At 71.1% G+C, this 212,274-nt stretch carries 198 protein-coding genes, 5 tRNA genes, 4 pseudogenes and 2 riboswitches (1 of these 209 cut by a window edge); of the genes and pseudogenes, 111 read left to right on the top strand and 96 right to left on the bottom strand.

What is annotated here, in order from left to right:
• Positions 1 to 260 (top strand): annotated as a pseudogene (locus V6U90_RS05370) (hypothetical protein); the annotation flags it as partial.
• A gap of 42 nt (positions 261 to 302) precedes the next feature.
• Here the strand turns inward: V6U90_RS05370 and V6U90_RS05365 are convergent.
• The 6 genes from V6U90_RS05365 to V6U90_RS05340 are packed head-to-tail and all read right to left on the bottom strand — an operon-like array spanning position 303 to position 4,292.
• On the bottom strand, positions 303 to 650 hold the full coding sequence (locus V6U90_RS05365) for a type II toxin-antitoxin system PemK/MazF family toxin (RefSeq protein WP_334431518.1): 348 nt from the start codon (positions 648 to 650) through the stop codon (positions 303 to 305).
• Positions 647 to 901, bottom strand: coding sequence for a hypothetical protein (locus V6U90_RS05360; protein WP_334431516.1), 255 nt, complete (start codon positions 899 to 901; stop codon positions 647 to 649). The genes V6U90_RS05365 and V6U90_RS05360 overlap by 4 nt, the downstream gene beginning before the upstream one ends.
• A 49-nt stretch (positions 902 to 950) precedes the next feature.
• Complete coding sequence (locus V6U90_RS05355; RefSeq protein ID WP_334431514.1) at positions 951 to 2,105, bottom strand: cytochrome P450 family protein; 1,155 nt, start codon at positions 2,103 to 2,105, stop codon at positions 951 to 953.
• The gene (locus V6U90_RS05350) at positions 2,095 to 3,282 is read right to left on the bottom strand and encodes an MAB_1171c family putative transporter (RefSeq protein WP_334431512.1); all 1,188 of its coding nucleotides are present in this window, start codon (positions 3,280 to 3,282) and stop codon (positions 2,095 to 2,097) included. Before V6U90_RS05350 ends, V6U90_RS05355 begins: the two co-directional genes overlap by 11 nt.
• A gap of 3 nt (positions 3,283 to 3,285) precedes the next feature.
• On the bottom strand, positions 3,286 to 3,828 hold the full coding sequence (locus V6U90_RS05345) for an ImmA/IrrE family metallo-endopeptidase (RefSeq protein ID WP_334431510.1): 543 nt from the start codon (positions 3,826 to 3,828) through the stop codon (positions 3,286 to 3,288).
• The gene (locus tag V6U90_RS05340) at positions 3,825 to 4,292 is read right to left on the bottom strand and encodes a helix-turn-helix domain-containing protein (protein ID WP_334431508.1); all 468 of its coding nucleotides are present in this window, start codon (positions 4,290 to 4,292) and stop codon (positions 3,825 to 3,827) included. The genes V6U90_RS05345 and V6U90_RS05340 overlap by 4 nt, the downstream gene beginning before the upstream one ends.
• A gap of 757 nt (positions 4,293 to 5,049) precedes the next feature.
• Here V6U90_RS05340 and purB point away from each other — a divergent pair.
• Complete coding sequence (gene purB, locus V6U90_RS05335) at positions 5,050 to 6,474, top strand: adenylosuccinate lyase (protein WP_334431506.1); 1,425 nt, start codon at positions 5,050 to 5,052, stop codon at positions 6,472 to 6,474.
• Between the two features lie 337 nt (positions 6,475 to 6,811).
• Here the strand turns inward: purB and V6U90_RS05330 are convergent, their stop codons facing one another.
• Entirely contained in the window at positions 6,812 to 7,276 is a 465-nt protein-coding gene (locus V6U90_RS05330; RefSeq protein ID WP_334431504.1) for a YbjQ family protein, read from the bottom strand.
• Between the two features lie 345 nt (positions 7,277 to 7,621).
• Positions 7,622 to 8,308 carry a S1 family peptidase gene (locus V6U90_RS05325; RefSeq protein ID WP_334431502.1) on the bottom strand — a complete coding sequence of 229 codons (687 nt, stop codon included), beginning with the start codon at positions 8,306 to 8,308 and terminating at the stop codon, positions 7,622 to 7,624.
• A gap of 246 nt (positions 8,309 to 8,554) precedes the next feature.
• On the opposite strand from V6U90_RS05325, the gene purS reads away from it, so the two are divergent.
• Genes purS through V6U90_RS05305 form a run of 4 tightly spaced genes read left to right on the top strand, consistent with a single transcriptional unit; the run spans position 8,555 to position 12,995 of the window.
• Positions 8,555 to 8,818: a phosphoribosylformylglycinamidine synthase subunit PurS gene (gene purS, locus V6U90_RS05320; RefSeq protein WP_334431500.1), complete on the top strand. Its 264-nt coding sequence runs from the start codon at positions 8,555 to 8,557 to the stop codon at positions 8,816 to 8,818.
• Positions 8,815 to 9,498 (top strand): phosphoribosylformylglycinamidine synthase subunit PurQ, encoded by a 684-nt coding sequence (purQ, locus tag V6U90_RS05315; protein ID WP_334431498.1) that lies wholly within the window; start codon positions 8,815 to 8,817, stop codon positions 9,496 to 9,498. The genes purS and purQ overlap by 4 nt, the downstream gene beginning before the upstream one ends.
• Before the next feature lie 23 nt (positions 9,499 to 9,521).
• Entirely contained in the window at positions 9,522 to 12,233 is a 2,712-nt protein-coding gene (purL, locus tag V6U90_RS05310) for a phosphoribosylformylglycinamidine synthase subunit PurL (RefSeq protein ID WP_334431496.1), read from the top strand.
• 6 nt (positions 12,234 to 12,239) lie between these two features.
• Positions 12,240 to 12,995, top strand: coding sequence for a 2-phosphosulfolactate phosphatase (locus V6U90_RS05305; protein ID WP_334431494.1), 756 nt, complete (start codon positions 12,240 to 12,242; stop codon positions 12,993 to 12,995).
• Between the two features lie 166 nt (positions 12,996 to 13,161).
• Here V6U90_RS05305 and V6U90_RS05300 read toward each other — a convergent pair whose 3' ends face one another.
• On the bottom strand, positions 13,162 to 15,168 hold the full coding sequence (locus V6U90_RS05300) for a carboxypeptidase regulatory-like domain-containing protein (RefSeq protein ID WP_334431492.1): 2,007 nt from the start codon (positions 15,166 to 15,168) through the stop codon (positions 13,162 to 13,164).
• A 227-nt stretch (positions 15,169 to 15,395) separates the two neighbouring features.
• Here V6U90_RS05300 and V6U90_RS05295 point away from each other — a divergent pair, with 227 nt between their 5' ends.
• The 5 genes from V6U90_RS05295 to amcA all read left to right on the top strand — a co-directional run bounded on the left by V6U90_RS05295 (position 15,396) and on the right by amcA (position 20,229).
• Complete coding sequence (locus tag V6U90_RS05295; protein ID WP_334431490.1) at positions 15,396 to 15,719, top strand: sterol carrier family protein; 324 nt, start codon at positions 15,396 to 15,398, stop codon at positions 15,717 to 15,719.
• Positions 15,720 to 15,919: 200 nt separating this feature from the next.
• On the top strand, positions 15,920 to 17,479 hold the full coding sequence (purF, locus tag V6U90_RS05290; protein ID WP_334431488.1) for an amidophosphoribosyltransferase: 1,560 nt from the start codon (positions 15,920 to 15,922) through the stop codon (positions 17,477 to 17,479).
• Between the two features lie 101 nt (positions 17,480 to 17,580).
• Positions 17,581 to 18,738 carry a phosphoribosylformylglycinamidine cyclo-ligase gene (gene purM / locus V6U90_RS05285; RefSeq protein WP_334431486.1) on the top strand — a complete coding sequence of 386 codons (1,158 nt, stop codon included), beginning with the start codon at positions 17,581 to 17,583 and terminating at the stop codon, positions 18,736 to 18,738.
• A gap of 158 nt (positions 18,739 to 18,896) precedes the next feature.
• Positions 18,897 to 20,003, top strand: coding sequence for a cyclophane-forming radical SAM peptide maturase AmcB (gene amcB, locus V6U90_RS05280; protein ID WP_334431546.1), 1,107 nt, complete (start codon positions 18,897 to 18,899; stop codon positions 20,001 to 20,003).
• Positions 19,969 to 20,229, top strand: coding sequence for a multiple cyclophane-containing RiPP AmcA (gene amcA, locus V6U90_RS05275; RefSeq protein ID WP_334431484.1), 261 nt, complete (start codon positions 19,969 to 19,971; stop codon positions 20,227 to 20,229). The genes amcB and amcA overlap by 35 nt, the downstream gene beginning before the upstream one ends.
• A 239-nt stretch (positions 20,230 to 20,468) precedes the next feature.
• On the opposite strand, the gene V6U90_RS05270 is transcribed toward amcA, so the two are convergent.
• Together V6U90_RS05270 and V6U90_RS05265 are read right to left on the bottom strand one after the other, a co-directional pair.
• The gene (locus tag V6U90_RS05270) at positions 20,469 to 20,687 is read right to left on the bottom strand and encodes a DUF3073 domain-containing protein (protein ID WP_208811540.1); all 219 of its coding nucleotides are present in this window, start codon (positions 20,685 to 20,687) and stop codon (positions 20,469 to 20,471) included.
• 390 nt (positions 20,688 to 21,077) lie between these two features.
• Complete coding sequence (locus V6U90_RS05265) at positions 21,078 to 22,160, bottom strand: Glu/Leu/Phe/Val family dehydrogenase (RefSeq protein ID WP_334431481.1); 1,083 nt, start codon at positions 22,158 to 22,160, stop codon at positions 21,078 to 21,080.
• A 181-nt stretch (positions 22,161 to 22,341) separates the two neighbouring features.
• Between V6U90_RS05265 and V6U90_RS05260 the strand changes: the two genes are divergently transcribed.
• Together V6U90_RS05260 and V6U90_RS05255 are read left to right on the top strand one after the other, a co-directional pair.
• On the top strand, positions 22,342 to 23,181 hold the full coding sequence (locus tag V6U90_RS05260) for a hypothetical protein (RefSeq protein WP_334431479.1): 840 nt from the start codon (positions 22,342 to 22,344) through the stop codon (positions 23,179 to 23,181).
• A 256-nt stretch (positions 23,182 to 23,437) separates the two neighbouring features.
• Positions 23,438 to 23,647, top strand: a complete 210-nt coding sequence (locus tag V6U90_RS05255; RefSeq protein ID WP_007073996.1) for a BldC family transcriptional regulator — start codon at positions 23,438 to 23,440, stop codon at positions 23,645 to 23,647.
• 101 nt (positions 23,648 to 23,748) lie between these two features.
• On the opposite strand, the gene V6U90_RS05250 is transcribed toward V6U90_RS05255, so the two are convergent.
• Positions 23,749 to 24,129 carry a PPOX class F420-dependent oxidoreductase gene (locus V6U90_RS05250; RefSeq protein WP_334431402.1) on the bottom strand — a complete coding sequence of 127 codons (381 nt, stop codon included), beginning with the start codon at positions 24,127 to 24,129 and terminating at the stop codon, positions 23,749 to 23,751.
• A gap of 80 nt (positions 24,130 to 24,209) precedes the next feature.
• Between V6U90_RS05250 and V6U90_RS05245 the strand changes: the two genes are divergently transcribed.
• Both V6U90_RS05245 and V6U90_RS05240 read left to right on the top strand, forming a co-directional pair.
• The gene (locus V6U90_RS05245) at positions 24,210 to 24,989 is read left to right on the top strand and encodes a class I SAM-dependent methyltransferase (protein WP_334431401.1); all 780 of its coding nucleotides are present in this window, start codon (positions 24,210 to 24,212) and stop codon (positions 24,987 to 24,989) included.
• The gene (locus V6U90_RS05240; protein WP_334431400.1) at positions 24,989 to 25,546 is read left to right on the top strand and encodes an RNA 2'-phosphotransferase; all 558 of its coding nucleotides are present in this window, start codon (positions 24,989 to 24,991) and stop codon (positions 25,544 to 25,546) included. Before V6U90_RS05245 ends, V6U90_RS05240 begins: the two co-directional genes overlap by 1 nt.
• Positions 25,547 to 25,623: 77 nt before the next feature.
• Here V6U90_RS05240 and V6U90_RS05235 read toward each other — a convergent pair whose 3' ends face one another.
• On the bottom strand, positions 25,624 to 25,908 hold the full coding sequence (locus V6U90_RS05235) for a hypothetical protein (RefSeq protein WP_334431399.1): 285 nt from the start codon (positions 25,906 to 25,908) through the stop codon (positions 25,624 to 25,626).
• A 122-nt stretch (positions 25,909 to 26,030) separates the two neighbouring features.
• Between V6U90_RS05235 and V6U90_RS05230 the strand changes: the two genes are divergently transcribed.
• Both V6U90_RS05230 and V6U90_RS05225 read left to right on the top strand, forming a co-directional pair.
• The gene (locus V6U90_RS05230) at positions 26,031 to 26,888 is read left to right on the top strand and encodes a 3-hydroxyacyl-CoA dehydrogenase family protein (protein WP_334431398.1); all 858 of its coding nucleotides are present in this window, start codon (positions 26,031 to 26,033) and stop codon (positions 26,886 to 26,888) included.
• Positions 26,885 to 27,628: an enoyl-CoA hydratase/isomerase family protein gene (locus V6U90_RS05225; protein ID WP_334431397.1), complete on the top strand. Its 744-nt coding sequence runs from the start codon at positions 26,885 to 26,887 to the stop codon at positions 27,626 to 27,628. The genes V6U90_RS05230 and V6U90_RS05225 overlap by 4 nt, the downstream gene beginning before the upstream one ends.
• Positions 27,629 to 27,670: 42 nt before the next feature.
• Here the strand turns inward: V6U90_RS05225 and V6U90_RS05220 are convergent, their stop codons facing one another.
• Positions 27,671 to 28,174: a hypothetical protein gene (locus V6U90_RS05220; protein ID WP_334431396.1), complete on the bottom strand. Its 504-nt coding sequence runs from the start codon at positions 28,172 to 28,174 to the stop codon at positions 27,671 to 27,673.
• Between the two features lie 91 nt (positions 28,175 to 28,265).
• Positions 28,266 to 29,618: an ABC transporter substrate-binding protein gene (locus V6U90_RS05215; RefSeq protein ID WP_334431395.1), complete on the bottom strand. Its 1,353-nt coding sequence runs from the start codon at positions 29,616 to 29,618 to the stop codon at positions 28,266 to 28,268.
• 165 nt (positions 29,619 to 29,783) lie between these two features.
• Between V6U90_RS05215 and V6U90_RS05210 the strand changes: the two genes are divergently transcribed.
• Positions 29,784 to 30,173 (top strand): hypothetical protein, encoded by a 390-nt coding sequence (locus V6U90_RS05210; RefSeq protein ID WP_208811529.1) that lies wholly within the window; start codon positions 29,784 to 29,786, stop codon positions 30,171 to 30,173.
• Between the two features lie 45 nt (positions 30,174 to 30,218).
• On the opposite strand, the gene V6U90_RS05205 is transcribed toward V6U90_RS05210, so the two are convergent.
• Positions 30,219 to 30,701, bottom strand: a complete 483-nt coding sequence (locus V6U90_RS05205) for a hypothetical protein (protein ID WP_334431394.1) — start codon at positions 30,699 to 30,701, stop codon at positions 30,219 to 30,221.
• Between the two features lie 127 nt (positions 30,702 to 30,828).
• Here V6U90_RS05205 and V6U90_RS05200 point away from each other — a divergent pair, with 127 nt between their 5' ends.
• Complete coding sequence (locus V6U90_RS05200; protein ID WP_334431393.1) at positions 30,829 to 31,536, top strand: DUF2786 domain-containing protein; 708 nt, start codon at positions 30,829 to 30,831, stop codon at positions 31,534 to 31,536.
• 7 nt (positions 31,537 to 31,543) lie between these two features.
• Here the strand turns inward: V6U90_RS05200 and V6U90_RS05195 are convergent, their stop codons facing one another.
• From V6U90_RS05195 to V6U90_RS05185, 3 genes are all read right to left on the bottom strand, one after another.
• Positions 31,544 to 32,071, bottom strand: a complete 528-nt coding sequence (locus tag V6U90_RS05195) for an SRPBCC family protein (RefSeq protein ID WP_334431392.1) — start codon at positions 32,069 to 32,071, stop codon at positions 31,544 to 31,546.
• 302 nt (positions 32,072 to 32,373) lie between these two features.
• Positions 32,374 to 33,249 (bottom strand): alpha/beta hydrolase, encoded by an 876-nt coding sequence (locus V6U90_RS05190; protein WP_334431544.1) that lies wholly within the window; start codon positions 33,247 to 33,249, stop codon positions 32,374 to 32,376.
• Between the two features lie 131 nt (positions 33,250 to 33,380).
• Positions 33,381 to 34,193 carry an alpha/beta hydrolase family protein gene (locus tag V6U90_RS05185; protein ID WP_334431391.1) on the bottom strand — a complete coding sequence of 271 codons (813 nt, stop codon included), beginning with the start codon at positions 34,191 to 34,193 and terminating at the stop codon, positions 33,381 to 33,383.
• Positions 34,194 to 34,362: 169 nt separating this feature from the next.
• Here V6U90_RS05185 and V6U90_RS05180 point away from each other — a divergent pair, with 169 nt between their 5' ends.
• Positions 34,363 to 35,475, top strand: coding sequence for a PucR family transcriptional regulator (locus tag V6U90_RS05180; RefSeq protein WP_334431390.1), 1,113 nt, complete (start codon positions 34,363 to 34,365; stop codon positions 35,473 to 35,475).
• 322 nt (positions 35,476 to 35,797) lie between these two features.
• On the opposite strand, the gene V6U90_RS05175 is transcribed toward V6U90_RS05180, so the two are convergent.
• The 8 genes from V6U90_RS05175 to V6U90_RS05140 all read right to left on the bottom strand — a co-directional run bounded on the left by V6U90_RS05175 (position 35,798) and on the right by V6U90_RS05140 (position 41,462).
• Positions 35,798 to 35,871, bottom strand: a tRNA-Phe gene (locus V6U90_RS05175).
• Between the two features lie 103 nt (positions 35,872 to 35,974).
• A tRNA-Asp gene (locus V6U90_RS05170) sits at positions 35,975 to 36,048 on the bottom strand.
• A gap of 49 nt (positions 36,049 to 36,097) precedes the next feature.
• A tRNA-Glu gene (locus V6U90_RS05165) sits at positions 36,098 to 36,170 on the bottom strand.
• Positions 36,171 to 36,317: 147 nt separating this feature from the next.
• Complete coding sequence (locus tag V6U90_RS05160; RefSeq protein WP_334431389.1) at positions 36,318 to 37,127, bottom strand: polysaccharide deacetylase family protein; 810 nt, start codon at positions 37,125 to 37,127, stop codon at positions 36,318 to 36,320.
• Positions 37,128 to 37,231: 104 nt separating this feature from the next.
• A complete protein-coding gene (locus V6U90_RS05155) occupies positions 37,232 to 38,185 on the bottom strand; it encodes a MerR family transcriptional regulator (protein ID WP_334431388.1) in 954 nt (317 codons plus the stop codon).
• Entirely contained in the window at positions 38,175 to 38,798 is a 624-nt protein-coding gene (idi, locus tag V6U90_RS05150; RefSeq protein ID WP_334431387.1) for an isopentenyl-diphosphate Delta-isomerase, read from the bottom strand. The genes V6U90_RS05155 and idi overlap by 11 nt, the downstream gene beginning before the upstream one ends.
• Positions 38,795 to 40,276, bottom strand: a complete 1,482-nt coding sequence (gene crtI, locus V6U90_RS05145; protein ID WP_334431386.1) for a phytoene desaturase family protein — start codon at positions 40,274 to 40,276, stop codon at positions 38,795 to 38,797. The genes idi and crtI overlap by 4 nt, the downstream gene beginning before the upstream one ends.
• Positions 40,277 to 40,304: 28 nt before the next feature.
• Entirely contained in the window at positions 40,305 to 41,462 is a 1,158-nt protein-coding gene (locus tag V6U90_RS05140; RefSeq protein WP_334431385.1) for a polyprenyl synthetase family protein, read from the bottom strand.
• A gap of 62 nt (positions 41,463 to 41,524) precedes the next feature.
• Here V6U90_RS05140 and V6U90_RS05135 point away from each other — a divergent pair, with 62 nt between their 5' ends.
• Positions 41,525 to 42,430: a phytoene/squalene synthase family protein gene (locus tag V6U90_RS05135; protein ID WP_334431384.1), complete on the top strand. Its 906-nt coding sequence runs from the start codon at positions 41,525 to 41,527 to the stop codon at positions 42,428 to 42,430.
• A 64-nt stretch (positions 42,431 to 42,494) separates the two neighbouring features.
• Here V6U90_RS05135 and V6U90_RS05130 read toward each other — a convergent pair whose 3' ends face one another.
• A complete protein-coding gene (locus V6U90_RS05130) occupies positions 42,495 to 43,550 on the bottom strand; it encodes a serine hydrolase domain-containing protein (RefSeq protein WP_334431383.1) in 1,056 nt (351 codons plus the stop codon).
• Positions 43,551 to 43,711: 161 nt separating this feature from the next.
• Between V6U90_RS05130 and V6U90_RS05125 the strand changes: the two genes are divergently transcribed.
• Positions 43,712 to 45,265, top strand: a complete 1,554-nt coding sequence (locus tag V6U90_RS05125) for a dihydrolipoyl dehydrogenase family protein (protein ID WP_334431382.1) — start codon at positions 43,712 to 43,714, stop codon at positions 45,263 to 45,265.
• Between the two features lie 96 nt (positions 45,266 to 45,361).
• On the top strand, positions 45,362 to 45,805 hold the full coding sequence (locus tag V6U90_RS05120; protein WP_334431381.1) for a DUF5753 domain-containing protein: 444 nt from the start codon (positions 45,362 to 45,364) through the stop codon (positions 45,803 to 45,805).
• Positions 45,806 to 45,847: 42 nt separating this feature from the next.
• Here the strand turns inward: V6U90_RS05120 and V6U90_RS05115 are convergent, their stop codons facing one another.
• From V6U90_RS05115 to V6U90_RS05100, 4 genes are read right to left on the bottom strand one after another with little or no spacing between them, the layout of a single operon-like run.
• Positions 45,848 to 46,618 carry a crotonase/enoyl-CoA hydratase family protein gene (locus V6U90_RS05115; RefSeq protein WP_334431380.1) on the bottom strand — a complete coding sequence of 257 codons (771 nt, stop codon included), beginning with the start codon at positions 46,616 to 46,618 and terminating at the stop codon, positions 45,848 to 45,850.
• A 46-nt stretch (positions 46,619 to 46,664) separates the two neighbouring features.
• Positions 46,665 to 47,570 (bottom strand): EamA family transporter, encoded by a 906-nt coding sequence (locus tag V6U90_RS05110; protein ID WP_334431379.1) that lies wholly within the window; start codon positions 47,568 to 47,570, stop codon positions 46,665 to 46,667.
• A 51-nt stretch (positions 47,571 to 47,621) separates the two neighbouring features.
• Positions 47,622 to 48,617, bottom strand: coding sequence for a ribonucleotide-diphosphate reductase subunit beta (locus tag V6U90_RS05105; RefSeq protein WP_334431542.1), 996 nt, complete (start codon positions 48,615 to 48,617; stop codon positions 47,622 to 47,624).
• Positions 48,618 to 48,619: 2 nt separating this feature from the next.
• Positions 48,620 to 50,998 (bottom strand): ribonucleoside-diphosphate reductase subunit alpha, encoded by a 2,379-nt coding sequence (locus V6U90_RS05100; RefSeq protein WP_334431378.1) that lies wholly within the window; start codon positions 50,996 to 50,998, stop codon positions 48,620 to 48,622.
• A gap of 172 nt (positions 50,999 to 51,170) precedes the next feature.
• A riboswitch (cobalamin riboswitch) is annotated at positions 51,171 to 51,350 on the bottom strand.
• A 340-nt stretch (positions 51,351 to 51,690) separates the two neighbouring features.
• Here V6U90_RS05100 and V6U90_RS05095 point away from each other — a divergent pair.
• Positions 51,691 to 52,542 carry a Rieske (2Fe-2S) protein gene (locus V6U90_RS05095; protein ID WP_334431377.1) on the top strand — a complete coding sequence of 284 codons (852 nt, stop codon included), beginning with the start codon at positions 51,691 to 51,693 and terminating at the stop codon, positions 52,540 to 52,542.
• A 131-nt stretch (positions 52,543 to 52,673) separates the two neighbouring features.
• Here V6U90_RS05095 and V6U90_RS05090 read toward each other — a convergent pair whose 3' ends face one another.
• The 12 genes from V6U90_RS05090 to V6U90_RS05035 are packed head-to-tail and all read right to left on the bottom strand — an operon-like array spanning position 52,674 to position 61,909.
• Entirely contained in the window at positions 52,674 to 53,726 is a 1,053-nt protein-coding gene (locus V6U90_RS05090; protein ID WP_334431376.1) for a LysM peptidoglycan-binding domain-containing protein, read from the bottom strand.
• Positions 53,727 to 53,736: 10 nt separating this feature from the next.
• Complete coding sequence (locus tag V6U90_RS05085) at positions 53,737 to 54,237, bottom strand: hypothetical protein (protein ID WP_334431375.1); 501 nt, start codon at positions 54,235 to 54,237, stop codon at positions 53,737 to 53,739.
• Positions 54,234 to 54,767: a TadE family protein gene (locus tag V6U90_RS05080; RefSeq protein ID WP_442933524.1), complete on the bottom strand. Its 534-nt coding sequence runs from the start codon at positions 54,765 to 54,767 to the stop codon at positions 54,234 to 54,236. The genes V6U90_RS05085 and V6U90_RS05080 overlap by 4 nt, the downstream gene beginning before the upstream one ends.
• Positions 54,764 to 55,225, bottom strand: a complete 462-nt coding sequence (locus V6U90_RS05075) for a TadE/TadG family type IV pilus assembly protein (RefSeq protein ID WP_334431374.1) — start codon at positions 55,223 to 55,225, stop codon at positions 54,764 to 54,766. Before V6U90_RS05075 ends, V6U90_RS05080 begins: the two co-directional genes overlap by 4 nt.
• 3 nt (positions 55,226 to 55,228) lie before the next feature.
• Positions 55,229 to 55,453, bottom strand: coding sequence for a hypothetical protein (locus tag V6U90_RS05070; protein ID WP_334431373.1), 225 nt, complete (start codon positions 55,451 to 55,453; stop codon positions 55,229 to 55,231).
• 35 nt (positions 55,454 to 55,488) lie between these two features.
• Positions 55,489 to 56,358: a type II secretion system F family protein gene (locus V6U90_RS05065; protein ID WP_334431372.1), complete on the bottom strand. Its 870-nt coding sequence runs from the start codon at positions 56,356 to 56,358 to the stop codon at positions 55,489 to 55,491.
• Entirely contained in the window at positions 56,358 to 57,263 is a 906-nt protein-coding gene (locus tag V6U90_RS05060) for a type II secretion system F family protein (protein ID WP_334431371.1), read from the bottom strand. Before V6U90_RS05060 ends, V6U90_RS05065 begins: the two co-directional genes overlap by 1 nt.
• Before the next feature lie 43 nt (positions 57,264 to 57,306).
• Positions 57,307 to 58,935, bottom strand: a complete 1,629-nt coding sequence (locus V6U90_RS05055; RefSeq protein WP_334431370.1) for a CpaF family protein — start codon at positions 58,933 to 58,935, stop codon at positions 57,307 to 57,309.
• Entirely contained in the window at positions 58,925 to 59,728 is an 804-nt protein-coding gene (locus V6U90_RS05050; RefSeq protein WP_334431369.1) for a ParA family protein, read from the bottom strand. Before V6U90_RS05050 ends, V6U90_RS05055 begins: the two co-directional genes overlap by 11 nt.
• Positions 59,729 to 59,730: 2 nt before the next feature.
• Complete coding sequence (locus V6U90_RS05045; RefSeq protein ID WP_334431368.1) at positions 59,731 to 60,393, bottom strand: SAF domain-containing protein; 663 nt, start codon at positions 60,391 to 60,393, stop codon at positions 59,731 to 59,733.
• Positions 60,390 to 61,337: a hypothetical protein gene (locus V6U90_RS05040; protein WP_334431367.1), complete on the bottom strand. Its 948-nt coding sequence runs from the start codon at positions 61,335 to 61,337 to the stop codon at positions 60,390 to 60,392. Before V6U90_RS05040 ends, V6U90_RS05045 begins: the two co-directional genes overlap by 4 nt.
• The gene (locus V6U90_RS05035; protein ID WP_334431366.1) at positions 61,331 to 61,909 is read right to left on the bottom strand and encodes a hypothetical protein; all 579 of its coding nucleotides are present in this window, start codon (positions 61,907 to 61,909) and stop codon (positions 61,331 to 61,333) included. The genes V6U90_RS05040 and V6U90_RS05035 overlap by 7 nt, the downstream gene beginning before the upstream one ends.
• A 507-nt stretch (positions 61,910 to 62,416) precedes the next feature.
• On the opposite strand from V6U90_RS05035, the gene V6U90_RS05030 reads away from it, so the two are divergent.
• The gene (locus tag V6U90_RS05030; RefSeq protein WP_334431365.1) at positions 62,417 to 63,196 is read left to right on the top strand and encodes a prepilin peptidase; all 780 of its coding nucleotides are present in this window, start codon (positions 62,417 to 62,419) and stop codon (positions 63,194 to 63,196) included.
• Positions 63,197 to 63,301: 105 nt separating this feature from the next.
• Here V6U90_RS05030 and V6U90_RS05025 read toward each other — a convergent pair whose 3' ends face one another.
• Complete coding sequence (locus V6U90_RS05025; protein ID WP_334431364.1) at positions 63,302 to 63,937, bottom strand: phosphatase PAP2 family protein; 636 nt, start codon at positions 63,935 to 63,937, stop codon at positions 63,302 to 63,304.
• A 366-nt stretch (positions 63,938 to 64,303) separates the two neighbouring features.
• Here V6U90_RS05025 and V6U90_RS05020 point away from each other — a divergent pair, with 366 nt between their 5' ends.
• Positions 64,304 to 65,119 (top strand): SAM-dependent methyltransferase, encoded by an 816-nt coding sequence (locus V6U90_RS05020; protein ID WP_334431363.1) that lies wholly within the window; start codon positions 64,304 to 64,306, stop codon positions 65,117 to 65,119.
• 140 nt (positions 65,120 to 65,259) lie between these two features.
• On the opposite strand, the gene V6U90_RS05015 is transcribed toward V6U90_RS05020, so the two are convergent.
• A complete protein-coding gene (locus V6U90_RS05015) occupies positions 65,260 to 66,714 on the bottom strand; it encodes an MFS transporter (RefSeq protein WP_334431362.1) in 1,455 nt (484 codons plus the stop codon).
• A 195-nt stretch (positions 66,715 to 66,909) separates the two neighbouring features.
• Between V6U90_RS05015 and V6U90_RS05010 the strand changes: the two genes are divergently transcribed.
• Both V6U90_RS05010 and V6U90_RS05005 read left to right on the top strand, forming a co-directional pair.
• Positions 66,910 to 67,512: a TetR/AcrR family transcriptional regulator gene (locus tag V6U90_RS05010; protein ID WP_334431361.1), complete on the top strand. Its 603-nt coding sequence runs from the start codon at positions 66,910 to 66,912 to the stop codon at positions 67,510 to 67,512.
• 139 nt (positions 67,513 to 67,651) lie between these two features.
• A tRNA-Lys gene (locus V6U90_RS05005) sits at positions 67,652 to 67,724 on the top strand.
• Between the two features lie 65 nt (positions 67,725 to 67,789).
• Here the strand turns inward: V6U90_RS05005 and V6U90_RS05000 are convergent.
• The 10 genes from V6U90_RS05000 to V6U90_RS04955 all read right to left on the bottom strand — a co-directional run bounded on the left by V6U90_RS05000 (position 67,790) and on the right by V6U90_RS04955 (position 74,637).
• Positions 67,790 to 69,028, bottom strand: coding sequence for a tyrosine-type recombinase/integrase (locus V6U90_RS05000; RefSeq protein ID WP_334431360.1), 1,239 nt, complete (start codon positions 69,026 to 69,028; stop codon positions 67,790 to 67,792).
• 1 nt (position 69,029) lies between these two features.
• Positions 69,030 to 69,218, bottom strand: coding sequence for a helix-turn-helix transcriptional regulator (locus V6U90_RS04995; protein ID WP_334431359.1), 189 nt, complete (start codon positions 69,216 to 69,218; stop codon positions 69,030 to 69,032).
• Positions 69,215 to 70,513 (bottom strand): replication initiator, encoded by a 1,299-nt coding sequence (locus V6U90_RS04990; RefSeq protein ID WP_334431538.1) that lies wholly within the window; start codon positions 70,511 to 70,513, stop codon positions 69,215 to 69,217. Before V6U90_RS04990 ends, V6U90_RS04995 begins: the two co-directional genes overlap by 4 nt.
• A gap of 144 nt (positions 70,514 to 70,657) precedes the next feature.
• The gene (locus V6U90_RS04985; protein WP_334431358.1) at positions 70,658 to 70,837 is read right to left on the bottom strand and encodes a hypothetical protein; all 180 of its coding nucleotides are present in this window, start codon (positions 70,835 to 70,837) and stop codon (positions 70,658 to 70,660) included.
• 94 nt (positions 70,838 to 70,931) lie between these two features.
• Positions 70,932 to 71,903: a hypothetical protein gene (locus tag V6U90_RS04980; protein WP_334431357.1), complete on the bottom strand. Its 972-nt coding sequence runs from the start codon at positions 71,901 to 71,903 to the stop codon at positions 70,932 to 70,934.
• Positions 71,904 to 71,911: 8 nt separating this feature from the next.
• The gene (locus V6U90_RS04975; RefSeq protein WP_442933527.1) at positions 71,912 to 72,997 is read right to left on the bottom strand and encodes an FtsK/SpoIIIE domain-containing protein; all 1,086 of its coding nucleotides are present in this window, start codon (positions 72,995 to 72,997) and stop codon (positions 71,912 to 71,914) included.
• Between the two features lie 388 nt (positions 72,998 to 73,385).
• Positions 73,386 to 73,622: a hypothetical protein gene (locus V6U90_RS04970; protein ID WP_334431355.1), complete on the bottom strand. Its 237-nt coding sequence runs from the start codon at positions 73,620 to 73,622 to the stop codon at positions 73,386 to 73,388.
• A gap of 4 nt (positions 73,623 to 73,626) precedes the next feature.
• Positions 73,627 to 73,899, bottom strand: coding sequence for a hypothetical protein (locus V6U90_RS04965; protein ID WP_334431354.1), 273 nt, complete (start codon positions 73,897 to 73,899; stop codon positions 73,627 to 73,629).
• 86 nt (positions 73,900 to 73,985) lie between these two features.
• Complete coding sequence (locus V6U90_RS04960; RefSeq protein WP_334431353.1) at positions 73,986 to 74,108, bottom strand: hypothetical protein; 123 nt, start codon at positions 74,106 to 74,108, stop codon at positions 73,986 to 73,988.
• Positions 74,109 to 74,307: 199 nt separating this feature from the next.
• On the bottom strand, positions 74,308 to 74,637 hold the full coding sequence (locus tag V6U90_RS04955; protein ID WP_334431352.1) for a hypothetical protein: 330 nt from the start codon (positions 74,635 to 74,637) through the stop codon (positions 74,308 to 74,310).
• A gap of 177 nt (positions 74,638 to 74,814) precedes the next feature.
• On the opposite strand from V6U90_RS04955, the gene V6U90_RS04950 reads away from it, so the two are divergent.
• From V6U90_RS04950 to V6U90_RS04940, 3 genes are all read left to right on the top strand, one after another.
• The gene (locus tag V6U90_RS04950) at positions 74,815 to 75,612 is read left to right on the top strand and encodes a GntR family transcriptional regulator (RefSeq protein ID WP_334431351.1); all 798 of its coding nucleotides are present in this window, start codon (positions 74,815 to 74,817) and stop codon (positions 75,610 to 75,612) included.
• Positions 75,609 to 76,364 carry a glycosyltransferase family 2 protein gene (locus V6U90_RS04945; RefSeq protein WP_334431350.1) on the top strand — a complete coding sequence of 252 codons (756 nt, stop codon included), beginning with the start codon at positions 75,609 to 75,611 and terminating at the stop codon, positions 76,362 to 76,364. Before V6U90_RS04950 ends, V6U90_RS04945 begins: the two co-directional genes overlap by 4 nt.
• A 297-nt stretch (positions 76,365 to 76,661) precedes the next feature.
• Positions 76,662 to 76,856, top strand: coding sequence for a hypothetical protein (locus tag V6U90_RS04940; RefSeq protein WP_334431349.1), 195 nt, complete (start codon positions 76,662 to 76,664; stop codon positions 76,854 to 76,856).
• Positions 76,857 to 77,424: 568 nt separating this feature from the next.
• On the opposite strand, the gene V6U90_RS04935 is transcribed toward V6U90_RS04940, so the two are convergent.
• The gene (locus V6U90_RS04935) at positions 77,425 to 77,667 is read right to left on the bottom strand and encodes a hypothetical protein (protein WP_334431348.1); all 243 of its coding nucleotides are present in this window, start codon (positions 77,665 to 77,667) and stop codon (positions 77,425 to 77,427) included.
• A gap of 208 nt (positions 77,668 to 77,875) precedes the next feature.
• Here V6U90_RS04935 and V6U90_RS04930 point away from each other — a divergent pair, with 208 nt between their 5' ends.
• Positions 77,876 to 78,106, top strand: a complete 231-nt coding sequence (locus tag V6U90_RS04930) for a GntR family transcriptional regulator (RefSeq protein WP_334431347.1) — start codon at positions 77,876 to 77,878, stop codon at positions 78,104 to 78,106.
• Positions 78,107 to 78,138: 32 nt separating this feature from the next.
• On the opposite strand, the gene V6U90_RS04925 is transcribed toward V6U90_RS04930, so the two are convergent.
• Positions 78,139 to 78,648, bottom strand: a complete 510-nt coding sequence (locus V6U90_RS04925; RefSeq protein ID WP_334431346.1) for a hypothetical protein — start codon at positions 78,646 to 78,648, stop codon at positions 78,139 to 78,141.
• Between the two features lie 309 nt (positions 78,649 to 78,957).
• Positions 78,958 to 79,122: transfer RNA gene (locus tag V6U90_RS04920), tRNA-Glu, on the bottom strand.
• A 302-nt stretch (positions 79,123 to 79,424) separates the two neighbouring features.
• Between V6U90_RS04920 and V6U90_RS04915 the strand changes: the two genes are divergently transcribed.
• The 4 genes from V6U90_RS04915 to V6U90_RS04900 all read left to right on the top strand — a co-directional run bounded on the left by V6U90_RS04915 (position 79,425) and on the right by V6U90_RS04900 (position 84,486).
• On the top strand, positions 79,425 to 80,882 hold the full coding sequence (locus V6U90_RS04915; protein WP_334431345.1) for a multicopper oxidase family protein: 1,458 nt from the start codon (positions 79,425 to 79,427) through the stop codon (positions 80,880 to 80,882).
• 485 nt (positions 80,883 to 81,367) lie between these two features.
• Positions 81,368 to 83,191 (top strand): S1 family peptidase, encoded by a 1,824-nt coding sequence (locus V6U90_RS04910; RefSeq protein ID WP_334431344.1) that lies wholly within the window; start codon positions 81,368 to 81,370, stop codon positions 83,189 to 83,191.
• Between the two features lie 213 nt (positions 83,192 to 83,404).
• On the top strand, positions 83,405 to 84,142 hold the full coding sequence (locus V6U90_RS04905; protein ID WP_334431343.1) for an NAD-dependent epimerase/dehydratase family protein: 738 nt from the start codon (positions 83,405 to 83,407) through the stop codon (positions 84,140 to 84,142).
• Entirely contained in the window at positions 84,136 to 84,486 is a 351-nt protein-coding gene (locus V6U90_RS04900) for a hypothetical protein (RefSeq protein ID WP_334431342.1), read from the top strand. Before V6U90_RS04905 ends, V6U90_RS04900 begins: the two co-directional genes overlap by 7 nt.
• 146 nt (positions 84,487 to 84,632) lie before the next feature.
• On the opposite strand, the gene V6U90_RS04895 is transcribed toward V6U90_RS04900, so the two are convergent.
• The 6 genes from V6U90_RS04895 to V6U90_RS04870 all read right to left on the bottom strand — a co-directional run bounded on the left by V6U90_RS04895 (position 84,633) and on the right by V6U90_RS04870 (position 89,467).
• Entirely contained in the window at positions 84,633 to 85,388 is a 756-nt protein-coding gene (locus V6U90_RS04895) for a ZIP family metal transporter (protein ID WP_334431341.1), read from the bottom strand.
• Positions 85,389 to 85,475: 87 nt separating this feature from the next.
• Entirely contained in the window at positions 85,476 to 86,663 is a 1,188-nt protein-coding gene (locus tag V6U90_RS04890) for a GNAT family N-acetyltransferase (protein ID WP_334431340.1), read from the bottom strand.
• Positions 86,664 to 86,825: 162 nt separating this feature from the next.
• On the bottom strand, positions 86,826 to 87,521 hold the full coding sequence (locus tag V6U90_RS04885) for a hypothetical protein (protein ID WP_334431339.1): 696 nt from the start codon (positions 87,519 to 87,521) through the stop codon (positions 86,826 to 86,828).
• A complete protein-coding gene (locus tag V6U90_RS04880) occupies positions 87,521 to 88,360 on the bottom strand; it encodes an ATP-binding cassette domain-containing protein (RefSeq protein ID WP_334431338.1) in 840 nt (279 codons plus the stop codon). The genes V6U90_RS04885 and V6U90_RS04880 overlap by 1 nt, the downstream gene beginning before the upstream one ends.
• Positions 88,357 to 88,695, bottom strand: coding sequence for a PadR family transcriptional regulator (locus tag V6U90_RS04875; RefSeq protein WP_334431337.1), 339 nt, complete (start codon positions 88,693 to 88,695; stop codon positions 88,357 to 88,359). Before V6U90_RS04875 ends, V6U90_RS04880 begins: the two co-directional genes overlap by 4 nt.
• A 40-nt stretch (positions 88,696 to 88,735) precedes the next feature.
• Entirely contained in the window at positions 88,736 to 89,467 is a 732-nt protein-coding gene (locus V6U90_RS04870; protein WP_334431336.1) for a PP2C family protein-serine/threonine phosphatase, read from the bottom strand.
• Positions 89,468 to 89,530: 63 nt separating this feature from the next.
• Here V6U90_RS04870 and V6U90_RS04865 point away from each other — a divergent pair, with 63 nt between their 5' ends.
• From V6U90_RS04865 to V6U90_RS04850, 4 genes are all read left to right on the top strand, one after another.
• Positions 89,531 to 90,619: a response regulator transcription factor gene (locus V6U90_RS04865; RefSeq protein ID WP_334431335.1), complete on the top strand. Its 1,089-nt coding sequence runs from the start codon at positions 89,531 to 89,533 to the stop codon at positions 90,617 to 90,619.
• Positions 90,620 to 90,890: 271 nt separating this feature from the next.
• The gene (locus V6U90_RS04860; RefSeq protein WP_334431334.1) at positions 90,891 to 92,732 is read left to right on the top strand and encodes an SCO2524 family protein; all 1,842 of its coding nucleotides are present in this window, start codon (positions 90,891 to 90,893) and stop codon (positions 92,730 to 92,732) included.
• 1 nt (position 92,733) lies between these two features.
• Positions 92,734 to 93,651 (top strand): SCO2523 family variant P-loop protein, encoded by a 918-nt coding sequence (locus V6U90_RS04855; RefSeq protein ID WP_334431333.1) that lies wholly within the window; start codon positions 92,734 to 92,736, stop codon positions 93,649 to 93,651.
• Positions 93,648 to 94,607, top strand: a complete 960-nt coding sequence (locus tag V6U90_RS04850) for an SCO2522 family protein (protein WP_334431332.1) — start codon at positions 93,648 to 93,650, stop codon at positions 94,605 to 94,607. The genes V6U90_RS04855 and V6U90_RS04850 overlap by 4 nt, the downstream gene beginning before the upstream one ends.
• A gap of 98 nt (positions 94,608 to 94,705) precedes the next feature.
• Here the strand turns inward: V6U90_RS04850 and V6U90_RS04845 are convergent, their stop codons facing one another.
• The gene (locus V6U90_RS04845) at positions 94,706 to 99,052 is read right to left on the bottom strand and encodes a HEAT repeat domain-containing protein (RefSeq protein WP_334431331.1); all 4,347 of its coding nucleotides are present in this window, start codon (positions 99,050 to 99,052) and stop codon (positions 94,706 to 94,708) included.
• Positions 99,053 to 99,339: 287 nt separating this feature from the next.
• Here V6U90_RS04845 and V6U90_RS04840 point away from each other — a divergent pair, with 287 nt between their 5' ends.
• Positions 99,340 to 100,272, top strand: a complete 933-nt coding sequence (locus tag V6U90_RS04840; protein ID WP_334431330.1) for an SCO2521 family protein — start codon at positions 99,340 to 99,342, stop codon at positions 100,270 to 100,272.
• A 13-nt stretch (positions 100,273 to 100,285) separates the two neighbouring features.
• Here the strand turns inward: V6U90_RS04840 and V6U90_RS04835 are convergent, their stop codons facing one another.
• Positions 100,286 to 100,843, bottom strand: coding sequence for a helix-turn-helix domain-containing protein (locus V6U90_RS04835; RefSeq protein WP_334431329.1), 558 nt, complete (start codon positions 100,841 to 100,843; stop codon positions 100,286 to 100,288).
• Positions 100,844 to 100,902: 59 nt separating this feature from the next.
• Here V6U90_RS04835 and V6U90_RS04830 point away from each other — a divergent pair, with 59 nt between their 5' ends.
• Positions 100,903 to 102,186 (top strand): benzoate/H(+) symporter BenE family transporter, encoded by a 1,284-nt coding sequence (locus tag V6U90_RS04830; RefSeq protein WP_334431328.1) that lies wholly within the window; start codon positions 100,903 to 100,905, stop codon positions 102,184 to 102,186.
• Positions 102,187 to 102,206: 20 nt separating this feature from the next.
• Here the strand turns inward: V6U90_RS04830 and V6U90_RS04825 are convergent, their stop codons facing one another.
• From V6U90_RS04825 to V6U90_RS04810, 4 genes are all read right to left on the bottom strand, one after another.
• Positions 102,207 to 102,581 (bottom strand): hypothetical protein, encoded by a 375-nt coding sequence (locus V6U90_RS04825; RefSeq protein WP_334431327.1) that lies wholly within the window; start codon positions 102,579 to 102,581, stop codon positions 102,207 to 102,209.
• Between the two features lie 29 nt (positions 102,582 to 102,610).
• Positions 102,611 to 102,844, bottom strand: a complete 234-nt coding sequence (locus V6U90_RS04820; RefSeq protein ID WP_334431326.1) for a hypothetical protein — start codon at positions 102,842 to 102,844, stop codon at positions 102,611 to 102,613.
• Between the two features lie 76 nt (positions 102,845 to 102,920).
• Positions 102,921 to 103,388: a large conductance mechanosensitive channel protein MscL gene (mscL, locus tag V6U90_RS04815; RefSeq protein WP_334431325.1), complete on the bottom strand. Its 468-nt coding sequence runs from the start codon at positions 103,386 to 103,388 to the stop codon at positions 102,921 to 102,923.
• Between the two features lie 39 nt (positions 103,389 to 103,427).
• Entirely contained in the window at positions 103,428 to 104,111 is a 684-nt protein-coding gene (locus tag V6U90_RS04810; RefSeq protein ID WP_334431324.1) for a FadR/GntR family transcriptional regulator, read from the bottom strand.
• A 50-nt stretch (positions 104,112 to 104,161) separates the two neighbouring features.
• Here V6U90_RS04810 and V6U90_RS04805 point away from each other — a divergent pair, with 50 nt between their 5' ends.
• Complete coding sequence (locus V6U90_RS04805) at positions 104,162 to 105,544, top strand: MFS transporter (protein ID WP_334431323.1); 1,383 nt, start codon at positions 104,162 to 104,164, stop codon at positions 105,542 to 105,544.
• Positions 105,545 to 105,609: 65 nt separating this feature from the next.
• Here the strand turns inward: V6U90_RS04805 and V6U90_RS04800 are convergent, their stop codons facing one another.
• Entirely contained in the window at positions 105,610 to 105,966 is a 357-nt protein-coding gene (locus V6U90_RS04800) for an STAS domain-containing protein (RefSeq protein WP_334431322.1), read from the bottom strand.
• 156 nt (positions 105,967 to 106,122) lie between these two features.
• On the opposite strand from V6U90_RS04800, the gene V6U90_RS04795 reads away from it, so the two are divergent.
• The 4 genes and pseudogenes from V6U90_RS04795 to V6U90_RS04780 all read left to right on the top strand — a co-directional run bounded on the left by V6U90_RS04795 (position 106,123) and on the right by V6U90_RS04780 (position 110,180).
• On the top strand, positions 106,123 to 106,986 hold the full coding sequence (locus tag V6U90_RS04795; RefSeq protein ID WP_334431321.1) for an STAS domain-containing protein: 864 nt from the start codon (positions 106,123 to 106,125) through the stop codon (positions 106,984 to 106,986).
• A pseudogene (locus V6U90_RS04790) lies at positions 106,986 to 107,189 on the top strand (STAS domain-containing protein); the annotation flags it as partial. The gene V6U90_RS04795 and the pseudogene V6U90_RS04790, both read left to right, overlap by 1 nt.
• A gap of 124 nt (positions 107,190 to 107,313) precedes the next feature.
• Positions 107,314 to 108,639 (top strand): sensor histidine kinase, encoded by a 1,326-nt coding sequence (locus V6U90_RS04785; RefSeq protein WP_334431536.1) that lies wholly within the window; start codon positions 107,314 to 107,316, stop codon positions 108,637 to 108,639.
• A 2-nt stretch (positions 108,640 to 108,641) separates the two neighbouring features.
• Positions 108,642 to 110,180 (top strand): SpoIIE family protein phosphatase, encoded by a 1,539-nt coding sequence (locus V6U90_RS04780; RefSeq protein ID WP_334431320.1) that lies wholly within the window; start codon positions 108,642 to 108,644, stop codon positions 110,178 to 110,180.
• A 78-nt stretch (positions 110,181 to 110,258) separates the two neighbouring features.
• Here the strand turns inward: V6U90_RS04780 and V6U90_RS04775 are convergent, their stop codons facing one another.
• Positions 110,259 to 111,137 (bottom strand): hypothetical protein, encoded by an 879-nt coding sequence (locus V6U90_RS04775; protein ID WP_334431319.1) that lies wholly within the window; start codon positions 111,135 to 111,137, stop codon positions 110,259 to 110,261.
• A 360-nt stretch (positions 111,138 to 111,497) separates the two neighbouring features.
• On the opposite strand from V6U90_RS04775, the gene V6U90_RS04770 reads away from it, so the two are divergent.
• Positions 111,498 to 112,079 carry a TIGR03086 family metal-binding protein gene (locus tag V6U90_RS04770; protein ID WP_334431318.1) on the top strand — a complete coding sequence of 194 codons (582 nt, stop codon included), beginning with the start codon at positions 111,498 to 111,500 and terminating at the stop codon, positions 112,077 to 112,079.
• Positions 112,080 to 112,129: 50 nt separating this feature from the next.
• Here the strand turns inward: V6U90_RS04770 and V6U90_RS04765 are convergent, their stop codons facing one another.
• On the bottom strand, positions 112,130 to 112,405 hold the full coding sequence (locus V6U90_RS04765; RefSeq protein WP_334431317.1) for a hypothetical protein: 276 nt from the start codon (positions 112,403 to 112,405) through the stop codon (positions 112,130 to 112,132).
• A 441-nt stretch (positions 112,406 to 112,846) separates the two neighbouring features.
• Between V6U90_RS04765 and V6U90_RS04760 the strand changes: the two genes are divergently transcribed.
• From V6U90_RS04760 to V6U90_RS04725, 8 genes are all read left to right on the top strand, one after another.
• Positions 112,847 to 113,614, top strand: coding sequence for a Scr1 family TA system antitoxin-like transcriptional regulator (locus V6U90_RS04760; protein ID WP_334431534.1), 768 nt, complete (start codon positions 112,847 to 112,849; stop codon positions 113,612 to 113,614).
• Positions 113,605 to 113,796, top strand: coding sequence for a DUF397 domain-containing protein (locus V6U90_RS04755; protein WP_334431316.1), 192 nt, complete (start codon positions 113,605 to 113,607; stop codon positions 113,794 to 113,796). The genes V6U90_RS04760 and V6U90_RS04755 overlap by 10 nt, the downstream gene beginning before the upstream one ends.
• A gap of 418 nt (positions 113,797 to 114,214) precedes the next feature.
• Positions 114,215 to 114,751, top strand: coding sequence for a PadR family transcriptional regulator (locus V6U90_RS04750; protein ID WP_334431315.1), 537 nt, complete (start codon positions 114,215 to 114,217; stop codon positions 114,749 to 114,751).
• Entirely contained in the window at positions 114,748 to 115,437 is a 690-nt protein-coding gene (locus V6U90_RS04745; RefSeq protein WP_334431314.1) for an ABC transporter ATP-binding protein, read from the top strand. The genes V6U90_RS04750 and V6U90_RS04745 overlap by 4 nt, the downstream gene beginning before the upstream one ends.
• Positions 115,434 to 116,987: an FtsX-like permease family protein gene (locus V6U90_RS04740; protein WP_334431313.1), complete on the top strand. Its 1,554-nt coding sequence runs from the start codon at positions 115,434 to 115,436 to the stop codon at positions 116,985 to 116,987. Before V6U90_RS04745 ends, V6U90_RS04740 begins: the two co-directional genes overlap by 4 nt.
• 133 nt (positions 116,988 to 117,120) lie before the next feature.
• On the top strand, positions 117,121 to 117,540 hold the full coding sequence (locus V6U90_RS04735) for a hypothetical protein (protein WP_334431312.1): 420 nt from the start codon (positions 117,121 to 117,123) through the stop codon (positions 117,538 to 117,540).
• 2 nt (positions 117,541 to 117,542) lie between these two features.
• Complete coding sequence (locus tag V6U90_RS04730; protein ID WP_334431311.1) at positions 117,543 to 119,648, top strand: bifunctional polysaccharide deacetylase/glycosyltransferase family 2 protein; 2,106 nt, start codon at positions 117,543 to 117,545, stop codon at positions 119,646 to 119,648.
• 350 nt (positions 119,649 to 119,998) lie between these two features.
• A complete protein-coding gene (locus tag V6U90_RS04725) occupies positions 119,999 to 120,940 on the top strand; it encodes a threonine ammonia-lyase (RefSeq protein ID WP_334431310.1) in 942 nt (313 codons plus the stop codon).
• Between the two features lie 52 nt (positions 120,941 to 120,992).
• Here the strand turns inward: V6U90_RS04725 and V6U90_RS04720 are convergent, their stop codons facing one another.
• Entirely contained in the window at positions 120,993 to 123,089 is a 2,097-nt protein-coding gene (locus tag V6U90_RS04720; protein WP_334431309.1) for a S9 family peptidase, read from the bottom strand.
• 102 nt (positions 123,090 to 123,191) lie between these two features.
• On the opposite strand from V6U90_RS04720, the gene V6U90_RS04715 reads away from it, so the two are divergent.
• A complete protein-coding gene (locus V6U90_RS04715) occupies positions 123,192 to 124,502 on the top strand; it encodes an FAD-binding oxidoreductase (protein ID WP_334431308.1) in 1,311 nt (436 codons plus the stop codon).
• A gap of 879 nt (positions 124,503 to 125,381) precedes the next feature.
• Here V6U90_RS04715 and V6U90_RS04705 read toward each other — a convergent pair.
• Positions 125,382 to 127,445 carry a SpoIIE family protein phosphatase gene (locus tag V6U90_RS04705; RefSeq protein WP_334431307.1) on the bottom strand — a complete coding sequence of 688 codons (2,064 nt, stop codon included), beginning with the start codon at positions 127,443 to 127,445 and terminating at the stop codon, positions 125,382 to 125,384.
• Positions 127,446 to 127,664: 219 nt separating this feature from the next.
• On the opposite strand from V6U90_RS04705, the gene V6U90_RS04700 reads away from it, so the two are divergent.
• A complete protein-coding gene (locus V6U90_RS04700) occupies positions 127,665 to 132,032 on the top strand; it encodes a HAMP domain-containing protein (RefSeq protein WP_334431306.1) in 4,368 nt (1,455 codons plus the stop codon).
• Positions 132,029 to 132,583 (top strand): response regulator, encoded by a 555-nt coding sequence (locus V6U90_RS04695; protein WP_334431305.1) that lies wholly within the window; start codon positions 132,029 to 132,031, stop codon positions 132,581 to 132,583. The genes V6U90_RS04700 and V6U90_RS04695 overlap by 4 nt, the downstream gene beginning before the upstream one ends.
• 255 nt (positions 132,584 to 132,838) lie before the next feature.
• Here the strand turns inward: V6U90_RS04695 and V6U90_RS04690 are convergent, their stop codons facing one another.
• Entirely contained in the window at positions 132,839 to 133,726 is an 888-nt protein-coding gene (locus tag V6U90_RS04690) for a GH25 family lysozyme (protein WP_334431304.1), read from the bottom strand.
• Between the two features lie 167 nt (positions 133,727 to 133,893).
• On the opposite strand from V6U90_RS04690, the gene V6U90_RS04685 reads away from it, so the two are divergent.
• Complete coding sequence (locus tag V6U90_RS04685) at positions 133,894 to 134,550, top strand: DUF4232 domain-containing protein (RefSeq protein ID WP_334431303.1); 657 nt, start codon at positions 133,894 to 133,896, stop codon at positions 134,548 to 134,550.
• Positions 134,551 to 134,623: 73 nt separating this feature from the next.
• On the opposite strand, the gene V6U90_RS04680 is transcribed toward V6U90_RS04685, so the two are convergent.
• A complete protein-coding gene (locus V6U90_RS04680) occupies positions 134,624 to 135,133 on the bottom strand; it encodes a GbsR/MarR family transcriptional regulator (protein WP_334431302.1) in 510 nt (169 codons plus the stop codon).
• A 260-nt stretch (positions 135,134 to 135,393) separates the two neighbouring features.
• Here V6U90_RS04680 and V6U90_RS04675 point away from each other — a divergent pair, with 260 nt between their 5' ends.
• Together V6U90_RS04675 and V6U90_RS04670 are read left to right on the top strand one after the other, a co-directional pair.
• A complete protein-coding gene (locus V6U90_RS04675) occupies positions 135,394 to 136,284 on the top strand; it encodes an ABC transporter ATP-binding protein (RefSeq protein WP_334431301.1) in 891 nt (296 codons plus the stop codon).
• The gene (locus V6U90_RS04670; protein WP_334431300.1) at positions 136,281 to 137,888 is read left to right on the top strand and encodes an ABC transporter permease; all 1,608 of its coding nucleotides are present in this window, start codon (positions 136,281 to 136,283) and stop codon (positions 137,886 to 137,888) included. The genes V6U90_RS04675 and V6U90_RS04670 overlap by 4 nt, the downstream gene beginning before the upstream one ends.
• A gap of 132 nt (positions 137,889 to 138,020) precedes the next feature.
• Here V6U90_RS04670 and V6U90_RS04665 read toward each other — a convergent pair whose 3' ends face one another.
• Positions 138,021 to 138,365, bottom strand: a complete 345-nt coding sequence (locus tag V6U90_RS04665) for an STAS domain-containing protein (protein ID WP_334431299.1) — start codon at positions 138,363 to 138,365, stop codon at positions 138,021 to 138,023.
• 251 nt (positions 138,366 to 138,616) lie between these two features.
• Here V6U90_RS04665 and hemL point away from each other — a divergent pair, with 251 nt between their 5' ends.
• From hemL to mqnP, 8 genes are all read left to right on the top strand, one after another.
• Positions 138,617 to 139,948, top strand: a complete 1,332-nt coding sequence (hemL, locus tag V6U90_RS04660; RefSeq protein ID WP_334431298.1) for a glutamate-1-semialdehyde 2,1-aminomutase — start codon at positions 138,617 to 138,619, stop codon at positions 139,946 to 139,948.
• Positions 139,945 to 140,595: a histidine phosphatase family protein gene (locus V6U90_RS04655; protein WP_334431297.1), complete on the top strand. Its 651-nt coding sequence runs from the start codon at positions 139,945 to 139,947 to the stop codon at positions 140,593 to 140,595. Before hemL ends, V6U90_RS04655 begins: the two co-directional genes overlap by 4 nt.
• Positions 140,595 to 141,167 carry a TlpA family protein disulfide reductase gene (locus tag V6U90_RS04650; RefSeq protein ID WP_334431296.1) on the top strand — a complete coding sequence of 191 codons (573 nt, stop codon included), beginning with the start codon at positions 140,595 to 140,597 and terminating at the stop codon, positions 141,165 to 141,167. Before V6U90_RS04655 ends, V6U90_RS04650 begins: the two co-directional genes overlap by 1 nt.
• Positions 141,167 to 142,012, top strand: a complete 846-nt coding sequence (locus tag V6U90_RS04645; protein ID WP_334431295.1) for a cytochrome c biogenesis CcdA family protein — start codon at positions 141,167 to 141,169, stop codon at positions 142,010 to 142,012. Before V6U90_RS04650 ends, V6U90_RS04645 begins: the two co-directional genes overlap by 1 nt.
• Positions 142,012 to 143,688, top strand: a complete 1,677-nt coding sequence (gene resB / locus V6U90_RS04640; protein ID WP_334431294.1) for a cytochrome c biogenesis protein ResB — start codon at positions 142,012 to 142,014, stop codon at positions 143,686 to 143,688. Before V6U90_RS04645 ends, resB begins: the two co-directional genes overlap by 1 nt.
• Positions 143,688 to 144,689 (top strand): c-type cytochrome biogenesis protein CcsB, encoded by a 1,002-nt coding sequence (ccsB, locus tag V6U90_RS04635; protein ID WP_334431293.1) that lies wholly within the window; start codon positions 143,688 to 143,690, stop codon positions 144,687 to 144,689. The genes resB and ccsB overlap by 1 nt, the downstream gene beginning before the upstream one ends.
• Before the next feature lie 378 nt (positions 144,690 to 145,067).
• Positions 145,068 to 146,531, top strand: coding sequence for a menaquinone biosynthesis decarboxylase (locus V6U90_RS04630; RefSeq protein ID WP_334431292.1), 1,464 nt, complete (start codon positions 145,068 to 145,070; stop codon positions 146,529 to 146,531).
• 112 nt (positions 146,532 to 146,643) lie between these two features.
• Positions 146,644 to 147,552 carry a menaquinone biosynthesis prenyltransferase MqnP gene (gene mqnP, locus V6U90_RS04625; protein WP_334431291.1) on the top strand — a complete coding sequence of 303 codons (909 nt, stop codon included), beginning with the start codon at positions 146,644 to 146,646 and terminating at the stop codon, positions 147,550 to 147,552.
• A gap of 228 nt (positions 147,553 to 147,780) precedes the next feature.
• Here the strand turns inward: mqnP and V6U90_RS04620 are convergent.
• Positions 147,781 to 148,293 (bottom strand): annotated as a pseudogene (locus V6U90_RS04620) (terpene synthase family protein); the annotation flags it as partial.
• Positions 148,294 to 148,711: 418 nt separating this feature from the next.
• Between V6U90_RS04620 and V6U90_RS04615 the strand changes: the two are divergent.
• Complete coding sequence (locus V6U90_RS04615) at positions 148,712 to 149,341, top strand: UbiX family flavin prenyltransferase (protein WP_334431290.1); 630 nt, start codon at positions 148,712 to 148,714, stop codon at positions 149,339 to 149,341.
• Between the two features lie 73 nt (positions 149,342 to 149,414).
• On the opposite strand, the gene V6U90_RS04610 is transcribed toward V6U90_RS04615, so the two are convergent.
• The gene (locus tag V6U90_RS04610) at positions 149,415 to 149,684 is read right to left on the bottom strand and encodes a BldC family transcriptional regulator (protein ID WP_334431289.1); all 270 of its coding nucleotides are present in this window, start codon (positions 149,682 to 149,684) and stop codon (positions 149,415 to 149,417) included.
• A gap of 260 nt (positions 149,685 to 149,944) precedes the next feature.
• Between V6U90_RS04610 and V6U90_RS04605 the strand changes: the two genes are divergently transcribed.
• The 3 genes from V6U90_RS04605 (at position 149,945) to V6U90_RS04595 (ending at position 152,498) form a co-directional block, all read left to right on the top strand.
• Entirely contained in the window at positions 149,945 to 150,403 is a 459-nt protein-coding gene (locus tag V6U90_RS04605; RefSeq protein WP_334431288.1) for an Lrp/AsnC family transcriptional regulator, read from the top strand.
• The gene (locus V6U90_RS04600) at positions 150,361 to 151,317 is read left to right on the top strand and encodes an SDR family oxidoreductase (RefSeq protein ID WP_334431287.1); all 957 of its coding nucleotides are present in this window, start codon (positions 150,361 to 150,363) and stop codon (positions 151,315 to 151,317) included. Before V6U90_RS04605 ends, V6U90_RS04600 begins: the two co-directional genes overlap by 43 nt.
• An 89-nt stretch (positions 151,318 to 151,406) precedes the next feature.
• Positions 151,407 to 152,498: a PLP-dependent cysteine synthase family protein gene (locus V6U90_RS04595; protein ID WP_334431286.1), complete on the top strand. Its 1,092-nt coding sequence runs from the start codon at positions 151,407 to 151,409 to the stop codon at positions 152,496 to 152,498.
• Positions 152,499 to 152,578: 80 nt separating this feature from the next.
• Here the strand turns inward: V6U90_RS04595 and V6U90_RS04590 are convergent, their stop codons facing one another.
• From V6U90_RS04590 to V6U90_RS04575, 4 genes are all read right to left on the bottom strand, one after another.
• Complete coding sequence (locus tag V6U90_RS04590) at positions 152,579 to 153,229, bottom strand: putative glycolipid-binding domain-containing protein (RefSeq protein ID WP_334431285.1); 651 nt, start codon at positions 153,227 to 153,229, stop codon at positions 152,579 to 152,581.
• A gap of 99 nt (positions 153,230 to 153,328) precedes the next feature.
• Positions 153,329 to 155,083 carry a DEAD/DEAH box helicase gene (locus tag V6U90_RS04585; protein WP_334431284.1) on the bottom strand — a complete coding sequence of 585 codons (1,755 nt, stop codon included), beginning with the start codon at positions 155,081 to 155,083 and terminating at the stop codon, positions 153,329 to 153,331.
• 268 nt (positions 155,084 to 155,351) lie between these two features.
• Complete coding sequence (locus tag V6U90_RS04580) at positions 155,352 to 156,794, bottom strand: hypothetical protein (protein ID WP_334431283.1); 1,443 nt, start codon at positions 156,792 to 156,794, stop codon at positions 155,352 to 155,354.
• A 120-nt stretch (positions 156,795 to 156,914) separates the two neighbouring features.
• Positions 156,915 to 158,438: a C40 family peptidase gene (locus tag V6U90_RS04575; protein ID WP_334431282.1), complete on the bottom strand. Its 1,524-nt coding sequence runs from the start codon at positions 158,436 to 158,438 to the stop codon at positions 156,915 to 156,917.
• Between the two features lie 300 nt (positions 158,439 to 158,738).
• Here V6U90_RS04575 and mqnE point away from each other — a divergent pair, with 300 nt between their 5' ends.
• The 3 genes from mqnE (at position 158,739) to V6U90_RS04560 (ending at position 160,730) form a co-directional block, all read left to right on the top strand.
• Complete coding sequence (gene mqnE, locus V6U90_RS04570; protein WP_334431281.1) at positions 158,739 to 159,908, top strand: aminofutalosine synthase MqnE; 1,170 nt, start codon at positions 158,739 to 158,741, stop codon at positions 159,906 to 159,908.
• A 57-nt stretch (positions 159,909 to 159,965) separates the two neighbouring features.
• Positions 159,966 to 160,388, top strand: a complete 423-nt coding sequence (locus V6U90_RS04565; protein WP_334431280.1) for a hypothetical protein — start codon at positions 159,966 to 159,968, stop codon at positions 160,386 to 160,388.
• A gap of 63 nt (positions 160,389 to 160,451) precedes the next feature.
• The gene (locus V6U90_RS04560; protein WP_334431279.1) at positions 160,452 to 160,730 is read left to right on the top strand and encodes a DUF4229 domain-containing protein; all 279 of its coding nucleotides are present in this window, start codon (positions 160,452 to 160,454) and stop codon (positions 160,728 to 160,730) included.
• Between the two features lie 141 nt (positions 160,731 to 160,871).
• Here the strand turns inward: V6U90_RS04560 and V6U90_RS04555 are convergent, their stop codons facing one another.
• Positions 160,872 to 162,221 carry a C39 family peptidase gene (locus V6U90_RS04555; protein ID WP_334431278.1) on the bottom strand — a complete coding sequence of 450 codons (1,350 nt, stop codon included), beginning with the start codon at positions 162,219 to 162,221 and terminating at the stop codon, positions 160,872 to 160,874.
• A 209-nt stretch (positions 162,222 to 162,430) separates the two neighbouring features.
• On the opposite strand from V6U90_RS04555, the pseudogene V6U90_RS04550 reads away from it, so the two are divergent.
• The 4 genes and pseudogenes from V6U90_RS04550 to V6U90_RS04535 form a co-directional block, all read left to right on the top strand.
• Positions 162,431 to 163,747, top strand: a pseudogene (locus tag V6U90_RS04550) (M14 family metallopeptidase); the annotation flags it as partial.
• A 118-nt stretch (positions 163,748 to 163,865) separates the two neighbouring features.
• Positions 163,866 to 163,946: riboswitch (cobalamin riboswitch) on the top strand.
• Between the two features lie 117 nt (positions 163,947 to 164,063).
• Positions 164,064 to 164,999 (top strand): ABC transporter substrate-binding protein, encoded by a 936-nt coding sequence (locus V6U90_RS04545; RefSeq protein ID WP_334431277.1) that lies wholly within the window; start codon positions 164,064 to 164,066, stop codon positions 164,997 to 164,999.
• A gap of 59 nt (positions 165,000 to 165,058) precedes the next feature.
• Complete coding sequence (locus tag V6U90_RS04540) at positions 165,059 to 166,147, top strand: FecCD family ABC transporter permease (RefSeq protein WP_334431276.1); 1,089 nt, start codon at positions 165,059 to 165,061, stop codon at positions 166,145 to 166,147.
• Positions 166,144 to 166,935, top strand: a complete 792-nt coding sequence (locus V6U90_RS04535) for an ABC transporter ATP-binding protein (protein ID WP_334431275.1) — start codon at positions 166,144 to 166,146, stop codon at positions 166,933 to 166,935. The genes V6U90_RS04540 and V6U90_RS04535 overlap by 4 nt, the downstream gene beginning before the upstream one ends.
• Before the next feature lie 36 nt (positions 166,936 to 166,971).
• On the opposite strand, the gene V6U90_RS04530 is transcribed toward V6U90_RS04535, so the two are convergent.
• Positions 166,972 to 167,742, bottom strand: coding sequence for a VOC family protein (locus V6U90_RS04530; protein WP_334431274.1), 771 nt, complete (start codon positions 167,740 to 167,742; stop codon positions 166,972 to 166,974).
• A 222-nt stretch (positions 167,743 to 167,964) separates the two neighbouring features.
• Between V6U90_RS04530 and V6U90_RS04525 the strand changes: the two genes are divergently transcribed.
• On the top strand, positions 167,965 to 169,776 hold the full coding sequence (locus tag V6U90_RS04525; protein ID WP_334431273.1) for an FG-GAP-like repeat-containing protein: 1,812 nt from the start codon (positions 167,965 to 167,967) through the stop codon (positions 169,774 to 169,776).
• 112 nt (positions 169,777 to 169,888) lie between these two features.
• On the opposite strand, the gene V6U90_RS04520 is transcribed toward V6U90_RS04525, so the two are convergent.
• Positions 169,889 to 172,018 carry a HelD family protein gene (locus V6U90_RS04520; protein WP_334431272.1) on the bottom strand — a complete coding sequence of 710 codons (2,130 nt, stop codon included), beginning with the start codon at positions 172,016 to 172,018 and terminating at the stop codon, positions 169,889 to 169,891.
• A 189-nt stretch (positions 172,019 to 172,207) separates the two neighbouring features.
• Between V6U90_RS04520 and V6U90_RS04515 the strand changes: the two genes are divergently transcribed.
• Genes V6U90_RS04515 through V6U90_RS04505 form a run of 3 tightly spaced genes read left to right on the top strand, consistent with a single transcriptional unit; the run spans position 172,208 to position 175,057 of the window.
• Complete coding sequence (locus tag V6U90_RS04515) at positions 172,208 to 172,795, top strand: ArsR/SmtB family transcription factor (RefSeq protein ID WP_334431271.1); 588 nt, start codon at positions 172,208 to 172,210, stop codon at positions 172,793 to 172,795.
• Between the two features lie 48 nt (positions 172,796 to 172,843).
• Positions 172,844 to 174,172 carry an MFS transporter gene (locus V6U90_RS04510; protein ID WP_334431270.1) on the top strand — a complete coding sequence of 443 codons (1,329 nt, stop codon included), beginning with the start codon at positions 172,844 to 172,846 and terminating at the stop codon, positions 174,170 to 174,172.
• Between the two features lie 33 nt (positions 174,173 to 174,205).
• Complete coding sequence (locus V6U90_RS04505; protein ID WP_334431269.1) at positions 174,206 to 175,057, top strand: menaquinone biosynthetic enzyme MqnA/MqnD family protein; 852 nt, start codon at positions 174,206 to 174,208, stop codon at positions 175,055 to 175,057.
• Positions 175,058 to 175,182: 125 nt separating this feature from the next.
• On the opposite strand, the gene V6U90_RS04500 is transcribed toward V6U90_RS04505, so the two are convergent.
• The gene (locus V6U90_RS04500; RefSeq protein WP_334431268.1) at positions 175,183 to 176,142 is read right to left on the bottom strand and encodes a serine hydrolase; all 960 of its coding nucleotides are present in this window, start codon (positions 176,140 to 176,142) and stop codon (positions 175,183 to 175,185) included.
• On the bottom strand, positions 176,142 to 177,098 hold the full coding sequence (locus V6U90_RS04495; protein ID WP_334431267.1) for a hypothetical protein: 957 nt from the start codon (positions 177,096 to 177,098) through the stop codon (positions 176,142 to 176,144). The genes V6U90_RS04500 and V6U90_RS04495 overlap by 1 nt, the downstream gene beginning before the upstream one ends.
• Positions 177,099 to 177,456: 358 nt before the next feature.
• Here V6U90_RS04495 and paaA point away from each other — a divergent pair, with 358 nt between their 5' ends.
• From paaA to V6U90_RS04370, 25 genes are all read left to right on the top strand, one after another.
• Positions 177,457 to 178,524 (top strand): 1,2-phenylacetyl-CoA epoxidase subunit PaaA, encoded by a 1,068-nt coding sequence (gene paaA, locus V6U90_RS04490; RefSeq protein WP_334431266.1) that lies wholly within the window; start codon positions 177,457 to 177,459, stop codon positions 178,522 to 178,524.
• A complete protein-coding gene (gene paaB, locus V6U90_RS04485) occupies positions 178,521 to 178,808 on the top strand; it encodes a 1,2-phenylacetyl-CoA epoxidase subunit PaaB (RefSeq protein ID WP_334431265.1) in 288 nt (95 codons plus the stop codon). Before paaA ends, paaB begins: the two co-directional genes overlap by 4 nt.
• Positions 178,805 to 179,530 carry a 1,2-phenylacetyl-CoA epoxidase subunit PaaC gene (paaC, locus tag V6U90_RS04480; protein ID WP_334431264.1) on the top strand — a complete coding sequence of 242 codons (726 nt, stop codon included), beginning with the start codon at positions 178,805 to 178,807 and terminating at the stop codon, positions 179,528 to 179,530. Before paaB ends, paaC begins: the two co-directional genes overlap by 4 nt.
• Before the next feature lie 24 nt (positions 179,531 to 179,554).
• The gene (paaD, locus tag V6U90_RS04475) at positions 179,555 to 180,031 is read left to right on the top strand and encodes a 1,2-phenylacetyl-CoA epoxidase subunit PaaD (protein ID WP_334431263.1); all 477 of its coding nucleotides are present in this window, start codon (positions 179,555 to 179,557) and stop codon (positions 180,029 to 180,031) included.
• Positions 180,028 to 181,137, top strand: coding sequence for a 1,2-phenylacetyl-CoA epoxidase subunit PaaE (paaE, locus tag V6U90_RS04470; protein WP_334431262.1), 1,110 nt, complete (start codon positions 180,028 to 180,030; stop codon positions 181,135 to 181,137). Before paaD ends, paaE begins: the two co-directional genes overlap by 4 nt.
• A 175-nt stretch (positions 181,138 to 181,312) precedes the next feature.
• Positions 181,313 to 182,503 carry a cyclic dehypoxanthinyl futalosine synthase gene (gene mqnC / locus V6U90_RS04465; RefSeq protein ID WP_334431261.1) on the top strand — a complete coding sequence of 397 codons (1,191 nt, stop codon included), beginning with the start codon at positions 181,313 to 181,315 and terminating at the stop codon, positions 182,501 to 182,503.
• 406 nt (positions 182,504 to 182,909) lie between these two features.
• Positions 182,910 to 184,124 carry an LPXTG cell wall anchor domain-containing protein gene (locus V6U90_RS04460; protein WP_334431260.1) on the top strand — a complete coding sequence of 405 codons (1,215 nt, stop codon included), beginning with the start codon at positions 182,910 to 182,912 and terminating at the stop codon, positions 184,122 to 184,124.
• Positions 184,125 to 184,248: 124 nt separating this feature from the next.
• Positions 184,249 to 184,959: a demethylmenaquinone methyltransferase gene (locus V6U90_RS04455; protein WP_334431259.1), complete on the top strand. Its 711-nt coding sequence runs from the start codon at positions 184,249 to 184,251 to the stop codon at positions 184,957 to 184,959.
• 86 nt (positions 184,960 to 185,045) lie between these two features.
• Positions 185,046 to 185,345 (top strand): hypothetical protein, encoded by a 300-nt coding sequence (locus V6U90_RS04450; protein ID WP_334431258.1) that lies wholly within the window; start codon positions 185,046 to 185,048, stop codon positions 185,343 to 185,345.
• Positions 185,346 to 185,613: 268 nt separating this feature from the next.
• Complete coding sequence (locus V6U90_RS04445; protein ID WP_334431257.1) at positions 185,614 to 186,891, top strand: geranylgeranyl reductase family protein; 1,278 nt, start codon at positions 185,614 to 185,616, stop codon at positions 186,889 to 186,891.
• A 100-nt stretch (positions 186,892 to 186,991) separates the two neighbouring features.
• Complete coding sequence (locus V6U90_RS04440) at positions 186,992 to 187,357, top strand: NADH-quinone oxidoreductase subunit A (protein ID WP_334431256.1); 366 nt, start codon at positions 186,992 to 186,994, stop codon at positions 187,355 to 187,357.
• A 14-nt stretch (positions 187,358 to 187,371) separates the two neighbouring features.
• Positions 187,372 to 188,046: a NuoB/complex I 20 kDa subunit family protein gene (locus V6U90_RS04435; protein WP_334431255.1), complete on the top strand. Its 675-nt coding sequence runs from the start codon at positions 187,372 to 187,374 to the stop codon at positions 188,044 to 188,046.
• Entirely contained in the window at positions 188,043 to 188,783 is a 741-nt protein-coding gene (locus V6U90_RS04430) for an NADH-quinone oxidoreductase subunit C (RefSeq protein ID WP_334431254.1), read from the top strand. The genes V6U90_RS04435 and V6U90_RS04430 overlap by 4 nt, the downstream gene beginning before the upstream one ends.
• Entirely contained in the window at positions 188,780 to 190,105 is a 1,326-nt protein-coding gene (locus V6U90_RS04425) for an NADH-quinone oxidoreductase subunit D (RefSeq protein WP_334431253.1), read from the top strand. The genes V6U90_RS04430 and V6U90_RS04425 overlap by 4 nt, the downstream gene beginning before the upstream one ends.
• Positions 190,102 to 191,145, top strand: coding sequence for an NADH-quinone oxidoreductase subunit NuoE (nuoE, locus tag V6U90_RS04420; protein ID WP_334431532.1), 1,044 nt, complete (start codon positions 190,102 to 190,104; stop codon positions 191,143 to 191,145). Before V6U90_RS04425 ends, nuoE begins: the two co-directional genes overlap by 4 nt.
• Positions 191,142 to 192,458, top strand: a complete 1,317-nt coding sequence (gene nuoF / locus V6U90_RS04415) for an NADH-quinone oxidoreductase subunit NuoF (protein ID WP_334431252.1) — start codon at positions 191,142 to 191,144, stop codon at positions 192,456 to 192,458. The genes nuoE and nuoF overlap by 4 nt, the downstream gene beginning before the upstream one ends.
• The gene (locus tag V6U90_RS04410; protein WP_334431251.1) at positions 192,458 to 194,953 is read left to right on the top strand and encodes an NADH-quinone oxidoreductase subunit G; all 2,496 of its coding nucleotides are present in this window, start codon (positions 192,458 to 192,460) and stop codon (positions 194,951 to 194,953) included. The genes nuoF and V6U90_RS04410 overlap by 1 nt, the downstream gene beginning before the upstream one ends.
• Positions 194,950 to 196,308 carry an NADH-quinone oxidoreductase subunit NuoH gene (nuoH, locus tag V6U90_RS04405; RefSeq protein WP_334431250.1) on the top strand — a complete coding sequence of 453 codons (1,359 nt, stop codon included), beginning with the start codon at positions 194,950 to 194,952 and terminating at the stop codon, positions 196,306 to 196,308. The genes V6U90_RS04410 and nuoH overlap by 4 nt, the downstream gene beginning before the upstream one ends.
• 1 nt (position 196,309) lies before the next feature.
• A complete protein-coding gene (nuoI, locus tag V6U90_RS04400; RefSeq protein WP_334431249.1) occupies positions 196,310 to 196,945 on the top strand; it encodes an NADH-quinone oxidoreductase subunit NuoI in 636 nt (211 codons plus the stop codon).
• Complete coding sequence (locus V6U90_RS04395; RefSeq protein WP_334431248.1) at positions 196,942 to 197,715, top strand: NADH-quinone oxidoreductase subunit J; 774 nt, start codon at positions 196,942 to 196,944, stop codon at positions 197,713 to 197,715. The genes nuoI and V6U90_RS04395 overlap by 4 nt, the downstream gene beginning before the upstream one ends.
• A complete protein-coding gene (gene nuoK, locus V6U90_RS04390; RefSeq protein WP_334431247.1) occupies positions 197,715 to 198,032 on the top strand; it encodes an NADH-quinone oxidoreductase subunit NuoK in 318 nt (105 codons plus the stop codon). Before V6U90_RS04395 ends, nuoK begins: the two co-directional genes overlap by 1 nt.
• Before the next feature lie 12 nt (positions 198,033 to 198,044).
• Positions 198,045 to 199,973, top strand: a complete 1,929-nt coding sequence (gene nuoL / locus V6U90_RS04385) for an NADH-quinone oxidoreductase subunit L (RefSeq protein ID WP_334431246.1) — start codon at positions 198,045 to 198,047, stop codon at positions 199,971 to 199,973.
• Between the two features lie 64 nt (positions 199,974 to 200,037).
• Complete coding sequence (locus tag V6U90_RS04380) at positions 200,038 to 201,570, top strand: NADH-quinone oxidoreductase subunit M (RefSeq protein WP_334431245.1); 1,533 nt, start codon at positions 200,038 to 200,040, stop codon at positions 201,568 to 201,570.
• Between the two features lie 34 nt (positions 201,571 to 201,604).
• Positions 201,605 to 203,158, top strand: a complete 1,554-nt coding sequence (gene nuoN, locus V6U90_RS04375; RefSeq protein WP_334431244.1) for an NADH-quinone oxidoreductase subunit NuoN — start codon at positions 201,605 to 201,607, stop codon at positions 203,156 to 203,158.
• 71 nt (positions 203,159 to 203,229) lie between these two features.
• Complete coding sequence (locus V6U90_RS04370; protein WP_334431243.1) at positions 203,230 to 204,321, top strand: polyprenyl synthetase family protein; 1,092 nt, start codon at positions 203,230 to 203,232, stop codon at positions 204,319 to 204,321.
• 117 nt (positions 204,322 to 204,438) lie between these two features.
• On the opposite strand, the gene V6U90_RS04365 is transcribed toward V6U90_RS04370, so the two are convergent.
• A complete protein-coding gene (locus tag V6U90_RS04365) occupies positions 204,439 to 205,620 on the bottom strand; it encodes an MFS transporter (protein WP_334431242.1) in 1,182 nt (393 codons plus the stop codon).
• Between the two features lie 153 nt (positions 205,621 to 205,773).
• On the opposite strand from V6U90_RS04365, the gene V6U90_RS04360 reads away from it, so the two are divergent.
• The gene (locus V6U90_RS04360) at positions 205,774 to 206,556 is read left to right on the top strand and encodes an IclR family transcriptional regulator (protein ID WP_334431241.1); all 783 of its coding nucleotides are present in this window, start codon (positions 205,774 to 205,776) and stop codon (positions 206,554 to 206,556) included.
• 59 nt (positions 206,557 to 206,615) lie between these two features.
• On the opposite strand, the gene V6U90_RS04355 is transcribed toward V6U90_RS04360, so the two are convergent.
• From V6U90_RS04355 to eccE, 5 genes are all read right to left on the bottom strand, one after another.
• A complete protein-coding gene (locus V6U90_RS04355; protein ID WP_334431240.1) occupies positions 206,616 to 208,760 on the bottom strand; it encodes a PhoX family protein in 2,145 nt (714 codons plus the stop codon).
• 197 nt (positions 208,761 to 208,957) lie between these two features.
• Positions 208,958 to 209,899: an EamA family transporter RarD gene (gene rarD, locus V6U90_RS04350; RefSeq protein ID WP_334431239.1), complete on the bottom strand. Its 942-nt coding sequence runs from the start codon at positions 209,897 to 209,899 to the stop codon at positions 208,958 to 208,960.
• Positions 209,896 to 210,339: a GNAT family N-acetyltransferase gene (locus V6U90_RS04345; protein WP_334431238.1), complete on the bottom strand. Its 444-nt coding sequence runs from the start codon at positions 210,337 to 210,339 to the stop codon at positions 209,896 to 209,898. The genes rarD and V6U90_RS04345 overlap by 4 nt, the downstream gene beginning before the upstream one ends.
• A 110-nt stretch (positions 210,340 to 210,449) precedes the next feature.
• Positions 210,450 to 210,836, bottom strand: a complete 387-nt coding sequence (locus V6U90_RS04340; protein WP_334431237.1) for a phage holin family protein — start codon at positions 210,834 to 210,836, stop codon at positions 210,450 to 210,452.
• On the bottom strand, positions 210,824 to 212,274 hold the 3' portion of the coding sequence (eccE, locus tag V6U90_RS04335) for a type VII secretion protein EccE (protein WP_334431236.1). 493 nt of this gene lie beyond the right edge of the window; only the last 1,451 of its 1,944 coding nucleotides appear in the window; its start codon lies off the right edge, out of view; it ends in the stop codon at positions 210,824 to 210,826. Before eccE ends, V6U90_RS04340 begins: the two co-directional genes overlap by 13 nt.

The following is a 212,274-nucleotide window of genomic DNA, read 5'->3' as shown; positions in this document are numbered from 1 at the left end:
TGCTCAACTGGGACACCGTGCGGAAGGCGGTCGATCGCACGAATCGGGGTGCGAGCACGATGGGAGAAGGGCGGGGGCGATGCGGGTACGAGTTGGCTGAGCCGACGCTGCGCAGCCTCGACGCCATCCACCTCGCCGCCGCCCAGGTTCTGACCAACGAGTCCGGAACGGCACTCATCGCCTTCGTCACCTATGACCGGCGACTGATTGAACGCGCCAAGGCCGCAGGGTTACCCGTAGCAAGTCCCGGCCAGAACTGACCGGCAAGTCCCGAAGACGGGGACCGGAAGGGGATCTTCCACTCAGAGGTCGAGCATCTGACGCAGCACGGATTTGACCTCTGTCACCTGTTCCGGACGCAACCGGTGGATCGGGCCGCGCCCGGTCAGTCGGGTGGCCGAGACGGTACGGACCTGTTCGGTGATGGCCCAGCCGGTGCGCCTACCGGGGACCTCGATGTGTACCCGGTGCAGCCAGCCGGGTCGTTCCCGGGTGGTCAGTGGCAGGACGCTGACCAGGGCGCCACCGGTGAGTGCCAGATGGAAACGGGATGACACCACGAGGGCGGGGCGCTGACCGGCCTGCTCCCGGCCCTCGGTCGGATCGAAGTCGAGCCACCAGATCTCCCAGGGATTGATCCCGAGACTCACGCGGCTTCATCCCACGGGTCGGTGGCCGGTGCTTCGCTGGTTTGCCAATCGTCAGCTTCGGCAAGGTACTCGGCCCAGCCGTTTGGATCTTCCGCCCGGAAGTGGTCCATGGCCGCGACGGCTTTCGCCTGCCAGTGCTCGTCGAGCAGCCGGCGGACGGTCTCGTCCGCACTGGCGCCGCCGAAATCCTCCTGCGCCACCTGGAGTACCCGTTCCCGGGTCTCCGGGCTCACCCGCATCATCGTGGTCATACAGCAAAGTATACGGCGACGTAAACCGCGACTGGCCGGGTAAACGGGGCTACCAGGTCACCGGCAGGGTGGCCGGTCCGTGGGTACGGAACGACGGACGCCAGGCCACCTCGGCCGCCGGCTCGGCGAGGGCGAGTCGGGGCAGGCGGCTGGCCAGGGCGTCCAGCGCCTCCAGGGCCTCGACCCGGGCCAGCGCCGCCCCGATGCAGTGGTGCACGCCGCGCCCGAAGGCCAGGTGCCCGCCGCCGTCCGTGCCGACCCGGAGGTCGCGGTTGGCGGCGGCGATGGCGAGCAGCACGGTGTCCCCGGCCGGGATGGTGGTGCCGTCCACGACGATGTCGTGCACCGGGAAGCGGCGGATGGCCACCGGGGCCGGCGGATCCAGCCGCAGGGTCTCCTCGACCGCCTCGGCCAACTGGTCCCGGTCCAGCCGGCCAAGCGGCTCGGGTTGCCGGAGCAGCGCCAGCGTGGTGCTGGCGATCAGGTTCGCCGAGTTCTCGTAGCCGGCGAAGAGGATCAGGAAGGCCAGCGAGGTCAGCTCGTTCGCCGACAACCGGTCGTTGTCGTTCTCCGCGCTCACCAGGGCACTGAGCAGGTCGGCGCCGGGCTGCTCCCGCTTCCCGGCCAGCAGGTCGACCACGAAGCCGTGCATCTCGACGATCGCCTGCCGGGCGGCCTGGCGGTCCGGCGGGTGGGTGGCGAGCAGGGTGTCCGTCCAGGCCCGGAAGTCCCGCCGGGCGCCGGTCGGGATGCCGAGCAGATCGGCGATGACGTGTACCGACAGCGGAGCGCAGTAGGCCGTGACCAGGTCGGCGGTACCCGAGAAGGGCAACTCGTCGAGCAGGCCGTCGGCGGTTTGCCGGATCGCCGGCCGCATCGCGCGGACCCGCTGCGGGCTGAACGCCGAGGCCACCAGCCGGCGGATCCGGGTGTGGTCCGGTGGGTCCATGTTGAGCAGGTTCGCGTCCAGCGCCGGGGGCAGGGCGAATCCGGACCAGCCACCCCGGGAGTGCCGGCGGTCCAGGGAGAGCGCGGGGTCGGCGAGGCCGTTGGCGACGTCCGGGTGACCGGTCACCAACCAGGCGTGCGAGCCGTCCGGCAGCACCGCCCGGTGCACCCCGGCGAGTGTCCGCAACCGGTCGTACTCCTCCCCCAGCCGGTCGGCGGAACAGGGGATCGGCACCAGGCCGGCATTAATGATCATTGACAGTCTCCAGGGCTGCGTCGGCGACCAGCGGGGAGTGCGCGAAGGCACGGGCAACCCGGGCCAACTGTCGCATCTCCCGTACCTCGTCGAGGGCCGGATCGGGGGTCGCGGGCTGCTCGGGGCGACGGGGCCGCAGCTCGGCGGAGACCGCCGCCAGCGCCGCCCGGAGTTTCGCCGCCTCCACCAGGGCGGCCAGCTCATCGTCCCGCAGGCCGGATGCCTCGCCCCGGCGCCGGGCCCGCTCGCCGACCGCCTCACTGAGGTACGGCCGCAGCGCCAGTCGGGCGTCGTAGATCTCGACGACCCGCCGGTGCAGCCGTTCGGCGGGCCGCCACTGGCCGGCTCGGTCGGGGGTGAGGCGGACCGCCGGCACGGCGGTGCTGAGCGCGTGCCACAGCGGGTGGAGTTGGTGGAGCAGGCGTACCCGATCGGCGGTGTCCGCTGCCACGGTGAGCCGGGGCCCCCAGGCCGGCATGGTCAATCCGAGGATGACCAGAAGAGCCCCGATGCTCGACGAGAGGGGTACCAGGGCCTCCCCACGGTGGACGTTCCAGCCGGCGGCAGCCTCGACGATGTCGAGCGCGCGGACCGTGCAGTAGACCAGACCGACCGCCGCACCGGCGGTCGTGGTCCGCAGCCCGGTTCGCAGCCAGCCGGCACCGACCAGCCGGGCGTACGGCCAGCAGATGCGGATGATGTCCATCAGGCCGGCGGCGAAGGCGGTCAGGTAGGCCAGCAGATAGACCGCGAAGTGCGGGCGGTCGGCGTAGGTGGCGACGAAGTCGGTGTTGCGCGATTCGGTCGGGCCGGCGGTGACGAAGAGCCCGAGCAGCACCAGCGCGACCGTACCGAGGACGAGTTGCCGGTGCCGGGCCCGGCGGCGGGCGGTGGTCGGCTCGGCCCACCAGAGCAGCAGCACCTGGATGGTGGTGGAGAAGGCCACCACGCAGAGGTGCGCGACCAGGGCGGCGACGTTGTTGACCCCGGTCAGCCGGTCGGCGAACGTCCAGACGGCCGGGGTGGAGACGGTGAAGGTGATCGCGAGCAGGGCGAGGGCGTTGGTGACCGCGCGCCGTGCCGGGGCGGCCGGGCCACGTCGGTGCGTGGAGAGCAGCCGGTAACCGGTGGCCGCCCAGGCGAGGGCGGCCAGCACCGGATAGAGCGTGCCGTGCACGCCTCAGCCGCCGTCGAGCGAGCGCCGGATGCGGTCCACCACGGCGGCCGTGGCCGGGTCGGCGGCGGGTCCACCGCCGGGTCCGCGGCCGGGGCCGGGCCGGGTGGTGTGCCGGGTGGTGTGCCGCCAGAGCAGGTCGGCGATGATCTCCGCTTCGGTTTCGGCCCGCTCGTCGTACCCGGGGACCCGGCCGAGTACGGAGGTCACCATGGCCGGGTCGAGGGTGGGCATCAGCAGCCGGGCGAGATCGGTCCCGCCGACCTGCTGCCCGGTGTGCCCGGCCAGCAGGTGACCCAGTTCATGGGCGACGATGTGCCGCTGGTGCAGCGGGCTGGTCCGGTTGTCGTACGCCACGTGGTGGGCGTTGGGTGTGGTGATGACGAGGCCGCAGGGGGCGTCCGGGGGCAGCGGCAGCGGCAGGAGGTGGACCGGCCGGTCGAGGCGCTCGGCCACGGCCTGGCAGAGTGCGTCGCAGTCCGGCGCCGTTGGCGTCGGGATGTCGGCGACCAGGCGCGCGAACCGTCGTCGCGCACGCCATCCGGTCATTCGTCCGCAGCCTTTCCGGCCCGGTCCTTCCCGGTGAGTCCCTCCAGTTCCAGGCACCGGTCGACCATCTGCTGGATGACCTCCTGGCTGGCCGGGGAGAGGCCCTTGTGTTGGAGCACGGTACGTAACGAGACGTGTTGCACCTGGAGTCGGCGCAGGGCGTCCAGGGTCCGCAGGTCGGCGATGGTGTGCCGGGCGAGCTCGTCGTCGAAGAAATATGCCGGGCTGACCCCGAAGAAGGCGGCGAGCGCCTCGATGTGGTCCTTTGTAGGATTTTTTCGCCGGCCGCTGCGCAGTTGCCAAATATAGACATCGGAAATGGCGCCACCGGCTGCCCGGATCGCCGCCGCCACCTCCTTGTTGCTGTGCGGCGTACGGCGACCGGCCGGCCGGATGGTCTCGAAGAGCAGGTTGAGTCGGTCGGCGAACGACGAGCCTCCGTCAACGGTGCCGCTGACGCCCATTCCTACCTCCGCGGTTCACCATTGCTAGCTCTCATTAATCAGGCTGTGGCTACTGTTAACTTTAGTTGGCGATGGAGCGTATCCATCGTTTGGCCTTCGACGGCTGTGCCTGGTCTGTCCCTGGTAGCCGCCCGCGTCGAGGGGAACGGGCGGATTCCCGGCGGCCCTCAGGGGGCACCTTTCCCGGTCCGCTCGTGGGTCCCATTGTGTGGCGGCTCGACAGGGCCATTGCGCTCGACCCTGGTAATGCAGAGGCCGGCATCCACGGGGGGAGATGCCGGCCTCTGTCTCGCACCTTACCTATGACAACCGAGTGGTGCAATGGCTCAGCGGCGGGTTTTCGGGGTACGTCCCTTCCGGAACTCCGCCGGTCCGGGTATTCCTCTTGCCGGCACCTGCCAGAGCGCCGGCGTCCCCGTGGCACCCTTCCGGCGATGCCGCACCATGGCGGCCACCTCCGGTGCGTCCGATGTGTACGGTCGACGGTCGAGTGAGCGGGAGAGCGGACATAAGTACTGGTTCCGGCTGGAAGAACGATCTTTCTACCGAAACGACCACCCTGGCCGCCATGGTCGGCCCTGTCGCCGGCTCCCGTGCCGCCGTGGCGCGGTCGACGACCTCGCCGAGGTGCGAGGCGGCGGTGGCCCGGCCTGCCCGGCTACGGACGGTGATCCGGCCCGGTCGTCGGCCGCGTCCCAGGTGACCGCCGGGGCGGCCAGCTCGGAGCGACGGAAGCCGGTACGGGAGAATCGGGTGCGTGACGCGCATTCCGAACGTTCTCGCCAACCGGTACGCCTCGCCCGAGTTGGTCGCCCTCTGGTCCCCGGAGGAGAAGATCCGCATGGAGCGGCGGCTCTGGCTGGCCGTGCTCCGGGCCCAGCAGGATCTTGGTGTCCCGGTGCCGGACGGGGTGGTCGAGGCGTACGAGCGGGTACTCGACTCGGTCGACCTCGCCTCGATCGCGGCCCGGGAGCGGATCACCCGGCACGACGTGAAGGCCCGGATCGAGGAGTTCAGTGCGCTCGCCGGGCACGAGCACGTGCACAAGGGCATGACCTCCCGGGATCTCACCGAGAACGTCGAGCAGTTGCAGGTGCGCGCCTCGCTGGAGCTGGTCCGGGACCGGGTGGTCGCTGCGCTGGCCCGGCTGGCCAGGCTCGCCGTCGAGCACTCCGACCTGGTCATGACCGGCCGGTCGCACAACGTCGCCGCGCAGGCCACCACGCTGGGCAAGCGCTTCGCGTCGGCGGCCGAGGAACTGCTGATCGCGTACGAACGGCTGGACGACCTGATCGGGTGGTACCCACTGCGCGGGATCAAGGGGCCGGTCGGCACCGCCGCGGACCAACTCGACCTCTTCGACGGGGACGCCGACAAGGTCGCCGAGCTGGAGCGGCGGGTAGCTGAGCACCTCGGCTTCACCCGGGTGCTGGACAGCGTCGGCCAGGTCTACCCGCGCTCGATCGACTTCGCCGTGCTCGCCGCGCTGGCCCAGACCGCCGCCGCGCCGTCCTCGCTGGCCACCACGATCCGGCTGATGGTCGGCCAGGAGTTGGCCACCGAGGGCTTCAAGCCCGGTCAGGTCGGGTCCTCCGCGATGCCGCACAAGATGAACACCCGGTCCAGCGAGCGGGTGAACGGCTTCGCGGTGATCATCCGGGGCTACCTGTCGATGGTCGGCGAGTTGGCCGGTGACCAGTGGAACGAGGGGGACGTCTCCTGCTCGGTGGTCCGCCGGGTGGCGCTGCCGGACGCGTTCTTCGCCGCCGACGGCCTGTTCCAGACGTTCCTCACGGTGCTCGACGAGTTCGGCGCGTACCCGGCGGTGATCAACCGGGAACTGGAGCGGTTCCTGCCGTTCCTCGCCACCACGAAGATCCTGGTCGCGGCGGTCCGCCGGGGTGTCGGGCGGGAGGTCGCGCACGAGGTGATCAAGGAGCACGCGGTCGCCGTGGCGCTCGCCATGCGCGAGAAGGGCGCCCCGGAGAACGACCTCTTCGACCGGCTCGCCGCCGACGGCCGGCTGGGCCTCACCCGCGCGGAGATCGACGAACTGGTCGCCGACCAGAGCGGGTTCGTCGGTGCCGCGCCGGCCCAGGTGCGCGCGGTCGCCGACCGGGTCGCCGCCGTTGTGGCCGCCCACCCCGAGGCGGCCGCCTACCACCCCGCCCCCATCCTCTGACCTGTCCCGCCCTCGCATTACCCCCGGGCCGCGTTGCCCCCGTCCCCCGGGCCGCGTTGCCCCCGTCCCCCGGGCCGCGTTGCCCCCGTCCCCCGGGCCGCGTTGCCCCCGTCCCCCGGGCCGCGTTGCCCCCGTCCCCCGGGCCGCGTTGCCCCCGTCCCCCGGGCCGCGTTGCCCCCGCCCCGGGCCGCGTTGCCCCCGTCCCCCGGGCCGCGTTGCCCCCGTCCCCCGGGCCGCGTTGATCATGAAGTTGTTGTCGCTCTGATCGGCGTGTCGCGACAACAACTTCATGATCAACGCTGCGGGGTGGGTGTCGACCGTGGCGGCGAGGGCGGGGTCAGTTCGTGCGCGGGGTGGGGGTCTCGGCGGCGCTGCTGAGGTTCGGGGCACTCGCCGGCTCGGCGACGCCGGACGGATCGGTCGCGAACTCGCCCACGTGCGCGGACTCGGCGGCCACCACCGGCTGGTCCGGTGGCATGGTGTCCGGCATCTTGGCTACCACGATCACCGCCGTGCCGTAGGCGCAGAGCTCCATCCACATCTCGCCGCAGTCGCGGCTGTCGAAGCGCATCCCGATCACCGCGTTCGCGCCCAGCCGGCGAGCCTCCTCGCCCAGCCGGCTCACCGAATCCGTCCGCCACCGGGTCAGGTTGTCCGGTGCGGTGGGGTCGTACGCGCCACCGCGCAGGCTCTTGACGCCCTCCCGGTACGGGTTGCGCGTCCTGGCCATCGATGACACCACTTCGCCGAGAACCTGGCGGATCTCGTACCCGGGCAGGTGATCCGTCGTCACGACCAGCACGTCTCCGATGCTGTCAGCCCGACACCGGGCGGATCGTGAGGGTTGTTCACCTGGCCGCATGCTGCAAAACGGCGCGCCGGGGAGGAACGGTGTCCAGGGGCGGGAGAGGTGGCGGGCCGGGAGGAACGGTGTGGGTGACGGGAGAACGTGCGCGGGGGAGGGCAAGGGTGCGCCTGGTGGATCAACGACGCGCCGGGGAGGGAACCGTGCGACACGGTGGGAACGGGTACGGCATGGAACAACGACGCGGCGCGGACGCCGGGGGTCGTCCCGGTCGTCCGCGCCGTCGGCGGATCGTCGCCCCGTACGGGGCAGGTCGGGCCCGAGGGGGCCGGACCGGACAGGTCAGACCCCGGCCACCGAGGTGATCCAGGAACGGCTGGCCGCGATGCTGCTGTAGTTCTGGATGCTGAAGCCGTCGGCGGTGGAGGCGACACCGACCTGGCGGCCGTTGTAGAACTGCGGGCCACCCGAGTCGCCCCGCCAGGCGTTGCCGCTGATCTCGGTGCTGCGGATCGCCGGGCCGCCGTACGCGTCGGTGGCGCCGTTCGTGGTCACCTGGACGGTGGCGGTCTTGAGCTGGCTGGAGGCGCCGCAGCCGCTGTAGCAGGTCATGCCCCAGCCGTAGATCGAGTTGGTCGAGCCGACCGGCGGGTTGCTGGTGCCGCCCAGGGTCACGTAGCTGGTGCTGACCGCGCTGGAGAGGCGGAGCAGGGCGAGGTCGTAGCGGGTGTACGAGGCGCTGACCGTGCGGGTGGTGCCGCCGGACGCGTAGTAGACGCTCCCGACCCGGACCGACATCGAGCCGCTGACGCAGTGCCGGGCGGTGAGCACCCACTGCGAGGCGATGACCGTGCCGGAGCAGGTGAACGAGCCGTTGCTGAACACCGCCGCTGCCCAGGGGGCGGACGAGACGTAGCTGCCACCGATGATGGGCTGCGGTCCGGCCGGGGCGGCCACCGCACCCGAGGAGGTGGCGAGTACGCCGGCGAGTGCGGTGGCGGCCAGCGCGAGCAGGGAACGGATGCGCATGAGGGCTCCTTCCTGAGGGCTGCATCACACGCTAGGAAAACCCCACTCCATCCACAAGCCTCGAATCGAAAATAGTCAATTAAGCGCTCGATGGGGTCGGCCGGGCGGGTGACCGGGGCGGTACCCGGGATCAACCTGTGGGCCGGCGCGCCGGCCGGTGCGTCGAGGGCCGTATCTGCCAGGTAGGCTGGCTGCGCTCACCCGCTGTGGGTCGGCACCCACTGCGTACACAGTCAGGAGTGCCCCGTGCCTCGCGTCGTCGTCGACGTCATGCTCAAGCCCGAAATTCTTGATCCTCAGGGCCAGGCTGTCGCAAACGCGCTGCCCCGGCTCGGCGTCAGCGACGTCTCCTCCGTCCGGATCGGCCGGCGGATCGAGATCGACTTCACCGGCGAACCCGACCTCGAGCGGGCCCGGGAGATCGCCGACAAGCTGCTGGCCAACCCGGTCATCGAGGACTTCACGGTCCGGTTGGTGGAGGCCGACGACGTCGTGGACGCGCACCCGTGACCGCCCGCGTCGGAGTGGTGACCTTCCCCGGGTCACTCGACGACGGCGACGCGGCCCGCGCGGTCCGCATCGCCGGTGCCGAGTCGGTCCGGCTGTGGCACGGCGACGCCGACCTGCGCGGCGTCGACGCCGTCGTCCTGCCGGGTGGCTTCTCGTACGGCGACTACCTGCGCTGCGGCGCGATCGCCCGGTTCGCCCCGGTGATGGAGACGATCTTCGCCGCGGCCCGGGGCGGCCTGCCGGTACTCGGCATCTGCAACGGCTTCCAGATCCTCTGCGAGGCGCACCTGCTGCCCGGAGCGCTCACCCGTAACCAGCACCTGCACTTCCGTAACCGGGACCAGGTGCTCCGGGTGGAGTCGGTCGGTACCGCCTGGACGAACGTCTTCCAGCCGGGCCAGGAGATCCTCATTCCGGTCAAGAACGGCGAGGGCTGCTACGTCGCGGACCCACGCACCCTCGACGAGTTGGAGGCCGAGGGGCGGGTGGTCGCCCGGTACGTCGGCGGCAACCCGAACGGCTCCCAGCGGGACATCGCGGCCATCACCAACGCCGCCGGCAACGTGGTGGGCATCATGCCCCACCCGGAGCACGCCGTGGAGGCACTGACCGGCCCGTCCCTGGACGGCCTCGGCTTCTTCACCTCGGTTCTCAAGCACCTCACAGGAGTACCGGCGTGACCGTTCACGGCGAGGGAGACCTCATGACCACCCCACCCGCGCCGGAGGCGGCGGCGGGCAGCACCCCGGTTCGGGTCGGTGGCTACGGCCCGGACACCGTCGACGGTGCCGCTGCCACTCCCGACGAGCTCCAGCCCTACGTCGAGCTCGGCCTGCGCGACGACGAGTACGACCGGATCCGGCAGATCCTCGGCCGTCGGCCGACCCATTCCGAGCTGGCCATGTACTCGATCATGTGGAGCGAGCACTGCTCCTACAAGTCGAGCAAGGTGCACCTGCGCCAGTTCGGCGAGAAGGCCCCGCCGAGCGACCGGCTGCTGGCCGGCATCGGGGAGAACGCCGGCGTGGTCCGGGTCTCCGACGAACTGGCAGTCACCTTCAAGGTCGAGTCGCACAACCACCCCAGCTTCGTCGAGCCGTACCAGGGTGCGGCCACCGGCGTGGGCGGCATCGTCCGGGACATCCTGGCCATGGGCGCCCGCCCGGTCGCGGTGATGGATCCGCTGCGGTTCGGCGCCGCCGACCACCCGGACACCGCCCGGGTGCTGCCCGGCGTGGTCGCCGGGGTCGGCGGGTACGGCAACTGTCTCGGCCTGCCGAACATCGGCGGCGAGGTGGTCTTCGACCCCTGCTACCAGGGCAACCCGCTGGTCAACGCGCTCTGTGTCGGCGTGCTGCCGGTCGACCGGCTGCAGAACAAGGCCGCCGCCGGGGCCGGCAACATCGTGGTGCTGATGGGCGCCAAGACCGGCCGGGACGGCATCGGCGGCGTGTCGGTGCTGGCCAGCGCCACCTTCGACGAGGGCAGCGAGCAGCGCCGCCCGTCGGTGCAGGTCGGCGACCCGTTCATGGAGAAGCTTCTGATCGAGGCATGCCTGGAGCTGTACGACGCCCAGCTGGTCGTCGGCATCCAGGACCTCGGCGGGGCCGGGCTGACCTGCGCGCTCACCGAGACCGCCGCGGCGGCCGGTACCGGCATGCGGGTCTGGCTGGAGCGGGTGCCGCTGCGCGAGCCGTCCATGGAGCCGCACGAGATCCTGGCCAGCGAGTCCCAGGAGCGGATGCTGCTGGTGGTCGAGCCGGAGAAGCTCGAAGCGGTGCTGAAGACCGCCGAGAAGTGGGGCGTGTGGGCCACCGCGATCGGTGAGGTCACCCCGGCCCAGCCGGACGGGCGGCCCGGCCGACTCGTGATCACCTGGCGGGACCACCTGGTGGTGGACGTGCCCCCGGGCTCACTGGTCGACGACGGGCCGGTCTACGCCCGTCCGATGCGGGAGCCGGCCGACCTGATCCTGCTCCAGGCGGACCGGGCCGAGACGCTGCCCCGCCCGGCCACCCCGGAGGCGCTCCGGGAGACCGTGCTGCGCATGATCGCCTCGCCGAACCTCTGCGACAAGACCTGGGTCACCGAGCAGTACGACCGGTACGTCCTGGGCAACACCGTGCTGGCCCAGCCGGAGGACTCCGGTGTGATCCGGATCGACGAGCGGACCGGCCTCGGTGTCGCCCTCTCCGTCGACGGCAACGGCCGGTACGCCCGCCTCGACCCGTACCAGGGCACCAAGCTGGCGCTCGCCGAGGCGTACCGGAACGTCGCGGTGACGGGTGCGAAGCCGATCGCGGTCACCAACTGCCTCAACTTCGGCTCTCCGGAGGACCCGGGCGTGATGTGGCAGTTCGCCGAGGCCGTTCGCGGTCTCGCCGACGGCTGCCTCGAACTGGGCATCCCGGTGACCGGTGGCAACGTCAGCTTCTACAACCAGACCGGCGCGGCGGCGATCCACCCCACCCCGGTGGTCGGCGTGCTCGGTGTGCTGGACGACGTGGCCGAGCGGGTGCCGATGGGCTTCGCGCCCCGGGCCGGTACGGACCACGACCTGATCTTCCTGCTCGGTGAGACCCGGTTGGAGCTTTCCGGCTCCGAGTGGGCCTGGGTGACGCACGGGCACCTGGGCGGCGTACCGCCGCGGGTCGACCTGGCCAAGGAACGGCTTTTGGCCGAGTTGCTGGCCGAGGCCGCCCGGGTCGGTCACCTCAGCTCGGCGCACGATCTCTCCGACGGCGGGTTGGCGCAGGGCTTGGTCGAGTCGTGCCTGCGGCGCGGCGTCGGTGCCCGGGTCGCGCTGCCGGAGGCGTTCACCGGCGGTTCGATGCCGTTCGTCTACCTCTTCAGCGAGTCGTCCGGCCGGGCGCTGGTCTCCGTGCCGCGCGGGCACGAGAAGGCGTTCACCGCGCTCTGTGCGGAGCGGGGCGTGCCGTGGGCGGCGATCGGGGTCACCGATCCGGCCGGCGGGGCGCTGGAGGTGCAGGGTCAGTTCCGGATCGGTCTGGACGAGCTGCTCGCCGCCTTCACCGCGACCCTGCCCCAGCTCTTCGGTGGTGCCGCCGACGCCACGGTGCCCGGTGCGCCGGTCCCGACGCCGGTGGCGCCGGCCACCGATGTGCCGGCCCAGTCTGAGCCGCCCGCCGCTGCCGGAGCGGCCGGTGTCGCTGGACAGACCGGGGCCGTGGAACCGGCTGCGGTCGTGGAGCCGGCGGAGGTCGCTCAGCCGGGGCCGCAGGCTCCCGGGGCGGAGGTGACCCCGCAGGTCGAGTTCGGACCCGAGGTGGGTTCGCCGGTGGTGCAGGCCGAGGTGTCCGACGCCGGCCAGCCCGACGCCGGCCAGCCCGATGCCGGCCAGCCCGATGCCGGCAGCCCGGAGGACGGTACGTCCGCCCCGCCCGCCCAGCGCTGACCCCTTGTGAACGCGACGGTCCACGCTCAGCCCGGCTCCGGCGCCCGCTTCGACTGGGGGCTCGCCGGAGCCGCTGAGCTGGGCCGGGTCTGTGCCGCGCTGGTGGTGGTCGACGTCCTGTCGTTCACCACGGCGGTGGAGGTGTCGGTCGCCCGGGGGATGCGGGTGCACCCCTTCCCCTGGGGCGAGCAGGCCGCCGAGTACGCCCGCCGGGTCGGCGCGGTCGCGGCGGTCGGCCGCCGGCAGATGACCGGGGACCGACCGTGGTCGCTCTCGCCGGCCGCACTGCGTACCGCGCCGGTCGTGCCGGATCTGGTCCTCCCCAGCCCCAACGGGTCCGCGATCTGCGCGGCGGCCAGCGCGACCGGACTGCCGGTGGTGGCGGCCTCACTGCGTAACGCCCGCGCCGTCGGGGCCTGGCTCATCAGCCAGGGGTACGGGTCGACGCGCGCCCCGATCGGGGTGGTGGCCTCCGGGGAACGCTGGCCGGACGGGACCCTGCGGCCCGCGGTCGAGGACCAACTGGGGGCGGCGGCCGTACTCGATGCACTGTCCACGGTGCCGGGTGGGCTCTCCGTCGAGGCGGCGATGGCGCTTGCCGCCCTAGCCAGCGTGCCGGACCTGCCGGCAGCGGTGCGGGGCTGTGTGTCGGGCCGGGAGTTGGCGGAGATGGGCTTCGCCGAGGACGTGGAGATCGCGGTGCAGGTCGACGTCTCCGAGGTGGTGCCGTTGCTGCGCAACGGGATCTTCGCCGCCGCCTGACCCGCCGCCTGACCCGCCGCCTGACCCGCCGTGCCGCAGGTTGTCGGCGCGCGGCGGATTGGTGTTCACGCGTGGAACGGATCAGGTCGGGTGTGATCTGGTTACCACAGAAAAGATGCGGGCCCGACCGGTTGTACACCGGTCGGGCCCGTTCACGTCCGTCGGATCAGTCGTCCAGCCAGTCCAGGGAGCGCCGGCCGGACCGGTCCTGCTGCTGCGGCGGCTGCTGCTGGTCCGGGTCACCCTGGGGCGGGGCGCCGTAGTAGCCGCCCTGCTCGTACCGGTTGTCGTACCCGCCGCGCTGCTCCGGCGCCCGGTCGTAGCCGCCCCGCTGGTCGTAACCACCGCTCCCCGGCTGCTCGTAGCCGCCGGTGCGGTCGTACCCGCCGCTGGGGGCACCGTAGTCGCGCTGGCCGTAGCCGCCGCTGCCGTAACCCTGTCCGCTGTCGTACCCGCCGGACGACGTACCGGAGCCGCCGTACCCGCCACCCTGGCCGTACCCGCCGGTCGGCTCCTGGCCACGGCCGTACGACTGGTCCTGGCTGTAGCCCCGGCCGGTTTCGCCGGCCGAGTAGGCGCCGGTGGTGTAGGGGTCGGCGGGGGGAACGTACTGCTCGGTCGCGCCGGTGTACCGGCCGGTCGGCTCGTCGTATCGCTCGCCGTAGCCGCCGGACTGCGTGCCCTGGTAGCCGCCACCGGCGGGTGCGCCGTAGTCCCGGTTGCCGTAGCCGCCGCCGGAGGCCGGGGCGGGCGCGTTGCCGTATCCGCCGTCCCCGGACGCCGGCGTGTTGCCGTATCCACCGCTACCGGAGGCCGGCGTGTTGCCGTATCCACCGCCACCTGAGGCGGGCGTGTTGCCGTATCCACCGCCACCTGAGGCGGGCGCGGTGCCGTATCCACCGCCACCAGAGGCGGGCGCGGCGCCGTAGCCGTAGCCGGCCTGGGTGGGGGCCGCGTCGTCATACCTGCCACCGGAGGCGGAGGAGCCGCCGTAGCCACTGCCGCCCCAGTTGTCGGCCGCAGCGCTGTAGTCCGGGCCGGTCGGCTGCTGGCTGGGCAGCGGGGCGCCGTACGGGTCGGGGAACTCGTCGTCGACCAGTGGGCGGTTGTGCATCATCGTGGGCGCGTCGGCCAACGAATGCCCGCCGACCATCGTCGGGTCCGCCCCGGCAGCCGGCTGGTTGACGATCCGGGTCTGGTCGTCCATGCCCCGGTAGCCACCGCCGCCACGGGTCGGCGGCACCGCACCGGCCGCACCGGCCGGGTCCCCACCGTCGCCCTGCTCCTTGCGGCGCATCCAGAGCAGCACGATGGTGCCGACCCCGACCGCCACGAAGAGTCCACCGACGATGATGAGGAGCCAGGAACCGAAGCCGCCCGAGTCCTCGTTGGAGGTGTTCTGCGGGGCCGCCTGGGCGCCCTCCTCGGTCGACTCGGGGGTGGGCTCCGCCTCCGGGGTCGCCTCCGGGGTCGCCTCCGGGGTGGGCGACGCGGTCGGCTCGGCCTTGAGGTCCAGGGTGAGCTTCTGGTTGGTGATGCTCTGGCCGGCGCTCGCGTTGATCGTCTTGACCGCGCGTTCGCCGTCCTTGCTCGCCCCGATCTCGATCGCGCCCGGCGCGATGGGGCCGTTGGAACTGGTGAACCGGAAGTTACCGGTGTTGTTCGTGGTGGTGGAGTACGGCCGCTGCTGCGAGTCGAGCAGCCCGACGATCGCGCCGCCGACCGGATCGCCCTTGGCGTCGACGACCTTGCCGCTGATCTCCTTGACCGTCTGCACCGCCGGCTGCGTCGGCGAGGGCGCCAACGCGGCCTTGACGGTGAGCCGGAAGTCCTCGTTGTCCGAGCCGGTCGGGCCCTCTGCGCTGACGGTGACTCGGACGTTGTTCGCGGCCGGCGCGTCCTTTGCCGCCTTGAGGGTCACCGAGTGGCTGTTCGGACCCGGATCAAGATCGACCTCACCGCACCCGCTGGCGCAGGCGACGCCATTGGGCAGACCAACGAGGCTGATGGTGACCTTGTCGTCGGTTGGCATCGCGGTGATGGTCACCGAGATGGCGGTGTCACCGTCGGCCTGTACGGTGGCCGACTTAGGGGAGACAGCCAGCGCGGGGGCGGCCTGCGCCGGCACAGCGGGGAGCGCGAGCAGGGCGCTGGCCACCAGCGCCGCGATCACACCGGCCCGATGCTTCCAGGCATGTCGGTGTGCTGACACGTCCACCGCCTTCCGGTCTGACTTCCCCGGCCCGACGAGCACCGGCCGGAGACCATCACGGTACGAATACACCGTCGGCAACTATGCCTTGTCCCGCCGGATCGGCGCGACCCAGGGCCAGCGGGAATCGCGCCATCAGGTAGTCGTATCGTCCCGTCGTGTCCTCTCCGCACAGTAAATCCTCGGTGGTGGCCGCTGCGCTGGCGGTCCTCGACGAGGGGCGTACCCCGGATCGGGCCCTGCTCCGGGACGCGGTTCGGGCTTCGTTGGCGGACCTGGCCCGCCGTGCCCCCGGCCGATCGGTGGAGGTGCGGGTTCCACCTTTCGGTGCAGTTCAGTGTGTTTCCGGGCCGCGACACACCCGGGGCACCCCGCCGAACGTCGTCGAGACCGACCCGGCCACCTGGCTCCGGTTGGCGGGTGGCCGCCTCCGGTGGGTCGATGCGGTTACCGAGGGTCGCGTCCAGGTGAGTGGCACTCGAGCGGACCTCTCGGGGCACCTCCCCCTCTAGCAGGCACGGAGCGGAACGATCCGGTAACCCAAAGCAGCCAAATCGTGACTATCTGTATCCTTCGCTGTTCGCGTACACTGTCAGTCGAGCATGGGTCCCGGATCACCGTGCGTATCCGAAGCGGTCGCGCGACGCGGACCTGAATCCTGATCAGTTCTCATCCCGCCCGAGCAGTCCAGACCAGTAAGAGGGAGCGGCAGGTGCCCCGAGGCGACGGCCGGCTGAACCACGACCTGGACCCGGAGCGACCCGGCCCACAGGACGCCTGCGGCGTCTTCGGGGTCTGGGCGCCGGGTGAAGAGGTGGCCAACCTCACCTACTTCGGCCTCTACGCGTTGCAGCACCGGGGCCAGGAGGCCGCCGGCATCGCGGTCAGCGATGGCTCGGGCGTGGTGGTCTACAAGGATCTCGGGCTGGTCGCCCAGGTCTTCGACGAGCCCACCCTGGCCAGCCTGCGCGGCCACGTCGCGATCGGGCACACCCGGTACTCGACCACCGGTGGCTCGACCTGGGAGAACGCCCAGCCCACCATCCGGGCGACGGACGCCGGCACCACCATCGCGCTCGCCCACAACGGCAACCTGGTCAACACCGCCGAGCTGGAACGGGACGTGGCCGAGCGGGGGATCGACTCGGACGGTTCGACCTCCGACACTGCCCTGGTGACGATGCTGCTGGCCAGCATGCCGGACCTCTCGGTCGAGGCGGCGGCGATGGAGGTGCTGCCCCGGCTGCGGGGCGCGTTCAGCTTCGTCTTCATGGACGAGTCGACCCTCTACGCCGCCCGTGACCCGCACGGCGTCCGGCCGTTGGTGCTGGGCCGGCTGGAGCGGGGCTGGGTGGTCGCCAGCGAGACCGCCGCACTGGACATCGTCGGTGCGTCCGTGGTGCGCGAGGTCGAGCCCGGCGAGCTGATCGCGATCGACGCCGAAGGGCTGCGCTCCGCACGGTTCGCCGCGCCCGAGCCCAAGGGCTGCCTCTTCGAGTACGTCTACATCGCCCGCCCGGACGCCACCATCGCCGGCCGGAACGTGTACGCCGCCCGGGTGCAGATCGGCCGCCAGCTCGCCAAGGAGCACCCGGTCGAGGCCGACTTGGTCATCCCGGTCCCGGAGTCCGGTACGCCGGCCGCGATCGGGTACGCCGAGGCCTCCGGCATCACCTACGGCGCCGGCCTGATGAAGAACCCCTACGTCGGCCGGACCTTCATCCAGCCCTCCCAGACGCTGCGGCAGCTCGGCATCCGGCTCAAGCTGAACCCGCTCCGGCAGAACGTCCGGGGCAAGCGCCTGGTGGTGGTCGACGACTCGATCGTGCGCGGCAACACGCAGCGGGCGATCGTACGTATGCTGCGCGAGGCGGGCGCGCTGGAGGTCCACGTCCGGATCTCCTCGCCACCGGTCAACTGGCCCTGTTTCTACGGCATCGACTTCGCCACCCGGGCGGAGCTGCTGGCCAACGGTCTGGACACTGACGGCATCCGCCGGTCCATCGGGGCCGACACGCTGGGATACGTATCGCTGCCCGGTCTCATCGGCGCGACCGAGCAGCCCAAGACGCGGCTCTGCCGGGCCTGTTTCGACGGGGAGTACCCGATCGAACTGCCGGCGGGGGACCTGATCGGCAAGCACGTACTCGAAGGGGTGGGTCGACGGGTGTCCGGCCGGACGCCGGACAGCACGGACCACCCGGTCGAGCGGCCTGCCGCCGACCCGCTCGTCGCCACCTCGGGCGGCGCCAACCCATCGCACCGCCCATAGCTAGGACCCACTGCGGCCCGTACCGGGGCCGGTGGGTCAACCGGTCGAGAGTCTCGACAGCCACCATCCCGGGCACCGCGAGAACCACAAAGGGGAGAACCGTGACGCACGTGACCGAGCGCAGCGGCGCAACAGGCGGCCCGACCGGCGGCTCGGGTGCCAGCCACCAGCCCTGGACGGGTGGCCTGGGCCGCCCGGTACGCAAGCGGACCGTGTCGTACGCGGACGCGGGTGTGTCGATCGAGGCCGGTGACCGGGCCGTCGAGCTGCTGAAGTCGAAGGTGCGCGAGACCCGCCGGCCGGAGGTGCTGGGTGACCTCGGTGGGTTCGCCGGCCTGTTCCGGTTGGACACCAAGAAGTACAAGAGCCCGATCCTGGCCTCCTCCACCGACGGGGTGGGCACCAAGCTGGTGATCGCCCAGCAGCTCGACATCCACGACACGGTCGGCATCGACCTGGTGGCGATGGTCGTCGACGACCTGGTGGCGTGCGGCGCGGAGCCGCTGTTCCTGCTCGACTACATCGCCACCGGCGAGGTCGTACCGGACAAGGTCGCCGAGATCGGCGCGGGTATCGCCGACGGCTGCCGGTACGCCGGCTGTGCGCTGCTCGGTGGCGAGACGGCCGAGCACCCCGGTGTGCTGCGCCCGGACGAGTACGACATCTCGGCGACCGGTGTCGGCGTGGTGGAGGAGAGCGAGATCCTCAGCCCGGAGCGGGTCGAGGTGGGCGACGTGGTGATCGCCATGAAGTCCTCCGGCCTGCACTCCAACGGCTACTCCCTGGTCCGGCACGTGCTGCTCGGTGCGGCCCGGATGCGGCTGGACACGGTGATCGAGGAGTTCGGCCGGCAGCGCACCCTCGGTGAGGAACTGCTGACCCCGACCAAGATCTACGCCAAGGACTGCCTCAAGCTGATCGCCGAGGCCGAGGTGCGGGCCCTGGCCCACGTCACGGGTGGCGGCATCCCGGGCAACCTGGTGCGGATCCTGCCGGAGCACGTGGACGCGGTGGTCAACCGGGCCACCTGGCGGCCGCAGCCGATCTTCGACCTGATCCAGACCAAGGGGCGGATCGACGACCCGGATATGGAGTCGACCTTCAACATGGGGGTCGGCATGTTCGCCATCGTCTCGGCGGAGGACGCCGACCGGGCGCTGGCCTGCCTGACCGGGCGGGGCGTCGAGGCGTGGCAGGCCGGCGAGATCATCGAGGGCTCCGGCAACGTGCAGATGGTCGGCCAGCACACCCGCGGCTGACCCGGCACCGCCAGCCCGGGCAGACCGCCCGGGCCGGCGGTGATCATCCGAGTACCCGAGTGGGGCTTCACCCGAGTGGCCATCGCCGCCTAGCCTGAAGGGCACCTCAGGCACGGGGGAGGAGGGCGATGGTCGTCGCTGGGCAGCCGTACTCCGGCATGCGTGGAGTCGCCGCCGTGCCGTCGTACGTGGTCATGCAGCCCACCACCCTCTGCAACCTGGACTGCGTCTACTGCTACCTGCCCCACCGGGCCGTGGACCGGCGGATGCCCGTGCCGGTCGCGGCGGCGGTGGCCGCTGCGGTACGGCCCTGGGCGGCGACCGGGCGCTTCTCCGTGGTCTGGCACGGTGGCGAGCCGCTGGCGGCCGGGCGGGAGCACCTGGCGGCGCTGCTGGCCACGTTCGAGGGGACGGTCGAGCACCATGTGCAGACCAACGCGACGCTGATCGACGACGCCTGGTGCGAGTTCTTCGCCGCGCACCGGATGCGGGTGAGCGTGAGCGTGGACGGCCCCCGCAGGCGCAACTCCGACCGGGTCACCCGGGCCGGGCAGCCGGCGTACGACCGGATTCTCCGGGGGGTGACGGCGCTTCGCCGGCACGGTCTGCCGTTCTCCGCCCTGGCGGTGGTCTCCCGGCCGGAGCCGGGTCTGGCCACCGAGTTGTACGACTACTTCCTCGACCTCGGTTGCGACGTCCTCGGTATCAACATCGAGGAGGCCGAGGGGGTCAACACCCGCAGCAACGCCCATCCGCCCGGGGCGGTGACCGGGTTCTGGGCCGAGCTGGTGGCGGCCTGGCGGCGGGCACCCCGGATCCACCTGCGGGAGATCGAGTGGTCGTTGCGGTACGCCGCCGCCGTGCTGGACGGCAGCTCGGACGAGGTGCTGCCGAGACAGTTGGATCCGATCCCGACGATCGGCCACGACGGCTCGGTGACCCTGCTCTCACCGGAACTGGCCGGTTTCAGCCACCCCCGGTACGGCGACTTCAGCAGCGGCAACGTCCTGGCGAGGCCACTGGCCGAGATCCTCGCCGACGCGGCGGCCACGCCCTGGGTGCAGGAGTTCCTGACCGGGGTCGAGGCGTGCCGGTCGGAGTGTCCCTATTTCGGGTTCTGCGGGGGTGGCCACGCCGCCAACCGGTACTTCGAGCACGGGCGGTTCGACGGTACGGAGACCGAGCACTGTCGCAACAGCAAGATCCGTCTACTGGAGGGAGTGTTGGAGCATGCCCGAGAACACGAGCCGGGAGCCGCACGGTGAGACCGGCCACCGGGCGGCGCCCCGCGTGGGCGGGGAGCAGCCGGGTGGCATCGCCGACCGGGTACACCGCGCCGCGTCGGGACTGACCGCCCTGCTCTACGAGGCTGAGCAGGCACGACGGCTCCGGTCGGAGACGGCGGGAGGCGATGGCGCCAGCGCGGTCTGCGCATGGAACCACTTCGAGAACATCCCGACGTTCTACAACTGGAACAACCGACCACGGTAAGTACCGCAGACAGTCAAATCGGACAACACGCCGAGCCGGACCAGGTTGCCCGGCAGGCCGGGATCGGCAGCGTCGCGCGGACGGCGAAGGGTCGCGCGGGCAGCAAACGTCCGACCAGGGTCCCGCCAGCCGGTCATGTCACTGACCGTGGGCAGGTCCCTGGCCGTCAACTGTCACGCCGACGCCCGGTACTACACCTGAGCACGCGGGCATTGCCGCGTGCTCAGGTGACCGGATGGTCAGCGGGTCGGACGTCCCCAGGAATCCAGGTCGTCGTCGGCGTCATGATCCTCGTCATCGTCGTCGACATACTCTTTGTAGTCGTCGTCGAAGTCTCGGTCCGACTTGCCGCTGCCGCCGAGTTCTCGCTGCAAGGCGGCGAGGTCGGTGTTCGGGGAGTGGTACTTCAGCTCCCGGGCCACCTTTGTCTGCTTGGCCTTAGCACGGCCGCGCCCCATGGCTCGACCCCCTCGCACAGAATTCGGGGCAGCCCGAAGGCGGGCCCCGATGACGTCAGGCATCTCTCGTGGCTCTTACGGTACATGGGGATGCCCAGGTTCGGCACCTCGGGTTACCGTCGGCCGCTGCTGCGCGTCGTGCTCATTGCGCAGTGAGCGGGCCGCCACGAAGTGTACCGGGTAAGGGGCGTACGCCGGGACTGGCCGTGACGGCCCGGGCCGTGTGCCCGGTCACCCCCCGGCGGCGCCCCCGACGCCCGGCGGAGGCCCGCGTCCCGGTGGGATGCGGGGGCCGACGACGACCACATCCCACCGGTCCGTACGCGGTACGGCACCCGGGCTGCCACGCCCGCTCGGAGCCTCCGCCCGGGGCGCCTCAGGGGGGCGGGTTCAGCGCAGGTGGATCGTGCGCAACCGGCCGACCTCAGCCATCCGCCGCTCGGCGAGCCGGTCGGCGGCAACCGCCGGGGGTACCCCCTCGGCGTCGGCCAGCCGGAGGATCTCCCGGGTGGTGTCGAAGATCCGGGTGGCCCGGAGCTTGGCCCGTTCGAAGTTGAAGCCCTCGATCTCGTCGGCCACCTGGATCACCCCACCGGCGTTGACCACGTAGTCGGGCGCGTAGAGGACGCCCCGGTCGGCGAGCAGCTTCTCGATCCCCGGGTGGGCCAGCTGGTTGTTCGCCGCACCCGCCACGATCCTCGCCCGCAGGGCCGGCACCGTGTCGTCGCTCAGCGCGCCGCCGAGCGCGCACGGGGCGTACACGTCGAGGTCCGCGCCGACCAGGGCGTCCGCGTCTGCCACCAGGTCCACCTGGGGGTACGTCCGCCGGGCCCAGTCCAGCGCCCGCTCGTTGACGTCGGTGGCCACCACCGACGCGCCGTCGTCGATCAGGTGCCCGGTGAGGTACTTGCCGACCTTGCCCAGCCCGGCGACGCCGACCCGGCGTCCGGCCAGCGTCGGCGAGCCCCAGACGTGCTCGGCGGCGGCGCGCATGCCCTGGAAGACACCCCAGGCGGTGAGGATCGAGGAGTCCCCCGCCCCGCCGTGCTCGACACTGCGGCCGGTGACGTAACGGGTCTCCCGGGCGATCACGTCCATGTCCGCCACGTAGGTGCCGACGTCGCAGGCGGTGTAGTAACACCCGGCGAGCGATTCCACGAACCGGCCGTACGCACGCAGCAGCGGCTCGGTCTTGATCTGCTCCGGGTCACCCCAGATGACCGCCTTGCCGCCACCGAGGTCCAGCCCGGCGAGGGCGTTCTTGTACGCCATACCCCGGGACAGGTCGAGTACGTCGGCGAGTGCCTCGTCCTCGGTGGCGTACGGGTAGAAGCGGGTACCACCGAGCGCCGGGCCGAGCGCGGTGGAGTAGATCCCGATGATGGCCCGCAGTCCGCTCTGCTTGTCCTGGCAGAAGACGACCTGCTCGTGCCCGGTGTCGGATGAGTCTGCGGAGGTGGCGAAGACGCCCATGGCTGCTCCTGGGTGGGGGTGCGTCCTTGTGGGACGCGAACCTGACGGATCGCCGGCTGGGTGTTGCCGGTGCTGCCGAGCCTAATATCGACCCCGTTGTCCCGGCGTCTGTGGCCCGCTGGCGCAGGTCCGATCGGGCCGCTGAGAGCGACCGGGTCATCTTTCATGGGAGGATCGCGCCGTGCCGTCGCTCTTCGCTTCATACCTGCGCGTGTACGAGCCGTTGACCGCTTTCGACCGGGAACGCCAACTCTTCTGGCGCCGGTACGTCAGTGAGGGGCGGGCGGTCGCGCCGCTCGACGGGCCGGGGCGGCAGCGCACCGCGATCATCGAGGCGCTGGGTGCCGGCTGGACCCGGCTGCCCGACCTGCCGGACGAGGCGTACGTCCTGGAGACCGACGACACCCTGCTGGTCTGCCCGTGGAACCTGCGGATCCGGGTGGCCGAGGCGGCGTTGAGCGCGCGCGACGGCGTACCACCGGTGCTCGCCGACGCGTTCGTGCCACCGACCCTGGCCGGGCAGGCCAAGGAGGCGGTCGAGGACTGGCGCAGCGGGGCCCGGGTGCTGGAGCACGGGGTGCCCCGGCTGCACGAGCAGATCGCCACCTGGGGGGTACCGCTGCGCTGGTTCGTCTTCGTGGATCCGAAGGAGCGGGAGCTGGTGACCGCGCCGGGGCGGCGGGTGCTGCGCTACCGGACGGAGATCTCCAAGGCCCGGCGGCGGGCTTCCCGGGGGCTGTCGGTACTGCGCAAGTCCGTCGGGGACGCGCCGATCACCGAGGCGGTCGAGGAGGGGGCGCGGTGGCTGGAGGAGTTCCACCCCCGCTCCATGGTCGAACTGGACTACGGCGGCCTGGTCGACCTGCTGTCGGACGAGACGTTGGCGGCCGACGACTCCCCGGAGTTGGTCGCGGCCGGATTGGCCGGGCTCGCCGATGGTGACGCTGACGTGGCGTCACGCGCGTATGAGCAGCTCGTCGCGCGGTGGCGGGCGATCCAGCTACTGGAGCGGTGCAACTAAGGACAAATCTGGCGTTATGCCCCCGCCAAGGTGAAGATGGTTCGTAGCTATTGCGTCACGAACCGTGATCATGAGTCCGAATAAGGTGGAATCTGGCATAGAAAAGTCGTATAAATCGGTCATGGTTCATCCGTCCATCCAGGGACGTTCGGCCGTTCGGCCCATGTCGGACATCGGGGACTAGCCGGACCATGGGAGACGCGTCGGCCGGCGGGACCCCGGCCGATGTCTATAGGTACCTTTGGAGGAGTGACCGATGGCATCGCGTACGCATGAACCAGAGCCGCTACTGACACCGGCCGAGGTGGCGTCGATGTTCCGTGTCGACCCGAAGACCGTGACCCGGTGGGCCAAGGCCGGCAAGCTCAGCGCGATCCGTACGCTGGGTGGCCACCGCCGGTACCGCGAGTCTGAGGTTCGCGCCCTGCTGCAGGGTCAGATTCCCCAGCAGCGCCAAGGGGACTGAGGACCGCTCCAGTCGAACGAGCCTCGAACAGGGGCGGAGGAACTGCTCAGGCAGCCTCCGCCCCTGATTCGTTCCCGGGTCCGGACGCCGGCAGGTCGTCCTCACCCGGGCAGCGTGATCCGGATGCCCACCGTGCCTCCGGTGCCCCGGCGCAGCCGGCTACCGAGCAGGCTCAGCCGGCCCATCAGGCGGTACTTCTGTTTCAGCAACTGGCGTACCCGGTCCGAGCCGGCCCGGTCCAGGACCGTGGCGTGCCCGGGTACCGCGTCACCGTGCGGCCGTCCCCGCACGTCACAGGGAGCGACGGTGACCTCGCCGCTCCGCCGGATCCGCTTCACCTTCCCCGCGTCCGCAGCCGACCACGCGGCCAGCGCACCCCCGTCCGCGACCACCCAGACCGGGGTCGGCACCGCCCGCCCGTCCCGGCGGAACGTGGTCAGCAGGATGTACTTCTCGGCAGCGAGCCGGTCGACGTCGGTCATCTGGCAAGAATATGGCCGTGCCGAGGCGCCGGAGGTACGGATAGCGTCACCGGCATGAACGGCGAAACAGCGTCACCGGTATGAACGGTGAACCACGGATCGGCGACGTCTTCGGCGAGCTGCTGCGGGACGCGTGGGCGGTGGAGACCGGGATCGGCCCCCGGCCACTGGTCGGCGGGCGGCTGCCTCGGCCCGTCATCGAGATCATCGAACGGGACGACGGGCTGATCAACGGCGCCCCGGCCGCGCACTACCTGGCCGGTCCGGAGCACTGGCAGCCGTACGACCACCGGGCCGTGGACCGGGTCCGGGGCGCGGCCCTGGACATCGGCGTGGGCGGCGGGCGGATCGCGCTACGGCTCCAGGAGCTGGGGGCACCCGTCACCGGGCTGGACGTCTCGGCGGGTGCGCTGGCGGTGTGCCGGCGCCGGGGCGTACGGGACCTGGTGCACGCCACCGTCGACGCGCACGCCGGCGACGGCCGGCGCTACGACACGTTCCTGCTGCTCGGCAACAACCTCGGGTTGATCGAGGGGCAGGACCGGGCGCCGGTCTTCCTCGCCGCACTGGCCGCGATGGCCCGGCCGGGAGCGCAGATCATCGCGCACGGCACCGACCCGTACGGCACCACGGATCCGGTGCACACCGGCTACCACGAGCGCAACCGGAGGTCGGGTCGGCTCGGCGGCCAGTTGCGGCTGCGGCTGCGTTACCGGGAGCTGGGTACCGACTGGTTCGACTACCTGGTCTGCACGCCGGACGAACTGGCCGGACTGGTCCAGGGCGCCGGCTGGCGACTGACCGACGTGGACGACGCCGACGCACCGTACTACCTGGCGACGTTACGGCTGGAGGGTTGATGGAGGCGACACTGGTCCGGGTCAGCAAACGGCTCTCCCGGGTGCTGCGGCACGCGCCGGAGAGCGTCGGGATCAGCCTCGACCCGCACGGTTGGGTACCCGTCGACGACCTGCTCACCGCGCTGGCCCGGCACGGTGCGACGGTCAGCGTCGAGCAGTTGCACGAGGTGGTGGCGGGCAACGACAAACAGCGGTTCGCGCTGCGTACCGGGGCGGACGGAGTGACCTGGATCCGGGCCAGTCAGGGGCACTCGGCCCGGGTCGGGGTGGATCTCGGGCTGGCGCCGGTCGCTCCACCGGAGGTGCTCTACCACGGCACCCCGACGGTGAACGTGACGTCGATCATGGCCACCGGCCTGCACCCGGGAAGACGGCAGCACGTACACCTCTCGGTCGACGTGCCCACGGCACTGGCGGTGGGGCGGCGGCGCAGCGGGACGGTGGCGGTGCTGACCGTACGCGCCGGTCTGATGGCCGCCGCCGGTCACGTCTTCCATCGCAGCGCCAACGGCGTGTGGCTGACCACGACGGTGCCGGCGCAGTTCATCCGGCACTGAGCGGTCGGCTGGTCCCCGAGTGTTAACAAGGGCCCCTTCCTCTACCGAAAACGTTAAGAAGGGGCCCTTCCTTACGGTCAGACCTCGACGGTGGGGGTGGTGGAGGTGGGCGGCAGGCCGCCGTCACCGTCGACCACCTCGTCGGGGGTGCCGTCCTCGTCCAGGTCGGACATGGTGATGTCCACCGTGCCGTCACCGTCGATGTCGAACTGGAACAGGTCGGCCTTGCCGTCGCCGTCGGTGTCCGACACCCAGACATCGGTACGGCCGTCGTTGTTGGTGTCCGCACGCAGCAGGTCGACCCGGTCGTCACCGCGGGTCTCCACGGTCTCACCGGTGTTGTTGCCCGGTACCTCGCTCATATCCAGTGGCCCTTTCCTCGGCTTCGAAGCGGCTCGACGCAAAGCGGTCAACCCCCGCAGTACCCGCATACGCTAGGGCCCCATGCGTGCCATCGCGAACGTTCCTGCATAGGGTCGCCACCATGAACGATCGTTTTGTCGTCGTCGGCGCCGGCACAATGGGCCTCGGCATTGCGTACGTGGCGGCGGGGGCCGGTTTCGCCGTCGACCTGGTGGAGGTCGACCCCGGTCGGGCGGAGGCCGCCACCGACCGGCTCAACGGGCTCTGGGACCGGGCGGTCGAGCGGGGCAGGACCACCGCCGACCAGACGGCGGCGGCCCGGGACCGGCTGACCCTGCGGGCCGGGCTGGACGAGGTCGGCACCGGTCCGCAGGTGATCGTCGAGGCGGTGCCGGAGCGGCCCGACCTCAAGCGGACCGTACTGCGCGCCGCCGAGGAACTGGCGCCGGCGCTGCTCGGCACGAACACCTCCAGCATCCCCATCGGCGAGCTGGCCGGTGGACTGGAGCGGCCGGACCGCTTCCTCGGGCTGCACTTCTTCAACCCGGTCTGGACCATGGCCCTGCTGGAGATCGTGGTCGGGCCGGCCACCGCGCCGGGTACCACCGACGCGGCCGTCGCGCTCGCCGGCCGGCTGGGCAAGGACCCCGTCGTGGTACGCGACCTGCCCGGCTTCGCCACCTCCCGGCTCGGCGTGACGCTCGGCCTGGAGGCGATCCGGATGGTCGCTGACGGGGTGGCCAGCCCGGCGGACATCGACAAGGCGATGGTGCTCGGCTACCGCCACCCGGTCGGCCCGTTGGAGTTGACCGACCTGGTCGGGCTGGACGTGCGGCTCGACATCGCCCGGACCCTCCAGGCCGCGTACGGCGACCGGTTCGCGCCGCCGCCGCTGCTGGAGGAGATGGTGGCGCAGGGCCGGCTCGGCAAGAAGTCCGGGCAGGGCTTCTACCGCTGGGAAGGCGGGGCCAGGCGGTGACCGGGCTGCGGATCGAGGAACACCCGGACCGGCTGGTGGTGACCCTGGACCGGCCGGAGAAGCGCAACGCGATCGACGCCGACCTGGTGGCCGAGCTGCACGGGGTCTGCGCCGAGCTGGAGGCCCGGCCCCGGCTGCTCCTGCTGACCGGCGGGACGGCGGGGATCTTCGCCGGCGGGGCGGACATCGGCCAACTCCGGGACCGGGGCCGGCTGGACGCCCTCGCCGCCATCAACGCCGGGGTCTTCGCCCGGATCAAGGCCCTGCCGCTGCCGACCGTGGCCGCCGTGGACGGCCCCGCGCTCGGTGGCGGCGCCGAACTGGCGTACTCGTGCGACCTGCGGGTCTGCACCGCCCGGGCGTTCTTCGGCCAACCCGAGGTCCGGTTGGGCATCATCGCCGGTGCCGGGGCCACCCACCGGCTGCCCGCCCTGGTCGGTGAGGCACGGGCCAAGGAACTGCTCTTCACCGGCCGGCGGGTGGACGCCGCCGAGGCGCTGCGGATCGGCCTGGTCAACCGGGTGGTCGAGGAACCGGACGGGCTGCTGCCGACCGCCCACGAACTGCTCGACGAGATGGCGAAGGGGTCCACGCTGGCCCTACGGCTGACCAAGCTGGCCGTGGACGCACCCGCCGCCGCCCACCCCCACCTCGACCTGGTCAGCCAGGCGGTGCTCTTCGAGGACGAGGAGAAACGGCGGCGGATGACCGAGTTCCTGGAACGTCGCAGGTCACGTTGAGTGCCAGGTGGCGGGCCGGACTCCGGCCCGCCACCTGGGAATTCACCGCCCGGCGTACGGGTCGACCTGGCCGGAGGCGGTCCGCACCTGGTCGGCCACCCCGTCGGCGTCGGTGTCCCGCAGCCACAGGTCGGGGCGCCCGTCGAAGTTCTGGTCGAACGTGCTGCTGTCCGCCCGACCGTCGTGGTCGAGGTCCAGCCGGACCGCGTCGACCCGACCGTCACCGTTGCGGTCGTCGAGGACCGCGTCGACCGAACCGTTGTCGTCGTAGTCCCGCAGCATCGCGTCCAGCCGGTGGTCGCCGTCGGTGTCGACGTACGTGGCGTCGGCGAAACCGTCGCCGTCCGCGTCATGTTGCAGCAGGTCGACGTGCCCGTCCCCGTCCAGGTCGGTGCTCACGTCGACCGAGCCGTCCATCCGGTAGGTGACCACGGAGTGCGGATCGGCCAGGAACGGATCCGGTTCCGGACCGGCAACCGGGCCGGGCCCGGACTCTCCGGGGCCGCTGCCGTCGCCGACCAGCATGAGATCGCTGAAGTCGCTCATTGGGGGTGTCCTTCCGGTTGCTGGCCGTTCGCCAGGACGGTACGACCGGACCGGACGGCCCCGGATCCCGGAAACGTGCCAGTCCACCGGGTCAGTGCCGGATCTGCACTCCCGCGTCGGCGAGTGCCGTGATGACCTGCACCGACTCGCCGAAGCCGATGATGAGGACGGCATCCGCGCCGTACGCCTTGATCTCCTGGGCGCCTGTGCTGAAGTCGACCTTGGGGGCCGTGGCGTCGGCCGGCGGCTCGTAGGTCAGCAACTTGACCCGGTCCGCCCCGATGCCGGCCCGTTCCAGTTCGCCCCGCACGTTGGCCTGGAGACCCTCACCGTACGAGTCCTTGCGGGCCACCAGCACGATCTTGTGTGGGCCGTCGCGGAGGATGACGTCGGCGAGTGCCCGGCCCTGGAGGTTGTCCGGCGGGGCGGTACGGAAGAACATCCCCTTGTCCTCCACGGTGCTCAACCCGCCGTCGGTGCTGGAGGGGGAGAAGAGGACCAGACCGGCGTTGACCACGTCGGGCAGCACGGCACGGGAGACGCCGGAGGCGGCGGCACCGATAATCACGGGCACCCCGCCGGCCACGTGCCGGGCCACGGTGGCCTTGGCGACCTGCGGGCTGGTGCCGTCGTCGCCGTCGATCCAGACCACCGGCTCGCCGAGCACACCGCCGGCCCCGTTGATCTCCCGCAGCGCCAGGGCGACACCGGCCGCCAGCGGCGGGTAGGCCAGGGCGAGGTCACCGGTCTTCGGCAGCAGCCCGCCCAGCTTCAGCGGGGAGCCGTCGCTGCGGTCGCTCTTGCCGGGACGGGCCTTCTTGCCCTTGGGCGGGGTCTTGGTGCTGGCCGCCGACTCGTCGCCGGCGCCGACGAACTCGGTCTTGGCGTCGTTGAGCTTGCCGTTGTCGAAGTGCAGGGTGGCGTAACTGGCGGTGGCCGGCTCCCCGACGTCGGTGAAACCGGCCCGGGTCAACGTCACACCGCGGTACTCGATGTCCATGCCACTGCGGGCGAGCTGGAGACAGGTCGCCACCCGGTCGCAGCGCCGGCCCTGGTTGGACACGCCGTTGATCTGCGCGGCGATGTCGGCGGGGCGGGTGGACCCGGCGAGCTGTGCGGCCAGGGCGCTGATCACCACCGCGTCGTACGTCTCTCCGGCGTAGAGGTAGTCGTTGATCTTCGGGTCGACCGACCGGATGCGGTTCTTGAAGTCCTCGGAGAGCGGGGTGAGCGGGGTGGTGCCCTTCATCCCGTCGATCAGGTCGACCCGGTCCTTGATTTCGGCGGCGAACGAGTTCTGCATGTTGCCGTCGGTACCGTAGAGCCGGACCTGTGGAGCCTGGGCCGGTTCGGCCCCCTTCTCCGTCCCACACCCGGTGATGCCGAGCATGAGGGCCGCGCAGGCGGCCAGGGCAGCGCCGCGTGAGCCGCGTGATCCGAGCATGGTCGTCCTTCCTCCCCGAAGGTCCGCTGCGCACATTAGCGTGATCCCGCCCGTTACTTCGACCGTGTCGGCGGTTGAATCCGCTATCAGCCAGCGACGGTTACTCACCGTTGCCCGAGTGTCGGTGCCGGTGGTTGCTTGACGTGACGGCATACCCTTCGCCACGTGACGGACGTACCCCAGGAGACGCTGGACGACGCGACCGCAGTGCTTCACTCGGCGCTCTCCGGTGACAGTGAGGCCGTGGTCGGCACGTTCGACGCGGTGGTGGACCGGTCCGGCGTGGTCGGGGCGTACGACGTGGCCTGGTGCCTGGCCGCGACGATGGTCCCGGACGATGTGCCCCGGGGCGCGTGGACCCTGGACTTCCCCGGCATCGACCAGGCGGCTTACGACACCCGTTGGGTGGCCCGGTTCGTCAGCGCGTACGCCAACCGGGACGCCGACACCGGCGAGGCGCTCTTCGGCGCGGCCATCGCCGACGGTCGGCTGCCGGACTGTCTGCTCACCCTGGCCGGTTCGGTGGTGGCCACGCTGCGCAGCCGGACGGACTGACCCCCGTGGCCGGACCGGTCGGTCGGCCCGGCCACCCGGTGCGGGTCAGAAGGCGTGGTACGAGACCAGCGACCCGTACTGGTAGCTGCTGTTCGAGAAGCGGACCACGAAGTTGACGCCGTCCCGCACGTTGGTCGCCGCGACCCGCCAGCCCGAGTTCGCCGGCAGGTAGGTCCAGTAGTTGCAGTTGTTGGTCTTGTCGATGAACACCACGCACGCGTACGTGCCGTAGGTGCTGGCGTTGCGGACGTTGATGTCCCCACAGCGGGTCGTCGTCCGGTACGGGCCGGACTGCCCACCCCAACCGCCCACCTGGAAGTAGTCCCGGACCGCGCCGCCGTAGCAGGTGGTCAGGGTGCCGACCTGGTTGTCCGCCGAACCGGCGGGTGCAGCCACCGCCGGCAGGGTGGCCACCGGGGCGGTCGGTAGCGTCGGTGCGGTGGGGGCCGCCACCGCAGGGGCGGCCAGGGCGGTTGCGAACAGCGCCACGCTGGTGGTGACCACCAGGCGGCCCATGGGCAGTGACATTCCAGCCTCCGAGCGAGTTGACCAGCCCCCGTGACGGATCTCTGACGCAGAGTGGCGAGCATACTGATCAATATGTCCCGGCGCTGCCCCGAACCAGGTCGGGAGCGGGTGTGATAGCTCTTGGAGCATGTCGGACGCGATGCTCGCCAGGGTGCGCAAGCTGCTGGCCAAGGCGGAGGATCCGGCGTGCAGCCCGGCCGAGGCAGCCCTCTTCACCGCAAAGGCCACCGAACTCATCGCCCGGTACGGCGTGGACCGGGCACTGCTCGCCGCGCGGGACCCGGCCACCGACCCGGTCGGCGACCGCACGGTCGGCATCATCGCGCCGTATGCCCTGGACAAGGCAGGACTGCTCGCCGCCGTCGCGGATCCGCTGCGCTGCCGCTGCGTACGGCGCCGGGACCGGACCGGGTACACCATGCACCTGTTCGGCTTCGCCAGCGACCTTGAGCGGGTGGAGCTGCTCTTCACCTCGCTGCTGGTCCAGGCGGCCCACGGCATCGCCGGTGCGGAGGTACCCCGGGGCGAGCACCCGGCCGCGTTCCGGCGGTCCTGGCTGGCCGGGTTCGCCCGGGAGGTCGGTGCTCGGCTACGGACGGCCGAGGAGTGCGCCGCCGCCCGCCCGGCCGGTATCTCCGTGGCGCTGGTCCTGGCGGACCGGTCGACCCGGGTCGACCGACGGCTCGCCGAGGTCTACCCCCGGCTGCGTCCCGCCGCCGCCCGACGGCTGGTCGGCGGTGGACTGGCGCAGGGCGCCGCAGCCGGCCGACGAGCCGATCTCGGCGGCACCGGTCTGCGCGCCGGTTCCCCGGGGAAGCTGGGTCCGTCCCGCTGACGGCCCGTCAGGAGATCGGGGGGTGTTGCGCGGCGGCGACCGAGGCGGAGTACCGGGACAGCAGTTCGTGCCAGCCGGCGGTGAGCGCCTGCCGGTACCCCTCGGCAGCCTCGCCGTGTCGTTCGAAGTGCCGGTGTTCGACCCGTACGCTGGTCAGCTCGGGGCCCTCCTCGACGAAGGTCACCTCCACCTCGCTGGCACGTGCGGGATTCGGGACGGGTACCCGGTCCGGGCCGATCTGCCACGTGAAGACGAGCAGTTCCGGCGGTTCCCAGGTGAGCACCCGCCCCCAGTCTGTTCGGAAGCCGTACGGGCCTATCTCGTAGAGCATGCCACCGGCGTGCGGTTCCATGCCGAGATCCGCCAGCGCGTCCGGTCCGGACCAGGTGTACTCCCGCACCCACCACTCGGCGAGCGCGCCGGAGAACACGGCGAACGCCTGGTCGGCGGTCGCCGGGACCAGGAGGGTGCTGCGCAGCGAGTACTGGTCGGCCTCCTGATGGATGTCGGCCGGATCGACGATCTCCTGTCCCATAGGCCCGGACCATACCGCCCGCTGCCAAGCTGTGCAGCTTCCAGGACGGCCACGGGACAAGTTGTCCGATTGAGAGCGCTGCCGGCCCGGGTTGTTCACCGGTATCCGGTGGTCAGGCGGCGGAATGTGCGCTTGCGGCGTCCCCATGGCCGGAGGTGCGTCGGTGGGGCCTCCTGGGTCGCCCGGTTGGGGGAGAGAGATGCTGATGTCGGGGGAAGTGGCGCTGTCGCTACTGCGGCCATCGGATGCGGCCGCTCCGGGCTGAACTCGGCTCGTCGAGCAGCAGCAGCGGCCGGGCGCAATCAGGACCCGGTCAGCTCCTGCGCGACCTGCGCGGCCGGCGCGGGATCGGTCAAGATCGTGTAGTGGTTGCAGTCCGGGATCAGGCAGGCTGTGATGGCGCTCTGCTGCGTCCACTGGTCAACCAAGGACTGCGACACCATCCCCGGTTCCTGGCCGAGCATCCCGCGCGGTGCGTACAGCAGACGGGCGGGCAGCCGCAGTGACCGCAGATCGGCGCCGAACGAAGCGGCGTTGACCAGCAGGTCGCGGCCGTCGGCTGCCACGGCCTGCGGGTTGACCCGGGAGCGGATGGACCCCGGCTCGCCAGCGATGTCGTAGCGGACGTACGCCGCCAGATCGTCGTTCCAAGCCGCCGCCAGGGCCGGATGGTTCTGGAAGAACTCGAGGTAGGCGTGTTCGGAGGGAAAGGTCGTTTTCAGCCGGGCGATAGCCGGGCCCACAGTTGCTTCCAGCAGCGCGGCCGGGTCGGCGCCGGCGGGAACCGGCAGCGGTAGGCCACCGTCGATCAGGACCAGGCGGGAGAACATCCCGGGAAACCGTGCGGCGGCCCGCAGTGCCGCATACGCGCCCATGGACTGCCCGGTCAACACCAACGGCGTACCTATCTGTTTGGCGACGGCTGCGAGATCCTCGGCGTGCTGGTCCATGCCGAACGGGCCGGGCAGATCGGCACTTCCGCCCCGGCCGCGCAGGTCCACGGCGATCAATGTCCAGTCGGCCGGCATCGCGCGGGCCACCGCCACGAAGGACATCGCGGACGCCGTGATGCCGTGGGCCGCCAGCACGACCTTGCCGTCGTGGGATTCCGCCGGCCCGAACCGCAGCGCGTGCAGCCGGCCAGAGCCATCCGAAGTGGCGATCTCGGTAGAGCGCATGTTCAACCTATCTCTCCTGGCGAGCTGGCCCGGGAATCCGGTCCATGTTCGGCTGGGCGGGAGCCGGGTGACGTCGGCGAGCGGTCGACGTCACCCGGCGGAGTACGGAACGGAGGTGGGGCACCGGCGTGTTACGGCACCAGCGTGTTACGGCGCACGTCGGACCAGGTCCGAGTGTCGGTGCAGATGCCGCAGGAGGGGCCATAGAACTGCGTGCGGGCTTCGGCGTCGTCCATCAGGTGGAAGCGGAACCAGGCGGTGGTGGGCGCGGCGAACGGTCCAGGGTCGCCCACGATGGTGAAGTGGTCGGCGCCCCTGACCTCGCCGTAGATCGCCGGAATGTGGTCGGCGTCGTCGTAGAAGGCCTGCACGAGGACGGGGAAGACGATGCTGTCGTACTGCCCGGCCATCAGGAACGCCGGGACGTGGACGTCGTCGATGTCGGCCAGTGGGCCGGGCTGGATCGGAATGATGGTGTCGATCCGTGGGTCGGCACCGACCACGATGGCCGCGGCGCCACCCTGGGAGTGGCCGGCGGCGCCGATGCGCCCCAGGTCCACCTGGCGGTAGAAGATGCTGGCCGGGTTGTTGTCGGCCTGGGTCAGGGCGTCGATGCCGGCGCGCATGGAGATACCGAGGTTGGATGTGGGGGTGTTGGCGGCCGAAACGATGAAGCCGTGGCTGGCCCAGTGCAGCAGCAGGTCGCGGTAGACCAACGGCAAGGCGCCCGTGCCGTTGCCCCAGACGATCACAGGATGGCGTCGGGAACTAGCTGCGATGTCGCGGGGGTAGTAGAGGGTGTTGACCACACCCACCTGCACAGCGGTTGCGTAGGGCCCGGGCGTGCCCCAGTCGCCGTTGACCGAGGGAAAGGCCAACCCTTCGGCTGAGGCCTGAGCTGAGACCGGAGGCCCGGCCGACAGCAGGGCGACAGCGGCAAGCACGGCCGCGGAGAGAACGGACCTGAGCCGGAGGGCCGGCCGCAAAGTGCGAGACATGTTTCCTCCTCGCTACGGGGGGATGAACGAATCGTGAAGGTTCACCCCGCCCGCTGTCAGTCCGCACTTGCGGCAACGATTGACCGACCGGTTTGGGCAATGTAACGATCCCGGGATGCCGGACCTGCATGATCAGATGGCCCGCCGGCTTGCCGACCTCACCCGCGACATCGTCGACCGATGCGCTGCCGAGGTGCCCTTCTACCGAAGGCTTTCAGCGGAGACGCTCGATGGCCAGGTCAGCCAGTCAGTGACGGCGGTCTTGGGTCTTTTCCTGAAACTGCTGAGGAACCCTGGTGCACTGCGCCCAGCCGACGCGACCTGGGTGGTGGAGTTGTCGGCCCGCCGGGCCCGGGACCATCTGCCGCTGGAGGCGGCGCTCACGGCCTACCTGATCGGTGCCGAGGTCTGGTGGCAGGCGGTGACCGAGCTGGCTGCCCCGGATGACCTCGCCGAAGCGGGCACGCGCCTGCTGGACGGCCTGTCTACCGCGATGCCCGCCGTGGTGCTGGCTCACCTTCAGGCCCGGGAGGACCTTCGCAGCGAGGCCAAGAGAGTCCGGCGCGAACTGCTGGCCGCGTTGCTGAACGGCCAACGTCACCAGGGTCCGGCGCAGGCGGCGGGCATCGAGATAGGACAGCGGCACACGGTGCTCATGGTGAGGTTCTCACCCCGCCAGCCAGATTCACTGGTACAGGCGGCGCTGGACGCCCACACCGGCACGCCGGTCCTCATGGACCCTACCGACGGCATCGTCCTTCTGCCTGCCGGAACCGTTCCGGAATCCCTGGTCGCCGACCTGCGGGAGGCACTCGATACCACCGTGCTGGCCGCTGCCGCTGACGCCGGCACTCCCGCCATGATCCCGGAGGCTGCCGCGGAGGCACGAGAGGTGATCGAGCTTCTCGGCAGGCTGGGCCGCCCATCGGGCCTCTACCGGTTCGACGACGTGCTCGTGGAATACCAGCTCGCTCGTCCCGGAGCCGGGCTGAGACGGCTGGCAGCCAAACTCGACCCGCTCACCGACCACCCCTACCTGCTGCAAACACTGCAAAGCTTCGTCCACCATGGCCACAATCGCCGCCAGACCGCCCTTGCCCTGCACATCCACCGCAACACGCTGGACTACCGGCTGCAACGCATCACGGCTCTGACCGGGCTCGACGTGGCCGTTCCTGCCCAGGCCCGCATGCTGGAGGCCGCGATCACAGCCAGGGACCTCCTGTGACGCAGGAGCACCACCCGGCAATCCCCGATCAACATTCGTTCCAGCCCGCGACAGGCTGGCCGCCGCCATCCCCTCCCGTGGCGCCAGAGGGAACATCATTCGCCTGGGTGAGCACAGAAGTCCGAAGAAGCACCATACGATCAGTGGTCCAGGCGTCATCGGTGCAGGACCGGCTCAGGCCCTCGTCGCTGGGCGCCCGGGGGCGCTGTGCCCCCAACACGCTCAGTAGCGTTGGAGAACCGTCGATATCCATCCCGGGTAAAAAAGGGCGGTGACCGCATATACGCAGGTCACCGCCCTTGTAGCCCGGCGAAAGGCTATGTGGCCAGGGGCGGGGTCGAACCGCCGACCTTCCGATTTTCAGTCGGACGCTCGTACCAACTGAGCTACCTGGCCGGGTGTTGCTCGGATCATGTTACCTGCCCGCCGGGCTCGCCGCCGGGAAGCCACCTGCTCCGAAACGCACAACGCCGCGCGATTACGCGCGGCGGTAGCGCTGCGGTCCTGACGGGACTTGAACCCGCGACCTCCGCCTTGACAGGGCGGCGAGCACTCCAACTGCTCCACAGGACCTTGCTCGTGCTCCGACTTGCGCCGGTCGTGCTCCGACTTGCGCCGGTCGTGCCCCCAACGGGATTCGAACCCGTGCTACCGCCTTGAAAGGGCGGCGTCCTGGGCCGCTAGACGATGAGGGCGGCCCCGCAATCATTGCACACCTGCTGGTGACAACTTCGTGCGGACTTGCTCCCATCCGGCCCCGCCGGAGGCTTCGAAAGCATACGTGATTGCAGGCCCCACGACAAAACCGGTATGGCCCACGGCGCGAAACGCCCGGTTTCCGGCTATTTGAGGCGGGTGACGCCGTACCGCTGCTTGATTGCAGCGATCATGCCCGGGCAGGCCCGCAGGGTGGCGCTCCGATCGCCCCCACCGTCGTGCAGCAGCACGATCGAACCGGGTCGGACCCGGTCGGTCACCCGCTTACTGATCACCGACGCGGTCGGCTTCGCCCAGTCCTGCGGGTCGACCGTCCAGTGCAGCGACTGCATGCCGAGTGCCTTGGCCACAGCGACCACCTCGGGGGTCCACCGGCCACCGGGCTGCCGGTAGTACGGGATCTCCACGCCGGGTACCGCCGTCCGGATCGCCTGGTTGGTGCGGGCCAGATCCGCCCGGATCTGTGCCTCCGGGCGGGTACCCAGGTCGACGTCGTGCTGCCAGCTGTGGTTGCAGAGCTGGTGACCCTCGCGGACGATCCGGACCACCAGCGCCGGATGCTGCCGCACCTTCGAGCCCACCATGCAGAAGGTCGCCTTGACCCGGGCCGCCCGGAGCTGGTCGAGCACCTTCGGAGTCCACTGGGGGTGCGGGCCATCGTCGAAGGTGAGCGCGACCCCGCGTACCCCGGTGGTGCGACGCAAACCTGGTGGAAGGGCCGTCGGAGCCGGCCGGCGCGACGTCGTCGGCCGGACCGTCGGGGCCGCAGCCGCGCTGCGGGTCGGTGTCACCGGTGGAGCTGCGGTCGCCGGAGCGGTCGCCGTGGGGCTGGCGCCGCCGGCCGCCGGCCGGGCGGACCGGTCCTGGTTGGCGCAGCCGGTCGTGGCGAGCATGAGCAGGGCCGCACCGGCCGCGATTGCGGCACGTAAGGTCATCGTCGACTCTTCCGAGAGGGGTTCGGGAAAGTGAACCCACACGCTAGTCGACCGACCCCACGGCATAGAAGCGGACAGTCAGCCCCAAATTCCCCCAGGGTCGCTCAGTCCGCCGTCGACTGCTCCAGCGAGTCGCGTACCGCCAGGGCCAACGAGACCGCCTCGGTGAGGTCCGTCGGGCGGACCACACCGGCCGGCAGGGCGTCCGCCCGCCAGCCGGGCCCGGCCGCGAGTACCAGCAACGGCCGGCGGGGCACCGTCAGCAATGTGACGAGCTGCACCGGATCGGCGGTGGCCCGGGAGTGCGACCAGATCACCACGGCCGCCGGTCCGGTCCGGCTGATCGCCTCGGTCAGCGCCTCGACCGGCACCCGGGCACCGAGCATGCGGTAGGTCACCCCGGCCTCGGCCAGCGCCGCACCCAGCGCCTCCAGCGGCAGCGAGTGCTGCTCCTCGTCGGCGCAGGAGAGCAGGATCCGGGGCGGGCCGGCAGCCTGGTTGCGCCGGGCTGCCCTGGCGAACGCCTCCGAGACGCACCGGGAGACCAGGTGTTCGACCTCGATCAGGCCGGCCGTCGCCGCGTGCCGCTCGCCGATCGCGGCGAGCACCGGACGCAGCATCCCGTCCCAGGTGGCGATCACCCCGTCGGTGGCGATCGCCGCCTCGATCGACTCGCACATCGCGGCCGAGTCGAGCCGCATGGCGGCCCGGGCCAGTCCACGGGCCGCCGGCCCGGCCCTGCCGACCGGCAGGGTGAAGCCCCCGCCGTCCCGGCTGGTGGAGACGCGGGGACGCTCCGGGACCGCCAACGGCTCGGTGGTCGACACCTCGGGGGCCCGGCGGGCCCAGCGGGCCGCCTCGGCAGGGGGCACCCCCTGTGCGGTCAGCCGGCGCATGATCTCCAGCCGGGCCAGGTCGGAGGGGGCGTACCGGCGGTGGTGGCCGGGAACGTGTTCACTCGGCCCCAGCCCGTACCGCTGGTGCCAGGTGCGCAGCGTGGTGACGGCGACGCCCAACCGGCGTGCGACCGCCCCCGCGCTCAGCGCCTCATTGCCCACCCGACCGCTCCGAAGCCTCGTCCGCCCCGGCGGGGTCGGTCGTGACGGCACCAGCGACCTCCGTCGTCGTACCGTCGTGGTGCAGCAACCGGCCCACCACCCCGACCAGCCACGGTGCGTACCGGTCGGGGCGCCGGTCCAGGTCGGCGGCCAGCTCGACCGGGTCGACCCAGCACAGGTCCGCCACCTCGGCCGGATCCGGGTGCAGCTCCTCCGGGCGGGTGAACTCACCGCGCAGGACGTGGTCGTACTCGACCTCGACCCGACCGGTGGCCGGGTCCTCGGCGCGGTAGACGTGCACCCCCACCTCGGTGAGGGGGACCGGGCCGACACCCAGCTCCTCGCGCAGCCGACGGTTGGCCGCGTCGGTCAGCGACTGGCCGGGTGCCGGGTGCCCGCAGCAGGAGTTGGCCCAGCGCAGCGGGAAGCGGGTCTTCACGGCCGCCCGCTGCTGGAGCAGCACCCGGCCGTCCGGGGCGACGAGCAGCACCGAGAAGGCCCGGTGCAACTGCCCCGGCGGCTGGTGGGCGTCGGCCACGCTGCTCGCACCGAGCGCCCGGCCGCCGTCGTCGACGAGTTCGACCAGGTGCTCCTCCCGGGAGGTGACGGTCACCGGGCACCGCCGGTGATCCGGCTGGCCGCCAGCTTGCCGGAGATCAGCACCATCGGTACGCCCACACCCGGCTGCGTGCCGGAACCCACGAAAACCACGTTGGACAGTGTGCGGTGCAGGTTGGAAGGCCGGAAAGGGCCGGTCTGGAACAGGCTGTGCGCAGCGGCGAACGGGGTGCCGGCAGCCATCCCCTGGTCGGCCCAGTCGGCCGGGGTGATGATCCGGGAGACCTCCACGCCGTCGGCGAACCCGATGTAGCCGCGCTGCTCCAGGGTGCGCATCAGGTCGTCGGCGTACCGGCGGGCCAGGTCGCCGCGCCAGTCGAACGGTGCCGCCGCCAGGTTGGGTACCGGGGCGAGTACGTAGTAGGTGTGCCGGCCGGCCGGGGCGACGGCCGGATCGGTCCGGCTCGGGTTGGTCACCAGCAGCGACGGATCGCTCATCAGCTCGCCGCGCCGGATCACCTCGTCGAAGGTGCCCTTCCAGGCCCGGCCGAAGTGGATGTTGTGGTGGGCGATCTGCGAGTACCCCTGCTTCGAGCCGACGTGCAGCACGACGCAGGACGGCGAGTAGGTCAGCCGGCGCTGGCGGGTCGGCGGCAGCAGGTCCCGGTAGGCGACCGGCAGGTCCGGGTTGAGCACCACCACGTCGGCGGGGATCCGCTCCCCGTCGACGGTCAGCACCCCGGTGGCCCGGCCGTTGGCGGTCTCCACCTGGGTCACCGTGGTGCCGTAGCGGAACTGCACGCCGTGCTTCTCCGCCGCACCGGCCATCCCCCGGGAGACCGCGTGGATGCCGCCGCGCGAAAAGTAGACCCCGGCCACCGAGTCCAGGTACGCGATGACCGCGTAGATGGCGAGCGCGTCGTGCGGCGCCAGCCCGGCGTACATGGCCTGGAAGGAGAAGATCCGCCGGGTACGCGGATCGCGGAAGAACTGGTCGATCTTGGTTTGCAACCGGCGGAACGCCCCGGTGGCCAGCAGCTTGAGCAGGTTGCCGGTGAGTAGGTCGGTCGGCGCGTCCAGGTTGCGGTCGATGAAGTCGGTCCGTTCCAGGCGCCACAGGTTGCGTGCGTAGTCGACGAAACGCAGGTAGCCGTCGGCCTCCCGGGGACCGCAGACCCGGGAGATCTCCGCCGCCATCCGGGCGGTGTCGGTGATGACGTCCAGCGTCGAGCCGTCGGGGTAGTACGCCCGGTACGCCGGGTCGAGCGGGGTCAGGTCGAACCAGTCGGTCAGCTCCTCACCGACCGCGTCGAGCGCCTCGGCGATCAGTTCCGGCATGGTCAGCACGGTGGGGCCGGTGTCGAACTCGTAGCCGTCCAGGCTCAGCCGGCCGGCCCGGCCGCCCGGCACGGGCTCGCGTTCCACCACCGTGACCTGGCGGCCACTACCGGCGAGGTGCAGCGCAGCCGCGAGGCCACCCAGCCCGGCGCCGACCACCACAACCCGATCTGTCCGTCCGGTCACGGTCCGCACGTGATCATCTCCTTCTTGCGAATGCTCATCATGACCGGCGGTGGGTGGCAGCGACAGCCAGGCCGGTCAGGGCCGACCGGGCTGTCTCGTCCATGCTGGCGGCGTCCAGAGCGGCCACCGCCTCGGCCACCCGGTCGGAGATCATCTTTTCCACCCGGTCGACCGCGCCGGTCGCGGCGACCAGCTCGGCGTACCGGTCGACCTCGTCGACGGGTACGCCCCCGTCGAGGCGCCGCAGCTCGGTGGCCTGGGCCGGGGTGGCGAGCTGGCGGGCGAGCATCAGCAGTGCGGTCGGCTTGCCGGTCCGCAGGTCGTCGCCGGCCGGCTTGCCAGTGGTGGCCGGGTCGCCGTACACCCCGAGCAGGTCGTCGCAGAGCTGGAACGCCTCGCCCACGGCCAGGCCGTACCGTGTGTAGGCGGCCACCAGCGGGGCGTCGGGCGCAGTGGCCCCGGCCAGTGCCGAGCCGAACAGCAGCGGGCGCTGGACGGTGTAGCTCGCCGTCTTGTAGCGGGCCACCCGCAGCGCCCGGTCCACCGACCAGTTCCCCGCGTCGTGCTCGCCGAGCACGTCGAGGTACTCCCCGGCGATGGCCTCGATGCGCATCTGGTCGTAGCAGCGGCGGGCGTCGAGCAGGGTGGCCGGCGGCACGGCCGTCTGGCCGAGCAGCCGGTCGGCCCAGACCAGGCAGAGGTCGCCGACCAGGATGGCGGCGGCCTCACCGAACCGGTCCGGGTCGCCGGCCCAGCGGGCGGTCAGGTGCGCGGCGGCCATCGAGCGGTGCACGGTCGGCCGGCCCCGTCGGGTGGCGGACGCGTCCAGCACGTCGTCATGCACCAGCGCGAAGGCGTGCAGGAGTTCGAGGGCGGCGAGTGCGGGTAGCACCGGTGGTAGCGGCACCTCCCCGCCGACGACCCCGCGCCACCCCCAGTAGGCGAAGGTCGGCCGGAGCCGTTTGCCGCCGGCCAGCACGCAGTCGTGGGCGGTCCGGGCGAAATCGTGCAGCGCCGGGTCGACCTCGGCGAGCGACGCCACCTCGGTGGTCAGGAAGTCTCCCAGTGTCTCGTCTACTGCCCGGACCAGATCCCGGGTAAAGGCGGCGAGAACTTCGCGGACCGGGTCGTCGGCGTCCACCGGCCGAACCGGCGCCACGCGGGGCGCGTTACCCGCAACTGCGTCGTTGGCCATGTGGCCGAGCGTACCCTAGGGTTACGAGTTGCGTCGATTGGTGCGTCGATTGAGGAGGGTCGGTGGACACGGATCTCGCCGCTGCCTATGACCGTTGCCGTGACCTGCACAAACGTCACGGTCGCACCTACTATCTCGCGACCAGGCTGCTCCCCGCCTGGAAACGACGGCACGTACATGCGCTCTACGGCTTCACCCGCCACGCCGACGAGATCGTCGACCGCACCGAGGACCTCCCCCCGGCTGAGCGGGCCGAACGGCTCAACGACTGGGCCGGCCGGTTCCTGGCCGGGCTCGACGGTGCGTCGGTTGACGACCCGCTGCTTCCCGCGGTGCTGCACACCATCGCCATCTTCGACCTCGACCGGGCCGACTTCGCGTTGTTTCTGCGGAGCATGGCGATGGACCTGACGGTGACGTCGTACCCGACCTACGACGACCTGCTCGACTACATGGAGGGGTCGGCGGCGGTCATCGGCACGATGATGCTGCCCATCCTGGGCAGCTCCGACCCGGCCGCCGCCCGGGAACCGGCCCGCCAACTCGGCTTCGCCTTCCAGCTCACCAACTTCATCCGGGACGTCGCCGAGGACCTCGACCGGGGCCGCACCTATCTGCCCGACGAGGACCTAGACAAGTTCGACCTCACCCGGGACGACCTGCTCGCGGCCCGGGTCCGGGGCGCGGCCACCGACCGCATCCGGGGGTTGATCGAGTACGAGGTGACCCGCGCCCAGGCGCACTACCTTGCCGCCGCCCCCGGGGTGACCCTGCTCGCCCCCGCCTCCCAGGGCTGCATCCGCACCGCGTACGCCCTCTACGGCAGGATCCTCGACGAGGTGGCCGCCCAGGGCTACGACGTCTTCGCCCGACGGGCGGTCGTACCCCGTCGCCGCCGGATGGCCGTGGCTGGGCGGGCGCTGCTCACCCCGACCGGCGCCCCGGTGGTGGTACCCGGACCGTCGTAAGGAAGGGCCCCTTCTTATCGCTTTCGGTATAGGAAGGGCCCCTTCTTAACACGGCTGCGCCCGCTCAGCCTGCCTCGGCCAGATCGGCGTGCAGAGCCTCCACCAGCGCCTCCACCCGGTCGAACCCGGCCAGCCGGCTCGTGGCGTACCCGAAGCTGTAACCGCGGACCGGGTCGGCCCACGCGCAGCTCCCCCCGATGCCACCCATGCCCCAGCTCCCGTCCTCCTCCCACTGCATGCCCAGCGTCCAGTGCACGTCGCGGCCCAGCAGCAGGTCCGGTCCGGCGTACTGCACCCGGGTGAACTCGTCGACCAGTTCGGCGCTGAGCAGGCGTACGCCGTCGAGGACACCGCCGGCCAGCAGGCCCGCGTAGAACCGGGCCAGCCCGCTCCCCGTGGCGTGCAGGTTCACCGCCGGGACCTCGGCCGCCCGCCACGCCGTACCGTTCACCACCGCCAGATCCAGCGCGCCGGGCGGGTTGCCCAGGGCCCGCGCCCAGAGCGACCCCGGCTCACCCCGCACCGTGACCGGCCAGTCCGGATCGCCGTACGTCAGGTCCGCGCACCGCTGCTGCTCCGCCGTACCCAGTCCGAAGTGCAGGTCGAGCCGCCACGGCCCGGCGATCTCCTCGGCCAGGAACCGGCCGATGCTCCGGCCGTCCACCCGACGGACCAGTTCGCCGACCAGGTGGCCGTACGTCATTGCGTGCTCGCCCGCCACCGAGCCCGGCTCCCACTCCGGCTCGGCCGCCGCCAGGTCGTCGGCGAGCAGCGCCCAGTCGGCGAATGCACCCGCCGGCCGGGGTACCGGGAAGGTGGGCAGCCCGGCGGTGTGGCTGAGTACCTGCCGGACGGTCGCCGGGGTACGGAATCCGGGCCAGTGCCGCCCGACCGGGTCGTCCAGGTCGAGCCGCCCCCGGTCGACCAGGAGCAGGAGGCAGAGCGCGGCGACCGGCTTACCGACCGAGTAGACGTTGGCCAGGGTGTCCGGCCGGGTGTGGTCGGTCAGGTCGACGACCGGCCGGCCGTCGTACCAGACCGTGAGCGACGCCCCGGTCTCCCGGCCGCTGCGGTGCAGGTCCTGGAAGCACTCCCGGACGGCTTCGAATCGGGTACGCATCGGGCCACGGTAGGCCGTCGACCGGCTGCCGGCGCGTCGTTTTCGACGGGCCGGAGGTGTCAGGCAGGGTGTTATGCGGGGTGTTAAGCGGGGGCCCTTCCTCTACCGAAAACGATAAGAAGGGGCCCTTCCTTCCACCGAAGGTGGGTCATGCTGGCGGGGTGACGGAGCCGAAGTTTGTGGACGTGGTCGTTGTCGGGCTCGGTGTGGGCGGCGAGGAGGTGGCCGGTCGGCTCGCCGAGGCGGGCCTGGACGTCGTCGGCATCGACGGTGAACTGGTCGGTGGGGAGTGCCCGTACTGGGGGTGCATCCCCAGCAAAATGATGATCCGGGCGGCCAACGCGCTCGCCGAGGCCCGTCGGGTGGACGGACTGGCCGGCACGGTGCAGGTCCAGCCGGACTGGGCGCCGGTGGCCCGGCGGATCCGCGAGGAGGCCACGGCCAACTGGGACGACACGGCGGCGGTGCGGCGGTTCACCGGGAAGGGCGGGCACTTTGTCCGGGGCTACGGCCGGCTGGTCGGCCCCGGCCGGGTACAGGTCGGTGACCAGGTGTTCCAGGCCCGGCACGGGGTTGTGATCGGCACCGGGAGCACGCCGGTGGTCCCGCCGATCGCCGGGCTCGCCGACACGCCGTACTGGACGAACCGGCAGATCATCGAGGTCGAGGAACTGCCGGAGTCGCTGCTGATCCTCGGTGGCGGGGCGATCGGGTTGGAGCTGGCTCAGGTCTTCGCCCGGTTCGGGGTACGGGTCACCGTGGTCGAGGCGATGGACCGGGTCCTCGCCGTCGAGGAGCCGGAGGCATCCGAGGTCGCCGCCGCCGCGTTGCGCGCCGACGGCGTCGGGATCCACACCGGGGTACGCGCCGAGCGGGTCGACCACGACGGCAGCCGGTTCACCGTGCACACCGCAGACGGTGGCAGCTTCACTGGCGAGCGTTTGCTGGTGAGCACCGGTCGCCGGGCCCGGCTCGGTGATCTGGGGTTGGAGACTGCCGGCATCGACCCCGGGCAGCGGTTCCTCGCGGTCGACGACCGGATGCGAGTGCGGGTCGGTGGGAACGGCGCAACGGCCGGCGGACCCGCAGCAACGGTCGGTGGGAACGGCGCAACGGTCGACGGGGTCTGGGGGGTCGGTGACGTCACGGGTGAGGGTGCGTTCACGCACATCGCCATGTACCAGGCGTCGATCGTCGTCTGCGACCTGCTGGACCAGCTCCGGCAGGCCGCCGGTGGGGTGGACGCCAGTGGCGCCGCCCGGGCCGGGGGTGGGGCGATGGGTGCGGCGGGTACGGGCGACGGCCCGGTGGGTGCTACCACCGTCGGCACCGGCGCCAGGGGCGTGCTCCGGGCCGACTACCGGGCCCTGCCCCGGGTCACCTTCACCGATCCGGAGGTCGGTGCGGTCGGCCTGACCGAGCGGCAGGCCCGGGACCGGGGGGTCAACGTGCAGGTGGGGACGGCCCAGCTCGCCGGCTCGACCCGGGGCTGGATCCACAAGTTCGGTAACGAGGGGTTCATCAAGCTGGTCGCGGACGCGGACCGGGGCGTACTGGCCGGTGCCACCTCGGTCGGTCCGATGGGTGGGGAGGTGCTCTCCGCGCTGGCGGTCGCGGTGCACGCGGCGGTACCGGTGAGCCAGCTCCGGCACATGATCTACGCGTACCCGACCTTCCACCGGGCGATCGAAACCGCCCTACGCGAACTGAAGTAGAAACCGCCCTGCGCGGTTGGAAGTAGCGGCCTCCGCAGGTGACGTAACGGGTTGACCATGATCGTCTGTGGTTCAGCGGTGCGACACGCCGACAGGATGGCCGCTGAGCTGCAGACGATCATGAACGCGGACCACCCGCCGCTGTTCACCGCCGTCATCGACGAGGCGGTGCTGCGCCGGCCGGTTGGCGGGCCGGCGGTGATGCGGGAACAGTTGGATCATCTGGTCACGCTGGTCGGCGCCCGGCCCCGGGTGCGGATCCACGTCGTGCCGTACGCGGCCGGCGCCTACGCCGGGCTGGACGGGCCGTTCGTGATGGCCACCCTGCCGTCCGGGGACGACCTGCTCTTCGTCGAGGGACCGTTCCACGGGCGCACCTACGACGGAGCGGAGGACGTGCAGGCAGCCATCCAGGTGTGGGAATCCGTGGGTGGCACTGCCCCAGCTCTGCGACAGCGCAAGGACCGGGCCGGCGCTGTCCTGGCCTTCGACCCGCCCGCCTGGCGCAGCTCCGTCGCCGCCCCGCCCGCGCAGGGGTGACCGGGGAGCAGCGCAACATCGAGGTGGTCCGGCGGTACCTAATCACGTTCGGCTGACCGGAGCGCCGTGGCGGCCGGCACCGGCGGCGAACCGGGCCGCCCCGGCCGCTGCGTCCGCCGCCAGTGAGTGCAACCCGTAGGCCAACTCGGTGGCCATCGCCTCGGCCTCCGTCCGGCCGGCACCGGCCAGCAGCGCGGCGCGGTCGTTGCGCAGGCAGGTCTGCGGCACGGCGGCGATCTCCGCCGCCAGCGCCTCGGCCGCCGTCCGGGCCTCACCCGGCGGCACCACCCGGTTCACCAGACCCATGGCGTACGCCTCGTCTGCGCCCACCGCCCGACCGGTGAGGATCAGGTCCATCGCCCGGCTCTGACCGATCAACCGGGGCAGCCGGACCGTCCCGCCGTCGATCAGCGGTACGCCCCACCGCCGGCAGAAGACGCCGAGCGTGGCGTCCGACTCGGCGATTCGCAGGTCGCACCAGAGCGCCAGCTCCAGCCCGCCAGCCACGGCGTACCCGCTGATCGCGGCGATCACCGGCTTGCCCAGCGTCATCCGGCTGGGGCCCATCGGGCCGTCCCCCTCCGGTTCGACCCGGTTGCCGGACGGCGTACCGATGGCCTTCAGGTCGGCGCCGGAGCAGAACGTGCCGCCCGCGCCCCAGAGCACGGCGACCGACGCGGCCGGGTCGGCGTCGAAGGCCCGGAACGCGTCGGCGAGCTTCCGGGCGGTCGGGCCGTCCACCGCGTTACGGGTCTCCGGCCGGTCCAGGATCACCGTGGTGACCGGCCCGGACCGTTCGATGCGTACGCCCATCCGGACAGCATGCCGGCCGGTGCCCGGTTCAGATAGCCCCGTGATGTCAGGTGTCCTCCCGGCGGACCAGGGTCGCGCCGAGGGCGGCACCCATCACGCAGCCGATGCCGGCGACCTGTGACCAGGCCAGCAGTTCGTGCAGCAGCACCACCCCGATCAGTGCGGCGACCGCCGGTTCCAGGCTGAGCAGGATCGCGAAGACCCGGGCCGGCATCCGGCGCAGTGCGGCCAGTTCCGCCGAGTACGGCAGCACCGAGGAGAGCAGGGCGACCCCGAGGCCCAGCAGCAGGATCCGGGGATCGAGCAGCCCGGCGCCGTCGGTGACCACCCCGAAGGGGAGAACGCAGAGCGCACCCACCGCCATCCCGAGCGCGAGCCCACGGCCGCCGTCGACGTGTCCGCTCATCGCCTTGCCGAGCAGGACGTACCCGGCCCAGCCGACCGCGGTCAGCCCGCAGAGCAGCAACCCGAGGGCGTCCATCCGGGTACCGCCGAGCCCGGCGAGTAGCAGCACCCCGGTGCCGGCCAGTACCGCCCAGACCACATCGGACCACCGGCGGCTGCCCAGCAGGGAGACCACCAGCGGGCCGGCGAACCCGACCGTCACCGCCACGCCGAGCGGTACCCGGGACAGCGCCGCGTAGAAGGTCAGGTTCATCACTGCCATGGCGACCCCGAAGGCGACCACCAGACCCAGGGCCCGCCAGGTCAGCCGCAGTGCGGGGCGGGCCGTCACCAGCAGGACCAGCGCACCGAGACCGAGCCGGAGGGTGGTCGTACCGCCCGGGCTGGTCGCGCTGAACAACTGCTTCGCGACTGCGGCGCCGACCTGGGTGGAGACCATGCCGAGCAGCATCAGCAGCGGTGGCGGTACGGCGTCCGGGCGGCTGACCGCGGTCAGGAGCCGGGTGCCGGGCGGGGCCGGCCGGACGCGGGAGGCGTACGCGTACATGCCGCCACCCTGACGCCTGGCCGGCCCGGTGCGCGAGCCGAATATTCCGGGTCAGAACGCCTCGTCGAGCGCCACCGACCCCTCGACCGCCACCTGGTACGCCGACACCCGCCGTTCGAAGAAGTTGGTCAGCTCCTGGACGTCCTGCAGCTCCATGAACGGGAATGGGTTGCTCGACCCGTACACCGGTGGGAGATCGAGCCGGGCGAGCCGGGCGTCCGCGACGTACTCCAGGTAGCGGCGCATGTCGGCGGTGTTCATGCCCGGCAGCCCGTCCCCGCAGAGGTCCCGGGCGAAGGCCAGCTCGGCGCGGACCGCCTCGTCGATCATGGCCCGGACCTGGTCGGCCAGTTCGTCGTCGAAGAGGTCCGGCTCCTCGGCGCGGACCGTGTCGACCACGCTGAAGGCGAACTCCATGTGCATCGACTCGTCGCGGAACACCCAGTTGGTGCCGGTGGCCAGGCCGCTGAGCAGGCCACGCGAGCGCAACCAGTAGACGTACGCGAAGGCGCCGTAGAAGAACAACCCCTCCACGCAGGCCGCGAAGCAGATCAGGTTGAGCAGGAAGGCCCGGCGGTCGTCCCGGGTCTCCAGCCGGTGCAGCTCGTTGATCGAGCCGATCCAGCGGAAGCAGAACTCCGCCTTGTCCCGGATCGACGGGATGTGCTCGATCGCGGCGAACGCCTTGACCCGCTCGTCGTGGTCCGGGAGGTAGGTGTCGAGCAGGGTCAGGTAGAACTGCACGTGCACCGCCTCCTCGAAGAGCTGGCGGGACAGGTACAGCCGGGCCTCCGGCGCGTTGACGTGCTGGTACAGGTTGAGCACCAGGTTGTTGGCGACGATCGAGTCGCCGGTGGCGAAGAACGCCACCAGCCGGTGCACCAGGTGCCGCTCACCGTCGCTGAGCTTCGCCAGGTCGGGTACGTCGGAGGTCAGGTCGACCTCCTCCACCGTCCAGGTGTTGCGGATCGCGGCCCGGAACCGTTCGTAGAAGTCCGGGTAACGCATCGGCCGCAGGGTCAGATCCATTCCGGGATCGAGCAGCATCGTCACTGGCACGCCTCGCAGATCTCCGGGTTCTCCAACGAGCAGGCGACCGCGTCGGCGCCGTCCGCCACGACAACCGCTGAGGTGCTTGGAAGGGCCCCTTGTACAACCGAATCCGATAACCCGGGGCCCTTCCTAACATCTGTGCCGACAGTGGTCTGGGCGATCCGGGTGGCCGGCCGGGACCGCAGGTAGTACGTCGTCTTCAGACCGGCCCGCCACGCGTAGGCGTACATCGAGGAGAGCTTGCCGATGGTCGGGGCGGCCTGGAACAGGTTCAGCGACTGGGACTGGTCGATGTACGGCGCCCGCGCGGCCGCTAGGTCGATCAGCGCCTTCTGCGGCAGCTCCCAGGCGGTACGGTAACGCGACTTCAACTCCTCCGGCAGGTCGAGCGCCTGCACCGACCCGTCGGCCCGCTTCAGCGCGTCCCGGGTCGCCGGGGTCCACCGGCCCAGCCGCTTCAGGTCGGCCACCAGGTGCCGGTTGACCTGGAGGAACTCCCCGGACAGCGTCTCCCGCTTGAACACGTTGGAGACCAGCGGCTCGACGCACTCCGAGCAGCCGGCGATGGCCGCGATGGTCGCGGTCGGGGCGATCGCCACCAGCAGCGAGTTACGCAGCCCGTGCCGGGCGATCTTGGCCCGTACCCCGGCCCAGGCGTCGGGACGGGTCGGCGCGGCGGTCGGCCAGTGGTCCACGTGCAGCACCCCGGCAGCGGCCCGGGTCAACGGGTACGCCGGGTGCGCGCCGCGTTCCGCAGCCAGGTCGGCCGAGGTGTCGTACGCGGCGAGCGCGATCTCCTCGGCGATCCGGGTGGACAGGGCCAGGGCCTCCGCCGAGTCGAACGGCAGCCGGAGCGCGGCGAACACGTCGGCCAGGCCCATCACGCCCAACCCGAGCGGTCGCCAGCGGCGGTGCGCGGCGGCGGCCTGTCCGGTCGGGAAGTAGTTCCGGTCGATGGCCCGGTCCAGCGCGGCCACCGCCACCCGGACCGTCTCCGCCAGCGCGGCGAAGTCGATCGCCCCGTCCACCAGGTGTGCGGCCAGGTTGACCGAGCCCAGGGTGCAGACCGCCGTCTCGCCGTCGCTGGTCACCTCCAGGATCTCGGTGCACAGGTTGGACAGGTGTACCGTGCCACCCCCGTTGCCGACCTGGTTGCAGGTGCGGTTCGCGGCGTCCCGGAAGGTCATCCAGCCGTTGCCGGTCTGCGCGAGGGTACGCATCATCCGGGCGTACAGGGTCCGGGCCGGCAGTACTCTCACGGCCCGGCCGGCCGCCTCGGCGGCCCGGTACGCGGCGTCGAACTCGTCACCCCAGAGGTCCACCAGTTCCGGTACGTCCTTCGGGTCGAACAGCGACCAGTCGGCGTCCGCCTCGACCCGGCGCATGAACTCGTCCGGTACCCAGTTGGCCAGGTTCAGGTTGTGGGTACGCCGGGCCTCGTCCCCGGTGTTGTCCTTGAGTTCCAGGAACTCCTCGACGTCCGCGTGCCAGGTGTCCAGGTAGACACAGGCCGCGCCCTTGCGCCGGCCGCCCTGGTTGACCGCCGCCACGCTCGCGTCCAGGGTGCGCAGCCAGGGCACGATGCCGTGCGAGTAGCCGTTGGTGCCCCGGATCAGCGAGCCCCGGGAGCGGACCCGGGACCAGGAGATGCCGATCCCACCGGCGTACTTGGAGAGCTTCGCGACCTGGGTGTAGCGCTCGTAGATGGACTCCAGTTCGTCCTGTGGCGAGTCGACCAGGAAGCAGGAGGAGAGCTGCTGGTGCCGGGTACCCGCGTTGAACAGGGTCGGTGAGCTGGGCAGGTAGGCCAGCCGGGACATCAGCCGGTAGAGCGCGGCGGCGTCGTCGACCGTGTCGGCGAGCCCGGTGGCCACCCGCAGCCAGAAGTGCTGCGGGGTCTCCAGGACTGCCCGGGTTTCCGGGTGGCGCAGCAGGTAGCGGTCGTACACGGTACGCAGGCCGAAGTACTCGAAACTGTCGTCGGCCGACGGGTCGATCAGGGCGTCGAGGGCGGTGGCGTGGGTGGCCACGAAGTCCGCGAAATCGGCGTCCAGCAGCCCGGCCCGGTGCGCCGCCACCACCGATCCGCTGAACGAGCCGATGCCCTGGCCGGTCACCTCGGTGCTGATCCGGTCGGCGAGCAGCCGGGCGGCGAGCCGGCTGTACTGCGGCTCCTCGCCGATCAGCCCGGCGGCGGCGGCGATGGCGAGCTGGAGCAACTCGTCCGCGTCGGCGGCCGTGGTCCGCCCACTGCGGACCAGGTCGAGCAGCCGTTCCGGGTCGGTGTCCGGCAGGTTCCGCCGGTGCCGGTCCAACAGGTCGGGCAGTTCCCCGGTGTCGGATGGGGTCGAGGCGATGATGGCTGGTGCCGTCACGGGCGCTCCTGGTTCGTCGGGCCTGTTCGTCGGGTCGGACCGGAGGGACTCGCGAGGGCACGACGGCACGCCGGAGGGCCACCGGTCGGTGTGCCGGTGGTCTCCGTACGGCTCGACGGCCCTCCCACGAGGCCCCGAGGTGGTACGCGTGCCGGGTCGACACGCCCTACTGGTAGGTCTTCGGACTCGCGGGCAGGCGTACGGACGTACGCTCGCCTACTGGCCGTCGCTTCCCAGGCCCGGCCGGACCCAGTGCTCATGACGGCGGTCGTTCCCGCTCACCGCTGCGGGGCAGTCCCGGATTCGCACCGGGTTCCCTTACCTCGTCGACATCTGGCCGATGTCGACGCACGGCTACCGCCACCCGTGCCCGGGAGACGGTGAACCAGCAGTGCACCGATCCTAGATCTAGTGGCCCCATTTTGGTCAACACACCAGATGCTGTGCGGCGTGTCGTGCCTCGTGTGTCGATCATGGAGTTGTGGTGCCCGGGAAGGCCGCTATAAGGGGCGAAATCCCCACCACAAGTCCATGATCGGCGGGCGGGTGGTGACCGTCCGGTGGCCCGGCGGAACGGCTCCGTGCTGTGGATGAGCCGCATCTGTGTTCCGGGTCACCGGTGCCGCCGAACCGGCCGGCCACCATGCTCGCCGACACCGGTTTGCCGAAGCCGCCAGTGGGAAGTGGGAGGCATGCGTGCGCTGATGATGAGGCTTGAGCGGGCGGCCGGGCTGGACCGGTTCGGCGACCGGCTGCAGAATGCGGTCCAGTCGGTACTGCGCCCGCAGAAGGTGCGGGACACCCTGCACGGTGTCTGGCTCGGTCACCCCCTGCACCCGGCGCTGGTGCAGCTACCGATCGGTGCCTGGCTGAGCACCGCCGTACTCGACCTGATGCCCGGCCAGCGCCGGGCCGCGACGGTACTGGTCACGGTCGGTACCGCCAGCGCCCTGCCGGCGGCGGTCGCCGGTCTCAACGACTGGGCGGCACTCTCGCGGGAACAGCGGCGGGTCGGACTGGTGCACGCCATGTCCAACACCGTCGGACTGGCCTGCTACGCCGGATCGATCGCCGCCCGGCTGACCGGCCGGCACCGGCTCGGCCGGACCCTCGGCTGGTTCGGGCTGACCGCGGCGAGCACCGGCGCCTACATCGGTGGCCACCTGGCGTACAAGCAGGGTGCCCAGGTCAACCAGAGCGTCTCCGAACTGCACCGGATGGCCGACGGCTGGCATTCGGTGGCCGACCTGTCGACGGTACCCGAGCGGACCCTGCTCACTCGGGAGGTCCGAGACGTCTCGGTGATCCTCTACCGGCATGGCGACGAGGTCACCGTGATGCTGGAACGCTGCCCGCACCAGAGCGGACCGCTCGGCGAGGGAAAGGTCACCGAGGTCGACGGGCACGCCTGCGTGGTCTGCCCGTGGCATGGCAGCACCTTCCAGCTCAACGGCGGTGAGGTCGTACACGGCCCGGCCGCCACCGACCAGCAGGTGCTGCCCACCCGGGTGGTGGACGGGGTGTTGCAGACCCGGCTGCCCTGACCGGCGGACCCGATGCCGCCCGACCCGTCGGCCTCCTGCTCACCCCCCCCAGAACTCATTAGGGCCCAACCAGACGGTGTGCCGCTGGTCGGTCGGGCGGTGCGCCATGGTCCGCTGGTCGGTCCCGTCGGTCAGTCCCGACGGTGCCGCCCGCTCGGCAGCGGCTGCCCCCCACCCGTGCCGAGGGACCCCGGGATCCGGCCGGAAGCCGGGGCCGCCGGGCGGCGGCGCAACCCGAGGACGGCCCCGATCTGCGCGCCGACGATGCTCGCCACCGCCAGCACGGCGGAGACCGCCAGCGGCCGGTTGACCCGGTCCACCTCGGTGGCCCGGGACGCTCCGATGGTCAGGGTCGGCGGCGGGCCGTCCGGCGCCTCCGGAATGGGTACGGCCGGCGTGACCGGTGCCGGTGCCGGGGCGGTCCAGGCGGCACCACCGGGTGCCGGCGGTACGGCGACCACACCGGTGGCGTGCGGGCGTCCCCCCCGGTCCTCGGCGTCGACCGGCAACCGGAGCAGTTGTCCGGGGCGGATCCGGTCCGGCTGCTTGATCTTGTTGAGCTTCGCCAGGTCCCGGTACCGGTCGAAGTCGTCCAGGTAGCGTTCCGCGACCTCGCCGAGGTAGTCGCCCTGCTCCACCCGGTAGACCGGTACCGGTTCAACCTCCGGCTGGATCGTGGTCGGAGCCGACACTGTGACGACCATCGGTCCGGTGCCCTGCGCCGGCAGCGTCGCCGGGGCCGGCCGGGCCGGAGCGGCGGTGGTCACCGCCGGGGCGGTGAGGGTGGCGGCGGTGGCCGCAGCCGGGCTGGCCGCCATGATCAGCGCGATCGAGCCGAGCAGGGCCGCTGCCGCCTTCTGCTGGCGGCGCATGCCGGGCAGTCGCCAGGCCGGACGGCGCAGGATCCGGGCCGGGATCTCGACCAGGACGGAGAGCGCGAAGGTGGCCCAGCCGGCCCAGCCCAGCAGGGCGAGCGCCCGCAGGAAGAGCTGACCGTCGTCCCTGCTGGTCAGCGCGGTGCCGACCTCGGCCAGGGTCGGTACGTGGTCGGGCAGGGGATTGCCGGCGAACTCGATCAGCGCCAGCGGCGCGCCGAAGAGCAGCCCGAACAGGACGACCAGCGCCCCCAGTCCGGTGCCGAGCCGGCCCAACCGCCGGGCCGTGGAGACTGTCCGGGTCGTCATGGCGGACTCCTTACGTCTCGGGGTTCTCGGTGAGCAGACCGGCTGTCGCCTCGCCGGTGGCGGTCATCGCGCCGGACCGGAACAGGCTGAGCATCACCGGTTGGTAGGTGAGCGTGACGGTGACCTTCAGCCGGGTGCCGTCATAGCCGCCGTCCGGGTCCGGCACCCGTTCGGCCCGCCGTGTCACGGTGACGTTGTCGGGCAGCGGAACACTGTCTATGTACGCCTCGGCCGCGTCGATCGCGGCCTCGACGTCGATCACCTTCGCCTCGCCGTTGACCGCCCGGGCGCGGTCGATCTGCTGGCCACCGGTCCGGGCCGCCTCGGCGGCCATGTTCTCCGCGCGCTGCATCATCCGGAAGTGGGCGGAGCCGTCGAGGGTCAGCCCGATGACAGCCAGGATCCCGGTCAGGGTGATGGCCAGCAGCACGCTGACCCGCCCGGAGTCCCGACCCGCCGCCGGACCGACGTCGTACCCCGGCGCGCGGCGGATTCTCCCGGCCCGGTTCACGTCGCGCTCCTCGGGCGGTACCGGTCCATCGGTGAGACGAACCACGCCTCGACCCGGCGGGTGGGCGACGGTGCGCCGAACAGGTCCCGCAGGGAGACCTCGCAGACGACGTGCGAGGTGATGGAGACCGGCTGGCCGACCGGGGTGTCGAACGCCTCGGCCAGGCCGATCTGGCGGTTCGCCCCGTCGATGCCGCCCAGGGTGACGTTCAGGTACTCACAGCGCAGGCCCTGTCGGCGTACCTGGGTCAGGGCCTGGGTCTGGCCCTCGGTGCGGGCCGTGGTCATGGTGCGCGAGATCGACGCGGCCCGGGCCGCGTCGTGTGCGGCCAGGTCGACGGCGTTCTGCGCGATGGCCGTCCGCCCGACCACCGCGGCGAGCACGATCAGCATGAGGAAGGCCGGGACCAGGATCGCCACCTCCACGGCGACCGAACCCCGGTCGGACCGGGGTGCGACGGTCCGGGACTCGTGCACCCGGAAGGCGCTGACCCGGAAGGCGGTGGCTCCGGACGCTGCGGCCGGGCTCATCCGGCGTCCTCGGTGAAGCGTTCGCGTGGGCCCCTGGCGGTCTGGGTGACCGTGATGGTGAGGCCCGGGATCAGCGACAGGGCCCGCCCGCTGACCGTCGCGTTCACCTCGACGTCCCCCTTCTCCACGTTCACCGTGGTGGGGACCAGCCAGTCACCGGCCCGGTCGACGAACTGCCGGGCCTGCGCCTCGCCCTCCTCCTCGCTCACCCCGCCGAGCACCCGGGTGGAGTTCACCCCGATCTGGGCGGCGTTCAACGCGACCGACCGGGCCAGGAAGACCGAGGCCATCTGGATCGAGCTGAACAGCAGGATCATGATCGTGGGAAACATGATGGCCAGTTCGACCGGGCTGGCCCCCCGCTCCCGGTCGTCCCCGGCCGGGGGCGCGGGCAGGACGGGGCGCCGGGTCACCCGCAGGGTGACCCGGCGCCACCGGTCGGCAAGCCGGTCCCGCATCGATCAGCGGCCCGGGACCGTCGGCACGGTCGGCGTGTCGATGTCGGTGTCCATGAAGTCGTTGACCAGGCCGAGCGCCCAGGTGATCACACCGACCGCCAGCACCGCCAGACCGGCGATGATGATCGCGGTGGGCACCGGTCCGTCACCACGCTCGGGGTCGTCGTCGCGGCGTAGTTCGGCGAGTCGGTTGACCAGCATGATGTGCAGGTACGAGACCACTGGCATGGCGGGTTCCTCTCAGCGGATGGGGGGTGGGCGGGTCAGATGCGGGTGACGAAGGGGTAGAGGACGAAGCCGACCAGGATGAAGACCAGCAGCGCGCCCGGGATGTCCAGGCGGCCGGTCACCGCCTCGGCCCGGGCCAGGTTGTCGGTACGGATCTGGTCGCGCAGCGAATCGGCACGTTGCCGCAGCGTCTCGTGCACCTGGGCGCCCTCGGTGCCGGAGGACTGCATGATCGCGCCCACGTCACCCAGCTCCGGTACACCGATCTCCTCCGACAGGTCACGCAGCTCGTCCCACGGGGAGTGCATCTGGAGTTGGGCGATCCGCAGCGCCTCCCGGATCCGCTCGAAGACCCAGCCGTCGCAAACCGCCGCGGCCTGCTCCAGTGCCTGCACCGGGCCGTGCGCGGCGGAGAGTTGCAACGCCACCAGGTCCAGATAGGTGCAGACCGCCCGACTGAACTCGCGGCGGGCCTTCTCCGCCTTGGCCAGTACGTCCCGGTGCGCGATCAGCGCGGCGAGGAAGGCCAGCCCGAGCCCGGCGGCGACCGGAACGACCACCGGCAGCCGCCAGCCACCGGCCGCGACCAGCGCCGAGCCGACCGCCGGGGTGGCCAGGCCGATGACCGCCGAGAGCAGGATGGAGAGGGTGTACTGCTCCGGGGTCCGGCCCAGCAGGGCCAGGTCCCGGGTGGGCGGGCGTAGCCAGCGGGTGACCCCGGAGAGCCACTCCAGGTCGCGGCGGGCGCCGGTGGCCCGACCGGCGCTGGGCGGGGCGTGCAGCCGGCGCAGCGCCGGGGCTAGCGCCGGGGTGCTCGGCAGGGCCTCCCGGACCAGCAGGAAGAGACCGAGGCCGACCGAGGCGCCGCCGAGGACGGCGACCGTCAGATGGATGTTGAGGGTCATCAGGCCAGCTCCTCCAGTTTTGGCGAACTGAGGAACCGGGCCGGCCTCGGCGGCAGGCTCATCCCGCGTACCCAGGCGAGCAGGGAGATGAAGGCGGCACCGAGTACCACCATCACCAGTTGCCCGACCGGGGTGCCGTACGGGCGCATGTAGTCCGGGTTGACCAGCCCGTACGCCAGGATCAGCAGGGTCATCCCGGTCAGGAAGCGCACCGCGAACCGGGGCTGGGTACGCTTCGCCTCCACCTCGCGTCGCGTCGCCACCTCGGCTGCCGCTGCGGTCGCGATCGAGGCGAGCACGTCGCCGAGCCGTTCACCCCGGTCGCTCAGGTGCAGGATCAGCGCGGCGACCACCTGGTCGCAGACCGGGTCACCGATCTCGTCGGCGAACGCCAGCAGCGCACTCCGGGCCGACCAGCCGGCCTGCAACCGGGCGGCGAGGGTGCGTACCTCCTCGTCGATCTGCTCCGGGGCGGTCAGGACCGTACCGATGATCGCCTGCTGGAGCCCCTGGCCGGTGCTGGAGACGTCCTTGAGCCGGCGGGTCCACTCACCGACCGCCTCGATCCGGGCGATCGCCCGCTGCTCGGCCTTGCCGACGGTGAACAGCCAGGGCGCGCCGGGCACCGCGATCGCCACCAGCAGCCCCACCACCGGCAGGCCGGTGAGCAGGAAGGCGAGTGCGCCGGCCGCGACGGCGGCGAGTAGCAGCATCTGGTGCGCCTGCTGCTCCCGCCGGCTCGCCCCGGAACCGTGCAGCAGCCGGTGCAGCCACTGCCCGGAACCGCCGGACGGGCCGGGCGGCCGGCGGGTACCGACCAGCGCGACCACGGCCAGGACCAGCCCGGCGACGCAGGCCGCCCCGGAGAGTACGGCGATCAGCTCGATGTTGGCCGGCAGTCTCATCCGGTCACCCCGTCCGCTGCCGGCGCGCCGGCGGACATCCCGCTCACCGGGCCCGTCGCAGCATCGGCTGGGCCGCTGCCGGCGGCTGGTTCTGGCGCAGCCGGCTGCTCCGGGGTCGGCGCCAGGCGCCGATCCCCGCCTCGATGTACCGGGTCAGCAGCCGGGCGTCGTACCCGACCCGCAGCAGGTGCTCGCGGATCCGCTCGGGCAGGTGCTTCGGTACCGCGCGGCCGTCGGCCCCCGGACCGAAGACGGTGGTCGTGGTGATCCGGCTGCCCTCGCCGACCCCGATGACCTCCTCGATGTGCGAGACGAACCGGTGCTTGCGGCCACCGATCGCGGTCTCGTCCTCGACGGTCACGTAGACGATCAGGTCCAGCGCGTTGCCGGCCATCCGGCGGGCCTGGTCGACGGTCATCTCCCGGCCGTGCGCCAAGGCCAGCTCGATGATCCGCTCACCGACGCCACCCGGGGTCCGGGCGTGGATCGTGCACATCGATCCCCGGCTGGTGGTCATCGCCTGGAGCATCGGGACGATCTCCCGGGACCGGACCTCGCCGACGATGATCCGCAGCACGCCCATCCGCAGCGCCACCGGGATCAGGTCGGCGATGGTGACCTCCCCGGCGGGTCGGCCGTCCAGACCGCGTTCGCCGTGCCCCTCCCGGGACTCGAAGCTCATCACCGCCCGGTGCTTGGCCCCGCGCCGGGCCGGGAGCAGCTCCCGGCTCTCCTCCAGCAGCACGTACGGCTCGTCCGGCGGGATCTCGTCCATCAGCGCCCGGATCACCGTGGTCTTACCCGCCCCGGCCAGTCCGGCGACCATGATGTTCAGCCCGGCGGCCATCGCCGCGCGGAGGAAGTCCCGGATCAGGACGTCGATCATCTCGTCCAGGTCGGCCCGGCCACCGCAGATGTCGTCGAGCGAGACGTCCAGCGTGTTGTGCTTCCGGATCACCGCGTACGGCCGCTGGCTGACCAGGTAGACGGCGGCCAGCCGGCTGCCGTCGGGCAGTTGCAGGTCGAGGGTGGGCTTCACGGTGGACAGCGACCGCTCGGTCGAACCGGCCCGGCGGGCGGCGGCCTGGAGGATCTCCACCAGCTCCTCGTCGCTGTCCGCGATCGGGTCGGCCCAGTCGACCCCGCCACCGTGCCGGGTGATCCGGACCTGGTCGCAACCGAGGATGTGTACCTCCTCGATGGTCTGGTCGACCAGCAGAGTTTGCAGCCGACCCAGTCCGGCCAGCTCGGCGGTCACCTGGTCGAGCAGGGCACGCTCCTCGACGGCGGCCATCGGGGTGCCGGCCCGCCGTACCGCGTCGGCGTACTCCGCGACGACCGCGACCGCCAGCCGGGACCGCTCGACGTCCTCCTCGGCGGCGGTGAAGTCCCGCCCCCGCTGCCAGAGCGTGATCCGCTCACTCAGCTCCCGGCGCAACTCGCGGACCACGGCGAAGTCGACCCGTGGACGGGCCGGTGCCGGTCCGGCCGCGCCGTTGCCCGGGCGCTGGTGCCGGCCGGTGGAGTCGGCGGTCGGCACCGGCGGCACGATCGAGGTCACCGGATGCTCGTGCCGCTGGGGACCGGGCGGAGGGACCCGGGGGTCGTGCCCGGGTACCCGGGGTTCAGTCGGGGTCATCCGGGGGTCGTGGGAGACCGCCTCAAAGCGCATTGCGGATCACTCCCTGCCCGGCCGGCCAGGTCAGTCGGGCCCGCCGCCGGTCCAGCACCGACCGGACCGGGACCTCCAGGGCGCCGGCCGCGCGCATCAGCGGCCGTCCGGCCCGGATGGTCCCGCCGTGGCTGAGCACCTCGGCGGTACGCGGGTCGTGCGGCAACTGGGCGATCACCGGCAGCCGCAGCGCCCGGCTCACCTCGCTGCGGCTGTGCCCGTCGCCGACCAGGAGCAGCCGGAGGGTGCCGCTGGGTACCCGGTGCTCGGCGAAGTCCCGCTCGATGGCGCGTACCGTGGCCTGGGCGCTGGACAGGTCGGGCAGGTGGGCGGCGGTCACCACCAGCACCAGGGCCGCCGCGCGCAGGATCGGCCAGGGCGGGCCGACCACCTGGAGCCGGCCACAGTCGACGAGTACGTCGTACGCCGGCTGCCCCCGGTCGAGGTCGGTGAAGAAGTCGGCGAACCGCTGCCACAGCGGCACCACGCTGCCGGCCTGTACCGGGTCGACCACCCCGGGCAGCAGCAGCCGCTCCCGTTTCGGTGCGTCCAGGTCGACCAGTTGCGACCAGAACGCCGACTCCAGGTTGCCGTCGCGCAGCTCACCGACGGCCAGCTCACCGATGCCCCGTGGCCCGTCCAGCGCGCCGCCCAGGTAGCCGGCGAGTACCGACCCGCCGGCCGGGTCGCATTCGGCGAGGATCATCCGGTGGTGCCAGGAGAGGGTGCAGGCCAGAGCCGTGGTGGTGACACCGGGGGAACCCTTCGCCGCGACGAGGGCGATGATCGCCATGCTCAGGCCGCCGAGACGAGTACGACCGCGATGCGGTCCTCTGCGGCCAGCACCACCACCGGCTGCACGTCGCGGGTGGCCAGGGCCAGGTAGAGCACCACGTCGCCCCGGTCCGGGACGTTCGTGTCGATCACGGTGGCCTCGAACCGGGTGCTCGGGGCCTTGCTGTCGTCGCCCCGCTCCGGGGTGCTGACCAGCAGCAACCGGTCACCGGGGTACAGCTTGCGGGCCGGGACCTGGCTGGCCTTCAACCCGAGGGCGACCTGCTGCTGCCCGGGGCCGAGCAGCGGGGCGTCGGTGAGCTGGCCCATGGTGAGCAGGGTGCCGGGGGTGAGCGCCACCGCGGCGCGCAGGCCGACCACCTCCTTGAGCCGGTCGGCGCGGACCGGCTTGAGGCCCTGGCCGCCGGCCACCTGCACGCTGACCAGGTCGTCGGCGGTGAGCGCGGTGCCCACCGGCACCGACCGGGCCACCGCCAGGTAGCTCCCGGTGGCCCGGACCGAGGTGACCGCGAACGCCGCGCCGAGCCCACCGAGGGCGATCAGCAGCACCGCGAGGCCGAGCAGGCCGGGGCGGGTACGGCGCTGCCGGACCACCTTCGGGGGCGCGACCGGGGCGTCCACCGGCCCCGGACCCGTGCCGTTGTGCGTGGTCGCCAGCGTCACTCCGTCACCACCTGAAGTTCGTCGATCTCGATCGTTACCGGGCCGCTGGTCCGGGTGGTGGTGATCTCGCCGCTCTCGCCGCTGCTGGACTCCCACCTGGCGGTCCAGTGCGTGGTGGCGGTGATCGTGTACCGCCCGGGTTCTGGGTAGCCCTCGTCATAGCCACAGTCCGGTGACCGTTCCCCGGCCCGGTCCCCCGTTGACGAGTACGGCGTGCCCGCCCCAGGGCAGGTCTCCTTCTCGCCGTTGCCCAGGTCCCAGACGGTCTTGGTCGCCTTCGCCGTGATGGTCACGGTCAGCCCCCGGTCGCTGGCGCTGGCCGGATCCGGGGTCCGGTCCTCGCCGATGGTCCACATCCAGACCGGCAGTCCGACCAACCCGGGACCGTTGCGGCGGCGGGGCGCGATGCCGATGTGTGGCGGCTCCAGAGTCAGCTCGGCGAACGCGATGCGGGCCAGTTCGTACGGGTCCGCCGGGTCACCGAAGCCGGGTGGCGGGCAGACCAGCACGACCGGTTCCTGCTCTCCGCCACAGCTTCGCAGGTAGGCCTGCATCGGCTCCACCAGGCCTTCGGGCTGCGGTTCCTGGAGCTTGTAGTAGCAGCCGTCCGTGCTGTTGAACCAGCCCAGCAGTTTGTCGTAGCAGGGCACCTTGACGCCGTCCCGCTGGCACTTCGCCGGGTCACCGTCACCGTCACCGCCCCCGCCACCGGGACCACCACCGCCCGGACCGCCGCCCCCGCCGGGCTGGCCGGGTTCGTCGTCCCAGACGTTGCAGTCGTTCGAACCCGGTGGGCACTCCCCACCGGCCGGCGCGGCGGTCACCGGTACGGCTGGCGAGGCGAGCAGCAGCACCATGGCGACGGCACCGAGGCCCAGCATCCAGCGGCTCACCCCGGCCCGGTCCCGTTGGGCCGGGATGACCGCTCCTCCCCAGGTCAGCATGGCTGGTCCTCGTGGGCCGCCCCGGCGCTGATCAACCAGCGCCCGGCGTACCGGGTGGCGGTGGCGGTGGCCAGGTAGCGGCGACCGTTGGTCCCCGGCACCACCTTCTTGGTCTTGATGTCGACGAGTCGGTAGCCGGTCGCGTCCAGGCAGTCCTGGATTTCTACGGTCGCCGGGACGGTGTCCAGGTTGACCGAGGTGACGACGGGGTCCGACTTGAGGGTGCCGGTACGCATCGCGCCGTGCTCCTTGGCGGTCCGAATGGTGAGCCGTACCCGGGTGAGCAGCGGGTCGGCCAGGTATTTGGGTAGGGCCGGATGGAGGGGGTCACCGACCCGGCTGGCTTCCCGGGACGCGTCGAGATATCCGGCGTAGGCGGCCAGTGCGGCCTGGCTGGCGGTCGCGTTTTCCGCGCTGCTGGCCGGGGCCGGGTCGGCTTGCCGGCCGGCCGGACGCCCGTCCCCGGCATCGAGGCCCGCACCCGTGTCGGAGCCGCAGGCCGCTGCACCGGACATGATCACCAGCAGTGCGAGCGCGGCGCCGGAGAAGCGGCCTGCGCGTTGTGCCCGCATCGCTCGCCCTCCTTGCTTCCCCCGGTCAGCCACCGGATGGGGGGCGTTTCAGGGTGTGCCGGATAGCGCCAGGATGTCCTCATCCGGATCTGGAACATTAGCCGAAGTTGATGGTCGTGGGTGTGGTACGGACGGACAGTTTCTGTCGTCATTCGCCGGGGTCGGCCGGCGGCTTGCGCGGTACCTAAGGGGCGAGCATAGGCTGACGTCCGACGATGCAACAGAGGTAATTCAAAGGAACACGAAGAGTTAACATGGCTCGCGTTGATCATGTGCGTCTACTGTGGCATCCGGGTATCCCCTGGTTGATCGCCCGATGTCGGCCAGGCGACGATCTGCGGCACCGGCGGCCACGATGACGGTGAGCGCACGGAGAGGATTGTCAGAAATGGCGCTAGTCTGGGCCATTGTGTACCGTGGTTGTCCGGCCACCCGGAGGTCATCGCATGAGCTTCGGCTCTCCCGGGTCGGTCAGTTGCCCGCTCTACCCGGCCACCGCTCATGGTCATGATGAAGTCACTCAGGGTTACCGCGCCGGACCGGGCGCTCCGGCCCGCCCGCAGCGCACCGCTGCGGTTCCTGGCCGGACTCACCCTCGCCCCGCTGCTCCGGTCCGCCATCACCAGACACTCGGTACCGGCCGGACAGCCGCCCCGGGTGGCCTGCGACCGCTGCGCTGCACCGATCGGGCCCGGTCAGCCCCTGCGCCCCAGGTCACCGGTCGCCCGGTGTGCCGCCTGCGGCGCCCGGGTCGGCGCTCCGCCGTACACCGTCGAGATCGCGCTCATCGCCGCGGTGGTCGCGCTGCTCGTGCCCGATCGGCCGGCGATCGAACTGCTCGCCGTCGCCGGCTGGCTCGCGCTGGCCGTGCCGCTGGCCTTCATCGACGCTGCGGTGCACCGGCTGCCCGACCGGTTCACCCTCCCCGCCGCCCTCGGCACCTGGGGGCTGCTCGGTCTGGCCGCCGTCCTGCACGGGGATGCGGCCTCCTGGCTGCGGGCGTTCGCGGCCGGGACCGGTCTCGCACTTTTCTTCGCCGCCTCGACCCTCCTGCTCGGTCGACGGGGTTTCGGCCTGGGGGACGCCAAGCTGGCGCTCAGCGCCGGGGCGTTGCTCGGCTGGTACGGCTGGGGTGCCCTGATCGCCGGGGTGTTCCTCACCTTCGTCTGCGCCGCACTGGTCAGTCTTGTTCTGCTGGTCACCGGACGGGTGCGTTGGCGGGGGCAGGTGCCGTTCGGACCGTTCCTGATCGTCGGCACGGTCGCGGCGCTGGTGCTCACCCCCTGAGTCGTCGGGCCGCGCACCGGTGTCCTGCCGCTTCGAGCGTCCGGCAACAGGACTGGCGGGGCTGCGGCCTCCACCGCCCTATTGCCGGTCGCTCTTGGCCGGCGGTCACGGCACCAGGTCACGGGTACGGGAACCGAGCCGGCCGGGCAGCGGCCCGATCCGGCGGGAGACCGGCCCGGTGACCCACCGGGCCAGCAGTGGAACGGTCAGCGCCGTGACCGTCGCCCCGAGCAGCAGACCGGCGAGCACGTCGTGCGGATAGTGCACGCCGACGAACGTCCGGGAGAACGCGGCCAGCGCGGCGACCACCGTCGCGATCAGCCCTAGTTGCCGGGAGAGCAGCAGGATCGCCGCCGCCGTGGCGCCGGCGATGGTCGAGTGGTTGCTCGGGAAGGACCAGTCGCCGGTCGGTGGGCACTGGGCGGCGATGATCTCCAGTTGGCCGAAAGCACGGCAGGGACGCTCCTGGTCCAGTAACGGCTTCGTCCCCTCGCTGAGGCCGTACGCGAGGAGCACGCCGACCGGGGCGGCCAGGGCCAACGCCCGTCCCCGGGTCGGGGCGGCCAGGTGGCGTACCGCCGCCACGGCCAGCAGCAGCCCGAGCAGGACGATCGACGCCTCGGTGAAGTGGGCCGCGAACCACTGGACAGCCGGCGGGCTGCCCTCCGCGAACTCGACAATCTCGCGGTACCAGTCGGCGCTGACATCGGGGATGGCGTCGGGTTTTATGGTCAACTGCACCCACCCCAGCATAGGTCCATAAACCTCCTATCGCCGGAAGGGGTGGAAACGGTACGGGTGATCCGGGGATCGCGACGGGGTACTGGGTAGCTGGTGCCGAGACGGAGGAGGGCACACATGACCCGTACCCCCGACGACTGGCGGATCCGGCGGTCCGGGATGGACCTGCACCGGCTGGCCGAGACCGAGTCGGTCTTCGCGTAAGGAAGGGCCCCCGCTTAACGCTTTCGGTATAGGAAGGGCCCCCTATTAACAGCAGGACAACCGGAGTCGGGCCAGCGCGGCAGTCCGCCGGCTGCTAGAACTCAACGGCGGCGCCGCAGTGCGACGGGTCAGTGTCTCCGGGCAGGGAAAGGACGATCCACGATGGTCAGTGCGGCTACGCCGATCGGGACCGACATCGATCAGAGTCGGCCGAACGTCGCCCGGATGTACGACTACTACCTCGGCGGTTGCCACAACTTCGCCCCGGACCGCGCCGCCGCCGAGCAGGTCCTGTCGATCTTCCCGGACACGCCGGTGGCGGCCCAGACCAACCGGCACTTCCTCCGCCGGGCGGTACGGCACCTTGCCACCGAACGGGGCGTCCGGCAGTTCCTCGACATCGGCGCCGGACTACCGACCCAGGGCAACGTGCACGAGATCGTGCGGGAGTGCGTACCCGGCTCCCGGGTCGTCTACGTGGACGTCGACCCCGTCGCGGTGGCGTACGCCCGCCAACTGCTGGCTGGCGCCCCGGACACCACGGTGCTCCGGGCGGACGTACGCCGACCGGACGAACTGCTCGCCGATTCCGAGGTCAACCGGCTGATCGACTTCTCCGAACCGGTGGCGGTGCTGCTGGTGGCCGTACTGCACTTCGTGCGGGACGCCGAGGACCCATGGGCGTCGGTCGCCCGGCTACGGGACGCCACCGTACCGGGTAGTCCGCTGGTGCTCTCGCACCTGACCCTGGACGGTGCGCCACCGGTGCCCGCCCAGGCGGGCAAGGCGGTCTACCAGCAGAGCAGCGCCCCGCTGGTACCCCGTACCCACGCCGACATCAGCCGCTTCTTCGACGGGTACGACCAAATTGAACCGGGCCTGGTCTGGTGGGGCGACTGGCGGCCGGAGCGGTCGCCCGACGGCGGCCGGCAGAGCGGTGTCTCCCACGGCTACGGCGGGGTCGGTCTCCGGCGCTGACCGTGGGCATCCGTCCGATCGGTACGGGGATTCGCGTCTTGGCGGCGGCGTAGTCGTCGATGTCGGCGAACGAGTCGCGGGAGACCAGCGCGGCGGCGTGGCCGACCCGCCCGACCGGATCGGTTCGCGCGGCATGCTGTTCAGGCGTGGGCGGCGGTGCGCCGGGTGCCGAGGAAGACGGCGGCGATGAGGACGCCGAGCAGGACGAGGGCGGTGTTGGCGGCGATGGCGACGGTAACGCCGTGCAGGATCGCCCCGGCGGAGACGGCTCCGGCGGTGGTCGCGGTGACGATCGCGGACATGATCGGGGTGCCCATGGTGATGCCGACCTGCTGGGACATCGAGGCCAGTCCGGTGGCCAGACCCTGCTCGTGGTCGGGCAGTCCGCCGGTGGCGGTGACCATGAAGCCGACGATGACCAGCATGTTGCCGATGCCGCCGAGGAAGGTGGCGGGCAGCAGCAGCCCCATCGAGGCGGACGTGCCGCCGAGGAGGAGCAGGACGGCGGTGAAGACGGCCTGCAACAGCCCGCCCCCGACCAGGACGGTCAGGGTGGAGGTACGGGCGATCACCTTCGGGGCGAGCACGCCGCCCACCACGGTGCCCAGGCCCAGGACGCCGAAGGAGATTCCGGCGGCCAGCGCGGAGAAGCCGAGGGTCTTCTGCATGTAGACGGTGAGCAGGTAGACCAGGGAGGTCTCGGTGACGAAGGCGAGCATGCCGAGCACGTTGCCCCAGGCCACGGTGGGCTTCTTCAGCACGTGCACGGGAACGAGGGGCTGGGCGGCACCACGCTCGATGACGTAGAAGACGACCAGCAGAGCCGCGCCGACGAGCAGGCCGGTGAGAGCGGCGGGGTGGGTCCAGCCGTGCTCGCCGGCCTGGGTGAGGCCGTACACGATGCCGAGCAGGCCGAGGGTGACCGACAGGGCGCCGGGCAGGTCGACCTTCGGACGCTCGGTGGGGCGCGACTCAGTGATGACGGTGGGGGCGACCAGCAGGACGGCGAGAGCGACGGGCACGTTGATGAAGAACGCCCAGCGCCAGGAGAGCAGGTCCGTCAGGACGCCACCGAGGACGGCGCCTGCGGTGAACCCGGCCGACATCAGCGCCCCGTTGAGGCCGAGCGCCTTCTGGCGCAGCGGGCCTTCGGGGAAGGAGGTGGTGAGCAGGGCAAGGCCCGCGGGTGTCGCGGCGGCGGTGGCCAGGCCCTGAACGACGCGGGCGATGATGAGGATCTCGGGGTTGGGGGCGAGGCCGCCGACGAGGGACGCCAGGCCCAGCAGGCCGAGGCTGCCGAGGAAGATGCGCTTGCGGCCGACGAGGTCGCCGATTCGGCCGAGGAAGAGGGTGAACCCGGCGGCGCACAGGGCGAAGGTGGTGGCGATCCACTGCAGGTTCGCCAGGGAGAAACCAAGGCCGTCGCCGATCTTCGGCAGGGCGACGTTCAGGATCGAGAAGTCGACGGCGAGCATGAACTGGGCGACCAGCAGTACCGCGAGGACCACCTTGAGGCGGCCGGTCAGCCGCTGCGGGAAAACATCGACGGCGGCAGCCGCGACAGTGCCCCCGGGCGCGGGCCTGGTTGTGGACATGACAGGAGCTTCCTTCCGGGTCTGCCGACCTGAGCCGACAGCAGTGGGTGCGCGGGGTGTCATCGGTGACGTGGGTACAACCCAGCCGAACTAAACGGTTCCCACGTTCCGTTACGATGGGAACCGTAGCACCGTGTGACGCGCTAAGGGAACCCGAGTCCCGATACGGGCTCTTGTGAGTAAGGAGTCAACCCAATGGCCACCGCACCGCAGCCCGGCAGCATCCGCCCCGGCGGACGTACCGCCCGCGTCCGCGAAGCCGTCCTGCAAGCCGCCGGTGACACCCTCGCCGAGAAAGGGTTCGACGCCCTGGACCTGGCCGAGATCGCCCGGACCGCAGGCGTGGGGAAGACCACCGTCTACCGCCGCTGGGGCACCCCGGGCGCACTCGCCGCCGACCTTCTCGACCACATGGCCGAACAGTCCCTGCCCCGTGCCCGAACCGGCAGTGTGGACAAGGATCTTCAGGAGAACGCCCGCCTGGTCGTCAAAACCCTGACCGACCCCCGCCAAGGGCATCTCTTCAAGGCCCTGATCGCCGCCTCGCTCTGCAACGAACAGGCGGCCCAGGCACTGCACCGCTTCTACGCGGTACGCATCGACGAATGGGCCGGCTGCGTCACCGACGCCGTGGAACGCGGTGAGCTGCCCCACGGAACCGACCCTCGGCGCGTCATCGTCAACGTCTCCGCGCCCCTGTACTACGCCCTGCTCAACACCGGGGAAGCGTTGACCGACGAGGCGGCGGACCGCGCTGCGGCCACGGCTCTGGCCGCCGCGCGCGCCGGGGTGGGGTGATCAACGACTGACCGCTCAGAAGCGACCGCCACCGTTTCTGCGCCAGGGCCGAACCTTGTACAGGCCGGCCCAGGCGGTCGGGGTCAACCCTGGAGCCGTGCGCTGAGCTGTTGGGGTTCGGGTACCCTGTTGGCTCAGCGGGCCGTTAGCTCAATTGGCAGAGCTGAGGACTTTTAATCCTTAGGTTCTGGGTTCGAGTCCCAGGCGGCCCACTACAAACCACTTCTGAGCTGCTAAAACGTCGGACGAAGATCATCGGGCACAGCCAGGGCACAACTCAGCTCCGATCTTGGTCTGCGCGAGGTTCCCGCCGTGCGCTGTCTGCGTTCCGCAGGAGGCCACCGACCAGGCCGCGTGGCCGGTCCTTCTTCGGCATCCAGTGGACGTAGGTCTCCAGCGTGATTCGCAGGTTGGCGTGCCGCAGTGCCTTCTGTACCTCCTGGGGCTCTACGCCGTTGCTCATCAGCGTGGTGGCGAAGAAGTGCCGCAGGGAGTGAAAGGTGCCTTCCTTCGGCCATCCGGCCGCCTTACGCCACTCGGCCCACAACTCCGACCAGTAGGTGTCGTTCAGCAGCTTTCCTCGCGACGACGTGAACAGGACCGCCACTGGACGAGTCAGCCGCTCCCCCGTGGTGATGTCGGGAAGCTCGAACTCGACGGGACCGACATCGCTGACGTGAGCGGCCAGTTCCTCGGCAACCACCGCGTCCAGGTCCAGGGTGCCGGTGGAACCGCTCTTGGGCGTCGAGAGGTAGAAGCCACCGTAGTACTGGGGCGAGTGCCGCAGTTGCTGGATGACGTGCAGCTCGCCTCGGTGGTAGTCCGCGCAGCGGGAACCGTCTTCCATGCCCAGGACCTCACCGAGGCGAAGTCCTTGCCCGGCTCCCAGCCAGATAGCCGCTCGGAAGCGGCGCGGCACCACCTCAACGAGCTTGAGTACCTGGTCGCTGGTAGGAACCCATTTGGGTGCGCGCGAGAGACCGCGCAGGATCTGCGCGAGCTTCACGCCGTTGCAGGGGTTGTCGGGGATCACCTTGTCGATGACAGCGGCGTTCATGATGGTCTTGAGCAGACCGAAGTACAGGCTCACCGATGATTTCGGTACGCCGTTGTCGAGCAGCCGGCCGAGCCAGGCCAACACGTCGGTCAGGTTGATCGACGGCATGGCCTTTTCACCGAAGGCCGGCAGGAGGTGCTTCCGAAGGTTCTGCGGGATACGCTGTCGCGTTTCCGTGGCCCATCCCGACTCGCGCGACTCCCTCCACCGCTGCGCGTACTCAGCGAAGGTGAGCCGGTCCGCCTCACGCTTGACCTTCACCTCCGGTGCCACGCCCGAACGGCATTCGAGGTCGTAGGCTTCCGCGTCGACCTTGCGTTCGAACAGCTTCTCTCGGGACTCTCCGGCGGCGTCGGTGTAGCGGACCCGCCAGCGTTTGCCCCGGCCGTGTCGTTTGGAGGGGAGCCGTTTCTTGTCTGGCCCGCGTTTGGTCAGGTACCACAGGTCATCGATGGGCATGTCAGGCCGCCTTCCGGTCGAACCAGGCCCGCACGTCTGCGGGGTCGTAGCGCAGGTGACGGCCGACGCGGCAGGCGCGGGGGCCGGTCCGGCGGTGCCGCCACTGGTAGAGGGTGCCGACCGGGATGCCGAGGAACGCGGACACGTCGGTGATGCTCCACAGGCGTTCGGTGGGGTGGGTGGCGCTCATCGGGGCTCCTTCCGGTTCTGGCGGGCGGATCGGATGCGGTCACCGATCGCGGTGGCGAGTTCAAGCTGTTCCGGCGAGTCGTAACCGATGCCGAGGATCTGCCAGTCATTGACCACGATCACGTCGGCGTCCTCGGGAAGGCCCGCTTCGGTCAGCGCCGTGGCGAGCTGGTGTTCACGGCGTTCCGCGCGAAGGTTCTTGAAGGTGGTGCTGTAAATGCGTGACTTGGTGAGGAAGTGGCCCCGGAAGCCGAGCATGTGCGCCCAGTGCCGGAGTTTCAGGTCGGCGTACTGGTCCAGGCCGCCGAGGTCCCACGCGGTCTGAATCATGGCCCGGTGATGGGCGGACACCCGCAACCGGTCGATGTGTGCCTGTGAGCGGATACGCCGGTCCCCGGTCTCGGTGGCCCCGGTGCCCTTGGTGGCGTACTTGGCGATGTAGCCGGCAAGCCGGGTGTCACTGACCACCTGGTCCCCGTCGTCCCCGTCGCCGTTGTCGGAGATGTCGATGTCAGTAGCGGTGATGTCCTTGACGTCCACCTGAGCGCCCCACCCGAGAGGAAGCGATGTTCCGTCCGGCCGTTCGGTGTCGACCCGCACCGACGAGGCCGCGGAACGCACCGCGTCGCCCAGGACGTCAGGGGTCAGCCACACCGGAGGCGGTGAGTCGGGGCCGGTGGGTCCGTCGACGCGGATGACCGCGTGGAAGTGGACCAGGCCCCGGCGTTGGTATTCGGCGACCTTGGCGTAGGAGATGCGCAGGTGCGCGCCGGATTCGCGGACGGTGAGGCCACCAGCGGCGGCGACGGCCCGGCGTAGCGCGATGGTGAACCGGTGCCACAGTTTCCCGCTGTGCGCCTGCCACAGCACGGCGCCGGCGTAGTCGTAGGTGTCGGGGTCGAGCGGGCTACCCAGCAGCGGATGCCCTTCCGGGTGCCAGCGTTTGCAGGCGCAGGGCCGCCGGCCGGGCCGGTTGTGCACCGGGCCGAAGGACGGAGCGGTGAGGGTGACGAACAGCCGGGTAGAGCGGGCCACGGTGTCCGGGACGCCTTTGCCGCCGGACATGCCCGCGTGGATCAGGTGCCAGGCGTCAGCGGCGTACCGGTCCGCGCAGGTCGGGCAGACAGCGGCGCGGCGGGTACCGCAGGCAGCCCACACCCGACCCTGCCGAGACGCGACGAGTTGACCGGTCGTGGCGTGGCGAGCTTCAAACTTGCCGATCAGGCGGACCGGTTGAAGGCAGCCCTTGACGCTCTCGACACCGGCCCGCCATTCCCGGTAGGCCGGGGAGCGCATCCACCGGGTCAGCGCCGCTTCACCGTCGAACACCGGACGAGGGGGTGATGACATGGCGTTTCCTCCGAAGACGGGCCTGCCGTGCCCCGACGAGTTGGAGCACGGCAGGCCAGAACGAGAACGGGAAGGAAGAAGGAATGAAGGTCAGTGGGTGTGCCTGTTGACCGGGCGCCGGGCCGGGAACTCGTCGAGGACCTGGGCGACCTCTTCGGCGGTCATGTCGTGCCGGCCGGCGTACATGCCGAGAAGCCGGCGGGCGTCGTGGTTGTCGGCGCCGAGGTGCCGCAGGGCGTCGATGGTCTTGGTCACGAGGTCAGTGGGCATGGTCAGTCCGCCTTGTCGGTGAGAGGGAGCAGAGACCTGCCGCGCCCGCAGGATGAAGCGCGGCAGGCCAGAGATGCTGGACGGGCAGGCAGGGTCAGTTCGCGTAGCCGTTGACCGCTACCGGGGTGAGCCGGTCGACCACCCGTGACGCGATGGGCATGGGTAGCCGGGTGGCCTGTTGGATGTCGACGGCGGTGACGGGCCGGTCCAGGTCGGCGACGAGCCGCCGGATCTGGGCTTGCATCCCCGGTGGGATACCCAACCCATCCAGCGGCAGGGCCGGGGGCTCTACCGCAGCCGGATCGCTCTCCGGCGCCTCTTCCACCCGACGGACCGGAACCGAAGGGGGAACCTCGACCGGGACCGAAGCAGGGACCTCGACCGGGGTCGGAGCAGGAACCGGGGTGGACGGTTCCGCAAAGCCGGTCGACTTCTGCGGTACGGCCACCACCATCGGCGCGGCGTACGGTACCGGGGCAGGTTTCGGGGCCGGGGTCGACGCGGGCAGGGTGACGGCCCGCCGCGCCTGGGTGCAGCGTGCCTGCACGATCGGCATGACCTCAGCCAGGAAGAACACCAGGACCGGCACCATGATGTGAGCGGCCAGCATTCCCGCGCTGATGCCGCCTTCCCGGGGGAACAGCGCCGGCACCACGTTCATGACGAGGGTCGAGCCGAGCAGGAACCGCTTCAACCAGTCGACCGCCCGGGAGTCGATGTCGATCTCACGGGCGATCATCGCGGCTTCCCAGCGCAGGACGGTGATGAGGATTCCGACAAGGCACGGTTCGACTCCCCAGCAGCCCCACCACACCGGATCGGCCGGGGTGAGATGCCCGGCAAGGAAGTCTTGGACACCGGTGGTGGTGAACACCGACCCGATGGCGAGGAACAGCCACAGGGACCGGGTCACGCTCACCCGAAGCCGCTCGATATCCACGATGTCCAGCGCGGCATCCTGCTCCAGGTCGTGAAGCTGCCGCGCCACGTCGAGACGTTTGGCCAGCTTGCGTACTGGTCTGGGCTGCTTGACCGGTCGAGGCTTATCGCTGTCGTGTCTCGTCATGGCCCCGGTCACCCCGCCACCGTGGTCAGTTCGCTGTGCGGCCAACCGGCCACGCGCACCAGGTCGGCGATGTCGGTGTCGTCGCAGTACGCCGCCCGCACCCGCACCGGCGTACGCGAGCGCTGCCGGACCACGAACCCGATCCCCGCCGACTCCGGCACGTTCGGGATCTCATCGGCCAGGGCACCCCGGCGGCGCATGTCGTCCCCAAGGACCATGTCGACGTGACCGGCCGACGTGGCCCGCAGGCACACCCGCAGACTGAACAGGTCCCGTTGCGGGATCACGTCCTTGGTGGGTTCCTGGAGCGCGCCGATCACGCTGCCACCCAACGCCCGCGACTGGGACAGGATCAGCGGCAACACCGCCTGAACGCCCTTGGTCAGGGACCGGTCCCCGTACCCGGTCACCGCGCCCAGCTCGTCGACGACCAGGACGTCAAGCGGAGTTTCCCGCGACATGGCGAACGTCCGCCGACCCTGCTCCGCCAACACCTGCTTGCGGGCCTGCATGGTGGACCAGAAGCCCTGAACGACGTCCACGATGTCGCCGTCACTCTCGGCGTACCGGTGCGCCACCGGCCGCAGCGCGTTGAGTTCGGTGCCCTTGGGGTTGACCACGTGCAGGCGGACCAGGCCGTCACGGATCAGCGGCGCGCATGCCCGCAGCGCCATCCAGGTGATGGAGTTCTTACCCGATCCGGTGGCCCCGGTGATCAGCCAGTGCTGCCCGATCAGCGGCGCATGCCAGTCGGTGCCGTGCTCGGTCTCACCCAGGAACACGCGAGACAGGTCCACGGCCTCGGCATCGGTGGGCAGGTCCGGCGGGACGACCACCTGAGTGAACGGCTCGGACCGCTGGACGATCAACGCGATCACCTGCGGCCGGATCCGCTCGATACCGATCCGTTCCGCGCCCAGCGCCACGGCGAGAGCTTCGGCGGCTTCCTCCCACAGCTTCGGGGTCTGGCCGAGAAGAAGCCGGACGTACACCGTCTCCGTCGATGGGGAGTGCGACCGGACGCGGATGATCCGGGGAACGTTGATCACGCCGGTCGTGCGGTGGACCGTGACCAGGTTGCACGCCTCCATCACCCGGCCCCACCACGGCCCCAGGTAGGTCCGCGACAGCCACCGCCGACGCACCGCCCGCAACCGGGGAGCCGCCACCGTCGACCACGAATCGGGGTGACCCCGGTACCAGCCCACACCCGCCGCCACCGCACCGGCCATCACACCGCCGGTGGTCACCGGCCCGAACTCGACCACGCTCGCGGCCACAGCCGTCGGCGCCGCCACGAACCCCGGATGCCGGGCCGCCCAACCCGCGACCTTCCACTCCCACCCCTGAGCACGCTTACCCATCTCCCGCACCTTCTCTCACCATGTCGTCTGCAATTCCGTCGTATCTACTTGACTTGCGGCATAGGAAAGGCCCGGATCGGATCACCAACCCGGGCCCTTTCCTACCGAGCAGTTATGGTCAGCGGACCGCGTCGAGCATCCTCTTGGCGACCGTCGTTGCCCGTTTCGCCTTAGCCGTTTCCTCCATCCACGGCGTCGCCTCTTCCAGCAGGATCAGCAGCACCGCCACCGACCGACGTAGTTCGTCGTAGTGCCGCATGTACCGCTGCCTTTCCGGCATTCCCTTCATGGACCGCCGCAGCAGCCGCATTGCCTGATCGATGCCGTCATAGGTGTCGTTGATCTGGTACGACATCAGCTCACACCTTCCACGGTTTAGCGATCAGATCCGCTTCGTACGTCTTCACCCTCCGGTGAAACGCCCGCAGCGTTTCCACGGTCTGCCTGTGCGCGTCCTCCAGGTCCTCAATCCGGGCCGCGAATTGATACAGCGTCCCCGGCGGCGGCTCACACGCCTTGATCAGGCTGCTCACCCCGTCCAGCAGCATCGCTAGGCCCTGCACGTTGCCGACCAGCGCCTCATACCGGGAACGCCCGGTTAACGACTTCACGACCTCCGGTACCAAATCCATCCGCCGTTCCTTCCCTAGACGATCGGTGGACACCACCCACCCCCGGAACGTGCCCCGAGGGGCGGATAGAACCCACCGGCCTTAGGTCACTCCCGGCCGGACAGACGCCACACCCGACGCCACCGCCGCGTTTCACGACGAATCAACCCAACGTTGATCGACACCGACAGCAACAACAACCCGACAAGAACCAGTTCGAAATCAGACATGACAACCTCCCTTCAATTTCACAAAGAATCGAATTCGGCCTGTTTTAGGCAAGGATGTATCCACTGTGGAATTCTCAACGAACAATCTGCCCAGGGCACAACCGGCGCACCAGCCGCACTACCAAGACATAAGCGCCCCGACCCGACTCGAACGGGTCACCCACCAGACAGGGGCGGGGCCGAAGACTCCTACCGAGCCTCAGCGCGCAGCCGACTTGAGGCCCTGCGCCTTCCACGTCAGACCCGACCGGCCATCCCGCTCCCAGTGCGACACCGTGGCGCCGATCAGCTCCACCAGGTCGCCTTCCTCGATCCCCTCCGGACTGACCGACAGCGTGATCTTCAGTTCCTCACCCTTGGCCCGGTAGCCGTCCTCGGTCGCCAAGGGCTTGGCGAACACCGCCACCGTGTACAGCGGGTCATCCGACCCGTAAGCCGTGAGCACCTTCCCGTCCTGATCCACCTTGATCGACGGCTCCTCCACCACGCGCAGCTTGAAGCCCGCCAGGTTCACCGGAATGTTCCGCATCTCGCCGCTCTCCTTCGATCGATCTTCTTCGCACGCTGAGTCGTTTGGCCCCAATCAAGGACCTTCGCCCCTAGGCCCCTTTAAAGGAGCATGGGAGGACTCTAGCGTCTCCCGCATCACAGCGGCAACCCCTTCAAAGGGGTAAAGTAGAGAAGTTCTGAGTGAGGAGGCTGGAGCATGGCAGCGAAGTACGACCACATCGCAGATGACCTGCGGAAACGCATCAGAGAGGGAGATCTAGCGCCGGGAGAACGCCTGCCGGCAGAGACTGACCTAATGGGTCAGTACCGCGTGGCGCTGAACACCCTGCGCCGGGCGGTGGACACGTTGGCCGCCGAAGGTCTCCTGGAGAAGCGGCAAGGAGTCGGTACCTGGGTCCGACAGCGCCGCCAGGCGACGCGACGCCACAACGAGCGCTATCACTGGGAGAAGCGCAGGGTTCACCTGCCGGAGGAAGAGCGGCTAGGAGACGGGGCGAGCGAGAAGGACACGGGCCTGACCTTCGACGACCTCGAATTTCGTGCTACCTACTCGACAGTTGAAGCCAATGAAGACCTGGCGAGGGTGTTCCGCGTACCAGTCGGAACAAGCATGTTGCGCCGGGACTATCACACGAAGCCCAGGGGGCACGGTGCGCCGCTGGCGATCAGCAAGGGTTCGTTCCTGGTCTACGACTTGGTAGCAGCTAACCCGGACTTGCTGGACGAGGCCAGGGAGCCATGGCCCGGCGGTACGCAGCACCAGCTCTCCACCATCGGCATCGAGCTAGCGCGGATCATTGACGAGGTCTCATGCCGGCCCCCCACCCCCGAGGAGGCACGCATCTTCGACTTTGGCACCGGAACATCTGTGTTCGTGCTCCGGAAAATCTCCATCGACACCACGGGCCGAGTCGTTGAGGTGTCAGATGCGGTCTGGCCGGGAGACCGCGTCGACTTGGTCTACACGACCGAGCTTGCGCGGTGGTCCGAGTGAACACCGTCAGCCTGATTACCGCCGTGCACCCACCGAGCGTGCCCTACTTGCTCGATGCGTACGAATCGCTGGATGCCCAGGAGCTACCCGAGGGGTGGAACTGGCAGTGGGTAGTACAAGAGGATGGAACCGCCGAAGCTGCGCGATCTGCACTACCTGACGACCCGAGAATCAGTTACGGCTGTAATCGTGCCGGAGGTCCGGCAGTTGTCCGGACAACCGCGCTGATGAGAGCGACGGGAGGGCTCATCCGCAACTTTGACGCCGACGACAAGCTGCTTCCCGGTGCCCTGGCTCGGGACATTAGTCATCTTGTCAGTGACCCATCTATCGGATTCACGGTGTCGAGGTGTCTCGATCTCTTGCCGGATGGCGGCATCAAGAGTTGGGCGCACCTAGATCCCGCCGAAGGCCGGCTAGCCCAAGGGGCGATCATGGCGCAGTGGCAGAACAACGACTGGCAACTGTCGGTTCACCCCACAACAACCTGCATCCGGCGGGAGCTGCTACTAGCCGTTGGCGGATGGATGGCGATGACCACCGCCGAAGACACCGGAATGCTTCTTGCTGCCAACGCCCTAGCCGATGGCTGGTTTATCTGGGAACCGAGCATCCTCTACCGAAAGCACGAAGCCCAGGTGACGGCTCAGCGGTACCACACTGAACCGATTGAGCGACAGGCCCGACGTGATCTTATCGTTGCAAGGGTCAACGCGCTTGCCTCGTTTCTCACGCCGACCTCAGCGGCATAGCTGGCTGCTTGCAGGCGCCCGCCGGACGGCTTGAAACCGGCGGGCGCCTTGCTGTTGATCGTAACCAGCACGACGGCCCATAGTCACGTACAGCTAAGTCGTCACGGATTGGAGCGCCCGGAGTGACCAACCCGAGAGAGCGGGACGAGTTCGAGCGGATGAGGCTTGTTGCTCAGATTGAGCGCGCCCGTGCCTTCATCCAGCAATACGAGGAGCACCAGGAGTTCTACCGGCGCCAAGTCGAGGACAGTCGGTACGAGCTTGGTAGGCTCGATGAGCGGCTAGGAGGTTCGGACCATGAGCATTGATCGGCAAATCCAGGCGCTTCGCGACCTGCTGCGCGCTGACCATGAGGCATGGATTGCCGAGGTTCAGAGCTGGGCCGACGAAGCGGAAGCCGCTGGCGACGTGACGCGGCATCGACGCCATGCTGAGCACGTAGCGAGGCTGAAGGCGATGCCCTACCCGTGGGAGCAGTCGCACGCTGCGTAGCCAGGTCGGCATGGCTGAAGCGTAGCGTGTGTTCAAACTTTCTTTACTTGGTCAAGGGCGGGCCGCAAGCGGCCCGCCGCCGTGCCTGCGCCGGGGCGCGCATGCGGCCTGGCGGCCGGTCACGTCCCGGCGCGCACGGCGTGGCTGTGAGGGAGCCATAGACGCAGCCGCAGCACGGCGCCGGCCGGACCCTCAGACGGACATGCGGCCCGCCACCGCCAGGCCCGACGAGGCCACCGCGGATTGCCGCAGGCGTACCGGTACGCCAGGTCGAAGCCGGTCGCCGTCGAGGATCAGCGCCGAGAGTGCCCACCAGGTACGCCCCGCACGTTCCAAGCATGGGGGCGGTGTCCGCCGAGCGCGTGCTGACGACCCCCTGTGCACCTGACGACGGTGTCCAGGTCAGGTCAAAATCTGGCACCGGCGGAAGGGGTGGGGTCCGCCGTGGGCGAGGCCGGAAACCCAGGAGCCGACACGCGCTGTGGCTGAGGTCGGGTCAAAGGCGAAGGCACAGCAACGGCCGCCGTCGTGCTCCGGGCCGTACTGCGGTAACAGTGCCCGCCGCTGGTCACCGTCCAGGCCGGCGAACGGGACGCAGACCGGCGAGGCGTACGTAGATCTCCCGCTTGGCTACGGCCTTGCCTAGGTCATCGAGCTGATACCCCGTCAGCCACACCCAGCCGTGGTAGGTGGGGTACGTGCTCACCGAGATGACCCGGAACGTGAAGGGCGGCTGTCCGGCGAACTGGACCGACGAGTCCCGGTTGATCAATAGTTCTTCACCAGGTCGTGGCCGCCGGAGTTCGGTCATGGCCGTACGCGCCTTCCTTCGCGGGCGGTGCTCTGCCCGGCCGGGTACGGGGAGGCCCGGCCGGGCAGAGGGTTCCGCCGCACCGGGGCGAGTTCGGGTTCTCTACGTCCGGCACAGCGGGTAGCCGCACCCTACCCGAACTGGTACATGGTGGTCCATGGTCTGCCATGCCTGACCAGCGTCGTCCGTGCCGGCATAGCGTCGAGATGTGATCGACCCCGAAGGGCCGGTGCCCGTCTATCAGCAGTTGGCGGCGATCCTGCGCGAGCAGATCGAGCGTGGAGACCTGCTGCCCAACCGGCCGATCCCGAGCGTGGCCCGGCTCCAGCAGGAATACGGCCTGGCGCGCGGCACCATCCTGCACACGGTTCGGGTGCTGGTAAGTGAGGGCCTGGTCTACGTGGTGCCCGGCAAGGGCACGTTTGTCAAGGCACCCTGAGCACGCGGCAGGCAGTCGGGGCGAGCATCCGTTCAGCATCGATCCGTGCGGACATAGGTGTCGCACCAGGCCGGCGCTTCCACCTTCCAGACCCGCCAGCCGCCCTGGTCCTTCCGAACCTCAAAGCGCCAGTGGTGCCGGCTTCCCGACATGGACAGTCGATCCTGCCACCAAACCGCGTACACGTCGGTGACGACCAGGGCGACGCCCTCCCGAAGGTGGGTCACCTGCAACGGGCCTGATTCCAGCTTGCTCGGCGGGGTGGCTCTCCTCATGTCTGCCCGGTACCCGCGCCACTGGTCGACCAGGCTGTCACGGCGATCGGCAGCAAGTACCCGGTACAGGCCGCCGTCATCCCCACTGCTGAGCCGCAGCAGGTAGACGAGCGCCGCAGCACTGGGCGCCGGCTCTCCCCGCTCCGCTTCCACTTGAAGGCTGACCGCCCACCCCGCAGGCACCGACAGCGCACCGGTACACACGAAGACCACCAGCGCCAGGAGAGTCCACGGCCAGTGTCCGACCGGCAGGGCACCACGCTTCACACCGAACACACTAGTGATCTTGACCAAGTTCGCCCAAGGCCGCCAGGATCGCCATGATCATCGGGCACAGATCCGGCACAACTGAGGCCGAAAACCCGTGTAAAACGTCGAGAGACGTTGAGGGTTGCGGCCCTGGTCAGAGGCCGGATCTGCCCGGTTCAGGATGATCTATCGTCGGCGTTCGACATTCTGGGTTCGAGTCCCAGGCGGCCCACAGAAATCGGCCATGACCAGCGCATATAGGCAAATGTCGCTGCGGCGCGGATCCGTTCACCGCCCAGGACGCGTTCGAGGTCATCATCGCGCCACTGGTGGCCGGGCTGTCGGTACCCGTCCGAGCGGACCGGAAGATGCGACGCGCCTTGTCGACCGAATCCTGCGGATCGCGCCCGCCTGAACGACTGCGGCCCGACACTCCAGGACGCCGAACCTGTGGATTGAAAGTCCACAGCTCTGCCAATTGAGCTAGCGGCCCTGTCCGCCAAGGCTATCGCGGCGTGCCGGTGGGCTAGCGGCTTCCGCGGTGGGGCACGCCAGGGCACCGCGTGGGCCAGGCTGCTGCTGCCGCTGTGGGAGCGCCCGCCGGGGCGGCAGCCGTCGGTCGACAGATATTGCCGCAGCCCGCCAGCTCTACAGGCAGCCAACCAGCCACGACGGTATCGAGCAAGGTGGAAGAAACGACCCCGGTGGCCCGGTGCCACGATCTGCGCTGCGTGTCCCGCCGGACACGTACCGGCCGATCCGGGCCGGTCGGCCAGCCGGAGGGGGGACCAAACGTGAATCGACGACAGTTGCTGGCGCTCGGTGGCGTGGCGGGGGGCGCGGTCCTGCTGCCGACCGCCGAGACCAGCGTGGCGCAGGCCCGGATCCACGCGCCGCAGCCGGTGGGGCACGATCACGGCCGCGCGGCACCGGCGGTCGCGGTACGCCCCGACGTCTCCGAGTTCTCCGTTCCGATGCCGCTGCCACCGGTCCTCGCCCCGGTGGTGTCCCGGCACGACGTGCAGATATTCCGGTTGGCCATCAAGCCGGCCGATGTGTCGATCCTGCCCGGTGTGCTGACCCCGGCCTACACCTACGGCGGCAGCTTCATCGGACCGACGATCCGGGCGAAGGCCGGCCGCCGGGTGATCGTCAGCTACCAGAACCAGCTCAGCGTGCCGACGAACGTGCACCTGCACGGCGCCCACGTCGCGGCGAGCAGCGACGGGTACCCGATGGACCTGATCGAGCCGGGCGGCACCCGGATCTACGACTACCCGAACCGGCAGCAGGGCGCGACGCTGTGGTACCACGACCACAGCCACCACACCGAGGCCGAGCACGTCTTCCGGGGCCTGCACGGGTTCTACCTGATCGAGGATGAGGAGGAGGCCGATCTACGCCTCCCCAGTGGCGCGTACGACGTGCCGATCATGATCCGGGACGCTGCCTTCGACGCCGAGGGGAAGCTGGCCTTCTCCTTCGACCCGAGCACCCGTACCACTCTGCTGGTGAACGGCAAACCGCAGCCGTACTTCCGGGTCGCCGCCCGCAAGTACCGGTTCCGGCTGCTCAACAGCGCGAGTGAGCGGGTTCTCCAGCTCAACCTGGGCGGCGCGGAGATGGTGCAGATCGCCTCCGACGGTGGCCTGCTGCCCGCGCCGGTACCCCGTACCGAATTGGTGCTGGCCTCCGCCGAGCGGGTGGAGCTGGTGGTCGACTTCTCCCGCTACCCGGTCGGCAGCCAGCTCGTCCTCTCCGACGGCAGCACCCCACTGCTCCGGTTCGACGTGGTCCGCAGCGCGCCGGACAACAGCCGGGTACCCGACCGGCTGCGTCCGCTACCGGCCCTGCCCAAGGCGACGGTCTACCGGGAGGTGTCGCTCGGCTTCGACTTCACCTCGGGTGACCTGCCGATCGGCGTGATGAACGGCCGCCCGTTCGATCACAACCGGGTGGACTTCCAGATCAAGCGGGGTACCACCGAGATCTGGAACATCACCAACGCCGACCCCGAGTTCGTCACGCACACCTTCCACATGCACCTGGAGCAGTTCCGGGTGCTGGAGCGCAACGGGGGCGCCCCGTCGCCGGACGACGCGGGGCGCAAGGACACCGTCTTCATCCCGGTGGGTGGCTCGGTGAAGATCCAGACTACCTTCACCGACTATCTCGGTCGGTACGTCTACCACTGCCACTTCCTCGACCATTCGAGCCTCGGGATGATGGCCCAGATGGAGATCGTCGGATAGTTCGACCGTCCGGCCCGACCGACAATCCGTCGGTCGGGCCGTTCCGTGTCCGAGTGGTTGATGTGATCCTGTCCGGACGGCGGCGACTACTCGTTCATGCCGGTCGTCTGCGCAGCGTGACGCCTGGATGGCCGGCCGGGAGGGTAGGGCGGGAACGCGCTGCGGTGGCAATTTCCGTCATTGCGCCGTCGCTAGGTGTCGAACTGTCAGCGTGTCGGCAAACAAACATCGAACAGGGCTTTCGGTCCGGTATCGGATCCTGTTAACGTGACGCGCTCGGGAAACACGGCCGGCTCACCTGCCGGTCGTGTGTACGCAAGAGACACCCAGCCCTTGCGGCTGGACACGGGGATTCGTCGGTCGCCTAGGCGTCGCGTCACGCGCGCTGGAAGGCGTAGTTCGATTCATGTACCTGTTCGACCGCCCCGAGCCCACGCGGCTCGACCGAGCTGCGTGTATGTACATGGGACGACGGGAGTAACTGCTTGTCCGCAAAGTCCAAGTCTCGCCGGTCCGGGCGCCGCGTTGTCGGCGTCGTCGCTGGCCTGACGATCGGAGCCACCGCCGTTCTGTCGCCCGTTGGTGCGGCGCAGGCGGCCTCCACCGACCTGCCGCCGCTGCCGGACAACGCCAAGCTGGTCGGCGTACCACACAAGAAGCTGCCGGCGGGCGCGGTGCGCGCCACCGAGGGCGCGCCGCGGGCGGGCTCCTACGGGTCGGTGTTCACCAACAGGCCCACGCTGGATGGCAAGACCCGGGTGGTCAACGGGACGCCAGCCAACGCTTCGGAGTTCCCCAGCGTGGTCGGCATCCGCAACCTCTTCATCGGCTGGGATGAGAACGGTCAGGCGGGCTGGTACGAATCCACCTGCACCGGCACCGTGCTCAGCCCGACCAAGGTGCTGACCGCGGCGCACTGCACCGTGGACTACCCCTTCGGGACCAGTTGGGTCATCGCCGGCCGGACCAACCTCGACGACGAGACCGCTGGTTTCGTCGCCCGGGTCGCCACCACCTGGACCCACCAGGGCTACAACCTCGCCGCGCAGTACGCCGGCACTGCCCTGGCGCCGGTCGACGACGTCTCGGTGCTCACCCTCAAGGACGCGCTGCCGGCGACCTACACCCCGGTCAGCCTGTCCGGCCAGGGCGACCAGGCGCCGTACACGGCGGGCACCTCGGCGGAGATCGTCGGGTACGGCATGAGCGACCCGAACGACGGCGGTTCGGCGGGCATCCTGCACAAGGGCACCGTGGAGATGAAGAGCAACACCGACTGCTCCAGCTCCTACGGCGCGGCGTACGACGCCAACCGGATGATCTGTGCTGCCGGTAGCACGACGCCCACCACGGACACCTGTCACGGTGACTCGGGTGGCCCGATCTTCGTTGCCGGCAAGCAGGTCGGCATCACCAGCTGGGGCAAGGACCCGTGCGGCACCACCCCTGGTGTGTACGAGCGGCTGAGCTACTACAACAGCTCGATCTCCTCGGACCTCAACAAGCACGGCCTGGTCAACCTGGACTGGACCGGCGACGGGCACAGCGACCTGTTCACCCGGGGCCCGGACGGCATCCTGCACTTCTTCACCGGTAGTGGGCTGAGTTCGGACGGCTACGGTGGCATCAACGGCTACTCGAAGCTCAACTCTTGGGGGAGCTTCGCCGGCTACAACAAGCTGTTCCGCACCTACAACTGGAACGACGACAAGACCCCGTCGATGATGGCGCGGGACGGTGCCGGCAACCTGTACCAGTGGAAGACCGACGGCGAGGGCACCATCATCGGTGGTCGTACCCAGATCGGTTCGGGCTGGGGCAGCTTCACCGACATCATGGTCACCAACAACTGGACCGGTGACGGGCGTCCGAACCTGATGGGCCGCAAGGCCGACGGGACGCTGGTGCTCTACACCAGCAACGGTGCCGGTGGCTGGCTCAACCCCAAGGGCACCGTGATCGGTACCGGCTGGAACTCGTTCAACGTAGTGCTCACCCCGGGCTCCTGGCTGGGCGACGGCAAGCAGTCGCTGATCGGCCGTCGGCCGACCGGTGAGCTGATCCTGTTCAACAGCGACGGCGTGGGCGGCTGGAGCAACCCGAAGGGTACCCAGATCGGTTCGGGCTGGGGCGGCTTCCCGGTCTTCCTGTCGCCGGGTGACTGGAGCGGCGACAACCTGATCGACCTGGTCGGGGTCAACGAGAGCGGTGCGCTGCGGCTCTACACCACCAACGGCCAGGGTGCCTGGCTGGACGCCAAGGGCAAGCAGCTCGACACCGACTGGGACTACTTCAACGCGGTCTTCTGATCGGTACGACCGGTCGCCGCTGACGCGGTGACCACGGTCATCGGCCCCCGGCAGGGTTCACCTGCCGGGGGCCTCCGTCAATCCCGGACGAATAGCCCGGTCCGGGCCGGGAAGACCGTCGCCGCCACCGGAGGACGGGAACGACGCCGCCGGGACCGGATCTTTCACCGTCCGTGAACGATTCAGGGCGTCCGGACCGGGTACCGGACCGGAATGCGGATCGTCATCGTGGGTGCCAGTGGCAATGTCGGTACCGCCCTGCTGCGGCGCCTGCACCGGGAACCGGGTCTGGAACTCGTCGGTGTGGCCCGCCGGCCGCCGCAGGCCGGCGCCGGTACGCCGTACGACGCCGTCCGGTGGCACGCACAGGACATCGGTGTCCCCGGTGCGGCGGACGAGCTGACCCGGATCTGCACCGGGGCGGACGCGGTCGTACACCTGGCCTGGCAGATCCAGCCCAGTCACGACCAGCAGGTACTGCACCGTACCAACGTGGCCGGCAGCCGGGCGGTGTTCGACGCGGTGCGCCGTGCCGGTGTACCGGCCCTGGTCCACGCCTCCTCCGTCGGCGCGTGCGCGCCGGGGCCGAAGGACCGGACGGTGGACGAGAGTTGGCCGGTGACCGGGGTGCGCGGGTCGTCGTACAGCCGGGACAAGGCCGAGGTGGAGGCGATGCTGGACCGGGTCGAGGCGGAGCAGCCGGGGTTACGGGTGGTCCGGCTCCGACCCGGCCTGATCTTCCAGCGGGAGGCCGGTACCGAGATCAGCCGATACTTCCTCGGGCCGCTGGCTCCGGTACGCCTGCTGCGGTTCGGCCGGATCCCCCTGGTGCCGGCGAACCGGCGGCTACGGATGCAGGCGGTACACGCCGACGACGTGGCGGACGCGTACGCCCGGGCGGTCCTGGGCGACGCCCGGGGGGCTTCAACATCGCCGCCGACCCGGTGCTGACCCCGGAACTGGTGGCCCGGCACTTTCACGGCCGTACGGTACCGGTACCCGGTCCGGTGCTGCGGGCCGCCGCCGCGCTCACCTGGCGGGCCCGGCTGCAACCGGTCGATGCCGGCTGGGTGCAGTTGGCGTTGGGCGTACCGCTGCTGTCGACCAACCGGGCGCGGACCGAACTCGGCTGGCGGCCGACGGTGGACGCGGTGACCGCGCTCCGCGAACTCTTCGCCGGGATGGCCGGGCGGGCGCACACCGCCAGCGCCCCGCTCTCCGGCGCGACCGGTCTCGCCGGCCGGCCCGGTGGACTCGTCCGGGGCCGGGTGCCGGGCCACGGGAACCCGTACTGATCGGGTCAGCTCAGCGTCGAGCCGCTGACCTGGGGGCGCGCCCCGCGCCGAGGAAGAAGATCGCCCCACCGCCGCTGCCCGGCGACACCGGCCGACGTGAGCACGTCGCCGTCGTCGACGGAAGGTGCTGCCCACCCCGGCCCCGGTCAGACGCCGGAGTGGGAGAGCGCGAACGCGGTCAGGAATCCGGCGACCGTGATCAGCCCGACGAGCAGGTGGGCGCCCTCGAACGCCTCCGGGATCATGGTGTCGGCGGTCATCGCCAGGATCGCCCCGGCGGCCAGCGCCGTGATCGTGGCCAGCACCACCGGGGGAGCGCCACCGAGCAGGGCGTACCCGGCGAGCGCAGCCGCGCCGCTGACCAGGGCGATCCCGCCCCAGAGGGCGAGGATCCAGCGACGGGGCCGGCCGGCGCCGAGCATCCCCGCTGCGCTGGACAGCCCCTCGGGCAGGTTGCTGAGGAAGACCGCTGCCACGGTCACCGCGCTGACCGTGCCGCCGGTGACCAGGCCGGCGCCGATGACCACCGATTCGGGTACGCCGTCGAGCAGCGCGCCGACCGCGATCGCCGAGCCGGAGCCGGGCTGTTCCCGCTCGGACGGCTGCTGCCGGCCGGACCGCTTCCGGTGCCGGGCGCCCCGCCGGGCCAGCAGCACGTTGGCGCCGGTGTAGGCGAGGGCGCCGGCAGCGGCACCGGTCGCGGTGGGCGCCAGTCCGGCGCTCTCGTGGGCCTCGCTGATCAGTTCGAACGAGACGGCCGAGAGCAGCACCCCGGCGCCGAACGCCATGATCGAGGCGATCAGCCGTTGCGGTACCGGCACCAGGACCCCGAGGACCGCCCCGATCAGCAGAGCCGACCCGGCCACCAGTCCCCAGCCACCCGCCTGCAACCACCCCGGCACAGCCGCACATTCTGCCCTGTTGTGGACGACGGCAGACCGGGAAGACCCGGCTGGTCGGCGTCGGAGCTGGTGGGACGGGGTGGGGCGTCAGAAGGCGCTGAACATGTACGGGAGTTGACGCGGGAAGATCCGGCGCAGCTCGGCTGCGGCGTCCGGTCCGATCGTCCCGTGGCCGCGCAGCCCCACCTCCACCGGGTCGAGCACCCCGTAGACCAGGGCGGAGAGTCCGGCTGCGGTGAGTACGGCGGTGGGCGCGGGTGCCCCGGCGCTGCCGACCTCCAGGTGCCCGCTGGTGCCGTCGAGCAGGTGGGTGCCGGCGAGGTAACGGTCGTCGGCCAGTTCGATCCGGACCCGGCCCGGCCCGGTGGGCAGACCGGGCAGTGCCTCCAGGGACAGTAGCCGGGCCATCGGGGCGGCGTAGTCCGGCTGGGACACCCGCGCCTCGGTGGTGACGGCGAAGTCGGTGCCCCACAGTTCGGGGAACTCGTCGGCTGGCACCTCGACCCTGATCCGGCTCACCTGGCCGGCGTGGCCGGCGAGGAAGCGCAGCAGCAATGCACGGGCCACCGGGTCAGCCGCGAGCAGGTCGTCACCGACCAGGTCGCCGGCATGGTCGTCGATCCGGTAGGTGAGCGTGCCGACGGTGGCCCCGTCGATCTCGGCGGTGACCAGCCACCGTTCGTCCATGTCGCGTACGCGCTCGGCCCAGCGCCCGCAGAAGATCGAGAAACCGTGCCGCTGGTGCAGGCACCGCTCGGTGAACTCCCGGTACCGGGGGTAGCCGGCGCTGATCCGCTGCCAGCTGACCTCGCCGGGCAGGTCGGCGCGGAGCAGCGGGCCGAGATCCTGGGGTGCGAAGGTGGCGGTCCGGGACAGCGGTAGCCCGACGTAACCGAACCGTTCGTAGAACGAGGGGCGGAACGGGTAGAGGGCGCTGACCAGGTGCCCCTCGTCGCGCATCTCGTCGAGTAGCTGGTGCAGCAGCCGGCGGACGTGGCCCTGCCGGCGGGACAGCGGGTGCGAGGCCACCCCGGCCACCCCGGCCATCGGCAGGATGGCACTGCGGACGTTCTGCCGCATCGGGATCGCGGTCGCCGTGGCGAGCGAGGTGTCCCCGTCGAGGACCACCAGCGTGCGGTTGTCCTCGTGGAGCGCCGCCAGCCTGCGGGCCTGGTCGGTCCGGTCGGCCGTCTCGGGGGAGGGCTGGAAGGCGTACATGCGCAGCGGGAAGCTGTGCGTCACCAACTCGTCCGTGGTCAACCGGCGGATCTCCATCCGCCCATCCCAACGCCCCCTGCCGTACCCGCGCAACCGGATTCGGGTGGTGGGTGACGTGATCCACTCCGTTCCCAGGAGGTCGGGTGGTCCGCACCGGGCGGACGCCCCGTTTTCCTGGAAACGGAGCAGCGCGGCGGGGTGTGTGTGCCCGCAGGGGGATCAGTGCGCGGGCAGGTAGCGGATGTGCCGACGACGGCGCAGCCGGATGGTGAACACCCCCGCGACCAGCAGCACCAGCATGAGGGTGACGGCCAGCCCGTGCAGGCCACCCCGGAGAAGGTAACCGTCGCCGGTCCGGTCGACCGCCCAGGTGGCGATCTCCCGGCTGGCCCAGAACGGGGTGAACTTCGCGCCGGTCCCCGCCGGATCGATCAGCATCTGGACGGCGACCACGGTGAGCAGCAGCAGGGTGCCCTCCAGGTCGCGGGGGAGCACCGCCCCGATCAGCATGCCGAACGGCGCCGCCACCGCCACGCAGCAGAGCATCGCGGCGGCCACCCCGCCGTACCGGACGAAGTCGGGCGCGTCGACGAGTACCAGCAGCAGGAACGGCACGGACAGCACCAGTCCCAGCGCCCAGAGACCGATCATCCGGCCCAGGTAGAGGTGGTGCGGCCGGTACCCGGCCAGCCGGAGCCGGGGTTCCAGCTCGCGTGCGGCGCCGGTGGCGAACAGGGCGGCGGTGCTCACCGCCCAGGCCACGCCGAGCATCAGCGACCGGATCGACTGGCCGACGTAGCCGTCCCGCCGGATCAGGTAGAACGCCAGCGGCATGAGCAGCAGCAGGGCCAGCACACCCCGACGGCGTACCAGTTCCCGCAGGGTCATCTCGGCGATGGTGAACAGCCGGCCCATCAGCGGCCTCCCCGGGTGGTCGCGGCAGGGGTCAGATCGAGTACGACGTCCACCCGGTCGAGCTGGGTGAGCAGGTGGGTGACCACCACGACCGCCCTACCGGCGTCCCGGAGCTGCCAGAGCTGGTCCCAGAAGTTGATGTACGTGCCCCGGTCGAAGCCCTGGTAGGGCTCGTCGAGCAGCAGCACGTCCGGTTGGGTCATCGTGGTCAGGGCGAGGTTGAGCTTCTGCCGGGTGCCGCCGGAGAGGTGCCGGGCGAGGGTGTCGGACGGGGCGTCCCAGCCGAGGACCCGTACCGCCGAGCGACCGTCGGTCAGCGCCTGCCGGCGGCTGATCCCCTGGCCCGCGCCGAAGAGCGTGAAGTGCTCGTCCGCCAGCAGGAAGTCGGCGGTGCCGCCCTGCTGCGGGCAGTACCCGAGGCTGCCGACCACCTGCACCTGGCCGCTGTCCGGTGTGATCAGTCCGGCGCAGATGCGTAGGAAGGTGCTCTTGCCGCAGCCGTTGGCGCCGACGATGGCGGCGATCTGCCCGGCCCGTACGGTGAGGTCGGCGGAGTGCAGGACGGTCCGCCGGCCGTACCGCTTGCTGATGCCGGTCGCGTGCAGCCGGACCGGACCGGGCCGGCGGGCCGGGCCCGGCGGTGGCGGTGGCGGCGGGCCGAGGCTGTCGGCGACGGCCGAGGCGTACCCGGACGGGTTGCCGAACACCTGGGTCGGATGCTCGCCGCTCTCGCGCAGGTGGGTGGCGGCCTCGGCGACCACGTGCCGGGCGGTCTCCGGATCCACCCCGCGCCGGCCCAGCTCCGCTGCGAACGCGTCCAGCCACTGCGCACCGTTCACCTGTCGTCCCCCTTGCCGATGAGCGTGGTCACCCTGGTGCTGAAGGTCTGCCAGTCGTGCCCGCCGTGCCGGAGGGCCTGCCGCCCGGTCTCGGTGAGCCGGTAGTACTTCCGGGCCGGGCCGGCGTCGCCGGCCCGCCAGTCGGCGACGATCAGTCCGGTGCGCTGCAACCGCAGCAGTACCGGGTAGAGCGTGCCGCCCTGGATCGGGCCGATGCCGGCCATGTCGAGCGCCTGGGCGAGCTGGTAGCCGTAGGACTCCTGCTCGTCGAGCAGGGCCAGTACGCAGAGGTCGAGCACGCCGCGCAGCCACTGGCTGCGCCGGTCGGTCTCCATGGAGGGGACGATAGCGGAGCTACCTAGCTGGTTCAACTACCTAGTGGACCGGCCCCACCAGGTCGACATCGGCCACCACGACCGTCACGTTGTCCGGGGCGCCGGCCTGGTGGGCCAGCTTGACCAGCTGCTCCACGCACTGCTGGCGGTCGGTGTAGCTGGCCAGGGCGGTGCCGATCGCGATGTCCTCGACGTAGTCGGAGAGCCCGTCACTGCACAGCAGCAACCGGTCACCGGGTACGACGGCAAGCACCCCGATCGCAGGTGGCCGGTCCTCACCCTGCACCGCCTGGGTGATCAGGGACCGCTGCGGGTGCCGGCGGGCCTCCTCCACGGTGAGCGCGCCCTGGTCGACCAGCGCCTGCACGAAGGTGTCGTCCCGGGTGAGCTGGCGCAGCATCCCCTGACGGAACAGATAGCAGCGGGAGTCACCGACCTGGGCGATGGTCAACCGGTCGGCGGCGAGCAGCCCGGCGGTGAGGGTGGTACCCATCCCCTCCCGGGCCGGGTCGGAGCCGATCGCGGCCCGGATCCGTTGGTTGGCGATACTGATCGCGGCGCGGAGGACGGCGGGCGCCTCCTCCGGCGTACCGGGCAGCGCCAGGTCGTGCAGGATCCGGATGACGATCTCGCTGGCCACCTCGCCGGCCGGTAGCCCGCCCATCCCGTCCGCCACCGCCACCAGCCGTTCGCCGGCCAGGGCGGTGTCCTCGTTGTTGGCCCGGACCAGGCCGGCGTCGCTGAGTATGGCGGTACGGAGGATCAGGGTCATGCATATCAGCTTGCCAAGAACACCATGCGTTCGTCTCTACGCACTAGTGCGTAGAGTTGTCCCATGATGCCGGTGTCCATGGTCGGGCGGCATGGTGAACTTGCCGAGCTGCGCCGGGCATGGCGGCGGGTCACCCACGGGCGACGCCCGGTCCCCCGGACCGTGGTGATCACCGGAGCCGCCGGGGTGGGCAAGAGTCTGCTGGTCGCGGCGGGGCTCGACGGCTTCGCACCCCGACCGCGGATCGTGCTCTCCGGTGCCGCCCGGGTGCACGAGCCGGCGCCGTACGACTGGCTCGCCGCCGTACTGAGCTGCCGGGACACCCACGAGCTGCCGTTGCCGGCCGACGCGCTGGCCTGGCTCGCCCAGCAGCCCAACGCCCCCCGGGAGCGGTACGCGCCGGGGGCCCTGCTGCGGCTGGCGGTACGCGCGGTGCGGCTGCTGGTCGGTACCGGCCCGGCGGTCGTGATCGTCGAGGACCTGCACGCCCTCGACCCGGCCAGCCTCAACCTGGTCGGCGAGCTGGCCGCCGCGCCGGACCTGCCGGTGCTGGTCATCGTGGCGAGCCGGCCGCCCTCCGCCGCCGTGGACCCGCACCTGACCGCCCGGACGCTCGCCCGGCTCTCCGGTGCCCCGGGGGCTGTCCGGCAGCACCTCGGACCGCTGTCCCGTACCGAGGTCGCCGAGGTGCTGGCCCAGGTGTACGAGAGTCGGATGCCCCCACCGCCGGTGGTGGACGTGGTGTGGCAGCGGACCGGGGGCAACCCGTACTGGCTGACCGAGTTGCTGGCCGCCCATTCCGGGCAGCATCCGGAGGCGTTGGCCCGCCAGCCGCTGCCGGAGCATCTGCACCTGCCCGCCGCGCGCACGGCGGACCCCGCACGGGTGGCCGGCACCGGCGTCGCGGAGGCCGGACCCGTGCCGGCCGTCGGTGTCGCGGAGGCCGAACTCACCGGCCGGGAGATCGAGGTGCTCGGCTGCCTCGCCGCCGGCATGTCCAACAAGCAGGTGGCCCGGTCGCTCGGCATCTCCGTCCGGACGGTCACCGTGCACGTCTCCAACCTGCTGCGCAAGACCGGCTCGGCCTCCCGGACAGAGGCCGCGCTCTGGGCGGTGCAGCGGCGGTTGCCGGTACCCGCGCCGCGTCCCTGACCGGCCGGCGGACGTCCGTTTTCACCACCACTGGGGAAGTGCGTCCCGTCGCGCCCCGCCCTCTTTCTGCCCGCTTGACGCGTACGCCATCATTGGCTGATAAGACGCGGATCCTCAATGGTCGGACCCTCCACCGGGTCCGGTCTCTCAGGAGCCTCGTTCACGTTTCTCCGACAGCTTCTCGTATTCGGCAGGTTCCGGCGCCCCGCACCGGTGAACACGAAACGGCTGGTGGAGCGGGCGGTGAATGGCGGATGGTGGTGCAGGACAGATGAGGATTCAGCCTCGTCAGCAGCTTCTGGAGATCTGGGCGGCCACCGTACGGGCGTCCTGGCGCGACGACCAGTGGCACTGGGGTGGCCGGGACGGCTCCAATTCGATCAGTGACGCGGAGCAACTGCTCTGCCTGTTGCTACCGGCGACCCGGGTACCGACATTCAAGATCGACAACCCGAACGAATCAGCGTCCGAGATGATCCGCGTCCTGCGTCCGCTCGGTAACGCGACGCAGATACCCCGGGTCCTGATCAGGGTGCTTACCGAGTATTTCACCAAGTACACCGACGAATCGGGGACACCGGTCTTCTCGGGCGGCAGCTATTTCGAGGTGCACCACGAGGGAGGGCCGCCGACCAGCGACCAGAAGCGTCTCGACATCGTCGACTCTTTCGCGATGTCGGTGACGTTGTCGCTGGCCACCGTCGGTTTCCTCAAGGTCTTCCGGAAGACGGTGACCCGCAGCGAGACCCACCAGGAGATCGACCGGCTGGAGCAGTTCGCCAGCATCCGGTTGAGCGCCGCGATGGTCGGGCTGCTACGCAGCTTCTCGGTCTATCCCTTCGACGCCGACTCTCCCGAGGGCCAGGCGCTGATCCGTACCGTCAACCAGGGACATCTGCCCGAACGGCAGGTCGTCGCCCAGCTGCGCAGCGCGCTCGAACAGACCATGGCGAGTTTCCGTGAGATCACCATCGGCTCCGGCCAGGTGCTCGAGCTGGACCCGGCCGACCGGCTCTTCGAGTGTGGCTGGTCCTGGGGGGTGGTCAAGGACGCCCCCGCGATCAAGACCGAGGAGCCGGTCGGCGAACAGCCGAAGGGACTCGCGCAGGACGCCCCGTACCTCTACTTCACGGTCATCGCCCTGGACGCGATCGAGGACCTCTTCTCCGAACGGACCCGCATCCTGGGCCTGCTCAACGAGGAACAGCAACGGCTGGCCCGCGCCCTGCAACTGCGCTGGGAGCTGACCCGGACGTACTGGGCCAAGGTGGCGACCTTCGGTGAAGGCCCCCGCTGGCCGTTGGAGGACATCCCCTGGCGTACCACCGACCAGGAGTCGTCGGACTATTTCACCCTGCTGGTCACCTCGCTGGCGGTGAAGGGTCTGGTCAACGACCGGGGGTCGGACGCCGAGCTCTCCCGGGTCGGTGCGGTGCTGACCGAGCTGGCGAACCGGGCCCGGATCACCCGCCGGACCTACGAGCACGACCCGGCGTTGGCCCTGCACAGTCCGGGCGTACGGTTCCATCTGGTCGGCAGCGACCTGCTCGGTGGTTCACAGCTCTCCTGGGTGGTCAGCGACTTCTCCGCACTCCTGCTGCAACGCGCGGCGGTCATCGCGAAGCTGCTCAGCGACGCGCGGCACCGGGACGAGGTGCTCGACCTCGCCGACCGGACCTGGGACCACCTGTTACTCCGGCGTCTCGCCGAGGGCCCCGGCCGGAGCCTGTGGGACCAGCCGGACCGGGTCTTCAACCGGGTGCCGTTGCACTACGCCGAACCCTCCTGGTACCACACCGAGCGGGTGGTGCACGGGCTGGTCAACAGCGCCGAGATCCTCGCCCACCCGCCGCTGCGCAGCGAAAGGCTCGCGGCGATGGCGCGGGACCTGCTCAGCGAGGCGGAGCACCTCTACGACATGGAGCTGCTCAGCGGTACCGCCGAGGCCAATCCCCGGCTGCGCGAGTCGATGTACAACATCCGGGTCAACCTGCGCCGGGGTCGGGAGATCCTCCAGGACAAGCCGGGCGCGTCCATGGCCCTCGCCCTCGACGTGCTGCTCACCCTCGACGAGTTCGAGGCGGCCCGGCGCGACGTGACGGAGGCGGGCTGACATGCTGATCTTCGCGACGTCCGACAAGGGTGGCACCGGCCGCTCGGTGACCAGCAGCAACGTGCTCTACCGCAGCGCGTTGCAGGGCAGTGACGTCTGCTACCTCGACTTCGACTTCGGCTCGCCGACCGCCGGGGCGATCTTCAACATCAACCACGCGCTGCGCGGTACCACCCGGGGCGGCCTGCACTCCTACCTGGACGGGGCGCTCGCCGAGCCGCAGCGGATCGACGTGTGGGCCGATTCCGACCGGCCCAGCCTGCGGGACCGTCCGCCCGGCGCGGGCCGGCTGGTGCTGCTACCCGGGGACAGCGGTGGCGGCGAGTTCCCCAACACCCGGGAGAACATCGAACGCTGCGGCCGGCTCTTCCTCCGGCTGGACGAGGAGTTCGACGTCATCCTGATCGACCTCAGCGCCGGCCGGTCGTACGCCACCGAGATCGTGCTCGCCGCGACCGCGCGGCCGGAGTTGAGGGAGCTCCGCTGGCGCTGGCTGGTGTTCCACCGCTGGACCCGGCAGCACGTCCTCGCCGCCTCCGGACTGGTCCACGGGCAGCGGGGCATCCTGGAGTCCGCCGAACGGAACGGCCACGACCGGGCCCGGGTGGCTAATTCGCTGCGGTTCGTCCGTACCGCCGTGGTCGACCCTGACTCGCCCGAGCTGGAAGGGCTCCAGCCGGCCCAGCTCGCCTGGCTGCGGGCCTGCAACCAGGACCTGCTGGAGCTGGCCAGCCGGGAGCGGGTCGGCCGCACCCTGGTGCTCGGTTCGGTCCCGCTGGACCCGGTGCTCCAGTGGCGGGAGCAGCTCATCTCGGACAACGACGTGTGGGCCCGGCGGATCGCCAACCGGGAGACGGTGGAGGCGTTCGACTCCCTGGCCAAGCGGATCGTCGACGACACGGCCTGGGAGACGCTGTGAACCGCCCGGGAGTGACCTTCGAGGAGACCACTGCCAGACGCACCGTCGAATCGGTCCCGCTGTCGCACCTCTCGATCGAGCTGGGTCACCTCTACATCGAGGAGTTCGCCGGCGGGGTGGAGCAGTTGCGCCGGCACTTCACCCGGATCGCGCCGTGGGTGGCCGCCGCGCGGCAGTCGTGTTCCGCCCGGACCCCGACCGGCCGGGCCCGGATCAGCACCTGCTTTCTGATCGACGACTACTTCACCCGGTTCAGCACCCCCGGTGAGGTGATGCGGCTGACCACCGAGGCCGCCCGGGACACCGGCCTGGTCATCGACTATTTCGCCCGGGAATCGGGCTGTGCGCGGGCTGACGACATCCCGCTGGCCGAGCTGGTGCTGACCCAGCTCGTCTCGGACCCGGTACCGGAGACCACCGGGGACCGCCCACCGACCACCGAGACCGGTTGGCTCTGCAACGGCCGAAGATCGCCGACCGTCGGGCCCGGCCAGGCGATGAGCGGGGACCGCGCCTGGCTGCCGCCGGCCCAGAACGCGGTCAACCGGCACTCCATTTTTCTCGATGTCGAACTCTGGGACGAGGTGGACGGTGGCCGTCGCTGGTCCTGCCCGTTCCTCGCCGCCGTCTGGCAACTGATGCGTCTCGGCCTGCTCCGGCACGACGGTGAACGGGTCACCAACCCGTACCAGCTCGACGACTGGCCGGACGAGTGGGACGAGCTGCCCGCCGTGGTCAAACTCAACCCGCACGCCGCCCCGTTCAGCGCGTACCGGACGTTCTCCGTGCTCGGGTCGCGGTTCCTGCCGGTGGAGCACGCGGTGCGGACCATCCTCAGCCAGGTCTCGGTGACCCCGGCGGTACTCGACCAGATCCACACCCGCAGCCGCGCCGAACATATCGACCTGCCGAAGGATCTCATCGAGCGGATCGAGTACGCCTTCGTGCACGACTGAACCTTCTTCCGCCTCCCGTCGCGGTCCGTCGTGGCCGCAGGTGGGGATCGGGGCGCAGCCGCCGCAGGGGCCCGGTGGAAAAAGGTCCACTGACCGGCTCACGGGCCGAGGTCCGGCAGGTGATCGGGGTCGGCTTCCGGTAGCCAGGTCAACGCCTGCCCGGCCAGCCGCCGGAAACCCGGATCGGCATCGTCGCGGGCCAACCCGGCCAGGACCGACCGGGTCGTCTCGTCCCGACCGAAGTGCAGGCCGAGGACGAGCACCGCTGTTCCGCGTACCGACCAGTCCGGGTCGACCAGCCGGTCGACGAAGAGCGTCCGGACCTCCGGGTGATCGGCCAGCCGCTCCCCGAGCACCCGCAGCACCTCCCGGCGTACCTGCACGTCGGCATCGTCGGTGGCCCGCCGGATCAGCAACTCCCGCACCGTCCGGTCGGCACCGAACCACTCACCCAGTACGCGCAGCGCCACACACCGCACCGGTACGTCGTCGCCGGTGGCCCGCTCCACCAGCATCCGGCACTGTTCCTGGTCCGGGCCGGCGGACCGGACCACGGCCACCGCCGCCTCCCGGACCACCTCCGCGTCCGGATCGTCGCGTACCCGCTCCAGCAGCAGTTCCCGGGCTGCCACGTCCACCTCGAACCGCTCGACCAGCAGGCGTACCGCCACCAGCCGGATCCGCGCGTTGCCCGGATCACGCACCCGCCCGACCAGCAGTTCCCGGGTCGGCCCGGTGGCGCCGTCGCGGTCCAGCACGGTGGTCGCCGCATGCGCGAAGACCGGACCGTCGGCGTCCTGCCGGGCCCGGTCCACCAGCAGCGCGTCGGAGTACCCGACCTCGCCGGTGACCGCCCGGAGCGCAGCCAGCCGGACCGTCGGGTCGCTGTCCGCCCGGGCCCGACCGATCATCAACCGGCGCATCGCGTCGTTGCCGGGTACACACTCGGCGAGCGCGGCGACCGCGGCGAGCCGGATGTCGGCGTCCGGGTCGTCGGCGGCCAGCCCGGTCAGCGCGGTCCGTACCGCCGGATCGAGGCCGACCCGGTCCACCAGTGACCGGACCGCGACCAGCCGGACCCGGGCGTCCGGGTCGGTCCGGGCCAGGCGGCTCAACGCGGCCCCGGCGCTCGGCTCGGTGCCGATCCGGTCGGCGAGCGCGACCGCGGCGAGCAGCCGGACATCCGCGTCGGCGTCCCGGTCGGCCACCCCGACCAGGAGATCGACCAGCGACGGGTCCCGGTGGACCGACCGCACCAGCAGTTTCAGTGCCGCCCGGCGGACCGCCTCGTCCGCGTCGTGGTGCAGCCGCTTCACCAGCAGGTCCCGCAGCTCGACGGTGCCCCAACCCTGATCCAGGACGCACCGGCCGGCCGCCCGGACCACCCCGACGTCCCGGTCCGCCCGGACCCGGTCCAGCAGCAGTTCGCGGACGGCCGGGTCCGCGGCGAAGCGCTCACCGAGGACCCGCACCACCGCCCGGCGGAGCACCCGGTCGGTGTCGTCGCCGGCCCGTGCGACCAGCAGGTCACGGACGGCCGCCCCGGCGGCGAACCGCTCCACCAGCACCTGCGCCGCCGTCCGCACCACCGTCGGGTCCCGGTCGGTACGCAGGCAGTCCAGCAGTTCCCCGCGCAGCCCGTCGTCGCCGGGGTACCGCTCACCGAGCAGCCCGACGGCAGCCAGCCGGACGGCCGGGTGTTCGTCCACCCGGACGCGCTGGCGCAGCAGGTCGCGTACCCCGGGGCGGGTGTCGAAACGCTCGCCGAGCGCCTGGACGGCGGCGAGCCGGACCTTGTGGTACCGGTCCGCGCCGGCCCGTTCCAGCAGCAGGTCACCCGCCTTCGGGTCGCCGCCGAAGCGTTCGCCGACCGCCTGCACGGCCGCCAGGCGTACCCCGGAGTAGTCCTCGTCACGGGCCCGTCGGATCAGCCGGTCGCGGGTCCGCGTGGCAGCGGCCTCGTGCGCCGCGCTGTCGACGGCGGTCGTCGCCAGCTGGGCCACCTCGGCCAGGCCGGCCACCGAGGCGTACGCCGCCGGACTGTCCCGGATCGACCCGAGGACCTCGTCGAACAGGTCGTCGATCCGCTCGGCGGGGGTGGCGAGCAGGGCCGCCAGGCGGGCGGCGTGTGCCGAAACCGGGCTCCAGACCACCCGGACACCACGGCGCTTGTACCAGGACAGATAGCTCTCCCGCCCCGGCCAGTTCGCGCCGATCGCCTTCGCCGCCGGCAGAATCTCCTCCTCGAACAGGGCGGCGGTCTCGGTGTCGTCGATCCCGACGCCGTGCTCCAGCAGCAGGATGATCTGTCGCAGCAGGGCCCGGGCCGGGCGTTCGACGGTGCTGACGTTGCGTACCTCGGCGAGGCACTGCACGGCCAGGGCGAGGTTCCACGGCGGCGGGGTGAACGGGCCCGGCGGCCAGGGCCGGTTGACCTCGCTGGTCAGCAGCTCGATCAACTGGGCGCTGTACCGGTGGTGCAGGGCCCCGCAGAGCAGCCGTAGCACCTCCCGCCAGGAGTTGTCCCCCCAGTGCTCGCGGTACAGCTCCCGAAGCTCGTCGAAGGTGAGCACCTGGTCGTGCTGGAACCGGGTGAGCAGCGCCTCGGCGCAGAAGAACTCCAGGAAGGTGCGGTGCACGAAGCCATAGACGTGCGGGCCGTACCGGCTGAGGATGAAGTTGCGCTCGCGAAACTGCCGGATCATCGCGAGGGCGCCGGCCCGGGCTGCGGCCCGGTCCCGCTGGTACCGCTCGACGAGGTAGTTCTCGAAGATCTCGTGCAGCTCCTCGGCCGGGATGCAGTTGACCGCCAGACCGCGTTCGGCGGACTGCATCCGGTGGGCCAGCCGGCGTAGCAGCTCCTTCTTGTCCTCGGTGTCGATGAAGTCCGAGCCCTGGTTTCGGTCGTGCAGGTGCCGGTTGACGTCCCACTGCTCCACCAGCACGGTGGCCGCGTGGTCGTAGAGCTTCCAGCGTTCCCGGGGCAGCTCCTGGTGCCTGCCGACGATCGCCAGGATGGTCAGCAGCAGCGGGTTACCGGCCAACTCGCGGATGGCCTGGGAGTGCCGCATCGTGTCCAGCAGCCGGGCCCGCTGGAGTCGGCCGTCCTCCGGCCGGTCCCGCATGGCCAGCCGGTACCAACTGGCGAGGAACTCGTCCACCTGCGCCGGGGTCAGGTCCTGGAGGGTGTAGTGCCTGAACCCGGCCTCGGTGAGGACCCGGCGGGAGTAGTCGACGCTCCGCGAGGTGACGATGACCCGGACGTCGGGGTGGTCCGTGGCGAATCCGGCGATCTGGCTGGTCACCTCCTCCCGGCGGCGCCGGTCGAGGATCTCGTCGAGACCGTCGAAGATGAAGACCGCCCGCCCTCCGTCGTCGAGGTGCCGCAGCAGGTCGCCCCGCTCCACCCCGAGCCCGTCGGTGCCGGCCCGCTGGTCCAGGTAGTCGATGAAACCCTGGGCCCGGCCCCCGGCGGCCCAGGCGACGTACGACCGGAGTTCCACCAGCAACGGCAGATGGTCGTTGAGCGCCCCGAGCCGGTCGTCGGGGTGACCGGAGGCGAGGGAGAGCACCACGTACCGGGCGGCGGTGGACTTGCCTGCTCCCGGATCGCCGAGCAGCACCATCGTGCGTCGGTCCGGGGAGCCGAGTACGTCGAAGAGGCGCTGCAGCGGCTTCGCCCGGTGTGCCTCGCGCAGGTGCACCAGGTCGGGCGGGTCCACGTTGGCCAGTGCGCCGTCAATGCGGGACCAGCCGTCGTGCAGCGTCCGGAGCAGCCACTCCCGAGGCAGTTCCACCGGCGGCGGGTCCTCGCGTACGGAGGGCTCGACGAAGACCGAGGCGAGCTGGATCTGGAGGTAGTCCTCGGTCTGGGCCGGGGTGAGCGCGTCGGAGTCGAGCACCCCGTAGTGCTGGCGCAGCCGGGCGAGGTACCGGGTGAGGGTGTCCTGCCCGAGGGCGGGTGGCCCGGGTGCCGGCCGGGCACGCTCGGCGAGGCAGTTCGCCACCGCTGCGGTCACCAGGGTCGCCAGGTCGGCCGGGTCGGTGAACGGGCTGCACATGTGCCGGCCGGCCAGTTCCGCCCGGAGCCGTTCGATCCGGTCGGCGTCCCCGTTTCGGTCGACGTGCCGGCGGGGCCAGGGGGCGTCCTCGTCGAGCAGGAAGATCAGGCACGGTTTGCCGGTGCTGACCGCCTCCCGGTACTCCAGTTCGGTGATCGACCGGTCGTACCCGGTCGGGATGAAGCCGTAGCGCCAGGCGAATATGCCGATGTAGATGTCGCACTCGCGGACGTCGGCGAGACACCGTTCCAGGGGGCGGCGGTCCTCAGCGACGTAGGACTCCATGGCGACGTCCTCCACCCGTAGCCGGCGGAGGGCGAGCTGCACCGCGGCGCGACATTCCTGTAGATCGCGGAAGGTCGCGGAAACGTAGACCTTGGTCACGGCGGCTCCCTTGTGGCGTGAGCGGCGCGTGTCGCAACCGTAGCAACGGGAAGCAAGAATTGTGGGCCCGATGATCAGCGCGGACATTTCGGCCACATCGGTTGCGGTGATTGCCGAATGGCCGGTCGGAATTCCGGCCAATTCCTGCCTCCCGGAGCGGTCCATCGACCCGGCGGCGCGCCCATTGCGCACGCGGACGATGATGGGATGCAATCAACCGGTGCGTGCGGCCACCTCGAATTGGGCGCCGCGACCGACGATGCCGATCACCGGGTTGCGGAGGTGCCATGCTGACCCTGGGCGAGGTCCACACCGGACTGCTGCAGAATTCGACCTCGCTCTCCCTGGAGCACACCACGCAACTGCTTGACCTGCTGGTGGGCGAGCGGGTCCGCCGGTCCGAGCGCCCGATCGCGTACGTCGTCTCGCCGGACCAGCTCACCGGGGTGGACTGCCTCCTGCCGACCGGATCGGGCAGCCGGACCCGGGGGGTCGGGACCGTGGTGTCCCATGCCACCGTGACCGGGGGGCACGTCCTGCAGGGCTCGACGTACACCCTGGTGGGCCGGGCCGAGGCGAACCGCCGGCTGCCCTGGTCGCACTACCTGTCCCGGCCGGGCCGGCTGGAGACGATCGGCAAGGTGGACGCCCGGGACGTGGTCCGCGGCTTCCTCACCACGGGCAGTCCGTCCCAGGTGCTCAACCTCGGCGCGATCTGCGCCCGGCTGATCGACGCGGTGCAGGAGTCGACCCGGTTGGACCGCCGCCCGCCGTTCCGTAGCCGGCGGACCCGGCTGCGCTGGGCGGTGCTCCCGTCGGACGATCCGGCGGCCGAGGCGCAGGGCACCTTCCGGGTGGAGTCCGAGACGCTGCGGACGCTGGAGCTGACCGTCGGGCATGACGACGTGGCGGCGGTCGTCGCCCTCTGCGAGGACCTGGCCCTGCACGACTGGTTGCTGACCACGCTGCTGGCACTGATGGAGGCGAGCCTGACCGCGCCCGGCACCCGGGCGCAGAAGGTGGAGCGGCTCCGGCCGGCGATCGACTGTCTGCTGCACCTCTGGATGCCGGCGGCCCGGCTGGACGAGTCGGTGCTGCCGGTCTGGCGCGCGTTGGAACGCCGGCCCGGCTTCACCCGGCAGTGGGAGTCGTCGGTCAACCGGATCCGCGATCAGGTGACGTTGAGCACCATCGCCCTGCTGGAGGCGTCGCTGAGCTGACCGTACGCCGCCGTCAACCGCGCGGGTAGCGGATCAGCAGGGTCGCCTGGACCTCCTCGGTGCCGATCGAGGCGTACCCGTGCGGGACGTCCGAGCGCCACGAGATGTGTTCCCCGGCGCCAGCCAGCAGCGGGGCGTCCAACGGCCCGGCCCGGAGCACCCCGGTGAACACCGTGACGTGTTCGGTGACTCCTGCCTGGTGGGCGGGGGAGGTCTGGGTCGCGCCCGGTGGGACCACCATCCGGTACAGCTCGTAGCTGGCTGCGGCCTCGGTGAAGACCTCCAGCAGAGTGGCGGCGACGGCCGTACCCCGGACCGTGGCAGCGCCGCCACCGGCTTCCGTGATGACGGCGGTCAGCGGTACGCCGAGCTGCGCGGTGACCGCCCAGAGCGTCTCCAGGGTGGGGTTGCGGGTACCGTTCTCCAACCCGGAGAGGGTGGCCTTGCCGACACCGGCCCGGCGGGCCAGCAGGGAGAGCGACAGGCTGCGTTCCTCGCGCAGCGCCCGGAGCCGGCGGCCGATCTCGACGGCACCGGGACCGGGCGAGACGGTTGGTGGGCGCGGTGACATACCGCTATGGTGCAGCATGGCATCGTTCCGTAAACGGAACGGTCGGGGGAGGAGACACCGTGGGACGGCTGCAACCGGTGCTGGCCGGCGTGGTGACCGCCCTGGTCGGCTTCGCCAGTTCGTTCGCGATCGTGCTGGCCGGCCTGCGGGCGGTCGGTGCCGACGGCACGCAGGCCGCCTCCGGGCTCTCCGCGCTCTGCGTCGCGATGGGGCTCAGCGCGATCTGGCTCGGACTGCGCCACCGGCTGCCGATCAGCATCGCCTGGTCGACCCCGGGCGCCGCGTTGCTGGTCAGCACCGGCCCGGTGCCCGGCGGCTGGCCGGCTGCGGTCGGCGCGTTCCTCGCCTGCGGACTGCTGATCCTGACCGCCGGGCTCTTCCCGCCGCTCAGCCGGGCGATCGCCGCGATCCCGAAACCGCTGGCCGGGGCGATGCTCGCCGGGGTCCTGCTGAACATCTGCATCGCGCCGGTCCGCGCACTGGTCGACGTACCCGCGCTGGCCGGACCGGTGATCGTGGCCTGGCTGCTGCTCCACCGCTTCGCCCGCCGCTGGGCGGTGCCCGGGGCGCTGCTCGCCGCAGTCGTGGCGATCGCGCTGACCGCCCCGCCCGGCGGGCTGGCCGGTACGACGTTCCGGCCCACGCTCGATCTCACCGCGCCGACCTGGAGCCTGCCCGCCATGATCGGCCTGGCGGTACCGCTCTTCCTGGTCACCATGGCCGCGCAGAACGTGCCCGGGATGGCGGTGCTGACCGGGTACGGCTACCGGGCGCCGTTCGGCTCGATCCTGCGCGCCACCGGAGTGGCGACCACGCTCGCGGCCCCGGTCGGTGCCCACGCGGTCAACCTGGCGGCGATCACCGCCGCGCTGGCCGCCGGCCCGGACGCCCACCCCCGGCCGGAGCGGCGCTGGATCGCGTCGGTGACCGCCGGTGCCGGTTACGTCCTGCTCGGCTGCGGGGCCACCGCCGTGGCCGGACTGGTCCTGCTCGCCCCGCCGGTACTGATCGAGGCAGTCGCCGGGCTGGCGCTGCTCGGTGCGCTGTCCGGCGCGGTCACCGCCGCCGTCGCGGAACCGGACGCCCGGGAGGCGGCCATTGTCACGCTGGTGGTGACCGCCTCGGGGGTCACCCTGCTCGGGGTCGGCGGCGCCTTCTGGGGGCTGCTGTCCGGCTGGCTGATGCTGCTGCTGTTCCGGCAGCGCCGCACGACGGACGAGCGGGCGGGTGCCGCCACCGGCAGGGCCGGCACCGATGACCACGACCCCGGCTCAGCCGGACCCGGTCCCGCTGGTGTCGAGCCGGTCGAGCTGCCCGTACCAGCGGAGCAGGCCCGCACCTGACCCCGCCCGCCGGGCCCGGGTCAGTCCTCCGGCGTCAGGTCGGCGGCGGCCACGTCCAGCCGGACCGTACCGTCGTCCACCCCGGCGATCTGGTCCGCCTGCACGTACACCGCGCCGGTCGGCGCGGTGCCGGTGGAGACCTTCAGATAACCGGTACGGAGCAGTCGGGCGGCCAGATCGGCGGGCACGTCCGGCTCCTCGGTGGCGGCGGAGGCGATCAGCTCGTCCAGGCTGCCACCCGGATCGGCGGTCGGCGCCTGCACGGTCACCGCGTTCGGGTCACCCCGCTGCACGAGGTCGACCGTGCCGACCTCGGCGCCGGTCACGTCGACCACCCGCATGCCGGTGGTGACCCGGGACAGGAGCGACTGCGGTGAGGTGCCCTGCTGCGTCATTCTTGCCCGGTTCCCCGGTGCACCGGCGGCTAAACGCCGGGCGGGCGGGGCGACAGCTCCCGCCAGTCGTCGGTGCCTTCGAGCAGCGCCCGGATCGTGTCGTACGCCGCCTCGGCGCTGTCGTACTCGTAGAAGCGGGAGACCCCCTCGGCGCCGCCGGCCCGCTGCTCGACGTGCCACCGGTCGGCGTCCACCCGGAGGTAGACGTCCCGCCGGGCCATCCGCCCCCACCTGCCGTTCCACCAGTGCGCCCGCTGCTCCATGGCCGGACTCTATCGAACACCTGTACGACGCCGGCCGCGTACCCACGGAACGGGTACGCGGCCGGCGGACGGCAGGTCACTGGCCCGACTGCGGCCGGTCCCGGTCGAGCAGGTCGTCCAGGGCGCCCCGCTGCTGTGCCGGTACCCGGCCGGCCACCACGAGCGCGTCCCGGATCTCGGTGAGCAGCTTGACCTCCTCGCTCGGGGCCGCCGGGGGTGGCTCCTCGCCGCGCTTACGCCGCTCGGCCAGCCTGTTCATCGGGTACACGACCAGGAAGTAGAGCGCGGCGGCGGTGAGCAGGAAGGTGATCAGCGCGTTGATGAAGGCCACCCAGTCGAACCCGATGCCCTTCACCATCAGCACGCTGCCTTCCAGCCCCTTTTTGCTGCCGGTGAGCAGCACGACGAAGACCCGGATCATCGGGTCCAGGAACGACTTGGTGAGCTGGGTGACCACGCCGGTGAACGCGGCACCGATGACGACACCGACCGCCAGGTCGACGACGTTCCCGCGCATGATGAAGTCTTTGAATCCCTTGAGCATCCGTACTCCTGAGGTGGCCGGTCAACGTACCGGGCAAACCTATGCCCCGGTCGGTGCCTCCAGAAAAGCCCCGGCCTCGTCGGCGGCCCGGTCCGGGTCGCCGGCCCGGATCGCAGCCACCAGCCGGCCGTGGTCGACGTACCGTTCCGGGGTCAGTTCGGGACCGATGGCGTGGGCGACGGTGTCCCGCAGCGCGCTGCCCACCGAGGCGTACAGCTCGGCCAGCATGGCGTTGTGCGCCGCGGCGACGATCGCGACGTGCAGGTCGGCGTCGGCCTCGACGAACGCCTCGGCTCGGCCGGAGCGCCAGGCGGCCTCCCGGGCGGCGAGCGACCGGTCGAGGGCGGCCAGGTCGTCCGGGGTACGCCGGAGCGCGGCGAGCCGGGCCGCCTCGACCTCGAACGCCCGGCGGACCTCGACCACCTCGCTCATCCGGGCGTCGGTGAGCCGCCGGCCGACCGCGCGGGCCAACTCGTCGGTGGAGATCACGTACGTCCCCGAGCCCTGACGGCACTCCAGCACCCCGGCGTGCACCAGGGCCTTGACCGCCTCGCGGACCGTGTTCCGCCCCACACCGAGGCTCTCCACGAGTTGCGGCTCGGTGGGGATCTTCGCGCCCAAGGGCCACTCCCCGCCGAGGATCCGGGCCCGGAGCTGCTCGATCGTCTGGCGGACCCGGGTCTGCCGGGGCTGGCCGGAGGAGGAATCAACCGACGGTGTCACTGGTTACATCACCAGGCCGAAATTCATCCCATGATTGTAGGGTCCGAGACATGACGCCGCCACCGACCGCCCTCACCGAGCCGCCCACCGTGGTGGGCCCCCGGCCGGCACCCGCCGGCCCGGCCCGGTCCGCCCCGGCGGCAACATCCCGGTCCACCACCGCAGTTCCCGGCCGGCCCGCCACGGCGGCGTCCCGGCCCGCCACCCCGCCGACCCGACCGGACACCCCGCCACCGGCAGCGGCGAAGCCGGCAACCGGCGGCGTGCTGGTGCTGGTCGGCATTCTCCTCGTCGCCCTCAACCTGCGTGCCGCGATCACCAGCCTCGGTGCCCTGCTCGACGAGGTACGTACCGGGCTGGGCCTCTCCGGGGCGATGGCCGGTGTGGTCACCACCCTGCCGACCGTCGCGTTCGCGGTGGTGGGCGCGTCCACCCCGTGGCTGGTCCGGCGCTTCTCGGCGGCCCGGCTGCTGGTGATCTCGATGGCGGTGCTCGCCGTCGGGCAGGTGCTGCGGATCACCACCGATGCGCCGGGCGTCTTCCTCGCCACCAGCGCGCTCGCGCTGGCCGGTATCGCGGTGGCGAACATCCTGCTGCCGATGCTGGTCAAGCAGTACTTCCCGCACCGGGCCGGGCTGGTCACCGGGGCGTACTCGATGACCCTGACGATGGGGGCGTCGGTGGCCGCCGCGTCGGCGGTGCCGGTGGCGCACGCGTTCGGCTCGTGGCGGGCCGGTCTCGGCGTCTGGGCGCTGCTCGCCGGGCTGGCCGTGCTCCCGTGGGTGCCGTTGGCGCTCCGGGCCCGTGCCGCCGCCCGGCGCGCCGGACCCTCCCCGGCCCCGGCGACCCGGCTCCGGATCCGGCCCGGCCGGACCCGACTCGGCTGGGCGATGGCGCTCTACTTCGGCGCCCAGTCGCTGAGCGGGTACGCGATCATGGGCTGGCTCGCCCAGCTCTTCCGGGACGCCGGCTACCAGCCGCAGACCGCCGGTCTGCTGCTCGCCGGGGTGACCGCGCTCGGGGTACCGATCGCGCTGCTGATGCCGACGGTGGCCACCCGGCTCCGGACGCTGCGCCCGGTGGTGCTGACCCTGTCGGCGTCGATGACCCTGGCGTACGTCGGACTGGCCGTCGCGCCGTACGACGCGGCCGTGCTCTGGGTGGTGCTGCTGGCCCTCGGTCAGGGCGCCTTCCCGCTGGTACTGGCCACCATCGGGCTGCGGGCCCGGACCGCCGAGGGAACGGTGGCGCTGTCCGCGTTTGCCCAGAGCGTCGGCTACGTCATCGCCGCGCTCGGGCCGCTGCTGGTCGGTGTGTTCTACGAGGCGACCGGCGGCTGGCCGGTGCCGATCGGCTTCCTGCTCGTCGCGCTGGCCGTGCAGACCGGGGCGGGGCTGGCCATCGCCCGGCCCCGGCACATCGAGGACGAGTAGTCACGAATACGGGCCCGGTCGGAAGGCGGCCGGGCCCGTATCGTCAGGCTGTCAGAAGTCAGAAGTCAGAAGGAGGCCCGGCTCGGGTCGCCGGCCACCGCCCCGTCCACCGTCGGATAGGTCTGGAGCACCTCGACCAGGCCGCTCACCTCAAGGATGCGCAGCACGCCCCGCTGGGGCGCGGCGAGCCGGACCAGGCCGCCGGCCTCGTCGCAGCTGTTCTTGGCCCGGACGAAGACGGACAGCCCGGTGGAGTCGCAGAACGACACGTCGGCCAGGTCGAACACGAGCTGGCTGCGCCCCTTGTCGAGCAGGTCGGTGATCTGGTCCTGGAGTTGGGGCGCGGTCGCCATGTCCAGCTCGCCCGCCACCGACACGACGACCATGTCACCGCGCTGTTCCGTGTGCACCGTCAAGGACATTCGCGACCTCCTGTTCCCTCGAACGGTACTCCACCGGCAGGCCGGTACGCAGAATGGGACGGCTCCGGTGGCCCGGGTCATTCCATTGCACCGTGACAAGTAGTTAGGGTCTACCCGGCGGTAGAGTCCGCCCGACCTGGCCCCAGGGAGGCAGCGATGGCGTTGAACGCCGCACAGGGCAGCCGTCTGGCCGGTCTGCTGGGTGACCATGCTGAGCAGATCATCAAACGGTGGGCCGACCTGGTCGCCGCCTCCCTGCGGGGCCGGCTCAGCCAGGCCGAACTCCAGTCGCAGGTGCAGGAGCTGCACCGGGCGCTGCTGGTCGCCGTGGAGGGCGAGGGCCGGGATCTGCACGCCGAGTCGGCGGGCGAACTGCGGGCCGTACTGTCCGAATTGTCCCGCAGCCGGGCGCGCCGGGGCTTCACCGCGACCGAGACCGCAGTCAGCGTCTTCGCCCTCAAGGACATCGTGCTGGAGACGATGTCGGCTGCCGGCGGCGGCGAGGAGAACCTGCGCGACTTCGTCGCCTACTCCGCGCTGATCGACCAGATGGGGCTGTTCACCTTCGAGAGCTACGCGAAGGCGCGCGAGGAGCTGATCGCCGACCAGGCCGAACAACTGCTCGAACTCTCCACCCCGGTGGTCAAGCTCTGGGAGGGCGTCGTGGCCGTGCCGCTGGTCGGCACGCTCGACTCGGCCCGCGCCCAGGTGGTGATGGAACGGCTGCTCCAGACCCTGGTCGACACCGGCTCGCCGTACGCGATCATCGACATCACCGGGGTGCCCGCCGTCGACACCCAGGTCGCCCAGCACATCCTGAAGACCGTGGTGGCCGCCCGGTTGATGGGGGCGGACTGCATCATCTCCGGCATCCGCCCGCAGATCGCCCAGACCATCGTGGCGCTGGGCATCGAGTTCGGTGACATCGCCACCAAGGCGAGCCTGGCCGACGCGCTGCGGCACGTCCTCAAGCTCACCGGGGTCGACGCGGCGCGCCGGAACGCCCGTCGGGAGTCCTGATGGAGCGGGTGCCGGTCCTGAAGATCGGCGACATCCTGCTGGTCTCCATCCAGGTGGACATGGAGGACCAGACCGCGCTGCAACTCCAGGAGGACCTGGCCGACCGGATCGTGGCCACCGGCTGCCACGGCGTCATCATCGACATCACCGCGCTGGACATCGTCGACTCGTTCGTCGGGCGGATGCTCTCCACCATCGCCGCCACCGTGCTGCGGGACGCCGGTGTACGGCGTGACGACGCGTGCGTACTGGTCGCCCGGGTACCCGGATGAACCGGGTGGCGGTGTCGTGGTGACCGGGCGCAATGGGCCGGTACCCCTGATGCAGATGACGTTGCGGGTCGAGCACGACATCTTCGTGGTCCGCCAGCGGGGCCGGGAGGTCGCCGCACTGCTCGGGATCGAGCACCAGGACCAGATCCGCATCGCCACCGCCCTCAGCGAGATGGGGCGGCATCTGCTGGCCACCGGGGGTGGGGCAGACGTGGTCTTCCTCGCCCACCCGGCGGCCGTGGAGCAGCCCGCCCTGCACATCGAGTTGACCTCGGTACGCCCGGTCGACGGAGGCGTACTGGCCCCGCAGCAGGCTGCGGTGGGGCGGTTGGTCGACATGCTCGACGTGACCGAATCTGATCGGGCTACGGTCGTACGGATGTCCCGACGCATTCCGTCGAGCGTGGCCCCGCTGACCTGGCAGGGGCTGGAGGAGGTACGGGCCCAGTTGGCAGAGAGCGAGCCGAGCACCGCGCTCGACGAGTTGGCCCTCCAGAACGAGCAGCTCATCGCCGCCCTCGACGAGGTACGCAGCCAGCGGGACGAACTGGCCCGGCTCAACGAGGAACTCCAGGAGACCAACCGGGGGGTGATGGCCCTCTACGGGCAGCTCTCCGAGGAACTGGAGGAGACCAACCGGGGGGTGGTGGCGCTCTACGCCGAGCTGGACGAGAAGTCGGCGCAGCTGCGGGCGGCGAGCGAGTCCAAGAGCCGCTTCCTGGCGAACGTCAGCCACGAACTCCGGGCCCCGGTGACCGCGATCATCGGGCTGGCCCGGCTGCTCGCCGACTCCGCGTCCGATCCGCTGACCGACGAGCAGTCCCGTCAGGTCGGGCTGATCCGGTCCTCGGCCGGTGACCTGCTCGCGCTGGTCAACCAACTGCTCGACCTGGCCAAGGCGGAGTCCGGTCGGATCGAGCCGAACTGGGTCGAGGTCGACCTGCGGGTGCTCTTCGGGCAGCTCCGGGGGACGTTGCGGGCGGTCGCCAGCCGACCCGAGGTGGACCTGGTGGTGGAGGATCCGCCGCAGCCCGCCCTCATCCGCTCGGACGAGGTGCTGCTCTCCCAGATCCTGCGTAACCTGCTGCACAACGGGCTCAAGTTCACCGAGCAGGGTGAGGTTCGGATGCGGGCGGAACAGGTGGGCGACCGGTGGCTGATCACGGTCACCGACACCGGCGTGGGCATCCCCGCAGAGCTGCACGAGCGGGTCTTCGAGGAGTTCTACCAGGCCCCGGGGCCGCGCCGGACCGTGGGCACCGGGCTCGGACTGCCGTACGCGCGGCGGTTGGCGACCCTGCTCGGCGGGACCCTGGAGCTGACCAGCGAGCCGGGCCGGGGGAGCACCCTCAGCGTGCACCTGCCCCGGGGCGGGGCCTGACGGTGGAGGGCGGTCCGGCGACCGTACTGGTGGTGGACGACAGCCCCACCAAGCGCTACCTGCTGGTCAACTGGCTGACCCGGGCCGGGTTCGGGGTGCTGGAGGCGGAGACCGGCGGTGACGCGCTGGCCCGGGTCGGCGTCGACCCGATCGACCTGGTGGTGCTCGACGTACGCCTGCCCGACCTGGACGGCTTCGAGGTCTGCGAGCGGATCAAGGCGGAGCACCCGGCCATGCCGGTGATCCACGTCTCCGCGCACGCGGTGGACGTCCGGGACCGGGCGCAGGGCCTGACCCGGGGCGCCGACGCCTACCTCGCCGAGCCGATCGAGCCCGAGGAACTGGTCGCCACCGCCCAGGCGGTGCTGCGCTACTACCGGGCGCGGCAGCGGGCGGAGCTGCTCGCCGAGCGGCTGGCCGGGCTCGCCGACACCACCCTCGCCATCAACTCGGCGCCGGACTTCAACCGGCTGCTGACCGCCGCCGCAGCCGGCGCGGCGAAGATCTTCCAGGGGCCGGCGGTGGTCGCGGCGGAGAGCTTCGACGGCGACTGTCTCGCCGCGGTGGCGACCGGCCCGGGGGCGGACGCCTGGCTCCAGCCGTGGTCCGTCGACGACCGTGACGTACCGATCGGCTCGACGCTGCACATCGGCTCGCCGGAGGACTGGCCCGCGCTCGAATGGCCCGCCGGACAGCAGTTCACCGTGGTCGCCGCCCGGCTGCGGGCGGACCGGGCACCGCTCTACATCGCGGTACCCAACGGGCAGCTCCTATCCGGTGCCCCCGTCCTGGTGCAGCTCGCCCAGGCGGTCGCCGCCGCCGTGGAGGCGCAACGGTCCTTCGACGAGGAGCACCGGATCGCGGTCACCCTGCAACGCAGCCTGCTGCCCCGGAAAATCCCCGATGTCGCCGGCTACGACCTGGCCGTGCGCTACGAGCCGGCCAGCGCGCAGACCGAGGTGGGTGGAGACTTCTACGAGCTGGTGATGCTCGACGGTCACCTGCTCGTGGCGATCGGGGACGTGGCCGGGCACTCGCTGCACGCCGCGACGGTGATGGCCGAGCTGCGGCACGCCGTCCGGGCGTACGCGGTGGAGGGGCACCAGCCGGGCGCGGTACTGGACCGGGTCGACGAGCTGATGCGTACCCTCCTCCCCGGTGAGCTGGCCACCATCTGCGTCATGCTGCTGCACCCGCCCACCGGGCGGATCCGGATGGCGAGCGCCGGTCACCTGCCGCCGCTGGTGGTGCGCGACGGCGGGGCGGAGTTCCTGCACCACCGGGCGCCGCTGCTCGGCGTACGCGCCGTCCGGCCGGCGGACCGGGAGTTCGTGCTGCCGCGCGGCGCGACGCTGGTGCTCTACACCGACGGACTGATCGAGCGGCGGGACGCCGACATCGACGCCGGCCTGGCCGCCCTGGCGGCCTGTGCGGCCGAGGTCGACCGGGACCTGGACCGGTTCTGCGAGCGGCTGCTGGTGAAACTCGCGCCCCCGCAGATCCACGACGACATCGCGGTGGTCGCCCTCCGCCGAAACTGACAGGTGTAAGGAAGGGCCCCCTATTATCGCTTTCGGTATAGGAAGGGCCCCTTCCTAACACTTCTGAACCGCAGCGGTTCAGTGCAACAGGTTGAGTCGGCCCAGCGCCACCGGCCGGGTGTCGACGCCGTACCAGGTGCTGGAGTTGCGGCTCCACCGGTGCGAGATGAGCGCCCCGGTGGCCCGGTCGGTCCGGACGAACATCCAGCCCATCCCGGCGCCGGTCGCCTCCTTCCAGATGTTGTCCGCCGGGTCCTGGTAGAACCGGGTGTCGGGGTACCCGAGCGGGTTGTCCGGATTGCCGTGCGCCGACGAGGTGCTGTCGATGACCCGGATCGCCCACTCCCGGTAGGCCGGATTCGCGTCGTTGAAGAGGTGGCTGCCGCTACCGACGATCGCCATGTGGCCGCTGTCCGTGCTGGGCGCGTCCACGTACTTGATCGCCATGATGTCGCCCGGCCGCAGGTTGAACGAGTAGCCGAAGTTCAGCGAGAAACCGAGGAAGTTCGGCAGGTCGTCGGTGCCCTGCCGGTCGGCCTCGAACCGATCGTGGAAGATCGCGCTGTTCGGGAAGGAGGTGCCGAACTCGGCGGTGAAGTAACTGGTCGTCGCCCAGGTGGGGAAGGCGTGCGTCAGCAGCCGCCGGACGAAGGTGGCGCACCGGGTCTCGTTGCGGTAGGTCGTCGGCTGGCCCGAGGTACCGAAGACGATGGTGGTCGGCGCACCGGTGGCCGAGTAGAAGTTGTAGGCGCTCTCCGCCGGCCAGCCGATCTGGTCCAGATTGGTGATCAGGTCGGTGGCCCGGTCGGCGAGCAGCGCGCCCGGGTCCGCGAGCACCGTCGGGCCGTCGGCCGCCGCCGATGGAGCTGCCGCAGCGGCCCGGCCGATCCCGAGCGGCGCCACGACTGCCGCCGCGCCGAACGCGGCCAGCAACGATCGTCTGGTGGTCCTGCCCATCACACACTCCCGTATTGCTCTGCGTGACACCACAGTGGTGTCACGGCACGCAGTATCGGCGGCCGGAAAACTGCGTCGCACCCGTTTTTCGACGTGTTCCCGGGCTCGGTGACACTGACGAAAATCTGTCACAGGACGTCCGCCGGAAAGCTCACTCCGATCGTCGGTGATGCTCATTGAGCAGGACAAACATTGGGTACGACCGCAGTGCGCAGAATTGATCGAGAGAAGTGGTCGGTTGCGTCGTCGAATGTGTCGGGTCGGAAAAGCGTCCGTTGTCCTGTCGTCATCCGGACCGACCGTGGCTGCTGGACGAGAGAGTGCCGCCGGTCACAGTTAGTTGCCGCCTAACCTGAGTCGATGACTACGAGGATCAGCGAACTGCTCGCCTCGGCCGCACCGCGTACCGTCGCGGTCGTCCGGGGGATCACCGACGACCAGTTGGACCTGTCCACCCCGTGCAGCGAGTTCGCGGTACGCGGGCTGCTCGGTCATCTCTTCGAGGTGGTCGTCAACTTCCAGGCGTTGGCCCGGAAGGAGCAGGTCGAGTGGGGTTTCGGCGCCGACCTGCTCGGCAGACCTGACTGGCGGGACCGGTTCGCGGTCGAAACCGACCGGGCGATCGAGGCCTGGTCCGACCCGTCGGCACTGGAGGGTGTGTCCCCGATGGGCATGCCCCAGCCGATGCTGGGCAGCCTGGTCGTCATGGATATGACCGTGCACGCCTGGGACCTGGCCCGGGCCACCGGGCAGCCGTTCGAGCCGGCTCCGGAGGTACTCTCCGAGCTGCACGACGTGGTGGTGAAGCTGGCGCCCACGGCACGTGAGCGCGGGGTCTTCGGCGCGGAGGTGCCGGTCCCGGCGGACGCCCCGGTGTTCGACCGGCTGCTCGGGCTCGCCGGCCGCGACCCCGGCTGGGCGCCGCCTAGCGCGGCTGAGTAGCTGCCGGCGGAGCGACCTGACCGGTCACCGCCACGGCTCACCGCCACGGCTCACCGCCACCGGGAGGGGCGCGGCCGGCGGGTCAGGTCGATCCAGCCCAGATGCCGGCGGTACAGCGCGTCCACATCAAAGCGCGCACCCCTGGTCGACAGTTCGGTGACCGTGGCGGTGAACCAGCCGGCCAGGTGGGTGGCCAAATCGGCGGGACGCCCGTAGAACTCAGCAACGTAGTCGAGCTGCGCCGGGAAGCACGGCCACGGCGCGGCGCAGATCCGGCAGTCGTCCCCCGGTACGTCCGGTGCGTGGACCGTCGAGGTGGCGCTCATCGCGCGGGTTGCCGGTGGTCGGCCGTGGTCGGCACCGGGCCCCGGTCGGGGCACGGCCAGGACCAGCCGCAGATGCAGCGGCGCCAGAGCCGGCGCCAGTCGCGGCGGTGCCGTGGGGCGAGCGGTACGGAGTCGCGTCCCCGGTTCATGACGGTTCCGGTTCGGAGTGTGGTTTCGGCTGCGGGGACGGCTCGGGCCGTGGGGTCGGCTGTGGGGTCGGTCGTGGAGCCGGTCGTGGGCGGGCCGGAGCCGGTCGTGGAGCCGGTCGTGGGCGGGCCGGAGCCGGTTCGACATCCCCTGAGTACATGTGTGGTTCTCCTGTTCGGCGGGTCGACCGCCGATTCCGGCGGTCAGCCAATAGCCTTCCGGCAGTTGCCGACCGAACACACAGCGTTACTGGTTGGGGGTTGGATGTTCAGGATGTCCGGCGGGAATGCAGGCATGAACCGGGCCGTGCAGGCGGCGATGGTGGAGGCGGGTCAGACGGCGGAGAGCCTCGCCGAGCAGGTCGGGGTCGACCCGAAGACGGCGGCCCGGTGGGCGCGTGAGGGACGTATCCCGCAGACCCGGCACCGGGCGCAGGTTGCCCAGCTTCTGGGCAAGGATGTCCTGGATCTGTGGCCGGACATCCTCCGGCGCCGGGAACCGGCGTGGTTCCGACCGTGGGCCGACCTGGAACGGGAGGCGGTCGCGCTGCGCTGGTACGAACTCGCGTGGGTGCCGGGCCTGTTCCAGACCGAGGCGTACGCCCGGGCGACACTCGTGGACGAGGCGCTGACCAGGGCCGAGGTCGACGATCTGGTCAAGGCGCGGCTCAGCCGGCAGGCGATCCTCCGGCGCGACCGCCCGCCGTTGCTGGTCGCGGTGATCGACGAATCCGTGCTGCACCGGACGGTGCACGGCGACCGCCGGATGATGCGCGAGCAGTGCGAGTATCTGGCGGAATGTGCGGTGCTGCCGTCGGTGCAGATCCACGTGGTGCCGGCCTCGGTCGGCATGTACCCGGGACTCGGTGGGCCGATCATCCTTGCGGAACTGCCCGACGGTGGCCGGGTCGCGCATGTGGACAGCCAGGTGCAGGCGCATATCACCGAGAAGACAGTCGATATTGCTAGTCTGGATCGGCGGTGGGCCCGGATCTGCGGAGAGGCCCTGCCACGATCGCAGTCTCTGGATCTCATCAGGAAGGCGGTGGCCTCATGGAGTTGACCGGCGCGCGGTGGCGCAAGAGCACCCGGAGCGGCAACAACGGCGGCGCATGTGTCGAGGTCGCCGACAACCTGCCCGGTGTGGTGGGCGTCCGGGACAGCAAGGATCCGGCTGGTCCGGTGCTGGTCTTCGCCCCGGCCGCGTGGCGCGCGTTCCTCGGCCGGATGCCCGGCCGAGCCTGACCTTCTGATCTCCGAGCAGCGCCCGTCCCCGTAGTCGGGGGCGGCTCTGGTGTCGCCCGCTGATCGACAGCCGCAGCGGACCTCCGCAGCAGACCTCCGACTCGCCGCCTTTCGAGCTGCACCGTCTGCGCTAGCACACGAGGGTCGACTATCCAACTGGGATGACACCGGCCCCCTGGGCTCCGCCCTGATCGGCCTCGACCGCCCTGTTGATCCACTCGTTTTCCTGGTACTCGCGGTGTCAGCGCCGGCCCGATGGCCCGATTTCCTGGAACCTGAAGTGGATCGAGGGATCGGGTGGCCGAGGAGTCCCCAGCCGGGGACGACAACCTAGCTAGGTAACGGGGCGAACAGTTCCGGCTGTGCCGCGTACCGGGGGCGCTTGACACTGCTATTCACTCAATGAATAGTGGGGTCCGTGTCCAGTTCCTACGTACTGCTCGGCCTGTTGGCGGTCGGCGCGATGCACGGCTACGACCTGAAACGCGCCTACGACAACCGGCTTCCCCAGGCCAAGCCACTCGGTTACGGCCAGGTCTACGCCACCCTCGGCCGGTTGACCCGGGACGGCCTGGTGGCCCCGGCCGGGCAGGACCGCGACGCCGGACCCGACCGGACGTCGTACTCGATCACCCCGGCCGGCCGGGCGGCGCTCGACGACTGGCTGGCCACCGTGGAGCCGCCCGCCCCGCACGTGGCCAGCACCCTGCTCAACAAGGTGATGGTGGCGCTGCTGGTGGCCGACATTGACCGCGCCCGGCGGTACCTGACCGCCCAGCGCCGGGCGCACACCGACCGGCTGCGCGAACTGACCGCGCTGAAGATCGCCCCGGGCGCCCGGCTCGACGACGTGATCGCCGCCGACTACGCGATCGCCCATCTCGACGCGGACCTGCGGTGGTTGCAGACCACCCTGGACCGGGTCGCCGACTGGCACCGGGAGGTACGGGGATGACCCAGCTAGCGGCCCGGGGCACGGTCAAGTCGTACGGCGCCACCCAGGCGCTCCAGGGAGTCACCCTCGACGTGGCCGAGGGCGAAATCGTGGCGGTGACCGGGCCCAGCGGGTGCGGCAAGTCCACCCTGCTGCACTGCCTCGCCGGGATCCTGCGCCCCGACGCGGGTGAGATCGGCTACCGAGGCCAGCGGATCGACACCTGGTCCGAGGCAGCCCGGTCCAGGCTGCGGCGTACCGAGTTCGGGGTGCTCTTCCAGTTCGGCCAACTGGTGGCCGAGTTGACCGCAGCGGAGAACGTCGCGCTGCCGCTGCTACTCGCCGGCACGGGGCGGCGGGCAGCGCGGACGGCGGCGTTGTCCTGGCTCGACCGGCTCGGCGTGGCCGACCTGGCCGACACCCGACCCGGGGAGATGTCCGGTGGCCAGCAGCAACGTTGTGCCACCGCGCGGGCACTGGTCACCGAGCCCCGGGTCCTCTTCGCCGACGAACCCACCGGCGCGCTCGACACGCTCACCGGCGAGCAGGTCCTCGGCCACCTGGTCCGGGTCGCCCGCGAGCAGCGGACCACCGTCGTGCTGGTCACCCACGACGCACGGGTCGCCGGGTACGCCGACCGGGAGATCGCCATGCGGGACGGACTGATCGACCACAGTGGCCTCGGTCTGGTGGGTGGTCCGGGGTGAAGCTGTCGACCACCATTCGGCTGGCCCTGGCCGGTACCCGGACCGACGTGCTCCGGGTACTGCTCACCGGGTTCAGCGCAGCCCTGGCCACCCTCGCCGTCCTGGCTGCGCTGACCGTACTGGCCATCCCGAAGGTACCGGGCGACCCGCACGCCGAGTCGGTGCAGTACGCCAACGACCTGCTCCGGGAGCCGGGACTGCGGCCCGGGGTGGCGTTCACGCTGCTCCTGCTCACCCTCCCGGTGCTGGTACTGGCCGGTCAGTGTGCCCGGCTCGGTGCCCCGGCCAGGGACCGCCGGTTGGCCGCCTTCCGGCTGGCCGGGGCCACCCCGGGACAGGCGATCCGGATCGCGGCCACCGAGACCGGGGTCGCCGCCCTGCTCGGTACGCTGCTCGGCCTCGCGGTCCACCTGCTCAGTCGGCGGGTGCTCGGTACGCCCGACGAGAACGGTCTGCTCGCCCTGCCCACCGACGTCCTGCCCCCGGTCGCCGCGCTGGTCGCCGTGGTGCTGGGGCTGCCGCTGCTCGCCGCCCTGGTCACCGGGCTTCTGCTCGGCCGGGTGGTGTTCACCCCGTTCGGGGTGGTCCGGCAGGCCGGCCGGGACCGCGCGCCCCGACCCTGGCCAGGGCTGCTCATCGGGCTCGGGGTGGCCGCGTTCGTCGCCGTCGAACCGCTCAGCCGCTGGTACGCCGGTCAGGACCGGGCCATGCCGGTCTGGCTGCTGCCGGCGCTGTTCCTCGGCGGTGGACTGCTCGCCATGCTCGGCGTGGTGCTCGGCACCGGCTGGCTGTCGTACACCGCCGGTCGGATGCTGCACCGGGTGGGCCGGGGGCCCGCCGCGCTGCTCGCCGCCCGCCGGTTGCTGGCCGACCCGTGGACCGGCAGCCGGACCTTCGCCGCCCTGCTGGCCTGCCTGGTCTTCGGTGCCGGGGCGGCCGACATCCGGGCCTGGTTCGTCGCCGACCAGCAGCTCCGGATCGAGAGCCAACTCCGCAGCGACCGGCTGTCCGGCCGGCCGACCCGGCCGGAGCACCTGGTACCGAACGACTTCTACGTCCACACGATGGACCTCGTCCACACCGCCATCGTGGTGGCCCTGATCATCGCGGCGGGCGGGATGCTGATCTCGGTCGCCGAGGGCGTCGTGGCCCGGCGGCGGGCGTACGCCGCACTGGTCGCCACCGGGGTTCCCCGGTCGGTACTCGGTCGGGCGGTCGCCTGGCAGTCCCTCGCACCGGTGGCCCCGGCGATCCTGCTGGCGCTCACCGCCGGCACGGCGCTGACCCGGAGCATCACCGGTGAGGTGCGCCACGGCGGCGGGCAGATTCGGGTGTGCAACGCCTCGGCAGCGCTCTGCGCCGATCCGACCACCCGCGAGCGGTACACCCAGATCATCGCCGAACCGGTCGTCACCCGGGCGGTCCCGGTACCGTTCGACGACCTCGCCGGATACGGTGCCGGCGCCCTGTGCGCCGTGCTGGTGACGGTCGGTATCGGGTTGCTCCTGCTGCGTTCCAGTACCGACCTGGCTGAACTCCGCGCCTCCTGAGCAGGTGAACCGCAGATCCGCTACCCGATGTAACGCCGGGCCGTCCCGGAACGCTGTTGGCGCGGAGGGTCAGCACGACCCCCCGTCCGCTGGCGACGCGCCGTGGGCGGCCGTACATCGGGAGAAGGAACGGATGCAAGGCCAACCGGAGGCACCACCGGTCTTCGTCGACGGCAGCGGACGACGTCGTCGGTTGAGCATGCTCGCGGGCACCAGCATCGGGGTCGGACTGCTCGCCAGTCTCGGGCTCATCCTCGCCGGGCTCTTCACCGGCTCGTCGGTACCCCTGCCAGGCTGGCCGGAGTCGAAGCCGGCACGGCCCATCGAAGCCGGCGTGGACGAGCTCGGTGCCTCACCCGGCGCGGTACAGCCGACGCCCGACCCGGCAACCCCCTCCGACGCGACACCGAGCCGTACACCGTCCGCCCCGGCCACCCGGCCCGGCGCCGCGCCCACCGCGCAGCCCAACCGGTCCGCGGTCCCCGGGCAGGGCGACACCCGCCGCAACGAGCCGGCGGGCAAGCCGAGCAGGTCCCCCGGCAAACCGAGGTGACGATGGCCCGGCACGTCAACCGCCCCGAACCCCGGGCCCACTGGTTCCTGCTCGTCCTCGGCCTGGTGGTACTCCTCGCGGCGCTCTCCTTCAACGGGTTCACCACCGGCATGGCCGGCGGTTCCGGGACGGCCGACCCGTCCGCACCGCCCGGCCCGGAGGCGGTCACCAGCGGTGGGCCGGTGCTCCGGCTGGACGGCCCGGAGCCGGTCAGCCGCTCGATGCCGGACCGGACCATCGCGCTCACCTTCGACGACGGCCCGGACCCGGAGTGGACCCCCCGGGTGCTCGACGCCCTGCGCCGGCACCGGGCACACGCCACGTTCTTCGTGGTCGGCGCCCGGGTCAACGACCATCCCGAACTGGTCCGCCGCATCCTCGACGAGGGACACGAGATCGGCTCGCACACCTTCACCCACGCCGACCTGGCGGCGGTGCCGCAGTGGCGGCGGGACCTGGAACTCTCGCTCACCCGCAAAGCGATCGCCGGAGCCATCGGCCAGGAGGCGACCCTCTACCGCCCGCCGTTCTCGTCCAACCCCGGAGCGGTCACCGCACCCCAGTACGAGGCGCTGCGGGCCGCCGCCGAGGCCGGGCACCTGGCCGTGCTCGCCGACCGGGACACCAAGGACTGGCAACGTCCCGGTACCGCCGCCATCATCGCCGCAGCCACGCCGAACCGGGGCCGGGGCGCGATCGTGCTGATGCATGACGGCGGTGGCGACCGGAGCCAGACCGTGGCGGCCCTCGACCGGCTGCTGCCCACGCTGACCGGGCAGGGCTACCGGTTCCGTACCGTGTCCGAGGCGCTGGAGCGGACCGACGCGGCCGTACCGGCCACCGCCCGCAACCGGCTCAGCGGGCACGCGCTGCGCTGGGCGCAGACCGGCGCCGGCTGGCTCGCCGGTGCGATGAACGCCCTGCTCACCATCGCGCTGCTGCTCGGCGTGGCCCGGCTCGCGGTGCAGGTGGTCTGCGCGCAGATCCACGTCCGGCGGGTACGCCGGCCCCGGCGCGGCCGACCCGAGGTGCTCGCCCCGGTCTCGGTGATCGTGCCGGCCTACAACGAGTCGGCGAACATCTCCGCCACCGTCCGCTCGCTGATCGACAGCGCGTATCCGGCGCTGGAGGTGATCGTGGTCGACGACGGGTCATCCGACGGCACCGCCGACATCGTCGAGCGGATGGGCCTGCGCGGCGTACGGGTCATCCGCCAGGCCAACGCCGGCAAGCCGGCCGCGTTGAACACCGGTATCCGGGCCGCCCGGGCCAACCTGCTGGTCCTCGTCGACGGGGACACCGTCTTCCAACCGGACACCATCCACCGGCTGGTGCAGGGCTTCGCCGACCCGGGCGTGGGCGCGATCTCCGGCAACACCAAGGTCGCCAACCGGCGCCGACTGCTCGGCCGCTGGCAGCACCTGGAGTACGTCATCGGCTTCAACCTGGACCGGCGGATGTACGACGTGCTCGGCTGCATGCCGACCATCCCCGGGGCGATCGGCGCGTTCCGCCGGGAGGTTCTGCTCGACGTCGGCGGCGTCCCCTCGGACACCCTCGCCGAGGACACCGACCTGACCATGAAGGTGCTCCGGGCCGGCTGGCGGGTGGTGTACGAGGAGAAGGCCATCGCCTGGACCGAGGCACCGTCGTCGCTGCGGCAACTGTGGCGGCAGCGGTACCGCTGGTGCTACGGCACGATGCAGGCGATGTGGAAGCACCGGCACTCGCCACGCGAGTCGGGCTCCGGCGGCAAACTCGGCCGGCGTGGCCTGCCGTACCTGACGGTCTTCCAGGTGGTCCTGCCGCTGACCGCACCGGCCGTCGACGTCTTCGCCCTCTACGGCCTGATCTTCCTGCCCTGGTCGACGCTGCTGCTCGCCTGGGTCGGCCTGCTCGCCCTCCAGGGGCTGACCGCGGCGTACGCCCTCTGGCTGGACGGGGAACGGTACGGCCCGCTCTGGAGTCTGCCCCTCCAGCAACTCGTCTACCGGCAGGTGATGTACCTGGTGGTGGTGCAGTCGGTGGTCACCGTGCTGCTCGGCAACCGGCTGCGCTGGCAGCGGATGGCGCGTACCGGCGAGGCCGCAGCCCTCGTCCGAATGTAAGGAAGGGCTGTAAGGAAGGGCCCCTTCTTATCGCTTTCGGTATAGGAAGGGGCCCTTCTTAACACGTCAGCCGAGAACCACTGCTCAGCCGAGGAGGCGCCGGACGGTACCGAGCCGGACGACTGTTCGTCCTTCCGGACCGGACGCTCGTACGCTCCGACGAGCGGCAGCCGGCAGCCGGCAGCCGGATGAACAGTTGTCGAACCATCGCGGCCACCGGGGACGGCGGCCGGTCATCCCAGCCGGCGGATCGTCGCCGTGCCGCGGTCGTCGGCGTGCCGGGAGGATGGCGGGTCGTCGCCGTGCCGGGAGGACGGCGGGTCGTCGCCGTGCCGGGGCAGGATGAGGGTATGGACCTCGTGACGCTGGATGACATCCGGTCCGCCGCCGGGCGGGTCGGCCCGGTGGTGTTCCGTACCCCACTGGTCCCCACCTGGGACGAAGGGCTGTGGGTCAAGCCGGAGAGCCTGCAACCGGTCGGTTCGTTCAAGCTGCGCGGCGCCACCAACGCGGTCGCCCGGCTCGATCCGGCGGCACGTGCCCGGGGCGTGGTCACCCACTCCTCCGGCAACCACGGGCAGGCACTCGCCTACGCGGCCCGCGCCGTCGGTGCGCCGTGCACGGTGGTGGTCCCGCAGGGGGCGCCGCAGATCAAGATCGACCAGATCCGGGCGTACGGTGCGGAGATCGTGCTGGTGCCGCCGGCCGAGCGGCTGGTCGAGGCCGGGCGGATCGCCGCCGACACCGGCCGCACCATGGTTCCGCCGTACGACCACCGGGACGTCATCGCCGGACAGGGCACCATCGGCCTGGAGATCGTCGCGGACCTGCCGGACGTCGACGTGGTGCTGGTACCGGTCGGCGGGGGTGGGCTCGCCTCCGGGGTGGCCACCGCCGTGAAGACGCTCCGCCCGTCGACAGCGGTGATCGGGGTGGAACCGGAACTCGCCGCCGACGCCCGGGACTCGCTGGCCACCGGGGAGGTGGTGGTCTGGGACGTCGAGCAGACCTGGCGGACCAGCGCGGACGGTCTGCGTACCCATTTGTCGCCGTTGACCCTCGCCCACCTGCGGGCCCGGCTGGACGGCATCGTGACGGTCAGCGAGGAGGAGATTGCGGCGACGCTCGGTCGCCTGGTCCGGGAGGCCCGGCTGGTCGCCGAACCGAGTGGTGCGGTCGCCCTGGCCGCCCGCCTGTTCCGGGCCGCCGACCTGCCCGCCGGGCGGACCGTGGCCGTGATCAGCGGCGGCAACGTCGACTCGGCGGTACTCCAGACTGTGCTGGAGCGTTAAGAAGGGCCCCTTCCTCTACCGAAAGCGTTAAGAAGGGGCCCTTCCTTACACCTCAGGCGAGGCCGAGGCGGTCCAGGGTCCAGGCGTTGATGAAGGCTTCTTCCTTCCAGGCGTCGTAGCGCCCGCTCGGCCCGCCGTGCCCGGCGCCCATCTCGGTCTTCAGCAGGTAGTCACCCTGCGGTGCCACCGCCCGCAGCCGGGCGATCCACTTGGCCGGCTCGTGGTAGAGCACCCGGGTGTCGTTGAGGCTGGTCACCGCGAGGATCGCCGGGTAGTCCACCGGCTGGACGTTCTCGTACGGGGTGTACGACTTCATGTACTCGTACACCTCGGGATCGTCGAGCGGGTTGCCCCACTCCTCCCACTCGGTGACGGTCAACGGCAGCGAGGGGTCCAGGATGGAGTTGAGCGCGTCGACGAACGGCACCTGCGCGACGATGCCGGTGAACGCGTCCGGTGCCAGGTTGGCCACCGCGCCCATCAGCAACCCGCCGGCCGAGCCGCCTCGGGCGACCAGCCGGTCGGCGGTCGTCCAGCCGGCCTTGACCAGGTGCCGGGCGCTGGCCACGAAGTCGGTGAAGGTGTTCTTCTTGGCCAGCAGTTTGCCTTCGTCGTACCAGCGCCGGCCCAGTTCACCGCCACCCCGGACGTGCGCCACCGCGAAGATCACGCCCCGGTCCAGCAGGGAGAGCCGGGCGATGGAGAACCACGGGTCCATGCTGGCCTCGTACGAGCCGTAGCCGTAGAGCACGCAGGGGGCGGAACCGTCCCGGGGCGTGTCGGCCCGGCAGACCAGCGAGATCGGTACCCGGGTGCCGTCGTCGGCGACCGCCCAGTCCCGGTGCTGCTGGTAGTCGTCCGGGTTGAACTCCCGGCCGTCCGGCCCGGGGCGGACCGGCTTGCGCTTGCGCAGCTTCATCTCCCGGGTGACCAGGTCGTAGTCGTAGACCGAGTCCGGGGTGATCAGCGAGGTGTAGCGGAACCGGACCTCGGTGGTCCGGTACTCCGGGTTGCTGTCCAGGCCGACGCTGTGGATCGGCTCCGGGAAGTCGATGTCGTACGAGTCGGTGCTGCCGATGGCGAGCACCCGCAGGCCGGTGAGGCCGTTGCTGCGCAGCGACACCACCAGGTGGTTGGCGAACGCGTCGACCGCCTCCAGCCGGGTACCGGGGGAGTGCTCGATCAGCGGCACCCAGTCGCCGGGGGCGTCGGCCGAGGTGTACGCCAGCGCGAAGTCCTCCGCGCCGTCGTTGTGCAGGATCAGGAAGCGGTGCCCGTGGTGCTCGACGGAGTACTCGACGCCCTGCCGCCGGGGGGCGATCACCGCCGGCTCGCCGGTCGGGTTGCCCGCCGGGATGACCCGCACCTCGCTGGTGATCTTGCTGTGCGCGTCGATCACGACGAACTTCTCCGAGCGGGTCAGCTCGACCCCGACCCAGAACCGCTCGTCGGCCTCCTCGTAGACCACCACGTCGTCGCCGGCCGGGGTGCCGATGGTGTGCCGCCACACCCGGTACGGCCGCCATGCCTCGTCCACGGTCACGTAGAACAGCGTCGAGGCGTCCGCCGACCAGGCGGTTCCGTAGAAGGTGTCCGGTACCTCGTCGGCGAGTACCTCGCCGGTGGTCAGGTCCTTGACCCGCAGGGTGAACCGCTCGTCGCCGGAGAAGTCCGTCGAGTAGGCCAGCCAGCGCGCGTCGGGGCTGACGTCGAACGCGCCCAGCGAGAAGAAGTCGTGCCCCTCGGCGAGCAGGTTGCCGTCGAGCAGTACCTCCTCGCCGTCGAGCGGGGCACCGTCCGGGCTGACCGGCGGTTCGGTCTCGCCGTCGCGGACCGCACGGCGGCAGTGCACGCCGTACTGCTGTCCCTCCACCGTGCGGGTGTAGTACCAGTAACCACCCTTGCGCGTCGGTACGGACAGGTCGGTCTCCTGGGTCCGCTGCCGCGTCTCGGCGAACAGCGTCTCGCGCAACCCGGCGAGGTGTGCGGTCCGCGCCTGGGTGAAGGCGTTCTCCGCGGTCAGGTAGGCGATGGTCGCCGGGTCCTCCTTGCCGGCGAGCCACGCGTACTCGTCGATGACGGTGTCGCCGTGGTGGATGCGCTCGGTGGGGACCCGCTTGGCCACGGGCACGGGCGTGGAAGTCGTCACGGGCGTCACGTTACCGGTCGGCGTTTCCGGTCGGAGGTCACCGGGGCGGGCGGTTCCGCCATTCCACCACCGGCCGATTAGAACATGTGTACGATGACCGCCATGGGTCGCTCATCAGGTTCGACGCACCGGCCGGAGGTCGCCGAGGTGACCCGGCAGCTGGCCGACATCTGCGGTACGCCGTTCGCCCGACCGGCGGGTGCCGCCGACGAGGTGGCCGGGGTGCCGGCGCGCTGGGTGGCGGCACCCGGTGGGGTCCATGCCGCCGCCCGGGTGCTCCGGTTGGCCGCCGAGCGTGACCTCAGCGTGGTGCCCCGAGGGGCCGGCACCAAGATCGACTGGGGTAATGCTCCGTCCCGGGTGGACATCCTGCTCGACACCGGCCGGCTCGCCGGTGTCCGGCACGATTCCCGGGGTTCCGGTTCGGCCGAGGTCGGCGCCGGTACGCCATTGCGGGCCGCGCAGGCGATCCTCGGCCGGACCGGTCAGCGGCTGGCCCTGGACGCGCCGTCGGACGGCGCGACGGTGGGCGGGGTGCTCGCCGCCGACGAGCCCGGTCCGCTGCGGCACCGGCACGGGCCACCGTGCGACCAGCTGGTCGCGCTGAGCTATCTCGACGCGGACGGCGAGCTGGTCCGGGTGGGTGGTGGGCCTCCCGCGCCCGGCCCCGACCGGCTGCTCTGCGGATCGCAGGGTGGTCTCGGCGTGCTGGTCTCGGCGGCCTTCCGGGTCCAACCGATCCCGGCCGGCCGGGTCTGGGTGTCCCGCTCGGTGTGGTCCCCGCTGGAGGTGCACGAGCTGGTCCGCACGGTCGTCGCCGCACCGTTGCAGCCGGCGGCGATCGAGGTGGACCTGCCCGCCGTCCCGGTCGACCCGCGCCGGTGGCAGCGGGCGGGCAACTCCGCACCGCCGCCGGCCGGTCGGCTGGTGGTGCTCCTGGAGGGCGGGCCGGCGGAGGTGACCGAACGCGCGGTCCGCGCCGTCGATCTGCTCGGCGGGGACGCCCGGGCGGTGCACCGCGCCCCGGAGTGGTGGCGGCGCTACCCGTTCCGGGAGGGGGACATCGCCCTCCGGGTGGAGGTCCCGACCAGCAACCTGCACGCGGCGGTCTACGCGTTGCGCGACGCGGCCGGTGCGCCGGTTCCGGTACGCGGCTCGGCCGGGCTCGGTACCGTGCACGCCGTGTTGCCGGGCAGCACCCCACCGGACCGGGTCGCCGCCATCCTGGACGCGGTGCGCACCGTCCTGCTCGCCCGGCGTGGCCGGTGCACCGTGGTCTCCGCGCCACCGGCGGTGCGGAGCGCGGTCGACCTGTGGGGGCAGCCGTTTCCGACCGGCGATCTGCTCGCGGCGAAGGAGCGGTACGACCCGCGGCGGAGGCTGGCGCCCGGGCGACTGCCGGGTGGCTGCTAGCGGCCCTGCCCGGATCATTCCGTTACCTAATGAATCCCGAACGGGCCCGTCGCGGTTCGCGGGATGCCTGCCCGTTACCTGACCCATGAGGTCTGCAAGAAGATCGGCGGCGGGCGGCGACGGGCCGTGACGGTGGTGGTCCGGCTCGCTACGGACGTTCCAGGGCGGGGTGTATCTGGGTGAGCAGCCGGGTCCTCGGGCCGAGAGTTGCAGCACAAGGCCGTCCTGGAACTGCTGTCCCGCTGCGGCGGACCGGCAGCCCTGCGCAGGGCCGGCCGACGCAAACTGCTGTCCACCGAGCCGAAGGTAAACGCCACAACGCCGCCCTCATCTGCCTCGCCCGATGCCGATGCGACGTCCTGCTTTCCATCCTCCGCGACAAGATCCCCTACCAGCCCCGCCCAACGATCCCGGTCTCCGCTTGACGAAACCCATAGGGACACCCCTCGATCCACTCCGTTTTCAGGAAATCGGGCTATCGGATCGGGGCTGACACCGCGACTACCAGGAAATCGCGTGGATCATAGAGCGGTGGTCGAGGCCGATCAGGGCAGAAGCGGACCTCCGATGTCATGTCGGCGGGACAGCCGGCCCTGGTGTGCTGGCGCAGACGGTGCAGCTCGATAGGCGGCGAGTCGGAGGTCTGCTGCGACTGTCGACCAACGGGTGATACCGGATCGTCCCCGCCACAAACCGCCCGCCCCGCCCCGCCCCGCCCCACCGATCGCCGCTTGCCGAAACCCATAGGGACACCCCCTGCCACCCGGCGGCAGCTCCGGTCAACAGATGGGCACCCCGGGTAGTTGTGCGGCGGGATGGTCGATCGGTGGAAAATTTTCCGCAACGCGGAAAGCGGCGAATGACCGGTAACCGCCGAACTCAGACCGCGTCGTTGCGCAGCACCAGGATGGCGATGTCGTCGCGGGGGGACTCCGCCGAGAAGCCGATCGCGGTGGAACGGAGCCGGGCCGCGACCACCTCCGCCGGGTAACCGGCCAGCGGCGCCGCCGCGTCGCGGAGCCGCTCGGTGCCGAAGAGTTCCCGCCCACGGCGCCGTTCGGTCACCCCGTCGGTGTAGAAGATCAGCGCATCCCCGGGGCCCAGCGGCACGGGGGTCGCCGGCGAGGCGATCGCGTCGAGCAGGCCCAGCGCCGTACCGCCCGAGCCGACGAACGCCGCCCCGCCGTCCCCGCGGACCAGCACGGGGCAATCGTGCCCGGCCAGGTGCAGGGACACGTCGAGCCGCCCGTCGGTGACCGGCCCGACCGCCGCCAGCGCGAGCGTGCAGTACCGCCCACCGCCCCGCTCGACGAGCGTGTCGTTGAGCCGGGCCAGCGCCTCCGGCAGCGGCCGGCCGTCCGAGACCAGTACCCGGATCACGTCCCGGACCAGCCCGGTCACCGCCGCCGCCTGCACCCCCTTGCCGGAGACGTCACCGACCACCACCAGCCAGCGCCCGTCGGGCAGCGGGACCACGTCGTAGAAGTCGCCACCCACCTCGGCGTCGTCACCGGTCGGCACGTACTCGGCGGCGAACCCGATGCCCTCCACCACAGGCAGTGCGGGGGGTAGCAGGGACTGTTGCAGGGTCTGCGCGACCCGGCGCCGCTCGGCGTGGATCCGGGCGTTCTCGATCGCCAGCGCCGCCCGCCGGGCGACGTCCTCCAGGACGGCCACCTCGTCCGAATCGTGCCGGTGTCGCTGGTGCCGACCCACCGCCAGGGTGCCCAACCGTTGCCCCCGGGCGACCAGCGGCACCGCGAAACCGTCCATCGGCGCGCCGAGTGGCACCTGCGAACCGCTCCGGGAGGCCTCCCGCAACCGCGCCTGCACCGACTCCGGCCCGGTCTCCGCGAGTACGGCGTGCAGTTGCGGCAGCACCGACTCGTCGGCGTGACTGGCCGCGGCCAGCCGCAGCCGCCCCCACTCGTCGGTGGTGTGCACCGCACACCACTGCCCGAGCCGGGGTACGACCAACTGCGGGATGAGCGCCATGGTCAACTCGACGTCCAGCGACTGGGCGAGCAGTTCACTGGCCTCGGCCAGGAAGGTCAGCCAGGTCTGCCGGCGGACGTCCGCCCGGCGTAACCGGTCGTTCTCCAGGTGCAGGGAGAGCCGTTCCACCATCAGCGCGGCCAGCGGACGGGCGTACGCCGACGGTGCGGCGTCGAGTTCGAGTTCCCCGCTGTACGGGCGGTTCACCGCCAGCGGCACCCGGAGCAGCTCGTCACCGGGGCGGGGCGGTCGGCCGTACCGGGCGAGCAGTTGCTCACCGGTACCGTCGCCCCGGTCCAGCCGGATGGCACCACCCGCCGCCCCGACCATCTCCGCGACCCGGGCGAGCAGTTCGGCGGCGAAGTCGGGCAGCGGATCATCGGCGTACGAATCCGGTGCGACCTGCATCAACGCGGTCATCGCGCCGACACTCGGTGCGGAACCACCCACGGCCGACGTGCCGGTCGGCCGGTACGGCTCCGGGTGGCGTGCACCGTCGACGGGAGCGCCGGGCCGGTCGAGGTGGAACCAGACCCCCTTGCCGGTGGAGAGGTGGGTGGTGCCCCAACTGCTGGCGAAGTGGTCGACCAGCAGCAGGCCGCGACCCCGCTCGGAGACCTCACCGATGTCCGGGGAGACATTGCGCGGGCCGGCGGTCAACTCCTCGTTGTGCCCGGTGGCGAAGTCGGAGACCGTCACGGTCAGGCCGGTCGCGTCGGCGATGACCTCGATGTCCAGCTCGGTCCGGGCATGCTCGACAGCGTTGGTGGAGAGTTCCGTGGTGAGCAGCAGCGCCTCGTTGAGCAGCTCCTCCAGGTCGGCCTCGGCGAGCACCGACCGGACGATGGCCCGGGCTGCGGCCGGTGTGCGACGGTCCGCGGGGAGCCGGACACGGCGCACATGATCGTCCGGGCCGCTTTCTGTCGCGGGCCCCGCCTCCGCAGCCACGTCTCGTATCCTCCCCTGGCACGGCCCGGGTGCCAAGTTCGGCACCGGGCGGGTCGGGCGTGCACCGGCGTCCCGGGGCGGAGTCCTCAGGGCCGCCGACCGGGTGGTGGGCGGAGTCCTCCTGGCCGCCGCGACCTGCTCGGGAGGGCGACAGGGGCACAATGTTGGAGAACGGCATCTTCGATGCGGCCCGACCTCCCCCGAGCTGAGCGAGGAAGAATGACCACGACGAGAAACACGTCGATGGCGGACACGCCGGAAGAGTCGGCCCTCCTCGGTGAGCTCGCCGAGGCGCTGCGACGGGTCCGCCGGGGTGACCTGAAGGTACGGCTGCCGCGCCGCGCGGGGATGGCCGGTGAGGTGGCCGACGCCTTCAACGAGGTGGTCTCGTTGCAGGAGCGGCAGCACCTCGACGTCCGCCGGATCAGCCGGATCGTCGGTCGGGACGGCCGGCTCACCGAGCGGCTGGACGAGGAGGGGCTGGACGGATCCTGGGCGGAGGGGCAGCGGGCGATCAACTCGCTGATCGACGACCTGGGCCGCCCGACCACCGAGATCGCCCGGGTGATCGTGGCGGTCGCCGACGGTGACCTGTCCCAGCACATGGCCCTGGAAATCGACGGACGCCCGCTGCGCGGTGAGTACCTGCGCATCGGCCGGACCGTCAACACCATGGTCGACCAGCTCTCGTCCTTCTCCAACGAGGTGACCCGGGTGGCCCGTGAGGTGGGCACCGAGGGCAAGCTCGGCGGTCAGGCGGACGTCCGCGGCGTGGCTGGTACCTGGAAGGACCTGACCGACTCGGTCAACACCATGGCGTCGAACCTGACCTACCAGGTGCGGTCCATCTCGCAGGTGGCCACGGCGGTGGCGAAGGGTGACCTGTCGCAGAAGATCACGGTCTCCGCCAAGGGCGAGGTGGCCGAACTGGCACATACCATCAACTACCTCACCGACACGCTGCGGCTCTTCGCCGAGCAGGTGACCCGGGTGGCCCGGGAGGTGGGTACCGAGGGGAAGCTCGGCGGCCAGGCCGAGGTGCCGAACGTGGCCGGTACCTGGAAGGACCTCACCGACAGCGTCAACTCGATGGCGTCGAACCTCACCGCCCAGGTCCGCAACATCGCCCAGGTTTCCACCGCGGTCGCCCGGGGCGACCTGTCGCAGAAGATCACCGTCGCGGCCCAGGGCGAGATCCTGGAACTGAAGGACACCGTGAACACGATGGTGGATCAGCTCTCGTCGTTCGCGGACGAGGTGACCCGGGTGGCCCGTGAGGTGGGCATCGAGGGCAAGCTCGGTGGTCAGGCGCAGGTGCGCGGGGTCTCCGGTACCTGGCGGGACCTCACCGAGAACGTCAACCAGCTCGCCGGCAACCTGACCTCCCAGGTCCGCAACATCTCGCAGGTCTCCACGGCGGTCGCCAAGGGTGACCTGTCGCAGAAGATCACCGTGGACGCCCGGGGCGAGATCCTGGAGCTGAAGAACACGGTGAACACGATGGTGGATCAGCTCTCGTCGTTTGCGGACGAGGTGACCCGGGTGGCCCGTGAGGTGGGTACCGAGGGCAAGCTCGGTGGTCAGGCGGAGGTCAAGGGCGTCCTGGGTACGTGGCGGGATCTGACGGACAACGTGAACTCGATGGCGTCGAACCTGACGTCGCAGGTGCGCAACATCGCCTCGGTCACCACGGCCGTGGCCAAGGGCGACCTGTCGCAGAAGATCACCGTGGACGCCCGGGGCGAGATCCTGGAGCTGAAGTCCACGGTGAACACGATGGTCGACCAGTTGTCGTCGTTCGCGGACGAGGTGACCCGGGTGGCCCGTGAGGTGGGTACCGAGGGCAAGCTCGGCGGCCAGGCCCAGGTGCGCGGGGTGGCCGGTACCTGGCGGGACCTCACCGACAACGTGAACTCGATGGCGTCCAACCTCACCGCCCAGGTCCGTAACATCGCGCAGGTCTCCACGGCGGTGGCCAAGGGTGACCTGTCGCAGAAGATCACCGTCGATGCCCGGGGCGAGATCCTGGAGTTGAAGTCCACGGTGAACACGATGGTGGACCAGTTGTCGTCGTTCGCGGACGAGGTGACCCGGGTGGCCCGTGAGGTGGGTACCGAGGGGAAGCTGGGTGGTCAGGCCGAGGTGAAGGGCGTCTCCGGCACCTGGCGGGATCTGACGGACAACGTGAACTCGATGGCGTCGAACCTGACGTCGCAGGTGCGTAACATCGCCTCGGTCACCACGGCCGTGGCCAAGGGCGACCTGTCGCAGAAGATCACCGTCGATGCCCAGGGCGAGATCCTGGAGTTGAAGAACACGGTGAACACGATGGTGGACCAGTTGTCGTCGTTCGCCGACGAGGTGACCCGGGTGGCCCGTGAGGTGGGCTTCGAGGGCAAGCTCGGCGGTCAGGCCCAGGTGAAGGGGGTCTCCGGCACCTGGCGGGACCTCACCGAGAACGTCAACCAGCTCGCCTCCACCCTCACCACCCAGCTCCGGGCCATCGCCCGGGTCTCCACCTCGGTCACCCGGGGCGACCTGACCCAACGGATCGCGGTCAAGGCACAGGGCGAGGTCGCGGAGCTGAAGGACAACATCAACCAGATGATCGTCACGCTCCGCGAGACCACCAAGAAGAACGCCGAGCAGGGCTGGCTCGACTCCAACCTGGCCCGCATCGGTGGTCTGCTCCAAGGGCAGCGCGATCTCGGCGAGGTCTGCCGCATGATCATGATGGAGGTGACCCCGCTCGTCGACGCCCAACTCGGCGCGTTCTTCCTGGCCGAGAACGACGAGGGGGTGATGCGGCTCAAGCTCACCGCGTCGTACGGCTACGTCGCCAAGGGGCAGGACGTCACGTTCGGCCCCGGCGAGGGCCTGGTCGGGCAGACCGCCCTCTCCCGCCGCACCATCCGGGTCGGTGGCGGCTCGGCCGGGGTGCTCACCCTCCGCTCCGGACTGCTCGACATGAACCCCCGGGACCACGTCGTGCTGCCGGTCCTCTTCGAGGGGGAACTGCTCGGGGTCATCGAGTTCGCCAGCATCGACGCCTTCTCCGAGCTGCACCTGTCCTTCCTGGAGCGGCTGGTGCTGACCATCGGCATCGCGGTCAACACCATCCAGGCCAACCGGCGTACCGAGGAACTGCTCGCGCAGTCCCAGCGGCTCGCCCACGAACTCCAGGAACAGTCCGCCGAGTTGCAGCGCACCAACGCTGAGCTGGAGGACAAGGCCCAGCTGCTCTCCGAGCAGAAGGGCAACATCGAGACCAAGAACCGGGAGATCGAGCTGGCCCGGATCGGTCTGGAGGAGAAGGCCCAGCAGCTCACCCGGGCCTCGGCGTACAAGTCGGAGTTCCTGGCCAACATGAGCCACGAGCTGCGTACCCCGCTGAACTCGCTGCTGCTGCTGGCCCGCCTGCTTGCCGACAACACCGAGGAGAACCTCAGCCCCAAGCAGATCGAGTTCGCCCGGACCATCCACAGTGCTGGCTCCGACCTGCTCTCCCTGATCGACGACATCCTCGACCTGTCGAAGATCGAAGCCGGCCGGATGGACGTCGAACCGACCGAGGTCCGGTTCTCCGAGATCCGCAGCTACGTGGAGCAGGCGTTCGCGCCGCAGGCCGAGGAGAAGGGGCTGGACTTCCAGGTCCGGGTCTCCAGGGACCTGCCGCCCACCCTGGTCACCGACGCGCAGCGGTTGCAGCAGATCCTGCGCAACCTGCTCTCCAACGCGGTCAAGTTCACCGACAACGGGGCGGTCACCCTGCGCATCGCGTCGGCCCCGGAGAACACCGTGTTCGACGTACCGGCCCTGGTGGCGGCCCGGCAGGTGGTGGCGTTCACCGTCATCGACACCGGCATCGGCATCTCCGACGACAAGCTGTCCATCATCTTCGAGGCGTTCCAGCAGGCGGACGGGACGACCAGCCGGCGGTACGGCGGGACAGGGCTGGGCCTGTCCATCAGCCGGGACCTGGCCCGACTGATCGGCGGGGCGATCACGGTCACCTCGGCACCCGGGCAGGGCTCGACGTTCACCCTGTTCGTACCCGATGTGCTGGCGCCGGACGCGGTGGTGGCGCCGCTGCCGCCGCAGCCGTCCCGGGCCGGTCTGCCCTCCTCGCTGCTGTTGCCGCCGCCGGAGCTGCCCGAGCTGCCCGAGTCGGCCGCCACGCCGGCCACCCGACAGCTCGACGGCGCCACCGTGCTGATCGTCGACGACGACGTCCGTAACGTCTTTGCCCTCACCAGTGCCCTGGAGCTGCACGGAATGACGGTGCTCTACTCCGACAACGGGGTGGACGGGGTACGGCTGCTCGCCGAACATCCCGAAGTCGATATCGTGTTGATGGACGCCATGATGCCGGATCAGGACGGATATGAGACGACCCGATCGATCCGGCGCAACCACCGGTTCGCTGATCTGCCGATCGTCTTCCTCACCGCGAAGGCGATGCCGGGAGACCGGGAGTCGGCCCTCGCGGCGGGGGCCAGCGACTACATCACCAAGCCGGTCGACCTGGACGAGCTGATCGAGCTGATGGCGTCCTGGATCAGCGGCGGACGTGGGGAGAGCTCGTGACACAGATGGCGAAGGCACTGCTGGTCGACGACCGGCGGGAGAACCTGATGGCGCTGGAAGCGATCCTCCAGGGGCTGCGGGTCCAGTCGGTGGCGGTGGAGAGCGGTGAGGCCGCGCTCAAGCAGCTCCTGGTGGACGACTTCGCGGTGATCCTGCTCGACGCGCAGATGCCGGACATGGACGGGTTCGAGACCGCCAGCCACATCAAACGGCGGGAGCGGACCCGGCACGTACCGATCATCTTCCTCACCGCCGCCGACCGGGACGCCCAGCTCGCGCTCCGGGGCTACTCGGTCGGTGCGGTCGACTACCTCACCAAGCCGTTCGACCCGTGGGTGCTGCGCGCCAAGGTCAGCGTCTTCGTCGACCTGTGGGTCAAGACCCGCCAGCTCGCCACCCAGTCGGAGGCGGTCCGGGAGCGGGAGGCCCAGTGTCGGTCGCTGACCGACGCGGTGGACGAGGCCACCGCACTGTTGCGCTCCGACGCCCCGGACGCCCGGGACCGTGCGGTGGAACTGCTGGAACAGGCCCGCTGGGACACCGTCTCCTGACCTACGGGGTACGCCGGATCACGGTCACGCTACGTACCGGAAGTGGTGGTCTCCGGGCGCGGACGGGCACCAACCTCCGGCGGGTTACTCGCCGGCGTGGCCGCCATTCGTCCTGGAACATCGCGTAGACCAGTTCGTCCCGCCAGCCGCCCTTCTGCCACATGGTGTGGACAACGTCTGATCGTCTGCGCTCCAGCCGTACGACACGCCGGCCCGGTCACCGCTGGAGTGCAGACGATCAAGGGCGCGGCAGGGTCAGGGAGCCGGCACCCCTGCCGGGGCGGTCCCCTCGACTGGGGCGGTCCCCTCGGCCGGGCAGATCAGCTGCCGGGTCGCCGGCCGGTAACAGCCGTCCGGGTCGGCCGGTGGCGGGTCGCGCGGGTCCCACCAGGCGTTCGGGTTGTGGACCAGTTGGAGCAGGGTCTCGCCGCTGCCGTTGAGGACGTCCTGGTCGACCGGCCCGTCGACACCGGGCACGCTGCCGGAGCTGGTGTACTGCCAGATGGTCCAACTCGACCAGCCGGCCGGCAGGGTGCCGGGCGAGGCGCCGTACCGGGCGACGAAGAGCGGATGGGCGGCGAACTTCGTGCTGCCCGCCGTGCACGGGTTCCACCAGTACTCGTTGGTGTAGATCATTGCCAGCCGGCCGGTGCGTACCCGGACCTGGTCGACGAACTCGCTGATCCAGGTGACCATCTGGGTCGGGGTGAGGCCGTAGCAGTCGTTCCCGCCGAACCAGGGCCACTCGATGTCCAGCATCGGGGGCAGACCGTGACCGGTCCGGGTGTAGCCGCCGACCTCCACCAGCTTGTCTGCCTGGCCCCGGGGGTCGCCCTGGTCCGGCCGGCCGTACGCATACCCTCCGAAGTGGACACGGTGCCGGTTCGCCCCGGCCAGGTTGCCGGCGTAGTACGGGTCGGTGTAGTTGAGCCCCTCGGTGGCCTTGGCGTACGCGAAATCGGTGCCTGCGGCGGCGATCGCCGTCCAGTCGACGGTGCCCTGGTGGTTGGAGATGTCGATGCCGGTCACCGAGTAGCCGGGCGGTGCCTCGGCGAGCGGCGTGACGGCGTTGGCCGGGATGCTGGCCGGTGACACCGCAGCCAGCAGCAGGCCGAGCGCGAGTGCGCCGGTCCTCCACCTCATCAGGTCTCCTCCCCGATCCGGACCGGCTCGCCGCCCGGCGGGGCGGCCAGCAGGCCTAGGCGCCGATACAGTACCTTCCCGGGGACTTTCAGCGGGGTCCTGCGGAGTCTGCGCCAGGGCGTACCGGTAGAAATCGCCCGGCCCCCACTGTGGATGGAGCGGGTCCGATGTCCAGGTTGACACGTCCGGCCGTCGCTGCGGCTGCCACGGTGCTGCTGGTCGTCGGCTGCGCGCACGGGCCCCGCAACGTCGGCCGCTGGGTCGCGCCGGGCTCGACGCCCGGTCTGCCGGCGGGCACCGGAGCCGGCGGCGGTCCGGCCCAACCGGTACCCACGGGTGGTGCGACGTCGGGTCCCGGGCGTGGTGCCGGGGCCGGCCCGGCGGCCACGTGCCGGATCGGCGGCCTACGGCTGCGCCTCGCCCTGACCGGTGGCGGGATGGGCAACCGGTACGCCGGCCTGGAGGTGTCGAACACCTCGTCCGCGCCCTGTGCTGTGCAGGGCTTCGTCGACCTGACCCAGTACGACCGGTCGGGCAGCCCGCTGCCCACCCGGGTGGTCCGGGAGGGGCCCGTCCCGGCACCGGTCACCCTGGGCCCGGGCGGTTCGGCCTGGGCGGTCATCGCCTGGACGATGATCCCGGGTGCGGGGGAGGGTAGCCCGGCCGCGTGCGAGCCGTTGACCGCCGCGTTCGACGTGGTGGTCCCCGGGGCGGGTGCGGCCCGCCGGGTGGCCCTGGCCGCCGGGCGAGTCTGTGAGGGCGGCCGGTTGACGGTGGGGCCACTGTCGACGCAGCGGCCAGCCCGGTCCGGCGGGGGTGGGTGACCAGGCCAGCCCGGTCCGGCGGGGCGGGTGACCAGGCCGGCCCCGTCTGCCGGGGCTGGCTGAGTGGGGCGGCTCAGTCCGCCGGGGCCGACTGACTCCCGGTGCGTTCGCGGAGGGCGTGCCAGCGCTCGCCGATCAGGCTCATTTCCTGCTGCACGAAGGCGAAGAAGTCCCGCATCTCGGTCATCCGTCGACCGCTCACCGAATCCGGCCCGCCGAGTGCGGCGGCACCCTCGTCGGCCAGTGCGGTGAACCGCCCGAAGAGGGCCATCTTGATGACCGTCGCCTCGTACCAGGCGTCCTCCGGCATCCCGTACCGGTCCCGGCGGGATCCGGGGACCGGCTCCCGGGTGAGGATGCCGAACTGGGTGAGGTAGCGGACTGCACCGGAGACGGCGGCCGGGCTGACCGCCAGTCGCTCGCCGATCTCGGCGGCGGTCAGCGGCTCCTCCGCGCTCATGACGGTGAAGAGCACCCGAGCGGCCATCCGGGGGAAGCCGACGTCGGCGAAGGCCATTGCCATCCGCTCGACGAAGCGGCTGACCGCCTCGTCGTCGCGGCGGACGGGGCCGGGTTCGGGCACGTCGGACCTCCTCACCGGCACGTCGGACCTCCTCACGGGCACGTCGGGCGCTCGTCACGGCGCCTCCGCCAGGGAGCACCGGCCCGCTTCTCACGGCGTGCCGGCCCGCTTCTCACGGCGTGCCGGCCCGCTTCTCACGGCGTGCCGGCCTGCTTCTTGCGGGGCATGTCGCTCCGATCTTCGCAGATGACAGATGGTTCACAAACCACAGAGGCATCAGCAGCTTCACAAATTTGTGAATCAAATGTAGCGTCGATGCCATGGACACCTCCATCGCCGTCTCCGGTCTGGTCAAGAACTTCGGCCGGGTCCGCGCACTGGACGGACTCGACCTCACCGTGCGTACGGGTGAGGTGCACGGCTTCCTCGGGCCGAACGGGGCCGGCAAGTCCACCGCCATCCGGGTGCTGCTCGGCCTGCTGCGCGCCGACGCCGGCGCGGCACGCCTGCTCGGCGGTGACCCGTGGCGCGACGCGGTCGCCCTGCACCGCCGCCTGGCGTACGTGCCGGGTGACGTCACCCTCTGGCCCAACCTCTCCGGCGGCGAGGTGATCGACCTGCTCGGCCGGCTGCGCGGCGGCCTCGACCCCGCCCGCCGCGCCGAGCTGCTGGACGCCTTCGAGCTGGACCCGCGCAAGAAGGGCCGCGCCTACTCCAAGGGCAACCGGCAGAAGGTCGGCCTGGTGGCCGCCCTCGCCTCCGACGTCGAGCTGCTCATCCTGGACGAGCCGACCTCCGGGCTCGACCCGCTGATGGAGGAGGTCTTCCAGCACTGGGTACGGCAGGCCAAGCGGGAGGGCCGGACGGTGCTGCTCTCCAGCCACATCCTCGCCGAGGTGGAGGCGCTCTGCGACCGGGTCACCATCATCCGCAACGGCCAGGCGGTGGAGAGCGGCACCCTCGCCGACCTTCGCCATCTGCAACGCACCTCGGTCGACGTGGAACTCGCCGGCCCGCCCGGCGGGCTGGCCGACCTGCCGGGCGTGCACGACGTACGGGTGGAGGGCAACCGGATCCGGTTCGACGTCGACACCCCGGCCCTCGACGCCGCGCTCCGGCACCTCACCGGAATCGGCGTGCGCAGCCTGACCTGCCAGCCCCCCACCCTCGAACAACTCTTCCTGCGCCACTACGAGGGAGCCGGGCGGTGAGCGCGGCGCTGGCCGGTACCGGCGGGCTGGTCCGGCTCGCCCTGCGCCGGGACCGGATCCTGCTCCCGCTCTGGGTGCTGCTGATCGCCGTCCTGCCGATGACCTACGCGAGCACCTTCGCCGGGCTGTACCCCAGCCAGGCGGAGCGGGCCGGGTACGTGGCCGGTACCGCAGGCAACCCGTCCATCGTCGCCCTGCTCGGCCCGATCTACGGGGACAGCGTCGGCGCGCTCGCCGTACAACGCTCCGGCATGCTGTTGCTGATCGTCGCCCTGATCAGTTTGCTCACCGTCATCCGGCACACCCGGACCGAGGAGGAGGCCGGGCGGCGGGAACTGCTCGGCGCCACCGCGCTCGGGCGGCACGCCGGGCTGACCGCCGCTCTGCTCCTGACGTACGCGGCGGATCTGCTCCTCGGGCTGCTCGCCGCGGCCGGGCTGGTCACGGTGGACCTGCCGGTGGCCGGTGCCCTCGCCTTCGGTGCGGCGTTGACCGTCGCCGGTTGGGTCTTCGCCAGCATCGGTGGTCTCGCCGCCCAGCTCACCACCGGCGCCGGAAGTGCCCGGGGCATTGGCCTCGCGGTGCTCGGTCTGGCCTTCGTACTGCGGCTCGCCGGGGACGCAGCCGAGGCCGGGGGCGGGAGCGGATGGCTGAGCTGGCTGTCCCCGCTTGGTTGGGTGGAACGGGTCCGCGCCTTCGCCGACGAGCGCTGGTGGGTACTGCTCCCGGGGCTCGCCCTGACGGCCCTGGCGGCTGCGGTGGCGTACCCGATCTCGGCCCGCCGCGATCTCGGTGCCGGCATCCTGCCGCCCCGGTCCGGGCCGGCGGTGGCCGCGCCCTGGCTGGCCAGCCCACTCGCGCTGGCCTGGCGGCTGCACCGGGGCCTGCTGCTCGGCTGGGCGGTCGGTGCCACCGCGCTCGGCGCGATCCTGGGCAGCGTCGCCGACGCCGCCGGCCGGGCGGTCGGCGACAACCCCCAGCTCGCCGAGATCATGGCTCGGCTCGGCGGTACGGCCGCGTTGAGCGACGCGTACCTCGCCGGAGTGATGACCATCGTCGGCCTGGCGATCGCCGGGTACGGCGTCCAGGCGGCGCTGCGCACCCGGGTCGAGGAGACGGCGGGGCGGGCGGAGCCGGTACTCGCCGGTGCGGTCGGCCGGACCCGCTGGCTCGCCGGTCACCTGCTCCTGGCCGTAGCCGGACCGGTGGTGGCGCTCGCGGTCGGTGGCGTTGCCACCGGGCTGACCTACGGGCTGGCCACCGGGGACGTGTCCGGGCAGGTACCCCGCCTGCTCGGTGCCGCCCTGGTGCAGGTGCCCGCGGTCTGGGTGCTCACCGGGCTGGCGGTGCTGCTGTTCGGTGCGCTGCCCCGGGCCGCCGGGGCGAGCTGGGCGGCACTCGCCGGCTGTTTCCTCCTCGGTCAGCTCGGCGCGGTGCTGGAGCTGGGCCAGTGGGCGCTGGACCTATCCCCGTTCACCCACATCCCGAGGCTGCCCGGTGGGGAGGTCACGGTGCTTCCGCTGCTCATGCTGACGGTGGTGGCGGGGGTGTTCGCCGGGGCCGGTGTGGTCGCCTTCCGGCGCCGGGACGTCCCGGTCACCTGAGACTGGCGGCCGACCACGTCCATCCTCGCGTTGATCATGGAGTTATGGTGGGGCTTTCCGCTCGATATGTGGCTTCTGCGGGGCACCACAACTCCATGATCGACGAGCGGGTCATCATTCGACGGGCGCGGGTCAGTCGGAGGACTGGCTGGCCTGCCCGTTGCGGATCATGAGGGCCGACCGTAGCCCGGTGATGTCGAGTACCCGCAGCAGGAAGTGACCGACGTTGGTCAGGACCAGCAGGCTCTGGGCGTGACTGGCCTTACGGCTGAGCACCACCAGGGTGCCCAGGCCCTGGGAGTCGCAAAAGGTCACCCCGCCCAGATCCAGCACGATCCGGGGCGGCGGCTCGGCGAGTAGCTCGTTGACGGCGGTGGTGAGCTGTGCGGCGGTGAGCATGTCGATCTCGCCGGCGAGGCACAGCACCGCCTCGTCGGTCGTCCGCTGCGCCGTGATGGACAGCTCGGCACGATCCACCCGGTCACCCTATCGCGACCGTTCCCGGTAGGCCTGTCGAGCAGCCAACCGGATGGGCCGGTCGCCGCCGTCCAATCGGCCGACCGGACGGCCAGCCACCGCGACCCCGGGGCCCTACCGGCGGTCCGCGCCGGCCCGGTCCGTGGTGCCATATCCGTCGATACCCGGGGTGGCGTGACCGACGTGAGCCGGGTAACCACATCAGGGGTGGCTGCCGTGAAGCGCGGCGGCGCTGACAGAATGGCTGCACCGTGACCGATACGAATTCCGCTGGCGACGGCCGTTACCCGGCCGGGGCGCCGGCCTCCGAGGCCCTTTTCGACCGCGCCCGCGCCATCGTGCCGGGCGGGGTCAACTCGCCCGTGCGCGCGTTCCGCGCCGTCGGCGGTACCCCCCGGTTCATGACCCGGGGCACCGGCCCCTGGCTCTTCGACGCCGACGACCGGCGCTACGTCGACCTGGTCTGCTCGTGGGGCCCGCTGATTCTCGGGCACGCCCACCCGGCCGTGGTCGACGCGGTACGCACTGCCGCCGGGCTGGGCACCAGCTTCGGCGCCCCCACCCCGGGCGAGGTGGAGCTGGCTGCGGAGATCGTCGAGCGCACCCCGGTCGAGCAGGTACGCCTGGTCAACTCGGGCACCGAGGCGACCATGTCGGCGATCCGGCTGGCCCGGGGTTACACCGGCCGGAGCAAGGTGGTCAAGTTCGCCGGCTGCTACCACGGTCACGTCGACGCGCTGCTCGTCGCCGCCGGTTCCGGGGTGGCCACCCTCGGCCTGCCCGACTCCCCCGGGGTCACCGGCGCGGCGGCCAGCGAGACCATCGTCCTGCCGTACAACGACGTCGCCGCCGTCGAGGCGGCCTTCGCCGCCGAGGGGCAGCACATCGCTGCGGTGATCACCGAGGCGGCGGTCGGCAACATGGGTGTGGTCGCCCCGCGTGACGGGTTCAACCAGGCGCTCGCCCGGATCGCCCACGCGCACGGTGCGCTGCTCATCCTCGACGAGGTGATGACCGGCTTCCGGGTCTCCCGCTCCGGCTGGACCGGGCTCGACCCGGTCGACGCCGACCTCTACACCTACGGCAAGGTGATGGGCGGCGGGCTGCCGGCCGCCGCGTTCGGTGGGCGGACGGAGATCATGTCCAGGCTCGCCCCGGCCGGGCCGGTCTACCAGGCCGGCACCCTCTCCGGTAACCCGCTGGCCTGCGCCGCCGGGCTCGCCACCCTCCGGCTGGCCGACGAGACGGTCTACCACCGCCTCGACGAGCTGGCGGCCGTCGTGGGGAAGCAGGCCGCCGACGCGCTGGCCGCCGTCGGGGTTCCGCACCGGCTGTCGTACGCCGGGAACATGTTCTCGATCTTCTTCACCGACGCCGACGTGGCCGACTACGACAGCGCGCGTACCCAGCACGTGCCCGCGTTCAAGGCGTTCTTCCACTCGATGCTGGCCGACGGGGTCTACCTCCCGCCCAGCGCCTTCGAGTCCTGGTTCGTGTCGGCGGCACTCGACGACGACGCGCTGGAGCAGTTCACCAGGGCCCTGCCGGCGGCAGCGGCGGCGGCGGGGGAGGCACTGGGATGACCAGCAAGACAGTGGTGCACGTGCTCCGGCACGGCGAGGTGCACAACCCCGACAAGATCCTCTACGGCCGGTTGCCCGGTTTCCGTCTCTCCGAGCTGGGCGTGCAGATGGCCAAGGCGGCGGCCCAGGGCCTCGCCGACCGAAACGTCGCGCACGTGGTGGCCAGTCCGCTGGAGCGGGCCCAGCAGACCGCCGAGCCGATCGCCGCGCAGTTCGGCCTCCCGGTCGGGGTCGACGACCGGCTGATCGAGAGCGCCAACTGGTTCGAGGGCAAGCGGGTCTCCCCGGGCGACGGGTCGTTCCGCGACCCGCGCAACTGGTGGGTGCTGCGCGACCCGGTAACCCCGTCCTGGGGTGAGGCGTACCAGGTGATCGCCGAGCGGATGTTCGCCGCCATCCAGGCCGCCCGGCTCGCCGCCGAGGGGCGGGAGGCGGTCTGCGTCTCGCACCAGCTTCCCATCTGGACCCTGCGCCGGTACGTCGAACGCAAGCGGCTCTGGCACGACCCGCGCAAGCGGCAGTGCGGGCTGGCCAGCCTCACCTCGTTCCACTTCGAGGGCACCAAGGTGGTCGGGATCGGCTACTCCGAGCCGGCCGCCCACCTGGTCGCCATGTCACCGACAGCGCGGACGGCCAAGGGGGCCTGATGACTCTCCGCAGGTGCCTCGCGGTTCTGCTCGCCACCGTCACCACGGTGGCACTGGCCGGTTGCACCGGCGGGAGCCGGGAGGCCGAGTGCACCACCCGGGACGGCATCATCGAGTGCGCCCCGGACCAGCGCTCGGCCGCCCCCAAGGTCGTCGGTGAGCTGCTCGACGGGAGCAGCTACGACCTGGCCCGGGAACGTGGCCAGGTCGTGGTGGTCAACTTCTGGGGCTCGTGGTGCGCGCCCTGCCGCGCCGAGGCCGACGACCTGGAGGCCACCTACCAGGCCACCAAGGGTCGCGGCGTGACCTTCCTCGGCATCAACACCCAGGACAGCCGGGACAAGGCGAAGGCGTTCGAGGTGGGCCGGGTGACGTACCCGAGCCTCTTCGACCCGCCCGCCCGGACGGCGCTCGCCTTCGACGTACCGCCGAACACCATCCCGGCCACCATCGTGCTGGACCGGGACGGCCGGATCGCCGTCGTGATCCGGGCGGCGGTCAAGCAGGAGGGGTTGCAGCCGATCGTCGAGCGGATCGCCGCCGAGCAGCCCGCGCCCAACGGGTCCCGCTGATGGGCGAGACCTTCCGCCAGCTCGCCCAGGGCGGGCCACTGCTGCTGGCGATCGGCGCCGCAGCCCTCGCCGGGCTGGTCAGCTTCCTTTCCCCGTGCGTCCTGCCACTCGTGCCGGGCTACCTGTCGTACGTCACCGGTCTGGCCGGCGCCGACCTCGAAGGCCGGAGTGTAAGGAAGGGCCCCCCGTTAACGGATTCGGTAGAGGAAGGGCCCCCGCTTAACACCCCGGGCGGGACGGTCACGGCCACCCGGACCGCAGCGGCCGTGAAGGGCCGCGTGCTCGCCGGCACCCTGCTCTTCATCGCCGGGTTCACCGTCGTCTTCACCCTCACCGCGATTCTCTTCTCGGCGGTCGGCAAGGCGCTGCTCACCTACGACCGGGTGCTGGAGACCGGCGTCGGCGTGCTGATCATCGTGCTCGGGTTGGCCTTCCTCGGGGTGATCCCCGGCATGCAGCGGGAGTTCCGCATCCACCGGCTGCCGGCGGCCGGGCTGCTCGGCGCCCCGGTCTTCGGTGCGGTCTTCGCGTTGAGCTGGGCGCCCTGCGTCGGTCCGACCCTCAGCGCGGTGATCGGGATGGCTACCGTCAGTGGGCAGACCGACCGGGCGGTGATCCTTGCCGTGGCGTACTGCCTGGGGCTGGGGTTGCCCTTCATCGTCTTCGGGCTGGCCTTCCAACGCCTGCTCGGCGTGTTCCGGGCGATCCGCCGCAACAGCCAGTGGGTCACCCGGCTCGGCGGGGCACTGCTCATCCTGATCGGGCTGGCCCTGGTCACCGGCGGTTGGCAGAGCTTCGTCATCTGGTTGCAGACGACGTTCGGCGTGGGCGAGGTGAGCATCTGATGGCGATCGTCGACGATCCGGTCCAGGCACCGCCGCAGCCGCCGCACCACCGTCCCAACGCGCTGCTCGCCCTGCTGCGCAACTCGTGGCGGCAGCTCACCAGCATGCGTACCGCGCTGATCCTGCTCTTCCTGCTCGCGGTCGCCGCCATCCCCGGCTCGGTGCTGCCGCAGCGCGGGGTCAACCCGGAGGACGTCAACGGGTACTTCCGCGAGCACCCCGACCTCGCCCCGGTGCTCGATCGGATCGGCGCGTTCGAGGTGTTCGGCTCGGTCTGGTTCTCCGCGATCTACCTGCTCCTGTTCACCTCCCTGGTCGGCTGCATCGTGCCGCGCCTGCGGGACCACGTCCGCGCGCTGCGGGCCGTACCCCCGGCAGCGCCGAAGCGGATGGACCGGCTGCCGCAGCACGCGCTGCTCACCGTGCCCGACGCGGACGCCGCGACCATCGCCGCCGTGCTGCGCCGACGCCGCTGGCGGGTCCGGGTCACCGGCGACGAGGTCTCCGCCGAGAAGGGGTACCTGAAGGAGACCGGCAACCTGCTCTTCCACCTCTCGCTGATCGCCGTCCTGGTCGGGGTCGCACTCGGTTCCTGGTACGGCTGGCACGGCAACCGGCTGCTGGTGGCCGGCGCGGAGAACGCCTTCTGCAACAACCGTCAGCAGTTCAGCGAGGCGCAGCTCGGACCGCAGGTGGACGCGGCCGACCTGCCGAGGTTCTGCCTCACCCTCACCGACTTCCAGGCCCGGTTCCTGCCCAGCGGCCAGCCGGAGTCCTACAACGCCAAGGTCGACGTCGAGGAGTTCGGCCGGGCCGTCCGCCCGGCTGAGTTCTCGGTCAACTCGCCGCTGCGGCTCGACGGCGCGAACGTCTACCTGCTCGGCCACGGCTACGCCCCGATCATCCGGTACACCGACCGCTTCGGGCAGGCGCAGACCACTTCCGCGCCGTTCCTCAGCAAGGACGGCATGCTGACCAGCGAGGGGATCGCCGCCTTCCCGGACGCCAACGTCGACCCGGCCACCGGCGACCGGAAACCGGATCTCCAGGTCGCGTTCGAAGGGCTCTACCTGCCCACCGCGCCGGACGCGCCGCCGTTCACCCGGTCCGAGCACCCGGAGGAGCGCAACCCGGCAGTCTGGCTCATCGCGTACCGGGGCAACCTCGGGCTGGACGCGGGCATCCCCGGCTCGGTCTACGAACTCGACCAGCGTCAGGTACGCAACGGCCAGCTCAAGCAGGTCGGCGAGGGGAAGCTGCTGCGGGCCGGCGAGAAGTGGACCCTGGACGACGGTACGACGGTGGAGTTCCTCGGCACCGAGCCGTACATCACCCTCTCCGTCCGATACGACCCCGGCTCGACGATGATGCTGGCCAGCTGCGCCGTGCTGCTGCTCGGGCTGATGGGTTCACTCTTCGGCCGGCGTCGACGGGTCTGGTTCCGGGTGCTCCCGGGCGGGGCGACCGGCGGTGCGCCGTCAGCCGGCGGGCTCCCGGTCGACCCGGCGGCAGGTTCCACGACGGGCGGTAGTAGCTTGGTGCAGGCCGGTGGTCTGCCCCGCACCGAGTACCCCGGGTTCGCCGCCGAGTTCGCCGAACTGGTGGCCGAGGTCGAGGGCCGGCGCGGGCCGGACGACGCGCGTGACCGGGACGAAAAGCCAGAAGGGGCCGACTGATGTCCGCACTCTCCGATCAGCTGGTGACCTTCGCGATCCTGGCGTACCTGGTCGCCATGATCAGCCACGCGGTCGAGTACGCGCTCGGCAACGGCCGGTCCGCGCGGGCCCGGACCGTCGCCGCCCCCGCCCGTGAACTCGCCACCGTCGGTGCCGGTTCCGGTGCCGGCCCGGTGGATGCGGGTCCGTCCGGTGCGAACCCGGCAGCGGCCCCCGGCGCGGCCGGTGCCGCCCGGCGCGACCCGGGCCGGCTGGCCGGGCTGATCGGGGTGGGTCTCACCGCGCTCGCCGCGCTGCTGCACCTCGGCGCGCTGGTCGCCCGGGGCGTCGCCGCCGACCGGATGCCCTGGGGCAACATGTACGAGTACGTGCTGACGGTGTCGTTCATCGGCGTCGCCGGCTGGCTGGCGGTACTCGCGAAGCGGCCCGTGCTGCGGCACCTTGGGCTCTTCCTCACCCTGGTGATGGTGCTCCTGCTCGCCTTCGCCGAGATGGTGCTCTACGTCGAGATCACCCCGTTGATCCCGGCACTCAACTCGTACTGGTTCGTCATCCACGTGTCGACCGTCGTGTTCAGCTCCGGTATCTTCCTGCTCGGTTTCGTGCCGGCGGTGATGTACCTGATGCGCAACGGCTACGAGTCGGGTCGGCGTGGCTTCCCGTACGACCTGGCCCGGCGGGTACCGAAGGCGGCCACCCTGGAGCGGCTGACCTTCGGGCTGCACGCCTTCGCCTTCCCGGTCTTCACCTTCGCGGTGATCGCCGGGGCCATCTGGGCCGAGGCCGCCTGGGGTCGCCCGTGGGGCTGGGATCCGAAGGAGACCTGGTCGTTCATCTCCTGGGTGATCTACGCCGGCTACCTGCACGCCCGCGCGACCCCGAGCGTGAAGCGCAATGTGGCGGTCTGGATCGCCGTGCTCGGCTTCGCCACCATGCTGATGAACCTCTTCGGCGTGAACATCTTCTTCGAGGGCCTGCACTCGTACGGCGGCCTCGACTAGCCGGTCCCCCGGTCGGCTGGTCGGTTTTCCGGTCGGCTGGTCAGGTTCCTCCGCCGGCTGGTCAGTTCCCTGGCCGGCTGGTCAGGTTGCCCGGCCGGTGGCCCGCCCGTACCGTCGCTGACCGAGAATCCGGTCGATCTGGACGGTCACCTGGTACGCGCCCTCGGGTACATCGGCCAGCTCGATCTTTTCGCCCGCAGGGCGAGCTGCGGGTGCAGCTCACGGGCCACGGCATCGCGTAGCCGGGTGAGCAGCGGGGAAAGTCCGTCCGGGTCTCCGACGACGTAGGCGGGGTGTTAAGCGGGGGCCCTTCCTCTACCAAAAGCGTTAAGCGGGGGCCCTTCCTTACTGCCGTACGGGGTGCGGGAGACTGGCAGCATGGCAGCTCGTGGCTTCCCGTACACCGACCTGAAGGACTTCCTGGCGGCGTTGGAGCGCGCCGGTGAGCTGAAGCGCGTTGGCGTGCCGGTGGACCCGACGCTGGAGATCAGCGAGGTCGTCACCCGGACGGTACGGGCGGGTGGGCCGGCGTTGCTCTTCGAGCGCCCGACCCGGGGCGAGATGCCGGTGGCGATCAACCTGTTCGGCACCGAGCGCCGGATGGCGATGGCGCTCGGCGTGGACTCGCTGGACGAGATCGGGGCCCGGATCGGCTCCCTGGTCAAGCCGGAGCTGCCGGTCGGCTGGTCCGGCATCCGCGAGGGCCTCGGCAAGGTCATGCAGCTCAAGTCGGTGCCACCGCGCAAGGTGAAGACCGCCCCCTGTCAGCAGGTGGTGTACAAGGGGGCTGACGTCGACCTGGACCGGCTGCCCGGGCTGCGGGTGTGGCCGGGGGACGGCGGGATCTTCCACAACTACGGGCTGACCCACACCAAGCACCCGGAGACCGGCAAGCGCAACCTGGGGCTCTACCGGCTCCAGCAGCACTCGCACAACACGCTCGGCATGCACTGGCAGATCCACAAGGACTCCACCGCCCACCACGCGGTCGCGGAGCGGCGGGGCGAGCGGCTGCCGGTGGCGGTGGCGATCGGCTGCGACCCGGTGGTCAGCTACGCGGCCAGCGCGCCGCTCCCCAGCGACATCGACGAGTACCTGTTCGCCGGGTTCCTGCGGGGCGAGCGGGTGGAGATGGTGGACTGCCTCACCGTTCCGCTCCAGGTGCCGGCGCATGCCCAGATCGTGCTGGAGGGCTACCTGGAGCCCGGGGAGCGGCTGCCGGAGGGGCCGTTCGGCGACCACACCGGCTTCTACACCCCGGTCGAGCCGTTCCCGGTACTGCACATCGAGTGCATGACCATGCAGCGTGACCCGGTCTACCACTCGATCATCACCTCGAAGCCGCCGCAGGAGGACCACGGGCTGGGCAAGGCCACCGAGCGGATCTTCCAGCCGCTGCTCAAGCTGCTGATCCCGGACATCGTCGACTACGACCTGCCGGCCGCCGGGGTGTTCCACAACTGCGCGATCGTCTCGATCCGTAAGCGCTACCCGAAGCACGCCCAGAAGGTGATGAACGCGGTCTGGGGTGCGCACCTGATGTCGTTGACCAAGCTGATCGTGATCGTCGACGAGGACTGCGACGTGCACGACTACAACGAGGTGGCCTTCCGGGCCTTCGGCAACGTCGACTACTCCCGGGACCTGCTGCTCACCGAAGGGCCGGTCGACCATCTCGACCACGCCTCCTACCAGCAGTTCTGGGGTGGCAAGGTCGGTATCGACGCGACCCGCAAGCTGCCCACCGAGGGGTACACCCGGGGCTGGCCGGAGGAGATGACCATGTCGCCGGAGGTCACCGCCCTGGTCGACAAGCGCTGGAAGGAGTACGGCGTCGGGTGAGCGCGAGGAGTGAGCTTGCGAGCCCCGCAGTCGCGAACGAAAGGTTGGTTCAGTTGAGCGCGAGGAGTGAGCTTGCGAGCCCCGCAGTCGCGAACGAAAGGTTGGTTCAGTAATGGTCGCCGTCGCACCCCGGGAGCAGCCCGGCCGGGTCAAGGCCTTCCTGCGGCTGGTGGCGATCGAGCACTCGGTCTTCGCGCTGCCGTTCGCGTACCTCTCCGCACTCACCGCGATGCAGGTCAACGGCGGGCGGGTCCGCTGGCTGGACCTGCTGCTGATCACCGTCGCCATGGTGGGTGCCCGGACCTTCGCGATGGCCGCCAACCGGATCATCGACCGGCGGATCGACGCCCGGAACCCGCGTACCGCCGGGCGGGAACTGGTCACCGGGGCGGTCAGCGTGCGGACGGCCTGGACCGGCGCGGTGGCCGCCCTGGTCGTCTTCCTCGGCGCCGCCGCCCTGCTCAACCCGCTCTGCCTGGCCCTGGCGCCGCTCGCCGTGGTGCCGTTGATCGTCTACCCGTACGGCAAGCGGTTCACCGACTGGCCGCACCTGATCCTCGCCGTCGCCCAAGCGGTCGGCCCGGTCGGCGCCTGGCTCGCCGTCACCGGCACCCTGGCCGGATCGTGGCCGGCCTGGCTGCTCGGTACTGCGGTCGGTCTCTGGATCGGCGGCTTCGACCTGATCTACGCCTGTCAGGACGCCGAGGTGGACCGGGAGATCGGGGTACGCAGCGTGCCGTCCCGGTACGGACTGGCGTTCGCCCTGCACGCCTCGACCGTCGCGCACGTGGTGACCTTCGCGCTCTTCGTGTGGTTCGGCGCGCTGATCGGCTTCGGCTGGCCGTTCTGGATCGGACTGGCGCTGACCGCGCTCGCCTTCGGGTACCAGCACGTGGTGGTCAGCCCGACCGACCTGTCCCGGGTGAACCGGGCGTTCTTCACCGCGAACGGCTTCGTCGGGATCGCCCTCTTCGTCTTCGCACTGGTCGATCTGGTACTCCGGCTCGGTCTGCGCGGCTGACCGGCAGCGGGACAGGGGGCGGGAAGGGGCGGCGGTCGGGTACCGGGCGCTCTCCAGGGACCAGTCGATGGTGCCCCGGACCGCGTCGGCCACCCCGTCGAGATGCGCGCGGACGGCCCCGTCCAGCCCTGGACCGAAGGACGGCACGGCGGCCCGCAGTTCCACGAACTGGCGCATCCTCGCCTCCCACCGCCCTATCACCAGGTCCACCGCGTCACCGAGCGGTACCCGGTGTTCCCGGGCCACCACGAGCACCAGGTTGTGCCCGCCGCCCCCGGCCCGGTCCCGGTCCAGCGAGATCAGGTCGTTGAACCAGGAGAGCAGGTCGTTGCCGGCGGTCGCGACCGCCCGCAGCGACGGATGGTGGTAGACCGCGTCCGGCAGCGGCTGTCGGGTGGTGAACTCGACCAGCGGGTACGACACGTAGGCCGCAGAGGTGGCCCGGCGCAGTTCGACGTACTCGTCGATGCCCGGTTCCCGCCCGGCGGCCCGGTTGCTGATCTCGGTCAGCGCGCCGGTCAGGTGGTCGCCCACCGCGTCGGCGAACCTTGCCCGCCAGTGCGCCGGCATCCGCCGCTGCGGCTCCCGCCAAGCGGCCACCAGCAACTGTCGCAGCGGCCCGTCGAACCGGTGGTTCCGGGTGCGCGGCCCGGGCCGCAGGATCTCCAGCGCACCGCTGCGGAGCTGCCGCAGCCGCCTGACGTCGGCCCGGTGGGGGCCGGCCTCACAGGCGTCGTCCACCAGGAAGAACCAGGTGAACAGGGCGGTGACGGTACGCAGGTCGGCGGGGCTGGCGGTCGGGTGGAGCCGACCCGCGTAGCGGGCGAAGCCGGCAGCCGTCAGACGGTCCCGGGCCGGTCTGTCCAGGGGGAGATCGAAGCGCCGCAGCCAGCCACACAGCCACTCCTGCACGTCGTCCGCGTGCGGTGAGATCCGGGGCGGGATGGGACAGGCCGAGCGGAGTAACCACGCCGCGTCACCGGTCAACGGAGCCTCCCTCGCCCGGCCGATCGGCCGGGCCGCATCGCAGCTGTCGCTGATCTACGATGCCGCCCGTCGTCGCGGTCCGCACCCCAGGGGTCCGGGTTCCCGGTGCTGGGTCGACCGGGAGCCGGGGGTGCCGGCCCGGGACCGGTCGCGACCAGGCACGCTAGATGGCATGCGCGAGCCGTGGGTGGTCGGGGTTTCAGGAGCATCGGGTACGCCGTACGCGGCGGCGGTGATCAGCGGACTGCTGGATGCGGGGGCCGCCGTGGACCTGGTGGTGTCGCGGGCCGCCCGGTTGACGATCCTCGACGAGACGGGGCGACCGTTCCGGGACGCGCACTGGGCGGAGGACCTGGCCGGCTGGTTGGGGCGGGACCTCGGTGGCGCGGATGTCCGGTACTGGCCGGCCGGTGACCTGGCGGCCGGGCCGAGCAGCGGGTCGTACCGGGTACGGGGCATGGCGGTCGTGCCGGCGAGTACGGCGGCCTGTGCCGGGATCGCGATCGGGCTCTCCAAGGACCTGCTGCAACGGTCGGCAGAGGTCAATCTCAAAGAGCGGCGGCCGGTGGTGGTGGTACCGCGCGAGACGCCGGTCACCCGTAGCCATCTGGAGCATCTGATCGCGCTGCACGATGCGGGTGCGGTGGTGCTTCCCGCGAGCCCGGGATTCTACGGCGCCGGGGCCGCCGCGTCGGCGCAGCAACTCGTCGACTTCGTCGCGGGGAAGGTGCTCGACGCACTGGGCGTGGAGCACACGCTCTTCAGGCGGTGGTCGGGAGAGTTGGCTGCCGACCGTGGCTGAGGCCGGTCGTGCGCTGGTGGCCGTGCCGGTCGGTGCCGGGCTGGCGGTCACCGACCCGTCGGGTCCGGTTTTGTCAGTAGAGTCCGGCGTTGGCCGGGCCGGGGCCGCCTGCCGGGGCAGGGCCGGCGTTGCGCGGTCGGCTGGCCACGTCTTCCGACTCGTCCAGCATGCCTTCGCCTTCGAGCAGTGCACGTACTTCCGATTCCCGGAACCGGCGGTGCCCGCCAGGTGTCCGGATGCTGCCGATCCGACCGGCTGCGGCCCACCTCGTCACGGTCTTTGGATCGACGCGGAACAACGCGGCCACCTCACCTGGCGTCAGCAGACGATCTCCAGTGTCCACAGCCCCCTCCTCGCGTCGACGAAGCCCTCGGCTGATCACACCCCCCGGCCGGTGTGAACCCAGAGCCGTCGTGAGGGACGTACGGCAATTACAACACCGGCAGTAGACCGTGTCCGGCAAACGCGAAAAACGCACTGAGTGGGAAGTTAGTAGACTCGATCCCCCGCCTCCCGAAGTGACGAAGCGACTACCCTTTGTGATGTGCAACTGTTGTGGCCCGTCCCGCGTTACGCCTGTCGGGGCACTAGGGTCTCTAATCTGTGGACGCCATCGACCTGAGTCTCGTCGAACTGTTGCGCGGCAACGCCCGGCTCTCCTACGCCGAGCTGGCACGGCAGGTCGGTCTCTCCGCGCCCGCCGTGCACGAGCGGGTCGGCAAACTGGAGGCCAGCGGCATCATCCGCGCCTACCGGGCCGAGGTGCAGCCGGAAGCGATCGGGCTCGGGGTCACCGCGTTGATCGGCATCGTGCAGGACTCCGGGGGCGACACCGAGGACGTCCTGGAGGCGTTCCGGGGGATGCCGGAGATCGAGTCCTGCTACTTCATGGCCGGCGTCGAGTCGTTCCTGCTCAAGGCCCGGGTCGGCACCATCGCCGAGCTGGAACAGTTGATCGTCCGGCTGAACCGGACCGCCGGCGTGGCCTCCACCCGGACCACCGTCGCCCTCTCCACCAAGTGGGAGAACCGCCCCCAACCGGCAACCCCGCCGCCCGCCTGACCGCCTGGCCGCCCGTTCCGCCCGCCTGGCCGGCCCCGGTTGCCGGCCGTTCCGCCCGCCTGGCCGGCCCCGGTTGCCGGCCGTTCCGCCTGCCTGACCGGCCCCGGTTGCCGGCCCTGGCGGTGGTCACCGGAGCAGCCCGTGGCCTCGGTCTGGCCATCGCCACCGCGCTGCACGCCGATGGTTGGCCGGTGCTGCTGACCGACGTGGACGCAACGGCGGTCGCCGCCGCAGCCGCCCCGCTCGGCGGCTGGTCCCGACCGCTCGACGTCCGCGACGAGACGGCCTGCGCCGAGGTGGCCGCCGAGGCGACCGCCCGGCACGGACTCGGCCTCTGGGTGAACAACGCCGGCATCCTGGTCACCGGCCCGTCCTGGACCCACGACGAGGCCACCCGCCGCCGGGTCGTCGAGATCAACGCCCTCGGCGCGATGACCGGTACCCTCGCCGCCCTGGGCGTGATGCGGGAACAGGGGTACGGGCACGTGCTCAACGTCGTCTCGCTGGCCGGCCTGGTCGCCGCCCCGGGTGAGACCGTCTACGCGGCCAGCAAGCACGCACTCATCGCCTTCAGCCTCGGTACCCTGGCGGACCTGCGTGCCGCCGGGTACCGCAACCTGCACATCTCCTGCCTCTGCCCGGACGGGATCTGGACCCCGATGCTGCACGACCGGCTGGACGACCCCGGGGCGGTCGCCTCGTTCACCGGTACCCTGCTCACCGCCGAGCGGGTCGCCGCCCGCGCCGTGCGGCTGGCCCGCCGCCCCCGGCCCGTGGTGTCGGTGCCGCGCTGGCGCGGCGCCCAGGTCCGGCTGCTCGACGCCCTGCCCACGCTCGCCGTCCGGCTCACCCCGCTGGTCCTCGCGGTCGGTCGGGCCGGCCAACGGCGGCACCGCCGGCAGCGGCAGCCCTGAGCCGCGTCGCCGGCAACAGCGGCGGTTGAGCGACAGCGGGAGGTACCGTCGTTGGTCCCCGCCGGGCGGAGCTTGTTACGTTCTGCCCTGTGGAACATCTGGACCGGTGCGACGAGAACGACCGGGTGTGGGTCACCGAGGCGATCGCCGCGGTCGAGGCCGACGCCAACCGCTCCGCCGACACCCATCTGCTGCCCTTCCCACTGCCCCGGGAGTGGGGCGTCGACCTCTACCTCAAGGACGAGTCGGTGCACCCGACCGGCTCGCTGAAGCACCGGCTGGCCCGCTCCCTGTTCCTCTACGGGCTCTGCAACGGGCGGATCGGGCCGCGTACCACGATCGTCGAGGCGTCCTCCGGCTCCACCGCGGTTTCCGAGGCGTACTTCGCCCGGATGCTGGGGCTACCGTTCATCGCGGTCATGCCGGCCTCCACCTCACCCGAGAAGATCGCCCTGATCGAGTTCCAGGGTGGGCGCTGCCACCTGGTCGACGACCCCGGTGCGGTCGTCGTCGAGGCCCGCTGGCTGGCCGAGGACTCCGGCGGCCACTTCATGGACCAGTTCACCTACGCGGAGCGGGCCACCGACTGGCGGGGCAACAACAACATCGCCGAGTCGATCTACGCGCAGCTCGCGCTGGAGCGTCACCCCATTCCGGCCTGGGTGGTCGTCGGCGCCGGCACCGGGGGCACCAGCGCCACCATCGGGCGGTACGCCCGCTACCGGCGACTGCCCACCAAGCTCTGCGTGGTCGATCCGGAGAACTCCGCGTTCTACCCGGCCTGGCGGGCGGCCGACTGGTCGGTCCGCACCAGCAAGGGTTCCCGGATCGAGGGGATCGGTCGGCCCACCGTCGAGGCGTCCTTCCTGCCCAACGTGGTGGACCGGATGGTGCAGGTGCCCGACGCCGCCTCGCTGGCGGCCATGCGGGCCGCGTCGGCGGTACTCGGCCGGCGGCTCGGCGGTTCCACCGGGACGAACCTGTGGGGCGCGTTCAGCCTCATCGCCGAGATGCGGGCCACCGGCCGGCGTGGCTCGGTGGTCACGCTGATCTGTGACGGCGGTGAGCGCTACACGGACACCTACTACTCGGACACCTGGGTCGCCGCGCAGGGGCTCAACCTCACGCCGCACCTGGCCACCGTGGACCGCTTCCTCAGCACCGGCACCTGGTCCGGCTGAGGTGTAAGGAAGGGCCCCTTCTTATCGCATTCGGTATAGGAAGGGCCCCTTCCTAACCGGTCAGCGTCGGGGCTGACCGGTCAGCGCGGACGTCCGGCCCCCGCGCCCGGCCCGACCAGCTCGGCGAGACCCGGATAGTGCCGCACGTACCCGTCCGGATCGAGGTCCAGCTCGGCGGTGAAGCCGTCGCTGGCGTACCGCACCCGCTGGCCACCCAGCGCCGTGTAGACCTGGTCGGTCGGTACCACCAGCAGGCTCGGCACCAGCACCCAGGCGACACTGATCCGTCGCTCGGTACCCGGCTCCGCGTCGAGCAGGCCGAGACGGCGTACCGGCAGGCTGTTGAACAGTGGCGCGGCACCCAGGTCGACGTCGACCGCCGGGCCGAGCCGGTCCGGATCGTCGGTGCCGGGCAGTCCGGCCGGCGGATGGCCGGCAGCGACCAGGGCGGCGTTCAGGTCACCCCGCTCGGCGGTGGTGACCCGCCAGCGGCCGGCCGCCCGTTCCAGGTGGACGGAGCGGAACCAGCCGGCGCCGGACGCCTCCACCGCGAGACTGGTGGTGGCCCACCCGGTGTCGGTGGCCACCTCGTACCGGCAGGTGTGCGGCACCGGGTCCACCGCCTGGGCGACGCCCGACACGGTCAGCCCGCGCCGGTCGTCGAGCCGGGCGTGGTCGCATCCGGCGGTGTCCGTGCGGGTCCAGAAGAGGGACTTCGGCAGGGTCGGCATGAGCCGGACGTTACGGCAGATTCTCCCCACCGACACGGGATCCGGGTACGCCGACGGGCGCCGCCGGTAGCCGGCGACGCCCGTCAGGTGGTTGCTCCGTCAGTGGGTACGCGCCGGCCACCGGCCGCCGGTACCCCGCTCGTCGCGGGGCCGGTCGTGGCGTACCCGGTCGCCGTATCCCCGGTCGTCCCGGGCCTGGCCGCCGACGGGGCGGTCGTCCCGGCCGCGGCTCTCGTGCCGGTAACCGCCGCGTCGGTCATCGGTGCGCCACTCCCCGTGCGGGCGCCCGGCCGCGCCGTCCCGGTCGCCGAACCGCCGTCCAGCGCCGCCGTCCCGGTCGCCGAACCGCCGTCCAGCGCCGCCGTCCCGGTCGCCGAACCGCTGTCCGGCCGGGGCGGCCTCGCGGTCACCGAACCGCCGTCCCGCCCCGCCGTCCCGGTCACCGAACCGCCGTCCGTCCTGCGGTCGGTGGCCGGAATCGCGTCCGCCCTGCGTCCGGTCGCCGTAGCGGTGTCCGCCCTGCGGCCGGTCCCCGAAGCGGCGCGGTCCGCCCGGGCGGTCACCACCACGGCGCGGCGCCGGCTCGTCGACCACCGGTACGCCGCTGGGCTCCCGGGCGCCGGTCAGCTCGGCCAGCGCCGGGTCGCCGATGCGGACCCGGGTCTGCTCCGGCTCGACACCGGCCTTCTCCAGCATGGCCAGCGTGGTCCGCCGCTGCTTCGGCAGGACCAGGGTGGCCACCGCACCCGACTCGCCGGCCCGCGCGGTCCGCCCGGCCCGGTGCAGGTAGTCCTTCGGGTCCTTCGGCGGGTCGACGTGTACCACCAGCGAGACGCCGTCGACGTGGATGCCCCGGGCCGCCACGTCCGTGGCGACCAGGACGTTCATCCGGCCCTCCTTGAACTCGGCCAGCGTGCGGGTGCGTACCCGTTGGGTCTTGCCGCCGTGCAGCCCGCCGGCCCGCACACCCACTGCGGCGAGCTGCTCGACCAGCCGGTCGACGCCCATCTGGGTACGGGCGAACATCATCGTCCGGCCCGGCCGGGCTGCGATCGACGCGGCCACGGCGAACTTGTCGTGCGGCGGGATGAGCAGCAGGTGGTGGTCCATCGTGGACACGGCTGCGGTCGCCGGTGCGGTGGAGTGCGTCACCGGGTCGGTCATGAACCGCTTGACCAGCGTGTCCACGTCACCGTCCAGGGTGGCCGAGAAGAGCAGCCGCTGCGCCCCGGCCGGCGTCTTCGCGAGCAGTTCGGTGACGTCCGGCAGGAAGCCCATGTCGGCCATCTGGTCGGCTTCGTCGAGCACGGTCACCTCGATGTCGTCGAGGTTGCACACGCCCCGCGAGATCAGGTCACCCAACCGGCCGGGGGTGGCGACCAGGATCTCCACACCACGCCGCAGGGCGTCGACCTGCCGGTCGTAGGGCACCCCGCCGACGGCGGTCTTCAGGAACACCCCGACCGTCTTGCCGAGGGGTACGAGGGCGTCGTTGACCTGCATGGCCAACTCGCGGGTCGGCACCAGGACCAGTGCCCGGGGGTGCAGCGGCCGGGCCCGGTTGGCGCGGGCGAGACGGGCCAGCACCGGCAGCCCGAAGGCGAGGGTCTTGCCAGAGCCGGTCTGCCCGCGACCGAGAACGTCCCGGCCGGCGAGCGCGTCCGGCAGGGTGGCGCGCTGGATCTCGAACGGGGTGGTGATCCCCTGCCGGCCGAGCGCGTCGACCAGCGGCTGCGGCAGGCCCAGGGCGGCGAAGTCGACCGCAGGGGTACCGCTCGGCGCGGTGCTCTCGGCGGCGTCGGCCGGGGTGTCGAAAACGGACGGGAACGTGCCGGGGTCAGCAAAGGTCGTCAAGAAAAACCTCTCAGGTGGGGCGCATCTTCGCGATGGCCCCGCCGAGGTTGTTGCTCGCCGTCGAATCGCCCGCAAGATCGCCCATGGGCGCGCGGTGGCGCGCCGGGGTCAGTAATCCACACCAGTGTACGGCCTCGCGGACGGGACACCCGCCGGCCGTTGCGGCGGAGTGGGCCGACTCACGGCCGAACCGGGCTGGGCGCCCAACGACTTCGCCCGGCGGGTAACCGACTCACGGCAGGGCGGCGATCGCCGCCCTGCCCGCCGGTCAGAGTGACAGGTTGCCGAAGAAGTCCCCGATGGCGTCGTTGGCGAAGACCACGATGAGCAGGCTGACGGCGATCAGGACGCCGAGCGCGGCGGCCAGCACGATCACCGCCTTCGTGGTACCCGACTTCGCGGCCGGGGTGTCCGTCCAGCCCTGGGCCAGGATGTGCCCGGTCAGCGAGCCGGTGTTCTCCACCTCGTTCGGCAGGTAGACCGTGGCGAAGCCCGGCCCGTCGAGTTCCCCGCCGTAGACGGTCCCCGGCCGTGCCGCGTCGGGCAGCGGCGCGGTGGGCGGGTTACCGGTGGGGGCGGGACGGGCACCGGGTGCGGTGGGGTTGGTCGGTGGTGGCCAGGTGGGCAGGGCCGGCGCCGGTACCACGGGTGCCGGTGACGCCGGCGCTGCGGAGGTCGGTGCCACGGGTGGTGCGGACACCGGTGGGGGCGCATTCCAGGAAACCGGCGGCGCATTCCAGGAAACCGGCGGCGCATTCCGGGAGGCCGGTGGCGCATTCCAGGAGGCCGGCGCGGCGCCACCGGTCGCCGGGGGCGGCGGGAAGGGCGGCGCCGGCATCGGCCCGGGAGGCGCGGGCGCCGGCGGTGCCGGGGGCAGCGGCGGGGCGGGCGACGGTACCGGTGGCGGGTTCGGGCCGGGCGGCGTGGGCCCCGGCGGGTTGGGACCGGGTACCGGTGGACCCGGGACAGGCGGGGATGGGACAGGTGGACCCGGGACCGGCCGGGGCGGGACCGGTGCCGGCGCGGGCGTGGGGGGTGCCGGCTGAACCGGCTCGGCCGGTTCCGTCGGCCTGGGCGGAGCCTCTGGCTGGTACGGGTCCGGGGTACCCGGCTCGCCGGCCCGGTAGACCCGGGCCGTCCCGGAGCGGGGTGCCGTCGCCGGGCCCATCTCGTCCGGGGAGAGCCGACGCAGGCCCGGCACCGAGGCGCTGGCGCGGGCGGGGGCACCCACCTCGTCCATCGGCCGGCGTTGGGCCGGGACGACCGGCGCCGGTGTGGACGCCGCCGGCCCGTCCGACGGGGCGACGGCTGCCGGGGTGGGTGCTGCCGGAGTGGGTGCTGCGGGGGCGGGTGCCATCGCACCGGCGATCGGCGCCGGGGCGGTGCCGGAGTACTGCTGCCGCGGGCTGGTGAAGGCGGACCAGACAGGGGCGGCAGCCGGGGACAGCGACTCCGCCGGCCCTGATCCGCCGGATCCCTCCGCACCGGTGGCTCCGGCGCGGTACGTGGTGCCGCCGGTGGCGGGGGCGCCGACCGGTGCATCCGGTGCCGGTGCGGTCGCCGTGGCAACCGAGGCCCGGCCGCGTACCGGTGCCGCCGCGCTCCCGGCACCCACCGGGGCGGACCGGGCGGCCGGCCCGGCGCTGTCGGGACCACTGTGGGGCTGCACGTCTGGGGCAGCCGTGGTCGCCGGAACCTCTTGCTCGCCCATGTTCGCCCTCCGCGCCCACGTCCGCGCCCGGACCGGTGGTACCGGCCCGGGTGTCCCTCGATGCCAACCGTGCCATATTCCGGCACGCCAGCACAGGCGGACCGGCGGGTGGGTGATCGGTCAGTCGGTGGTGGGCGTGGCCGGAGCCGACACACTGGTGCTGGCCGACGCCTCGGCACTGCGGGACGCCTCGGTGGTCGGCGCCGCCTCGGTGGTCGTGGAGGTCGGGGCGGCACTGGCGGTGCCACTGCCGGTGGGGCTCGGCGTCGGGCTCGGGGTCGGGCTCGGCCCGGTGGGGGTCGGGGTCGGGCGGGGCGGCAGGGTCGTCCCCGGCTTGCTGGTGGGCGGGGTGGTCGCCGGTGGCTTCGTGGTCGGCGGGGTGGTCGGCGGCTTGGTGGCCGGCGGGGTGGTCGGCGGGGGCGTGGTCGGGGCGGGTACCGCACCGAAGATCCGGGTGGCGGCGTAGAACCGGGACCACCTCACCGTGGACACCTTCACCACGTCACCGGTGGTCGGCGCGTGCACCATCTTGCCGCCGCCGATGTACATGCCCATGTGGTGGATGCTCTGCCAGTTGCTGCCCGAGGCGAAGAAGACCAGGTCGCCAGGCAACAGGGCCGACCGGCTCACCGAGCGGTGCCGGGTGGCGTAGTACTGGTCCCGGGAGACCCGGGGCAGGTCGAAGTAGTCGGCGCCCTTCGACCGGTACGCGGCCCAGACCAGGCCGGAGCAGTCGAACCGGTCCGGCCCCTCGGCCGCCCAGAGGTACGGGTCACCGAGCTGGGCCAGGGCGTACCGGACCGCGGCCATGGCCCGCGGGTGGGCGGCCAGCCCGTTGATGCTGCCGTTGGACAGGTACTGCTCACCGAGCCGCTGCTCGGCGGCTTCCTGCTGCTTCTCCAGCTCGATCAGCTGGGCCTTGTTGTCGTCGCGCAGCTTGCGGAGCTTGGCCTCGGCGGTCTGGTACGCCTTCTCCTTCTCGGTGAACTGGCGGGTCACGTCGTCGACCCGGGCCTGCGCGGTGGCCAGCGACTGGCCGGCGAGCTGGACCGCGGCCCGGGCCCGGGTCGCCTCGCGGGCGGGGGCGGTGGTGTCCGCGTCGGACACCTGGCCACGCTCGATCCGGCTGAGGATGCCGAGGCCGTGCAGGTCCGAACCGAACTGACCGGGCGGCAGCGCCGCCGCGGCCTTGAGTGCCTCGACGGCTGCCGTGTCGGCGGCCTGCTGGGCCCGGTTCAGCTCGACCTGGGCGGCCTTCAGGTCCCGGTCCGCCGCGTCGCGCTGGGCGATCGCGTCGGTCATCGTCTGGCGAAGTTTGAGCAGCTCGTCACCGAGGATCGCGACCTGGGACTCGGCCGCGTAGATCTGCGCCGCGAGCGGGCCGGAGACGAGGTTGGGCAGCTGCCCGCCGGGCGGGACGCTGCCGGGCACCCCGGGGGCGCCGGGGAGCTGGAGCGCGCCGGCGACGATGGGCCGGGAACCGGTGTCGGGGACGCTGTTCGGCAGCGGTGGGTCGGCGTACACGGGGGTGGCCAGCGCCGCCGCGACGACGGCGCCCAGCAGGGCGGACCAGACCATTGGACGCAGCACCGGGGAAACCACCGGGGTACGTCGTCGGGTCCGGAACCTGCTGCTGACGGTCATGGTGTTTTCCCCGTTCCACGTGGTGCAGCCGCGCCCGGTCGCGGCGCGGCTGAGTGGGTCTGCAACCGGTGTTGTGTGTAGTCCTACTTTGTCTTACCTCAATATGCCCACGATGTCGACGGTCGGTCGGGTAACGGGAGCCTGAGAGTTGGGTGAAGACAAGTGCCCGGGAAACACGTCCGGGAGGGCAGGACGGGAGTTCGGTGAAGTATGTCGCTGCCCGGTGGCCGCGACGTGCCGGCGCCGGACCGCGCCACGTAGTCTCGGTGACGGATCGCAGTGGAAGGGACGTGCCTGGAGATGGACGCCGGACTCAAGCGTGAGCTCGAAGCGAAGGTCTACGCCGGGGAGCGGCTGACCCGGGAGGACGGGATCGCCCTCTACGACAGCGACGACCTGGCCTGGCTGGGCCGGCTGGCGCACCACCGGCGTACCGAGTTGAACGGCGACCGGGTGATGTTCAACGTCAACCGGCACCTCAACCTGACGAACGTCTGCTCGGCCTCCTGCGCGTACTGCTCGTTCCAGCGCAAGCCGGGCGAGAAGGACGCGTACACGATGCGCATCGAGGAGGCCGTCCGCAAGGCCAAGGAGATGCAGGACGAGCAGCTCACCGAGCTGCACATCGTCAACGGTCTGCACCCGACGCTGCCCTGGCGGTACTACCCGAAGGTGCTCCGGGAGCTGAAGGCCGCCCTGCCGACGGTCAAGCTCAAGGCGTTCACCGCGACCGAGGTGCAGTGGTTCGAGAAGATCAGCGGGCTCTCCGCCGACGAGATCCTCGACGAGCTGATCGACGCCGGTCTGGAGTCGCTCACCGGTGGCGGTGCGGAGATCTTCGACTGGGAGGTACGCCAGCACATCGTCGACCACGCCTGCCACTGGGAGGACTGGTCCCGGATCCACCGGCTGGCCCACTCGAAGGGGCTGCGTACCCCGTCGACGATGCTCTACGGTCACATCGAGGAGCCCCGGCACCGGGTCGACCACGTACTGCGGCTGCGCGAGCTCCAGGACGAGACCGGCGGTTTCACGGTCTTCATTCCGCTGCGCTACCAGCACGACTTTGTCGACTCGGCGGACGGCAAGATCCGTAACCGGATCCAGGCTCAGACCACGATGGCCTCGCCGGCCGAGTCGCTGAAGACCTTCGCGGTCTCCCGGCTGCTCTTCGACAACGTGCCGCACGTCAAGTGCTTCTGGGTGATGCACGGCCTGTCCGTGGCGCAGCTCTCGCTCAATTTCGGCGTGGACGACCTGGACGGCTCGGTGGTCGAATACAAGATCACCCACGACGCCGACTCGTACGGCACGCCGAACACCATGCACCGCGACGACCTGCTGCACCTGATCTGGGACGCCGGGTTCCGCCCGGTGGAGCGGGACACCCGCTACAACGTGGTCCGGGAGTACGACGCCGCGCCCCCGCTCGCCGAGCGCCGGGCCGAGCCGCAGCAGGTCTGGGCCTGACCGCGCAGGTCGGGGCGGCGTGGCGGGTCCGAGCCGCTCACGTAGGCTCGTGACGTCATGAGCGAGGTGCGGAGCGGGTACCCCCGGCGGGACGCCGAGGGACGTATCCGGGTGCTGGGCGACCTGCTCGGGATCAGCCTGGCCGGTCTGGTCACCGGGGTGCTGGCGCTCGTCCTGTTCGACGCCGTGCTGGCCTTCCTCGGCGCGGGGGAGTTCGGTCGGGCGAACGGTTGGCTGGCGCTGATCCTGCCGGGCTGGCTCTTTCTGGAGGAGTTCCGGGCCTGGGCGTTCGGGGCGGCCCGGGTGGTCGCCGCCCTGGTGGCCGCTGCGGTCGGGCTGACCGGTGGGCTGCTCGCCGCCGGGCTCGCCGGGGGTCTGCCGGCGCTGGCCTCGGGCGCGCTCGCCGCGACCACCTGCACCATGCTGTACGCGCTGATCTGGTTCCACGGCGTCCGGTGGCTGGCCCGCCGGACGGGTTGACCCAGGGCCCGACCGGCCGGTGCGGAACGCCGAGCCGCTGCTGAGCGGGAACGGAGAGACGACTTGAGTGCCGCAGTGAAGTACACGCTGGGCCGGATCGGCCTGTTCGTGGTGGTGTTCCTGGCACTCCTGCCGGTGGACCTGAACTTCTTCCTCAAGATCATGCTGGCGCTGGTGTTCTCCGCCGCCGCCTCCTTCTTCCTGCTCCGTGGCTGGCGGGACGAGATGGCCGAGGAGATGGCCGGCGCCGCCGAACGGCGCCGGACCGAGAAGGAGCGGCTGCGGGCCGCGCTGGCCGGTGACGACGAGCCGGGTGACGGGAGTAAGAGCGCCTCCCGCTGACCGGATCCGTGGCGGAGTGGCTCCGGCCCCGGTCGCCGTTGACCGGGGCCGGAGCCGGCATCGGGGGCGCCCGGTCCGGGGTGCCGCAGGCCGGAGCCCGTACCGGCACACCCGGTCCCGGGCACCGTCTCCGGTGGCGCCCTACCAGTTGGTCGAGCCGGCCACCGTCGGCCAGGCCACGTCGTACGGCTTGATCAGGTAGACCACGCCGCCCGGGCCGCTGCCGACGCCGCCGCTGGCCGTGGTGCGCTTCGTCCGCAGCCAGATCTGCTCGAACTGTTCCCGCTGGTAGACGTTGCGGACCACGTCGTTGCTGGAGGAAGCGGGGTCGTTGACGATCACGTCACCCTCGGCGGTGAAGCCGACCACCACGAACAGATGGCCGGCGGTGCCGTAGTTGGCCCCGTCCAGCTCGCTGGCGAGGAACGACTGGCTGGTCACCACGGGGATGCCGGCGGCGATGAAGTGCTCCAGCTCGTCCAGCGAGTGCAGCCGGGTGACCTTGCCCTCCAGACCGGGGAACGAGGCGGCGTACGCGGTGTTGAACGGCCAGTTCCCGGCGCCGTCGTACTGGTAGTCGTAGACCATCCGGGCCGCGTGGTTGACGGTCGGGTCCGGGTAGGTCGGGTCGACCCAGGCGGTGTCCTGCGCGGACGGCCGGCGACCCCAGTACTCGACGACCATCTCGGTGGAGGTCGGTGAGCACCAGGCCTGGCCGCCGCCGTCGTACTCGGGGTAGTGGCCGCTGTGGATGTTCTGCGAGTAGCGGGGTACGGCCAGTTCCCGGCCCCAGGCGATGCCGCCGGTGCTGGGGGTCACCGTGTACCGGTCGGGGACGAACGAGGCCATCGCGCCGACCATCCGGACCAGCGGTGCGGCGGTCTGGCCCGGCGCCCGGTGCAGGGTCAGCCGGAGCTGGTACGCCCGGAGCAGCACCCCGGCGGTGACGTCGTTGATGGCGAAGGTGTCGGTCCAGACGCTGGACACCTTGTCGCCCTGCTTGTCGATGCTGGTCCGCCGGATGTCGCCGTCGCCCGAGGCCCAGCGGGACATGACGTACCAGGGGGTCTGCCGACCGTCGGTGTAGGTGCCCTGGAGGTCGACCTGGATCCAGGTGCCGGCCGGGGTCTCGGCGTTCCACGAGGCGATCAGTTCGCTGGCGTCGAAGCCGACCGGGGTGACCGGTGAGGTCCAGGTGCCGTACTCCCAGTTGCGCCTGGTGCCGGTGTGCGGGTCCTTGTAGGACGTGGTGCCGAGCGGGGTGCCCAGGGTGAGGCCACCGCGCGGGTCGGCCGTGGTGACCGTGCCGGCGTGCGTGCCGGTCTGCCAGTCGGCGGTACCGGCGAAGTCCCGGTAGTCGATCTGCTCGTCGTGGGTGGTGACGGGTGTCGGGCGGGGTCGGCCGGCGGTCGCCGGGGTGACGGTGGTGCCGAGGAGGGTGAGCGCGGTGGCGCTGGCGAGGGCGACCGCGTGCAGGCGGGGTCTGGCCATGGGAGCTCCGCGATGACTCGGTGGGATCGTCTGGCGTCACTATCCCTTTCGGAGGGAAGTTTCGCCAGAGGTGCCATGATGGAAAATCTTTGCCGGCGCGATGTCCAACCTGGCATGGAATTTATAGTGATCGATATTGATATGACCATGTGATGGGTGGTGGAGTGAAGATCCACGCAGCGGATCTTCCGCACTCCCAGGAGGTGGGCATGCCCATCCGTTCATCCCTCACCCCACGCCGCGGCATCGTGCTAGCGGTCGCCGTCGTGATGGGGCTCTTCGCGACGGCGGCCGGTCCGGTATCGGCGGAACCCGGCCCGAAGCGGTCCGACGAGTCGGCCGCCGCCGTGCCGTACCGGGTGATCGGACCGCGGACCCTCGCGGACCGTACCGCCGTCGCGGGTACCGGTGCGGCCATCGACTACTCCGAGCACGGCGTGCTGCACGTCTCGGCGACCCGGTCCGAGGCGGCGGCGATCACCCGCCTCGGCTTCACACTGGAGGCGATCGCCGCGCTACCGCAGTCGTCCGAGGTCGGGATCAACGGCTTCCCGGCGGCCGACTCCAACTACCACGACTACGCGGAGTTGACCGCCGTCGCGAACAAGGTCGTCACGGACCATCCGTCCATCGCCCGCAAGATCAGCATCGGTACCTCGTACCAGGGCCGTGACCTGATGGCGATCAAGATCTCCGACAACGTCGCCACCGACGAGGCCGAGCCGGAGATCCTCTTCAACTCCCAGCAGCACGCCCGGGAGCACCTGACGGTGGAGATGGCCATCTACCTGATGAACCTCTTCACCGACAGCTACGGCACCGACTCGCGGGTCACCAACGCGGTGAACACCCGGGAGATCTGGATCATCCCGACGGTCAACCCGGACGGCAGCGAGCACGACATCGCCACCGGCTCCTACCGCTCGTGGCGGAAGAACCGGCAGCCGAACAGCGGCTCGACGTACGTCGGCACCGACCTGAACCGCAACTGGTCCTACAACTGGGGCTGCTGCGGCGGTTCGTCGGGCTCGCCGTCCTCGGACACCTACCGTGGCCCGTCGGCGTTCAGCGCCCCCGAGACCTCGGCGGTGCGGAACTTCGTCAACAGCCGGGTGGTCGGCGGGGTCCAGCAGATCAAGGCGAACATCGACTTCCACACCTACTCGCAGCTGGTGCTCTGGCCGTTCGGCTACACCTACAACAACACCGCCACCGGGATGACCGCCGACCAGTACAGCACCTTCGCCACGCTGGGTCAGCAGATGGCGGCGACCAACGGCTACACCCCGCAGCAGTCGTCGGACCTCTACATCACCGACGGCAGCAGCATCGACTGGATGTGGGCCACCCACAAGATCTGGGCGTACACCTTCGAGATGTACCCCGGTTCGTCGTTCGGTGGCGGGTTCTACCCGCCCGACGAGGTGATCCCCGCCCAGACCTCCCGCAACAAGGACGCGGTCCTGCTGCTCAGCGAGTACGCCGACTGCCCGTACCGGGTGATCGGCAAGCAGGCCCAGTACTGCGCCGCCTGACGGCCGGTACCGGTTCCTGATCCGCCAATGGGGCCCCGGCCACCCCCACGGGGCCCCATTCCCCCTGCTCGGACGTGCGCTACGGTGCTAGCGACCGCCCCGCAGCGAAGCCGGTGGGAAACCGGCGCTGTCCCGCAACTGTGATACCCCCGTCCCGAGCCCTCCCCGGGCCGGCGTGGGGTGAGCCAGGTCGCCTGCGGAGCGGTCGCGAACCGCGCTCTCGAGGAAGGGGCGCCTCGCAGGCGGGGCGCAGACGTCAACGGCCCCTGTCGGCGAAGCACCAGATCCTCGACCGACAGGAGGACCGATGTCCAGACGTACCCCTCGTTTGCTCGCCGTGGCGCTCGCCACGGCGACCGCCCTCACTCTCGGTGCCTGCGCCGACAACACCGCCGAAACCCCGGCTGCCCCGTCCAGCGCGGCGGCCTCCTTCCCGGTCACCGTCGGCACGCTGACCCTGGAGAAGCGTCCCGAGCGGATCGTCTCGCTCTCGGCCACCGCCACCGAGATGCTCTTCGCCATCGGCGCGGGCAAGCAGGTCACCGCGGTCGACGACAACTCGGACTACCCGGCCGAGGCGCCGAAGAGTGACCTCTCCGGGTTCAACCCGAACGCCGAGGCGATCGCCGCGAAGACCCCCGACCTGGTCGTGATCTCCAACGACATGAACAAGATCGTGGACCAGCTCACCACCCTGAAGATCCCGGTGTACCAGGCGCCGGCGGCGAAGACGCTGGACGACTCGTACCGGCAGATCACCGAACTGGGCCAGCTCACCGGGCACGTCACCGAGGCGACCGACGTCACCAAGCGGATGCGGGACGACATCGCCAAGCTCGTCGCCGACCTGCCCAAGCGTGCCGAGCCGCTGACCTACTTCCACGAGCTGGGGCCGGAGCTGTACACCGCGACCAGCAAGACCTTCATCGGGTCGGTCTACACCCTCGCCGGTCTGCAGAACATCGCCGACCCGGCCGACGCGGACGGCAGCAAGGGCGGTTACCCGCAGCTCTCCCAGGAGGCGCTGATCAAGGCGGACCCCGACTTCGTCTTCCTCTCCGACACCAAGTGCTGCCAGCAGACCCCGGAGACGGTCAAGGCCCGCGCCGGCTGGGCCGGCCTCACCGCCGTGAAGAACAATCAGGTCGTACCGCTCGACGACAACGTCGCCTCGCGTTGGGGCCCGCGCGTCGTTGACCTGCTCCGGGCCATCGTGGACGCCACCGCGAAGGTGCCCGCGTGACGGTCGTCCCCGCGACCCCTACCGGTGCGACCTCCACCGGTTAAAAAGGGGCCCTTCCTATGCAGAAAACGATAAGAAGGGGCCCTTCCTTACCGGCCCGGCCGGCCGGGCTGCGGCCCGGCTGGCTGGCCGGCGGGATCCTCGCCGTACTGGTCGCCCTGATCGCCGGGGTGGCCTTCGGGCCGGTGAGCCTCCCGCCCGGCAGCGTGGCCGTCGAACTGCTCAACCTGATTCCCGGGGTACGGCTGGACAGTGGCCTCACCGAGCGGGAGATTGCCATCGTCACCGAGTTGCGGCTGCCCCGGGCGGTACTCGGCCTGCTGGTCGGCGGGCTGCTCGCCCTGGCCGGCGGCTGCTACCAGGGAGTGTTCCGTAACCCGCTGGCCGACCCGCACCTGCTCGGGGTGGCGGCGGGAGCCGGCCTCGCGGTCACCGTGGTGATCGTCCTGCGCCCGGCCGGTGGGGATGGCGACCCGCTCGCCGGCCTGCCGGTCACCATCCCGCTGGCCGCGTTCGTCGGCGCGAGCGGGGCGGTGCTGATGACGTACCTGCTCGGGGCGGCCGGTGGCCGGGACCGGTCCCCGGCCACCCTGATCCTGGCCGGGGTGGCGGTATCGGCCTTCCTCGCCGCCGGTCAGACGTACCTGCTGCAACAGGACGCGGAGAGCATCCAGCAGGTCTACTCCTGGCTGCTCGGCCGGCTGGCCACCGCCGGCTGGCACGACGTGCTGGTGGTGCTGCCGTACGCGGCACTGACCTCGGTCGTCGTCCTGCTGCACCGCCGGGAACTCGACGTGCTCTCCGTCGGTGACCAGGAGGCGGCCAGCCTCGGACTGCACCCCCAGCGGTCCCGGCTGCTGCTGGTCGCCGCCGCCTCCCTCGGTACCGCTGCGGCTGTCTCGGTCTCCGGGCTGATCGGTTTCGTCGGGATCATCGTGCCGCACGCCGTACGGCTGCTCGCCGGATCGAGCTACCGGTCGATCCTGCCGCTCGCCATGCTCTTCGGCGGGGCGTTTCTTACCCTGACCGACATGGTGGCCCGTACCGCCGCCGCCCCCGCCGAGATCCCGATCGGGGTGGTCACCGCCTTCTTCGGGGCGCCGTTCTTCGTGCTCGTGCTGCGCAGCGCCAAGCGGGTGCTGACATGACCGCGCCCGGTTCGGCGGTACCCGCCGTCGAGGTTCGTGACCTGTGGGTACGTCTCGGCGGGGCGCCGATCCTGGCCGGTGTCGACCTGACGGTCGCACCCGGCGAGTGGGTGACGGTCATCGGGCCCAATGGCGCCGGGAAGTCCACCCTGCTGCGCGTCGTCGGCGGTCTGCTGCCCCCGTCCGGGGAGGTCCGGCTGCACGGGACGCCGATCGACCGGCTGCGCCGCCGGGACCGGGCCCGGGTGGTCGCCACCGTGGCACAGTCACCGGTCGTACCGCCCGGGATGGCGGTACTGGACTACGTGCTGCTCGGCCGTACCCCGTTCATCCCGGCGCTCGGCCGGGAGTCAGCCGCCGACCTGGCGGTCGTGCACGACGTACTGGACCGGCTGGACCTGGCCGGGTTCGCCGGACGGGAACTGGCCACCCTCTCCGGTGGGGAACGCCAGCGGGTCTTCCTGGCCCGCGCGCTCGCCCAGGGCGCCACGCTGCTGCTGCTCGACGAGCCGACCAGCGCGTTGGACATCGGACACCAGCAGGAGGTGCTGGAGCTGGTCGACCAGCTCCGGGCCGATGCCGGGCTGACCGTGCTGGCCACCATGCACGACCTGTCGGTGGCCGGCGAGTACGCCGACCGGCTGGTGCTGCTCGCCGGGGGGAAGGTGGTCGCCGCCGGGAAACCCCGGGAGGTGCTCACCGAGGAACTGCTCGCCACCCACTACCGGGCCCGGGTGCGCGTTGTCGACGGCGAGCACGGCCCGATCGTGGTACCGGTCCGGCGCTGAGTACCGCCCGAGGCCGGCGCGGCTGAGCGCTGCCGGTCAGTCGGGTGGAGCGAGCGCGATGACCGAGAAGGCGGCGCCCTGCGGGTCGTTCAGCACGGCGTACCGACCCATCGGGATGTCCCGGGGCGGCACCATGATGATGCCGCCCAGCTCGGCGGCCCGGGCGGCGGTCGCGTCGCAGTCGGCGACCGCGAAGTACACCCCCCAGTAGGCGGGCAGGTTCGGCGGCCAGTGCTCGTCCAGGGCCGGCATCATCCCGGCGACGATCCGGTCACCGAGCCGCCAACCGGTGTAGGTGACCGTGCCCATCGGCTGGTCCTCGGGCTGCCAGCCGAAGACCAACGCGTAGAACTCCTTGGCGCCGGCCGGATCCGGGGTGGTCAGCTCGTTCCAGCTCAACGCCCCCGGCTCGCCGAACAGTTCGGCGCCGCGCATCGCCCTCGGTTGCCACACCGAGAACGCGGCCCCGGCCGGGTCGGCGAAGACGGCCATCCGGCCCTGCTCGCCGATGTCGAACGGGTCGACGATGACCTGCCCGCCGGCCGCCTCGACCCGCCCGGCCGCCGAGTCGACGTCGTCGCTGGCGATGTACGTCGACCAGATGGCCGGCTGACCGGGGGTGGCCGGGGGCCCGGCGCCGGCCACCGCCAGGCCGTTCCGTTGGAAGATCGTGTAGCCGTCCGACTCCGGGTCCGGTGACACCTGGCCGGTCCAGCCGAACAGTTCCGGGTAGAACCGCGTGGCGGTGTCGAGGTCCCCGGTGGCCAGGTCCACCCAGCAGGGCGTACCCGCTTCCACGGTGCTCACCGTCCACCTCCACGCGCCCGACGCTCTCCGATCGCTCTGTCGATCCTGGCACCGCCGATGGTCGTACGGGCTTGAATCTAAGGAAGGGCCCCTTCTTAACGCTTTCCGTTGTACAAGGGCCCCTTTTTAACACTCGTGCCAAACGAGGGCCCAGCACAGGGCGGCGGCGCAGCGGGACGCTGATCTAGGCTCGGTTTCCCCTCATCTGGGAGTACACGTTTGATGCCTCCAGCACGCCGACCGGCCGGCGGTACCGCCGCAGCCATGGCCCTCGGTCTCCTCGTCGCCGCCGTCTCCGGCCCGGGACCGGGTGCTCCGGTACCGGTCGCCCAGTACGCCGACACCCCGACCCCGGCGACCGTCGAACCCGGAGTGCGTCCCACGCCGGTCGACCCGGTCGGCCGGTTGGCGGCACCGATCACCAAACCGGCCAGCCCGATCGCGTCGACCACCGATCCGGCGCGGCGGGTGCCGGCCCGGCCGACCGCGTTGACGCCCACCCGGCCGGCGGTACGTGCCGCCACCACGACCGGCGGGCCCAGCCGGTTCGACCTCGACGGCGACGGGCTGGACGAGATCGTTGTCGAGGGCTTCGTGCAGAAGGGCGACGGTTCCTGGGGTAACGGGATCGTGATCCGGTACTCCCGGGACGGCTACCTCCAGCACCTGCTCAAGCCGAGCGGCCCGTTGCTCGGCTCGTACTTCGGAGAGTCGCTGACCGCCGGTGACTTCAACGGGGACGGGTACGCCGACCTGGTGGTCGGTGACCGCCAGGAAGCTGCGGTGCCGGGCGACAGCACCACCAACTGGGCCGGTGGAATCTGGATCTTCTACGGCGGCCGGTACCCCGTCGATCCGGCGAAGGCCCAGCACCTCACCCAGGACACTCCTGGCGTGCCGGGGATGGCAGCCGCCTGGAACGAGTTCGGGCAGCAACTCGCGACGGGCGACCTGAACGGCGACGGTTACGCGGATCTCGCGGTCAGTGCGGACGGCGAGGCCGTGGCCGGCCACGAGCGTGCGGGTACGGTGATCGCCCTCTTCGGTGGCACCACCGGGATCGATCCCGGCTCCGGGCGGCAGTTCAGTCAGGACAGTCCGGATGTCCCCGGGGTGGCCGAGCCGGGGGACTGGTTCGGGGACGCGCTCGGGATCGGTGACGTGACCGGCGACGGCTACGCCGACCTGCTGGTCGGCACGGGTGGCGAGTTGGAGGACAACGACCGGCAGAACGGTGACAACCGGGTGACCCTGTTGCCGGGCTCTCCGGAGGGTCCCCGGAGCCTTAGCGCGACCCAGCTCCTGGCGCGCGACCACGAGGGTGTCTCCATCGACGTGATCCGTGTCGCCGACATCGACCGGGACGGTTACGGAGATGTACTGGCGGGTGCTCCGCGCAGCGCGCATGGTGCCCTGCTCTACGTTCCCGGAGCGCCGACGGGGTTGCGGGCGGAGGGGGCCAGGATCTTCCGCACCTCGACCGACTTCTACGGGGGTGTCACCGACCCCCAGTTCTTCGCCATCTCCATCGGCACCGGTGACGTCACCGGGGACGGCTATCCCGACGTGCTGCTCGGCAGCGAGGGAGCGCCGTACATCGGCCACCAGCGTGCCGGCGCGGTGGTGCTGCTCGTCGGCGGGCCGGACGGGCTGAACTGGAACCGTCGGATGAGCTACCGCCAGGGCCAGGCTCCGGCACACGCCCCCCGCTACCGGATGGAGCAGCCCGAGATGTGGGACCATTTCGGGCGGTCTGTGACCATTCTGAACCTGGACGGTGCGGGCCCGATGGACATGCTGGTCGGCGCACCGTACGAGAAGATCGGCGAGGAGAACAGCCCGTCCGGCGTGCTCACCCGGCTGGTGATCGAGCAGCGTACGGCGGTGCAGGGCCATCCGGCACCCACCGCTGTCCGCCCGGTCGGCGCGTCCCGGCTCCCGGCCATCCTGGCGACGAAGCTCTGGTACCGCGTGGACCTGTACAAGCCGGGTGGCGGGAGCATCTCCGGTATCGGTGGCGTACTGCTGAACTGACGAGCCGGCGCGACCCGCTCAGCCGGCGCGACCCGCTCAGCCGGCGCGACCCGCTCAGCCGGGCGGGTCGCGTCCAGCCGAGCGGGTCGCATTGAGCCAGGACAGGACGCGTTCAGCCGAGCGGGTCGGGGAGCGGGTGCTGGTGCAGGACGGCGAGCCGGGACACCGCCCGGGTGAGCACGACGTAGAGCCGGTGCAGGCCGCGTGGCTCGGCGGCCACGATCGCCGCCGGCTCGACGACGATGACGTGGTCGTACTCCAGGCCCTTGACCAGGGTGGCCGGTACGACGGTGACCCGCGCCCCGGCCTCGACGTCGTCGACGGTCGCGGTGGTGATCCCGGCGTCGGTCAGGGCGGCGCGGAGTCCGTCCACCGCGTCGTCGGCGGCGATCACGGCGATCGAGCCGTCGTGCGCGAGCGCCGCGCGCACCTCGGCCACCGTCGCGGTGGTCAGGTCGGTCACCGTACGGATGTCCAGGTTGCCGTCGCGGCGCAACGACTCGGCCGGCGGTACGTCCACCGCGAGCGCAGGGAGCAGCCGGTTGGCGAAGGCCACCACGGCGGCGGGTACCCGGAACCCGACGGTCAGCGGGACCACGGTGGCGTCCGGCTTGCCGAGGTGGGCCAGGGAGTCCCGCCAGTCCCGGGCGGCCCACGGCGCGGTGCCCTGCGCCAGGTCCCCGAGGAGGGTGATCGAGCCGTGTTCACTGCGCCGGGCGATGGCCCGGCACTGCATCGGGGAAAGGTCCTGCGCCTCGTCGACCACCACGTGTCCGAAGCCGGCCGGCCGTTCGATCAGCCCGGCCGCCTCGTCGATGAGGACCGCGTCGGCGACCGTCCACCTCGTTGCCTTCGGGGTACGGGCCGGTTTCGCCCAGCGCAGCAGCTCCCGCTCCTCGACGGTGAGCAGGTCGCCGGCCGCAGCCGCGAGCAGCTCCGGGTCGCTGAACAGGCTGTACAGCAGACCCTCCGGGGTGACCGCCGGCCAGACCGTGTCGAGGAACCCGGCCACCGGGCGGCTGCGACCGGTCCGGCGCAGCCAGGCGTCACTCGGTGACTCGGCCCGCCGGGCCTCGACCTGCTGTTGCAGCAGCCCGACGACCCGGGCCCGGACCCGCTCACGGCCGGTGCCGTAGGGCAGCCCCTCCCGCCGGGCCTCGTCGACCACCCGGCGCAGCGCGTCCACCCCGATCCGCCAACGGAACGAACCGTCGGAGAGGACGATCGGTTCCTCCGGCTTCCGGACGTACCCCCGGAGAGCCCGGCGGAGCACCTCGGCGAGGCGCGGGTCGTGCTTGAGCGCGGCGGTGGCCGGGTCCTCCACGGCGCGGACCGGCACCCGGGCGACCAGGTCCTCGACGGTGCTCTGCTCGACCTCGACCTCCCCGAGGGCCGGCAGGACGGCGGCGATGTACGACAGGAAGGCGCGGTTCGGCCCGATGATCAGTACGCCCGAGCGGCGCAGCCGCTCCCGGTGCAGGTAGAGCAGGTACGCGGCGCGGTGCAGCCCGACTGCGGTCTTTCCGGTGCCCGGGGCGCCCTGCACACAGATCGACTCGGCCAGTTCGGCCCGGACCAGTTCGTCCTGTTCTGGTTGGATGGTGGCGACGATGTCGCGCATCGGCCCGACGCGGGGCCGCTCGATCTCGGCGGTCAGGATCCGGCTGGCGGTGCCCAGTTCCTCGCCCCGGTCGAGGTGCTCGTCCTCGAAGCTGGTGAGTACGCCGCTGGCGAAGCCGAACCGGCGGCGGGTGGCGACGCCCTGCGGGTCACGCACACTCGCCCGGTAGAACGAGCGGGAGACCGGTGCCCGCCAGTCCAGCACCAGCGGCTCGCCGATCTCGTCGGTGACGTGCCGCCGTCCGATGTGGTAGCGCCGTCCGGCATGGTCGGCGTCGTGCCCGTCGTGCCCGTCGTGGTCCGGCCCACCTGCGGGCCGGCTGTCGGCCGCCCCGCCGTCGTGTTCCCCGTCGCTCGTCCCGCCGAAGTCGAGCCGCCCGAAGAAGAGCGGTGTGGTGGGATCGTCGGCCAGTTCGGCGACCCGGCGGGAGAGCGTGCGCCCGAGGGTCTCCGCAGCGAACGGATCCCCGGCGACCTGTGCGCCGGTGGCGAAGAGGGCCTCGGCGCGTTCCCGCATCCGACGCAGCGCGGCACGGGAGTTGTCCAGGTGGGCGCGTTCGGCGGCGAGCTGCTGGTCGAGGTCCGGCTCGTGGGCGGACTGTTGGCTGGCGGCAAGGGTCATCCGAGGCGACCTTCCGGTGCGGTGGAGTGATCGGTTGACCTGGGCCGCCCGGCGCTCCGTCGATGCGGTGCCGGCTGTGCCCGGTGGAAGAGGCGCGTCCTGCTCGCGCGCGACGTTCGATCTTACGCCTCCCGGCCGTTGCGGACGATCGATTAACCGGCTTCCACCGCGCCGGCGATGATGGGTGCCATGACCGAGGCACATCCCGAGCGGCGCCGGGTGACGATCAGTGATCCACAGGTGATGCGGGCGCTGGCCCACCCCGCCCGGCTGGTGATCATGGAACATCTCGGCTCGCTCGGTGGCCGGGGGGCATCGGCGACCGAATGCGCCGAGGTGGCCGGGCTGTCGCCCAGTGCGACCAGCTACCACCTGCGGGCCCTGGCGAAGTTCGGGCTGATCGAAGAGGCTCCCGGGCGTGGGGACGCCCGGGAGCGGTTGTGGCGCGCGCTCAACCCGTCCTTCTTCGTCGACGCCGGCCAGTCGGCCGGTGCCGAGGCGCGCGCCGCCGAGCAGGCGCTGGTCGAAGCGCACGCCGCACGGGATCTGGAACGGACCCGGGACTGGCTGCGCCGGGCCGGGACCGAGCCGAGGGACTGGTACGACGTCGCGGTCTTCCACGACACCATGCTGCTGGTCACCGCCGAGGAGCAGGCCCGGCTGAACGCCGAGGTCGAACGGCTGCTGGAGCCGTACCGGCACCGGCACCGGGCCGCCGACCCGCCACCGGGGGCGCGGCGCGTGGGAGTGCAGTACCGGGTGGTGCCCCTGGACTGACGCGTCGGCGGGGTTGTGTCGGCAGTTGTGAAGGAATATTTTCGAAGTATGTCTTTCACAACTGCGGGTCCGTCCTGCTCCCGGTGGTCCGACGTCTGGCTGGCCGCAGCCGCCCGGGGCGTCTCCACCTGCGGGGACTTCCTCGCCGCCACGGCACTCGCGCTGGCTCTCCAGTCAGCCGGAGCCGGTGGGCTGGCCGTTTCCGGGCTGCTGCTCGCCGCGACCCTGCCGCTGGTCGTACTCGCCCCGCTGACCGGGCGGCTGGCCGACCGGGTGGACAGCCGCACCCTGCTGATCGGCGCCGGAGTGGCCCAGGCCGCGACCTGCGCCGCGCTGGCGTACGCCGAACATCCGGCACTGATCATCGGCCTGGTCACCCTGCTGGCCTGCGGTCTCGCGGTCACCCAGCCGAACCTGGCCGCGCTGGTGCCGGCCATGGTGCGGGCGGTGGACCTGCCCCGGGCCAGCGCGGTCAACCAGACCGCCGGCACCCTCGGCGCACTCGTCGGCCCGGCACTGGCCGGGTTGCTGGTCGGCCAGTTCGGGGTACGCCCACCGTTGCTGCTGGACGCGGCCAGTTACCTGGCCCTGGTGGTGGCCGGCCTGCTGCTGCGTACCCGTCGCGGCGGCGCCCGGTCGTCCGCCACCGCCCAGCCAACCGCCACCACCCAGCCAACCGGCACCGCCCAGCTGGCGGCCAGCGACGGGAGCCCGGCACGGGCCACGGCGGCCACCTGGCGGCTGCGGCACGATCCGCTGCTGCTCGGCATGGTCGCCGCGATGGCCGGCGCGCTGGCGGCGGTGATGGCGATGACCCCGGTGGAGGTGTTCTTCATGCGCGAGACGCTGGGCAGCTCCACCATCACGTACGGCATCGTCACCGGTGCCTGGACGGCCGGCGTGCTTCCCGGTGCCTGGCTCTTCGCGCGGCTCACCCACCGCCTCGCCGACGACGGTGCCCTGGTCCGGGCGGCTCTCGTCCTGCTCGGCGGCTGCTGCCTGATGGTGCTGGCCGGGGCCACCGTGCCCAACGCCCAACTGCTGGTACCGCTCTGGCTGATCGGTGGGCTGTGCAACGGTGGGGACAACGTGTTCAGCAACGTGGTGCTCGCCCGGCGGGTCCCCGAGGCGGCCCGGGGCCGGGCCTTCGCCGCCCTGGGCGCAGCCATCCAGGGCGCCTCGATGATCGGCTTCCTGATCGGCGGGTTGCTGCTGGAGTTCTTCGCGCCCCGCCCGTTGATCGCCGCCGCCGGGCTGGCCGGACTGCTGGTCATCGTGGCGCTGTGGGTGCCGGTCGCCCGGATCGTGCGCCGGGAACGGTCCGTCCGGCAGGGGGCCGTTAATGCGGGGTTGGCCACTCCGGTGCCGGCTCGGTGAGCCGATCCGGAACCCGCCGGATACCGTCGGGTCGTGACTGAGCGCATCGGACGACCCCGGGTGGGGCACATCCAGTTCCTCAACTGCCTGCCGATCTACTGGGGGCTGATGCGCTCCGGTGCACTGATCGACGTCGAGCTGCACAAGGACTCCCCGGACCGGCTCAACGCCGCGCTGGTCGCCGGTGACCTCGACATCGGCCCGATCTCCCAGGTCGAGTACCTGCGCCACGCCGACGAGCTGCTGCTCCTGCCGGATCTGGCGGTCGGCAGCGACGGCCCGGTGCTCTCGGTGAACATCGTCTCCACCCGGCCGCTGGACGAGCTGGACGGCGCCAAGGTCGCCCTCGGCTCCACCTCACGGACCGGTGTTCTCCTGGCCCAACTCCTGCTCGGCGAGCGCTACGGGGTGCACCCGGAGTACTTCCGGTGCCCGCCGGACCTGACCCAGATGCTGCTGGAGGCCGACGCCGGGGTGCTGATCGGCGACGTGGCACTGCGTGCCCTGCACGAGGCGCCCCGGCGCGGGCTGACCGTGACCGACCTCGGGCAGGCGTGGCGGGAGTGGACCGGGCTGCCGATGGTCTTCGCCGTCTGGGCGGTACGCCGGGAGTTCGCCGCCGCCCATCCGGGGGTGGTGAAGGAGGTGCACGAGGCGTTCCTGCGTTCCCGGGACCTCTGCCTGGCCGAGCTGGACCAGGTCGCCGAGGCGGGGGCCCGGTGGGAGCCGTTCGACGCGGCGACGCTGGCGTCGTACTTCCGGACGCTGGACTTCTCACTCGGCGAACGTCAGGTGGCCGGCCTGCGGGAGTTCGCCGCCCGGGCAGCGGTAGCCGGTGCGGCACCGGCCCTCCCGGCGGACGGTCCGGCCTTCTTCACCGGCTGACCGGGGCCGGCCCGGGTCGGGTTGTCCGGGCCAGCCTGCGTCTACACCGGCTTGGCCTCCTCCGCCGCCTTGCCACCCTCGGCCAGAACCCGCCTCGCCGCCACCGCACCTATTGCCGGTTGCGCTCAGGCAGCCGCGCGGATCAGTTCCTCGGTGATCTTCTCGCAGTTCTGCATGCCGTACTCGTAACCCCGCCCGATCGGGTAGCGGAGCATGACGCCCATCGTCCAGCCGTCGCCGATGGCGAGGCAGTTGATGTGGATCTCCTGCTCCTTCGTCCGGTCGACCCAGCCGTTCTTGATCGCGATCTGCTTCTGCTCGGCGGCGGGGAACGCCTTGCGGATACCGAAGTCACCGGTACCCCGGACCAGCCGCATCTCGTTGAGCAGCCATTCGGTCCACTCGGGGCCGGCGGCCCGGCCGTCCGCGATGCAGGCGCCGAGCCGGGCAATGTCCCGGGGGGAGAGCTGGGTACGGCTCCAGCCGCCGTCGGCGGCGACCCTGCTGTCGGTCAGCTTGCAGATCGACAGCAGGCGCTTGATGGAGGCGGTCCGCCCCATGGTGGTGTAGAGACGCTCGGTCCGGGTGTTGTCGCTGTCCCGGATGATCAGGGTGGCGTCGGCGAGCTTCGCCTGGCTCGGCTTGTCACCCGCCTCGTCGGTACGCCGCAGCCAGTCGGCGACGATCCAGGACTTGATCAGCGACGCGGTGGTGCTGGTCTCGTCCATGTTCTCCGAGCCGGCGATCTCCCCGGTGCGGGTGTCCAGCAGGCTCCAGCTCCACCAGCCGGCCAGGTCGAGGTCGACCTCGGTGGCCTTGAGCGGCAGCGGCGGCAGGGTGGGGCTGGGCGTCGGGGACGGAGCCGGCCGATCCGCCCGGCTGGGCGCCTGGGCGGCCGTGGCGGTGCGCCCGTCGGCCGGTGTCGCAGCGCCCCACCGGGCGGCGGCGGTCGACTCGAAGGGTGATCCGGGCAGGAAGCGCAGCGCGGCGAGCACCAGCACCAGCAGGACCGCGGAGATGACCACCAGCCGCAGCGGGGACGCTTCCTTGCCGTCCGGCCGGGGTGCCCGGCGGTTACCAGCCATCAGAGCTTCGCCTTCGTGGTCAGAGGTTGCGGCACCTTGAGGGCGGCGCCCGGCTGCGGGGTGACCAGCTGTGCGGTGACGCTGGCGCAGACCTTCGCGCCGTAGTCGAGGCCCCGGCTGATCGGGTAGCGCATCATCACCGCCAGCGACCAACTGTCGGTCACCGCGAGGCAGTTCACGTGCCAGTTGTTGTCGTAGTAGAGCGGGGTCCAGCCGTTCTTGATGCTGACCGGGCCCTGTTTCTCGATCTCATCGGGAAGTCCGTCGACAATTCCCCAACGACCACCGCCCTGCTTGAGTTGCTGATCCTTGGCGGCCGTGGTGCCCCGGACCTTGCTCATCTCGTCCAGTACCCACTCGGTCCACTTCGGGCCGGCGGCCGTGCCGTCGGCGACACAGTTTCCCAGCCGGACCGCATCCCGGGCGGACATCTCGGTGAAGCTCCACCAACCGACGTACCCCGGTTTGGTGCTGATGCGGGTCTCGGTGAGCCCGCACATGTCGATCATGCGCTTGGTGACGGCGGTCTTGCCGCCGGTGTTGTAGAGCGCGACGGCGGAGTCGTCGTTGCTGTCCCGGATCGCGGTGCTGGCCTGCTTCTTCCGCTCTGCGGTGAACGGCTTGTCGCCGAGGCGGCGCAGGTAGTCCGAGACGATCCAGACCTTGATCATCGACTCGGTCGAGTTGGTGGCCGTCATGTTCTTCGAGCCGGATATCGCGCCGCTCTTGCGGTCCATCAGCGCCCAGGTCAGGTGGGAACCGCTGAATGCCACCGAGACCGGCGCGGCGGCCAGTGTCGGCGCGGGCGGGGTGGCGGGCTCCGGGGTGTTGGCGCGGGGGGTGCGATCGACCTCGTCGTCGCCGCCGGACAGGCGGGCGTACGCGGCGGGGACCAGCATGACGCCGCCGAGGAGGACCGCCACGATGGCGAGCACCATGATCACGCGAGGTCGCATGAGTGGGTGGACTCCAGAAGTCGGGGCCGGGGGGACCGGACCGGTGCGGCTCGGCGATCGCGAGGCCGGGGGTGGCGGCCTCGGTGAGGCGACGATCGTCAGGAACCGATTGCGTGGACCGGGAAAGTCTACGTCCGGATCACATTCCCGCCACGACGCGACATCAGCAAGCCCTGATTAATCGGGACTAACTAGCCATTTCCCCGATTCGGGTACGGGATTTCGGGTCTTTTGTGATGCATGTCACCACTGTGGCTGCTCGTTTCCTGCGTGGTCAGCCGCCCGGTGGTTGGCGGTCCCGCGCTGAAGTCTGTGACAGACCCTAGTTTCGCAAGCTGGGAGCTGTAACACTTGTCCCGTGTATGGCAACGACTTCCCCGGTACCGACGACGCTCCCGGCGGTGGCCTGCTCGGTCAGGTCGAGGCGGCGGAGGAGGCCCTGCGGCGGGCCGCCGAACGCGGCCGACCGGACGGCCCGGCGCCCGGCGACGACCTCCAGGCGTACTTCGACGAGGTGATCGGGGCCGACCAGAAGATCGAGCCGCGGGACTGGATGCCCGAGGCGTACCGGAAGACGCTGATCCGGCAGATCGCCCAGCACGCCCACTCGGAGATCATCGGGATGCAGCCCGAGGGGAACTGGATCTCCCGGGCGCCCTCCCTCAAGCGGAAGGCCATCCTGCTGGCCAAGGTGCAGGACGAGGCCGGCCACGGGCTCTACCTGTACGCCGCCGCCGAGACCCTCGGGATCAACCGGGACGAGCTGGTCGAGCTGCTGCTCGCCGGCCGGCAGAAGTACAGCTCGATCTTCAACTACCCCACCCTCACCTGGGCCGACGTCGGCGCGATCGGCTGGCTGGTCGACGGGGCGGCGATCGTCAACCAGGTGCCGCTCTGCCGCTGTTCCTACGGCCCGTACGCGCGGGCGATGATCCGGGTCTGCAAGGAGGAGTCGTTCCACCAGCGTCAGGGGTACGAGATCCTGCACACCCTGTCGCACGGCACCCCGGCGCAGAAGGCGATGGCCCAGGACGCCGTCGACCGGTGGTGGTACCCGTCCCTGGCGATGTTCGGCCCGCCGGACGGCGACTCCACGCACTCCGCGCAGTCGATGGCCTGGAAGATCAAGCGCTTCTCCAACGACGAGCTGCGTCAGCGGTTCGTGGACATGTGCGTGCAGCAGGCGGAGATCCTCGGGCTCACCCTGCCCGACCCCGACCTGCGGTGGAACGAGGACCGTCAGGCGTACGACTACACCCAGCCGGACTACGACGAGCTGATGCGGGTGATCAAGGGCGACGGGCCGTGCAACCGGCAACGGATGGAGCACCGCCGTCGCGCCCACGCCGACGGGGCCTGGGTACGGGAGGCCGCTGCGGCGTACGCCGCGAAGCGGGCGGCCGAGAAGGAGAGGGTGGCGGCGTGACCACGGAGCAGTGGCCGTTGTGGGAGGTCTTCGTCCGGCCCCGGCGCGGGTTGTCGCACAGTCATGTCGGCAGCCTGCACGCCCCGGACGCCGAGCTGGCCCTGCACAACGCCCGGGACCTCTACACCCGCCGGCAGGAGGGGGTCTCCATCTGGGTGGTGCCGGCGGGCGCGATCACCGCGTCCAGCCCGGACGAGAAGGACGCCTTCTTCGACCCGGCGGCGGACAAGGTCTACCGCCATCCCACCTTCTACGAGGTGCCGGACGGGGTGGCCCACCTGTGACCCCCACCGTCGACCACCTGCTCGGTCTCGGCGACGACGCCCTGATCGCCGCGCAGCGGCTGGCTGAGTGGACCAGCCGCGCGCCGGAGATGGAAGAGGACGTCGCGCTGGCCAACATCGCCCTCGACCAGCTCGGCGCGGCCCGCCTGCTGCTGTCGTACGCGGGCGAACGGGAGGGCGCCGGCCGGGACGAGGACGCCCTGGCGTTCCTCCGCGACGACCGGGAGTTCCGCAACGTCCTCCTGGTCGAGCTGCCCAACGGCGACTTCGCGGTGACCATGGCGAAACTGTTCCTGCTCGCCGCCTACCAGCTCCCGCTCTACACCGCGTTGAGCGGGTGCGCCGACGAGCGGCTCGCCGCGATCGCCGCCAAGGCCCGTAAGGAGTCCGCGTACCACCTCGACCACAGCGCGCTCTGGGTAAAGCGGCTCGGTGACGGCAGCGACGAGTCGCACCGCCGGATGCAGGACGCCGTCGACCAGGTCTGGCCGTACCACCACGAACTGTTCGCGCCGGACCCGACCGCACCGGTCGACCCGGCCACCCTGCATGCCGGGTTCGACGCGGTGGTCGACGACGTGTTTGCCGAAGCCACGCTGACCCGGCCGGGGTCCGGCTGGGCACCGGCCGGCGGGCGGGACGGCGTGCACACCGAGCACCTGTCGTACCTGCTCGCCGAGATGCAGGTGCTGCACCGCGCCCACCCGAGGGCCCGCTGGTGACCGGGCCGGGGACGGGGGCCGGTGGTGAGTGACGTGCGGGCGGCCGTCGCGGCGGTGGTGGACCCGGAGATCCGGGTGGTCACCATCGACGAGCTGGGCATCCTGCGCGACGTCACCGAGGATCCGGCCACCGGTCGGGTCACCGTGACCATCACCCCCACCTACACCGGCTGCCCGGCGATGGACGTGATCCGGGCGGACATCCGCCGGGCGCTGGCCGCCGCCGGCCATCCGGAAGTGGAGGTCCGGACCGTCCTCACCCCGGCCTGGAGCACCGACTGGATCTCCGACTCGGGGCGGGCCAAGCTGGCCGCCGCCGGTATCGCCCCGCCCGCCCCGGTCCGCCGGGACGGGGTCGTCCCGCTCACCCTTGCCGTCCGCTGCCCGCGCTGCGGCTCCCCGGAGACCGAGCAGGTCAGCCGGTTCGGCTCCACCGCCTGCAAGGCGCTCTGGCGCTGCCGGGCCTGCCGTGAACCCTTCGACCACCTGAAGGCGCTGTGACTGTCACGATCTCCCGCCCGGTACGCCGCCGGCCGGTCTTCCACCCGCTGCCCGTCACCGCCGTCGACCGGCTCACCGAGGACGCGGTCGCCATCACCTTCGCCGTGCCCGACGAACTGCGGGAGACCTTCGCCTTCCAGGCCGGCCAGCACCTGACCGTGCGCCGGGCCGGCGACGACGGCTCCGACGTGCGGCGGTCGTACTCGATCTGCTCGACGCCGGACGAGTTGGCCCGGCACGGTCGGCTGCGGATCGGGGTGCGGGAGATCCCCGGCGGCGCCTTCTCCAGTTTCGCCTGCGCGGCGCTGCGTACCGGCGACACCGTCGAGGTGCTGCCACCGCTCGGGCACTTCACCACCGCGTTCGACCCGGGCCGGGTCCGCCACTACGGCGCCCTGGTCGCCGGGTCCGGGATCACCCCGGTGCTCGCCCTGGTCGCCACCGCCCTGGCCGTCGAGCCGGCCAGCACCTTCACCCTGGTGTACGGCAACCGGACGGCGAACAGTGTGATGTTCGCCGAGGAACTGGCTGACCTGAAGGACCGGTATCCCACCCGGTTGCACCTGGTGCACGTGCTGTCCCGGGAGCCGGGGGAGTCGCCGCTGCTCTCCGGCCGGGTCGACGCCGACCGGTTCGGGCGGCTGCTGGAGAGCATCGTGCCCGGTGACCGGATCGAGGAGTGGTTCCTCTGCGGCCCGTACGGCATGGTGGTCGACGCCCGCGAGGTGCTGACCGCGCGGGGCGTCCCGGAGGGCGCGCTGCACAGCGAGCTGTTCCACGTCGACGCCGCCCCGACCCCACCGACCCGGCCGGCGGAGACCGCCCCGGGCGGCAGCGAGGTCACCATCGTGCTGGACGGCCGGGCCTCGACGTTCACCATGGGCCGGCAGCAGCGGGTGCTGGACGCCGCCCTGAAGGTGCGCGGTGAGCTGCCGTACGCCTGCAAGGGCGGGGTCTGCTCGACCTGCCGGGCCAAGGTGGTCTCCGGTGAGGTGTCGATGGCCCGCAACTACGCCCTGGAACCGGACGAGGTGGCGGCGGGCTACGTGTTGACCTGCCAGTCCAGCCCGGTCACCGACCAGGTCACGATCGACTACGACGCCTGACCGCCCGCCACGTCGATCATGGACTTGTGGTGCCCGGTAGGGCGTACTTACTCCGCTTTTGTCACCCACCACAACTCCATGATCGACGCGCCGGTGACGGGGCGCCGTGCGCGAAGGTCACAGCGGGCGGGCGGGGGTCGGGCAGGGGGAAACCGGGCGACGTACCCTCGGAACCGTGACGACGAGCCGGGAGATCCACAGCATCCTGCAGCGTGGCGCGGACGGCGGGCGGATCACGCCCGAGGAGGCGCTGCTGCTCTACACCGACGCGCCCTTCCACGCCCTGGGCGAGGCGGCGGACGCGGTGCGCCGTCGCCGGTACCCGGACAACATCGTGACGTACCTGATCGATCGCAACATCAACTACACCAACGTCTGCGTGACGGCGTGCAAGTTCTGCGCGTTCTACCGGGCTCCCAAGCACCGGGAGGGCTGGACCCACCCGACCGAGGAGATTCTGCGCCGGTGCGGTGAGGCGGTCGAGTTGGGTGCCACGCAGGTGATGCTCCAGGGCGGTCACCACCCCGACTACGGCGTCGAGTACTACGAGGAGCTTTTCTCCTCGGTCAAGCAGGCGTACCCGCAGCTCGCCATCCACTCGATCGGCCCGAGCGAGATCCTGCACATGGCCAAGGTCTCCGGCGTGAGCCTGGACGAGGCGATCGCCCGGATCAAGGCCGCCGGGCTGGACTCGATCGCCGGTGCCGGCGCCGAGATGCTGCCGGACCGGCCGCGGAAGGCGATCGCCCCGCTCAAGGAGTCCGGCGCCCGCTGGCTGGAGGTCATGGAGCTGGCCCACCGGCAGGGCCTGGAGTCGACCGCGACCATGATGATGGGCACCGGCGAGACCAACGCCGAGCGGATCGAACACCTGCGCATGATCCGTGACGTGCAGGACCGGACCGGTGGTTTCCGGGCCTTCATCCCGTGGACGTACCAGCCGGAGAACAACCACCTCAAGGGGCGGACCCAGGCGACCACCCTGGAGTACCTGCGGCTGGTCGCGGTGGCCCGGCTGTTCTTCGAGACCGTCCCGCACCTCCAGGCGTCCTGGCTGACGACCGGAAAGGACGTCGGGCAGCTCGCCCTGCACATGGGTGTCGACGACCTCGGCTCGATCATGCTGGAGGAGAACGTCATCTCCTCCGCCGGCGCCCGGCACCGCTCCAACCTGCACGAGCTGATCGGCATGATCCGCTCCGCCGACCGGATCCCGGCCCAGCGGGACACCCTCTACCGGCGGCTCGCCGTGCACCACACGCCGGCCGACGACCCGACCGACGACCGGGTCGTGTCGCACTTCTCGTCGATCGCCCTGCCGGGTGGCGGGGCCCGGCGGTCGCTGCCGCTCGTCGACGCGCAGTGACCGGATCGTAGCGCTCGTCGTCGATTCGATGGACGAATGACGTCAGGCTGATAACGGGTCAGTTACGCCAATGGCGGGCCCGGCTGTGGGAGGCTACTTTCCGCAGGTCAGCCCGGTTGCTGTCGGCGCCGTACCAGTCGGTGCCCGGTGACCGCCGATAGTCGTCCTCCATCGGCCCGCGCGGGCCGTTTACATAGATGCACGGCATTGCGGGCGGGGTGGTCAACCACCCCGCCCGCAGTGTCCGTCCACCGTGACCCGATCGCCGATCCGCCCCGCCGGACGGCCGATGATCCGGTGCTGTCGGGTGAATTTCCTGGTCAGCCGGTGTGGACTGCTGGCGTGACGGGTTCCGGTCGGATAACGTCCGCTCGCCCTCTGTCTTTCCTTTCCCCCCGGGGGATCAATGATCTCGCACAACCGTTCCACCCTGGCGCGTCTCGGTGCCGTCGCCCTGCTGGCCGCCGGTGGGCTGGCCACCGTCGCCGGCCCGGCGCACGCCGCCGACCAGGCGGACCTCGCCGTCGTACCGGTCAGCTCGGCGCTGGCCAAGGGCATCACCGAGGCCAACCTGAAGCCGTTCAAGTTCACCGTCTACAACCTCACCGGATCGGTGGCCGCGCGGAACGTCACGGTGACCGTCGACACCGCCGAACTCAGGGCCAACCGGGTCGGGTACCTGATCCCCGACGGGTGCAAGGTCTCCGGCACGACCTTCACCTGCCTCCTCGGCGACCTGGCCGGCGGCACCACCGGTGAGTTCGGCCTGCCGCTGTTCAGCACCGGCGGCAAGGGCGACGGCGGCTCCCTGAAGGTCACCGTGCGGTCGGACAACCCCGACCCGCAGGAGGACAACAACACCGAGACGGTGGACATCACGGTCACCAAGCCGGGGTACGACCTGAGCGCCTGGTCCCAGGACGTCTACGCCGACGTCGAGGTGGACGCCGACGAGGCTGGCGAGACCGGTCTGACGCCGGTCGCGCCCGGTGACACCGCTCCCCTGGACTGGGCGGTCTACAACGGCGGCAGCCGCCGGGCGACCGGTGTCCTCTACGGCCTCAGCCTGCCGAAGGGGGCCACCTTCGCCACGCTGCCGGAAAGCTGCGAGCAGCAGTCGATCGGTGACCTCACCGTGGCGTACTGCGAGGAGAAGGGCCTGGTGCTGGAGCCGGGCGAGTTCTGGACCGACACGGTCCGGGTGAAGGTCGGCGCGGACGTCACCGGGAAGGTGCTCACGCCCGGCGTGCTCTTCGCCGTCGGCCTCGACCGGGCCACCGACGAGGAGCCGGCCGAGGAGCCGCGTCGGGCGACCGGTACGCAGCGCAAGACCTTCGAGGAGGTCGACGAGGCGGACAACAACTCCATCTTCGACATCTTCGTGGGGAAGAAGGTCACCCCGACCCCGACCGGGTCGGCCACGCCCACCGTCGCGCCGACCGAGCCGGGTGACGGCGGCGGCTCGGGTGGCGGCGGACCGCTGCCGGTGACCGGGGCGCAGGCCGGACTGATCGGCGGGGTCGGTCTCGGCGTACTCGCTGCCGGTGCGGTGCTGTTCGTGCTGGCCCGCCGCCGTCGGGTGGTGCTGGTGACCCCGGGCGACGAGAAGCCGACCGCCTGACCGGCGGATCCGTGCCCGACGGGGGCGGGGTGGCCCGGCCACCCCGCCTCCGTTGTCACGTGACGGGCGTGACGCGGGCCGAGGCCGGTGCCGGTACCGGACGGGCGGCTGGCAGAGTGGAGGGGTGAGCCGTACCCCCCAGGGCCAGCGGGCCAGCCTGGACAAGCAGCCGCACGAGGTCGCCGCGATGTTCGACGGCGTCGCCTCCCGCTACGACCTGACCAACACGGTGCTCTCCTTCGGGCAGGACCGGGGCTGGCGCCGGGCCACCCGGGAGGCGCTGGATCTCCTTCCCGGTGAACGGGTGCTCGACGTGGGTGCCGGTACCGGCGTCTCGACCGAGGAACTCGCCCGCTCCGGGGCGTACGCGGTGGGCGTCGACCTCTCCCTCGGCATGCTGTACGCCGGTAAGCGGAGCCGCCCGCTGGTGCCCCTGCTCGCCGGGGACGCGCTGCGGCTGCCCTTCGCCGACGCCAGCTTCGACGCGGTGACCATCTCCTTCTGCCTGCGCAACGTGGCCGACACCGACGCGGCACTCCGCGAACTGGCCCGGGTCACCCGGCCCGGTGGGCGACTCGTGGTGTGCGAGTTCAGTACGCCGACGAACCCGGCGTTCCGGACCGTCTACCTGTCGTACCTGATGCGGTCGTTGCCGGCGGTGGCCCGGGCGGTGTCGAGCAACCCGGAGGCGTACGTCTATCTGGCGGAGTCGGTGCGGGCGTGGTCGGATCAGGCGGCCCTGGCCGGACGGATCGGCGGTGCCGGCTGGGGGAAGGTCGCCTGGCGCAACCTGACCGGAGGCGTGGTGGCGTTGCACCGGGGGATCCGGCCCTGACGCCGTCCGTCCCGGGGTTTCTCGACCAGCACTGATTTTTCGTGGTTAATCAGCGATTAGTCCGTTTTGCCCCGTAGGCTGGCCCCATGACGGGCACAGAGCACCGGGCCGGTGCGGCGGTGGAGGGTACCGACGCCAACGACCTCGTCGCGGAGCTGCGCCAGCTCGCCGGGCCGGACCCGGCCGGGGTGCGGCAGGTGGTGGCCGAGGTGCTGGCAGCTCTCGACCGGGCGGCCGGTGGCGCGCTCCGTGACCAGTTGCCCGAGGCGATCCGACGGGATGTCGCGGACGCCGAGTCGGCCGGTCCGGATGCCGGCGAGATGCCGGTCGGCTTTGGCAGTGGTCCGGTGTCCGTTTCCGACATGTCGGTGGCAACCCGGGAGTGATTCGCGTAACATTCCCCGGTTATCGCCACCCGCCGGTCCGTTTTCGCCGACGCTGCCCGGATTCCGGTACCGGATGCGCGGAGCGGGCGCGGCGACTGGTGTTGCGGGGCGCCGGAAGGGCTCCCACGGACCCTTGTTTCGAGGGCTGAGATCCCCGTCACCTCGGTAAGTTAGGTATCCCTAACCCTGGGGCGGCCTAATGGCGGTCATAGACTCCTCCCCGAACTGGCTTGTGAAGGATTTCACGAGCGTTGGGAGGGGGGTCCGGATGACCGCAGTGGAGAACGACGCCGACGTGATCGTCGTGGGCGCCGGTCCCGGCGGCTCGGCAACCGCCTACCACCTCGCCAGCCACGGCGTACGGGTGCTGCTGCTGGAGAAGACCGAGTTCCCGCGCGAGAAGGTATGCGGCGACGGGCTCACCCCACGGGCGGTGAAGCAGCTGGTCAGCATGGGTGTGGACACCTCACCCGAGGCCGGCTGGCTGCACAACCGGGGGCTGCGGGTGATCGGCGGCGGCATCCGGCTGGAGCTGGACTGGCCCGAGCTGGCCAGCTTCCCCAGCTACGGCCTGGTGCGGACCCGACTCGACTTCGACGACCTGCTGGCCAAGCGCGCGGTCGCGGCCGGCGCCGAGCTGCGTACCAGCGTCAACGTGATGTCCCCGGTGCTGGACGCCGCCGGTCGGGTCGTCGGCGTCAACGCCGAGGTCGGCCCGGACAAGGTCCCGACCGCCTTCCACGCCCCGCTGGTGGTCGCCGCGGACGGCGTCTCCGGGCGGTTCCCACTCGCCCTCGGCCTGGCCAAGCGGGAGGACCGGCCGATCGGGGTCGCGGTCCGGCGGTACTACCGCTCACCCGCCAAGCACGACGACAACTACCTCGAATCCTGGCTGGAACTGCGCAGCAAGGAGAACCCGGACAAGCTCCTGCCGGGGTACGGCTGGATCTTCGGGATGGGCGACGGTCGGGTCAACGTCGGCCTCGGGGTGCTCAACTCCTCGTCGGCCTTCGGTAAGACGAACTACCGCCGGCTGCTCACCGACTGGCTCGCCACCACCCCCGAGGACTGGGGGATGACCGACGAGGCCAACGCCGACGGCCCGATCCTCGGTGCCGCGCTGCCGATGGGCTTCAACCGGGTACCGCACTACACCCGGGGTGTGCTGCTGGTCGGTGACTCCGGCGGCATGGTCAACCCGTTCAACGGTGAGGGCATCGCGTACGCGATGGAGTCCGGCGCGCTGGCCGCCGAGGTCGTGGCGCAGGCACTGGCCCGGCCCGCGGGTGCCGAACGGGAGCGCGCGTTGGCGCAGTACCCGGCCGAGCTGAAGGCCCGCTACGGCGGCTACTACCGGCTCGGCGGGATCTTCGTCAAGCTGATCGGCCGCCCGGAGATCATGCGGATCGCCACCCGGCACGGCATGCCGCACCCCACCCTGATGCGCTTCGTGCTCAAGCTGCTGGCCAACCTGACCGACCCCCGTGGCGGGGACGCGATGGACCGGGTCATCAACGCGATGACGAAGGTGGCACCAGCCGTGTAGTGGTCAACGTCCACCCCGCGCGGGGTGACCCTTACGGCTGTGAATATTGTGATTTTTGCTGACCATATCGAGGGCAGGGAAGGACGAGCAGGAGAAAACCATGTCGCTCTCGCCTTACGCACCCATCATCGGGCTGTTCGCCCTCGCCGCGGGCTTCGCGCTCTTCTCGGTGGCCGCCGCCCGCTTCACCGGACCCCGCCGCTACAACAGGGCCAAGCTCGATGCGTACGAGTGCGGCATCGAGCCGAGCCCCCAGCCGGTCGGCGGCGGCCGGTTCCCGATCAAGTTCTACCTGACGGCGATGCTCTTCATCGTCTTCGACATCGAGATCATCTTCCTCTACCCCTGGGCGGTCTCGTTCAACGCCCTGCCGATCTTCGGCTTCGTGGAGATGGTCCTGTTCATCGTCGCGGTCTTCGTCGCTTACGCCTACGTCTGGCGGCGCGGCGGCCTGGACTGGGACTGAGGGAGGAACGTCAGATGGGCATCGAGGAGAAGCTCCCCGCCGGCGTCCTGCTCACCTCGGTGGAAAAGCTGGTCAACTGGACCCGTAAGTCCTCCGTCTGGGGGGCGACCTTCGGTCTGGCCTGCTGCGCCATCGAGATGATGGCGGCCGGTGGCCCGCACTACGACCTGGGTCGCTGGGGCATGGAGGTCTTCCGGGCCTCGCCCCGGCAGGCCGACCTGATGATCGTCGCCGGCCGGGTGAGCCAGAAGATGGCCCCGGTGCTGCGGCAGATCTACGACCAGATGCCCGAGCCCCGCTGGGTCATCTCGATGGGTGTCTGCGCCAGCAGCGGCGGGATGTTCAACAACTACGCCATCGTCCAGGGCGTCGACCACGTCGTGCCGGTCGACATGTACCTGCCCGGCTGTCCGCCCCGGCCCGAGATGCTGATCGACGCGATCCTCAAGCTCCGCGAGAAGATCATGCACGAGCCGCTCGGCCCGAACGGTCGCAAGATGCTGGAGGCCCGTAAGGCGCGCGGTGACGTGCCGCTCGTCCCCTACGGCTCGATGCCCTCGTCGTACCGCTCGGACAAGGCCCGGCGGGCCGAGTGGACCCAGGCGGTCCGCGAGGGCCGCGAGGAGCAGCTGCGCATCGAGAACTGGATGAAGGCCCAGAACCACCTGGCAGGGGGCGCACACAAATGACGACTCCGGCACCGAGTGAGGACCCGGGTGGCGGCGTACCGGTGGCGGCCCCGCCGACCGGCGCCACCAGCGGCGCTCCGGCCGAGTACCCGCCGGCCAGTCCCGCCGGTCAGGGCATGTTCGGCATCCACGGCACCGGCGACACCTCCGGCTTCGGCGGCCTGGTCCGGCCGCGCCGGCTGGTCGAGGGGAGCCCCCGCCCCTACGGCGGCTACTTCGACGAGGTCCGGGACGCGCTGGAAGAGGCGTACCCGGCCTTCGGTGACGCCGTGGAGAAGGTGGTCGTCGATCGCGGCGAGCTGACCATCCACGTCCGCCCCGAGCGGATCGCCGAGGTCTGCCAGGTGATGCGGGACGACCTGTCGCTTCGCTTCGAGCTCTGCTCCTCGGTGTCCGGCGTGGACTACCTGGGGTCGGACCAGCGGCGGCTGCACGTCGTCTACCACCTGACCTCGATGACCTACCGCCGTCGGGTCCGCCTGGAGGCGGCCGTCTCCGCCGAGGACCCGCACCTGCCGAGCGTGACCAGCATCTACCCGACCGCCGACTGGCAGGAACGGGAGACGTACGACATGTTCGGCGTCATCTTCGACGGCCACCCCAGCCTGACCCGGATCCTCATGCCGGACGACTGGGAGGGGCACCCGCAGCGCAAGGACTACCCCCTCGGCGGGGTGCCGGTCGAGTACAAGGGCGCCGAGATCCCGCCGCCGGACCGTCGGAGGTCGTACCAGTGAGCACTCCCAACTACGCCACCGAGCGCGAGACGACCGAGGGTCGCGTCTTCACCGTCACCGGCGGGGACTGGGACACCGTCGTCTCCGGCAGGGACCCGATCACCGACGAGCGGATCGTCGTGAACATGGGTCCGCAGCACCCCTCCACGCACGGCGTGCTCCGGCTGATCCTGGAGCTGGAGGGGGAGACCGTCCGCGAGGCCCGGTCGGTCGTCGGCTACCTGCACACCGGCATCGAGAAGAACCTCGAATACCGCAACTGGGTGCAGGGCACCACGTTCGTCACCCGGATGGACTACCTGTCGCCGATCTTCAACGAGACGGCGTACAGCCTGGCGGTGGAGAAGCTGCTCGGGGTCACCGACGAGATCACCGAGCGGGCCAACACCATCCGGGTGCTGATGATGGAGCTGAACCGGATCTCCTCGCACCTGGTCTGGCTGGCCACCACGGGCATGGAGCTCGGCGCGATCTCGATCATGCTGTACGGCTTCCGGGAGCGCGAGTACATCCTCGACATCTTCGAGATGATCACCGGGCTGCGGATGAACCACGCCTACGTACGGCCGGGCGGCGTCGCCCAGGACGTGCCGGACGAGGCGATCGTCAAGATCCGCGAGTTCCTCAAGATGATGCCGAAGAAGCTCAAGGAGTACGAGGACCTCCTCTCCGGCCAGCCGATCTGGACCGAGCGGACCCAGAAGGTCGCGGTGCTCGATGTCACCGGCTGCCTCGCGCTCGGCGTCACCGGCCCGGTGCTGCGTTCCGCCGGTCTCGCCTGGGACCTGCGCAAGACCATGCCGTACTGCGGCTACGAGACCTACGAGTTCGACGTGCCGACCCATCCGGACGGCGATGTCTGGGGCCGCTACCTGGTCCGGCTCGCCGAGATCCGGGAGTCGCTGAAGCTGGTCGAGCAGGCGCTGGACCGGCTGAAGCCGGGCCCGGTGATGGTCGCCGACCGGAAGATCGCCTGGCCGGCGCAGCTCGCCATCGGCGTCGACGGGATGGGCAACTCGCTGGAGCACGTCGCCAAGATCATGGGTCAGTCGATGGAGTCGCTGATCCACCACTTCAAGCTCGTCACCGAGGGTTTCCGGGTACCGCCGGGCCAGGTCTACGTCGCGGTCGAGTCGCCGCGCGGCGAACTGGGTGTGCACGCGGTCTCCGACGGTGGCACCCGGCCCTACCGGGTGCACTACCGGGAGCCGAGCTTCGTCAACCTCCAGGCCATCCCGGCGATGGCCGAGGGCGGGCTGATCGCCGACGTGATCGCCGGCGGCGCCTCTCTGGACCCCGTGATGGGTGGGTGTGATCGCTGATGGGTTTCTCTGACGAGACGCGCGAGCGGGCGCGGGAGATCATCGCCCGCTATCCGGCGGACCGGTCCCGCTCGGCGCTGCTGCCGCTGCTGCACCTGGTGCAGTCCGAGGAGGGGTACGTCTCCCCGGCCGGCGTCGAGTTCTGCGCCGAGGTCCTCGGCCTGAACAAGGCCCAGGTCGGCGCGGTCGCCACCTTCTACACCATGTACAAGCGCCGGCCGACCGGCGACTACCTGGTCAGCGTCTGCACCAACACCATGTGCAACGTGCTGGGCGGGCAGGAGGTCTACGACACCGTCGCCGAGTACCTGGGCGTCGGGCACGAGGAGACCACCGCCGACGGGAAGATCACCCTGGAGCACGCAGAGTGCCTCGCGGCCTGTGACTACGGGCCGGTGATGACCGTCAACTACGACTTCTTCGACGGTGTCGACCCGGCCGGTGCGGTCAAGGTCGTCGACGAACTGCGGGCCGGTGGCCGGCCCGCGCCGTCCCGGGGCGCCCGGCTCTGCACGCTGAAGGAGATGTCGGTGCAGCTCGCCGGCTTCGCCGACACCCGTGAGGGTGCGGTGGCCGACGGGGTACCGGGCGAGCCGACCCTGCGTGGCCTGCGCCTGGCCGAGCAGCACGGTATCTCGGTGCCGGGCTTCGACCCGAACACCCCGATCCGGCGCAAGGACGACCCGGTCCCGGCCACCCCGGCCAAGGCCGCGCCGACCGGTACCACCGCCCCGGACGTGAAGGCCCCGGACGCCAAGTCGCCGGAGGTGCGGGCGGCCGAGACCCGCCAGCCGGATGCAAAGACCCCGGTCCCGGACTCCCCGGGTACCAAGATCCCGGTCGACGGCGTCGCTCCGACCCCGCGCGACGCGCAGGCCGCCGAGGCGGCCGGGGTCGCCGCGAACACCCCGGCCGGCGACGGTAAGCCCGCCGGTGACGCTTCGGACGCGCAGCAGCGCTCGCTCGATGAGGCATCGGCGAGCGCGAGGAGTGAGCTTGCGGGCCCCGCAGCCGCGAGCGAAAGGGAGGCACAGCAGTGACGACGCCTCGACCGGAGACGCTGGCCAAGCTGACCCCGGTGCTCACCAAGCGCTGGCTCTCGCCGGACGCCTGGCAGCTGCGGACCTACGAGCGGCTCGACGGCTACGCCGCGCTGCGCAAGGCACTCAAGGCGCAGCCGGACGACCTGATCCAGCTGGTCAAGGACTCCGGCCTGCGGGGCCGGGGCGGTGCCGGCTTCCCTACCGGTCTGAAGTGGGGCTTCATCCCGCAGGGTGACGGCAAGCCGCACTACCTGGTGGTCAACGCCGACGAGGGCGAGCCGGGTACCTGCAAGGACCTGCCGCTGATGACCCACGACCCGCACTCGCTGGTCGAGGGCGTGATCATCGCGTCGTACGCGATCCGCGCCAACCGGGCCTACATCTACATCCGGGGTGAGGCGGTGCACGCGGCCCGCCGGCTGCGGCACGCGGTCGACGAGGCGTACGCCCGGGGTTACCTCGGGCGGAACATCCTCGGCTCCGGGTTCGACCTGGACCTGGTGGTGCACAGCGGTGCCGGGGCGTACATCTGCGGCGAGGAGACCGCGCTGCTGGACTCGCTGGAGGGCTTCCGGGGGCAGCCCCGGCTGCGCCCGCCGTTCCCGGCGACCCATGGCCTCTACGCCTGCCCGACCGTGGTCAACAACGTCGGCACCATCGCCAGCGTGCCGTACATCGTGCTCGGCGGGGCCGAGTGGTGGAAGACCATGGGCACGGAGAAGTCGTCCGGCCCGATGATCTACTCGCTCTCCGGTCGGATCGCCAACCCGGGCCAGTACGAGTGCACGATGGGCGTCACGCTGCGCGAGCTGATCGAGCTGGCCGGGGGCATGAAGCCGGGCCACAACCTGCGGTTCTGGACCCCGGGTGGCTCGTCCACCCCGCTGCTGACCGCCGACCACCTGGACGTCCCGCTGGACTTCGAGGGGGTCGCGGCGGCCGGTTCGATCCTCGGCACCACGGCCACCCAGATCTTCTCCGACCAGGACTGCCCGGTCTACGCGACCTACCGGTGGCTGGAGTTCTACCACCACGAGTCGTGCGGCAAGTGCACCCCCTGCCGGGAGGGCAACTACTGGATGGTCCGGGTCTACCGGCGGATCCTCGCCGGTCAGGGCACCCACGAGGACCTGGACACCCTGCTGGACACCTGCGACAACGTGCTCGGCCGCGCGTTCTGCGGTCTGGGCGACGGTGCGACCAGCCCGGTGACCTCCTCGCTGAAGTACTTCAAGCAGGACTACCTCGACTACATCGAGGGTCGGAAGGCTCCGAGGCTCTCGGAGCAGACCCTGGTAGGGGCGCACTGATGACCGACGTTGCGAAGAACACCGAGACCGTCACGCTGACCATCGACGGGGTCGAGGTGACCGCACCCAAGGGTGCGCTGATCATCCGGGTGGCCGAGCAGCTCGGCACGGAGATCCCCCGGTTCTGCGACCACCCGCTGCTGGCCCCGGCCGGTGCCTGCCGGCAGTGCCTGGTCGAGGTGGAGGGGCAGCGCAAGCCGGTGGCCTCCTGCACCCAGCCGGTGGCCGAGGGCATGGTGGTCCGGACCCAGCTCACCTCCGACGTGGCCAAGAAGGCCCAGCAGGGGATCATGGAGCTGCTGCTGGTCAACCACCCGCTCGACTGCCCGATGTGTGACAAGGGCGGCGAGTGCCCGCTGCAGAACCAGGCCATGTCCACCGGCCGGACCGACTCGCGCTTCCACGAGCACAAGCGGGAGTACGAGAAGCCGCTGAACATCTCCTCCCAGGTGCTGCTGGACCGGGAGCGCTGCGTGCTCTGCCAGCGCTGCACCCGGTTCTCGGAGGAAATCGCCGGTGACAAGTTCATCGACCTGATGGGGCGCTCCTCGCACGAGGAGATCAACATCTACCGGGACGACGCGTACGGCGCGGAGGACTCGGACTCCGGCGACGTCCCGTTCAACTCCTACTTCTCCGGCAACACGGTGCAGATCTGCCCGGTGGGTGCCCTGACCGGTGCCCAGTACCGGTTCCGGGCGCGGCCGTTCGACCTGGTCTCCACCCCCAGCGTCTGCGAGCACTGCTCCGCCGGTTGCGCCCAGCGCACCGACTGGCGGCGCGGCAAGGTGCTGCGCCGGCTGGCCGGCGACGATTCGGCGGTCAACGAGGAGTGGAACTGCGACAAGGGGCGCTGGGGCTTCCAGTACACCCGCGCCTTCGACCGGCTCACCACCCCGCTGGTCCGGGACTCGAAGACCGGTGAGCTGCGCGAGGCGTCCTGGAGCGAGGCGCTGGCGGTGGCGGCCGAGGGGCTGCGCGCGGCCCGGGACGGCGGCCAGGGTACGGCCGTGCTGACCGGCGGCCGGCTGACCGTCGAGGACGCCTACGCGTACGCGAAGTTCGCCCGGGTCGCCCTGCACAGCAACGACATCGACTTCCGGGCCCGGCCGGTGAGCCGGGAGGAGACCGACTTCCTGGCCAGCAACGTCGCCGGGGTCACCGACGTGACCTACGCCGACGTGGAGAACGCCCCGGCGGTGGTGCTGGTCGGACTGGAGCCGGAGGAGGAGTGCCCGATCCTCTTCCTGCGGCTGCGCAAGGCCTACCTCAAGCGGAAGCTCAAGGTCTACGCGCTGGCCCCGTTCGCCACCCGTGGGCTGGAGAAGCTCGGTGCCAAGCTCGCCCGGGTGGTCCCCGGCGAGGAGGCGCAGGTGCTCGCCGAGCACGCCACGGTCGCGGAGGCACTCGGCACCCCGGGGGCCATCCTGATCGTCGGTGAGCGGCTCGGCAGCGTACCGGGTGGCCTCTCCGCCGCCGCCGACATCGCCCGGCGGACCGGCGCCAAGCTGGCCTGGGTGCCGCGCCGGGCCGGCGACCGGGGTGCGGTCGACGCGGGCTGCCTGCCCAACCTGCTGCCCGGTGGCCGGCTGGTGACCGAGCCGGGTGCCCGTGCCGAGTTGGGTGAGGCGTGGGACGTGGCCGCCGGGATCATCCCGAGCCAGGCCGGCCGGGACACCGACCAGATCATCGCCGCTGCGGCGGCCGGTCAGCTCGGTGCCCTGGTGGTGGCGGGCGTCGACCCGTCCGACCTGGCCGACCCCCGGCTGGCCGAGCAGGCCCTGGACAAGGTTCCCTTCCTGGTCAGCCTGGAGCTGCGCAACTCGGCGGTGGCCCGCCGGGCGGACGTGGTGTTCCCGGTCGCCCCGGTGGTCGAGAAGGCCGGCAGCTTCCTGGACTGGGAGGGCCGGCTGCGCACCTTCGAGGCGGTGCTGGAGACCACCTCGATGAACGACGGTCGGTTGCTGGACGCCATCGCCGCGCAGCTCGGGGTGGAACTCGGGACCGCCGACGTGAACAGTGTCCGCCGCGAGCTGGGCTCGCTGCCGGCGACCCGGCAGGACCGCCCCGGTGCTCCGGTGGTGGAGCCGGCGGCGGTGCCGCGGACCGGCCCAGGTGAGGCCGTCCTCGCCACCTGGCACCAGCTCATCGACCTGGGCAGCCTGACCGACGGTGACGAGTACCTCGGTGGCACCGCCCGCCCGCCGGTGGTCCGCCTCGGCAAGGGCACCGCGGAGGCGCTCGGTGTCGCGGACGGGGATGCGGTGACCGTCGGTACCGACCGGGGGGCGCTGACCCTGCCGGCGGCGATCACCGAGATGCCGGACGGTGTCGTCTGGCTGCCGACCAACTCGCCCGGTTCGACCGTACGGCGCAGCCTCGGCGTGACCTCCGGAGCGGTGGTGCGGGTCTCCGCCGCCGCCCCGGCGCCGGTCGCGGCGGATGCGGCCGGTCGGCCCGGTCCGCTCCTCAACACCGCTGGGGGTGTCCAGTGAGCACGCTCTATCTGGCCCAGGATCCGACGCTGGCCGACTTCGGCAAGGATCCGTGGTGGCTGGTCCTCATCAAGATCGTCTTCGCGTTCGCGTTCGGTCTGCTGGCCACTCTGCTCGGCGTCTGGTTCGAGCGGAAGGTCGTCGGCTGGATGCAGGTCCGGCCGGGTCCCAACCAGGTCGGCCCGTTCGGTCTGCTGCAGACCCTCGCCGACGGTCTGAAGATGGCCTTCAAGGAGGACATCCTCCCGAAGAAGGCGGACAAGGTCGTCTACTTCTTCGCGCCGACCATCTCGGTGATCTGCGCGGTCACCGCACTGTCGGTGGTCCCCTTCGGGCCGATGGTCAGCATCTTCGGCCACTGGACCCCGCTACAGGTTACCGACGTGTCGGTGGCGGTGCTGGTGCTGCTGGCCTGCTCCTCGATGGGCATCTACGGCATCGTGCTCGGCGGCTGGGCCTCCGGCTCGACCTACCCGCTGCTCGGTGGTCTCCGGTCCAGCGCCCAGATGATCTCCTACGAGGTCGCGATGGGGCTCTCCATCGTGGCGGTCTTCATGACCGCGGGCACCATGTCCACCAGCGGGATCGTCGCCGCCCAGGCGGACGGCACCCGGCTGAGCATCTTCGGCACCGAGGTACCGGCGCCCGGCTGGTACGCCATCCTGCTGCTGCCGAGCTTCATCATCTTCTTCATCGCCACGGTCGGTGAGACCAACCGCGCCCCGTTCGACCTGCCCGAGGCGGAGTCCGAACTGGTCGCCGGCTTCATGACCGAGTACAGCTCGCTGAAGTTCGCGCTCTTCATGCTCTCCGAGTACGTGTCGATGGTGACCATGTCCGCGGTCACCACCACGCTCTTCCTCGGCGGCTGGCGGGCGCCCGCACCGATCACCACCTTCTGGGCCGGGGCCAACTCCGGCTGGTGGCCGATGCTCTGGTTCTTCGGCAAGGTGCTGATCCTGGTCTTCGTCTTCGTCTGGCTGCGCGGCACGCTGCCCCGGCTCCGGTACGACCAGTTCATGCGGTTCGGCTGGAAGGTGCTGCTGCCGATCAACCTGGTCTGGATCCTGGTACTCGCCGGTTTCCGCTCGATCGAGGACTGGCAGACCCAGGACAAGGTGGTCGCGGTCGGTATCCCGGCCGGCATCCTGCTGCTCGCCGCGCTCCTCTGGCCGACCCGCGGAGCGCGACCGAAGCCGACCCTCCAGGAGCAGGTCAACCGCCGGCCGCACGGCAGCTTCCCGCTGCCCCCCATGGACCTTCAGGTCCCGCCGAGCCCGCGTACCCGGCGCCTGGTCGCCGAGCGGGAGCCGGCGAACATCGGTGCCGCCCCGGTCGAGAAGGAGGAGGTGTGACATGGGCGCGATCACGGGCACCTTCAAGGGTTTCGGGGTCACCTTCTCGCACATGTTCAAGAAGGTCGTCACCACGGACTACCCGTTCAAGCCGCCGGTCTCCGCGCCGCGTTACCACGGCCGGCACATCCTCAACCGCCACCCGGACGGGCTGGAGAAGTGCATCGGCTGCGAGCTGTGCGCCTGGGCCTGCCCGGCGGACGCGATCTACGTCGAGGGTGGCGACAACACCGAGGAGCAGCGCTTCTCGCCCGGTGAGCGGTACGCCAGCGTCTACCAGATCAACTATGCCCGCTGCATCTTCTGCGGGCTCTGCATCGAGGCGTGCCCGACCCGCTCGCTGACCATGAGCAACGAGTACGAGCTGGCCCGCGACTCCCGGCAGGACCTGATCTTCACCAAGGAGCAGCTGCTCGCGCCGCTGCTGCCGGGCATGGAGCAGCCGCCGCACCCGATGCGGCTCGGCGACAGCGAGAAGGACTACTACGTCGGTGCGCTGACCAACCCGGGCACCTCGGCCGGTGCGGAGCAGTCGCCGAACGGCGGGTACGGCGTAGCGGAGCACCCGGGTGTGACGTTCCCCGGTGCCGAGCAGGCGGCCCAGCGGGCGCAAGCGGCAAAGGGGGAACGGGCATGACCGGCGGGCAGGCGGTGCTGGCCGCGACGGGGGCGGTGACCGGCGGGGAAGCCGTCACCTTCTGGATCCTCGCGCCGCTGGCGCTGATCGGCGCGATCGGCATGGTCTGGGCCCGCAACGCCGTGCACTCGGCGCTCTGGCTGGTGCTGACCATGCTCTGCCTGGGCGTGTTCTACGTGCTCCAGGCCGGGCCGTTCATCGGCATGGTGCAGATCATCGTCTACACCGGCGCGATCATGATGCTCTTCCTGTTCGTGCTGATGCTGGTCGGCCGGGACGCCTCCGACTCGCTCATCGAGACCCTGCGCGGCCAGCGTCCGGTCGCGGTGCTGCTCGGGCTCGGCTTCGCCGGCCTGGTCGGCACCGGGCTCTACCGGGCGCTCCAGGGCAGGACGCCGGCCGGGCTGGAGCAGGCGAACGCCGAGGGCAACGTGCAGGGCATCGCCCGGCTGCTCTTCACCAAGTACGTGTTCGCCTTCGAGTTGACCTCGGCGCTGCTGATCACGGCGGCGGTCGGCGCGATGGTGCTGGCCCACGTGGAGCGCCGCAAGGCCGACAAGATGGACCAGATCGCTACCATGAAGGCGCGGTTCGCCCCGGGTAACTACCCCGGCCCGAAGCCCGGTCCGGGCATCTACGCCACCTCGTCGTCGGTGGCCACCCCGGCCCGACTGCCGGACGGCCGGCTGACCGAGCGCAGTGTCCCGGAGATCCTGCCCACCCGGGAGCTCTCCGAGTCGGAGACGACGCTGAAGGGGACGGAGAAGTAATGAACGAGTTCTTCTCGGTGGAGCCCGACTACTACCTGATCCTCGCTGCGGTGCTGTTCACCATCGGCGCGGTCGGGGTGCTCATCCGGCGCAACGCCATCGTGCTCTTCATGTGCGTCGAGCTGATGCTCAACGCGGCCAACCTGGCGCTGGTCACGTTCAGCCGGATCAACGGCGACCTGAACGGTCAGATCATGGCGTTCTTCGTGATGGTGGTCGCGGCGGCCGAGGTCGTGATCGGTCTCGCCATCATCATGTCGATCTTCCGGACTCGACGCTCGGCGAGCGTCGACGACGCCAACCTGCTCAAGTACTAGAGGGGCCCACCAGTGGAAGAGACTGTGCGTTACGCAGAGGCCACGGGGCTGCTCGGCAGCGTCTGGCTGCTGGTGGCGATCCCGCTGGTCAGCGCCGCGATCCTGCTGCTGCTGGGCCGCCGCGCCGACCGTTGGGGGCACTGGCTCGGCGTCGCCAGCATCGGCGTCGCGTTCGTGCTCGGCCTGACCTTCTTCCTCCAGCTCCGTGGGCTGGAGAACAAGTCCGTCGAGCGTAGTCTCTGGGACTTCATCGCGGTCGGCGACTTCAAGGTGGACTTCGGTCTGCTCTTCGACCCGCTGGCCGCGGTCTTCGTACTGCTGATCACCGGGGTGGGTTTCCTGATCCACCTGTACGCGGTCGAGTACATGTCGCACGACCCGGGCCGGCGGCGGTTCTTCGCCTACTTCAACCTGTTCGTCGCCGCGATGCTCCTGCTGGTGCTCGGCAACAACTACGTGATGCTCTACTTCGGCTGGGAGGGCGTCGGTCTGGCGTCGTACCTGCTGATCTCCTTCTGGTACGAGCGTCCGACCGCCGCCACCGCCGGCAAGAAGGCGTTCCTGATGAACCGGGTCGGCGACGCCGGCCTGGCCATCGGCATCTTCATCATGTTCGCCACCCTCGGCACCACCCAGTACGACGAGGTGTTCAACGGCGTCGGCGGCTTGGCCGGCGGTACCGTGCTGGTGCTCGGCCTGCTGCTCCTGCTCGGCGCGACCGGTAAGTCCGGCCAGTTCCCGCTCCAGGCGTGGTTGCCGGACGCGATGGAGGGTCCGACCCCGGTGTCGGCGCTCATCCACGCCGCCACGATGGTCACCGCCGGTGTCTACCTGATCGCCCGGTCGAACCCGATCTTCTCGGCCAACTCGACGCTCCAGCTCGTCGTGGTGAGCGTCGGCGCGCTGACCCTGCTGCTCGGCTGCATCATCGGTGCGGCCAAGGACGACATCAAGCGGGTACTCGCCTGGTCGACGGTGAGCCAGATCGGCTACATGTTCCTCGGGGTCGGTCTCGGCGGTGGGGCGTACGCGCTGGCCATCGTGCACCTGCTCGCGCACGGCTTCTTCAAGGCCAACATGTTCCTCGGCGCCGGCTCGGTCATGCACGGCATGAAGGACCAGGTGGACATCCGCCGCTTCGGTGGCCTGTCCAAGTACATGAAGGTCACCTGGATCACCTTCGCCACCGGCTGGCTGGCCATCATCGGCATCCCGCCGCTCTCCGGCTACTTCTCGAAGGAGCCGATCATCGCGAAGGCGTTCGAGCGCGACGACTGGACCGCCTGGCTCTTCGGCGGGGCCGCGATGCTCGGTGCCGGGCTCACCGCGTTCTACATGACCCGGCTCTTCGTGCTGACCTTCCACGGCCCGAAGCGGTGGACCGACGACATCGAGCACCCGCACGAGTCGCCGAAGCTGATGACCATCCCGCTGATCCTGCTCGCGGTCGGCTCGGTCGCCGCCGGTTTCCTGCTCTCCACCTCGGTGCCGGACTGGCTGACCGCCACCGCTGGGCTCGGCGGCGCGGAGGAGGGCGAGGCGCACGGCGTGCTCTCCCACACGGTGATCACCATCCTGTCGATCCTGGTCACCCTGATCGGTGCCGGCCTGGCCTGGTTCCTGTTCCGTAACGGCACGGCCACCGAGCCGCAGCCGGCCGGGGTACTGGTCACCGCCGCCCGGAAGAACCTCTACACCGACTCGTTCAACGAGGCGGTCTTCGAGAAGCCGGGCATCTTCCTCACCCGGGCGCTGGTCTACCTCGACAACCGGGGCGTCGACGGGCTGGTCAACGGACTGGCCGCTGGTGTCGGCGGTGGGTCGGGCCGGCTCCGGCGACTCCAGACCGGCTTCGTCCGGTCGTACGCGATGTCGATACTCACCGGCGCCCTGCTGGTGGTGGCGGCATTCCTGGCGGTGCAGGCGGGGTGGCTGGCGTGATCGACCTCTTCCAGGCGGCCGCCCCCGGCGGATCGCGCAGTGACGACGGAGGTAAGGCCGCATAATGTCCGACTTCCCTTTCCTCTCGGTGCTGACCGTGGCGCCGCTGGTCGGTGCCCTGGTCGTGGCGTTCCTGCCGCGCAGCCGGCCGCAGTTGGCCAAGCAGGTGGCCTTCGGCTGGTCGCTGGCCGTGCTGGTGCTCTCCGTCTTCATGTGGGGGGCGTTCCAGGCCGGCGGTGACCGGCTCCAGTTCCGCGAGTCGTACTCGTGGATCCCGCAGTGGGGGGTGAACTTCACCTTCGCCGCCGACGGCATCGCGCTGGTCATGCTGATGCTGATCGCCGTCCTGGTGCCGCTGGTGATCCTGGCCTCCTGGCACGACGCGGAGTCGTCGAAGCGGTCCGTCCCGGTCTACTTCGCCCTGCTGCTCATCCTCGAATCCACGATGATCGGCGTCTTCGCCGCCGCCGACATCTTCCTGTTCTATGTGTTCTTCGAGGTCATGCTGGTGCCGATGTACTTCCTGATCGGCAGCTTCGGCGGCCACCAGCGGCAGTACGCGGCGGTGAAGTTCTTCCTCTACTCGCTGGTCGGCGGTCTGTTCATGCTCGCCGCGGTGATCGGCCTCTGGGTGGTCGGCGGGAAGACCTTTGACTGGCAGGCGCTCACCCAGATCGACATGTCGACCGGTACCGAGCGCTGGCTCTTCCTCGGCTTCTTCATCGCCTTCGCGATCAAGGCGCCGTTCTTCCCGTTCCACACCTGGCTGCCGGACGCCGGTGGCGCGGCGCCGGCCGGTGCGGCGGCCCTGCTCGTCGGCGTCATGGACAAGGTCGGCACCTTCGGCATCCTGCGCTACTGCCTGCCGCTGTTCCCCGAGGCGTCCAAGTGGTTCGCGCCGTACGCCATCGCGCTGGCGGTGATCGGCATCATCTACGCCGCGCTGCTGGCGGTCGGACAGAACGACCTGAAGCGACTGGTGTCCTACACCTCCATCGCGCACTTCGGCTTCATCGGCGTCGGCATCTTCGCCTTCACCACCCAGGCCGGTACCGGTGCGGTGCTCTACATGCTCAACCACGGCCTCGCCACCGGCCTGCTGTTCCTGGTCGTCGGCATGTTCGTGGCCCGGCGCGGTTCGGCGCTGATCAGCGACTTCGGTGGGGCGGGCAAGCTGGTCCCGGTCCTCGCCGGGGTGTTCTTCTTCGCCGGTCTCGCCTCGCTCGCCCTGCCCGGTACGGCACCGTTCATCTCCGAGTTCCTGGTGCTGGTCGGTACCTACACGGTGAACAAGCCGGTCGCGGTGATCGCCACCCTCGGCATCATCCTGGCTGCGGCGTACGTGCTCTGGATGGTGCAGCGCACCACGCAGGGCACCCTCAACCCGGCGCTGACCCAGGTGGAGGGGATGCGGCGGGACATCAGCCTGCGCGAGAAGGTCGTGGTGGCACCGCTGATCGCGCTGATCGTGCTGCTCGGCTTCTACCCCAAGCCGGTCACCGATGTCATCAACCCCGCCGTCCAGGCGACCATGCAGGATGTCGGCAAGTCCGACCCCGCACCGACGAACGGCGGCGTCCAGAAGGCCAGCAAGTGAGCCCCGCGGTCGCGAGTGAAAGGCAGCCTGTCCGATGACCGAGCTGAAGTTGCCGTCGATTGACTACGCGGCGCTCGCTCCGATCCTGATCATGCTGGGCGCCGCCCTGGTCGGTGTCCTGATCGAGGCGTTCGTGCCGCGTCGACTGCGGCATCCGGTGCAGCTCGGTGCCGCCCTGCTGGCGGTACTGGTTGCGCTCTACTTCGTGGTCGACAACGCCGGTGACCGCCAGATCACCATCGGCGGGGCGATCGCGATCGACGGGCCGACCCTGTTCCTCCAGGGCGCGATCCTGGTCCTCGCCGCGATGGCCCTGCTGCTGATCGGCGAGCGCTCGATCGAGCGGGGCGGCGCCTTCGTCGCCCAGGCCGCCGTGGTGGCCGGGTCGGAGGACGACCGTCGGCAGGCCGAGGAGGCCGGTGGGGCCACCGAGGTGTACCCGCTGACCACCTTCGCCATCGGCGGCATGCTGATCTTCGTGGCGGCGAACGACCTGCTGACCATGTTCATCGCGCTGGAGGTCTTCTCCCTCCCGCTCTACCTGCTCTGCGCGCTGGCCCGTCGCCGGCGGCTGCTGAGCCAGGAGGCGGCGATGAAGTACTTCCTGCTCGGCGCGTACGCCTCGGCGTTCTTCCTGTTCGGTGTCGCCCTCGTCTACGGCTTCACCTCGGGCATCCCGGGTCGTACGGCCGGCGTCGACTTCGCCACCGTGCACGCGGCGGTCGCCGACTCGGCGTCCAGCCCGGTGCTGCTGTACGCCGGCATGGCACTGCTCGCCATCGGTCTGCTGTTCAAGGCGGCGGCGGCCCCGTTCCACGTCTGGACTCCGGACGTGTACCAGGGCGCCCCGACCCCGGTGACCGCCTTCATGGCGGCCTGCACCAAGGTCGCCGCGTTCGGCGCCCTGCTGCGGGTCTTCTACGTCGCGTTCTCCGGCTCGGCGTGGAACTTCACCCCGGTGCTGGGCACTGTGGCGGTACTCACCATGCTGGTCGGCGCGGTGCTGGCGGTCACCCAGACCGACATCAAGCGGCTGCTCGCGTACTCGTCGATCGCCAACGCCGGTTACCTGCTGGTCGGGGTACTCGCGCTGAACAAGGAGGGCCTCTCCGCGACGATGTTCTACCTCGTCGCGTACGGCTTCTCGGTGCTCGCCGCGTTCGCCGTGGTGACCCTGGTCCGGGACGCCGACGGCGAGGCCACCCACCTGTCCCGCTGGGCCGGGCTGGGTCGGCGGTCGCCGTTCTTCGCCGGGCTGTTCACCTTCATCCTGCTCGCCTTCGCCGGTATCCCGCTGACCAGCGGCTTCATGAGCAAGTTCGCGGTCTTCGGGGCGGCCATCGAGGGTGGGCAGACGTGGCTGGTGATCGCCGGTGTGCTGACCAGCATGATCCTCGCGTTCCCGTACCTGCGGGTCGTGGTGATGATGTGGCTCTCCGAGCCGGGTGAGTCCACCCCGACGGTCTCCATGCCCGGTGGGCTGACCGCCGCCGCGCTGATGATCGGTGTACTCGCCACCCTGGTCCTCGGCGTGGCTCCGGGGCCGCTGCTCGACCTGGCCAACGGCGCCGCTGAATTCGTGCGATGACCGGTCCGGGTCCCCGGACGCTCGCTCCCGGGCCGCACCTCCCCGCGCCGGGCAACTCGAACGGGTGTGGCATGGTTGAAAGCGTGGTAGGACCCGCTGACCAGCAGACAGGCGCCCCCGGCTCCGGCACCCGCCGGAGCCGGGCGAGCACAAGTCGGTACGGCTTCGGTTCGCTCGGCCTGGACCTGGTCGACTCGCGGGTCGAGGAGTCCGTGCTCGGGCTGCTGGAGTCGGTCGAGGACGAGCTACGGGCGAGCGTGGCCAGCGCCGACCCGTTCGTCACCGAGGCCGCCCGGCACCTGGTCGAGGCGGGTGGCAAGCGGTTCCGCCCGCTGCTGGTCGCGCTCGGTGCCCAGTTCGGCGATCCGGCCAGGGCGCAGGTCGTGCCGGCGGCCGTGGTGATGGAGCTCACCCACCTGGCGACGCTCTACCACGACGACGTGATGGACGAGGCCGTCGTCCGCCGGGGGGCGCCGAGCGCCAACTCCCGCTGGACCAACTCGGTGGCGATCCTGGTCGGCGACTACCTCTTCGCCCGGGCGGCGGACATCGCCGCCGACCTCGGCCCGGAGGCGGTCCGGCTCCAGGCGCGGACGTTCGCCCGGCTGGTGCACGGCCAGATCGCCGAGACGGTCGGCCCACGGGCCGGTGACGACCCGGTCGACCACTACCTCAGCGTGATCGCGGAGAAGACCGGTTCACTGATCGCCACCTCGGCCCGGTTCGGTGGGATGTTCGGCGGCGCGTCCACCGAGCACACCGAGGCGCTCGCCGGGTACGGCGAGACGATCGGCGTCGCCTTCCAGCTCTCCGATGACCTGCTCGACATCGCCTCCGAGTCGGTGCAGTCGGGCAAGACCCCCGGTACGGACCTGCGTGAGGGTGTGCCGACCCTGCCGGTGCTCTACGCGCTCGCCTCGGACGACGCGGACGCCTCGTCGGGGCGGCTGCGGGAGATCCTGGCCGCCGGGCCGGTCACCGACGATGCCCTGCACGCCGAGGCGCTCGGCCTGCTGCGCGAGTCCCCGGCCCTCAAACGGGCCCGGGAGACGGTGCGCAGCTATGCGGAGGATGCCCGGCAGCAGCTCGCCCCGTTGCCGGACGGCTCCTCGCGGCGGGCTCTGGAGTCGCTCTGCGACTTCATCGCCGACCGCACCAGCTGACCGCACCTCAGCCGACCGCACCAGGCGACCGCACCTCAGCCGACCGCACCAGGCGACCGCACCCCAGCCGATCGCACCAGCGACCTGCGGGACTGGGCCCGGCGGCCGTCGCCAGGATCAGGTGCGGGGGTGCAGCATCCGGCTGCCGGTGAGCATCAGAGCGGCGGCCAGCAGCATGCCCACCGAGGCCACCGTCCACATCGCCGGATAGCCGCTGTCCGCAGCGATCCAGCCCAGCCCCAGCGGGCCGACGCAGCCGCCCGCGTACACGCCGGTCTGGGTGATCGAGGTGGCGGCGGCCGGTGCCTGTGGGTGCAGCCGCACCACGGCGAAGTTCATCAGACCTGGCCAGGCCCAGCCGAGACCGAAGCCGAGGGTCACGCCGATCAGCAGCGCCGGTGTGCCGCGTTGGGCGAGTAACGCCAGCCCGCCAGCCCCGAGCAGCAGCATCGCGGCGATCATCAGGACGTGTCCGCTCTCTCTGCGGTCGGCGAGCCAGCCGGCGCCCACCCGGACGGCGATGCAGACGGCGCTGCCGAAGGTCAGGGTCAGCCCGGCCAGGCCCGGGTCGAGCCCGCTCGTCGCGGTCGAGTCGACGAGGAAGGTGCCCAGGGCGTTCGCGCCCGTTGCGGCGAGCGTGGCGGCCACGCCAAGGACCGCCAGTGCCGCGTTGGCCCGCCCGCCCCGGGCAGCCGGCCGTCGGGACGGAGCCGCTCCTTCGACGGGTACGGCGGGCAGCGCGGCGAGTGCGGCGACCGATGCCGCCACGAAGGCCCAGCGCCAGCCTGCGGTGAGTGCGATCGTCGGGACGGCGGCACCGGCGAGCAGCGTGGACATCGGGATCGCGGCCTGCTTCACCCCGAAGGAGAGGCCCTGCCGGCGGGCCGGGACGTGTCGGGACAGGGCCGAGTTGCTGGCCAGTTGGCCGAGCGCGTTCGCGGCGGCGCTCAGCGCCAGCAGACCGACCAGGGTGGCGTACGACCGGGCGAGGCCAGCGATGGCCAGCAGCGAGCCGGCGGAGAGCAGGATGCCACTTCGCGCCACCACGGCCGGGCCGAGCCGCTCGACGAGCGCCCCGGCGGGTACCGAGGCCAACGCACTGATGCCGAAGTAACCGGCCACTGCGGCGCCCAGCCCGGCCGGGGTGAACCGGAGGTCGGCGCCGATCTGCACCGCCAGCCCGCTGACCAGGAAAACGGGCAGGACGGCAGCGATGGTGGTGGTTACCGCGCCGGCGGCGATCCGGGCCGGATGGGCCGGCGCGGGTGTTGCTGCGACGCTCGCGGAGGGTTCGGGCATGATGGGACGACCATACGCGAATCAAGTTCATTGACAGATCGTGTCTGTCGATGCACGCACTGTCGCCGGGTATCTGGCATTCTCGATCCGAACAGGCATTTCGCGGTCGGCCTGTTTTTCATATGGTGTAAGTCCCCGGCGGCGGAGGTGGTTGTGCGCGACCCCTTGGCGGAACCTTCGGATCTCATCCGTAGCGTGTCGCGTGCGCTACGCGTGCTCGAAGCAGTCGGTCGTGCCCCCAAGGGGCTGACCGTCAAGCAGATCGCGCGACGATGCGAGTTGACCGTCGCCACCACCTACCACCTGGTGCGGACCCTGGCGTACGAGGGCTACGTGATCCGGCGTGAGGACGGCACCTACATCGTCGGGCTGGAGGTTGCCGACCGGTACCGCGAACTCGTCACCGCGTTCCGTGGCCCGCCCGCGGTCGGTGAGTGCCTGCGTCGGGCGGCGGTGGACACCGGGTACAGCCACTACCTCGGGCGGTTCGTGGGCGGCCAGGTCGCCATCACCGCCGTGGCCGAGGGCGCGCGGTCGCCGTACGTCGAGGATCTGGTGCCCGGCTTCGACGAGGGTGCCCATGCGACGGCGCTCGGCAAGGCGCTGCTGGCCACCCTCACCCCTGAGCAGCGGTTCCGGTACCTGCGCGAGTACGGCATGCGCCCGTTCACCCCGGCGACGCTGACCACCGTGGAGACCTTCGAGGCGGACCTGGCCGCCGGTGAACGCCGTGGCATGCAGATGGAGCTGGGCCAGTTCCGCAACGGGGTGGCCTGCGGCGCGGTGATCGTCACCCCGGACAAGGACATCGAGCGCCGGGTGGTACTTGCCTGCGCCCTGCCGGCGGGCGAGATGATGACCTCGGCCCGGGTGGTCCGGGCCAAGCTGCTGACCGTGGCCAAGAGCATCGCCGAGAGCCTTGCCGCCGACGCCTAGCGGTAAGGAAGGGCCCCTTCCTATCGTTTTCGGTATAGGAAGGGGCCCCTCTTAACCGCTCAGCTGCCGATCGGGCCGCCGTCGAGCCGCCAGGCCACCACCACGGACGGCTTGGCGAAGTCGCCGTCCGGCCAGGTCGAGGCCGGCTTTTCGATGGTGGCGCCGTTGATCTCACCCGGGTGCTGCACCGCGACGAAGACCGACCGGTCGTCGGTGGTGATGAACGGGCCGCAGGTCTCCGCGCCGATCGGCACGGTCAGGAACTGCTTGAGGTGCCCCCGCTCCGGTCCCTCGATGGCGGTGGCGAACAGCCCGTCGTTGCTGCCCAGCGCGTTGCCGTCGGTGGAGATCCAGAGGTTGCCGGCGCCGTCGAAGGCCACGTTGTCCGGGCAGGAGATCGGCGAGACCCGGGTCTTGTCGTACCCGGCGAAGTAGGTCGACGCGTCGGCCGGGTCACCGCAGATGATCGGCAGCGACCAGGTGAACGACTCCGCCGAGTTGTTGCCCCGGTCCTCGACCAGCTCCAGTACCTGACCGTGCTTGTTGGCGGTACGCGGGTTCGCCTCGTCGGCCTTCGGGTTGGCCCCCACCCCACGGTTGCTGTTGTTGGTCAGCGCCACGTAGACCTTGCCGGTGGCCAGGCTCGGCTCGACGTCCTCCGGGCGGTCCATCTTGGTCGCGCCGACCCGGTCCCCGGCCAGCCGGGTGAAGGTCAGCACCTCCTCGACGGTCATCCCCTCGACGTAGGAGCGGTTACCCCGGGCCAGCTTGATCCACTGCCCGCGCCCGTTGAACGCACCATCGGTCGGCAGCTTGCCCGACCCGTCGATCTCGTCGGCGCTGCTGTAGTCGAGCTTCGCCACGTAGAGGGTGCCCGACTCCAGCAGGGTCAGGTTGTGCTTGCGGGCGACCCAGGAGTTGCCCTTCAGGTACTTCTTGTCGGAGACGAACTTGTAGAGGTAGTCGAACCGCTCGTCGTCGCCCATGTAGGCCACGACGTGCCCGTCGGAGGCGACGATGACGTTCGCCCCCTCGTGCTTGAACCGGCCCAGCGCGGTGTGCTTGCGCGGGCGCGACTCCGGGTCGAACGGGTCCACCTCGACGACCCAGCCGTGCCGGTTCGCCTCGTTCGGGTGCTTCGCCAGGTCGAAGCGCTCGTCGGCCCGCTCCCACTTGCGGCTCTCGCTCGGGTAGCGGGCGCTGGTGGAGACGCCGTACCGGGCCAGCTTCGGCTTCGCCTCGGCCGGTACGCCGTCGCCGCCGACGAAGTACTGGTTGAAGTTCTCCTCACCGCTGAGCACGGTGCCCCACGGGGTCACCCCGCCGGCGCAGTTGTTCAGCGTGCCGATCGCGGTACGCCCCTTCGGGTCGGCCGCCGTCCGCAGCCACACCGAGCCGGCCGCCGGGCCGGTGAACTCGAACGGCGTGGCCAGCGCGGTGATCCGCCGGTTGTACGGGCGGCGACCGTTGCGGACCGGGCGCCACTGCCCCGTACCGTCGACCCGCTCCAGCTCGACCACCGACAGGCCGTGCGCGGCCATGGCCGCCTTCACCTGCTCCACGCTGAGCGCATCGTGGCTGGTGAAGCCGGGGAACATCAGCTCCTCGTTGGTGTACTCGTGGTTGACCACGAGCAGCGCCCGCCGGCCCTTGCGGTCCAACGGGAGTACCCCGACAAAGTCGTTGTTGTAGCCGAACTGCTTCGACTGGCTGGCCGCGGTCTGCTGGTGCACGTCCAGGTCCGGGGCACCGGGCACCACCTCGTCGCCCCAGCGGATGACCACCGAGTGGTCGTACCCGTTCGGGACGACCAGGTTGTCGAGCCGGTTCGGCGGGATCGGCTTGAAGGTGAGCGCCCCGCTGCCGGACCGCTGGCGGGCGGAAAAGTCCGCCACCTCGGGTACCGCCGGTACGGCACCGCCCCCGGCCGCACCGGCCGGTTCGGCGGCGGCCGGGGCCGCACTGGCGGGGGCCGCGCCGGCCGCGCCCGCGAAGCCCAGGACGAAAGCGCCCACCGCACCGGCGCGGACCACACCGCGCCGGCTCACCTCGGCGTTGACCACGTCACCGAAGTACGCGTTGTCGGAGTTGTTGGGTACCGGGTGGTCACAGGCGTTGCCGCACCGGTAGAGACAGGTCATCGAGTCACGGTTGCCGTGCCGGGGCGAGCCGAGCAGTGGAAGCAGCCGGGGGCGGTCGCTCATGGGGAGGAGCCTCCTGAAGGGGTCTGGTGGCACGCCCGTGCCCACCAGTGGGAAACACGTGCGTGCCGGACGCTAGGAGGGCCTGGTGAGCGGTGCCGGGACGTGGCGTGAACCGGACGTGAACAGCTCCAGCCCACGCCCGGTCCGGCCGCCGCGTACGCCCTGCTCCCATAGAGGGACGTGCCCCGGCCGGGGTGTTAAGAAGGGGCCCTTCCTATACCGGAAGCGATAAGAGGGGGCCCTTCCTTACGGATCTCCCGGCGACGGCGACCGGTGACCCGCAGGGCGTCGACCGTGAAGATGGCCAGCGCCAGCCAGACCAGCGCGAACCCGGCCAGCCGGGCCGGGGGCATCGGTTCGTGGAAGACCAGCACGCCGCAGCCGAGTTGCAGCACCGGCGCGAGGTACTGCAACAGGCCCAGCACACTCAGCGGCAACCGGTTGGCGGCGCCGGCGAAGAGCAGCAGCGGGATGGCGGTGGCGGCCCCGGCCAGCACCAGCAGCGCGGTGTGCCCGGCCGAGACCTGCCCGAAGGTCGCCTCCGCCTGCCAGGTCAGCCAGCCGAGATAACCCAGCGCGGGTACGGCGAGGACGGCGGACTCCGCGAAGAGCCCTTCGGCGGCGGGCAGGCCGAGGCGCTTCTTGACCAGCCCGTACCCGCTGAAGGTGACCGCCAGCAGCAGGGCCAGGTAGGGCAGATGGCCGTAGTCCACGGTGAGGACCGCCACCGCCAGGGTGCCGACCGCCAGGGCGGCCCACTGGGTGGGGCGCAGTCGTTCCTTCAGCACGGCCACGCCGAGCAGTACCGACACCAGGGGGGTGATGAAGTAGCCGAGGGCCGTCTCCACCACCCGGTCGGCGTTGACCCCGTAGATGTAGGTGCCCCAGTTGCCGGCGATCAGCAGGGCCGCCACCCCGATGCCGGCCATCGTGCTCCGCCGGTGCCGGAGTTCGCGCAGGAAGCCCCAGTTGCGCAGCGCGGCCAGCAGCAGCGCCACGAAGGCCAGCGACCAGACCACCCGTTGGGCCAGGATCTCCATCGGACCGGAGGGGCGGAGCAGCTTGAAGTAGAGCGGGAAGAAACCCCAGAGCAGGTACGCCCCGATGCCGTACAGGTAGCCGAGCCGGAGCGGATTCACGCCGACCCGACCGGCCGGCCGTGCACCATCCACCGTTCCGGGTCGGTGAGGGGCGTGAAGCCCACCTTCGCGTACACGTCGTGCGCATCCGCGGTGGCGAGCATGATCCGGTACACGCCGAGTGCGGTCAGCTCGTCGCGGACCGCCCCCACCAGCCAGGTCCCCAGGCCACGACCGCGTTCGTCCTCGTCAACGTAGACGTCGCAGAGCCAGGCGAAGGTGACCCGGTCGGTGACGGCCCGGGCCACCGCCACCTGCCGGCCGTCCGGCCGGTAGATCCCGAACGGCAGTGACCCCGCGAACGACCGTTCGACGACCTCACGGGTACGCCCCTGCGCCCAGTAGGCGTCGGTGGAGAGCCAGTGGTGCACCCGGGCCAGGTCGAGGCGGTCCGGATCGGTGGAGAGCTGGTAGCCGTCGTCACGGGTCAGGTTGAGCATGATCCGACGCTAGCTCCGGCCCCGGTACCCACCACCAGCCAATTCCCGGCCGCTGGTCTGTGATTGCGCCGACGTTCCGCCCTGGCCCTGGCCCGGTGCCGACGGTGCGGTCAGTCGCGGTCGAGTACGGCGCCCAGGATCCAGGTGACGATGCCCACGAAGAGCGCGCCGAGCACCGCCGCCGGCCAGAAGTGGTCCACGTGGAAGGGCAGGTCGAGCTGTTCGGCGATCCAGCTGGTCAGCAGGAAGAGCAACCCGTTGACCACGAGTGCGATCAGGCCGAGCGTCAGCAGGTAGAGACCACAGCCGACCATCTTGATGATCGGCTGGAGGACGGCGTTGACCACCCCGAAGATCACCGCGACCAGGACCAGCGTGAACACGGCCTCGGAGATCGAGTCCGAGCTGAGGCTGATGCCGGGGATGATCAGCGTGGCCAGCCAGAACGCCAGCGCGGTGCTACCGAGCCGGATCAACGCACCCTTCACAAAACCCATGGCGGCGATGGTGTCACGCCTCGGCCAGACGCGGAACACCCGGCCGGACGCGGAACACCCGGCGAGTCGGCAACGGCGTACGGCCGCTCCCGCACCGGTGTCCCGATCAGTTGTGCCTCGACCGGAGTCGGGGACAGCAGCACCCAGCGCAGGGCCTGCCGGTTGACCACTGCGGCCATGTCGTCCCTGATCCGGGTCAGCCAGGCCGACGAGTCACCCAGCCCCAGCGCGGTACCGGCCAGACCCGCCTCGTCCGGGCGGAGCGGCTGCAACACCGCCAGGTCGGCCCGGGCGAGCAGTTCCACGTCCGGTGCGGTCAGTTCGTCCCGTACCACCAGGGTGGTCTGCCAGCCCGGCGCCGGTCGGGCGTCCGCCACCGGTGGGGCGACGTCGCACACCACCAGCAGCGGGCGCAGCGGGGTGCCGGGCGGCCCCCCGACCGGCCGGCCAGGCGGGATGAGCGGGATCAGCTCACCGGGCACCGTGACGCCCCGGACGAACGGCTCCCAGGCCCCGGGCCGACTGGTCCGTACCACCACCCGGGCGCCGAGCGCCATCGCGCGCAGCGTGATGAGCTGCGCGGCGCGTACCCCGCCGACCAGGACCACCCGGGTCGCCTCCGGGCGGAACAGCCGAGCGGTCACCGGTGCGCCGTGCCGGTTCGTGCCGAGCATCAACCCGGCGGAGTCCACCGGCAGTTCCAGGCCGTCGAACGTGGCCCCGGGCGCCGGCCGGGGTGCGCCGGGTGTGCCCAGCGGCAGGGTGGCGGCGAGGCCGTCGAGCTGCTCCCCGTCGAGCCGGTGCAGCTGACCGCCCTCGGCGGTCACCAGCCGCCGTAGCGCCCGGGTGGCGAGGGCGAGTTCCGCCGGTCCGCCGGCGGCGATCCGGACCGACAGCTCCACCGGGAGCAACGCCGGCCCGCCGGCCCGCCACGGCCCGACGCCCAGTGCCACCGTGGTCGCCGTGGCCGGCAGCGCCAGCAGGTGCGGTGCCAGCCGGCGCAGGGCGTCGTCCCCCCGGGCCTGCCGCAGCCGGAAGGACGCCTGCATCAGCCCACCCAGCCGCACCGCCGGCCAGGTCTCCCGGGCCGGTTGCCCGCCGTCGTGGTGGGCGAGTTCCGCGAGTACCCGCAGCGCGGCGTCCGCCCCCAGCGGACGGGCCCCGACCGGCGCCAGCCGACGGCGTACCCGGCGCACCGCGCTGGACAGCGCCCGGCGCTGCTCGGCGTCCGACCACCCGTCGGCGCGCAGCACCCGGACGGCCAGCACCGCCCGGGCCTGCCCGAGCAGCCGGCCCCCGGTGAGCTGCCGGTACGACGTGCCCGCCGGCCCGCCGCCGACGCCGGGCACCGGGGCCGGCACACCGGAGAGCACGAGTTGCAGCCGGACCGGTGGGGTGCCCGGATCGGTGGCCGGTAGCAGGGTGGGCAGGGCGGGCA

This window comes from Micromonospora sp. CPCC 206060, from assembly GCF_036906895.1.
In the GTDB taxonomy this organism is placed as follows: domain Bacteria; phylum Actinomycetota; class Actinomycetes; order Mycobacteriales; family Micromonosporaceae; genus Micromonospora.
The sequence above is the reverse complement of the archived record's forward strand: the minus strand, read 5'-3'. Positions and strand labels throughout refer to the sequence as shown.

Bases quoted from the DNA above. Each gene is read 5' to 3' on its own strand.
- V6U90_RS04885 (WP_334431339.1), bottom strand. From the start codon at position 87,521: ATGGGCCGGCTGTTCACCATCGCCGAGATGACCCTGCGGGAACTGGTA.
- V6U90_RS04795 (WP_334431321.1), top strand. From the start codon at position 106,123: ATGGCGTTGAACGCCGCACAGGGCAGCCGTCTGGCCGGTCTGCTGGGT.
- V6U90_RS04365 (WP_334431242.1), bottom strand. From the start codon at position 205,620: ATGCCCGAACCCTCCGCGAGCGTCGCAGCAACACCCGCGCCGGCCCAT.
- mqnE (WP_334431281.1), top strand. From the start codon at position 158,739: ATGGACGCCGGACTCAAGCGTGAGCTCGAAGCGAAGGTCTACGCCGGG.
- V6U90_RS04980 (WP_334431357.1), bottom strand. From the start codon at position 71,903: ATGACGAGACACGACAGCGATAAGCCTCGACCGGTCAAGCAGCCCAGA.
- V6U90_RS04655 (WP_334431297.1), top strand. From the start codon at position 139,945: ATGACCAGCAAGACAGTGGTGCACGTGCTCCGGCACGGCGAGGTGCAC.
- V6U90_RS04440 (WP_334431256.1), top strand. From the start codon at position 186,992: ATGTCGCTCTCGCCTTACGCACCCATCATCGGGCTGTTCGCCCTCGCC.
- V6U90_RS04510 (WP_334431270.1), top strand. From the start codon at position 172,844: ATGTCTTTCACAACTGCGGGTCCGTCCTGCTCCCGGTGGTCCGACGTC.
- V6U90_RS04395 (WP_334431248.1), top strand. From the start codon at position 196,942: ATGACCGGCGGGCAGGCGGTGCTGGCCGCGACGGGGGCGGTGACCGGC.
- V6U90_RS04725 (WP_334431310.1), top strand. From the start codon at position 119,999: ATGGACCTCGTGACGCTGGATGACATCCGGTCCGCCGCCGGGCGGGTC.
- V6U90_RS04345 (WP_334431238.1), bottom strand. From the start codon at position 210,339: ATGCTCAACCTGACCCGTGACGACGGCTACCAGCTCTCCACCGATCCG.
- V6U90_RS05035 (WP_334431366.1), bottom strand. From the start codon at position 61,909: ATGCGGGCACAACGCGCAGGCCGCTTCTCCGGCGCCGCGCTCGCACTG.
- nuoK (WP_334431247.1), top strand. From the start codon at position 197,715: ATGAACGAGTTCTTCTCGGTGGAGCCCGACTACTACCTGATCCTCGCT.
- amcB (WP_334431546.1), top strand. From the start codon at position 18,897: ATGCGTGGAGTCGCCGCCGTGCCGTCGTACGTGGTCATGCAGCCCACC.
- V6U90_RS04990 (WP_334431538.1), bottom strand. From the start codon at position 70,513: ATGCGCTCCCCGGCCTACCGGGAATGGCGGGCCGGTGTCGAGAGCGTC.
- V6U90_RS04445 (WP_334431257.1), top strand. From the start codon at position 185,614: ATGACCGCAGTGGAGAACGACGCCGACGTGATCGTCGTGGGCGCCGGT.
- V6U90_RS04770 (WP_334431318.1), top strand. From the start codon at position 111,498: ATGACTACGAGGATCAGCGAACTGCTCGCCTCGGCCGCACCGCGTACC.
- V6U90_RS05190 (WP_334431544.1), bottom strand. From the start codon at position 33,249: ATGCGCTCTACCGAGATCGCCACTTCGGATGGCTCTGGCCGGCTGCAC.
- V6U90_RS04685 (WP_334431303.1), top strand. From the start codon at position 133,894: ATGTCCAGGTTGACACGTCCGGCCGTCGCTGCGGCTGCCACGGTGCTG.
- V6U90_RS04950 (WP_334431351.1), top strand. From the start codon at position 74,815: ATGGCAGCGAAGTACGACCACATCGCAGATGACCTGCGGAAACGCATC.
- V6U90_RS05270 (WP_208811540.1), bottom strand. From the start codon at position 20,687: ATGGGGCGCGGCCGTGCTAAGGCCAAGCAGACAAAGGTGGCCCGGGAG.
- V6U90_RS04525 (WP_334431273.1), top strand. From the start codon at position 167,965: ATGCCTCCAGCACGCCGACCGGCCGGCGGTACCGCCGCAGCCATGGCC.
- V6U90_RS04785 (WP_334431536.1), top strand. From the start codon at position 107,314: ATGACGTTGCGGGTCGAGCACGACATCTTCGTGGTCCGCCAGCGGGGC.
- V6U90_RS05070 (WP_334431373.1), bottom strand. From the start codon at position 55,453: ATGCCAGTGGTCTCGTACCTGCACATCATGCTGGTCAACCGACTCGCC.
- V6U90_RS04855 (WP_334431333.1), top strand. From the start codon at position 92,734: ATGCTGATCTTCGCGACGTCCGACAAGGGTGGCACCGGCCGCTCGGTG.
- V6U90_RS04965 (WP_334431354.1), bottom strand. From the start codon at position 73,899: ATGGATTTGGTACCGGAGGTCGTGAAGTCGTTAACCGGGCGTTCCCGG.
- V6U90_RS04535 (WP_334431275.1), top strand. From the start codon at position 166,144: ATGACCGCGCCCGGTTCGGCGGTACCCGCCGTCGAGGTTCGTGACCTG.
- V6U90_RS05140 (WP_334431385.1), bottom strand. From the start codon at position 41,462: ATGGCCAACGACGCAGTTGCGGGTAACGCGCCCCGCGTGGCGCCGGTT.
- V6U90_RS05355 (WP_334431514.1), bottom strand. From the start codon at position 2,105: ATGATCATTAATGCCGGCCTGGTGCCGATCCCCTGTTCCGCCGACCGG.
- V6U90_RS04935 (WP_334431348.1), bottom strand. From the start codon at position 77,667: ATGACCGAACTCCGGCGGCCACGACCTGGTGAAGAACTATTGATCAAC.
- V6U90_RS04955 (WP_334431352.1), bottom strand. From the start codon at position 74,637: ATGCGGAACATTCCGGTGAACCTGGCGGGCTTCAAGCTGCGCGTGGTG.
- V6U90_RS05060 (WP_334431371.1), bottom strand. From the start codon at position 57,263: ATGAGACTGCCGGCCAACATCGAGCTGATCGCCGTACTCTCCGGGGCG.
- V6U90_RS04590 (WP_334431285.1), bottom strand. From the start codon at position 153,229: ATGCCGACCCTGCCGAAGTCCCTCTTCTGGACCCGCACGGACACCGCC.
- V6U90_RS05020 (WP_334431363.1), top strand. From the start codon at position 64,304: ATGGTCAGTGCGGCTACGCCGATCGGGACCGACATCGATCAGAGTCGG.
- V6U90_RS04575 (WP_334431282.1), bottom strand. From the start codon at position 158,438: ATGACCGTCAGCAGCAGGTTCCGGACCCGACGACGTACCCCGGTGGTT.
- V6U90_RS05050 (WP_334431369.1), bottom strand. From the start codon at position 59,728: ATGGCGATCATCGCCCTCGTCGCGGCGAAGGGTTCCCCCGGTGTCACC.
- V6U90_RS04775 (WP_334431319.1), bottom strand. From the start codon at position 111,137: ATGGGCAGGACCACCAGACGATCGTTGCTGGCCGCGTTCGGCGCGGCG.
- V6U90_RS04840 (WP_334431330.1), top strand. From the start codon at position 99,340: ATGCTGACCCTGGGCGAGGTCCACACCGGACTGCTGCAGAATTCGACC.
- V6U90_RS05115 (WP_334431380.1), bottom strand. From the start codon at position 46,618: ATGGGCGTACGCATCGAACGGTCCGGGCCGGTCACCACGGTGATCCTG.
- V6U90_RS05160 (WP_334431389.1), bottom strand. From the start codon at position 37,127: ATGACCTTACGTGCCGCAATCGCGGCCGGTGCGGCCCTGCTCATGCTC.
- V6U90_RS05080 (WP_442933524.1), bottom strand. From the start codon at position 54,767: ATGAGCCCGGCCGCAGCGTCCGGAGCCACCGCCTTCCGGGTCAGCGCC.
- V6U90_RS04580 (WP_334431283.1), bottom strand. From the start codon at position 156,794: ATGGGCGAGCAAGAGGTTCCGGCGACCACGGCTGCCCCAGACGTGCAG.
- V6U90_RS05235 (WP_334431399.1), bottom strand. From the start codon at position 25,908: ATGAGCGAGGTACCGGGCAACAACACCGGTGAGACCGTGGAGACCCGC.
- V6U90_RS04435 (WP_334431255.1), top strand. From the start codon at position 187,372: ATGGGCATCGAGGAGAAGCTCCCCGCCGGCGTCCTGCTCACCTCGGTG.
- V6U90_RS04515 (WP_334431271.1), top strand. From the start codon at position 172,208: ATGACCGAGGCACATCCCGAGCGGCGCCGGGTGACGATCAGTGATCCA.
- V6U90_RS05180 (WP_334431390.1), top strand. From the start codon at position 34,363: ATGCCGGACCTGCATGATCAGATGGCCCGCCGGCTTGCCGACCTCACC.
- V6U90_RS04755 (WP_334431316.1), top strand. From the start codon at position 113,605: ATGGAGTTGACCGGCGCGCGGTGGCGCAAGAGCACCCGGAGCGGCAAC.
- V6U90_RS04700 (WP_334431306.1), top strand. From the start codon at position 127,665: ATGACCACGACGAGAAACACGTCGATGGCGGACACGCCGGAAGAGTCG.
- V6U90_RS04805 (WP_334431323.1), top strand. From the start codon at position 104,162: ATGACGCCGCCACCGACCGCCCTCACCGAGCCGCCCACCGTGGTGGGC.
- V6U90_RS04875 (WP_334431337.1), bottom strand. From the start codon at position 88,695: ATGGAGACCGACCGGCGCAGCCAGTGGCTGCGCGGCGTGCTCGACCTC.
- V6U90_RS04835 (WP_334431329.1), bottom strand. From the start codon at position 100,843: ATGTCACCGCGCCCACCAACCGTCTCGCCCGGTCCCGGTGCCGTCGAG.
- V6U90_RS04820 (WP_334431326.1), bottom strand. From the start codon at position 102,844: ATGGAGCAGCGGGCGCACTGGTGGAACGGCAGGTGGGGGCGGATGGCC.
- V6U90_RS04495 (WP_334431267.1), bottom strand. From the start codon at position 177,098: ATGCGACCTCGCGTGATCATGGTGCTCGCCATCGTGGCGGTCCTCCTC.
- V6U90_RS05055 (WP_334431370.1), bottom strand. From the start codon at position 58,935: ATGCGCTTTGAGGCGGTCTCCCACGACCCCCGGATGACCCCGACTGAA.
- V6U90_RS05255 (WP_007073996.1), top strand. From the start codon at position 23,438: ATGGCATCGCGTACGCATGAACCAGAGCCGCTACTGACACCGGCCGAG.
- V6U90_RS05220 (WP_334431396.1), bottom strand. From the start codon at position 28,174: ATGAGCGACTTCAGCGATCTCATGCTGGTCGGCGACGGCAGCGGCCCC.
- V6U90_RS04690 (WP_334431304.1), bottom strand. From the start codon at position 133,726: ATGAGGTGGAGGACCGGCGCACTCGCGCTCGGCCTGCTGCTGGCTGCG.
- V6U90_RS05015 (WP_334431362.1), bottom strand. From the start codon at position 66,714: ATGTCCACAACCAGGCCCGCGCCCGGGGGCACTGTCGCGGCTGCCGCC.
- V6U90_RS04735 (WP_334431312.1), top strand. From the start codon at position 117,121: ATGCAAGGCCAACCGGAGGCACCACCGGTCTTCGTCGACGGCAGCGGA.
- V6U90_RS05215 (WP_334431395.1), bottom strand. From the start codon at position 29,618: ATGCTCGGATCACGCGGCTCACGCGGCGCTGCCCTGGCCGCCTGCGCG.
- V6U90_RS04765 (WP_334431317.1), bottom strand. From the start codon at position 112,405: ATGAGCGCCACCTCGACGGTCCACGCACCGGACGTACCGGGGGACGAC.
- V6U90_RS04800 (WP_334431322.1), bottom strand. From the start codon at position 105,966: ATGTCCTTGACGGTGCACACGGAACAGCGCGGTGACATGGTCGTCGTG.
- V6U90_RS04890 (WP_334431340.1), bottom strand. From the start codon at position 86,663: ATGGAGATCCGCCGGTTGACCACGGACGAGTTGGTGACGCACAGCTTC.
- mscL (WP_334431325.1), bottom strand. From the start codon at position 103,388: ATGCTCAAGGGATTCAAAGACTTCATCATGCGCGGGAACGTCGTCGAC.
- resB (WP_334431294.1), top strand. From the start codon at position 142,012: ATGGCGATCGTCGACGATCCGGTCCAGGCACCGCCGCAGCCGCCGCAC.
- V6U90_RS05075 (WP_334431374.1), bottom strand. From the start codon at position 55,225: ATGCGGGACCGGCTTGCCGACCGGTGGCGCCGGGTCACCCTGCGGGTG.
- V6U90_RS04380 (WP_334431245.1), top strand. From the start codon at position 200,038: ATGTCCGACTTCCCTTTCCTCTCGGTGCTGACCGTGGCGCCGCTGGTC.
- V6U90_RS04355 (WP_334431240.1), bottom strand. From the start codon at position 208,760: ATGAGCGACCGCCCCCGGCTGCTTCCACTGCTCGGCTCGCCCCGGCAC.
- V6U90_RS05110 (WP_334431379.1), bottom strand. From the start codon at position 47,570: ATGTACGCGTACGCCTCCCGCGTCCGGCCGGCCCCGCCCGGCACCCGG.
- nuoN (WP_334431244.1), top strand. From the start codon at position 201,605: ATGACCGAGCTGAAGTTGCCGTCGATTGACTACGCGGCGCTCGCTCCG.
- V6U90_RS05240 (WP_334431400.1), top strand. From the start codon at position 24,989: ATGGAGGCGACACTGGTCCGGGTCAGCAAACGGCTCTCCCGGGTGCTG.
- V6U90_RS04340 (WP_334431237.1), bottom strand. From the start codon at position 210,836: ATGGGTTTTGTGAAGGGTGCGTTGATCCGGCTCGGTAGCACCGCGCTG.
- V6U90_RS04630 (WP_334431292.1), top strand. From the start codon at position 145,068: ATGGCAGCTCGTGGCTTCCCGTACACCGACCTGAAGGACTTCCTGGCG.
- V6U90_RS05265 (WP_334431481.1), bottom strand. From the start codon at position 22,160: ATGGGCGTCTTCGCCACCTCCGCAGACTCATCCGACACCGGGCACGAG.
- V6U90_RS05325 (WP_334431502.1), bottom strand. From the start codon at position 8,308: ATGCGCATCCGTTCCCTGCTCGCGCTGGCCGCCACCGCACTCGCCGGC.
- ccsB (WP_334431293.1), top strand. From the start codon at position 143,688: ATGTCCGCACTCTCCGATCAGCTGGTGACCTTCGCGATCCTGGCGTAC.
- V6U90_RS04555 (WP_334431278.1), bottom strand. From the start codon at position 162,221: ATGGCCAGACCCCGCCTGCACGCGGTCGCCCTCGCCAGCGCCACCGCG.
- V6U90_RS04760 (WP_334431534.1), top strand. From the start codon at position 112,847: ATGAACCGGGCCGTGCAGGCGGCGATGGTGGAGGCGGGTCAGACGGCG.
- V6U90_RS04960 (WP_334431353.1), bottom strand. From the start codon at position 74,108: ATGTCTGATTTCGAACTGGTTCTTGTCGGGTTGTTGTTGCTGTCGGTG.
- V6U90_RS04905 (WP_334431343.1), top strand. From the start codon at position 83,405: ATGCGGATCGTCATCGTGGGTGCCAGTGGCAATGTCGGTACCGCCCTG.
- V6U90_RS04565 (WP_334431280.1), top strand. From the start codon at position 159,966: ATGAGCGAGGTGCGGAGCGGGTACCCCCGGCGGGACGCCGAGGGACGT.
- V6U90_RS04615 (WP_334431290.1), top strand. From the start codon at position 148,712: ATGCGCGAGCCGTGGGTGGTCGGGGTTTCAGGAGCATCGGGTACGCCG.
- V6U90_RS05040 (WP_334431367.1), bottom strand. From the start codon at position 61,337: ATGCTGACCTGGGGAGGAGCGGTCATCCCGGCCCAACGGGACCGGGCC.
- V6U90_RS05230 (WP_334431398.1), top strand. From the start codon at position 26,031: ATGAACGATCGTTTTGTCGTCGTCGGCGCCGGCACAATGGGCCTCGGC.
- V6U90_RS04985 (WP_334431358.1), bottom strand. From the start codon at position 70,837: ATGCCCACTGACCTCGTGACCAAGACCATCGACGCCCTGCGGCACCTC.
- nuoI (WP_334431249.1), top strand. From the start codon at position 196,310: ATGGGCGCGATCACGGGCACCTTCAAGGGTTTCGGGGTCACCTTCTCG.
- V6U90_RS04825 (WP_334431327.1), bottom strand. From the start codon at position 102,581: ATGACGCAGCAGGGCACCTCACCGCAGTCGCTCCTGTCCCGGGTCACC.
- V6U90_RS04675 (WP_334431301.1), top strand. From the start codon at position 135,394: ATGGACACCTCCATCGCCGTCTCCGGTCTGGTCAAGAACTTCGGCCGG.
- V6U90_RS04500 (WP_334431268.1), bottom strand. From the start codon at position 176,142: ATGGCTGGTAACCGCCGGGCACCCCGGCCGGACGGCAAGGAAGCGTCC.
- V6U90_RS05345 (WP_334431510.1), bottom strand. From the start codon at position 3,828: ATGACCGGATGGCGTGCGCGACGACGGTTCGCGCGCCTGGTCGCCGAC.
- V6U90_RS05090 (WP_334431376.1), bottom strand. From the start codon at position 53,726: ATGACGACCCGGACAGTCTCCACGGCCCGGCGGTTGGGCCGGCTCGGC.
- V6U90_RS04865 (WP_334431335.1), top strand. From the start codon at position 89,531: ATGATGCCGGTGTCCATGGTCGGGCGGCATGGTGAACTTGCCGAGCTG.
- V6U90_RS05030 (WP_334431365.1), top strand. From the start codon at position 62,417: ATGATGAAGTCACTCAGGGTTACCGCGCCGGACCGGGCGCTCCGGCCC.
- V6U90_RS04730 (WP_334431311.1), top strand. From the start codon at position 117,543: ATGGCCCGGCACGTCAACCGCCCCGAACCCCGGGCCCACTGGTTCCTG.
- V6U90_RS05065 (WP_334431372.1), bottom strand. From the start codon at position 56,358: ATGACCCTCAACATCCATCTGACGGTCGCCGTCCTCGGCGGCGCCTCG.
- V6U90_RS04645 (WP_334431295.1), top strand. From the start codon at position 141,167: ATGGGCGAGACCTTCCGCCAGCTCGCCCAGGGCGGGCCACTGCTGCTG.
- V6U90_RS04450 (WP_334431258.1), top strand. From the start codon at position 185,046: ATGACGGGCACAGAGCACCGGGCCGGTGCGGCGGTGGAGGGTACCGAC.
- amcA (WP_334431484.1), top strand. From the start codon at position 19,969: ATGCCCGAGAACACGAGCCGGGAGCCGCACGGTGAGACCGGCCACCGG.
- V6U90_RS05245 (WP_334431401.1), top strand. From the start codon at position 24,210: ATGAACGGTGAACCACGGATCGGCGACGTCTTCGGCGAGCTGCTGCGG.
- V6U90_RS04995 (WP_334431359.1), bottom strand. From the start codon at position 69,218: ATGAGCGCCACCCACCCCACCGAACGCCTGTGGAGCATCACCGACGTG.
- V6U90_RS05360 (WP_334431516.1), bottom strand. From the start codon at position 901: ATGACCACGATGATGCGGGTGAGCCCGGAGACCCGGGAACGGGTACTC.
- V6U90_RS04430 (WP_334431254.1), top strand. From the start codon at position 188,043: ATGACGACTCCGGCACCGAGTGAGGACCCGGGTGGCGGCGTACCGGTG.
- V6U90_RS05250 (WP_334431402.1), bottom strand. From the start codon at position 24,129: ATGACCGACGTCGACCGGCTCGCTGCCGAGAAGTACATCCTGCTGACC.
- V6U90_RS05340 (WP_334431508.1), bottom strand. From the start codon at position 4,292: ATGGGCGTCAGCGGCACCGTTGACGGAGGCTCGTCGTTCGCCGACCGA.
- mqnP (WP_334431291.1), top strand. From the start codon at position 146,644: ATGGTCGCCGTCGCACCCCGGGAGCAGCCCGGCCGGGTCAAGGCCTTC.
- V6U90_RS05195 (WP_334431392.1), bottom strand. From the start codon at position 32,071: ATGGGACAGGAGATCGTCGATCCGGCCGACATCCATCAGGAGGCCGAC.
- V6U90_RS04370 (WP_334431243.1), top strand. From the start codon at position 203,230: ATGGTTGAAAGCGTGGTAGGACCCGCTGACCAGCAGACAGGCGCCCCC.
- V6U90_RS04520 (WP_334431272.1), bottom strand. From the start codon at position 172,018: ATGACCCTTGCCGCCAGCCAACAGTCCGCCCACGAGCCGGACCTCGAC.
- V6U90_RS04860 (WP_334431334.1), top strand. From the start codon at position 90,891: ATGAGGATTCAGCCTCGTCAGCAGCTTCTGGAGATCTGGGCGGCCACC.
- V6U90_RS04715 (WP_334431308.1), top strand. From the start codon at position 123,192: ATGGGTCGCTCATCAGGTTCGACGCACCGGCCGGAGGTCGCCGAGGTG.
- V6U90_RS05130 (WP_334431383.1), bottom strand. From the start codon at position 43,550: ATGCGTACCCGATTCGAAGCCGTCCGGGAGTGCTTCCAGGACCTGCAC.
- V6U90_RS04410 (WP_334431251.1), top strand. From the start codon at position 192,458: ATGACCGACGTTGCGAAGAACACCGAGACCGTCACGCTGACCATCGAC.
- V6U90_RS04460 (WP_334431260.1), top strand. From the start codon at position 182,910: ATGATCTCGCACAACCGTTCCACCCTGGCGCGTCTCGGTGCCGTCGCC.
- purL (WP_334431496.1), top strand. From the start codon at position 9,522: ATGACCACCCCACCCGCGCCGGAGGCGGCGGCGGGCAGCACCCCGGTT.
- V6U90_RS05120 (WP_334431381.1), top strand. From the start codon at position 45,362: ATGGCCGCTGAGCTGCAGACGATCATGAACGCGGACCACCCGCCGCTG.
- V6U90_RS05010 (WP_334431361.1), top strand. From the start codon at position 66,910: ATGGCCACCGCACCGCAGCCCGGCAGCATCCGCCCCGGCGGACGTACC.
- V6U90_RS04745 (WP_334431314.1), top strand. From the start codon at position 114,748: ATGACCCAGCTAGCGGCCCGGGGCACGGTCAAGTCGTACGGCGCCACC.
- V6U90_RS05095 (WP_334431377.1), top strand. From the start codon at position 51,691: ATGCGTGCGCTGATGATGAGGCTTGAGCGGGCGGCCGGGCTGGACCGG.
- V6U90_RS05105 (WP_334431542.1), bottom strand. From the start codon at position 48,617: ATGCTGCTCGATCCCGGAATGGATCTGACCCTGCGGCCGATGCGTTAC.
- V6U90_RS04540 (WP_334431276.1), top strand. From the start codon at position 165,059: ATGCAGAAAACGATAAGAAGGGGCCCTTCCTTACCGGCCCGGCCGGCC.
- V6U90_RS04870 (WP_334431336.1), bottom strand. From the start codon at position 89,467: ATGACCCTGATCCTCCGTACCGCCATACTCAGCGACGCCGGCCTGGTC.
- V6U90_RS05000 (WP_334431360.1), bottom strand. From the start codon at position 69,028: ATGCCCATCGATGACCTGTGGTACCTGACCAAACGCGGGCCAGACAAG.
- V6U90_RS05200 (WP_334431393.1), top strand. From the start codon at position 30,829: ATGTCGGACGCGATGCTCGCCAGGGTGCGCAAGCTGCTGGCCAAGGCG.
- V6U90_RS04650 (WP_334431296.1), top strand. From the start codon at position 140,595: ATGACTCTCCGCAGGTGCCTCGCGGTTCTGCTCGCCACCGTCACCACG.
- V6U90_RS04940 (WP_334431349.1), top strand. From the start codon at position 76,662: ATGAGCATTGATCGGCAAATCCAGGCGCTTCGCGACCTGCTGCGCGCT.
- V6U90_RS04545 (WP_334431277.1), top strand. From the start codon at position 164,064: ATGTCCAGACGTACCCCTCGTTTGCTCGCCGTGGCGCTCGCCACGGCG.
- V6U90_RS05205 (WP_334431394.1), bottom strand. From the start codon at position 30,701: ATGTCACTGCCCATGGGCCGCCTGGTGGTCACCACCAGCGTGGCGCTG.
- V6U90_RS04970 (WP_334431355.1), bottom strand. From the start codon at position 73,622: ATGTCGTACCAGATCAACGACACCTATGACGGCATCGATCAGGCAATG.